Consider the following 227,990-nt stretch of genomic DNA (forward strand, 5'->3'; position numbering starts at 1 on the left):
CGCGATGATCCCGAGGCTGAGTGTGCGGGCGCGGCTGACGCTGGTGTACGGGTCGCTGTTCCTGGCGACGTCGGCGGTTCTGGTCACGGTGACGTACCTGCTGACGGTGCGGACGATGGATCAGCGCCTCTCTGGAAGCGAAGGCCTGGACCCCGCGCTGGTCACGCGGCTGCGGACCCTCTCGTCCCAGGGGAACCTGTCCACGCAGGACGGGATCGCGCAGCTGATCGCGTTGAAGGAGGAGGCCGACCGGCAGTACGCCCAGGAGAAGCGCGACGTGCTGGAGCAGCTGCTGCAGAGTTCGCTGCTGCTGATGCTGGTCGTCGGCGTCCTCGCGGTGGTGATCGGGTACGTGGTGGCGGGGCGGATGCTGCGTCCGCTGCACAGGGTGACCGCGACGGCGCGGCGGCTGTCGGAGAGCAATCTGCACGAGCGGATCGCGCTGGAGGGCCCGCAGGACGAGATCAAGGACCTGGCCGACACGTTCGACCGGATGCTGGACCGGCTGAACCGCGCGTTCGACGGCCAGCGCCGGTTCGTCGCGAACGCGTCGCACGAGCTGCGCACGCCGCTGACGATAAACCGGACGGTGCTGGAGGTGGCGCTGGCCAGCCGCAGGAGCCCGCCGGAGACCAAGGCGCTGGCGGACGTGCTGCTCGGCAACACGGCGCGCCACGAGCGGCTGATCGAGGGGCTGCTGACGCTCGCCAGGTCGGAGCGGGACCCGAGCACCCGGGTCGGCACTCCGCTGCCGGACGTGATCCGCAGCGCGCTCGACCAGCTCGACGATCAGGCCGCCGACGTTGACGTCGAGGCCAGGCTCGCGCCGGCGGTGGTGACCGGCGATCCCGTCCTGCTGGAGCGCTGCGCGGTGAACCTGCTGGAGAACGCCGTGAAGTACAACGTGCGGGAAGGGCGGGTGTGGGTGCGTACCGGCGTCCGGGGCGGCGACGCGTTCCTGCAGGTCGTCAACACCGGCCGGCCCGTCCCGTCCTACGAGGCCGGGACGCTGTTCGAGCCGTTCCGGCGGCTGCGCGCGGACCGGACGGGGTCGAAGGACGGTGCGGGTCTCGGGCTGTCGATCGTCCGGGCGGTGGTGGACGCGCACGGCGGCACGGTCGAGGCGGTCCCGCGGCCGGGCGGCGGCCTGTCCGTCACGGCCCTGCTGCCGCTGTCCGCGGAGCCCTCCCCGGAGCCCTCCCTGGAGGCCGCCGCGCCTTAGCCCGCCCGGCCGGCCTGCTCCGCGCCCACGGCCGGCCAGTCGACGCGTCCCTCGGGCCGCGGCCGGCCGGGGTGTGCGGTGAGCCAGCGGTGCACGACCTTGCCGGTGGAGTTGCGCGGCAGCTCGGCGATGAAGTGCACGTCGCGGGGCACCGCGTACCGGGCGACCTGCTCGTGCACGTAGTCGCGGACGGCGCCCGCGTCCAGCCGGGCCCCGGGCCGCAGGACGACGTAGGCGGCGAGCCGCTGCCCCCATTCGTCGTCGGGGACGCCGACGACGGCGGCCTCGCCGATCTCCGGGAGCCGCAGCAGGGCGTCCTCCACGTCGCGCGGAAGGATGTTCTCGCCGCCCGAGACGACCAGGCCGTCGCCGCGGCCGTCCACGAACAGCAGCCCGCGGTGGTCGACGTGGCCGAGGTCGCCGGTGGCGAGCAGCCCGTCGCGGACCTCCATCGGCTCGCCGGCGGTGTAGCCCTCGAACAGCAGCTCGTTCGCGGCGTAGATCTGCCCGATGGTGGAGCGGCCGAGCCTGGCGCCCTCCTCGCCGAGGATGGCGAGCGAGGTGTTGCGCGGCGGGCGGCCGGCGGTGCGCGGGTCGATCCGCAGGTCCCTCGGGGTGGCGATGGACACCCAGGACACCTCGGTGGAGCCGTAGACGTTGTAGAGCCGGTCGCCGAACGCGTCCATGAAGCGGGTGGCCAGGTCGCCGGGCAGCGCGGCGCCGCTGATCGCCACGATCCGCAGCGAGGACGTGTCGTAGACGGCGCGGGCCCCGGCGGGCAGTTCGAGGATCCGCTGGAGCATCACGGGGACGGCGAACACGGTGGTGTCGCGGTGGGAGGCGACGGCGCGCAGCGTCTGCTCGGGGTCGAACCGGCGGTGCAGGACGACCGGGGCCCGCAGCGCCCACGCCATCTGGAGGGCGGCGTAGCCCCAGGTGTGGAACAGCGGCGCTTCGATGATCATGGTCTGCCGGGCGCGGAGCGGGATCCGGGACGTCATCGAGGCCAGCGGCCACAGCCCGGGGCGGGGCGGGCGGCGGGCGCCCTTCGGGCGTCCGGTGGTGCCGGAGCTGAGCATGATCGTGCGGCTCTGGATCTGCGGCGGCCCGTCCGCCTGCACGCCGGACGCGGGGACCGAGCCGATGATCTCCTTGATGCTCGGGCCCTTCTCCGCCGGGGCGGGCGGGGCGGGCTCGACGTCGGTGCGCGGCGGCGGGGGCGCCAGCGTCCCGGCGGGGACGGGCGCGGCCAGCGGCATCCCGCGCGGGGGGCCGGGGCGCCGGTCGGCCCACAGGACGGTCCGGCGCAGGGCGATGGGCACGTTCCGGAGCAGTGGCGCGAACTCGGCGTCGGCGACGATGAGGGCGGGGCGCAGTTCGCCGAGCACGGCGCGGAGCTGGCCCGTTCCGAAGCCGGTGTTCAGCAGGACGACCTCGGCGCCCCGGCGGCTGCACGCGACGAGCGTCAGGGCCATGCCGCGGTGGTTGCGGCACAGCACCCCGACGCGGGGGCGGGGGCCGTGCAGCGGCAGCCCGGCGGCGAGCCGCGCGGCGCGCTCGTCGAGTTCGGCGAACGTGAGGGCGCCCTCGTCGTCGATCAGCGCGAGCCGGGACGGGGAGCGGGCGGCGGACGCGGCGACCAGCCCGGCGAGCGTGGTGCCCCAGCGGCGCAGCGTGCCGGCCTGCCGGAGCATGCGGCGGGGGCCGCCGGCGAACAGCAGTCCGGTGCGCAGCAGGAGCGCGGTGAGATCGCGGATATGCCCGATCCGCCGGCGTACCCCGGGCCGGTATGTGGGCCTCGCGTGCGTCACCGTGCCCCTCCTCCGGTGATTTCGAGTCACGTTACCCACCCGTCACCGGCCGAACAAGAGCGCGGGACGCCACACCTCCGTCAGTGGTTACTGACGAGTAGTATTTGCGGTTACCGGCGAGTAGCATCGCCGTCGCGGGCACTCGTGCCGCCGGAAACAGGCAGGGGCGGCACGAGGCCCGACACCCTTCACCGAGCCCCACCTTCGCCCCAGCCAGACCGCCACCGAACCCTCAAGAGAGGACGATCCGTGCCTCGTACCGCACGCGACGTCGTGTTCGTCGACGGCGTACGCACGCCGTTCGGCAAGGCCGGCCCCAAGGGCCTGTACGCGGACACCCGCGCCGACGACCTCGTCGTCCGCGCCATCCGCGAGCTCATGCGCCGCAACCCGTCCCTCCCGCCCGAGCGGGTGGACGAGGTCGCGATCGCCGCCACCACCCAGACCGGCGACCAGGGCCTGACCATCGGGCGGTCCGCCGCCGTGCTGGCCGGGCTGCCCAAGAGCGTCCCCGGGTACGCCGTCGACCGCATGTGCGCGGGGGCGATGACCGCCGTGACCACGTCCGGTGCCGGCATCTCGTTCGGCTCCTACGACGTCGTCATCGCCGGCGGCGTCGAGCACATGGGACGCCACCCGATGGGCGAGGGCGTCGACCCGAACCCGCGGTTCCTCGCCGACAGGCTCGTCGACCCGTCCGCCCTGGTCATGGGCTCCACCGCCGAGAACCTGCACGACCGGTTCCCCGGCATCACCAAGGACCGCGCGGACGCCTACGCCGTCCGCAGCCAGCAGAAGGTCGCCGCCGCCTACGCGGCCGGCAAGATCCAGCCGGACCTCGCGCCCACCGCGATCCGCTCCGCGGAGAAGGGATGGGGGCTCGCGACCGAGGACGAGCCGCCGCGTCCCGGCACGACGCTGGAGGACCTGGCCAAGCTGAAGACCCCGTTCCGCGTGCACGGCAACGTCACGCCGGGGAACGCCGCGGGGCTCAACGACGGCGCCACCGCCTGCCTGCTGGCCGCCGAGGACGTGGCCCGCGACCTCGGCCTCACCCCGAAGATGCGGCTCGTCGACTTCTCCTTCGCCGGTGTGGAGCCGGAGGTGATGGGCGTCGGGCCCGTCCCGGCCACCGAGCGGCTCCTCGCCCGCAACGCGCTGACCATGGACGACATCGGCCTCATCGAGATCAACGAGGCGTTCGCGGTGCAGGTGCTGGCGTTCCTGGAGCACTTCAAGATCGCCGACGACGACGCGCGGGTGAATCCGTGGGGCGGCGCGATCGCCCTCGGGCACCCCCTCGCCTCGTCCGGCGTGCGGCTGATGAACCAGCTGTCGCGCCTGTTCGAGGAGCGCACCGGCGTCCGGTACGGACTGACCACGATGTGCGTGGGCATGGGCATGGGCGGAACCGTCCTCTGGGAGAACGTCGGCTGGGAGGGCACCAAATGAGCGACGAAGTCGTTCGGGGGGTCCGGGGGACCGCCCCCGGAGAGGACACAGTGAGCGACGCAGTCGTTCGGGGGGTCCGGGGGACCGCCCCCGGAAAGGACACAGTGAGCAGCCTCGCGGGACTCTTCGCGGACGAGGTCGTCACGCGCGCGTACGTCAGGGACGTGGCGCTCCCCCACGGCGCGGGCACCCTCGCCCTCATCACACTCGACAACGGGCACGACCACACCAAGCCCAACACCTTCGGCCCGAACGGCCTCGCCGAGCTGAACACCGCCATCGACGCCGTCGCCGGACGCGACGACATCGTCGCCGTCGGCGTCACGGGCAAGCCGTTCATCTTCGCCGTCGGCGCCGACCTGAACGGCGTCCCGCTGATCGGGTCCCGCGCGGACGCGCACGCCATCGGCAGGCTGGGCCACGACGTGTTCCGGCGGCTCGGCGAGCTGGGCGTGCCGTCGTTCGCCTACTACAACGGCGCGGCGATGGGCGGCGGCGTCGAGATCGGCCTGCACTGCACGTACCGGACGATCTCGTCGGGTGTCCCGGCGTTCGCGCTGCCGGAGACGTTCCTCGGGCTCGTGCCCGGCTGGGGCGGGACGTACCTGCTGCCGAGGCTGATCGGCGCGGAGAAGGCGCTCAAGGTCGTCATCGACAACCCGATGGCCCAGAACCGCACGCTCGAGGGCGGGCAGGCGTACGACCTCGGCATCGCCGACGCGATCTTCGACTCGGCCGACTTCCTGGAGGAGTCGCTCTCCTGGACGGCCCGCGTCCTGAACGGGGAGATCACCGTCCGGCGGCCCGAGGTCGACAAGGGCAAGGCGTGGGACGACGCGGTCGCGATGGCGCGCTGGAACGTGGACGGCAAGCTCCACGGCGCCGCACCGTCCTTCACCCGGGCACTGGATCTGATCGCCGCGGCCAAGGACCGCACCCGCGACGAGGGCTTCGCCGCCGAGGACGACGCACTCGCCGACCTCATCATGAGCGACGAGCTGCGCGCCGGGCTGTACTCGTTCGACCTCACCCAGAAGCGCGCGAAGAGGCCCGCCGGGGCGCCCGACACGTCCCTGGCCCGCAAGGTCACCAAGGTCGGCGTCGTCGGCGCGGGCCTGATGGCCTCGCAGCTCGCGCTGCTGTTCGCGCGCCGCCTGGAGGTGCCGGTCGTGCTGACCGACATCGACCGGGAGCGCCTGGACAAGGGCGTCGGCTACGCGCACGACGAGATCGGCAAGCTGCTCGGCAAGGGACGCATCTCCCCCGACAAGGCCAACCGGCTCACGTCGCTGATCACCGGCTCGCTCGGCAAGGAGGCGTTCACCGACGCCGACTTCGTCATCGAGGCCGTGTTCGAGGAGATGTCGGTGAAGAAGAAGGTGTTCGCCGAGGTCGAGGAGCACGTCTCGGCCGAGTGCGTTCTCGCGACCAACACCTCGTCGCTGTCGGTCGGCGAGATGGCGTCCGGGCTGCGGCATCCCGAGCGGGTCGTCGGCTTCCACTTCTTCAACCCCGTCGCGGTGCTGCCGCTGCTGGAGATCGTCCGGGGCGAGCGGACCGACGACGCGGCGCTGGCGACCGCGTTCGCGACCGGCAAGGCGCTGAGGAAGTCGTGCGTGCTGGTCAAGGACGCCCCGGCGTTCGTCGTCAACCGCGTCCTGCTGCGGCTGCTGGCCGAGATCGTCCAGACGGTGGACGAGGGCACGCCGATCGAGGTGGCCGAGCGTTCCGCCGCCCCGCTGGGCCTGCCGATGCCGCCGTTCGTGCTGATGGGACTCGTCGGGCCCGCGATCGCGCTGCACGTGAACGAGACGCTGCACGAGGCGTTCCCGGACCGGTTCCCGCTGTCGGACAATCTGGCGAAGCTGGTCGCGTCCGGCAAGTCCGGCGTGTACCTGCCGGACTTCTCCGTCGACCCCGAGGTCGTGGAGATCTTCGCCGGGGGCGCGAACCCGTCGACCGAGGAGCAGGTCCTCGACCGGGCGCTCACCGCGCTCGCCGACGAGATCCGCATCATGCTGGACGAGGGCGTCGTCGCGGCCCCGCAGGACATCGACCTGTGCATGATCCTCGGCGCCGGCTGGCCGTTCCACCTCGGCGGCATCACCCCGTACCTCGACCGGTCGGGCGTCGCCGAAAAGGCGACCGGCCGCCGCTTCCTGGAACCCGGGGTGGCGTCCCTGCCCGCCTAGTCCCCCGCCGCTCCCGAAACCGGAAAGGGGCGTTTCGAACCGGATTCGAGACGCCCCTTTTCCGGCGTTCCCCCACTTCATGGGCATGCCCGCGTTTCGGCCGCGATAAGGCGCGCACATATGGGCATACGGCTGACGGCCGTGTCGAGCACCCGGGAGGCGGAGGGGCCCAAGGATGAACCTGCTGCGCACGAAGTCGGTCGAACAGTCGATCCGCGACACCGAGGAACCCGCGCACCGGCTCCGGCGCGCGCTGTCGGCGCTGGACCTGACCGTGTTCGGGGTCGGCGTGATCATCGGGACGGGGATCTTCGTGCTGACCGGCCAGGTCGCCCGGGACAACGCGGGGCCCGCGGTCGCGCTGTCGTTCATCCTCGCCGCCGTGGTGTGCGGGCTGGCGGCGCTGTGCTACGCCGAGTTCGCCTCCACCGTCCCGGTCGCCGGGTCGGCCTACACCTTCTCCTACGCCACGCTCGGCGAGTTCCCCGCGTGGGTCATCGGCTGGGACCTCATCCTGGAGATGGCGCTCGGCGCGGCGGTCGTCGCCGTCGGCTGGTCCGGCTACTTCGCCTCGCTGCTGGACGACATCGGCATCACGCTGCCGACGGCCATCGCCGACCCGCCGGGCGAGGGCGGGACGGTCAACGTCCCGGCGATCGTGCTCGTGCTGCTGGTCACCGTGCTGCTCGTACTCGGCATCAAGATCTCCTCACGGGTCAACGCCGTGGTCGTGGCGATCAAGGTGTCGGTGGTGCTGCTGGTGATCTTCGCGGGGCTGTTCTTCGTCAAGGGCCGCAACTACGACCCGTTCATCCCGCCCTCGACGTCGACCCCCGAGGTCGCCGGCCTCGACGCGCCGCTGATGCAGGTGCTGTTCGGGGTCACGCCCGTCGCCTTCGGCTGGCTCGGGATCTTCTCCGCCCTCGCGATCGTGTTCTTCGCCTACATCGGGTTCGACATCGTCGCGACCGCCGCCGAGGAGGCCCGCCGCCCGCAGCGGGACCTGCCGATCGGCCTCATCGGCTCCCTCGTCGTCACGGCCGTCCTGTACGCGGCGGTGTCCGTCGTCGTCGTCGGCATGCAGAACTACAGGCAGCTGAGCACGGACGCGCCGCTCGCGGACGCGTTCAAGGCCGTCGGGCATCCCGTCTTCGCCACCATCATCGACGTCGGCGCCGTCATCGGCCTCACCACCGTCGTGATGATCCTGCTGCTCGGGATGAGCCGGATCTTCTTCGCGCTGAGCCGGGACGGGCTCATGCCCCGCTGGCTGTCGGTCGTCCACCCGAGCTTCGGCACCCCCTACCGGTCGACCGTCATCATGGGCGTGATCGTCGCGGCGCTCGCGGGGTTCATCCCGCTCGCCGAACTCGCCACCCTGGTCAACATCGGCACGCTGTTCGCGTTCGTCGTCGTCTCGATCGCCGTGGTGATCCTGCGGGGCACCCGGCCGGACCTGCCGCGCGCGTTCCGCACGCCGCTGGTACCGCTCGTCCCCGTCCTGTCCGTGCTGGCCTGCCTGTTCGTGATGATCAACCTGCCGGTGGAGACCTGGCTGCGGTTCCTGGTGTGGATGGCCATCGGCATCGTCATCTACGCCGCCTACGGCTACCGGAACAGCCGCCTGCAGCGCGCCGGCGCCACGGCGCCCGCCGGAAAGTGAGCACCTTTCCAGAAGCGCGGATGAGCGGGGCCCCGCCGTCATACGATCTTGGACGTCCGCGACGCTCCCAGCATGGACGGTGCAAGGCACATGACCGACGACACCACGCCCGACGGGCCGCCGCCCTCGGACCGGATCGACTCCACCCGCCCCCACTCGGCCCGCGTCTGGGACTACTGGCTCGGCGGCAAGGACAACTACGAGGTCGACCGGGAACTCGGCGAGCAGATCGCCCAGGCGAACCCGCAGGTCGTCGCCATGGTCCGCGCCGACCGGACGTTCATGCGCCGCTCGGTGGCGTTCCTGGCGGAGCAGGGCGTCCGCCAGTTCCTCGACATCGGCACCGGGCTGCCGACCGAGCCGAACGTCCACCAGGTCGCCCAGGCCATCGCCCCCGACTCCCGCGTCGTGTACGCCGACCATGACCCCGTCGTTCTCGCGCACGCCCGCGCGCTGCTGACCTCCACCCCGGCCGGCGCCACCGCCTATCTGGACGCCGACCTGCGCGAGCCGGGCCGGATCCTCACCGAGGCGTCCGCCACCCTGGACCTGGACCGCCCGGTCGCCATCACGCTCATGAGCCTGATGCACTTCGTGACCGACTTCGGCGACGCGCGCGCGATCCTGTGGCGGCTGCTGGACGCCGTCCCGTCGGGGAGCTGGCTGGCCTTCACCCACGCCACCGCGGAACTCGGCGGGCCGCAGGTCCGGGAGGCGTTCCGGACGTGGAACGAGAACGCCGTCCAGAAGGCGCGGCCCCGCGACCGCGACGAGGTCCAGGCCCTCATCGACGGGCTGGAGCCGGTGGACCCGGGGCTCGTCTCCCCGCCCCAGTGGCGGCCGGACGGCAAGGACGGCGCGGAACCGCGGGAAGTGCCGATGTGGGCGGCGGTCGCCCGCAAGCCCTGACCCGGGCGGCGGACCGGGCACGCGGACCGGGCACGCGAGCGGGCCCGTGAGGGGGGTCACTGTGTCCTTTTGTCCGCCGGGTGGGCACAATGGCCCGCATGGCTTCTCCACCTCTCGTCGCGGTGATCGGCTCCGGACCGGCGGGCATCTACGCCGCCGAAGCCCTCGTCAAGCAGACCGACGGCGACGTCCGCGTGGACGTGTTCGACCGGCTGCCGACGCCGTACGGGCTGGTGCGCTACGGCGTCGCCCCCGACCACAAGTCGATCAAGTCGATCGCCAAGTACCTGCAGAAGGTCCTGGAGAACCCGGCCGTCCGGTTCTTCGGCTGCGTGGAGCTGGGCCGCGACCTCACCCGCGCCGACCTGCTCGACTGCTACGACGCCGTCGTCTACTCCACCGGCGCGATGGTCGACCGGCACATGCGCATCCCGGGCGAGGACCTGCCCGGCAGCATCGCCGCGACCGACTTCGTCAACTGGTACTGCGGGCACCCCGACGCCGCCGACCACACCTTCGACCTGTCGGTCGAGGAGGTCGCGGTCATCGGCGTCGGGAACGTGGCCGTCGACGTCGTCCGGATCCTCGCCAAGACGGCGGACGAGCTGCGTGAGACCGACGTCCCCGAGCAGGTCATCGAGGCGCTGTCGCACAGCCGCGTCAAGCGCGTCCACATGATCGGGCGGCGCGGCCCGGCGCAGGCGAAGTTCACCACCAAGGAGGCCCGCGAGCTCGGCGAGCTGCCGAACGCGAGCATCCACGTCAGCCCCGAGGACATGGACCTCGACCCCGCGAGCGCCGAGCTGGCCGAAAGCGACCGGAAGGTCCGCGGCAACATCAAGGCGCTGCAGGCCTGGACGGGCGAACCGGCCGCCGGGCGCGCCCGCCACATCGACGTGCGGTTCTGGCGCGCCCCCGCCGAGATCACCGGCACGGACCGCGTCGAGGGCCTCCGGCTGGAGAGGACCCGCCTGGACGAGACGGGCCGCGTCACCGGCACCGGCGAGTTCGAGACGCTTCCCGTCGGCCTGGTGCTGCGCTCGGTCGGCTACCAGAGCGTCCCCCTCGACGGCGTCCCGTTCGACGAGCGCTCCTTCACGGTGCCGAACGAGGGCGGCCGCATCACCGGCCCGGACGGCGCACCCGTGCCCCGCGAGTACGTCGCCGGCTGGATCAAGCGCGGCCCGTCCGGCGTCGTCGGCACCAACAAGTCCGACGCCGCCGAGACCGTCGGCAACCTCCTGGAGGACATCGCCGGGTCGGAGACGACGCCCAAGCGCACCATCGAGGAACTGCTGGAGGCGCGCGGCCTGCCCGTCGTCACCTACGACGACTGGCTCAGGCTGGACGCCGCCGAGATCGCCCTCGCCGAGGCCCTCGACCGCGGTGAGCGCGTCAAGCTCGCCCGCTGGGAAGCGATGACGTCCGCCTGCCGCGGGCGGGAGTAATCGACCTTCGCGAGAAGATCCCCCGCGCAAGGTAGTGACGGGCGTATCACCTGAGCGCTACGGTGCGGCCTGTGACCGGCGGTCCAGAACTGTACGGGTTCCCTCCACCCGAGACCGTCCCCGACCTCAGGTGGCTGGGCCCCGACTACGTGTCCGTACTCGTGTACGACCTGACGCAGGGACTCCTGCGCCAGGATCCGCGCACGTCCGTGATGGGCGTGCGGTGCGAGGGCGAGCCCCTGCTCGAACCCTCGGTCGACCCGGCGGGCGTCATCCGCGCGCACGACGCCTGCTTCCCGCTGCAGGTCTTCCTGCAGGACGGCGCCGGGCGCCCCTGGCGCCTGCGTGGGCGATGGACGTACTCGGGCCGCGAACTCGGCACGGCCGCCGCGTCCATCACCCACTTCTGGCACCTGGTGTCGGCGGAAGGCGTCTAGCCGCATCCGGGACCGGGATCGTTTCGGCGCCCGGCCCCGGTCCGGTGTCCAGCGCCGGTCGGGCGTCTAGTCGCGGTCGGAGGTCTCCCGGTCCGACGCCGCGGGGTCGTGTGCCTCCGGGGAGGTGATCCGCGCGATGTGCTCGGTGATGTCGCGGGCCAGGGCCTGCGGCGTGAGGCCGATGTCGGCGAGGATCTCACCGCGGGAGGCGTGGTCGAGGAACTCCTGCGGGATGCCGAACGTGCGGATCGGGGCGTCGACCCCGGTGTCGCGCAGGAGGCGGGCGACCGCGTCGCCGACGGCGCCGGTGCGGCCGTTGTCCTCGGCGACGGCGACCAGGGCGTGCTCGCGGGCGAGTTCCGGCAGCGCCGGGTCGATCGGCTTCACCCACCGGGGGTCGACGACGGTGACGCCGATGCCCTGCGCGGCGACCAGTTCGGCCGCCTCGACCGCGGGCGCCGCCATCGAACCGGCCGCGACCAGCAGGACGCGGGTTCCGTTGGAGCCGTCGTGGCGGGCCAGGACGTCCATCCCCCCGGCCTTGCCGATGGCCTCGATGTCGTCGATGGCCGGGCCCTTGGGGTAGCGGATCGCGGTCGGGCCGTCCGAGACGGCCACGCACTCGCGCAGCAGCTCCCGCAGCCGGGCGCCGTCACGCGGCACGGCGACGCGCATCCCCGGTACGAGCTGCAGGATCGACATGTCCCACATGCCGTTGTGGCTGGCGCCGTCGTCGCCGGTCACGCCGGAGCGGTCCAAGGCGAACGTGACGGGCTGCCTGTGCAGCGCCGCGTCCATCAGGACCTGGTCGAACGCGCGGTTCAGGAACGTCGCGTACACCGCCACGACCGGGTGCAGCCCGCCCATCGCGAGGCCGGTGGCGGACGTGACGGCGTGCTGCTCGGCTATGCCCACGTCGAAGATGCGGTCGGGGAACGCCTCGGCGAACGGGGCCAGCCCGACCGGGTAGAGCATCGCGGCGGTGATGCCGACCACGTCGCGGCGCTCACGCCCGATCGCGACCATCTCCTCGCCGAAGATCTTCGTCCAGGCGGGGCCGCCCTTCTTGCGCACGAACGCGCCGGTGGCGGGGTCGAACGCGCCGCCGCCGTGCATGCAGTCCTCGGTGTCGTTCTCCGCCGGCGCGTACCCGCGTCCCTTGGTGGTGATGCAGTGCACGATGACCGGGCGGCCGAACCCGCGGGCGCGGCGCAGCGCGCGCTCGACGGCGTCCTCGTCGTGACCGTCGATGGGGCCGATGTACTTCATGCCGAGGTCTTCGAACATGGCCTGCGGCTGCAGGACGTCCTTGAGGCCCTTCTTGATGCCGTGCAGGGTCTCGTAGGCGACGTTGCCGACCACCGGCGCCCGCGGCACGGTCTTCTTGATGAGGTCGAGGGCGTGCTCGTAGCCCTGGGTGACGCGCAGGTCGGCGAGATGCCGCGCGAGGCCGCCGATCGTCGGCGAGTAGGAGCGGCCGTTGTCGTTGACGACGATGATGACGGGGCGGTCGACGCCGCCCGCGATGTTGTTGAGCGCCTCCCAGCACATCCCGCCGGTCAGCGCGCCGTCGCCGACGACCGCGACCACGGCGCGGTCGGTCTCACCGCGCAGCTGGAACGCCTTGGCGAACCCGTCGGCGTACGACAGCGCGGTCGAGGCGTGCGAGTTCTCGATGATGTCGTGCTCGGACTCGGCGCGGCTCGGGTAGCCGGACAGGCCGCCGCGCTTGCGCAGCTGCTCGAAGTCGTGCCGGCCGGTGATCATCTTGTGGACGTAGGCCTGGTGCCCCGTGTCGAACATGATCTTGTCGTGCGGCGAGTCGAAGACCCGGTGCAGCGCGATCGTCAGCTCGACCGCGCCGAGGTTGGGCCCCAGATGCCCGCCGGTCTTGGAGACCGCCTGGACGAGGAACTCGCGGATCTCCTCCGCGAGCCGAGGCAGTTGAGCGGCGTCCAGTCGTTTGAGGTCGTCGGGACCTGTGATCGACTCCAGCAGGCTCACTCGTTTCAACTCCTCCATCGGGGATCGGGTCTCCCCTGGCTCGGGCGCCGTTCCGAGTTTAATCCCGGTTCGCCCGTGACGCGCCGAAGGCCGCCCGCACGGCGCGTACGAAACGGCTACCCCCCGAGGAAACGACTGACCATACCGGTGGGGATGGGGTAGGAACAGAGCATGGTCGTCGAAGAGATTGTGCTGCTCAACGCGGAGGACGAGGCCGTCGGGACCGCACCGAAGAGCGCGAGCCACCATGAGGACACGCCATACCACCTGGCTTTCTCCTGCTATGTGGTGGATACGCAGGGTCGTGTCCTGATCACTCGGCGCGCCCTGGGCAAGCGGACGTTCCCCGGCGTCTGGACGGGCAGCTGCTGCGGCCACCCCGGCCCGGGTGAGGGGCTGCGCGACGCGGTTCTCCGGCGGCTGAGGGACGAGCTGGGCATTCCGGACGCGTCGTTCACGTCCGTCCTGCCCGGGTTCCAGTACCGCGCGGTGGCCGAGGACGGGACCGTCGAGCACGAGCGCTGCCCCGTCGTGCGGGCCACCGTGCCGGCGGCCGGCGCGGCCGTCCACCCGAACCCGGATGAGGTGGAGCGGGCGGAGTGGTGGACGTGGGAGCGCTGCCTGGACCTCGCGGGGCGGCCCGAGTCCTCGCCGTGGTACCGGCTCCAGCTCGCCGAACTCGCGCCCCTCGGCGCGCCGCTGGAGTGGCCGGACGCCGGACGCCGGGACCTGCCGCCCGCGCTCGGCTGGTAGGCCGGCGGGCGGTCCGGACGACCGCTGCGGCCCTGCGGCCCGGCGAGTACGGCCCGCGGAGAACACGGCCGGGGCGAGCGATTCGTCCCGCCCTGTGACGCGCATCACCGCTTGATCACTTTTCCGTCCCCGGTGTTGACCGGTGCGCCGTCCGAACGGACGCTTGCTTTTCCCGGGGTAATCGAAGGGACGGACGATGCGAGTACGTGCTCCCAGACGCCGCCTGACGGTGTTCGCGGCCGTTGCGATGACCGGCGCCCTCTCCATGTCGGCCTGCGGCGCGAACGAGGAGAAGGGCTCGAACAACGACAAGTCCGAGGTCGAGGTCTTCTCCTGGTGGACCGGTCCAGGCGAGGCCGACGGGCTGAAGGCGATGCAGGCCGACTTCGAGAAGAAGAATCCCGGCACCGAGTTCGTCAACGCTGCCATCGCGGGCGGGTCGGGCACGCAGGCCAAGGCCGTCCTCGCGAGCCGGCTCCAGAACAACAAGCCCCCGGACTCGTTCCAGGGCCACGCGGGCGCCGAGCTGCTCGACTACATCAAGGCCGGGCAGATCGAGCCGCTGGACGACTTCTACGCGCAGAACGGCCTGAAGTCGGTCTACCCGAAGCAGCTTCTCGACCAGATCACCTACAAGGGCCACATCTACTCGGTCCCGGTGAACATCCACCGGTCGAACGTGCTCTGGTACAACCCCGACATCCTCCAGGAGGCCGGGGTCTCCGGGCCGCCCACGTCGATCGCCGAGTTCATCACCGCGCTGAAGGCCGTCGACGACAAGACCGACAAGGTCCCGCTGTCGCTCGGCGCGCAGTGGACGGCCGACCACCTGCTGGAGAACGTCCTGCTCGGCAGCCTCGGCACCGACGCCTACAACGCGCTGTGGGAGCCGGGCGCCGACTGGGGCGGCGCGGCCGTCACCAAGGCGCTGAACGAGTTCGCCGAGATCATGAAGCTCACGACGCTGGAGGCGGCGTCCACCGACTGGCAGGGCGCGGCCAAGGCCGTCGTGGACGACAAGGCCGCGTTCAACATCATGGGCGACTGGGCGTACGGCTACTTCACCGGCGCCGCGCCCAACGGCCTCGGCAAGAAACTCGACGTCGACTTCAAGTACGCGCCCGCACCGGGCACCCAGGGCACCTACATGTGGCTGTCGGACAGCTTCACCCTGCCCAAGGGTGCGCCGCACCGCGGCGGGGCGACCGCGTGGCTGAAGGAGGTGTCCAGCAAAGAGGGGCAGGACCTGTTCAACCCGAAGAAGGGTTCCATCCCCGCCCGCACGGACGGCGACAAGAGCCTCTACACCGGGTACCTCCAGTACGCGCTGGAGCGGTGGACCAGCCCTGACATCAAGCTCGCGGGCTCGTTCTGGCACGGCGTGACCGCCAGCAACAAGTGGCACACCGACATCGACACCGCGGTGGGTCTCTTCCTCCAGGACAAGGACGTGGCCAAGCTCCAGGAGGGCCTGGTGAACGCGGCCAAGAACAGCGGACAGTGAGGCTTCGCCGTACCCGGAAGTGGCTGCCGGGCCTGCTGCTGGTCTCGCCGTCCATCGTCGCGATCGGCCTGTTCGTCTACGGGCTCATCTTCTGGAACACGCGGGTCGCGCTGAGCGGCAAGCACGACGAGATCTCGGAGTACGGGTTCGACGGGGGCGAGAACTTCGTCGACCTGTGGGACCAGCCGAGCTGGCCGGGCGCCGTGCGCAACGCACTGGTGTTCACGGCCGTGTTCGTCGTCGGCGCGCTGCTGCTCGGCGTGTTCCTCGCGTTCCTGATGGACAAGGGCATCCGCGGCGAGGCGTCCTTCCGCATCATCTACCTGTTCCCCATGGCGGTGTCGTTCATCGCCACGGGCGTGGTGTGGCGCTGGCTGATGAACCCGGCGCCGCCGCAGCGCGCGGTCGGCCTCAACCAGCTGTTCGACAAGCTCCATCTGGGGGCGCTGGCGAACAATTGGTGGCAGAACCCGGACTGGGGCATGGCGGCGATGGCGCTCCCGGCGATCTGGCAGATGTCCGGATATGTCATGGCGTTGTATCTGGCCGGGTTCCGCAGCGTCCCCGAGGACCTGCGGGAGGCGGCGCGGGTGGACGGCGCGTCCGAGTGGAAGGTGTACCGGTACGTGGTGTTCCCGCAGCTCCGCCCGGTGACGCTGTCCGCGCTGATCATCCTCGGGCACATCTCGCTCAAGGTGTTCGACCTGATCATGGCGATCGCCGGCAAGCAGATCATCACCTATGTCCCCGCCATCGCCACCTACGTCGAGATCTTCGACCGGCACGATCCCGCCAACGGCGCCACGATCGCCACGTACATGCTCGTCGCGGTGGCCCTCCTGGTCATCCCGTACCTGGTCTGGTCGGTGCGCGGGGAGCGGCGGCGATGACGGCCGCGAAAGCGCCGGCGGCGCGCGGGGCGTCCGGCATCGGGCAGATCGCCAAGCTGGCCGTCCTGCTGGCGTTCGTCCTGCTGTTCCTCATCCCCGTGTACGTGCTGGTCGTCACGAGCTTCAAGCCGCTGGAGGAGGCCGACCCGAGCAGCGCGTGGAGCCTGCCGGACCAGTGGAGCACCTACGGCTGGAGCGCCGCCTGGAGCGAGCTGAAGGGCGGCCTGGCAAACAGCGTCAAGATCGCCGTCTCCGGGTCGATCATCTCGGCGGTGCTCGGCTCGCTGAACGGCTACGTCCTGTCCAAGTGGCGGTTCCCCGGCGCGGACGTCGTCTTCACCCTGTTCCTGTTCGGCATGTTCATCCCGTACCAGGCGGTAATGATCCCGCTGGCCGGGCTGCTGACGGAGGTGGAGCTGTCCGGGACGATCCGGGGCCTGGTCCTCGCGCACGTCGTGTACGGCATCCCGATCTGCACGCTGATCTTCCGCAACTACTACGTGACGATCCCCGACGAGCTGATCGAGGCGTCCCGCGTCGACGGCGCCGGGATGCTTCGCACGTACTGGTCGGTCGTCCTGCCGGTCTCGGGCCCGGCGTTCGCGGTGACGCTGATCTGGCAGTTCACCTCGATGTGGAACGACTTCCTGTTCGCGGTGTTCCTCGGTGCCCCCGACAGCTGGCCGGTCACGGTGATGCTGAACAACACCGCGGGCTCGGGTGCGGTCGCCGTCCAGTACAACCAGCAGATGGCGTCGGCGCTCCTGGCGTCCTTGCCGACCCTCCTCGTCTACTTGCTGCTCGGACGATTCTTCATGCGCGGACTGATGGCGGGGGCGTTGAAGGGCTGATCCCACGAACACGACAACCCGACCGCCTTCTCAGGCGTCACATGGATGATCGAAGGAGATCCGGATGGGAATCGAACGGTTTACCGAACGTCCCATGCCGGACAACTACCCGTTCGCCTCATCCGTTGGCATATCCGCCAAGATGCGCCTAACCTCTCGGGCATCGTCGCCCGGCACACCGGCGTCCCGCCGGACCCCCGGCGATCCCGAGGCGACGGAGACCGGGCGAACACTGGAGGTGACCGCGTGCAGGCGATGAGTGTTCAGCAGCCCTGGGCGTTCGCGATAGCGCGGGGCGGCAAGACCGTCTCCAACCAGGGACTGCCGACCGCCTACCGCGGCCCGGTGCTCATCCACGCCTCCATGCGCGTCGACCTGAAGGCGTGCGACTCCCCGCTCATCCAGGCCGCCGGCTGGGACCCGCGCGACCCCCTCGCCACCATCGGCGCCGTCATCGCCGTCGCCGACCTCGACCACGTCTGCTCCGCGACCGTCCCGCCGGTCGAGCGGGGCTCCTGCGACTGCGGCCCCTGGTCGGACCGAGGCGCCCACCACTGGCACCTCAACGGCGTACGGGCCCTCCCCCGCCCCATCGTGTCCCTCGGCCACCCCGGCCTCTGGCAGCCGAAGCCCTCCCTGGTCGCCGAGGTGACCACGATGTTCGCCACCACCGCCGCCCTCAACAACGCCACCTGAGGGTGAACGGCTCACTACGCTGAGCCTCTGTTCCATCAGGTGAACGGGGGTTCGGAACCATGCGCGTCGTCCATGATCACGGCGGCTTCGGTCGGTACACGCTGGAGGATCTGCACACCCTGGAGGCAGACGGCGGGGGCTTCGAGCTCGAAGACGGCTGGCTGATCGAGTTGGCTCCGAGCCCACGGCACAATATTGCGGCGCGACGGATCCGGGACATCGTCACGGCGGCGGGGGCCGACTCCGAGGTTTTCGTCGACGGCGGCGGCTCGTGGGAGATCAGCACACCGGCGGGCATTCGCAAACCGGACGTGTTCGTCATACCCAACGAGGTTTTGGACGCCGCGATCGTCGATCAGTTCCCAGTGGGCATTTCCGGACGGGACGTTCTCCTGATGGCCGAGGTCATCTCGCCCGGCACCAGCAGCGAACGAACCGACCGGGTCAGGAAGCCCAAGGAGTACGCGGCTCTGGGCATCCCGCAGTTCTGGATCGTCGAGTTCACTCCTCGCCCGAAGGTGCAGGTCCATGTCCTGGACGACGAGGCGCATGCATATCGCCTGGCTCGTACGGTCCACGGCGGGGAGCCGCTGGAGGTCAGCGTCTCGGCGGACAGGCCGTTCACCGTGCGGTTCGACCCGAAGACCCTGGTGGAACTTCCCCGGTACCTTACGGATCTCTGAGTGCGTCGGCGGCGTGGCGGAGGCGGGTGAACTCGGCGGTGATGCGGTCGAGCGGCCAGGACGCGTTGAGTCCGCTCGGGTTGGGCAGGACCCAGATTTTCGCGGGGCCGAACGTCTCGTCCTGGGGGCCGATCTGGGTGCGCGGACGGCCGAACGCGGTGCGGTAGGCGGTCACCCCGGCCACGGCGAGGTAGGCGGGGCGGTGCCGTTCGACGAGCGCTTCGAGGCGGCGTCCGCCCTCGCGGAGTTCTTCGCCGGTCAGCTCGTCGGCGCGGGCGGTGGTGCGGCGCGCCAGGTTGGTGATGCCGAGGCCGTAGGAGGGCAGGAGGTCCTGCTCGGACGGGTCCAGCAGCCGGTCCGTGAAGCCGGAGCGGTGCAAGGCGGGCCAGAAGCGATTGCCGGGACGCGCGAAGTGGTAACCGGTGGCGCCGGAGTAGAGGCCGGGGTTGATGCCGCTGAACAGAACGCGGAGCGCCCCGCCGTCCGACGGAAGGACGTCGGGGATGACACGGTCGCGGGCGGCCTCCAGGTCGGCCTTGCTAGGGCGCATCAGACCAGATTACGGACGATCAGCATCACCGCGGACGTGCCGACGACCATGAGGAGCGCGAGGCGGAGGCGTCCGGCGTCCAGGTAGCGGCGCAGCGGGCCGGCGGCGAGGAACCCGGCGAGGACGAACGGGAGGAGCTCCAGGCCCGCGGTGACCTGCCGGGCGGGGAGCTGCCCGGCGAGGGCGAGGGTCGCGAGGGACAGCAGCGCGCCGCCGATGAAGAACAGCGCCAGGGTCGCACGGACGCGGGGGCCGCTCTCACGCTGGTACAGCAGCGCGATCGGCGGGCCGCCGATGCCGGACGCGGTGCCGGTGGTGCCGGAGATGAGCCCGGCCGCGGCGAGCGTCCGCCGGTTGCGGGGCACCTCCCGCGACCAGGCCGTCGCGGCGAGCGCGGCGAGGACGACGAAGCCGATCACGATGCTGAGCGTGCGGTCCGGGACGGCCGCGACCAGCCAGGCGCCGAGCGGTGTCCCGGCGAGGCGGCCGCCGAACGCCCAGCCGATTCCCCGCAGCTCGACGTGCCTGAACTCCTGGGCGAGGGTCGCGACGGGAAGGACGAGCGCCATGACGAGGATCGAACCCGGCATCAGGGACGGGGACAGCATCGTCACGATCGGGGTCGCGACGAGCCCGACGCCGAGGCCGACGCTGCCCTGCACGATCGCGCCGACCAGCGCGGCCAGCCCACCGAACAGGAGAAACTCGAGATGCGACACGCCGTGGAGGCTATATCCCCATCTTTCCGGTCTGCGATCGCCCCATCACGCCGACGCCTCGGTGAGGCGTTCGAGTTGCTCGTCGGTCAGCGTCGTGCGGGCGGCCTCGACGAGCGGCGGGAGCTGGTCGAGCGTCCGGGCGCTGGCGATGGGCGCGGCGACGGTCGGCTGTGCGGCGAGCCATGCCAGGGCCACGGTCGCGACGGCGGCGCCCTGCTCCTCGGCGACGATGTCGAGCGCGGCCAGGACCTTGCGTCCGCGTTCGGTCTCCAGGTGCCGTGCCGCCTTCCCGGCGCGCACACTGTCCACATTGGCCCCGGGACGGTACTTGCCCGTCAGGAACCCGGACGCGAGGCCGTAGTAGGGCAGGGCGGCGAGCCCGTGCCGTGCGGCGATGTCGCGGCGCGGCCCTTCGTAGGTGTCGCGCGACACCAGGTTGTAGTGCGGCTGGATCGCCACATAGCGGGCCGTCCCCTGGCGTTCGCTGAACTCCAGGGACGCCTCCAGCCGGTCGAGTTCGATGTTGGACACCGCGATCTGCCGGACCTTGCCCTCGGTGACCAGCTCGTCCAGCGCCGTCATGATCTCCTCGACGGGGACGGACGGGTCGTCGAAGTGCGTGAAGTACAGGTCGATGCGATCGGTGCGGAGTCGCCTGAGCGAGTCGTCCGCGGCGGCCTTGATGTTCGCCGGGGCCAGGCCCATGCGGTCGGGATGCCTGCCGACCTTGGTCGCTATCACCATGTCGTCCCGGTTGCCGCGAGCCTGCGCCCACTCCCCGATGATCGCCTCGGACTCCCCGCCGCTGTTGCCGGGCGCGGACGCCATGTAGGAGTCGGAGGTGTCGATGAAGTTGCCGCCCGCCGCCGCGTAGGCGTCCAGGATCTCGAACGAGGTCTCCTTGTCCGCCGTCCACCCGAAGACATTGCCGCCTAGGCAGAGCGGAAAAACGTCCAGCTCACCGATCCTGCTCATGTCAGCCATACAGCGATCCAATCAACGCGGTTCGAGGCGGCCATTCCCACGAGCGCGGGTAACACTCACTGCCGCAGCGGCCGGTCTTGCAGGAACCGGTCGATGACCTGCGCGGCATGCTTGATGTCGCCCCCGCAGAAGCACAGGAACCCGCCGCGTCCGCGTGGAGCCTCGTGGAAAGCCCAACCGCCGCCGGGCACCGCCAGCACGCACAGGGACACGGCGACTCCGGCTCCGGAGACGAGCAGCAGCGGCGTCCTCGCCGGGACGGCCTGGGGACGGTAGCTCTTCACACAGCGCCACCCGCGCCGCTCCAGCGCGAGGGCGAGCAGGTCCAGGTACCGGACGGCGGTGTCACGGTTTCGTTCGGTGCGCCACTTCAGGCACCGGAAGCGGATCATCCGGCGCACCTGGTAGCCCGTCAGCGAAGCGCGGCCCACGTGACCTTGCCCCCTTCGTTGAGCGGGCGGACGCCCCAGTCGTGCACCAGTTCGGCCACGAGCAGCAGCCCGCGTCCGGAGATGGCGGCGTGGTCCTCCGCCTGGACGACCGGACGCCCCTCGCCCGCGTCCCACACCTCCACCACGGGACGGCCGTCGCGCTCGTCGCGGAACACCCGCACGACGATCGGCCCCTTCCCGTGCCGCCAGGCGTTGGTGACGAGCTCGCAAACGACGAGCCGCCCGACGTAGTCGTCGGTGATCCCCCACTCGGCGAACCGCTCGGCGAGAAACCGCCGCGCGAGCCGGGGAGCCTCCTCGGTCGGGTCGAGGACGAGCGGAGGCGGAACCTCTGGGGCAAGAGCTGTTGATGGCATGGCTGCGACCTAACGTCGTCGGATTGATCGCCCCCTATTGAGCCACCACGCACGTACTCAGCGTCACGAAGCGCAGGTGGTTGCCTGGCTATCTCTTCTGACCAGATTTCTGAACTTGGTAGCCGCTTGAGTCAAGGTTGGTGAACGATGCCCGCATGGCACCACGACGGTCGAGAGCGAAGGTCAGCCCGAGCCTGGTCGCGTTCGGGCGCAGGTTCCGCAGATTCCGGGAGGCGAAGGGATGGAGCCAGGAGAACGTTGCACGTCGCGCTCGTGACGGAGAGGGCGTCACGTCTCAGTACATCGGGCAGGTCGAAACCGGCCGGACGCGCTGCACCCGCGAGTTCGCCGAGCAGATGGATCAGGAGTTCGAGGCGAACGGTGAGCTGGTCGAGTTCTGGGAGGACCTCGTGAAGGGGGCCGAGTTCCCGACCTGGTACGAGTGGCTCCCAATCGAGGAGACGGCGGAGGAGCTGACCTGCTACAGCCTCTCGCTCGTCCACGGCCTGCTCCAGACACCCGGCTACGCCGAGGTGCTGCTGTACGGCGACAAGGAGAAGACCGAGGAACGCCTCGCCCGGCAGGGCATCCTCACCCGCAAGAGTCCGCCCCCGCCCGGCTGCACCTTCCTTGTGGACGAGGGCGTACTGCTACGCGAGGTCGGGAACCCGCAGATCATGCGTGAGCAGTGTGATCACCTCATCGAGGCGCCGAAGACCCTGGGGGTATCCCTGCAAATCGTGAAGATGCGAGGCGACCACCTCGGGAACATCAGTTCCTTTACGATCGCGACCATGGAGGATATGCGGGAGGTCGCGTACTTCGAGTGCCCGGCACGCGGATTCACATTGGAGGGGAGTGACGAGCTCGCCACCATCCGCCGGACACTGCGAGAGGTGCGGGCCTTGGCCCTCCCGACAGATCAGTCGCTTGATGTCATCCGAAAGGTGCAGGCAGAACGATGGACCTGAACACGGCCACCTGGCGAAAGAGCACCCACAGCGGCGGTACCGGAGGCGAGTGCGTCGAACTCGCGTCGGGCCCCGGCATCATCGCCGTCCGCGACTCCAAGAACCCGGACGGGCCCAAGCTGCTCCTGGGACGCGACGAGTTCGCAGCCTTGGTGGACGTCCTCAAGCACTGACACTCCCCGAGACGCGAGAGTGCCCCGACCCCTGACCGGGAGCGGGGCATTTCCCGTGCGTCCTGTAACACCTCGTCGGCCGCATGGATAGGGTCGCGTTTCATGCGTCCCCCCGAGGAGCTGTCGTCGGTCGATTGGTCTGCGCTGACCCATGCCTACGGCGCCGCCGACGACGTCCCCGAGCTGATCCGCGCGCTCTACCTGGAGGACGAGGAGCAGGTCGAGGAGGCTCTCTACGAGCTGTTCGGCAACGTCCACCACCAGGGCACGGTCTACCCGGCGACGGTGGAGGCGGTTCCGTTCCTGGCCCACGCCGCGCTACACGCCGTGCTCAAACGCGATCACGTGCTGCTGCTGCTCGTCGTGATCGCCGACCAGGCGACGCCCGCGGATGCGGTGACCGAGGCCGCCCGGGCGGCGGTCGGAGCGGTGGCGCCGGACTTGTCGTCCTGCCTGGATGACGCGGATCCGGCCGTTCGCCGGATGGCCGTCCGGGTGGCCGCCGTGGCGACCGACCCCGAGGCGGTCGCGGAGCGGCTGACCGCGGTGTACGTCGCCGACCCGGACGCCGACGTACGCGCCGACGCGCTGACCGCACTCGCCCGGGCGGACCCGGACGAGGCGCGGGAGGCCGCTGCGCTGAGCGACGGCGTCCCTGCGATCCGGCTGGCCTCCGCGCTGCTGCGTCTCGAACGGTCGGCGCCGCCCTACCCGGCCGAGCTGATCGACGTGCTCGCCGCCGACGGCACGCACGCGGACGGGGAGACCTTTCCCGAACTGGGCAGCCAGGAGGATCGGCTGACCACGCTGCTCACGGCGGACGTGGACGCCGGGCTCGCGGTCGCCGCCCGCTGGGTGGCCGCCGGCGACCCCCGTGGGCGGGGGTCCTGGCTGGCCGAGGACGTGGCCAACGCCTGGCGCGACCACGAAGAACAGGTCGTGGCAGTCCTCGCCGCCGCGCTGCCGCACCAGGTGGACGCCGACGCGCTCGGGCTCCGACTGGAAGCGATCGCCCGCTGGATCAGCGGTGTGCAGGACGTGGAGGCCGGGCTGCGGGATGTGCTCCTCGGGCATGCGGCCTCGGCGGAACCCCGAGTGGCGCAGGCCGCCCAGCTCGCCCTGGCCCGGTGCGGAGACGAGCGGGTCCTGGCCGGTCCGTTCGAGCCGTGTGCGATGGCACTGGCCGTGGCCCCCGGCGACGCGCTCGCGCACGTCCGGAAGGCGCTCCCGGCCGCCGACGGCAACAGCGCGATCGCGTTGGTCTCCGCTCTCGATCCCCCGGCCGCCGCGCGACTGCTCCCCGAGCTCACCGATCTCCTCCGCGCCGGGCGGGCCGTCATCCCGGTGGCCCGCGTCCTGGGCACGCTCGACGGGGCGGACCGCGAGGTTCTGGGGCTGCTGGCCGAAGCGATGAAGAGCGACGACGAGATGCTGCGTGCGACCGCCGCCGCCTCCCGCGCGCTGCTCACCGGCGAGGCGGCGCCCGCGATCCGCGTGCTCGAACCGCTGCTGACGACGGGACGGCAGATCGCCTGGTATCTCCCCGAGGCCGGCCGCCTGGGCGCCGCGGGCGCTCCCCTGGTCCCGAGGATCGAGGAACTCCTCGGCTCACCGGAGCCCTGGCCTCGGATGGCCGCCGCGGAGGCGCTCTGGCGCATCACCGGCGACTCCGCGTCCGCGGTGCCGATCCTGACGGAACTCGCCGGGGCCTCCCCGGTCGGGCTGCGCGCGCTGGAGACCCTGGCCGAGATCGGCACGACACCGGCGGAACTGCGGCCGAGGCTCCGGCACTGCGCCTGGTCGCCGACGCGCCTGATGCCGGTGGGCTGGCCGCCGGAGATCCCGCATCCGGACGAGAAGCTCCGCGCCACGGCCCTGCGCCTGCTCGGTTAGGACGGGTCTCCCGCGCCAAGCCCTTGCGACGCGAACGGGCCGCCCCGTGAGGAGCGGCCCGTTCACGGTGGTGTGGGTTACTTGCGGATCAGGTTGCGGAGGACGTACTGGAGGATGCCGCCGTTGCGGTAGTAGTCCGCCTCGCCGGGGGTGTCGATGCGGACGGTGGCGGTGAACTCCTTGCCGTCCGCCTTCACCGTCACCTCGTCGGGGACGCCGCCCTCGTTCATGGCGGTGACGCCCGTGATGTCGAACGTCTCGGTGCCGGTGAGGCCGAGGGACTCCGCGGACTCGCCGTCCTTGAACTGCAGCGGCAGGACGCCGAGGCCGATGAGGTTCGAGCGGTGGATGCGCTCGTAGGACTCGGCGATGACGGCGCGGACGCCGAGGAGCGCGGTGCCCTTGGCGGCCCAGTCGCGGGACGAGCCGGAGCCGTACTCCTTGCCGGCGATGACCACGAGCGGGATGCCCTGCGCGACGTAGTTCTGCGACGCGTCGTAGATGAACGACTGGGGTGAGCCGTCCCGGGTGAAGTCGCGGGTGTAGCCGCCCTCGACGTCGTCCAGGAGCTGGTTGCGGAGCCGGATGTTGGCGAACGTCCCGCGGATCATGACCTCGTGGTTGCCGCGGCGCGAGCCGTAGGAGTTGAAGTCCTTGACCGCGACGCCGTTGTCCTGGAGGTACTGCGCGGCGGGCGTCCCGACCTTGATGGCCCCGGCCGGGGAGATGTGGTCGGTGGTGACCGAGTCGCCCAGCTTCGCCAGGACGCGGGCGCCGTGGATGTCGGTGACCGGCTCCGGCTCGGCGCCCATGCCGTCGAAGTACGGGGCCTTGCGGACGTAGGTGGAGTCCGGGTCCCACTCGAACAGGTCGCCGGTCGGGATGTCGAGGCCGGTCCAGCGCTCGTCGCCCTTGAAGACGTCGGCGTAGTCCTTGACGAACATCTCCTGCCCGATGGACGACTCGACGATCGAGGCGACCTCCTCCGGCTCGGGCCACAGGTCGCGTAGGTAGACGGGGCCGTCGGTGCCCTCGGCGATCGGGTCGTTGAGGATGTCGATGTCCATCGTCCCGGCGAGCGCGTAGGCGATGACCAGCGGCGGCGACGCCAGGTAGTTCATCTTCACGTCGGGGCTGATGCGGCCTTCGAAGTTGCGGTTGCCGGACAGCACCGCGGTGACCGCGAGGTCGTTGTCGTTGACGGCCTTGGAGATCTCCGGCTGCAGCGGGCCGGTGTTGCCGATGCAGGTGGTGCAGCCGTACCCGACGAGGTTGAAGCCGATCTTGTCGAGGTACGGGGTGAGGCCGGCGCGCTCGTAGTAGTCGGTGACGACCTGCGATCCGGGCGCGAGCGAGGTCTTGACCCACGGCTTGCGGGTCAGGCCCTTCTCCACGGCGTTCCTGGCCAGCAGCGCCGCGCCGATCATCACGTACGGGTTGGACGTGTTGGTGCAGGACGTGATGGCGGCGACGGCGACGTGGCCGTGGTCGAGTTCGAAGCTCGTCCCGTCGTCGAGGGTGACGGGGACGCGGTGGTGCGGGCGGCCGGAGCCGTTGGCGTCGACGTGCCGGGGCTTGTCGCCCTCGGTCTCCTGGTGGATCGCCGGGCTGTCCGAGGCCGGGAAGCTCTCGTTGGACGCCTCGTCCAGCGCGCCCAGGACGCTCTCGACGTAGTTCTGCACGTCCCGACGCCAGGTGGTCTTGGCGTTCGACAGGGCGATGCGGTCCTGCGGGCGCTTCGGGCCGGCCAGCGACGGGACGACCGTCGAGAGGTCCAGCTCCAGGTACTCGGAGAACTCGGGCTCGACGGACGGGTCGAGCCACATGCCCTGCGCCTTCGCGTACGCCTCGACGAGCGCGATCTGCTCCTCGTCGCGGCCGGTCAGCCGCAGGTACTTCAGCGTCTCGCCGTCGACAGGGAAGATCGCGCAGGTGGAGCCGAACTCGGGGCTCATGTTGCCGATCGTGGCGCGGTTGGCCAGCGGCAGCGCGTGCACGCCCTCGCCGTAGAACTCGACGAACTTGCCGACGACGCCGTGCTCGCGCAGCATCTCGGTGATGGTCAGCACCAGGTCGGTCGCGGTGGTGCCGGCGGGCAGCTCACCGGTCAGCTTGAAGCCGACGACGCGCGGGATGAGCATCGAGATCGGCTGGCCGAGCATCGCCGCCTCGGCCTCGATGCCGCCGACGCCCCACCCGAGGACGCCGATGCCGTTCTGCATGGTCGTGTGCGAGTCGGTGCCGACGCACGTGTCGGGGTAGGCGGCGCCGTTCCGGTCGAACACGACGCGGGCGAGGTGCTCGATGTTGACCTGGTGGACGATGCCGGTGCCGGGCGGGACGACCTTGAACTCGTCGAACGCCGTCTGCCCCCAGCGCAGGAACTGGTAGCGCTCCTTGTTGCGCTCGTACTCCCGCTGCACGTTGCGCTCGAACGCCTGCGGCGTGCCGAAGTAGTCGACGATGACGGAGTGGTCGATGACCATCTCGGCCGGGGCGAGCGGGTTGATGTTGCTCGCGTCCCCGCCCAGTTCGCGGACGGCCTCGCGCATCGTGGCCAGGTCCACCACGCACGGCACGCCGGTGAAGTCCTGCATGATCACGCGGGCCGGGGTGAACTGGATCTCCTTGCTCGGCTCCGCCTGCGGGTTCCACCCGGCGAGCGCGCGGATGTGGTCGGCCGTGACGTTCGCGCCGTCCTCGGTGCGCAGGAGGTTCTCCAGGAGCACCTTCAGGCTGTACGGGAGACGGGCCGAGCCCTCGACCGCGTCCAGCCGGTGGATGTCGTACGACTTGTCGCCTACCTGCAGCTTGTCAAGGCTGCCGAAGCTGTTCGCGGACACGGACTCCTCCTCCGTCGACACCGCGCGTCCGGTCCGGGACATGAGCGCGCGGCGCTTCGTCTTGGTCTTCGTGTCCCGCCCGTGGCCGACGTCGTGCGTGGCGAGGCGGGTACCTGCTCACCTTCTTGATCCTGCCCTAGTCGGGCTTCTGACCGAGAATCGGGGGAGCCTAACTTCTGCCGGTTTTCTCTTGACGTCAAGCTATCTCCAATTTATCTCGACATCAAGCTACTTGCACCCTCCCCGGGGCCACCGGCACGGCCGGAGCCCGTGCCGCCCCCCGGCCGGACGCCGCGGCCGGGAGGCGCAGCGGGCATGGGCCGGTGCGGCGTGGCGGGCACCCCGGACGTTGACGATCGCTTCCCCGGTCGTTAAGGCGGCTTTAAAAGAGTTGTGGCTAACGTCCTGACGGCAATCGGAAGTCGCCGAATTCCGGCGGCCGACCGGAAGAACAATGGGAAGGAATTCCTGTATGCGCAGGACCATCGCCTATCCACTCGCCATTTTCACGGCCGCCGGGTCGACGCTGGTCACCGCCGGTCCCGCGGCCGCGCACGGCTACATCTCGTCCCCGCCGAGCCGGCAGGCATTGTGCGCCGCGGGCGCCGTGCCCGACTGCGGTCCCATCCAGTTCGAGCCGCAAAGCGTCGAAGGCCCGAAGGGACTGCGCAACTGCCACGGCGGGCTCAGCCAATTCGCGGTGCTGTCCGATGAGAGCCGCAACTGGCCGGCGAAGTCCGTCGGCGGCACGGTGAGCTTCAGCTGGACGCTCACCGCACGCCACCGCACCAGCACCTGGGAATACTTCGTCGGCGGCACCCGCGTGGCCGTCTTCGACGACGGCAACCAGATCCCGAACTCGGTCGTGACGCACCAGGTCGACCTCAGCGACTTCCCGGGGCGGCAGACCGTCCTGGCGGTGTGGAACATCGGTGACACGCCCATGGCGTTCTACAACTGCGTCGACCTCGACATCGGCGGCGGCTCAGGGACACAGCCGCCTGCCCCGTCACCCGGCCCGACGGCCGAGCCCTCCACTCCCCCGACGACCGCGCCCTCCACTCCCCCGACGCGGCCCGCGCCGACCGGCGCGCCCGCGGACGGTGAGGCCTGGCGGCCGGGCGTGACGTACCGCGTCGGCGACGAGGTCACCTACGAGGGCGTCCGGTACCGGTGCCGCCAGGCGCACACGACGATCCGCAGCTGGGAGCCGGTGTTCACCCCGGCCCTGTGGCTGGCGCCGTGAGCCCCCGTCCCCGCCGCCGCGCCGTGCTGCCGGCGGTGCTCGTCGTGCCCCTGCTGCTGACGGCGTGCGGCGGCGGGCAGGAGCGGAGCGCATCGTCCGACCCGGCTGGCGCCTCCTCGGCCGCCCCGGCCGCGTCCGGCTACAACGACACCGACGTGATGTTCCTGCAGATGATGATCGCGCATCACCGGCAGGGAGTGGAGATGGCCCGGGTGGCCGCGGAGCGCGCCGAGCGCGACGAGGTGCGCATTCTCGCCGCGGCCGTCGTGGCGACGCAGTCGCAGGAGGTGAAGACGATGAGCTCCTGGCTCCGCTCGTGGTCGAAGCCGACCACGAACGACCACCCGCCGAGCGTGCACGCCGCCCACGGCGGCATGCCGGCCACCGGCCCCAAGGAGATCAAGACCCTGAAGCGGACCAGGGGCGCCGGGTTCGAACCGGCGTTCCTCAACCTGTTCGTCGCGCATCAGCACAACGCCGTGGAGATGGCGCGGATGGAGACGGGCAAGGGCGGCAACCGCGACGCCAAGGCGTTCGCCAAGCGCGTCCAGGAGTCCCGGACGGACCAGATCCGGCAGATGCTCGGCCTCCTCGACAGCTGAGGCCGGGGTGGGGTGCCGGGCGGGTTTTCCTTCGCCGGGCGGAGCGCGGCCATAGCGGCCCCGGTCCGCCCGGCGAAGCATGACCGAACATTCCGAACCCGGTCTTTCGATCCACATATAAGGGTCTATTGTCCGATCGTGGCTACAGTGTTGCTGGTTGAAGACGACGACCATGTCCGGCAGGCGTTTCTGCGGGAACTGCGGGATTTGGGGCATGCGGTGCGCAGCGCCGCGCGGGCGCTGGACGCGCTGCGGGACGTGGCCGCCGACGCGCCCGACGTGGTCGTCCTCGACCTGGGGCTCCCCGACCTCGACGGCGGTGAGGCACTGAAGATGCTGCGCGCGGTCTCGGACGTGCCGGTGATCGTGGCGACGGCACGGGACGGCGAGCAGGAGATCATCCGCCTCCTGCAGTCGGGTGCCGACGATTATCTGGTCAAGCCTTTCTCGGCCGCCCATCTGCACGCACGGATCGAGGCGGTACTGCGGCGGGCGCGCACGGAGACACGGCAGAAATCAATGGTCATCGGTGAACTGGTCGTCGACATCGACCGGCGGCAGGCGAAAATGGGCGAGGACATTCTGCAGCTGTCCCGCAAGGAATTCGACATGCTGGCGTTCCTGGCCCGCAACGCCGGGCGGGTCGTGACCCGGCGGGAACTTCTCATCGAGGTGTGGCAGCAGGCCTACGGAGACGACCAGACCATCGATGTGCACCTGTCCTGGCTGCGCCGCAAACTGGGCGACCGGTCCGCCGCGCCGCGCTATCTGCACACCGTGCGGGGGGTCGGCGTGATGCTGACGGCACCGGAATGACCGGCGGATCAGTACTCGTACACCTGGATGATCGGCGGATGGCCGTTCCATTTCGCGAACACCGCCGAGCCGTGCACGTCGTCGGTCAGATCGACGCGCAGCCACTTGGACTGCTTCCACACCTTGGCCCGGAAGCCGTTGTCGGGCGTGGCCGACACCAGCCGCGCCTCGTCGTCGGACAGCGCCAGCACCACGCGTCCGGACTTGACCGTGTAGGTGCGCACCGTCTCGCCCGGCGCCTGGGACACCTTCGGGGACGCCGAGCGCCCGCCGCCGGGCGCGGCCGTGGACGCGCCACCGGATCCGGGGCGCGGCGAGGACGAGGTGGGGGACGGGGAGGGCTCCGGTTCGCCGGAGGTCCCGGAGGAGGGAGCCGGTCCCGGTGGCAGCCCCTGCCGGACGGGCACCTCGGCGGCGAGGTCGGGGCCGGCCAGGGTGGTCCCGCGCACCGCGTCCCCCAGCCCCGCCCAGCTGATCACCATGCCGGTGACCGTGGTGGCGATCCAGACCGCCAAGAAACCGATTCGTGCTCGCATGGACCTCATTCCCGTCATCGGACACTATCTTTCACTCGGGCAACGACTGGTCCGCCGTCGGTGGAGGGGTGTGGCGGATGAGAACCGCACTGGCGCGTATCGCGACGGCGGTGACGGCGATGGTGGCGCTGTCGTTCGTCGTCCCGCTGGGGCTGCTGAACGGCCAGATGGCGCGGGACCGGGCGCTGACCGCGGCCGAACGCCAGGCCGCCTCGCTGGTGCCGGTGCTGACGGTCACCGCCGACGCGGCCGTGCTGGACGACGCGGTCGGCTCCGTCCCGGCCGGGACGGCGGGACGGCTGGCGCTGCACCTGCCCACCGGTGAGGTGCTGGGTTCCCCGCACGCCCCGCCCGCCGACCTGGACGCGGCGCGGCGGCAGAGCCGCACCGCCACCGTCGCGGCGCCGGGCGGGCGGGTGCTGCTGCGGCCGGTGCTGCTGGAGGCCGGGCAGCTGGCGGTCATCGAGGTGTACGTGCCGCAGGAGGAGCTGAGCCGGGGCGTCGCCAAGTCCTGGGTGGTCCTCGCCCTGGTGGCGCTCGCGCTGGTGCTGGTGTCGGTGGCGATGGCCGACCGGCTCGCCCAGCGGGTGGTGCGGGCCGCGGACCGGCTGGTGCAGGCGGTGACCCACGTCGCCGCGGGCGACCTGGCGGCGCGCGTCGATCCGCAGGGACCGGCGGAGCTGCGCGCGGCAGGCGAGGCGTTCAACCACATGGCCGACCGGCTCGCCCGGCTGCTGGCGGCCGAGCGGGAGGCCGGCGCCGACCTGTCGCACCGGCTGCGGACCCCGCTGACGGCCCTGCGCGTCGACCTCGACGGGCTGGCCGCCAACCCCGGCGACCTCGGCCGGCTGGCGCAGAGCCGCAGCGCGCTGGAGCGGGTGGAGACGGCGGTCGACGACATCATCGCCGCCGCGCGCCGGCCCGGCGGGACGTCCGGCACGTCGAGCGCGGTCGTGGCGGCCGCGGACTGCGACGCGGCCGAGGTGGTCCGCGGCCGGCTGCAGTTCTGGTCGGCGCTGGCCGAGGACCAGGACCGCGGCTGGGACCTGGCCGGCGCCGACGGGCCCGCGCCGGTCCCGGTCGCCGAGGCCGACCTCGCCGCGGCGCTGGACGCGCTGATGGGCAACATCTTCCGGCACACCCCGCACGGCACCGCCTTCCGTGTCACCGTCCACCGCGGCCGGCACTCCACCGGCCTGCTGTTCAGCGACGCCGGCCCCGGCATCGCCGACGTCGGCGCCGCGCTGCGCCGCGGTGCCAGCGGCGCCGGGTCCACCGGCCTGGGCCTGGACATCGCCCGGCGCCTTGCCGAGTCCACCGGCGGGTCGCTGAGCGTCGGTCACTCACCGCTGGGCGGCGCCCACATCGAGCTGTGGCTGCGCACCGCCCCGAAGCCGTCGCCCCGGCGCTCGGCCCGCCGCGCCGAGCGGCGTGTCGGCCGGCAGTCACAGCGTTCCAAATGAACGACCGCCCCGGCCCGGCTCCCCGATGTCTTATTCAGGTCTTAAGGAAACGCTGAAAGGCCGTTATGGGAGGCAGGAACCGATGTGCGGCGGAGCGGGCGGCGATGAGTTCGGCCGTCCCGGGTGGTCTCAACCGGTGACCGTCGAACCAGGGGCCGCCGTGCCCCGGGAAGGACATCGGATGACCACGAAGACCGGCAGCAAGCAGTACGCGCTGGACGAGGAGCTCACGGCGCCCCTGCGGAAGAGCCCGGCCAAGGGCGGCTGGACGTACGTCGTCTGGCCCGAGTCGGCGGCCTTCTTCAAGACGCGAGGGCTGGTCAAGGTCAGGGGGACCGTCGACGGGCACCCGTTCGAGGGGTCGTTCATGGCGCTCGGCGACGGCACCCATAAGCTGGCGGTGAAGGCCGAGATCCGGCGGGCGCTCGGCAAGGAGGCCGGCGACGACGTCACCGTCCACTTGGTGGAACGCCTCGGATAGCGCGGCAGAAAAGGTGAGCGGAACCATGTGACCAGGACCGGAGTTTCGGCTGTTCTCACGGAGCTCCCACGTCCGCACGATGGCTCAAGTCGTCTGGCAGCGTTTGATCGCATGCTCCCCGCACATGCGGGGGTGCTCCGATGTACCTGAACGTGTTGGTTCAGGAGGAGATTTGCTCCCCGCGCACGCGGGGGAGCACATCAAGGTGGAGCCGCTGCGCTGGTACCACCACTGCGACCGGCTCGGCATCCTGGTGTGGCAGGACATGGTGAACGGCGGCGGCCCGTACCGCCCGGCCGTGATCACACCGCCCGCCGTGGTCCCGATGCGGCTCGGCGACGGCAGGCACGAGTGGTTCGGACGGGGCGACGCCGGCGGCCGCGAGCGCTTCCGCGAGGAGATGCGCGAGACCGTCGAGCATCTCCGGAACGTGGTGAGCATCGCCGTCTGGGTGCCGTTCAACGAGGGCTGGGGCCAGTTCGACGCGGCCGACGCCGCCGCCGAGGTCAAGGCGCTCGACCCGACGAGGACCGTCGACCACGCGAGCGGCTGGCACGACCAGGGGGCGGGCGACCTGAACAGCCTGCACGTCTATTTCCGGCGTTTCCGCGCGCCGCGCCGCCGCAGCGACCCGCGCGTGCTCGTGCTGTCCGAATACGGCGGATACAACCTGCGGGTGGACGGCCACGCCTTCAACGACAAGGACTTCGGCTACCGGCGGTACGACTCCGCCGGGCGCCTCGGGGCCGCGTTCGCCCGGCTGCACGCCCGGCAGATCGTCCCGGCGATCCCGCGCGGGCTCAGCGCGACCGTCTACACGCAGCTGTCGGACGTCGAGGACGAGCTGAACGGCCTGCTCACCTACGACCGCGAGGTCTGCAAGCTGCCCGAGGACCTGGTCCGCTCCGTCAACGCGAGGCTCCGCCTCACCAGCGCTGGCGGGCCTCCTCCGCCCACCCGGTGAGGCCGTCGAAGTCGATCCACGCCCCGTCGTCGGTCCGGGCGCGCCCGCTGAAGCGGCCGAAGCACTGGTGCGTCTCGCTGCCGACGATCCCCAGTTCCGTGCGCGCGACCTTCTCGTGGAACGGGCGGAACTCCGCCTCGACCCGGCCGCCGGTGATCGTCCAGGGGCGCGTCCAGTCGGCGCGGTCGTAGCTCCAGTCGAGCTCCTCGCCGATCTTGTGGAGCCGGCCGTCGACGAACAGCGCGTTCTCGGTCATGCCGGTGCCGTCCGTCCATGTGCCGCCGAGCTGGAGCGCCAGGCCCTGCCCGCCGGCCGCCGCCCAGTTCCACGTCATCCGGTACGGCCACTTGCCGCGCCCGTGGTCGAGCACCGCGAACGAGCCCTCCCCGATCTCGTGCTCGCCTGACGGGAGGAGCAGCCGCCCCGTCACCGGCCGCCCGACGTCCTTCACCGTGTACTGGAACCGCCGGGGCCCCCACGGGATCACGACGCCGAGCGACTCGTGGCCGTCCGGCAGCGGGATCTCCACATCGAGGTCGAAACCGACGCCGGGCGCGAGCGCCCGCACCCGGGAGCCGCCGGGACGCTGCCGGACACCGACCGCCACTCCCCCGCCCCGCACGGACGCCTCCCCCTCACCGCTGCGATCGGGCAGGACGGCACCGCGCGCCAGCGGGACGATCGCGTCCTTGCCGATCTCCTCGCCGGTCTCGCGGTCGAGGACGTAGACGCCGTGCACGCCGGCGTAGTCCAGCGACGAGGCGACGAGGCCGATGATGTGCCGGGGCGTGACGATGCCCCAGTACTCCCAGCGCTTGGCCCGCCCCCAGCCCCGCAGGTTGGCGCGGTGCAGCGGGCGGCGCGTCCAGCCGACGGCGTCCGGGTTGAGCCGCCCGTCCGGAAGGCACAGGTCGACGGCCTCGGTGATCTCGCGCTCGTGGGTCGGCATTCCCCGAGACTAGCCCCCGGCCACCGGGCGGCTCAGGACGGGTCGGGCGCCCAGGAGCCGTGGAAGCCCAGCGGCACGCGGACCGGCAGGTGGACGGTCGCGACGGGTTCGCCGGTGAAGTCCTGGGAGGCGATGATGACGAGGTCGGTGGCCTGCCTGACCGGGTCGAACGCCAGGGCCATCAGGTAGCCGTCGTCCTCGGCGGAGTCGGGCGCGGACGGCACGAACACGGCCTCGCCCACGCCGGAGCCGGCGGGGAACAGGCGCGTCTCGGACGATCCGCCCTGGTAGTCGTGCTTCATCAGGCCCTCACCGGCCTGGTTCTGGACGGCGGCCTCGGCGGTGACGGTGTAGCCGTACCGGTGCCGCCGCGTGCTGAGCCGCTCGTCCACGCGCGGGAACTCCTGCGGGCGGTCGTCGACGGTCTCCTGGACGACCTTCCCGGCGGCGGGGTCGATCGTCCAGCGGTCCAGGGTCGGGGGCGGGTTGCCCTCCAGCCGTCCGCCGTGCAGGAAGCTCGGGAAGCGGGCCAGGTCCACGACGACCTGGTCGCCGTCGTCGTAGGCGTTGAGGGTGTGGAAGACCCAGCACGGCGGGATGTCGATCCAGCGGACGTCGCCGGCGCCGCCGTCGCGCGGCATCACGCCGACGCGGGCGGGGTGGGCGTCGTTCCAGGCGTACGGGAGGCGCACCTCCGCCTCGGCCATCTCCATGGAGAACGTGATGGGCAGGTCGTAGACGATGACGTACTTCTGCGTCAGCGCGAAGTCGTGCACCATCGGGCCGTCCGCGACGGGGATCTCCACCGACCGGACGATCTCGCCGGACGCGCTCAGGACGGTGTACTCCAGGTGCTCCCAGCCGAAGAAGTACCCGATGGCGTGCAGTTCGCCGGTCTCCGGGTCGTTCTTCGTGTGGGCCGTGTAGCCGCCCTTGAGGGTGCCGCCGAAATCGCACGGGCCAAGGGTGCGGAGTTCGTCGTCGAGCCGGTACGGCCTGGCGCCCGCCTCGACGAGGGCGAGGGTGTCGCCGTTGTGGGCGATGACGTGGGTGTTGGGGGCGAAGTCGAAGTTCTCGACGACCGGTCCGGCGGGCCACGGCTCGCCGAGCCGCTCGGCGACCTTCTCGGAGCGGACCCAGCGGTTGCGGTACCACTCGGCGCGGCCGTCGCGGAGGCGGATGCCGTGCACCATGCCGTCGCCGAGGAACCAGTGGTAGGACGAGTCGTCCTCGACCCCGATCGGGTTGGGGCCGATGCGCAGGTAGCGGCCGCGCAGGCCGGACGGGATGCGTCCGGTGACGGGCAGGTCGTGGGCGGTGACCTCCTCGGTGACGGGTGCGAGGAGCCCTTGCAGGTAGGGGTTGGTCATGGTGGCCTCACTTCCGGGGGGTGACGAAGAAGCCGGACGACACGCCGCGCATGAGGGTGTCGAGGATCGTGTCCGCGTCGGGCAGGTGGCCGTCGAGTTCGAGGCTGACGAAGCCGTGGATGCCGGCCCAGAAGGAGGCGGCGACGTGCCGCGGGTCGGCGTCGATCAGGAGGCCGGCGGCGGCGCAGGCGGCGACGGCCTCCTCCAGGATGGCGAACGTGGACAGCGCCGTGTCCAGGGCCTTCTCGCCCGGCTGGAACCCGGGGAGCGGCTCGCCGAACATCAGGCCGTAGTAGTTGCGTTCGGCGAGCGCGCCGGCCCGGTAGGCGAGGCCCAGTTCCCGCAGGGTGACGCGCGGGTCGGGGTCGTGCGGGACGGCGGCGAGGCGCCGGCGGAACCGCTCGAAGCCCTCGATGTACAGCGCCTCGGTGAGCCCGGCCTTGCCGCCGAACATGCGGTACAGGACGGTGGTGGAGCAGCCGGCCTCGGCGGCGATCCGGCGCAGCGCGAGGGCCTGCGGGCCCTCGGCGGCCAGCAGCCGGCTCGCGGCGTCCAGCAGCGTGGTGCGAATCGCCTCGTCGCCCTGCCGCTGGGCCAGCTCGAACGCGCTCGGAGCCGCGGTGCCCGGCGTCATGGACCACCCTCTCGATAACAACGTTTTCTTGACGTAACACTGTTATTGCACGGCGGACGTAAGAAGGTCAACCCTCGGGGCGCCGGCGCCTCGGGAACCGTTCGGCGCCCGGGTCTTCCGAGGCGGGCCCGTACCAGCCGGGTGCGGCCAGGAGCGGCAAGCTCGCCCCTCATGGTCGGGAAGCTGACCAAGTCCATACCCGGGCCGGGGTTTTTCCGGTGCCGGTCCTGCCGATCACCATGAAGGTGATCATTGAATCGCGCTGGAGCGCCGACGAGCACGATCGCGCACTGGACCGGCTCGCCGCCCGGGAGAACTTCCCGGTCGCGGCACGGCTGCTGCCCGGCCGGCACCGCGCCGCGCTGAAGGCCGTCTACGGCTTCGCGCGGCTCGTCGACGACATCGGCGACGAGGCGCCGCCGGAGCAGCGCGCCAAGCTCCTCGGCCTCGTGGACGACGACCTCGACCGCGTGTTCGCCGGACGGACGCCGTCCCTGCCGCAGTTACGGAGGCTGGCCGGGACGGTGCACGCCAACCGGCTCCCGGCGGAGCCGTTCCGCGACCTGGTCCGGGCGAACCGCCAGGACCAGGTCGTCCACAGGTACGAGACGTTCACGGAGGTCACGGAGTACTGCGCGTTGTCGGCCGCCCCGGTGGGACGCATCGTCCTGCACCTTTTCCGCGCCCACCGGCCCGCCCTCGTGGCGGCGTCCGACGACGTGTGCACCGCGCTGCAGCTCATCGAGCACTGCCAGGACGCCGGGGAGGACTACCGGAACGGGCGGATCTACCTGCCCGGCGAGGACCTGCGCCGGTTCGGCTGCGCCGAGGACGACCTGGCCCGGCCGGTGACGCCGACGCGGCTGCGGGGCGTCCTGGCGCTGGAGGCGGGCCGGGCCGCCGATCTCCTGGACCGGGGGGCCGCGCCGCTGATGGCGGGCCTGACGGGGTGGGCGCGGTTCGCCGTGGCGGGCTACGTGGCCGGAGGCCGCGCGGCGCTGGCGGCTCTGGCGCGCGGCCGCTACGACGTGCTCGCGCATCCGCCGCGTCCGCGACGGGCCGGTGTCCTGGCCCGGTGGGCGCGCGCGGCCGGTAAGGGGGGAACGAAGTGATGACGGTTTCGGAGACTTGTGAGCGTTCCGAACGGGTTCTTGAGGCGTATCGGCACTGCGAGCGGGTGGTGCGTGAGGAGGCCCGCAACTTCTCCTACGGGATCCGGCTGATGCCCGTCCCGAAGCGGCGGGCGATGAGCGCGGTCTACGCGTTCGCGCGCGGCATCGACGACGTCGGCGACGGCCCGGAGCCGGCGTGCGTGCGGCTCGACCTGCTCGACCGGTCGCGGCAGCGGCTGGCGATCGTGCAGGACGTGCTGCGGCGGCGCGCCGACGTCGCCGCGCTGGAGGGGCATCCGGTGCTGACCGCGCTCGCGGACGCGGCGGGCCGCTACCCGATCCCGCTGGACGCGTTCGACGAGCTGATCGACGGCTGCGAGGCCGACGTGCGGGGCGCCGACTACGCCACGTTCGACGACCTGCTGCGCTACTGCCAGCGGGTCGCGGGGACGGTCGGGCGGCTGTCGCTCGGGGTGTTCGGCTCGGACGGGCGGCAGCGGGCCGAGGGACTCGCCGACTCGCTCGGCGTCGCGCTGCAGCTCACCAACATCCTGCGGGACCTCCGCGAGGACCGGATGGCCGGGCGGATCTACATCCCCGCCGAGGACCTGGAGCGGTTCGGCTGCACTCTGGAGCTGGACGAGTCCGGCATGTTCGTCGACCCGCCGTGGCGGCTGAACGAGCTGGTCGGCTTCCAGGCGGAGCGGGCGCGGGCCTGGTACGCCGAGGGGCTGCGGCTGCTGCCGCTGCTGGACCGGCGCAGCGCCGCCTGCACGGCGGCGATGGCGGGCATCTACCGGCGGCTGCTGGAGAACATCGCGGCGCGCCCGTCCGTCGCGCTGAACTCACGGCTCTCGCTGCCGACATGGCAGAAGGCCGTCGTGGCGGCGCGCGCGCTGTCGGGGGTGGAGCGGTGAGCGTCGTGATCGTGGGCGGCGGGCTCGCGGGCATCAGCGCCGCGATCGCGCTGCAGGAGTCGGGGGTGCCGGTCACGCTCGTGGAGTCCCGGCCCTGGCTGGGCGGCGCCACGCATTCGTTCCTGCGGGGCGAGATGTGCGTCGACAACGGGCAGCACGTCTTCCTGCGGTGCTGCACGGCGTATCAGGGGCTGCTGCGCAGGCTGCGCGCCGACCACCTGGTGGAGATGCAGGACCGGTTCGACGTCCCCGTCCTGCTGCCCGGCAGCGAGGCGGCGCGGCTGCGGCGGTCGAACCTGCCCAGCCCGCTGCATCTGCTGCCCGCGCTGGCGGGGTACTCGCCGCTGTCGGCCGCCGACCGGGTCCGGGCCGTCCGCGCGTCGATCGGGCTGCAGCGGCTCGATCCCGCCGACCCGGCGCTCGACGCCGTCTCCGCGGGGGCGTGGCTGGCCGAGCACGGGCAGCGGCCGTGGGCCCGGCAGGCGCTGTGGGGGCTGTTCATCACGTCCGCGCTGAACGCCGAGGTGGACGACGCGGCGCTCGGCCTGTCGGCGATGGTGTGCCGCCGCGCCCTGTTCGGACGCGCCGACGCCGCCGACATCGGGCTGCCGCGCGTCCCGCTGGAGGAGCTGCACGGCGGCCCGGCGCTGCGCCGGATCGCGGAGATGGGCGGGACCGTCCGCCTCAAGGCGAAGGTCGAGGCGGTCACCACCGACCCGAAGGTCGTCGTGGACGGCGTCCCCGTCGCCGCCGACGCCGTGATCATGGCGGTGCCGCACGACGCGGCGGCGCGGCTGCTGCCCGCCCAGGCGCTGCCCGACCCGCTGCGCTGGCCCGAGCTGGACGCCAGCCCGATCGTGAACGTGCACGTCGTCTACGACCGGAAGGTCATGGACGAGCCGTTCGCCGCCGCCGTCGGCTCGCCCGTCCAGTGGGTGTTCGACCGGACGGAGGTGAGCGGGCTGAGGACGGGGCGGTACCGCCGCGGCCAGTACCTCGCGGTCTCGCTGTCGGCCGCCGACCGCTGGGTCGACATGCCGACCGCCGAGCTGCGCGCCCGGTTCGTCCCGGAGCTGCGGCGGCTGCTGCCCGCCGCGCGGGAGGCCGCCGTCGTGGACCTGTTCGTCACGCGGGAGCGGCGGGCGACGTTCCGGCAGCGTCCCGGCAGCGCGAGCGCCCGCCCCGGCGCCGCGACACGGGCACCGGGCCTGTTCCTGGCCGGCGCGTGGACCGACACGGGCTGGCCCGACACCATGGAGGGCGCAGTGCGCAGTGGCCTCACCGCCGCCCGCCTGGTCCGCCGCCACCTGGACGGCCACCTGGAGAGGGTGAGGAACCCATGACCGCTGTTCCGGTCTCGATGACCGATGTCCGTGAGCTCGTCGACGGCGCGCTGCGCGCCGCGGTCGGCCGGCTCGACCCGCGCACCTACCGTGTCGCGGCCTACCATCTCGGCTGGGCGGACAAGGAGGGCCATCCGCGCAAGGCGCCGGCGGGCAAGGCGCTCCGCCCGGCGCTGGCGCTGCTGTCGGCCCGCGCCGCCGTGGCCCCGCCGGAGAGCGCGCTGCCGGGCGCGGTCGCGGTCGAGCTGACCCACGCGTTCTCGCTCCTGCACGACGACATCATGGACGGCGACCGGATGCGCCGGCACCGGCCCGCCGCGTGGACGGTGTTCGGGGAGGCGTCGGCGATCCTGGCCGGTGACGCGCTCCTCGCCCTCGCCGGCGAGGTCCTGCTGGAGGCGCCCGGCCAGGGCTCCGCGCGGGCGGCGCGCGCACTGTCGGCCGCCACGCGCCGCCTCATCGCCGGCCAGGCGCTCGACATGGACTTCGAGACCCACAGGCGGATCGGCCTGGACGAGTGCCTGACGATGGCGTCCGACAAGACCGCGGCCCTGCTGGCGTGCTCATGCTCGATCGGCGCCGTCCTGGACGGGGCGCCCGAGCCCCTCTGCGACGCGCTGGAGGAGTTCGGCGCCGACCTCGGGATCGCGTTCCAGCTCGCCGACGACCTGCTCGGCATCTGGGGCGACCCGGAGTCCACCGGCAAGCCGGCGCTGTCGGACCTGCGGTCCCGCAAGATGTCGCTGCCGGTCGTGGCGGCGCTGAACGCCGACGCGCCGGAGGCGGCGCGGCTCGCCGAGCTGTACGCCCGGCCCGGCCTGTCCGAGGACGACCTGGCCGAGGCCGCCGCGCTGGTGGAGGCGGCCGGTGGACGCGCCTGGGCCGAGATGGAGGCGGAGAGCCGCATCCAGCGCGCCGCCGAGCATCTGGTCACGGCCCGGCTGCCCGAACCCGTCCGCGCCGACTTCCTGCACATCGCCGACTTCGTCACCGGGCGGGACCACTGATGACGGCGACGCGATCACCGGAGACCCTGCGGACACCGGAGGCGGGGCCGGCCCGGACGGCCGCCGAGGCCCTGGAGGCGGCCCGCGAGCATCTGCTGCTCCTCCAGTCGCCGGAGGGGTGGTGGAAGGGCGAGCTGCAGACCAACGTGACGATGGACGCCGAGGACCTGCTGCTGCGCGAGTTCCTCGGCATCCGCACCGGCGGCGACACCTGCGAGACCGCCCGCTGGATCCGGTCGCAGCAGGCCGCGGACGGAACCTGGGCGAACTTCCACGACGGCCCGCCCGACCTGTCCACGACCGTCGAGGCGTACGTGGCGCTGCGGCTCGCCGGCGATGAGCCCGACGCCGGCCACATGATCCGCGCCGCCGCGTACATCCGCAGCGAGGGCGGCGTCCCCGCGACCCGCGTGTTCACGCGGTTCTGGCTGGCGATGTTCGGCCGGTGGCCCTGGGACGAACTGCCGGCGCTTCCGCCGGAGATGATGTTCCTGCCGCGCTGGTTCCCGCTGAACGTGTACGACTGGGCGTGCTGGGCGCGGCAGACGATCGTCCCGCTGACGGTCGTGGGCGCGCTGCGTCCGGTCCGGCCGCTGCCGTTCGGGCTGGACGAGCTGACCCCCGGCTACGACGTCCCGCGGCGCGGGAGGCGGACCCTGCCCGGCTGGGACGAGGTGTTCGAGACGCTCGACAAGGCCCTGCACGTGTACGAGCGGCGGCCCGTGAAGGCGCTGCGGAGGGCCGCGCTGCGCCGCGCCGGCGAGTGGATCGTCGCGCGGCAGGAGCGGGACGGGTCGTGGGGCGGGATCCAGCCGCCCTGGGTGTACTCGCTGATCGCCTTGAACCTTCTCGGCTACGGCCTCGACCACCCCGTCATGCAACGGGGCCTGGACGGGCTCGAGCGGTTCACGATCCGCGACGAGCGGGGGCGGCGGCTCGAGGCGTGCCAGTCCCCCGTCTGGGACACCGTCCTCGCCATGAACGCGCTCGCCGACGCCGGCCTGCCGTCCGGGCACCCGGCGCTGGAGCGGGCCGCCGGCTGGGTGATCGGCGAGGAGGTGAAGGGGCCCGGCGACTGGTCGGTGCGGCGGCCCGGGCTGCCCCCGGGCGGCTGGGCGTTCGAGTTCGACAACGACTGCTATCCCGACGTCGACGACACCGCCGAGGCGGTCATCGCGCTGAACCGCGTCCGGCATCCGCGGGCCGAGCCGGCGATCGAGCGGGGCGTCCGCTGGATGGCCGGAATGGTGTCCCGGGACGGCGGGTTCGGCGCGTTCGACGCCGACAACACCCGCGCGCTGTGCCGCCGGCTGCCGTTCTGCGACTTCGGCGAAGTCATCGACCCGCCGTCCGCCGACGTCACCGCGCACGTCGTGGAGGCGATGGCGCACCGCGACATGGCCGACTCGCTCCTGGTCAAACGGGCCGTGGTGTGGCTGCTGAAGGCGCAGGAACCGGACGGGTCCTGGTTCGGCCGGTGGGGCGCCAACCACGTGTACGGGACGGGCGCCGTCGTGCCCGCGCTGATCGCGGCGGGCGTCCGGCCGGGCAAGGCGGTGATCCGGGACGCGGTGGGCTGGCTGGAACGCCACCAGCGCGACGACGGCGGCTGGGGCGAGGACCTGCGCTCCTACCGCGACCGGTCGTGGGTCGGGCACGGCGTCTCGACGCCGTCGCAGACCGCGTGGGCGCTGATCGCGCTCCTCGCCGCCGGTGAGCGCGGCCCGGCCGTCGAGCGCGGCGTCCGGTGGCTGGCCGAGCACCAGCGCCCCGACGGGACGTGGGACGAGGACCACTTCACCGGCACCGGCTTCCCCGGCGACTTCTACATCAACTACCACCTGTACCGCCTGGTGTTCCCGCTGTCGGCGCTCGGCCGGTACCTGAAGGGTGTGTGAGACATGGCGATGCCACTGCGCCAGAGCCTGCGGGTCGGCGGGTACGTGCTGCGCAACAAGCTGGCGGGACGGTCGAAGTTCCCGCTGCTGGTCGAGCTGGAACCGCTGTACGCGTGCAACCTGGCGTGCGCGGGCTGCGGGAAGATCCAGCATCCGGCGGACGTGCTGAAGCAGCGGATGCCGGTCGAGCAGGCCGTCGCGGCGATCCGCGAGTGCGGCGCGCCGATGGTGTCGATCGCGGGCGGCGAGCCGCTGATGCATCCGCGGATCGGGGAGATGGTCGCCGAGCTGGTCAGGATGAAGCGGTACGTGTTCCTGTGCACGAACGCGGCGCTCATCCCGAAGAAGATCGACCTGTTCGAGCCGTCCCGCCACTTCGCATGGGCCGTGCACATCGACGGGCTGCGCGAGCGGCACGACGCGTCCGTCTGCAAGGACGGCGTGTTCGACCAGGCGGTCGACGCGGTCAGGATGTGCAAGGAGCGCGGGTTCCGGGTCACGACGAACACGACCGTGTTCAACACCGACACGCCGCAGACCGTCATCGACGTCCTCGACTACCTCAACGACGACCTGCGCGTCGACCAGATGATGATCTCGCCCGCGTACGCCTACGAGAAGGCGCCCGACCAGGACCACTTCCTCGGCGTCCAGGAGACCCGGAACCTGTTCCGGAAGGCGTTCGCGGACGGCCGCCGCAAACGCTGGCGGTTCAACCACTCGCCGCTGTTCCTCGACTTCCTCGAAGGGAAGACCGACTTCCGGTGCACGGCGTGGGCGATCCCGTCGTACTCCCTGAAGGGCTGGCAGCGGCCCTGCTACCTGATGGACGACGGCTACGTCGACACCTACCGGGAGCTCGTCGAGACGACCGACTGGGACGCCTACGGGCGGGGACGCGACGACCGGTGCGCGAACTGCATGGCGCACTGCGGCTACGAACCCACCGCCGTGTTCGCGACGATGGGGTCGCTGAAGGAGTCCGTGCGCGCGATGCGCAGCATCTGATCCGCAGCCGTGTGACTCACGCGGGCCCGTCGCGCAGTTCCCCGATCACGGCGTGGACGGCCGCCATCATCGCGTCGGCGTCGTCGGTGAGCCCCGGGTCGAGGGAGAGGCCGAAGCACAGTTCGCCGTCGACGCCGAGCCCGGCGATCGCGAACGGCGCGCCGGGGGCGAGCGGCACGATCGGGTACACGGCGGTGAGGGGCGCGCCGGCCAGGCGCAGCGGCTTGTCGGGGCCCGGGAGGCTCGACACCGTCCCCTGGAGGAACCGGCCGCTGTAGGACATCCGGGCGAAGCGGGCGTGCAGCGGCACCGGCATCAGCCGTCCCGCCTGCCCCATGACGAACCAGGCGGCCTGCGCCCGGGTACCGGACCGCAGCACGCGGCCGCGCTTGGCGATCACGGCGAGCCGTTCGGTCTCGGACATCTCGCCGACCGGCAGGTCCACCATGACGGCGGTGGTGTGGTTGCCGACCATGGCGCTGCCCGGCGGCCGCATCATCAGCGGCACCGCGACGCGGCACGTGCCGGGCCGCCCCGGTCCGAGCGACGGGTCCTCGCCGACGACCCGGTTGAGGGCGCCCGCGACCGCGCTCAGGACGACGTCGGTGACGCGGGCTCCGTGGCGGCGGCCGACGTCGCGCACCTCGGCCAGCGGGAGGTGCATGGTGGCGAACCGGCGTTCGGACGTCCCCGCGGCGGGCAGCCGCTCCGGGCGGGTGACGGCGGTGGCGAGCTGGCCGAGCCCGATGACGGTCGCGAGCGCCTTGCGGAACGGCCTGCGCGGCGGTGGCGGGACGGGCTCGGGCGGCGGCTCCATCAGGTACACCGCCTGCGCCACGATGCCGACGCCGTCGGCGACCACATGGTGCATCAGGTACACGACGGCGGTGCGGCCGGGCTCGGCGCCCTTCAGCACGACCATCCGCCACGGCGGCCGGTCAAGCGGCAGGGCCTCGGACTGGATCTCGGCGACGGCGGCGCGCAGCCCGGCCATGCCGTCGACGCGCCGCTCGGTGACGTGCCATTCCCAGTCGACCGGGTCGTGGTCGCGCCAGACGGGGCGGCGCCAGCGGCCCCGCCGGACGAGCCGCTGCCGGAACCGGGGCAGCCCGTCCAGCCGCCTGCCGATCTCCCGGACGAGGTCGGCGCGGCCGACGTCGCGCGCCGAGGTGTCCAGCATGATGACGCCGCCGGCCTGCTGGGGGGCGGCGGGCGTCTCCACGGCCATGAAGAACGCGTCCGGTCCCTCGACCTTCGGGGGCGGGGGGCGGGAGATGCGCTCGGCGACGTACACGGGTATGGCCACGAACGGGACGGCGGCGACGGCGTCCAGCAGGAAATGGTTCGCGGTGGCCATGATGACGTAGAGGGTCACCAGGATGTGCACGACGTTGAGCAGCTGCACCCAGCGTTTCGCGTTCACGCGGGCGAGTTCGACGCCGACCCACATCGTCCAGGCCATGTGCAGCGACGGCACCGCCGCCAGCTGGTCGGCGTGCTCGACCAGCGGTGATCCCCACGATCCCCACGTGCCGCCGAGGAAGACGGTGTCGATGTACCCGAGTCCGGGCATGAGCCGCGGCGGCATGACGGGATACAGCACGAAACACGCGAGGCCGGCGAGGTTCATCAGGATGAACGCGTTGCGGGCCGTCCGGTAGCGCTCGGGGTGGCGCGCGAACAGCCAGAACAGCAGGGCGAGCGCGCTGGCGACGTAGGTGATCGCGTACTCGTAGTTCGCCAGCACCCGCACGATGCCCTGGTCGGCGAGCCATCGGTTGAGGGACAGCTCGATGTCGATGTGCAGGGCCTTTTCGAGGTTGTAGACGGCCTCGCCATGCCCGCGCGCCGACCCGATCCTGGCCTGCTGGGGGAGGCTCGCCACGAAGACGTACACGCCGAACAGCGCCAGCCCGAGCAGCAGTTCCCTGCGGACGCTCAGCCGCCGGCTCGCCGCGCCCGCCGTGAGCACCGTGTCCGGCACGGTCACCGCTTCCTGAGTGCCCATCGTCCTCCCCTTACGCCTGTTACCCAGGAATCCCGCGATCAGAACGGCGGTGACCGGATGCGGGGACGTGCCCCGGATCGCCGCGCGGGGACCGCGATGTTCTCCCGGGAACGATCTGGCGCAACCGTACGTCTACGATATATCGTTGGCGTATCGCGAGAGATCAAAGAGTGGTCTCAGAAGGTGGTGTAGAACATGGGACACCGGCATGCACACGGCGGCCCCTGGGGACGCGGCGACTTCCCGAACCTCGGCTGGCTGTTCGGCGGCGGCCCCGGTCCCGGACCGTGGGGCCCGCCCGGCGGCTTCGGCCCCGGACCGCGTCCCCCGTGGGCGCGCGGGCGCGGCGGGCCGTGGGCCCGGGGACCCAAGGCGCGCAAGGGGAACGTCCGCGCGGCGATCCTCGTCCTGCTCGCCGAGGAGCCGCGCAACGGCTACCAGATCATCCAGGAGATCAACGAGCGCAGCGGCGGCGCGTGGAAGCCGAGCCCCGGCGCGGTGTACCCGGCGCTGCAGCAACTCGCGGACGAGGGCCTGATCGAGGGCGAGGAGGCCGGCGGGCGCCGGTCCTTCCACCTCACCGGCGAAGGCCGCGCCTACGTCGAGGAGAACGCCGACCGGCTGGCCGAACCGTGGGAGGAGATGACGCCCGAGTACGGCGAGGGCGTCCCCGAGCTGTTCAAGCAGGCCGCGCAGACCGGGGCCGCGGTGATGCAGATCGTCCACTCCGGGTCGCCGGAGCAGGTCGCGCAGGCCAAGGACGTCCTGTCGGACACGCGGCGCAACCTCTACCGCATCCTGGCCGACGACATCGACGGCACGGACGACACCGACGACGACACCGGCGACGACACCGGCGACGCGGGCCCGACGGCCGGGCAGGAGTGACCATGGCACGGGACGAAATGCGCATCGGCGACGCCGAACGGGACGCGGTCATGGTCGCCCTGCACGACCACTTCGCGGCGGGACGGCTCGACCGCGGCGAACTGGACGAGCGCATGGACGCCGTGCTGTCCGCCAAGACACGCGGCGACCTGCGTCCCCTCGTCCGCGACCTGCCCGCCCCGACCGGCCTCCCGGAACCGGACGGGCAGGCACCGGAGGCCGTCCCGTGGGGGCCGGGTGCGGCGGTGATGTTCGGCGGCCCGATGAATCCCGCGTGGCGGCATCACGCTCGGCGCATGGGCCACGGCCACGACCGGCACATGGCGCGGGGCCGTCACCGGCACGGGCCGTTCCCGGCGTTCCCGCTGCTGCTCGGGGTGTTCCTCGTGCTGGCGTTCACGGCCGGGCCGGGTGCGGGGCTCTTCGCGGTCCTGCAGATCGCGCTGGCCGTCTGGGTCGTCCGCGCGGTCCTGCTGGCCTTCCGCACACACCACTCCCGCACCTGAACCACGTTCACCTGCGACGTGTCGCCCTCGTCCGGCCGCCCATAAGGGCGACACGCGGCAGGCCGGCGTCGCGGCAGCGTAGCTCAGGCCGCCATCGGGGTGCAGCGGTCGGGGACGGCGTCGTGGAGTGCGCGCAGGCCGCGGGCGATCAGCGGGTTGCCGCGGCTGCCGCGCCGCACGCAGGTCAGCAGGCGCCGTCTCGGGACGGCGTCGCCGGTCAGCGGGACCCGGACCACCGGCTGGTCGGCGGGCCCGCCCGCCAGCCGGGGGACGAGCGACACGCCGAGCCCGTGCGCGACGAGCGCCCAGATCACCGACCAGTTGGTGGCGTGGTGCGCGAACCGGGGCGTGAACCCGGCGGCGCCGCAGTACGCCAGCACCTGCTGGTGGTGGGCGCAGACCTCGGGCTCGACGCTGATCCACGTCTCGTCCGCCGCGTCGTCCAGCCGGACGCCGGTCCGGCGCGCGAGCGGATGCCCGGCCGGGACGATGAGGTCATAGGACTCCTCCAGCAGCGGCTCGCGGTCGAAGCGAGGGTCGCCGGGAGGCGGCGCCTCCGGGGTCGGCTCGATGACCGCGATGTCGGTCTCCCCGGCGGCGAGGAGGCCCACGGCCACGTCGGTGTCGCATTCGCGGATCTCGATCGCGAGGTCCGGGTCGGCGCGCAGGAGGGCCCCGGCGGCAGGGGCGACGAGCCCGCCGACGGCCGTGGTGAAGCCGCACATGCGCAGCGGCCCGGCCGCCCCGGCGCGGTGCGACTCCAGGTCGGCGAGGGTCTCCTCCCACTTGGCGAGCAGGCCGTCGGCGTGCTCGATCAGCAGGTACGCGGCCGTGGTCAGCTTCACCTTGCGGCCCTGCGGCTCCAGCAGCGGCACCTTCAGTTCCCGCGCCAGCTCCCGCAGGTGGTGGGAGACCGCCGACGGGGTGAGGTGCATCGCCTCCGCCGCGGCCGTGACCGTCCCGTACTGGTGGACGAGCCGGAGCATGTGCAACCGCCGCAGATCAATCATGTAACCATCTTGCACGATTCCATGCGGAAACCTGAAATAGACGGCAACGTTCGGCCGGCCGCAGACTGGTGCCATGACTCAGCGGAACACGACACTCTCCCGGCATCTCACCAGTGACGGCGTCGTCGTCTGGACGCGCTGCGCCTGCGGGCGGCTCCGGATGGACCTCGTCCCGTACGCGGGCGGCACGCCCCTCACGGCGGGCCCGTGCCCGCACTGCGCGACGGGCCCCGCCCGCGGCGCTCAGTCCTGATCGACGGTGATCCCGTGGTGGAGCGTCCGGAAGCGCTTCAGCCGTCAAGCGCCGGCGCGCAGGGCCGCCGCTTCCGAGGCGAGCTTGCGGATGCGGTCCCAGTCGCCGGCGCGGACGACGTTCGCCGGGGTCAGCCAGGACCCGCCGACGCAGCCGACGTTGCCGAGCGCGAGGTAGTCGGCGGCGTTCCTCGGGCTGACCCCGCCGGTCGGGCAGAACCGGACCTGCGGCAGCGGCCCGCCGAGCGCCTTCAGGAAGGCCGCGCCGCCCGCCGCCTCGGCGGGGAAGAACTTCATCGCGCGGACCCCGTCCTCCAGGAGCGCCATGGCCTCGGACGCGGTGGCGACGCCCGGCAGGAACGGCAGGCCGGTCGCCGCCATCGCGGCCCGGAGGCGGGGCGTGCAGCCGGGGCTGACCAGGAAGCGCGCCCCGGCGGCCGCGGACCGCTCGGCGTCCTCGGGGCGGACGACCGTTCCCGCGCCGACCACCACGTCCGGGACCTCGGCGGCGATCCGCTCGATCGCCTCCAGCGCGGCGGGCGTGCGGAGCGTCACCTCGATCGCGGGGAGTCCGCCCTCGACGAGTGCGCGGGCCATCGGGACGGCCGCGCCGGCATCGTCCAGCACGACGACGGGAATCACGGGCGCGAGGTCGAACAGGTCTTCGGCGATCATGCAAGCTCCAGGGAGTCCGGGTCGGGCAGGCTCTGCGCGATCCGCATGGCGGCGCCGACCAGGGCCGGGCCGGGGTGAACGATGAGCGCGGTCGGAATGCCGCGCAGGTAGTCCTCGACGGGGGGCTTCCCCTCGAAGCGGGCACGGAACGCACTGTCGCGCAGCACGTCCGCGATGCGGGGCAGGATGCCTCCGCCGAGGTAGACGCCGCCCCGGGTGCCGAGCGTCAGGGCGACGTTCCCGGCGAGCGACCCGAGCAGCGCGCAGAACATCCGCAGCGCCTCGCCGCAGACCGGGTCGTCCCGCCGCTCGGAGATCTGCCGGGCGGTGAGCGGCTCGGCCGCCGCGCCGTCGATCGCCGCGAGGTACCGGTAAATGCGGGCCAGGCCGCCCCCGGACAGCAGGAGCTCGGCGGTGGCGGAACCGCACTCGGCGCGCAGCAGCCGCGCGACCTCGATCTCCCGGTCCGTCGCCGCCGGGACGTCGACCTGGCCGCCCTCACCCGGCAGCGGCACCCACCCGGACGGCGTGGGAACGAGGCCCGCCACGCCCAGGCCCGTCCCCGGGCCGACCACCGCGAGGGTCCCGCCGGCGGGCGGGCGGTTCCCGCCGATGGGGATCAGGTCGTCCTCGCGCAGGCGCGGGAGCGCGAGGGCGAGGGCCTCGAAGTCGTTGATGACGTCCAGGCGGGGCAGGCCGAGATGGGCGCGGACCTCCTCGGGGGTGCCCTTCGGCCAGCCCGCGTTGGTCAGGTGGAACGTCCCGCCCGTGACGGGCCCCGCCACCGCCAGGCACGCGGCCGACGGCCGGACGTCCGGGGCGTGCCGGCCGAGGTAGGCGGCCGCCGCCTCGGCGAGCCCGGCGTGGTCGCGGGTGGGCAGGCAGTGGACGCGGTACGGGTCGCCGTCCGGGCCGTCCACCAGCGCGAACCGGGCGTTCGTGCCGCCCACGTCGGCGACCAGCCACGCCCCCCGGTTCGCTTCGCTCATACCTGCGTCCTGTGAGGGGGCGACCCCCCACACCCCCCGGTTCGCTTCGCTCATACCTGCGTCCTGTGAGGGGGCGACCCCCCACACCCCCCGGTTCGCTTCGCTCATGTGAGGACTCCGGCGCCTCGCTCCGCCGGGCCCACCGCGTGCCGGAACGCCTGGAACAGCTCCCGTCCGGTGCCCCACGTCTGCTCGGCGTTCCCGGCCGCGGGTTCGCGGGCGGCGAACTCCTCGTCCGGGACGAGGACCTCCAGCATGCCCGCGTCCGCGTCGAGCCGGACGATGTCGCCGTCGCGGACGCGGGCGAGCGGCCCGCCCGCCGCAGCCTCCGGCGACACGTGGATCGCGGCGGGCACCGCCCCAGAGGCGCCCGACATGCGTCCATCGGTGACCAGCGCGACGCGGTGTCCCCGGTCCTGCAGGACCGACAGCGGCGGGGTGAGCCGGTGCAGCTCCGGCATCCCGTTGGCGCGCGGCCCCTGGTTGCGGACGACCGCCACCACGTCCCGGTCGAGTTCCCCGGCGGCGAACGCCTCCTGGAGCCGCTCCTGCGAGTCGAACACGCGGGCGGGCGCCTCGATCGTGCGGTGCTCGGGCCTGACGGCGGACACCTTGATGACGGCCCGGCCCAGGTTGCCGCGCACGGTGTGCAGGCCGCCGTGCGCGTCGAACGGCTCGGCCACGGGACGCAGGACGTTCGTGTCGCCGGATTCCGCGACGGTCTCCCGCCACTCGGCCTCGCCGCCGGCGAACTCCGGGACGCGCCGGTAGTCGGCGAGCGTGTCGCCGCCGACCGTCCTGGCGTCCTCGTGGAGCAGCCCGGAGTCGATCAGCTCGCCGATGAGGAACGCGGTGCCGCCGGCCGCGTGGAAGTGGTTCACATCGGCGGACCCGTTCGGGTAGAGGCGGGTGAGCAGCGGCGTGGCCTTGGACAGCTCGTCGAAGTCGTCCCAGGTCAGCTCGATGCCCGCCGCCGCGGCCATCGCGACAAGGTGCAGCGTGTGGTTCGTGGACCCGCCCGTCGCCAGCAGCGCGACGATGCCGTTCACGAACGCGCGCTCGTCCAGCAGCTCGCCGATGGGCGTGTAGTGGTCGCCCAGGTCGGTCAGCTGCAGGACGCGCCGTCCCGCCGCCTCGGTCAGGGCGTCCCTCAGTTTCGTGCCCGGCGGGACGAAGCTGGCCCCCGGCAGGTGCAGGCCCATGACCTCCATGAGCAGCTGGTTGGAGTTCGCCGTCCCGTAGAAGGTGCACGTGCCGGGCGAGTGGTAGGACGCGGCCTCCGCGGCGAGCAGCTCCTCGCGCCCGGCCTCCCCCGCCGCGTACCGCTTGCGGACCTTCGCCTTCTCGCCGTTCGGCAGCCCGGACGCCATCGGCCCGGCAGGCACCAGGATCACCGGCAGATGCCCGAACGACAGCGCCCCGATCACCAGCCCCGGGACGATCTTGTCGCAGACACCGAGCAGCAGCGCGCCGTCGAACATGTCGTGGGACAGCGCCACCGCCGTCGCCATCGCCACCACGTCCCGGCTGAACAGCGACAGCTCCATGCCGGCGCGTCCCTGCGTGATGCCGTCGCACATCGCGGGCACTCCCCCGGCGAACTGCGCCGTCCCGCCCGCCGACCGGATCGCGCCCTTGAGCAGGTCCGGATAGTCCTTGAGCGGCTGGTGCGCCGACAGCATGTCGTTGTACGCGGAGACGATCGCGATGTTGGGCGTGACGTCGCCCCTGAGCCACAGCTTGTCCTGGACGCCGCAGGCCGCGAAGCCGTGCGCCAGGTTCGCGCAGCCCATGCCGCCGCGCACCGGACCCTCCGACCGCGCGTCCCGGATCCGCCGCACGTACGCGCCGCGCCGGTCGGCACTCCGCTCGGCGACACGCCGGGTCACTTCCGACAAGACGGGATGCACAGCCATAGGACGTCTCCAGAGCAGGGGTTATCCAGATCATCAAGCTACCGAGACATACGTAACCAACACAACCGAACTTATGAACTTTCTCTTACTAAAGTCCGTAGCTTCCACTAACTGGACGTACCGAACATTGCCGTGCTTGACTGGCCGGATGCCGCGCCCCGTCAGCCGCCCCTCCACCCGTGGCGACATGCTGCGCCTGATCCGTGAGGACGGCGTCGCCACCCGCACCGAACTGGGCCGCATCACCGGGCTGTCCCGTCCCGCGGTGGCCACCCGCGTCGCCGACCTCATCGCCCGCGGCCTCGTCGTCGAACGCGCCGACGGCCCGTCCACCGGCGGACGCCCCCCGGCCCGCCTCGGGTTCAACGCCGCCGGCGGGACCGTCCTCGTCGCGAACCTCGGCCAGTCCCGCGGCCAGCTCGCCGTCTGCGACCTCGCCGGGTCGATCATCGCCCGCGCCGACGGCCCCCCGGCCGAGGCGTCCCCCGGCAGGACGCTCCCCCGCCTCCTCGACCATTGGGCGTCCCTGCTCGCGTCGTCCGGCATCGACGCCGCCACCGTCCGCGGCGTCGGCCTCGGCGTCCCCGACGCCGTCGAACACGTCGCCGGACGCTGGGACGCCGTCGAGATCGGCCCCCCGATCTCCGACCGGTTCGGCGTCCCCGCCTACCTCGACAACGAGGTCAACGCAGCCGCCCTCGGCGAGCACCAGGCCCACCCGGGCGTCGACGACCTCCTGTTCGTCAAGGTCTCCACCGGCATCGGCGCCGGGCTCATCGCCGGCGGCCGCATCCAGCGCGGAGCGCTCGGCGCCGCCGGCGAGATCGGCCACGTCCCCGTCCCGTCCGCCGTGGACGCCCCCTGCCGCTGCGGCAACGTCAACTGCGTCGAGGCCATCGCCGGCGGCACCGCCCTCCTCGCCCGCTCCGGCGCGGCCGACCTTTCCGGCCTCGCCGCCCTCGCCCGCTCCGGCGACCCCGCCACCGTCGCCCTCCTCCGCGACGCCGGGCGCCGCATCGGCGAGGTCGTCGCCACCGCCGTCAACCTCCTCAACCCCGCCGTCGTCGTCCTCGGCGGCGACCTCGTCGGCGCCGACGAACCCCTGATCGCCGGCCTGCGCGAGGTCGTCTACCAGCGCTCCACCGCCCTCGCCACCCACACCCTGCGCATCGAACCCAGCCGCCTGGGCGAGACCGCCGGCCTCACCGGCTGCGCCGCGATGGTCCTCGACCGCATCCTGGCCCCCGAAACCATCGACGCGACCTGACCGGGAGGGTCACCCCTCCTCGTTCTTGAAAACCTTCCGTTCCTTCGACCTGCCGGGAAAGACGACCAGCAGATGCCGCTCCGCGGGCATCTCCGGCGAGACCGCTTCAGGCTCGTCCCGGCCCCGCACGTACACCCGGAGCCGATACCGTCCCGGGCCCGCGACGGTGACGACCGGCATTCCCATCGGCCCCCACACCGACCCGACCGTCGACCGTCCGTCCGGACTCTCGAAGCCGACTTCGGCGACCCGGTCCCAGCCCTTGAGCGCGAGCGGCGGCGCCTTCCGATAGGCCCGGACGGTCAGGCAGAAGTCTCCCTGTGTACCCGTGGTCACCGTGGCGGAGCCGCCCGCCGCGTCGACCAGTCCGTCCCTGGGAGCGGTGGCGCCTCCGGACCCGACGAAATAGCTGCTGCTCTCGCCACCCGAGGCGACCTCACTGGCCTCCGTGACCGGTTCGGGCCCCCTCGGCTCAGTCCGCTTGCAATACGCTCTGACCCTCGCCTGCTCACGCTCATACTCCGCCGTGAGCGCCGCCCGCCTACGTTCCTGCTCCCGCAACCGCATCGCAGCCGTTCGCGGACACAGGTACGCCATTTCCCTAAGGGACGGCCAGTGAACTCCACGCCGCCCCAGATCCGCAGGCGGCAACGGATACTCCCCACGGCAAGCACGCCGTCCCTGATGGAGCAGAACCGCATCGGACAACGGATCCTCCGGAGCCGGATACCTCCTCAACAGGTGCCTTTCGGGATAGCCGCGCACCGAACATATGTAGGCCAGCCTCCTCTCACGCTCCGAGAGCCGCTTCATCGCCTGCACCAACGCCCCGGGGTCCTGTGGAAGGGCGGGCCGCACCTTGTCGCAGTCGTCCGGGCTCGCCATCACCACCCGTGGCGGCCCCTGGTCGCCCGCAATGCCGAGCACCATCCCCATCACCAGGGCCCCGGAGACCACGCGGACCGCACGCACACCCGGCCGGTAAACCGACGCCAGGATCAAGGCCACGAGTACCAAGTGCCACGTCCACCACGCGATATGCCAGCCGGGGAAGCGCGGCAGCCACAGATCCACGCACGTCCGCCCCCACCGCGCCACGTCGTACCCGAACAACACCGGCTGGACGAGGGCCACCGGCCCAAGAATCGCGACGAGCGTCCACCCCACCGCACGCCGCCTGGTCACCAGCCATACGAGGAACGCCGGAACAACGACCAGGTATGGCCTGCCGCTCAGCTGCGCATACCCCGGAACGCTCGAAACGTCCGTCTGATGAAGCCAGCCGCCACATTGATCAAGGGAAAATGCAATCCCTACGCCGTATCCCTTGGGCTTCACACCGAGCAGCGAGGCGACCAGGCCGGCAGCGGCCGGTACCACACTCACCGCGACCGCGGCCCCCCATAAACACGTCTGCGTCCGCCCACTCCATTGCGACATGATCAGGAACCATAGTGAATCAACCCAAGCGATGGGGTCGAAGAGCGACTGACCGCCTGCAAGGAACTGTCGGCCGAGAAAGGGAGACCGCCCGCGTGCGAGACACGGTCAGCGCGGCGCGCTCACCCCGATCGCCCTGTGCGACGGCGGCGCGCGACCACCGCCCACAGGAGCGGAGCCGTCCCGGCGACCAGAGCGAGGATCGCCACGGGCACCAGGAAGCCGAACCGGAGACTGATCGAGGCATACGCGTCCACACCGGGCCGGCCGTCCATGCGCATCACCACCACGGACCACGCGCCACCGGTCTTGTCCCACCTGATGGTGCGCGTACCGGTGCCTGACGAAGTCGCCACCCAGAACCGCTGCCGAGACGGCCGAGCGGCCTCGGACGCCCCCGGCAGCCGCCGGAAGACCGGCGCGAACGGGCTGAGGTCGGCCGACACGAACTCCTCGTGCGACACCCCGCGCAGATAGCTCTCGACCCGCTCCTTCGGCCCGATCCCCACGAACAGGGGCACGCCGGGATCGACCGGCCGGACCACGATCTCGACCTCGGCGACTTCACCGAGATCGGGCATGGGGTCCCCGGCACGGGCCGTCTCCGAACCCACCTCGACCTCGTCGGTCTTGAGTGCCACAGTGGACGTGGTGAAGCGCCGATCCGAAGTCCCGAACGCACCACCGGAGGCGGCCTGCACGCCGCCGGCCACGGCGAACCCGGAACCGGCGAGCAGAAGCGGGACCGCGATGAGGACGACGAGAAGGCCACGGCTCATGACGCATCCTTTTTAGTACGACTGTGCTATAAATCTCAACGTAACACAGCCGTGCTATAAAAGCCTCATGCCGAAGGTGGTGGATCCGGCCAGGCGCCGGCAGGACGTGGTCGCGGCCGTATGGCGAGTCATCCGGCGGGACGGCCTGGACCGGGCCTCGGTCCGCAACGTCGCCCGCGAGGCGGGCCTGTCGGCGGGATCACTGCGGCACTACTTCGCCACCCAGCCCGAGCTACTCGCGTTCACCCTCCGCACGATCATCGAGCGGATCGAGGAACGGATAGCCGCGACCGGGCCGGCGGACGGCGACCCCCGCGAACGCGCCGCCCGCGTCTTGGACGAACTCCTCCCGATGGACGCCGAACGAGCCGCCGAGAATCAGGTCTGGCTCGCCTTCACCGCCCGCGCGCTCGTCGATCCCGATCTGCGCGCCCTATGCGAAGAGGCCCACGACGCCCTGCGCTCAGGTTGCCGGGCCCTGGTCGAGTCCCTGGCCCCGGACACGGACACGGAACTCGCAACCGACCGCCTGCACGCCCTGGTAGACGGCCTGGCCGTCCACGCCGCCCTGCACCCCCGGACAACGACCCCGCCCCGAATGCGCGCCGCCCTGGCCGCCCACCTCGACGAGTTGCACACCCGAGGCACCACTTCCTGACCCGATCCCTCAAGGGCACCATCGGTGTCCGGCTCACCCGACAATCATGAACGGCCGGAACACCGCAACCGTCAGGTGCCGGGTATCCAGAGGTCAGCCCCGATACGGCGGAGACGCCCCCGCCGGGACCACTGCCTAGGTGAACCTGGAATCAGCGGTCGAACTCACCACGCCGTACGCGAGCGAGCAGCCGTCCGAACTCCCCAGGCACAACCCCGAGCCGAGGCCCACCCGGATCCTTGGAGTCACGCACCCCGATCAAACCGCCAAGCCGAGCCACCTCAACGCACGCGTTGTCATTGACACCGCCGCTGCGCGAACTCTTGCGCCAGTTGATCACAAGAACCTCCAGGTCAGCCGACTGATCAGCACTCAGGAAGCATCCTCGTCAAAGTTCAGTTCTCCACGCCTGATCCGTGCCAACAATCCACCGAAGTCGCGCGAACTGAGCGCGAGGCGGGGACCATTTGGGTCCTTGGAGTCCCTAACACCTATGTTTCCACCCAGGTCAGCGACCTCGACACACACATCGTCATTGCCGCTACCCGTGTAGGAACTCTTCCGCCACTTGATCATGGTAGACCCGGATCCCGTAAAGATCAGATACTCAGCCGTCAACGCCGCAGAGCGAACTCACCAAGCTTGATGCGAATGACCAGGTCAGAGAACTCCCGGGAGCCGAGGCCGAGACGTTCACCGTCCGGGTTCTTCGAGTCACGCACGCCGATGCGATCGCCCAGTTGAGCCACTTCAACACAAGCGTCGTCATTCATCCCGCCACTGTGTGAACTCTTCCGCCACGTGGTCACTCGTAGTCCCTCATCCCTTGCTCGATCAACTTGCGGGACGCGTCCTGACTAAGGGCAAACGCCCCAATCTGGTCAAACCGTACCCCGAGGGTGGTCACCTCGTCACCGGCCTCGATTAGACGTCCACCGATCTGGGCTCCCGCATATGCGACGCTGCGTGAACCGATCGTGAGGATTTGGAACGCCCCATCTTGCCCTGGATGCGCTCCCGCAGACCTGGGGATGATGCGAATGACCACACGTGGGTATCGGGAGAGTTCAAGTAGCCGCTCGTGCTGTCCGCGCATGACCTCCTCGTCCCCCACCCAAGACTCCAGCGCCTCCTGATCCAAGAGAATCCACACGTAGGGCGGCTTGGGTCTGTTGAGGATCTCCTGACGCTTTGTGCGCGCGTCGATCTCCTGCTTCAAGGCATCTTCACGGCCGGCGCAGACCAGCAAGGCGCGGATGTAATCCTCAGTCTGCACCAGAGCGGGCACGGTCTTCCCGTGGTACACCTTGATGATCTCCGCAGCATTTTCGTACTGAATGTACTGCTTGAACCAGTCGGGGTCGTGCCCAGTGCTCGCGTAGTGGTGGAGCCGCTGGAAGTGACCGCCGGTGTTCCACGCCTTGTCCAGGATGGCCATGTACTGGTCACCAGGGCGAAGGCGCCCCGCCTCCCAGTTGGAAACAGTGCCACGCGCCACCCGAACGATCTGAGCGGTCTGCGCGAGAGAAAGGCTCCGCTGAGTCCGATAAAACCACAGGTCAAAGGCCAGCCACGCCCATAGCGACGAGTTCGGGTCGATGGTCTCGCGAACACTCACGCTGACCTCCAGTGTATTTCATGGATTCCAATCCATCACAGGGTAAACAGCCGCCGTCGATCCTGTGAAGGAATCATCGAAAACCAGGACGGCGGATATGAACGATCAAGTGCCAGTGGTTCAAATGCCCGAATCGGACGAAATCCGGATGACCCTGCTCGGAGTGGACTCCTCGGTCGCACTCGCCCGCGAACTCGTCCGTTATGCCCTTCTCAATTGGGGCTACGGCCGGGACCTGATCGATGACTCGACGGTCGTCATGAGCGAAATCGTGACGAATGCGATCGAAGCGGCGCGCGGACATCTGCTCAGGATCCGGGTCGCGTTGGACGACGGCGCCCCGGTGCTGGAGTGCTGGGATCCGTCCCCCGAACTCCCGCGCGCATCCGCCGCCGGACTCGACGCCCTGAGCGGACGTGGGCTCGCGATCATCGCCGCATACGCCAAGGACACGGGTATCCGCCCGTCCGCCACCGGCCAGGGCAAGATCGTCTGGGCGCTCATGTCCGTCCCCGAGAACGCCCCGGCCCATTGACTCCGGCCATCCTCTTCGGCCTGACCGGCGTCCTGGTGGACGACACCGCCCTACACCGGCGCGCGGCCCACCAAACGGCGAGCGAAGCCGGTTTCTCCTTGACGGCTGAAGACCACCGAACCTTCTTCGCCGGACGAACGGCACACGAAGGCTTCCGAGCGTTCCTCACTCATCGCACGCCGAACCGGTTGGGAGAGATCGACGACATCCTGGCCGCCAAGGCACGGTCATACCGCGCTCTCGCTGAGACTGACCTCCACCCCTACCCGGGAGCCGTCGAACTGGTCATGGCCCTATGCGGGACGCGGCACCAACTCGCCTTGGTCACCGACTCGACCATCCCAGAGGTCGCCGCGGCCCTCCGCGTCCTGCGCCTGGACGATGCGTTCGACGCGATCGTGACCGCCGAGTCGGTCCCCGAGGGCAAACCGTCATCGGCGCGCTATCTTGCCGCAGCCCGGATGCTCAACCGTCCACCGCAGCACTGCCTGGTCATCGAGCGCGGCCCCACGTCCACTCCACTCGTGGAAGTCGGTAGACCGCCACTCGGCGGAGCCGTATGAGCAGAACGGAGAGTGGCCGAGAACTGCGGCTCGTAGTACGCCTCCAGTAGCAGGCGCACCACGCTGAGCACGGCGACCAGGCACAACGCCAGCACGGGGCCGAGCCGGTACCGGCGGCCGCGGCGACGCCGCGGATCGGGAATGCGGTCCAGCATCTCCACCCGCGCCGGCAGGCCGAGGCAGGTTGGTGGGCGGGGCAAGGCAGAACCGACGCCCTCGCAGTGGCCCACCAGGGCGTCAATCGGGGAGGATCGCACGCGAACGCGGTTCCTGTCTTGATCGACTGGCTTAGACGCCCAAGATCATCGGGACCGCGTTGGCGGCGCGCATGGTGCGATCTCGCCGGCCTGGTGAGGGCAGCAGACAGCGCGGCTTGGACTGTGGGCCCCTGGTCAGGGCTGGTCGTCGAGGAGTTTCGCGGCTGCCTTAGGGTCCATGAGGTTGGACCAGGCTTGTTCGGCGGGGAGCAGGTCGCGTTCGGGCAGGGCGTATTCGGGGAACCAGGCGTCGGCGGCGCAGCCCGGCACCCGGGTGAGGATCAGGGCGGTGAGGTTGCCCGGGACCGATCCGGTGATACGGATCGCGATGTAGGTTTCGTGGCCGTCGTTGGCGCGAACGATCACCCCGAGCCGGAACCCTGGGAAGTCCGCAGCGTGCTCGTGGCCGTCACGCAGCGAACCGCGCACCAGGTCAGCCACGACGGTGTTGAGGCGGAGCGCGAACCTGGCCCCGGTTTCCAGGAGGTAACGGTCGTGATCGTCCTGACCGGGCAGCAGATGGCCAACGTGGGTGTCGGTGGTCAGGGGTTTGTCGTGCTCGGCGTTGTAGCGTTGGCGGGCGGTGCGGGCCTGGGCGTGCAGCGCGGCGTAGAAGTCGTCGTTCGAGCCGTCCTCGCGCGTTCCCGCCGCCACCAGCCAGTCACGCACCTCAGCGTGCGGGTCCGCGGTGAACACGGCACCGCGCCACCGACCGACTTTGACCTTGAACAAGACGACGTCGTCGATGGCACGGATGCGTTCATGCGGCGAATCAGATGCGGCGAACTGCTCAGCCGCCTTGCGGAGCAGCGGATGGTCGATCTGGTCCAGCGGGGTACGTGCCGACGGAACAGGCAGGTTGAGATCCTCACGCACACAGCGGAGGGTGGGACGGACCGGCACCGTCAGTCCTCCCAGTCGCCGACACCACCGAGCTGCTCGATCCGCTCAGGCGACAGACCGGTCAGCGCCGCGACGCCCGAGGTGAGCGAACCGTCCAGCACCTTCATCGACTCAATCATCCCCCGGCGAACCTCTTCACGACGCTGCTCCAGGTACGCCCTGGCGGCCTGGGCCACGAAGTCCTTCTTGGTCATGCCAAGGAAATGCGCGGCCTGCGAGATCAACTCATCGGTTGCCGGATCGATCTTCAACGGCGCCTGGCGCTTCGCCCCTACGCTCGTGCTCATCTGCCACCTCCACGAACCATGGTACCCAGGTACCTCAGGTACGGACCGGAAAAGCCAACGACGCCGCAGGCTTCGCTGCACGCCACGGACCGCACCGTCGCTCCCCCATCACGGCCTCCGACCCTTGGGACCGCGACCCCGCCCGTTTCCAGACGAAACCGCCAGCCTGCTACCGGGCCTCCTGGCAGCTACCCGGACCGGACTCACACCGGCAAGCGACGACGAGCTCATGCCCAGCATCACCCATCTCGAGCTTGTCGATGATCACCTCCGCCGCCGGGTCCTCGGTCTCGTGGCCGGGTACCGCGTGCGCGGTAGTTTCGCGGGTTCTGCGGCGGCGGTGGCAGCGCGGATTGCCTGCGTTCGGGGGACGACCGGCGGCGGGGGCGGCGGACATGATCGGACGACGTCCGATTCTTCGAGAAGGAGCACGCCATGTCCGTCCACCATCTGCTCGCCGCCGCCGATGCCTACTCCATGAGCGCCGGGCGGCTCGGGTCCACCGCGGCCGCGCTGACCGGGCTGATCGGCGTGGTCGCCGGCGGCCTGGCGCTGGCTCGCGGCAGGCGGAACGCCGCCGTCGTGGCCCTGGTGGCGGGGCTCGTCGGCATGACCGTCGGTGTGCTGGTCGCGGCCACCGCCGACGGTGGAGTCGGCACCGGCAACGGGCTGGGCGGTGCGGTCGTGGCCGTGGTGGTCGGGCTGGTCGGCGCGGCTCTCGGTGGGCTCGCTCTGGTCCGTGCCCGGCGCATCGGCTGACGCGGAGGCTCAGGCGGTGGCCTCGATCTCCTCGCGGGTGAGGACCGGGTCGGGGGTCGTGGGGGCGGTGGAGATGAAGGGGCTCGCCTTCTTCCCACCGGCGCGGGTCCGGGCCTGGCGGAACTCCGGGAGGGGGCCGGCCGCGTCGTGCAGTCCGTTGAGGGCCGCCCAGAGGGACGCGCGCCGGAGGCGGAGGACGACCGGGTTGGGCGGCTGGTAGAGGGCGAGTTTCTGGGCCCAGCGCGGGAGCATGTCGCGGGCCGCCCAGTCCATGAACTCGCTGCCCGGCTCCCAGGGCTTGGCCTTGCTGTGGCGCAGGTTGGGGCCGGTGGCGAACGCCTTGATGGGGGTCACGGCCAGGCGGGGCAGGTACGACTCCAGGCATTCGGCGGTCTCGGCCTTGGTGGCGGGGAGGTCGGTGCCGCCCAGGGCCTCGCCGACGCGGACGAACTCGCGGTAGTAGCGGTCGATGTCCTGCAGGGGGCGGCGGTGGTAGCGCTCGTGCGCGGTGGCCAGGCCCCAGACGACGGTGGCGTAGTTCCAGCGGAGCCATTCGGGGTCGTCGGCGTCGTAGGCGAGCCCGTCGGGGCGGGTGCCCTTGATGGTGTGGTGCATGGCCCGGACGGTGCGCGCCAGCCTCTCCGCGGTCGGCGTCGAGCCGTAGGCGGTTCCGATGAAGAACGAGATGGAGTGGCCGAGGCGGACCGCGCCGCCGGTGGGGTCGACGTTTCCGGTGGGGATGCCGTCGGCGCGTTCGACCAGGCGGGAATGGTCGTAGGCCATCCAGCTGATGCTCGGGTCGAGGCCCTCGATGTAGGCGGCGCTGACGAGGCCGAGGACCAGGGCGGGCAGATGCGAGTGGACGTGCCAGACGGCGCTGCCCGGGCCGAACCAGCCGGGGTCGCCCTGCGGGCCGGCGAAGTCGAGGCCCTTGAAGAACTTCGACCGGATGTCGGCGTCGAAGGCCTGCTCGAACCGCTTGGCGATGGGGTTGTTCTTGGGGGGCATCCGGCACTCCTGTTTCTGGCTACGACTGTACCCAGAATAAATGATTGGATACAGCCGTGTCCAGACTTGGCTTGCTATCGTGAACGCCATGGCGAACGTCCGGACGGCGGCGTCCACGCGGTGGGCGGGAGTGCCCGTCGCGCGGCGGAAGGACGAGCGGCGCGAGATGCTCGTGCGGGCCGCGTTCGCGTTGTTCGGGGAGCACGGCGAGGGCGCGCTCACGGTGCGGGCGGTGTGCCGGCGCGCCGAGCTGCACACCCGGTACTTCTACGAGAACTTCGCCGACACCGATGAGCTGCTGGCCGCCGTCTACGACCAGGAGGCGACCGCGCTCGCGGACATCCTCGCGCGGTCCCTGGAGGAGGCGGGCCCCGATCCGGAGGCCCGGAGCCGAGCCGGCATCCGCAGCGTGCTGCAGTACATCACCGACGACCCTCAGCGGGGACGCGTCCTGTTCTTCGAGGCGCGGGGGAACGAGGTGCTGGCCGCCCGGCGGCGCGCGGCGAGCACGGCATTGCTGGAGGCGCTCGTCGCCATGGGCAGCGGCGAGCCCGAGCTGCCGGTCCTCATCTCGGCGACCATGTTCACCGGCGCCATGACGGAGCTGGCGCAGCAGTGGGCGGACGGGCGGCTGGGGCGTGATCTCGACGCGGTCGTCGACCAGGCCGTCGAGTTGTCGGTGGCCATGTACGCGTCGACCGCGCAGCGGCTGCCGACGTAGCTAGGCGGCCTCCTGCCGGGCGGACGCGGTGGTGGCGCGGCGGGCGAAGGCGCCGATCTCCCTGATGGCGGCGAAGCCCTCGCGGGAGATGTCGGCGAAGATCTGGAAGACGTGCGCCTGGCCCTCCCAAATCTGCAGGGTGCAGGGCACGTCGGCGGCTCCGAGACGCTCGGCCATCAGCTCGGCGTCGGCGCGGAGCACCTCGATCGAGCCGGCCTGGATGAGCGTGGGCGGGAGGCCGGCGAGGCCGGCGTCCACGGGGCACAGCCACGGGTCGGTCAGTTCGGCGTCCGGGAAGCAGGTGCGGACCATGTCCCACATGCGCGGGGCGGGGATGAACGGGTCGAGCGCGGCGTTGGCGTGGGCGATCTTGTTGGCGATGTCGAGTTCGGTGAAGGGCGACAGGGCGACGATGCCGGCGGGGCGGGGCAGTCCGTCGCGGAGGGCGTACAGCGGGGCCATGAACGCGAAGTAGCCGCCGGCCGAGTCGCCGCCGATCACGATGTCGTCCGCGTCGTGTCCGTTGTCGAGCAGCCAGCGGTAGGCGTCCACGCAGTCGCCGATGGACGTCCGGATGGTGACCTTGGGCTGCATGCGGTAGGCGACCGACAGCACCGGCATGCCCGCCGCCCGGGAGATCCGGGCGATCATCCGGCGGTGGGTGCGCAGCCCGCAGGCGACGAACCCGCCGCCGTGGAAATAGAGGATGGCCTTGCGCGAGTCCGCGGGCACGCCGCGGCCCCGGACCCACTCGGCGGCGCAGCCGATGCCCTTCACCTTGGTGACCTTCGTCCCGCGCGGCGGCACCATGAGCGCGGCACCGAGGTCGAGGAGCGGGGCGAGGCGCAGCGTGAACGGGGTCCATGGCAGGCGGGCGACCATGGGCCGCATGAGCATGCGCATCAGCCGTGCGGCCACCCGTGCGCCGCGTCCGCACCCGGCGCGTTCCTCCACCGTCGGTGTGATCGGCATCCCTGCGCCCCTCTCGGCCCGGCGTTCCGGCTGAGAGGGTACTAGCAAGTAAGTGCTCGGGTACAGGGTCAGGCGTGGACCGTCTCGTCGGGGGCCCCGATGGACGCGCGGGTGAAGCGCACGGTCAGGCCGTCGCGCTCGGGAGCGCAGCAGTAGGGGCCGGCCGTGGCGGGGACGTCCACCGGGAAGGGGGCCAGGCGGATAAGGTGCCAGGGGTCGTCGCCGGCGCGGGCGCGGACGGTCACCGCGTCGCCGCTGCGGCTGGCGCGCAGGGTGACCTCCCGGCCGGTCCAGGAGACGGGGGCGGACGACCAGTCGGAGACGCCGTGGGTGACGACCGCGCCCAGTTGCAGTTCGCCGTCGCAGTACTCGGCGCCTGCTTTGATCCAGGTGGTCTCGTCCAGGCGGACCAGGAGGCCGGCCTGGTCGAACTGGTGGTCGTAGTCGGCGACGAAGGTCACCTCGACGGCGGCCTCGGGGCCGAGCGGCGACAGGAGGGCGTGGCCGCTGTCGCGGTTGTAGCCGTAGGACGTCGTCCGCCAGAAGTCGCTGCCCTTCGCGGCGGTGACGAGGAGGGCGGATCCGTCATGGTCGGCGGCCGGGGGCGGGTTGAGCCATTCGCCAGTGATCATGCTCCGGAATCTACGGGGAGGGGTGGGGTTAGCTCCACCCTCGCGGAGGGGTCTTCCTTCCTCCGATCGGGATGCTGGGACCAGTGCCCGGGGAAGTGTCGGACGCGAAGGTTGTTATTAGGCGGAGACGACCGGGCACGGGGAGGAAACAGATGGCGAGCGGCGTAGTGATGCGTGGCCGGATGCGGCCGCTGGTCACCGAGGCCGGGCTGCTGGCGGTTCTGTTCGCGTTCTACAAGTGGGGCCGGTCGCTGTTCGACCACGGGCCCGCCGAGGCGATGGCGAACGCGGCACGGCTGTGGGAGTTCCAGCGGTCGTGGCTGCCCAGCGAGGTCGATCTCCAGCAATGGGCCCTCGGATGGGACCAGACGGCGTTCCTGGCGAATGTGTATTACGTGGGCATGCACTTTCCCGGGACGGCGTTGCTGCTGGTCTGGCTGTACGTCCGGCACCGGTCGTCCTACGGCAGGGTGCGGAACGAGCTGGTGGCGCTGACGGCGGCCGGGCTGGTGGTGCATGTGCTGTTCCCCCTGGCGCCGCCGCGGCTGGCCGGCATCGGCGCCGTGGACACGATGATGACCGTGGGGCCGTCCGCCTACCCGCCGGAGACCGGCGGGATCGCGAACCAGTACGCGGCGATGCCGTCGCTGCACATCGGGTGGGCGATCCTCGTCGCCGTCGCGGTGCTGCGGGTGTCGCGGAGCCGGTGGCGGTGGGTCGTCGCCATGCACGCGCCGGTCACGGTGGTCGTGGTGGTCGTGACGGCGAACCACTACTGGACGGACGGGCTCGTCGCGGCCGCTCTGCTGGCGGGCGCGGTGACGCTGGTCTCCACCGCCGGGCGGGTGCGGCAGGGCGGAGTCCTCGCCCTACGCGGCGCGAGCACCGAATGGCCCGGTGGCCGGCCCGCCGGCCCGGCGCCGCGAGCGGCGCGGCCCGTGCTCGCCGCCGCCGGCGGGCACGGCGATCACCTGCGCGAACGCGACGCCGGTCACCTGGCCGAGCGCGACCGGCACCGGGAGGACGCGCCCGGGACGGACGTTCCCGGCCGTGACGATCTCGTGCCCGCCTGAGCGTTCGGACCGGCTCGGAAACGGCCGGAAGACCCCGGAGAACGACCCAAACCGGCGATTTGTGACGCACGTTACCCATAAGCAAGGTCGTGACCAGGGTAAACTGCGGCAATGACCTTGCTTGTGGCCCGCCGTCACGTCGACTACGGGCGCGTCACCAGCAGCAGCTGTTGCCGCGTGACGAGCTGACGCCGCCCCTGCCCGGCGCCGTCCCGCGAGCCGGCCGCCTCCCGCGCCGCGCACGCCCGGAACCGCCCCCGCGTACGCGTGCCCCGCGCCTCCCGCATCCGGCATGGCCGTGCTCGCGCCGGTTCCGCAGACCGCCCGCCCCGTCCCAGCCCTAGGAGAGCCATGAGTGAGCACGCCGACCCCGCCCCGTCCGCCGAGTCCGGCTGGTCGTTCGAGACACGGCAGGTGCATTCCGGCACCGAGCCGGACCCGACCACCGGCGCGCGGGCCGTGCCGATCTACCAGACGACCTCCTTCGTCTTCCGCGACACCCAGCACGCCGCGAACCTGTTCTCGCTCGCCGAGCCCGGCAACATCTACACCCGCATCATGAACCCGACGCAGGACGCCTTCGAAAAGCGCGTCGCGGCGCTGGAGGGCGGCGTCGGCGCCCTGGCCGTCGCCTCGGGGCAGGCCGCGGAGTCGATGGCGATCTGGAACCTGGCGCGCGCCGGCGACCACATCGTCTCCGCCTCCACCATCTACGGCGGGACGCACAACCTGTTCCGGCACACCATGCCGAAGTTCGGCATCGAGGTCACCCTCGTGGACGACCCCGACGACCTCGACGCCTGGCGGGCCGCGATCCGGCCGAACACCAAGGCGCTGTTCGCCGAGAGCATCGGCAATCCGCGCGGCAACGTGCTGGACATCCGCGGCGTCGCCGACGTCGCGCACGACGCGGGCGTGCCGCTGATCGTCGACAACACGATCGCGACCCCGTACCTGGTGCGTCCCCTGGAGCACGGCGCCGACATCGTGGTGCACTCGGCGACCAAGTTCCTCGGCGGGCACGGCACCACCATCGCGGGCGTCGTCGTCGACGGCGGCACGTTCGACTTCGGTGCGGACCCCGAGCGGTTCCCCGACTTCAACGAGCCCGACCCCAGCTACAACGGCCTGCGCTACTGGCCGGCCCTGGGCCCGGGCGCCTACGGCATCAAGATGCGGGTCCAGCTGCTGCGCGACCTCGGCCCGGCCATCGCGCCGCACTCGGCGTTCCTGCTGCTGCAGGGCGTGGAGACGCTCAGCCTGCGGATGGAGCGCCACTCGGCCAACGCGCAGAAGCTGGCGGAGTGGCTGGAGCAGCACGAGGAGGTGACGGCCGTCCACTACCCGGGGCTGCCGTCCAGCCCGTGGCACGAGGCGTCCCGGCGGTACCTGCCGCAGGGGACGGGCGCCGTGCTGGCCTTCGAACTGCGCGGCGGCATCGATGCGGGGCGGCGGTTCGTGGAGGGCGTCCAGCTGTTCAGCCACCTGGCCAACATGGGTGACGTGCGCAGCCTGATCATCCACCCGGCGTCCACCACGCACAGCCAGCTCACACCGGAGGAGCACGCCGCCGCCGGCGTCACCCCCGGCCTGGTGCGGCTCTGCGTCGGCATCGAGAACGCCGACGACCTCAAGGCCGACCTGGAGGCCGGCTTCCGCGCGGCGAAGGGCGCGCCCTGACCGCCGGTACCGAGACCGCGTCACTCTCCCTCCCGCCGGTCTCCGGAGCCTGGCGGGAGGGGGATCCGCCCGGGCGGCGGCAGTGGGTGACCCTCGACCGGCCGCTGCCGCTGGAGGCCGGCGGCACCCTGCCCGAGGTGCGGCTCGCGTACGAGACGTGGGGGCGGCTCGCCCCCGACGCCTCCAACGCGGTGCTGGTGCTGCACGCCCTCACCGGGGACGGCCACCTCGCCGGGCCCATCGAGCCGGGGCATCCCACGCCCGGCTGGTGGGACGGGCTGGTCGGGCCCGGCCGCCCTCTGGACACCGACCGCTGGTTCATCGTCGTCCCCAACGTGCTGGGCGGCTGCCAGGGCAGCACCGGGCCGTCCTCGCGCCGGCCGGACGGGAGACCCTGGGGAGGGTCCTTCCCGTACGTGACGCAGCGCGACATGGTGATCGCCGAGGCGCAGCTGGCCGACGCGCTGGGCATCGACCGCTGGGCCCTGGTGACCGGCGGGTCGATGGGCGGGATGCGGGCCCTGGAGTGGGCGGTGTCGTATCCGGAGCGCACCTCGGCGCTGCTGCTGCTCGCCACCACGGCGGCGGCGAGCGCCGAGCAGATCGCCTTGGCGGCCGTCCAGCTGCACGCCATCCGCGCCGACCCGGGCTGGCGCGGCGGCGACTACTACGACGCCGCCCCGGGGCACGGGCCGCACGCCGGGCTGGGCACGGCCCGCCGGCTCGCCCACATCACCTACCGCAGCGAACCGGAGCTGCAGGCCCGATTCGGCCGCCGCCCGCAGGACGGCGAGGACCCCTGGCGGTCCGGGCGCTACCAGGTGGAGTCCTACCTCGACCACCACGCCGGCAAGCTGGTGGGACGCTTCGACGCGGGCAGCTACGTGGTGCTCACCGAGGCGATGAACGGCCACGACGCCGGCCGCGGCCGGGGCGGCACGGCCGCGGCGCTGCGCCGGGTCACGGCCCGGACGCTGGTCGCCGGCGTCGACTCCGACCGGCTCTACCCGCTGTCCCAGCAGGCCGAACTGGCGTCCGGGATCCCCGGCGCGGACCGGCTGCGGGTGATCGAGTCGCGCAGCGGCCACGACGGCTTCCTCACCGAGACCGACCAGGTCGGCGCGCTCGTCCGCGAACTGCTCGACGGCTGAGCCCACCGGTCTCCGGGCGGGTGCGGCACAGTTGTGGGCATGTTGCCGATGCACACGAGTTCCGAGGAACCGGACGTCCCCGTAGCGGTCCTGCCGATCGGGAGCCACGAGCAGCACGGCCCGTTCCTGCCGCTCGCGACGGACACGGTGATCGCCTGCACGGTCGCGCGGGAGATCGCGAAGGCCCACCCGGTGCGGACGCTCCCGCCCGTGACGATCTCGTGCTCGCACGAGCACGCCGCCTGGCCGGGGACGGTGAGCATCTCGGCGGCCACCCTGCACGCGGTGGTACGGGACGTCGCCGAGTCGCTGCGCAGGTCCGGGGTGCCGAAACTGGTGCTGGTGAACGGGCACGGCGGCAACTACGTGCTGGGCAACGTCGTCCAGGAGGCGCACGGCGACATGGCGCTGTTCCCCGGCCCGGACGAGTGGGCCGACGCGCGGACGGCGGCGGGCATCGAGACGTCGAACGACGGCGACATGCACGCCGGGGAACTGGAGACGTCGATCCTGCTGCACGCCCACCCGGAACTCGTGCGGGACGGATACGCCGCCGCCGATCACCTGGCCGATGACCGGCGGCACCTCCTGACGGCCGGGATGGCCCCCTACACCGCGTCCGGCGTCATCGGGCGGCCGTCACTGGCCGACGCCCGCAAGGGCCGGGACGCTCTGCGGAACCTGGTCGCGGCTTTCGGGGACTGCCTCGCGGCGCTTCAGCAGCAGGGTCGCGGCGCCGGGCAGGCACGCGACGAACGTGAGCACCCCGTACACGACGGAGACGGTCAGGCCCTGCGCTGACCCGAGGCCCGCGGCACCGAACGCGACGGCGAGGACGGCCTCGCGGGGACCCCATCCGCCGACGTTCACCGGCAGCACCATCACCAGCAGCGCCAGCAGGAGCAGCGGCACGAGGGTGACGAGAGGCGCCGTCGCGCCGACGAGGCGGGCGGCGACCGCGAACAGGGTCAGATGCCCGGCCAGGGCCGCGACGGACAGGACCGCGACGGCGGGCCAGATGTCGAGGACGGCGCGCGCGTCGGCGAACATGGCCGCCAGGGCACGGTGACGCCAGCGGGCCAGCACGAGCAGCCCGCTCAGGACGACCGCGATCGCGACCAGGGCCGGGGTCATGACCGGCGCCATGGCCGACAGCACGGCCGGCTGGGTGAACAGGACGGCGACGCCCACGACGACCGGGACGATCTGGCCCGTCACCCGTTCGAGGAACACGGCCCTCACCCCGCGGCCGACGTCACCGGACCGGTGGCCGTGGCTGACCGCCCGGTGGACGTCGCCGACGACCCCCGCCGGCAGGACGGCGTTGAGGAACTGGGCCTTGTAGTAGTCCGAGACGGCTTCCGCCATGGGCAGCCGCAGGCCGAGACGCCGGGCGACCAGGCACCACCGGGCCGAGCTGAGCACGGTCGTCGCCAGCCCGATGGCGAGGGCGATGACGACGGACCGGGCGTCGATGGCCTGGAACGCGTCCACGAACGCGTCCGAGCTGTGCCACCACAGGAGCGCGGCGAGGATGCCCAGCCCGGTGAGCAGGCGCAGCCACGGCCAGAGCTTGGTCACCCAGAACCTCATCGGACGGAACCCCCGGGGAGAGCGAGCAGGTCGACATGGTGGATCTCGGCGGTCAGCCCGCCGGCGGCGCATTCGGCGAGCCGCCGGCGCAGGTAGCCGCCGGCGGCCCGGCCCAGGCCGGGACGTTGTTCGATGGCGGCGGCGACCCAGCCGCGCAGCCACTCGGCGGTCAGCGCGGCCTGGTCGGGGCCGAGCCGCCACGGGCTCGGCCGCGTCCGGACCGAGGCGCCGCGCCGCCCGAACGCCGCGGTCGCGGCGGTGACGGCGTCCGGCCCGAGGAGGCCGTCGCGGCGCTGGTGGGCGTCGAACGCGGCGGCGATCTCGGCGTCCAGCGGGTTCGGCGGGGACAGCCTGACCCGCCCGACGACCGACAGGGTCAGCAGCACCGGGCAGGCCGCCGCGGCGGCGACGGCCTCGACCTCGGCGGCGGTCAGCACGTCCAGCAGCGCGGACGCGGTGACGAGCGACGCGCCGGCGAGGTCGGACGCGCGCAGCGATTCGAGGCCGCCCTTGCGGGTCTCGATCGTCGCGGGCAGCCCGTCCGCGGTGACGTAGACGTTGTCGCGGGCCCGGTCGAGCAGTCCGGGGTCGTGGTCGTGCAGGATCCAGTGCTGCGGTCCGCGCAGCCGGCCCGACAGCCAGCGTCCCAGGGAGCCGGTGCCGCAGCCGAGGTCCCAGATGACCAGCGGCTCACCCGGCGGGAGCGCGTCCCGGAGCGGGTCGAGCAGTTCGGAGGCGCGGGCGGCGGCGTCGGCCCCCTCCCGCAGCGCCAGCCAGGCGGGATCGAAACTCATCGGGTCTCCCTGCGCAGGCGGGACAGGACGGTGGCCATGCGGCGGGCGGTGTCGTCCCAGCCGGGCAGCATGCCGCGGCGCTGCCGGGCGGCGGCGCGCAGCCGCTCCCGCAGCTCGGGCTCCACCAGCCAGCTGCGCAGCGCCGCGGCCAGCGCCGGGGGATCGTCCGGCGGGACGAGGAGCCCCGGGACGGCGCCCGCGGGGTCCCAGCCGAGCGTGTCGGGGACGCCGTCCACCCTCGTCGCGACGACCGGGATGCCGCGCGCGAGGGCCTCGGTCACGACCATCCCGTACGTCTCGGCGCGGGACGCGAGGACGAGGAGGTCGGCGCCGTCGTAGGCGTCGTCGAGCCGCTTGCCCGTCAGCGGCCCCTCCAGATGGACGCGGTCGCCGAGGCGGTGCCGGGCGATCAGGCGGTGCAGGCGCGTCACGTACTCGGCGTCGCGGCGCAGCGGGCCGACGAAATCGCAGTTCCACGGCAGGTGCGCGAGGGCGGCGAGGGCCTCGACGAGGACGTCGTGGCCCTTGCGCGGCGTCACCGACGCCACGCACAGCAGGCGGGTCGCCCCGTCGGTCCCGGTCGCGAGCGACGCGGGGTCGGTCCCCGGGGTGACGGCGTGGACGCGGGACGGCACGAGGCCGTGGTGGGCGATCAGGTGCTCCTTGGCCCACGGGCTGGTCGCCACGACGGCACCGGCCGCCTCCAGCACCTTGCGTTCGCCCGCGTTCAGGTCGTCCTGCCCCGGTTCGTCCGCCAGCGGGAGGTGGACGAGGACGGCGAGCTTCAACCGGCCCGCCTCCGGGAGGATGATCTCGGGGACGCCGCACGCCACCAGTCCGTCCAGCAGGACGACGGCGCCGTCCGGCAGCGCGGCGAGCGACCGCGCCAGCCCCGTCCGGGCCGCGGCGTCGGGACGCGGCCACGCCCCGGGCGCCGGCATCTCCCGGACGGTGCGCCCCGCCGCGGTCAGCCCGTCGCACAGCCGCCGGTCGTAGTGGTTGCCGCCGCTCGGCGCGTCGGCGTCGCCGATGTCGCCCGGGACGACGAAGCAGATCTCGTGACCGCTCACAGCGCACGCTCGTACTCGGCCCACGCGACGTGCGACTCGTGCAGCGCCACCTTGACGCCGGACAGGCCGCGCGCGTTCTCGCCGAGCGCGCCCGCGTGGACCCGTTCGGCGAGCCGGTCGGCGATGACCTTGGCGAGGAACTCCGTCGAGGTGTTGACGCCCGCGAAGTCCGGCTCGTCGTCCAGGTTGCGGTAGTTCAGCCCGCCCAGGACGCCGGCGAGCTCGCGGGTGGCGAGCCCGATGTCGACGACGAGGCCGTCGGGGTCGAGATCGGCCCGGCGGAACGTCGCGTCCACCACGTACGTCGCGCCGTGCAGCCGCTGCGCCGGGCCGAACACCTCACCGCGGAAACTGTGGGCGATCATGACATGGTCGCGGACGGTGATGCCGAACAAGGTCGTCCTCCAGATGGTCGGGTTCGAAAGGACTCAGTAGGTGATTCGGTGGCAGAGGGCCGGAAGTTCACCGCTCGCCAGGCGGGGCATGACGCGCGGCAGGTCGCCGAAGGCGCTCTCGCCGGTGATCAGCGCGTCGAAGCCCGGGTTCGCGAGCAGCCGCAGCGCCAGCGCCAGCCGGTCGGCGAAGCTCCGCCGCGCCCGGCGGGCCGGCGGCACCGCCCCGACCTGGCTGCCCCGGACGGTCAGCCGCCGCGAGTGGAAGAACTCGCCCAGCGGGACGCTGACCCGCCGGTCGCCGTACCAGCTCAGCTCCACGACCTGCCCCTCCGGCGCGAGCAGTTCCAGCGACCGGGCCAGCCCCGCGTCGGTCGCGCTGGCGTGGACCACCAGGTCGCAGCCGCCCTCGGCCTCCTCGGGCAGGACGAACCGGACGCCGAGCGCCCGCGCGACGGCGGCGCGGGACGGGTCGGTGTCGACCAGCTGGACGTCGCCGCCCGGGAACCCCGCGAGGACCCCCGCGACCGAGCAGCCGACCATCCCGGCGCCGACCACGGCGATGCGGTCGCCGACGAGCGGCGCCGCGTCCCACAGCGCGTTCACGGCGGTCTCCACCGTCCCGGCCAGGACGGCCCGCTCCGGCGGCACCCCGTCCGGGATCGGGCTGACCGCGCCCGCCGGGACGACGTACCGCGTCTGGTGCGGGTAGAGGCAGAACACGTGCCGGCCGGCCAGCTCCGGCGGGCCGTGCTCGACCACGCCGACGTTCAGGTACCCGTACTTGACCGGGCCCGGGAACGTCCCGTCCTGGAACGGCGCCCGCATGATCGCGTGCTGGTTCGGGGGGACGCCGCCGCGGAAGACGATCGACTCCGTCCCCCGGCTCACCCCCGAGCAGACCGACCGGACGACCACCTCACCCGGCCCCGGCTCCGGCAGGACGACGTCGCGGATCTCCCCGTTACCGGGCGACCGGATCCAGAAGGCGCGGGCTTCGCGCTCCATCCGTGCTCCTCCCCCGGCTCCCCCGACTTCCCCGATCGTTCCGGCCGCCCCGGCTCCGCCCGTCCCCCGGCCGGCCCGCGTGCCGCCGCGTGAACAGCCACGCGACGTCCCGTCCGAACGACCACACCAGCAGCGCGAGCGCCGCCGCCACGAGCGTCCCCGCGTACGGGACGACGCCCGCCGCGGCGACCGTCAGCGCCACGCCCTGCACCACCGCGACGCCCTTGCGGGCGATGCTCGGCCGCAGGTCCGCGCGCAGCCACGGCGCCGCCCACGCGGCCGCGCCGAACACGTACCGCATGGCCCCGATCGCCAGCACCCACGCCCCGGCGGACCACGCGACCTGCACGCTCAGCACCAGCACGAGGAAGGCGTCGACCTCCATGTCGAACCGGGCCCCGAGCTTCGAGGCCGTCCCGGTGCGCCGGGCGACCTGCCCGTCCACCCCGTCCAGGACGAGCGCCACCGACGCGATCGCGACCAGCGTCCACGTGTGTCCGGCGCCCATCAGCTGCGCCGCCACCAGGGCCGTGACACCGCCCGTGAGAACGACGCGTCCCAGCGTGACGTGATCGGCGGGCCCCAGCGTCCGCCGCCGGTGGAACGCCCCGCTGAGAACGCCCCACGACACCAGCGCGTACACGGCGCCCGCCGCCACGCCCGCGAGGCCGGGCCGCAGCAGCGCCAGCAGCGCGAACTGCACGCCCACCGCGGCCGCCAGCTCGACGCCCCGGGTCGGCGTCAGCCGCCTCCCGCGCGGCGTCCCGGCGGTGTACAGGATGCCCGCCGGCGCCGTCCTCATCGGCCGCGCGGCCGTCATCGGCCGCGTCATCCGTGGACCTCGCTGACCGGTGCCTCACCGAGAGCTCCGTGGTCCAGCCCGGGGACGTCCAGCTGCGGGAGGTCGTGGCCGAGGCGGTCGCGTTTGGCGGTGAGGTAGCGGACGTTGTCGTCGCTGACCGGGACGAGGAGCGGCACGCGCGCCGCGACGGCGACGCCGTAGGACTCCAGCGCGCTCACCTTGACCGGGTTGTTCGACAGCAGCCGCACCGACCGGACCCCGAGATACCGCAGGACGCGCGCCGCCGGCCCGTAGTCGCGGACGTCCACCGGCAGCCCGATGGCCGTGGCGGAGTCCACGGTGTCGAGGCCCTGGTCGTCCTGCAGGATGTGGGTGCGGACCTTCGCCACCAGCCCGATGCCGCGTCCCTCGTGCCCGCGCAGGTACACCAGGGCACCGGCGCCTTCGCGGACGATCGCGTCCAGCGCCGCGCCGAGCTGGTCCCCGCACTCGCAGCGCGTGGCGGCGAAGATGTCGCCGGTCATGCACTCGGAGTGCGTCCGCACGAGCACGTTCTCCCGGCCCCGGATGTCGCCCCGGACGAGCGCCATGTGCTCGTGCCCGTCGACCGGGTCCCGGAACGCGACGGCGCGGAACACGCCCCGCCGGGTCCTGAGATCCGCCTCCGCGATGTCCTTTTCGTCGATGCCCTGGTCCCGCATCGCTCCCCTTCCTCGGCTCCGCAATCACCCGTGGTACGTGGCGGACACACCAGGTGGTTGCGTTGAACAGTCCGTATATCCCAGTGGCACGGAGGGGAGGCACCGCAAGGTTCAGCTTAGGCGCGTGCGGACCACGAGATCGTGCACGGCAGGGAAGTTCTGGGCATGTTCCGGGAGGTCACTGCGGTCTCGTTCCTCTGCGAGGCGGGCGGTGAGCGCGTCCAGGTCGGCCTTGAGGCGGGAGGCGGCGGGCGCGTCCCCGGGCACGGCGCCGTGTTCGGCGGCGCGCTTCGCCTCGATCAGGTCGGTCAGGTAGGAGGGCCCGTCGCCGGTGAGGCGCGTCAGGTCGGCCTCGATCTCGCCCGCCCGCATCAGGTGGATGCCCGTCAGCAGGACCCGGAACGTGTAGAGCAGCGGCTTCAGCTCGTTCGTCTCCTCGAACGCCTTCCGCTGGGACCGCGCGAACCCCAGGTAGTGGTGCGCGTGGTTGGAGGTGAGCAGTCCCGGGACGAGTTCCCTGAGCTCTTCGTGCACCGGCGACGTGGTGACGACGAGCGGCGACATGACCTGTTCCAGGACGTACCCGTTGCGCCGCAGGAGGAGTGTGCAGAACTTGGCCAGGTCGTGGGTGACGACGTCGGCCTCCACTCCCGCGTGGTCCCACATCAGCGTGACGGTCTGATCTCCCGTCTCCAGGCCGACGATCTCTTCGAGCGGCAGCAGGTGCACGCCGCGCAGGTCGACGTCGGAGTCCCTCGACGGGAAGCCGTACAGGTGGGCACCGCTGACCGTGACGAACGCGCGGGGGTGGGGGTGGTCGGCCTCGAGGCGATCGAGCAGGCCTTCGGGGAGGTTCACCAGTCCACGCTCCTGCGTCGTACGGAGATCAGCAGTGCCTCGACCTTCGCGCGGTCGGGTTCGGCGGGCAGCGGGCTGCCGTCCAGGGCACTGTCCAGGTCGGCGGTGAGGGTGGCGCGCCAGGTCTGGATCTCGTCCCAGCCGACCTCGCCGCGGCGGACGGCGAGGAGCCGGTCGCGCAGGTCCTCGACGTCCACGCGCGGTTCGCCGTGCCGGACGAGGTGCAGGCCGCTGACGAGCAGCCGCAGCATGTGCATGACGTGCTTCCAGCGCGGCACGCCGCCGTTGCGCAAGTCGCCTTCGAGTTTGCGGAACTGCGCCTCGGCGTAGCGGAGGAACGTGCGGTGCGCGTGCCGGGACAGGAAGGCGGGCCGGACGGCGAGAAGCTCCTCGCCGACCGGGGTGACCTTCTCCACGAGCGGCGACCACAGGCACTCCAGGACGGTCGGGTTGGCGGCCAGGGCCAGCTCGCAGAACCGCTCCAGCTCCCAGGAGAACTGCTCGGGCAGCGGGCCGTCCAGATGGGTGGGCGGTTTCGTGAAACCCCAGAACAGCGGGGCCGGCGCCGCGTAGACGCCGCGCCGGTCGACGTCGCTTTCACCGGTCGCCAGCCCGTAGGCCCGCGACCCGGTCACGACCGACAGGATCGTGTGGTCGCGGACGAGGTCGAGTGCGCTGCCGTTCACGGGGTCGTCCACGGGGGCAGCCTGGCGCAGGCGTCGCGGCGTGTCGACCGGGTTTGCCACGAGCCCTGTAAAGAGTTACAGATTGGCCACGGACTTGCTGAAAGTTTCTGCAAGGTGTTTACGAGACTGAAACGCGTTGCTAACGTCCCGCTCCAGCCACCCCAATCCCGGAGCGGCGGGACGGCGTTCCCCGAAGACGCGTCCCGCGAAGGAGGACACCATGCGGCGCATCCCCCCGATCGCCGGCATCGTCTGCGCGGCCCTGGCACTCTCGCTCACCGCCTGCGGCGGCGATGACGGCGGCGGCCCGCAGGGCGGCACCAGCGCGGAGAGCCTGCAGGGCCGCGGGCCGATCACCTTCGTGACCGGCAAGGACCGGTCCGGCAACCTGCAGAAGCAGGTGGACGGCTGGAACGCCGGCCACCCCGAGGAGCGGGTCCGCGTCATCGAACTGCCGGACGAGCCGAACGACCAGCGCCGGCAGATGATCCAGAACGCCACGACGAAGTCGGACGCCTACTCGGTGCTGAACCTCGACGTCGTGTGGACCGCCGAGTTCGCCGCCAACCGCTGGCTCACCGAACTGCCTATGGCGCCTTCGTCCGGGGGGTCTGGGGGGTCGTCCCCCCGGACGGAGAACGACAAGATCGAACTGTCGGCGATGCTGCCCGCGACGATCAAGACCGGGCAGTACCGGGGCCGGCTCTACGCGGTGCCGTCCACGTCCGACGCCGGGATGCTCTACTACCGCAAGGACCTCCTCGACAAGGCCGGGGTCCCGGCGCCGCCCAAGACCTACGACGAGATGTGGGACGCCTGCGACAAGGTGCGGAAGCTGCCCGAGGGCGAGGACGTCGACTGCTACTTCACCGAGGTCAACAAGACCGAGAGCATGACGATCAGCGCGGTCGAGGCGATCGCGGCCGCCGGCGGCTCGATCATCGGCGAGGACGGCAAGCCCGCGCTGAACACGCCGCAGGCCGAGCAGGGCGTCGAGTTCCTGGTGAACGCCAAGAAGACCCGGATGCCGGACGAGGCCGTCACGCTCGACACCGAAGGCGGGCGCCGCCACTTCCAGTCCGGCAAGCTGCTGTTCCAGCGGCAGTGGCCCTACCAGTACGCGCTTGCCGACTCCGAGGACGGCTCCTCGGAGGTGGCGGGCGAGTTCGCCGTCGCGCCGCTGCCCGGGCCGGACGGCCCCGGCGTCGCCAACCTCGGCGGGCACAACCTCGCGATCTCCGCGTTCGCCGAGAACAAGGCGACCTCGCTCGACTTCATCCGGTACCTGACCAGTGCGGCCGCGCAGCGCGCCAACCTGCTCGCGACCTCGCAGGCGCCGACCATCACCGCGCTGTACGACGACCCGGAGATGGTGAAGAAGTTCCCGTACCTGCCGGTCCTGAAGCAGGCCATCACGAGCGCCAGGCCGCGTCCCGTCGCGGTCAAGTACGGCGACGTCACCGCCGCGATCCAGGGTGAGATGTACGACGCCGTCACCGGCAAGAAGCCCGTCGAGCAGGCCCTCTCCGACCTGCAGGCCAAGCTTCAGCCGCTGACGGCGCAGTGAGCGGCATGACCGCGACGCACGACGAGAGGCCGTCCGCCGCGGGCACCCCCGCGGCGGACGCGCGACGCGGGCCCCGGGCCAGGAGCGACGTGCAGGGGACGAAGCGGCTCGCGGCGCTGCTGCTGTCCCCGACGCTGCTCGTCCTCGCGCTCGTCATCGGCTACCCGGTCCTCGCCGGTTTCCGCGAGTCGCTGTACGCGCGGGGCGAGGGCCTGGACGCCCAGGGGTTCGTCGTGGAGGGCGACCGGTTCGCCGGCCTCGGCAACTACACCGCCATCTTCCAGGGCGACCAGGCCGAAGCGTTCTGGAACGCCTTCGGCAACACCACGTTCTTCACGATCACCACCGTGACTCTGGAGACCGTGATCGGCGTCGCCATGGCGCTGATCATGCATCAGGCGTTCCGCGGACGGGCGATCGTGCGCGCCGGCATCCTCGTCCCGTGGGCGATCCCGACCGCGATCTCCGGCCTGCTGTGGCGGTGGATCTTCCAGGCGGACGGCGCCGCGAACGCGGTGCTGCGCGAGCAGATCCTGTGGACCGCCGACGGGTTCCCCGCCAAGATGGCCGTCGTCATCGCCGAGGTGTGGAAGACCTCCCCGTTCATCGGGCTGCTCGTCCTCGCCGGCCTGCAGATGATCCCCCGCGACGTCTACGAGGCGGCGCGGGTGGACGGCGCCGGCCCGGTCCAGCAGTTCTGGCGGATCACGCTGCCGCTGGTCAAGCCCGCGCTGCTGGTGGCCGTCCTGTTCCGCATGCTGGACGTGCTGCGGATGTTCGACCTGCCCGCCGTCCTGATCGGCGTCAACCAGAGGTCCGTGGAGACCCTCACGATGATCGCCTGGTTCGAGGCGTCCAACCTGCGGTACGGGTCGGCGGCCGCCTACGCGACCGTCCTGTTCCTGTACATCGCGCTGATCGCGTACCTGTTCGTGAAGCTGCTCGGCGCCGACATCATCGGCGAGGCGCGCCGGCACACCGGGCGCGGCGGCAGGCGGAAGAAGGTGGCCAAGTGAACGGCTCCCTCACCCGCCGGACGCTGTCCTACCTCGGGTTCGCCCTGGTCACGATCTACTGCCTCGCGCCGTTCTACTGGATGACGATCTCGGCGTTCCGCCGTCCGCAGGACCAGTTCGACAACACGATCGTCCCGGTACGGTGGTCGTGGGAGAACTTCTCCGCGGTGTTCTCCGGCGACAACGGATTCGGCCGCGCGCTGCTGAACAGCGTCATCGTTGCCGGGAGCACGACCGTGCTGACGCTGCTGATCGGCACGTTCACCGCGTACGCGCTGGCCCGGCTGCACTTCCGGTTCAAGAACGCGGTGCTCGGGCTGATCATCGCGACCACGATGTTCCCGGGAATCTCGCAGCTGGTCCCCTTGCTGAAACTCTTCACCGGCATCGAGTGGATCAACACCTACCAGGCGATGGTGCTGCCGAGCCTCGGGTTCGCGCTGCCGCTGTCGGTCTGGCTGCTCACGGCGTTCTTCCGGCAGCTGCCGTTCGAGCTGGAGCAGGCGGCGATGGTGGACGGCTGCACCCGCGGCCAGGCCTTCCGCAAGATCATCATTCCGCTGGCGGCGCCCGGGGTGTTCACCACGGCGATCCTGACCTTCATCGCCGCGTGGAACGAGTTCCTCATCGCACTGTCCATGGTCAACAAGAAGGAGATGCAGACCGCCACGGTCGCGATCTCCAAGTTCACCGGCGTCTCGGGGTTCGACCAGCCGTTCGGCACCCAGATGGCGGCGGGTGTGATCGTGACCGTCCCGCTGATCGCCGTGGTGCTGGTCTTCCAGCGCCGGATCGTCGCCGGCCTCACCGCCGGCGGAGTCAAATGAACCGAAGTGACCGACCGACGTGCGCCCAGTGCACCCGACGGCTCCCGATTCGAAGGATGTTCATGACCCAGGACACCCTGATCGTCCCCGCCGAAGACCTCGGAGGGGGCGGCACCCGCTGGTGGCGCGACGCCGTCATCTACCAGGTGTACGTGCGCAGCTTCGCCGACTCGGGCGGCGACGGCGTCGGCGACCTGCCGGGCGTCCGGGCCCGGCTGCCGTACCTGGTCGGCCTCGGCGTGGACGCGCTGTGGCTGACCCCGTTCTACGTCTCCCCGATGGCCGACTTCGGCTACGATGTCGCCGACTACCGCGACGTCGACCCGCTGTTCGGCACGCTCGCCGACGCCCGCGACCTGATCGCGGACGCGCACGCCCGCGGCCTGCGGATCATCGTGGACGTCGTCCCCAACCACACCTCCGACCGGCACGCCTGGTTCCAGGCCGCGCTCGCCGCGTCCCCCGGCTCCCCCGAGCGCGCCCGCTACGTCTTCCGCGACGGGCGGGGACGCGGCGGCGCCGAACCGCCCAACGACTGGGAGTCGGTGTTCGGCGGCCCCGCCTGGACCCGGCTGCCGGACGGCCAGTGGTACCTGCACCTGTTCGCCCCCGAGCAGCCCGACCTGAACTGGGAGAACCCCGAGGTCCACACCGAGTTCACGGACATCCTGAAGTTCTGGCTCGACCTCGGCGTCGACGGCTTCCGCGTGGACGTCGCGCACGGCATGGCCAAGGCGCAGGGGCTCCCGGACGTCGGCCACACCGACCAGGTCGAGATGCTCGGCACGGCCGTCCTGCCGTACTTCGACCAGGACCCCGTCCACGACATCCACCGCGAATGGCGGCGCCTGCTCGACTCCTACGACGGGGAGCGGATCGCCGTCGCCGAGGCGTGGGCGCCGACGCCCGAGCGCCTCGCCGCCTACACCCGCCCGGACGAACTGCACCAGGCGTTCAACTTCCACTACCTGACCGCGCCCTGGGAGGCGTCCGGGATGCGGAAGGTGATCGACGAGTCGCTGCGCACCGCCGGGGCGGTCGGCGCGCCCGCGACCTGGGTGCTGTCCAACCACGACGTGAAACGGCACGTCACCCGGTACGGCGACGGGGAGCGGGGCCTGCGGCGTGCCCGCGCGGCGGCGCTGCTGACGCTCGCGCTGCCCGGTTCGTCCTACGTCTACCAGGGCGAGGAACTCGGGCTGCCGGAGGTGCTCGACCTGCCGGAGGAGTTCCAGCAGGACCCGCAGCGGCTGCGCGGGGAGGGCGCGGGCCGCGACGGCTGCCGCGTCCCGATGCCGTGGGAGGGCGAGGAGCCCCCGTTCGGGTTCGGCGCGGGCGCCGGGTCCTGGCTCCCGATCCCCACCGCGTGGCGCGACCTCACGGTCGCCGCGCAGAACGCCGACCCGGGCTCGATCCTGTCGCTCTACCGCGAGGCGCTGCGCATCCGGCGGGAACATCCGGCTCTGGGCGACGGCTCGCTGCGCTGGCTGGCGGGTCCAGCGGGCACACTGTTGTTCGTCCGGAAAACCGCGGACGAGGGGGGCGGGCGGCTCGCGTGTGCCGTCAACATGGGCGGCCGTACCGTGCGCATCCCCGCGTACGGGACCCCGCTCCTCGCGAGCGGACCGGTCCACGCGGACGGGGATCACGTAGAGCTGCCCCCGGACACCGCACTGTGGTGGGACGTCAAGGAGGAAGGCTAATTTGAAACCCATGACGACACGCCTGGCGGACATCGCGGTACATGCCGGGGTGAGCGAGGCGACCGTGAGCCGCGTGCTCAACGGCAAGCAGGGCGTGTCCCCGACCACGCGCCAGGCGGTGCTGACCGCCCTGGACGTGCTCGGCTACGAGCGCCCGGCCCGGCTGCGCCAGCGGCGGGCCGGGCTGATCGGGCTGATCATCCCCGAGCTGACCAACCCGATCTTCCCGGCGTTCGCCGAGGTCATCGAGAGCGCACTGGCCCGGCACGGGTACATGGCGGTGCTGTGCTCGCAGGCGCCGGGCGGCGTCGCCGAGGACGACTACATCGAGATGCTGCTGGAGCGCGGCGTCGCCGGGATCATCTTCGTCAACGGCCTGCACGCCAACGCCAACTCAGACCGCGCCCGGTACGCGCGGCTGCTGGAGCAGGCGCTGCCGATCGTGCTGGTGAACGGGTACCGGCCCGACATCGACGCCCCGTTCATCTCCAATGACGACGTGGCGTCGCTGGAGGCGATCGTCGCGCATCTGGCCGCAATGGGCCACCGGCGGATCGGGCTGGCGATCGGCCAGGACGTGTACGTGCCGACGCGGCGCAAGACCGAGGGCTTCCGGCGCGGGATGGCGGCGCACACCGACCTGGCACCGGACGAGGTGGACGAGCTGATCGTCAACACCATGTACACGGTCGAGGGCGGGCAGGCGGCCGCGTCCCGGCTGCTCGACGCGGGCTGCACGGCGATCTGCGGCGGCAACGACATCATGGCACTCGGCGCGATCCGGGCAGCGCGGCAGCGTGGTCTGCGAGTCCCCGCGGAAGTCTCGGTGACCGGCATGGACGACTCGCTGCTGACCGCCTATCTCGACCCTCCGCTGACCACCGTCCGGCAGTCGGTGCGGGAGATGTCGATGGCCGCCGTGAGCACCGTCCTGGACGAGATCCGCGGGGCCCGCGCACCCCGTACGGAGCTGCTCTACCGGCCGGAACTCGTCGTCCGGCGGTCGACGGCGCCGGCCCCGGCGGCGGCCCGGCTGACACCCGTGAAGGACGGTTGACCGGGTACTGACCGAAGGTCGGATCGGGCCTGACCAGCCTCCCGCCTCGGCTAGCTTGTTGTAACGGTTGTGTTTCGGCGCATTGACAGTGAGCCCAGTCACGGTCTTTCATCCGTGGGAGCGCTCCCACACACTGGAAGTCACCAACCTGAGAGGGGTCCGCCATGAGGGCCATCATGCGACGCGGACTGAGTACGGCGATGGCGGCGGTACTCGTCGGCGGACTGGTCGTCGCCTGCGGCGGGGACGACGACGGAGGCGGCTCGGACGGCGGTCCGGTCGAGCTCACCGTCGACGTCTTCGGCGAGGCGGGATACGAAGAGATCGCCAAGCAGTACGAGCAGTCGCACCCCAACGTCACCGTCAAGCTGCGCAAGGTCTCCAGCCTCGACGAGTACAAGCCGCGCATCCAGCAGTGGATGTCCACGGGCAGCGGCGCCGGCGACGTCGTCATGCTGGAGGAGGGCATCCTGCCGCTCTACATGCAGCAGCCCGACAAGTTCGTCAACCTCTTCGACCACGGCGGCAAGGCGCTGGAGAAGAACTTCCTGCCGTGGAAGTGGCAGATGGGCATCAGCCCCGACGGCAAGCAGCTCGTCGGACTCGGCACCGACGTCGGCCCGCTCGCCATGTGCTACCGCAAGGACCTGTTCGAGAAGGCCGACTTCCCCACCGAGCGCGAGGAGGTCGGCAAGCTCTGGCCGACGTGGGACGCGTTCCTCGCCAAGGGGCAGGAGTTCCAGGAGAAGGTCCCCGACAGCAAGTGGCTGGACGGCCCCACCGCCGTCTTCCGCGCCACCGTCCTGCAGAACGCGGGCAGCGGCCCCGGGTACAGCTTCTTCGACAAGGAGAACAACCTGGTCTTCGACAGCAACCCGGCCGTGAAGCAGGCGTTCGACACGTCGCTCAAGTTCGAGCAGAACAAGCTCACCGCCGACATGTCGATCTTCACGCCGCCGTGGCAGAACGGGCTCAAGCGCGACACGTTCGCCACCCTGCCGTGCCCGTCCTGGATGCTCGGGGGCATCGAGGAATTCTCCGGTGAGGCCGGCAAGGGCAAGTGGGACGTCGCGACCATCCCGGGCGGCTCCGGCTACTGGGGCGGCTCGTGGCTGGCCGTGCCCAAGCAGACCAAGCACGCCAAGGAGGCCGCGGAGCTGGCCAAGTTCCTGACCTCCCCCGAAGGCCAGGTCGGCGCGTACAAGGCGGCGAACGTCTTCCCGTCCTCGCCGCAGGCCGCGCAGGACCCGGCGGTCGCGGGCGCGAAGAGCGAGTACTTCAACAACGCCCCGGTCGGCAAGATCTTCGGTGAGCTGGTGGCCTCGGTGAAGCCGGTCCACCTCGGGCCGAAGAACGAGGACGTGCGGGCCGCGGTCGAGAACGTCCTGGTCTCGGTGGGCCAGGGCAAGCAGGACGCCGGCGGTGCCTGGACCAAGTCCGTCGAGGAGGCTGAGAAGGCCGCCAGGTAACCCCCGGCGACCTCCAGACCACGGCGGCGGCGCCGTGCCGATACCTCCCCGCCGGCGCCGCCGCCGTACCCATCTTCCCGTCCTCGGAAAGGAGGCGCACGACGTGACCACCGATCTGCGCCCCAGCCGGAACGGCCCCCCGCCGCCCCCGCCGGCGAAGGCCCGCCCGGGGGCCGGCCGCACCTGGCGGGCACGGCTGGCCAAGCTCGACGTGAAGGGCGCACCCTACGCCTTCATCTCGCCGTTCTACCTCGTCTTCCTCGTCTTCGGCGCGTTCCCGCTCGTCTTCACCCTCTGGGTCTCCCTGCACGAGTGGGAGCTGGCGTCGGGGACCCGCGAGTTCGTCGGGCTCGAGAACTACGACTACCTGCTGACCGACGCCGACTTCTGGCACGCCACGGTCAACACCATCGGGATCTTCCTCATCGCGACCGTCCCGCAGCTGATGCTCGCGCTGATGATCGCCAACGCCCTGAACCGGCGGATGCGGATGCCGACACTGTTCCGGATCGGCATGATCGCCCCGCTGGTGACCTCGACCGCCGCCGTCGCGATCGTGTTCACCCAGATGTTCGACAAGGACTGGGGCATGATCAACTGGGCGATCGGTCTGGTCGGCATCGACCCGATCGCCTGGAGCAGCAGCCGGGGCTGGTCCTGGGTGGCCATCGCCCTGATGGTCGACTGGCGCTGGACCGGCTACAACGCGCTGATCTACCTGGCCGCCATGCAGGCGATCCCGAAGGACCTCTACGAGGCCGCCGCGATCGACGGCGCGTCCCGGATCCGGCAGTTCTGGCAGATCACCGTCCCGATGCTGCGTCCCACGATCATCTTCACGGTGATCATCTCGACGATCGGCGGGCTGCAGCTGTTCACCGAACCCGTCCTGTTCAGCATCCACACGCCGAACAAGATGGACGGCGGCCCGCTCCACCAGTTCCAGACCATCACGATGTACATGTACGACAACGCGTTCGGCAGCGACCGGTACGGCTACGGCGCCACCGTCGCCTGGGCCCTGTTCGTGATGATCATCGTGTTCTCCCTGATCAACTTCCTGGCAGTGCGGCGCACGGGAGGCACCAAGTGACCACGCTCCTGGCCGGCCCCGGCAGCCGGCGCCCCGAGGGCAAACACGCCGCCCCACCCCCCGGTCGCTTCCGCGGACTGTGGAACGCCAGCCCGCTGACCTACCTCACGCTGGTCGTCGCGCTGGTGCTGTCGATCTTCCCGATCTACTGGATGATCGCCGTGGCGACCCGCACCAACGACGTGGTCGCCGACGTCCCGCCGCCGCTGCTGCCCGGCGGCAACGGCGCCGAGAACGTCGACCGGCTGTTCGGCAACCCCGACGCCTACTTCGCGCAGGGCCTGCTGAACTCCGCGATCGCCTCCGGCGTGGTGACGATCTCCACGGTGTTCTTCGCCTCGCTCGCCGGGTTCGCGTTCGCCAAGCTGCGCTTCCGCGGCAAGAACGGGCTGCTGCTGATCATCATCGCGACGATGATGATCCCGGTGCAGATGGGCATCATCCCGCTCTACATGATCATGGTGGAGCTGGGCTGGCAGAACCAGCTGCAGGCCGTCATCGTCCCGTTCCTCGTCACCGGGTTCGGCGTGTTCATGATGCGGCAGTACGCCGAGCAGGCCGTCCCCGACGAGCTGATCGAGGCGGCCCGCGTCGACGGATGCACCACGTTCGGCATCTACTGGCGCGTCGTCCTGCCGGCGCTGCGGCCCGCCGCGGGCGTCCTCGGCCTGTTCACGTTCATGCAGACCTGGAACGAGTTCATGTGGCCCCTCGCCGTCCTTAACCCCGACAACCCGACCGTGCAGCTGTCCATCAACAACCTGGCGAACGCGCACTTCCAGGACTACACGCTCATGTTCGCCGGCACCAGCGTGGCGGTCCTGCCGCTGCTCGTCGTGTTCATCATTTTCGGCCGCCAGATCATCGGCGGAATCATGGAAGGTGCTGTGAAAGCGTGACCTCCCTCAAGGACGACACCGGCGCGGCCTCGACCGCACAGTTCCCGACCGGTTTCCGCTGGGGGGCCGCCACCGCCGCCTATCAGATCGAGGGCGCCGCCGGCGAAGGCGGACGCGGCCCGTCCATCTGGGACACGTTCTGCCGCACCCCCGGCAAGGTGCTCGGCGGCGACACCGGCGATGTCGCGGTGGACCACTACCACCGGTTCCCCGAGGACGTGGCGCTCATGTCCGACCTCGGGCTGACCGCGTACCGGTTCTCGATCTCCTGGTCCCGGGTGCAGCCGTCCGGGACCGGGGCGTTCAACCAGGAGGGCGTCGACTTCTACCGGCGCCTGGTCGACACGCTGCTGGAGGCCGGCATCGAGCCGTGGCCGACCCTCTACCACTGGGACCTCCCGCAGCCGCTGGAGGACAAGGGCGGCTGGCCCGAACGGGAGACCGCCCACCGGTTCGCCGAGTTCGCGTCGCATGTGCACGCCGCCCTCGGCGACCGGGTCCACCACTGGACGACCGTGAACGAGCCGTGGTGCGCGGCGTTCCTCGGCTACGCGTCCGGGGAGCACGCGCCGGGGCGTCTCGACCCGTCCGCCTCCCTGCTCGCCGCCCACCACCTGATGCTCGGCCACGGCCTCGCGGTCGAGGCGATGCGGGCCCGCCACCCCGACAACCGGTTCGGCGCCGCCGTCAACCTGTACGCGGTCTCCCCCGCGACCGACGACCCCGCCGACGTCGACGCGGCGCGCCGCATCGACGGGCTGCAGAACCGGCTGTTCCTCGACCCGCTGCTCCTCGGCCGCTACCCCGAGGACGTCCTCGCCGACACCGCCCGGTGCGGGTTCGCCCCGGCGGACGGCGACCTGGCCGTGATCAACCAGCCGATCGACCAGCTCGGTATCAACTACTACTCGCGGCACACCGTCGCGGGCACGCCCGGCGAGGCGGCGCAGACCGCGTCGTCGCCGTTCTCCACGCACTCCCCGTGGGTCGGCAGCGACCATGTCCGCTTCGTCCCCGCCGGGCGTCCCGTCACCGGGATGGGCTGGGAGATCGACGCGGACGGCCTGCACGAGGTCCTCACCCGGCTGCATCGCGAATACCCGTCCGTCCCGCTGTACATCACCGAGAACGGCGCGGGCTACGACGAGACGCTGGACGGAAATGGCACGGTCCAGGACGAGGGGCGCATCGCCTATATCGACGCGCATCTGCGGGCGTGCCACAGCGCCATCGCCGACGGAGTACCGCTCCGCGGCTACTTCACCTGGTCCCTGCTGGATAATTTCGAGTGGGCTTGGGGCTACTCCAAGCGTTTCGGGCTGGTCCACGTCGACTACGCCACGCAGCGCCGGGTGCCCAAGGACAGCGCACGATGGTACGCAGGGGTGATCCGGCGGGGCGGTCTGCTCGAACAGGGCTGACACGCACGGGGCGGACGGTACGGACAAAGGGGGCTAGATGACGGGCAGCAGCACCCGTCCCACGCTGGAGGCGGTCGCGGCGCGGGCGGGCGTCGGGCGCGGCACGGTATCGCGGGTGGTCAACGGGTCGCCACGGGTCAGCGCGCAGGCCCGCGAGGCCGTGCTGAAGGCGATCGAGGAACTCGGGTACGTACCGAACCGCGCCGCCCGCACGCTCGTCACCCGCCGCACCGACACCGTGGCGCTCGTCGTCGCCGAGTCCGACCAGCGGCTGTTCGACGAGCCGTACTTCGCCGGGATCATCCGGGGAATCAGCAACGGCATCGGCGAAACCGGGCTGCAGCTCCTGCTCGCCCTCGCCCGCTCCCCCGCCGAGTACGGGAGGCTGGAGGAGTACCTCACCACCCAGCACGTGGACGGGGTGCTCCTCACCTCCCTGCACGCCGAGGACCCCCTGCCCGCCAAGCTGGAGGCCAACGGCGTCCCGACCGTCCTCGGCGGCCGCCCGCCGGGCCTGTCGCCGGTCAGCTACGTCGACGTCGACAACCGCAGCGGCGCCCGCGAGGCCGTCGGCCACCTGATCTCCGGTGGCCGGCGGCGCATCGCCACCATCGCCGGCCCCCAGGACATGGGGGTGGGCATCGACCGGCTGGCCGGCTACCGGGAGGCCCTCGCCGCCGCGGGCCTGCCCGAGCACATCGAGTACGGCGACTTCGGCGAAGCCAGCGGCATCGCCGCCGCGGAGAAACTGCTGGCCGCCGAGCCGGCCCTGGACGCGGTGTTCGCCGCCGACGACCCCATGGCGCTCGGCGCGCTGCGCGTCCTGCACCGGCACGGCCGCCACATCCCCGAAGACGTCGCGGTGATCGGCTTCGACGACTCGGCCGCCGCACCCCTGGCCGACCCGCCGCTCAGCACCGTCCACCAGTCGCCGGAGGAGATGGGCCTGGAAATGGCCCGCCTCCTGGTCTCCCGCATCCGCGGCGAGACGGTCGAGGACCCGGTCGTCATCCTCCGCCCCCACCTGGTGATCCGAGAATCCGCGTAGTTTCTTGCATTTCCCTTGGCGGTCGGGCCCTGGAGGCCCTCCCTTCGGCGGGAAATGCGGTGCGATCGCTGTATTTGCTTGCATTTCCCTTGGCGGTCGGGCCCTGGGGGCCCTCCCTTCGGCGGGAACTGCGGTGCGATCGCTGCATCGCTTCGGCTCGCCTTGCGGCTCGCTGCGCGATCAGGTTTCTTGCTTCGCTCGAAACCTGCCTTCGGACGCGATCGCGACGATTGAGGTCGGTGCGTGGCCGGGGCGGTGGCCGGGGTCGCTGACAGGCACTTGGGCGGTGAACTGGGGCGGAAGCCTATGATCGGTTGATGGGCTATGAACCGACCGCCGCCGAGCTCGTCCATCTGAACCGCTGCGTCGAACTCGCGGCCGAGGCGCTGGAGTCGGCCGACGAGCCGTTCGGGTCGGTGCTGGTGTCCGCGTCCGGCGAAGTCCTGTTCGAGGACCGCAACCGCACCGCGGACGGCGACGAGACCCGCCACCCCGAGTTCGAGATCGCCCGCTGGGCGGCCCGCAACCTCACCGCCGACGAGCGCCGCGACGCCACGGTGTTCACGTCCGGCGAGCACTGCCCGATGTGCTCGGCCGCGCACGGCTGGGTCGGGCTCGGCCGCATCGTCTACGTCCTCTCGTCCGCGCAGCTGACCGCGTGGCGCACCGAACTCGGCGTCCCGCCGGGGCCGGTCACGTCCTTCCCGATCCAGGAGGTCGTGCCGGGAATCCGGGTGGACGGCCCGGTCGCCGCGCTGGAGTCCGCGATGCGGGACCTGCACGTCCGCGCCTGCACCCCGTGACATGCGGCGTGCCGCCCTCCATGGTCGGCGGACGAGGACGGCACGCCGCGGCTCAACCGGTCACCGCCTGGCCGGCGCCTCCGGGCGGGCGGTCAGCGCCTCCAGCCGCTCGACCGCCGCACGCCAGTCGCACGGGACCCGGCACCGCGTCGTCCGGTGCCCGCGGTAGGTGAGCGTGTAGGTGAAGTGGTCGGCCACGTCGCATCCCGCCGCCGAAGAAGTCGTGGTGACGACGCGGCCCAGCGCGTCACGCAGGCCGCGCATCTCCTCCTCCTTGAGCGCGACCTTCGCGCCATTGACGACGGCGCCTCCCGCGGCATCGACGGTCACCCGTTCCCGAATTCCAGCGAATCCTCCGGAGCGCTCGTAGGTGACCAGAACATCCGGCCCGGTGAAAGCGAGCATTTTCGCCCTCCTTTTCATGCGGGCCGCCGGACGGCACCCCGCTTCCCCATTCCGGCGGCCCGCGGTCCGTGGGTTATCCGCCGAAGAGGATTCCGCCGGTGTCACGCATGGCGGCGCACCGGTTCGGATAGGTCCGGGCGAAATGGCGTGGCTCGCCGCGCCAGGTGCCGTCCGCGCTCACCCGGACGGGCGCGTGTTCCAGCGTGCACGGCCCCTCCCGCCGGGGGATCCGGGCCACTCGGCCGTCGGCGAGTTCGAGCTGGTCACAAGCCTGTGATGCGGCGCGGAGCGTCCCTCCGTCCGGCTCGCACCACAGGGTCCGCGCGGTGACGGGACCCTCCTGCGGCGCCACCATCAGCAGGTAGGCGCCAAGGGGTTCCTCCGCCAGCGCCGGCGCGGCGTGCACGAGGACCGCCATTCCGGCCACCGCGGCGGCCCACCGGAAACGGGCACGCGACATGTGCATGTCTTCCTCCCTGGATTGCCCGCCGCGATCTGCGGCAATGGCCGGCGAGGACGTCGATTTGTGGTGGACGTCCCGCCGCATCCAGACATTAGGCGCCACAAACTCCCACAAACAAGACCGTCTTCCGTCCCAACCTGGCCACCCGTCAATACTTAAATCAAGTCTGCCCGATCGTGCAATGCACATTGCCACCGAATGACCAGAAAATGTGCTACCGGGAGGCCGGACCGCACCCCGTCCATCCTGGACTCCCGCTTGAGCGCGTGGGCGGAGACGTCCTCTGACGCGTACGTGATTCCTCGCCGGCCCGCCCCGGCCGGGCCGGGGCGGGGCGGGCCAGGGAATTCAATGGGTGAGGGAGAAGGTGCTCAGGCGGGTTTCGCCGGTGAAGACCAGGTAGACGTCGTGGTCTCCGCGGGCACCGGTGACCGGTGCAGTGATCTCCTTGTAGGTGTACTCGTCTCCGGTGGACGGGACGTCCAGGGTTCCCGCGACGGGGCCGTCGGGTGCGTCCAGTCGGACCTGGATCGTGGTGGCGTTCGTGCCCGCGACACGGGCCGTGATCTTGCCGGTGGACCGGCCGAGGTCGGCGTCTGCGAACTTCAGCCAGGAGTTCGCGGTGCCGGCGACGGCGTCGCCCTCGGCCTTCGATTCGTCGACCAGCTCGATGCCGCCGTGGTCGTCGAAGTCGGCGGCTCGGGTGGTCGTGGACAGGTTCCGGTCGGGGATTCTCTCGCCGCGCACGTTGAGGTGGGCGCGGCGCCGGATGTCGGCGGACGAGGAGCCGAACAGCAGGTCGTGCTTCGACATCTCGACCGTCCACCGGTTGCGGGTGACGTCCCAGATCGCGAGGTCGGAGGCGCGCAGCCGGAATGTCGCCGTGACCGTCTCCCCGGGCTTCATGTGGATCTTGTCGAAGGCGCGCAGCCTCTTCACCGGCTGCTTCACCCGCGACTTCAGCTGGTGGGTGTAGAGCTGGACGACCTCGTCGCCGGCCTTCCTCCCCGTATTGGTGACCGGGATCGTGACGGTCACCGTTCCGTCGCGGCTGACGGAACGGCTGCTGAGGCGCGGCTCGCCGTAGCGGAATGTGGTGTACGAGAGGCCGTACCCGAACGGGTAGAGCGGCTTGCCCTTGAAGTACTGGTAGGTGCGGTCGGTCTTGATGATGTCGTATTCGAGGATGCCGGGCAGGTCCTTCTCGGAGCGGTACCAGGTTTGCGGGAGTTTCCCGGACGGGCTTTCGTCGCCGAAGAGAATGGATGACAGGGCGTTGCCCGTTTCGGCGCCGGCGTGACTCGTCCACAGGATCGCCGGGACGTTCTGCTGCTCCCAGTTGAGCGTCGTCGGGTAGCTGTTCTCCACCACGACGACCGTGTTCGGGTTGGCCTCGCGGACGGCCTTGATGAGTTCCGACTGTCCTTCGGCGAGCGCCATCGTGGTGCGGTCGTGGTCTTCGCGGCCGTTGATGAACGGCATGCTGCCGACCACGACGACGGCGGTGTCGGCGCCGGCCGCCGCCTTGACGGCGGATTCGACGCCGCTGCTGACGACGTCCTTGGCGAACCGGGCGGCGTCGTCCTTGGTGGTGAGTACGAGCGTGCCGTCGTCGTTCGTCTTCACGTAGGTCTTGGAAGGGTCGGCCCAGTCGTACGCCTTTTCGTAACCGGCGTAGCGGATCAGGTATTCGCCGCCGTCCTGCTTCTCCAGCTTGAACATCTGCTGGACGAACCAGTCGTTCGGCTGGTCCTGGTCGTTGGCGAAGGTGTCGCCCCAGTTGTGGCGGCCGACGACCTTGCCGTTGGCTGCGCTGCGCAGGGTCACGATGCCCTGGCCCCAGTCGAACACGTCGAACTGTGCCGTCGCGTCGGCGGGCGTGGTGGGTCCTGTTTTGAGGACGGCGCCGGCGCCGGTTCCACCGGCGATGTACGCACCGGTCTCGACGTCCTTGAGCGCGATCCGGTCGACGCCCTCGCTGGACGTGACGTTGCCCGCGCCGGCCTTGTTCCTGATGCCGTCCAGCGGGGTGACCTCGTACGGGAGGTCACCCGAGTACCAGTCGGTGTAGAGGGTGTCGGAGAGCTGGCCGACGACGGCGACCTTGCCGGACGAGATGGGCAGCGTCCCGCCCTTGTTCTTCAGCAGCACCATCTGCTCGGCCGCGGCCCTGCGGGCCAGGGCGCGGTGGGCGGGGCTGTCCACGACCTCCTTGGTGATCTTCGCGTACGGGCCGCCGCCCGGGTCGAACTCGCCGAGCCGCACCCGGATGCTGAGGATGTGGCCGACGGCGCGGTCGATGTCGGATTCGGCGAGCAGCCCGCGCGACAGCGCCTCCTTGACCGCGTTGATCGTGATGGACGAGTCGGTGTTGTCGGTGGTGAAGCTGTCCACGCCGGCCTTGAGGACGGCCGCGTCGGCGGTGGCGAGGTCGGGGAAGTACTGCTGGGAGCCGACGAGGTTGTTGGGCCCGCCGGCGTCGGTGACGTTGAACAGCGTCCGGTCCGTCCAGGAGCGGATGAGGCCGCCGGCGTCGGGCGTGACGGTCGCGGGACGGCCGTTGACCAGGTTGTAGGCGGTCATGACTCCGGTGGCGGCGTCGCGGGTGACCGGGATCCGGAACGGGACCTCGTCGTACTCCTTGCTCACCCGTGGCCGCAGGCTGGAGGACGTCCGGTCGCGGCGGATCTCGTTGTTGTTGGCCATGTAGTGCTTCAGCACCGGGGCGGCCTTGAGGTGGGCGGGATCGTCGCCCTGCATGCCGTGGCCGTAGGCGGTGGCGAGGAGGCCGGTGAGCAGCGGATCCTCGGAGTAGCCCTCCTCGTTGCGGCCCCAGCGCGGGTCGCGCAGCAGGTTGACGACGGGCGCCCACAGCTGCAGGCCCCAGACGTCGGGGTTCTCGCCGTGGTAGCCGCGGGCCTCGGTGCCGACCGCGGAGCCGATCTGCTTGAGCAGCTCCGGGTCCCAGGTCGCGCCGAGCCCGACCGACTGCGGGAACACGGTGCCCTCGGCGGTCACGACGGCGCCGCCGTCGTGGACGTCGGTGGACCACGCGACCCCGTGCAGCGCCTCCGTGCCCGTCTTGAACCGGTCGATGCCGAGCCGCGGGATCGCGGGCTGGTACTGGTGGAGCAGGGAGATCTTCTCGTCGAGGGTGAGCCGCCCGACCAGGTCGCCGACCCTGGCCTGGACGGACAGGCCCGGGTCGCGGAACGGAAGGGTCTCGCGGGCGGCGGCGGGGGCCGTCCACGCGAGGGGGGCCGCCAGCACGACGGCCAGGACGAGGGTCAGGGACCGGCTGCGCCGGCCGGGGGGACGGGGGGTTCGATGGTGTCTGGGCATCGGTACTCCTCTGGACTGGCCCCCGAGCAGTGATTATCGAAGCGCTTCGACTATGGCCCGTGCAGGGCCCTCTCCGTACCTCCTTGTCGGTCAGCCGGCGGCGGGCGCGGTGCTGGCCCGCCGGGTCAGGGTCGGCGGGAGCAGGGTCGCGGCCGGAACCGCGGCCCCGTCGAGCTTGGACATCAGCAGCTCCACGGCGCGTCCACCCACCTCGTCGGCGGGGATCGCGACGGACGACAGCGGCGGCTCGGCGTGCTCGGCCATCTCGTCCGGGCATATCGCGACGACCGACACGTCCTCCGGGACGCGGCGTCCGGCGGCGCGCAGGGCCCGCACGACCGGGCCCACGATCGGCTCGTTGTGGACGAGGACGCCGGTCAGGCCGGGACGCTCGGCGAGGAGCCGCCCCACCAGTTCGCGGGCCGCGTCCGCGGTGGCCTCGCACGGCAGGACGTCCCCGGTCAGGCCGGCCGCCCGCACCGCGCCGGTGAACCCGTCCGCGACCCGCTGCGCGAAGCCCGTCTGCCGGGCGTAGACCTCGGGCGGCGAGCCGATCATCGCGATCTCCCGGTGCCCGAGCTCGGCCAGATGCTCGACGCAGACGGCGCCGGCGGCGTGGAAGTCGAGGTCGATGCAGGTCAGGTCGTCGGCGTCGGCGGGGAAGCCGATGAGCACGCTCGGCCGGTCCAGGGAGCGCAGCAGCGGCAGCCGCGGATCCTTCATCTGCACGTCCATCACGATCAGGGCGTCCACGAGCGCGCTGTCGGCGACGCGGCGCAGGCCGTCCTCGCCCTCCTCCTGGGTGAGCAGCAGGACGTCGTGGTCGTGCCGGCGGGCGGCGGTCACCACCGACACGGCGAACTGCATGACGACGGGCACCGCGATGCCGGAGCGCAGCGGGATCATCAGCGCGAGCACGTTGGACCGGCTGCTGGCGAGCGCGCGGGCGCCCGCGTGCGGCCGGTAGCCGAGCTCGCGGATGCTCTCCCGGACGCGGTGGCGGGTCTCCTCGGAGATCGAGCGTTTGCCGCTCAGCACGTAGGAGACCGTGCTCGGCGACACTCCGGCGTGCCGCGCCACATCAGTGATCTTGACCACGGACCGTCCCGTCGTCCTCGAAGCGTGTGAGAGTGCGATCGATGCTAGCCGTGCCGAGGCCGGCCGGAGCCCGCGCGCGGAACGCCCGCCGCCGGACCGGGCGTTCCACGCCGATCACGGCGAGCGCCGCGCCGGCGGCGACCGCGCCCGCGAGGGCCGTGCCGCGCACACCGGTGAACGGCAGCAGCGCGCCGCCGAGCAGGGCGCCGCCCCCGATGCCGACGTTGAACGCGGACGCCGCCCACGCCGAGGCCACGCCGGTGTCGCCCGGCGCCGACTGCAGCACCCTGGCCTGCATGGCCGTCACGAAGGCGGGCAGCCCGAGGCCGAGCAGGACGAGCCCGGCGACCGCCGGTACCGCCGCGGCACCGAACGTGAACAGGCCGAGCATCGCGATCGTGAGCACGGCGGTGGACGCGGCCAGCAGGGCGCGGGGGCCGCGGTCCACCACGATCCCGGCGATGACGAGGCCGCAGATGTCGGCGGCGCCGTTCACCAGCAGCAGCGGGCTGATCGCGGAGCCGGGGAAGCCGCTGACGCCGGTCAGGAACTCGGTGATGTAGGTGTAGCAGGCGAACACGCCTCCGATGGCCAGCACGACGGTGACCATCAGCAGCCGGAAGCGCCGCCGGTCCGGCCGCGCCGCGGGGACGGAGGCCGAGCCGCCCGCGTTCCCGCCGGGCAGCAGGACGGCGACGGCGGCGAGCGAGATCAGGCACAGGGCGCCGAGCGCGGCGAAGGAGGCGCGCCAGCCGGCGGCGCGGCCGAGCCAGGTGCCGAGGGGGATGCCGATGACGACGGCGAGGGACCCGCCGGCGAACACGTAGGCCGCCGCCCTCCCCCGTCGCGCGGGCGGGAACAGCGCGGCCGCCGCCACCGCGGCGACCGGCCAGAACACCGCCTGGGCGAGCGCGGTGACCAGCCGCGAGCCCAGCAGGGCGCCGTAGCCGGGGGACGCCGCCGCGGCGAACGACATGGCGACGAAGAGGAGCATCACGCCGGTGAGCAGCCGGCGCCGTCCCATCCGGGCCGTGACCCGCACGAGCGGGACGCAGACGACCGCGACCACGGCCGCGTAGCCGGTCACGAGCAGGCCGACGGCCGACGGCGAGACGTCCAGGTCGTCCGCGATGAGGCGGAGCAGCCCGATCGGCAGGCTCTCCGTCGTGACGAAGCAGAACGCGGCGAGGGACAGCGCCAGGACGGCCACCCGCGCGCGTGCGGCGCTCATGGGCTCCCGCGAGGTCATTGGCTCCCGCGAGGTCATGGGCTTGCGCGACGTCATGGGCTCGCGCGGCGGGAGGCGATGGCGTCGCGATACCAGTGGGCGCTGTCCTTCCAGGTGCGTTCGCCGGTGGCGTAGTCGACGTGGACGAGGCCGAAGCGCTTGGAGTAGCCGTAGGCCCACTCGAAGTTGTCCAGCAGCGACCAGGCGAAGTAGCCGCGGACGTCCGCGCCGGCGTCGCAGGCTCTTTCCACGGCGGCGATGTGGTCGCGCAGATACGTGATGCGGCGGTCGTCGTGGACGTGGCGCCTCCCGTCCGGCGCGCCGTCCACCGCGTCGTCGAACGCGGCGCCGTTCTCGGTGACCATCAGCGGGGTGTGCGGGTAGTCGCGGTGCAGCCGCAGAAGGAGTTCCTCCATGCCGCTCGCGTCGATCGGCCAGTTCATCGCCGTGTAGGGGCCGGGCAGGCGGGCGAACTCGACGGTGTCGCAGCCGACGAACGGCGACGCCGCGCCCTGCCGGTGGCCGTCCGCGTGCTCGCGCGGGGAGACGCCGTCCCACTGCCGGACGAGCGTGGGCGCGTAGTAGTTGACGCCGAGGACGTCGATGGGGGCGGCGATGATCTCGGCGTCGCCGTCGCGCAGGAAACCCCAGTCGGTGAGGGACGCCGTGTCGTCCAGGAGGTCGGCGGGGTAGCCCCTGCCGAGCATCGGGTCGAGGAACACCCGGTTGGAGACGGCGTCCACCCGCCGGACGGCCTCCGCGTCGCCGCGCAGATGGTGGATGTTGAGGGTGACCGAGTGGCGCGCGGACGGGGGGACGACGCCGCGCAGAGCCCGCACGGCCAGGCCGTGCGCGAGGTTCAGGTGGTGGGCGGCGGCGAGCGCGTCCGCCGGGTCGGTGCGGCCGGGGGCGTGGACGCCGGACGCGTAGCCGAGGAACGCCGAGCACCACGGCTCGTTCAGCGTCGTCCACGTGTGGACGCGGTCGCCGAGGACGCGCCCGATCCGTTCGGCGTAGTCGGCGAACCGGCGTGCCGTGTCCCGCTCGGGCCAGCCGCCGGCGTCCTCCAGTTCTTGCGGGAGGTCCCAGTGGTAGAGGGTCGCGACCGGGGCGATGCCGTGTTCGAGGAGTTCGTCGACCAGCCGGGAGTAGAAGTCGATGCCCTTCTGGTTGGGCGTCCCTCCCGGCAGGACGCGCGACCAGGAGATGGAGAACCGGTAGGCGTCGATGCCCAGGCCGGCCATCGTCGCGACGTCCTCCTGCCGGCGGTGGTAGTGGTCGGTGGCGACGTCACCGGTTTCGCCGTTGAGCACCTTGCCCGGTGTATGGCTGAAGGTGTCCCAGATGGACGGTGCGCGTCCGTCCTCCTGGGCCGCTCCCTCGATCTGGTAGGCGGCGGTGGCCGCCCCCCACAGGAACCCTTCCGGGAAGCCCATCAATTCTCCTCTTCCAGGGTGATGACCAGTTCGCCACCGGCCGCCTTGATCAGAACGCCTTGCGGATGTGCGGAAGGCTCGCCGCCCTCCACCGCGGCCACGCGCGCGTTGACGAGGAGAACGTTCCAGGCTCCGCCGCCTGTCACGCGCAGGTTTTCACCGTTTCTCGCCGTGGTGAACGTGGTGTCGCCGACCTGTGCGGTGACGGTTGCTCCATCGGACGGCTCGTAGATGCGCAAGGTGACATCGTCGGCGTGGTCGTAGTCGGGACGGTCGTCCACGGCGCCCTCCGGGATGACGGCCCCCGGGCGGACGAGCAGCGGCACGCTGCCGAACCCGTGCCTTTCCCGCACCCAGCGGCCGCCTTCGACGCGTTCGCCGGTGAGGTAGTGGGTCCACACGCCCCCGGGCACGTAGTAGGAGACTTCACCGCCGGACGAGAAGACCGGTGCCACGAGCAGATCGTCGCCGAGCATGTACTGGCGTTCCAAGTGGGTGCAGGCGGGGTCGCCGGGGAATTCGACGACCATTGCCCGCATCATCGGCAGCCCTTCCCCGTAGGCCTGGCGGGCGGCACCGGAGAGATAGGGCATCAGCCGCATCTTCAGCCGGGTGAAGTCCCGCAGGACATCCACCGACTCCTCGTCGAACAGCCACGGCACCCGGTAGGAATGGCTGCCGTGCAGGCGGCTGTGCGACGACAGCAGCCCGAACGCGATCCACCGTTTGAACAGCGCCGGGTCGGGTGTCCCCTCGAAGCCGCCGATGTCGTGGCTCCAGTAGCCGAAGCCCGACATTCCCAGGGACAGGCCGCCGCGGAGGCTCTCCCCCATCGCCTCGAACGTCGATTCGGCGTCGCCGCCCCAGTGCAGCGGAAAACGCTGCGTGCCGGCCGTGGCGGAACGGGCGAACACCACCGCCTCACCCTCGCCGCGCTTCTTGCGCAGCAGGTCGAACACGGTCCGGTTGTAGAGGTGGGTGTAGTAGTTGTGCGCCCGTTCCGGGTCGGAACCGTCGTGGTAGACGACATCGGTGGGAATGCGTTCGCCGAAGTCCGTCTTGAAGGAGTCCACGCCCATGTCGAGCAGCGCGCCGAGTTTGCCGGCGTACCATTCCCTGGCTTCGGGGTGGGTGAAGTCGACCACGGCGAGGCCAGGCTGCCACTTGTCCCACTGCCACACGTCCCCGTTCGGGCGTTTCAGCAGGTAGCCGCGCGAACGCCCCTCCTCGAACAGCGGTGAGCGCTGCCCGATGTACGGGTTGATCCAGACGCAGATCCGCAGTCCGCGCTCGCGAAGCCGGCGCAGCATCCCCTCCGGGTCGGGGAACACCCTCGGGTCCCATTCGAAGTCGCACCACTGGAACTCGCGCATCCAGAAGCAGTCGAAATGGAAGACGCTGAGCGGCAGGTCGCGCGAGGCCATCCCGTCGATGAACGACGTGACGGTCTCCTCGTCATAGGACGTGGTGAACGACGTGGACAGCCACAGCCCGTACGACCATTCGGGGAGCCGGGCAGGCCGTCCCGTGAGCGCGGTGTACTTGCGCAGGATCTCCTTCGGCGTCGGCCCGTAGATGACGAAGTACCGCATCGACTGGCCCTCGACGCTGAACTGCGTCCGGGCGACGGCCTCCGAGGCCACCTCGAAGGACACGCGACCCGGATGGTCGACGAAGACGCCGTAGCCCGCGTTCGTCAGGAAGAACGGCACGTTCTTGTACGCCTGCTCGCTGGCCGTCCCGCCGTCGGCGTTCCACACGTCCACGGACTGGCCGTTCTTCACCAGCGGCCCGAACCGTTCACCGAGCCCGTAGACGAAGTCGTCGACGGCCAGATCGAGCTGTTCCCGGATGTAATGGCGTCCGTCGCCGGTGTCGATGACGGCCTGCGCCTTGGGCGCGCTGCCGGTGAGGCGCCGCCCGTCCACCAGGAAGTCGACGCCCCATTTCCCTCCGCGCCTGACCCGCACCGAAAGGTCGCCGGACGTCAGCGTCGCCGCGTCGTCATCGATGGACACCTCCCCGGCCGGGTCGGTGGCCAGCTCGAAACGGGGGCCGCGCCGTTCCTCCCCGGCGAAGTGGGTCAGGGTGACACCGACGACGTCCGGCATCGGCGACTCGCACGTCACCGTGACCGCCGGTCCCTTGAGCAGATCGCCCCGGTGCCTGATCCGCTCGACGGGCGCGTACACCGTGAACGAGTCGGGCCCGGCGTCGACGTCGAGGACCTCGACCGGATGGGCGGCGTGCACACCTTCGCGCATCATCCAGTAGCCGTCACTGAACTTCATTACTTGATGGCCCCCGCGGTGAGTCCGCGCGACAGAGTGCGCTGGAAGATGAGGAAGAAGACGACGGTCGGGAGAAGGCCGAGCAGCGACGCGGCGCTGGACATCGTGGCGTCCATGAGCCGCTGCCCTTGCAGGACGCCGAGCGCGACCGAGACCGTCTGGTTCTCGTTGGAGATCAGGAAGACCATGGGGATCAGGAACTCGTTCCAGGTCCACACGAAGAAGAACACCATCAGCACCGACAGCGTCGGCCGCACGACCGGCACGATCACCCGCCACAGGACCTGCCATCGGCCGGCGCCGTCGATCCGCGCCGCCTCCAGCAGCGGGCGCGGGAACGCCGACAGCACCGACGCCAGCAGATACGTCCCGAACGCGCTCTGGATGACCGTGAACACGATGATCACGCTGATCCTGGTGTCGTACAGGCCGACCTGCTTGGACAGGTAGTACAGCGGGTAGACCAGCGCCTCCTGCGGCACGGTGTTCGCCATGAGCAGCAGCACGAGCACCCACATCCGCCCCTTGATCCGGCCGATGCCGAGCGCGTAGGCGTTCAGCACCGACAGCAGGACCGCCAGGACGGCGACGGAACCGCTGATGAACACGCTGTTCAGCAGCACGTTCCCGAAGTCGGTGCGCTCCCAGAACGCGCGGACGGCGTCCAGGTTGAACCCGTCCGGCGGTGACAGCGGCCCCTTCGAGGAGTACTCCTGCGGCGTCTTCAGCGCGTTGAAGACCACCACGACGAACGGGATCAGCATCACGCCGGCGAACGCGGCCAGCGCCACCAGCACCGCGTAGGCGGACGGTCCGCGGCGGCGTCGCCGCGGGTTGCCGGGCCGTTCGCGCGGCGGCGTCCCGGCCTTCTTCGCCGGCGTCGCCGTCACTGCTCCTCCCCCAGCTCACGTCCCTGCATGCGCAGGAAGACGACGGTCAGCGCGATGATGACGAGCGTCAGCACGGTCGCGATCGCCGAGCCGTAGCCGACGTCGGACTTCTCGAAGAAGTGGACCCACGAGTAGTACGCCGGCACGTTCGTCGCTCCGCCCGGGCCGCCCTTCGTGAGCACAAAGATCTGCGCGAACGCCTTCAACGCGGCGATCGTCGTCCACAGCAGGACCACGAAGATCTCCGGCCGGATCTGCGGGACCGTGACGTGCCAGAACCGCCGCATCCAGGAGGCGCCGTCGATCTCCGCCGCCTCGTACAGCGCCGGGTCGACCCGCTGCAGCCCCGACATGAAGATCACCAGCGGGAATCCGATCTGGATCCAGACCATCACCGCGATGACGCTCCACAGGGCCGTGGCCGGGTCGCCGAGCCAGTCGTGCGCGAGCGACCCGAGGCCCACGGCGTCCAGCAGCGCGTTGACCGCGCCGCCCTCCGGGGCCAGCAGCCAGCTCCACACCACGCCCGCGATGACGATCGGCAGCACCTGCGGCAGGTAGATGCAGGCGCGCAGGACGCTCGCGGTCCGCGACCCGAAGTGCCGGTCGATCAGGTCGGTCAGCACCGAGGCCAGCACCAGCCCGATCATCGTCGGGAGGACCGCCATCCCGATGATGATCAGTGCGTTGTGCCCGAACGACGCCCAGAACTGCTCGTCCTTCACCAGTTCCCGGTAGTTGTCGAGCCCGACCCACTCCGGGGTGCCGATGCCCGTCCACTCGGTGAAGCTCGTCCCGATGTTCATCAGGAACGGCACACCGATGACGGCGGTGAACAGGAGCAGGCCGGGGAGCAGATAGGGCAGATACGCCCACTGCTCCCGCGACCGGCCGCGGCCCTGCGTCGTCACTTCGGCAGGCCGCTGTCGTAGGACTTCTGGATGCCGCCGAGCACCTCACCCGGGGGGGTGCCGTTCATGAGCTTCTGCGTCTGCGACACCAGCACGTCGTAGAAGCCGGCGACCGGCCAGTCCGGGTAGTAGGCCAGCCCGCCGGACTTGGCCAGCGCGTCGAAGTCCGAGATGAGCTTCTCGGCCTTCGGCTCGGTGATCGCGGCCGGGTCCGCCGCGACCGGGATGCCGCCCGCGTTGCCGAGGGTGTTCTGGATGTTCTTCTTCATCGTGATGTCGATGAAGTCGTAGGCGAGCTCCTTGTTCTCCGACCCCTGGGGGACGACCCACAGGTTGCCGCCCGAGCCGAGCGTCATCTTGGCGCCGGGCCACACCGAGGTCTCCCAGTCGAACTTCGACTCCGCGGCGACGCGCCCGAACCACCAGCTTCCGGAGAACATCATCGGGAACTCGCCCTTCATGAAGGCGACGCCCGCGTCCTCGGCCTTGAGGCTGACGGAGTTCTTGGCGATGTAGCCCTTCTTCACCCAGTCGGCGAACGTCGTCGCCCCGTGGGTCCAGGCGGCGTCGTTGAAGTTCGCCTTGGCGGTGTAGCGCTGGAAGGCGTCCACCCAGCTCTGGTCGGCCTTGTCGAGGGCGAGCTGGTAGACGAACTGGTGCGCCATGTACTCGGCGCCCGCGTTGGTGAACGGCGTGACGTCCTTCGCGACGAACGCGTCCATCGCGGCGATCAGCTCGTCGAACGTCGTGGGGATCTCGACGCCGTGCTTCTCGAACAGGTCCTTGTTGTAGTACACCTGCAGATACTCGGCGTAGTTGGGGACGCCGAACCACTTGTCGCCGCCCATCGTCCCCTTGGCGTCGTACTTGGCGGTGACCTGGACGTTCGGGCTGATCAGCTTGCCCCAGCCGCGCTTCTGGACCTCGGGGGTGAGGTCGGTGAGAAGCCCCTGCTTGGACAGCAGGCCGGCGGTCGCGTTGCCCTTGTTGTACTCCATGACGTCGGGGGCGTCCTTGGAGTTCAGGACCATGGGCGCGGTCTTCTGGATCTGCTCGAAGCCCTTCTCCTCGAACTTCACCGTGACGCCGGGATGCGTGGCCTCGAACTCCTTGACGGCCTCGTTCCATGCCTTGCCCATGGCGCTGTCGGGGGACTCGTAGTGCCAGAGCTTCAGCACCTTGCCGTCCGAGCCGCCGTCGTCGCCGCCGCACGCGGTCAGCGACAGGGCGGCCGCGGCAAGGGCGGCGAGCACCGCCACGCTCCTGCCTGCCTTGATCATGGTCTCCTCCGGGGGTGGGATCGAGCCGACTGTCGAAGCGCTTCGATTGTCCCGGATGCTAAGCCTTCGACCAGCCGCGGCACAATAGGCGGCGCCCCATCAATTCGATCCCGAGCAGCATGAGCTGCGACGATACTCTGGGAGCGCTCCCATTGACTCGGTGGGTCAGGTGCGGCACTCTCCGCCGTTGAGGGTGAAGCGGGACGGGCGGCCGTCGCCGCCGTCCTGCCGTCCGATGAACCCGAACTCGGCCGTCCCGTCCGGCGGGATCGACCGGTTCCAGTCGGCCGCCGTGACGGTGACCGACGAGCCGTCCTGGACCTGGCTGCCGTTCCAGAGCTGCGTGATCGCCTGGCCGTCCGGCAGTTCGAACCCCAGCCGCCAGCCGTCGATCTCCCCGGCGCCGAGGTTCGTGATCCGCACCGTGGCCTGGAAGCCCTGCGGCCACGTCCCGTCGATCCGGTACGACACCGAGCACGCCGCCGGCTCCGGCTCCGGGCTCGCCGCCGGCGGCGGCGCGGTCGACCGCGGGGACGAGTCCGGGGAGAGCGCCGCGAGCAGCATCGCCACCAGCGCGACGACACCGGCCGCCGCCCCGGCGATGATCAAAGGCCTGCGGGCCGGCGCCGGGCCGGGCGGGGCCGGGTCGGCCAGGACGCGTGTCGGTTCTCGCGGCGCGCCGGACCTCAGGCCGCCGTCCGGAGCCCCGGCGGGCTGGGGCGCGGGGAACGGGGCGAGCTGGACGCCGGCCGCGCCGGCGAGTACCCGCGCCGCCTCCGAGGCGGTGGGGCGGGCCTCCGGGTCCTCGTCCAGGCAGCGGCGGCAGAGGGCGGTGACCGCGTCGGGAACGTCGCCGTCCAAGCACTCCCGGAGGACGACGCCAAGGGAGAACATGTCGGCCGCCGATGTCGGGGACGTGCCCGACAGGAGTTCCGGAGCGACATAGGCGGGAGTCCCGAGGAGGGGACCGCCGGGCGCGGACGGGCCGGTGAAGGCGATGCCGAAGTCGAGGACCTTCACACCGACCCGGGTCAGGAAGACGTTCGCCGGCTTGATGTCGCGGTGGACGATCCCGGCGGCATGCGCGGCGGCCAGGGCGTCGGCGACACGGGCACAGATCCCGGCCGCCTCACGCCAGGGCAGCGGCCCCCGGGACAGGCGTGCCGACAGGGTCTCACCGTCAAGCAACTCCATGACCACATACGGGACGTGTTCGTACCGCCCCTGGGGGGACGGCCCGCCGGACTGCCCGGGTCGGTGTTCGCCGTAGTCGTACACGCCGGTGATGCTGGGGTGCGTGAGACCCGCGGCGGCCTTCGCCTCCTGGCGCAGCCGCAGCGTGAACTCCTCGGGCCAGCCGCCGTTGGGGACCTTGACCGCGACGGCCCGGTCGAGGACGAGGTCGACCGCACGCCACACGGTCGCCATGCCGCCCGCGCCGAGGGGGCGCTCCAGGCGGTAGCGCTCCCCCAGAAGGTCGCCCGGGGCGACGATCTCGGCCATGCGAGCAGCCTATGCCGTGTCAGGGAACCAGATACCTGGTGTCGCGGGCGTCGGTGATCGCCATGTGGCCGGGGGCATGCCCGATGGCCAGCTTCGGACGGGACGCCATCACGGCCGCCTGCGGCGTCACGCCGCACGCCCAGAACACGGGGATCTCGTCCACCCGGACCTCGACGGGGTCGCCGAAGTCGGGGGCGCCGAGGTCGTCGATTCCGAGGTCGACCGGGTCGCCGATGTGGACGGGGGCGCCGTGGACGGACGGGTACCGGGACGTCACCCGGACGGCATCGGCCACCTGCGCGGCGGGGACGGGCCGCATCGAGACGACGAGGGGGCCGCCGAACTCCCCGGCGCGGCGGCACATCCGGTTCGTCCGGTACATCGGGACGTTGCCGTTCTGCTCGATGTGCCGGACGGGGACGCCGGCGTCGCGGAGCGCGTCCTCGAAGGTGAAGCTGCACCCGATGAGGAACGAGACCAGGTCGTCGCGCCAGAAGCCGGTCACGTCGGTCACCTCGGCGACCGGTTCGCCGCGCTCGTAGACGATGTAGCCGGGCAGGTCGGTGCGCAGGTCTCCGGCGAACAGGGGCGTGGACACCTCGCCGGGTTCGGCGACGTCCAGGACGGGGCACGGCTTGGGGTTGCGCTGCGCGAAAAGGAGCAGGTCGTAGGCCTGCTCGCGGGGCACGGCGATGAGGTTCGCCTGCGTCCAGCCGGCGCACCAGCCGGAGGTGGGGACGCGGAGGCCGGCCCGGAACAGCGCCCTGGCCTGGTCCGGCGACAACGCGCCCGGGTCGATCGGTGCGGTCATACTCTCTCCTCTCGAAGGTCCGGCGCGGGATGCGGCCGAAAACGGAGCCGCTGCCCGGGACGGGCCTGTGCGGCGCGCCCCACGTGTGCGGAGGCGACCACCGCGATGACGGGATATCCGCCGGTCAGCGGGTGATCGGCGAGGAACAGCACGGGCTGCCCGGACGGCGGCACCTGCAGTGCCCCGGTGACGGTTCCCTCGCTGGGTAGTTCGCCGCGTTCCGCATGGGGCAAACGCGGTCCGTCCAGCCGCATGCCGACCCGGTCGATCTCGCTGGTCACCGTGTAGGCGGAGGTGAACAGCGTGGTCAGCGCGGTGGGAGAGAACCAGTCGTCGCGGGGGCCGGGCATCGCGTGCAGGCCGATGTCGCCGGGCGGCGGCGGGCGGACGGGCAGCACGTCCAGGAGCGGACCGGCCCCGCGGGGCGGCTGGCCGGCGTACAGCAGGTCGCCGGGCTTGAGCGGGCCGGGGCCGAGCCCCGCGAGGGTGTCGGTGGAGCGGGAGCCGAGGACGGGCGCGACGGCGAGCCCGCCGCGCACGGCCAGGTAGCTGCGCAGCCCCGCCGGCGGCACCGCCATCCGGAGTTCGGCGCCGTCCGGAATGTGGATCACCGAGTAGGGCGCCTCGGCGCGGCCGCCGACCGTGAGCGGGGCGGGTGCTCCGGTGACCGCGGCGAACAGCCCGCCGCGGCAGCGGACGCGGAGCCCGCCCAGCGTGACCTCGATCGCCGCCGCGTCCTCGGGGTTGCCGAGCGCGCGGTTGGCGAGCCTGAGCGAGTCCGGGTCCGCGGCGCCCGACACCCCCACGCCGAGCGCCGCATGACCCGGACGGCCCAGATCCTGGACGGTGGCCAGGGGACCTGTGTCGAGAACGTCCAGGCCCCGCTTCATGGTTCCCGCCGCACGAACCGAACCCGGACTCCGGGGCGGAGCAGGGCGGGCGGGTCGCGGTCCAGGTCCCATAGGACGGCCTCCGTGCGTCCTATGAGCTGCCAGCCGCCGGGTGATTCGACGGGGTAGACGCCGCTGAAGCGTCCGGCGAGGCCGACCGCGCCCGCGGGGACGCGGACGCGCGGCGTCGCGCGGCGCGGGACGTCCAGCCGGGGATCGCCGCCCTCCAGGTAGCCGAAGCCGGGCGCGAACCCCGTGAACGCGACCCGCCAGGCGGTACCGGTGTGGGCGGCGACGACCCCGGCGGGGGTGAGGCCGGTGAGGCGGGCGACCTCGCCGAGGTCCTCGCCGTCGTAGACGACGGGGACCTCGGCGGTGCCGGCGGCGCCGCCGGCCGTGCCGGGCCGGGTGGCGCGGACGGCGGCGGCGACCGCGGCCGGGTCGGCGGACGGGCCGAGCAGGAGGGTGAGGGTATGGGCCGCCGGGACGATGTCGGCGACGCCGGGCGGCGGGGACGCGGCCAGCGCCGCGTACAGGGCGAGCATGCCGGTCAGGTCCGGCAGTTCGACCAGGACGGCCGCGTCACCGCTCGGCAGGATCCGCACCCGGTCCTCACCCCCAGAGGTCGTTCAGGCCGGACAGGGAGTTCCAGCCCAGGTAGAGGGAGAGCAGCCAGGCGGCGGCGCCGAGGACGAGCAGCCAGACCGGGTACCGGTAGCCGCCGAGCAGGTCGCGGCGGCGGCCCGCCGCCCACAGCAGCACGGCGAGGCCGAACGGCAGGATGAGCCCGTTCAGCGCGCCCGCGAGGATGAGCAGCTTGGCCGGGGCCGTCCCGATCATGAGGAAGATCGAGCCGGAGACCAGGATGAACGCCACGACCAGGCGGTTGCGGTGCCGTTCGACGAAGGAGGAGAACGACACCAGGAACGACACCGAGGTGTAGGACGCGCCGATCACCGACGTGATCGCGGCCGACCACATGATCAGTCCGAAGAGGCGCAGCCCGGCCTCGCCGGCCGCGTGCTCGAAGGCGGAGGCGGGGGCGTTCTCCTTGGCCAGGGTCACGCCGCCGGCGACGACGCCGAGGACGGCGAGGAACAGCAGCACCCGCATCACGCCGGTGACGAGGATGCCGGTGACGGCGCTGCGGTTGATCTCCTTGACGTTCTCGCTCCCGGTCACGCCGGACTCGATCATGCGGTGCGCGCCCGCGTAGGTGATGTAGCCGCCGACCGTCCCGCCGATCAGGGTGGTGATGACGAGGAAGTCGACGGTCTCGGGTGCGATGCTCTGCCTGAGCGCGTCGCCGAGGGGCGGGTCGGACACGATCGCCACGTACAGCGTCAGCAGGATCATGACGCCGCCGAGCAGGATCACGATCCGGTCCATCGCGACCCCGGCGCGCCGGATCAGGAAGATCCCTATGGCGACGAGGGCGGAGATCCCGCCGCCGATCTTGACGTCCAGGCCGAGCAGCGCGTTCAGCCCGAGGGCGGTGCCGGCGATGTTGCCGATGTTGAAGACCAGGCCGCCGAAGACGTCCAGCGCGGCGAGGCCGTAGCCGGCGCCGGGCAGGACGCGGTTGCCGAGTTCCTGGGCGCGCATGCCGGAGACGCCGACGATGCGCCACACGTTGAGCTGGATCGCGATGTCCACCAGCACCGACACGACGATCGCGAACGCGAACGCGGCGCCGAGCTTGGCGGTGAACACGGTGGTCTGGGTGATGAAGCCGGGGCCGATGGCGCTGGTGGCCATCAGGAACATGGCGCCGAGGAGGGCGCCGCGACGTGAGCGTGCGGGTGGGGCCGGGGTCTCTGCCAGGGTGGTCCGGTCCGTCATGGGGGTGACCCTTCTGGGCGGTTCGGCTTTCCGTCAGCGTAGAGATTGTTCAACAATCCATCAAGAGACCTGTTGATGCATTCTTCGATCGCTGCGGATAGGCTGGGGTCGCATCAATTCCGCGCGGCAGCCCCGCGCCGATCCCGGAAGGTGGTCGATGGCCGTGCCGGCGCAGGGCTCATGGCTGACCGACATAGCGGCCGCCCGGCACGATCTCGACCGGACCAGCACCGCCGCGAGGATCGCCGAACTGCTCCGCGAGAAGATCACCGACGGCCGGCTGGCCCCCGGCGAACGGGTCCGCGAGGAGGAACTGGGCGACGCGCTGAAGGTGTCGCGCAACACGGTGCGGGAGGCGTTCCGCCTGCTCGCCCAGGAACGCCTGGTCGTCCACGAGTTCAACCGCGGCGTGTTCGTGCGCCGCGTCACCGCCGACGGCCTGGCCGACCTCTACCGGGTCAGGCGGATCCTGGAGTGCGAGGGCGTGCGGTCGGCGTCCGGCGCCCCCCACGAGGCGCTCGGCCGGGTGGAGGCCGCCGTCCTCGACGGCGAGCGCGCCGCCGCGGACGGCGAGTGGGCGGACGTGGGCACCGCCGACATCCGGTTCCACCAGGCGATCGCCGCGCTGGTGGGCAGCCCGCGCGTGGACGAGATGACCCGGCTCCTGCTCGCCGAGATGCGCCTGGTCTTCCACGAGATGGGGGCGCCGCGCGAGTTCCACGAGCCGTACCTCGCCCGCAACCGCCGCCTCTACGACCTGATCGCGCAGGGCGACCTCGCGGCCGCCGAGCGGGAACTGCGGTCCTATCTGGACGACGCCGAGGCGCAGCTCACCAAGGCGTACCGCGAGAAGGAGTGACCGCGCGAGCAGCGGCGCGAGAGCGGCGATCGCGAGAAGCGGTGGTCAGGGCGCGTAGTTCATGACGTGCTCGTGCAGCAGCTGCGGCGCCTGCGGGTCGCCGCGGCGGAACGCCTCGATCAGCTCGGCGTGCTCGGCCGACTTGGAGTAGATCCCGGTCTGGTGGAGGCGCAGGGACAGCGTCGTCCACAGCTCGATGCCGAGGCCCTCCCAGACCGAGACGAGCAGCCGGTTGCCCGCCGTCTCGACGATCTCGCGGTGGAAGGCGATGCTGAGGCGCATCTGCTCGTGCAGGTCACCGTCCCGCGCGGCCTCGCCGAGCAGCCGGTTGTGCTCCTCCAGCGCGTCCAGGCAGCCGTCGGAGAGGCGGGGCAGCGCGAGTTCCGCGGCCGTCCGCTCCAGCCCGGCCCGGACGGGGAAGATCTCGGCCAGGTCCCGCTCGGTGAACTCGCGGACGCGGGCGCCCCGGTTCGGCAGCGACTCGATCAGCCGCTGTGCCTCCAGCTGGCGCAGCGCCTCCCGGACGGGCCCCTGGCTGACGCCCAGCTCGGCCGCGATACGGCGCTCGACCAGGCGTTCGCCCGGCTCCCATCGCCCGGAGCTGATGCCTTCCACGATGAACTCCCGGATCTGGTCGGCGAGTCCGGTGCGCAGCAGCGGGGCGGGGATGGGCGCGTTCACGAAACCATGTTAGACGCAGATTCGGTAAGTGGGTCTTGACGGATAGAATATGATCGATCATAGATCAATGATGATCGGTGAGCGTCGTGGCGATCCTATGGCGCCGCCCCCGAAGAAGGAAGGTCGCCGATGACCGAGACCGTCCCGTCGACCAGCACGGCCTCGACCGGTGCAGGCGCCCCGGCCCGCGGCCGGAGGACGACCGGTACCCGGCCGCCCAAGGCCCGCGCCTCGTCGTCGAAACCCGCACCGTCGAAGACCGCGCCGTCGAAGCCCACCGGATCATCGCCTGCGGCCACCGCCACGTCGCCGGAGGCCCCCGTCCCGCCGCCGGACGCCGAGACGCTCGTCGGCTACTACCGGCAGATGCTGCTGATCAGGCGGTTCGAGGAGCGGGCCGGCCGCGCCTACACCGAGGCCAAGATCGGCGGCTACTGCCACCTGAACCTCGGCGAGGAGGCCACGGTCGTCGGCCTGACGGCCGCGCTGCGGCCCACCGACTACCTGTTCACCAACTACCGCGAGCACGGCTACGCCCTCAGCAAGGGCATCGGCGCGGACCGCGTCATGGCCGAGCTGTACGGCCGCTCCACCGGCGTCTCCAAGGGCTGGGGCGGGTCGATGCACCTGTTCGACGCCGAGGCGCGGCTGCTCGGCGGGTACGGCATCGTCGGCGGGCAGGTCCCCCTCGCCACCGGCGCGGCGCTCGCCGTCTCCTACAGGGGCGGCGACGACGTCGTCATGTGCCACATGGGCGACGGCACCACCGCGATCGGCGCGTTCCACGAGTCGCTGAACATCGCCGGCCTGTGGGACCTCCCCGTCGTCTTCGTCGTGGTCAACAACGGGCTGGGCATGGGCACGACCGTGGAGAACTCCGCCGCCGAGCCCGAGTTGTACCGGCGCGGCGCCGCCTACCGGATCGAGAGCGCCCGCGTGGACGGCACCGACGTGATCGCCGTCCGGGACGCCGCCCGCACCGCCGTCGAACGCGCACGCGCCGAGAGCAGGCCGTACCTGCTGGAGACCGTCAGCCCCCGGCTGAAGGGCCACTCCGTCGTCGACCCGGCCCGCTACCGGTCCAAGGAGGAGAAGGAGGCCCTCAAGGCCGCCGACCCCCTGGCCCGCATGGCGCTGGAACTGGAGGAGGCCGGGGTCCTCACCGCGGACCAGCGCGACCGCCTCGACGCCGAGGTCACCGCCGAGGTCACCGCGGCCGCCGCGTTCGCCGACGACAGCCCCGAACCCGACGTGTCGACGCTGTTCGACTACACCTACGCCACCCCCGTCGCCGGCGAGCAGCGACGGCTGCCCGCCGACCCCGTATTCGGTTCCTGAGGAGCACGCTCATGGCGACCATGACCTACCGGCAGGCCCTCCGGGACACGCTCCGCGCCGAGATGCTCCGGGACGACGACGTTTTCCTTCTCGGGGAGGAGATCGGGCTCTTCGAGGGCTCCTACAAGATCACCGAGGGGCTGCTGAAGGAGTTCGGGCCGCGCCGCGTCCGCGACACCCCGATCGCCGAGGAGGGCTTCGTCGGCGCCGCGATCGGCGCCGCGATGCTCGGCCTGCGCCCCGTCGTGGAGATCATGACGATCAACTTCTCGCTGCTGGCACTCGACCAGATCGTCAACCACGCCGCGAAGATCTACGGCATGTTCGGCGGGCAGGCGAGCGTGCCGATGGTGATCCGCACCCCGGGCGGCGGCGGCCAGCAGCTCGGCGCCACCCACTCGCAGAACGTCGAGCTGTTCTACTCATTCATCCCCGGTCTGAAGGTCGTCGCGCCGTCCACGCCCGCCGAGGCGTCCGCGATGCTGAAGGCCGCCGTCCGCGACGACGACCCGGTGCTGTTCCTGGAGAACCTCGCCCTCTACAACACCAAGGGCGAGGTCCCCGCGATCGAGGACGTCGAGCCCGCCGGGATCGGCCGCGCCGCCGTCACCCGCCCCGGCACCGACATCACGATCATCGGCTACTCCCGGATGGCCCGCGTCGCCGCCGAGGTCGCCGAGACCCTCGCCGCCGAGGGCATCTCCGCGGAGGTCGTGGACCTGCGCAGCCTCCGCCCCCTGGACCGGCGGACCGTCGTCGACTCCGTCCGCAAGACCGGCTCCGCCGTCGTCGCCGAGGACGACTGGCTCACCTACGGCATCGGCGCCGAGATCGCCGCGACCATCCAGGAGGGCGCGTTCGACTGGCTGGACGCCCCCGTCCGCCGCGTCGCGATGGCCGAGGTGCCGCTCCCCTACGCCAAGTCCCTGGAGACGGCGGCGCTGCCGTCCGCCGGATCCCTGCTCACCGCCGTCCGCGACACGCTCCGCGCGACCGGCCGCGCCCTGGAGCCCGCATCATGACCGACATCCTCATGCCCCGCCTCTCCGACACCATGGAAGAGGGCGTCATCAGCTCCTGGCAGAAGCAGCCGGGGGACGAGATCGCGGTCGGCGACGTCATCGTCGACATCGAGACCGACAAGGCCGTCATGGAGTACGAGGCGTACGAGGCCGGCGTGCTCGACAAGATCCTCGTGGCCGAGGGCGAGACCGCCGCGATCGGCGCCCCCATCGCCGTGATCGCCCCCGCGGGCGGCGCGGCACCCGCCGCCCGGGAGCCGGCCGCCGAACCGGAACCGGCAGCCCCGCCGGAACCGGCCGCCGCCGCGGAGCCCGAACCCGCCGCCGAGCCCGAACCGGCCGCCGCTTCCGCGACCCCCGCTCCGGCTCCCCAGCGCGCCGCCGGGGCGTCCCGTCCGCCGTCGTCGCCGCTCGCGCGCAGGCTGGCCCGCGACCACGGCATCGACCTGGCGGCGCTGAACGGCTCGGGTCCGGGCGGACGCATCGTCCGAGCCGACATCGAGGCCGCAGTCCGCGCCGAGGCCCTGGCCCCGGCTCCCGCACCCGTCCCGGCTCCGGCCCCCGCAGCGCCGCCCGTCAAGGCGCGGGCCGACGACCCGGACGTCGAGGCCGTCCCCCTGAACCGCTTCCGCAAGGTCGCGGCCAAGCGGCTCACGCAGAGCAAGCGCGAGGCGCCGCACTTCTACCTCAACCGCGAGGTGGACGCCGAGGCGCTGCTGGCCTTCCGCGCCACGCTGAACGAGGCGCTCGCGCCGTCCAAGGTCAGCGTGAACGACCTGATCGTGAAGGCCGCGGCGACCGCCCTCCGCGAGCACCCGGCCGTCAACGTCTCCTACACCGAGGACAGCCTGCTCTTCCACAAGCGCATCCATGTGGGGGTCGCGGTGGCGGTCGAGGCCGGCCTGGTCGTCCCGGTCATCAGGGACGCGGACCGCAGGAGCGTCTCGCAGATCGGCCAGGAGACCCGCGACCTGGCCGCCAAGGCGCGCGAAGGCAGGCTGTCGCCCATGGAGATGAGCGGCGGCACGTTCAGCGTCAGCAACCTCGGCATGTTCGGCGTCGACTCGTTCTCCGCGGTGATCAACCCGCCGGAGGCGGCGATCCTCGCCGTGGGCGCGGTCCGGGACGAGCCGGTCGTCCGCGACGGCCAGGTCGTCCCCGGCAAGCGCATGGCGGTCACCCTGTCGGTCGACCACCGCGCCACCGACGGCGCGACCGCCGCCAAGTTCCTGGACCGCCTGGCCGCCCTCCTCCAGAACCCGCTCCTGATCGTGGCCTGACCGGCCGGGAAACGCCCGGGGCGGCGCCTCGCGTCAGGCCGTCCCGGGGGCCAGGGTGCGCTTCGCCCACCGGTAGTCGGCCTTGCCGCTGGGCGAGCGCTGCACCTGCTCCACGATCTCGATCACCGCCGGAACCTTGTATCCGGCGAGCGTCGCGCGGCAGTGCGTGCGCAGTTCCTCCGGGTCGAGGCCTTCGTGTCCCCGGCGCAGCTCGACCACGGCGCCGACCCGGTGGCCGAACCGCTCGTCGGGCACGCCGGCGACGAGGACGTCCATCACGGCGGGATGCGCCTTGAGCGCCTGCTCGACCTCCTCGGGGAAGATCTTCTCCCCACCGGAGTTGATGCATCCGGAGCCGCGGCCGTGCACCACGATGGTGCCGTCGGCCTCGACCTCGGCCAGGTCGCCGAGCACCACCCACCGCACGCCGTCGATGACCGGGAACGTCGCACTCGACTTCTCCGGGTCGTTGAAGTAGGCGAGCGGCACATGCCCGCTGCGGGCCAGGCGGCCCAGCTCCCCGCTGCCGGGAGCCACGTCGCCGTGCCGGTCGTCGATCACCCGCACCGCCGGCGAGGGCTGCAGCCGCATGAGGCCGTCCTCGCCCGTGACGATGACCCCGTCGGCGCCGGACTCCGAAGCGCCGAAGCTGTTGCGGACCATGAGGTTCGGCAGCCGCTCCTTGAGCGCGTCCTGGGTGGACTGCGACAGGATCGCGCCGCCGGAGCCGATCACGAAGAGCGAGGAGAGGTCGAACCCGTCCCCGCGGTCGCGCAGCGCCTCCGCCAGCGGACGGGCCTGCGCGTCGCCGACCAGGGCGACGACCTGGACGCCGTGCCTCTCGATGCAGCGCAGTATCTCCACGGCGTCGAAGCTGCGCAGGAGGACCATGTGGGCGCCGCCGAACAGCCCCATGAACAGCGTGTAGCTGGCCGCGCCGTGCATGAGCGGCATCGAGATCAGGTAGGTCAGGGCGTTTCCGCCCTCCGCGGCCGCGACGACCTCCTCGACGGACGTGTACGGCTCGCCGTACGGGTTCCCGCCGAGGAGGGCGGCGTAGAAGAAGTCCTCGTGGCGCCACACCACGCCCTTGGGCATCCCGGTGGTGCCGCCCGTGTACAGCACGAACCGGTCGTCGCCGGTCAGGTCCGCGCGCGGCGCGCTCTCCCCCGGACACGCCGCCAACGCCTCTTCGTACTCCGCCACCGCCAGCTTCTCCGGCCACGAGACGGGCCCGGCGCCGCCGCCGTCATCGACGACGAGCACATGGCGCAGATGGGTGGTGCGGTCGGCCAGGGCCGCGACGCCGGGCGCGTACGCCGACTCGACCACGAGCGCGTGCAGCTGGGCGTCCTCGAACAGGTAGAGCAGCTCCGCTTCGACGTAGCGGTAGTTGATGTTGATCGGTACCGCGCGGGCCTTGAAACAGGCCAGCATCACCTCGACGTACTCGACGCTGTTGAGCAGGTACACGCCGACATGCTGACCCGGCTCGATGCCCGCCTTCACCAGATGGGCGGCGAGGCGGTTCGCGCGCCGGTCCAGCTCGGCGTAGGTGCGGGTCACGGTGCCGCAGGTGACCGCGGACCGGTCGGGCACCACACGGGCGACGGCTTCGTACAGGGTGGCGAGGTTCAGCGTCAAAGATCCGCTCCTGGTTACGGGCACCGGCATCGGGGGCAAGTGTGTGTTCGTCGCATTGTGGCCAGAGCCCCCACTGGTGAACGTGCGCGTCCCGCTCAGCAGGATCCGGGAGCCTGCTGCCGCCGACACGTCGGCCTCGCGCGTCCGATGCCGTCCGGCCGAGATCGCCGCCCGGGTCGGCGGCGGGAGCCGGGTCATAGAAGACTGCGGGCATGGAGTTCTTCTGCTATCACCGCCCTCTCTGTCAGACTGCTGTGACACAAAAGGCCGAGTGAGTCCTTCTGATATCAAGCAGGGCGAGACAGGACGAACAGCACAGTGACGGTGAACGGGTCGTCGTCCAGTTCCTGGAGCTGGGAGATCTCCGGCGGGAGCTCCTCGTCGCCCCGGCTGTCCTCCAGCACACCGGCGAGCATCGACTCCGCGAACGTCGTCCGCTGCTTCGTCCATGGAGGGCTGCTGCTCCAGGTAAGGGGACGGCGTGACCGGCTGCGGCGTCAGCTCGAACGAGGCCGACTCGAACAGCCGGTAGCTCCGGATCGTCCCGCCGGGCACCTGCCGGACCTGGAGCGCGAGATGGTCGCCGAGCCGCCGCGGGTCGGGCAGCCCCTCACCTCAGGTTCTCAAGGCTGTGCTCCGACCCCGGCGCGAAGATGGCGATGTCGGCCTTCTTCGTCTTGCGGCGGTTACCGTCGGCCTGCACCGGGATCGGGAAGCCCGGCTCCATGTCGTCGACGCTGATGCCGTACTCGTGGAAGAGCGCACGCCGATCCGCTGCCGGACGGGTTCGCTGCCCTTCAGCTTGACCGGCTTCCCGGTGATGTAGTCGATCGTCTCGTCGTCGTCGGCGAGCGAGTTCAGTGCGTCGTCCGGACCGGCCGAGCCTCCGCCCGGCTCCGCGATCGCCAGACTCGTCTGCTCCATGCCGAATCCCTCGCCCCGTCGTCGTCTGCAAGTCACTCACGATCTGTGTGACCTCGGAATCCTATGTCCCGGGACGATCGTCCCGGGACGCTTCGAGCTGACGCGCGGGCGAGGTGTCGTTAGGTACGTCCGACATATTCGTATAGTGAACTTGACGAGTTATGTCGGATCAGTCCAGTCTCTCGGAGGTAAGTCGGCGCCAGCACCCCGCAGGCATCTGGACACCGTTCGGCACCGGCTCTGCTCTTGTCCGGCAGTCGAAAGGGCTGACCACGCGTGGGTGTCGACCACACCGACAACGGCACTGATGACGGTGCCGAGAATGTCGAGAAGCCGTCGGCCAAGGAGGCGCCGTGGCGGCCTCCGCCCGACCGGCCAGGCTCACCTGGGCAACCGTCCCGCCTCGAAAGTTACAAGGCAGCCGCAGCCACCTATGAGGCCGCGACCGAGCAGCGGGACGAGCGCGATGACAAGCAGCCCCCGCCTGCCCGGGAGACGCCCGGTGCCGCGACTCAGGAGAAGCCCGGCCAGGCGGATACGGAGACCACAGACCGTGGCACCCGCAGCTCGGAAACCGAGTCTGACGACCGGTTACGCGATGACCGGTCCCCGGCCGCAGCGCCGGGTGAGGACATGGGACGGCAGACGGAGCAAGACCGGCCGACCACGCGGACGGATGAAGGCGAGGGCGAGGCCGACGCCCCCACTGCAGAGGACCGACCAGACTCGGAGCGGCCTGAGTCGGTCTCGGAGGCGGACACCGAAGACGAGGCCGGCGAGGCCCCCGCCACGGACACTCAGCCGGAACCCGAAGGCAAGCCGGAGAAGCCTTCGGGGCGGGACGTGTGGGAGGAGTTCGCGAGTAAGCCGGCGACGTATGAATTGGACGGCCGTCAGTTCGGGTTCCGCACCTGGGGCGAAGAGTTCGCGGCTCGCCGGGCGTCCCGGGAAGCGCGTCAGGCCCGCGAAGCCGAGTCGGCGGAAAGGCAGGATGAGTCGTCGGCCCCAGAGCAGGCTTCGGCCGAGGAACCGAAGAACGCGACAGAAGCGGGGACGGGCCAACCCGATGGTGAGAACATTGGGTCGGGTGAGACCGCCGACGCCGGCACCAAGGCGGACGAAAAGGACGATCCGGGAACCGGTGTCGCCGACAGCGACACCGAGGCCGCTGAGCCCGAGACAGCAGGTCAAAACGACGCATGGCGCGAACATGCCGACGCCATGAGAGCCAAGTGGGCCGACCTCGAATCGGAGCAGACGCCTGACGAACCGCCGGAAAAGAACGACCAAGGCGACGGCCTTCAGGGAGAAGGCACGAGCGAAGGAACCGGAGACGAACCCGGCTCATGGCGCGGAGACGGCGATCAGTACCTGAATCTTGAAGAGAACTATGCGGTTGATCGCGCCTTCGGTCGCTTATGTGATCAAGAGGGCGATGTCACCGATAGCCTGAAGACGCGGGAGGCGGAGATGGCTGACGCCAAGCTGGTGGGCCTTGAGTACCGCCTCAAGGGCGAAGACAGGTTCAAAGAGAAGGTGGCCGAGAAGCTTGCTGCTGAACTGCGCAAGAGTCCTACCGAGGCAGCAGAGTCGGTGTCAGATGGCCTACGCTATACCTATCAAATCCCTGCCGACTCATATGTCCAAGGATATCAACAGATCGCCAATGGCCTAAAGAAGGACGGCTTTGAGATGGTGTTCTGTAGAAATTCGTGGGATGGGGCAGAGTATAAAGGCGTAAACACTAGGTGGCGGACGGCGGACGGCCAGCTTCTCGAGGTTCAATTTCATACTCCTCAGAGTTTTGAGGCGAAGCAGCTAACTCACCGCGCTTATGAGCGACAGAGAAATCCGTTGACCAGCGGCCAGGAGAGGGTGAAACTAAAAGCCTTCCAGCAAGAGGTTTCTGCTGGTATTCCCGTTCCCCGTGGAGTCGGTGATATAGCGAATTATCGGAAAGAGGGGTATTAGTGCCCATGTCCAAAGAGCGGGTGACCTACTATGCGATCACTGGGGGAGATAAGACGGTCGATGATCCGCATGGAATTGTTCGACGGCGTACCTCGGCCGAGATCGGCATCGTAGACGAGGCATTGCATCGAGATCTACAATGGCACGGCACTGGCATAATCGTCGAGTGGGAACATGCGAGTTTCGACGACGAACTGGAAGAGGTCAGTGAAGAGAGGGCAATGCAGATCGTTGATGCCCTCCGGGCGGGAGGCCCGTACTGAACCCACGAGTAGCAAACGCCCAGGGTCGGCCCGGGGCGCCAGAGGCGGTCCGTGAGACCGTTCCTGCGGTGGGCGTCCTTGGCCGCTGGACGCGTTCGCTGGCGCTTCCTTGCTGCCCTCTAAAAAGTGCTGCGCGGCGGTGCCGCACCAAGACGGCTGTCCCCGCTTCGTTCACTTGCGGCGTGTTGGGCACACCCGCCAGGGTGATAAACCCGACACGCCGCAACTCCACGTGATCGGAGTATCGCTCAACGCAGGTCGAGTCGGCCGGTCTTCACGGTGGTGAGGAAGGTGGTCCAAGCCTCGGCGCCGAAGTCGAGCACCGGCCCGTTCGGGTTCTTGGAATCCCGCGCCACCACTACCGCCTCGTCTGCCGCAGCCTGTATGCAGGAGCCTGTGTTGGCGCTGCGGCTGCTTGTCCTCCAGGTGCCTCGGATTTCGACATAGTCGCTCTCATCCGCACTGTGACGAGGCTTGCGCCAGAATCCAACCTCAACGCAGTTGCCCTGTTCGCCACTGCGACTGCTCTTGCGCCACTGGACGTCTGCAGGCGCGCACCCCGGCATGGAATGTGCTTGCAACGTCCTACGCTTCCCCGAGCCCGCCGATCCTGATGTCGTGTACGTCCAATACCGGCTGGGAAGCATCTACCTGGAAGATAGAGATCAAATTTAGGCATTTCGGTGCAAAGCATGCAGAACCGGGCTACAGTCCGAACCGCTCGTCCTTCACACCTTCAACGAAGCCTCGCCACGCGACCGCCGCGAACGTCAGCACCGGTCCGTCCGGGTCCTTGGAGTCCCGTACCGCCACCAAACCCGGCAGGTTGTCGGCTACCTCAACACAGCCGCCTTCCCCGCCGTTGCTGCGTGAGCTCTTGTACCACCGGGCGCGGGACAGGTCCACGAGGTGCCTCTGGTATGTCATCCCGCACCTCCTTCTCTCCATGTGCTACAGGTTTGCGCCCATCTCGTCAGCGATGCGGCGGATGAGCTCCACGGAAGCGCTCTTGCCGAGTGCTTCCGCCCGAAGATGGTCAAAGACCACTGTATAACGGCGGATTTCGTCTTCGCGCTCCAGGAACAGGGCGCCGGTGAGGTGTTCGATGTACACCACGGTCGGGTCCTTGGGGTCGGGGAAGCCGAGGATGCGGAAGCCGGTGATGGGGTTGACGTGGGCGGCCGTGGTGAAGGGGAGAATCTGCACGGTGATGTTGGGCCGCTCAGCCATCGCCACCAGGCGCTCAAGCTGCGCCTTCATGGTCTGGGGCGTCCCGAGCTGGACCCGTAGGGCGGTCTCGGAGATCACGAACCACAGCTCTGGCGGGGTGCTGGCGGCCAGAATGGCTTGCCGTTCCATGCGTACGGCGACTTGCCGGTCTATCTCCTCCGGCGTACCCGGCACCGGAGCCGCCTGGAGGACGGCGCGAGCGTAGTCCACGGTCTGGAGCAGGCCGGGAATGTAGAGCGGCTGGAAGTCACGGAAGGTGACGGCTTCGGCCTCAAAGCCGACGTAGGCGGAGAACCACTCGGGCAGGTTCATGCCGTAGGTATGCCACCACCCCTTCTTCCGGGCATCGCGGGCCAGTTGCACGAGAGCGTCCGCAACCGGCCCGGTGACGCCGTAGACCTCCAAGAGCTCATGGACGTCGCCGGGCTTTGCGGAGATCTTGCCGGTCTCGATGCGGCTGATGCGCGTACCGGAGTAGTCCAGGCGGTCGCCGACCTGTTCACAGGTCAAGCCCGCCTCCTCTCGCAGGCGGCGCAGCTCGATGCCGAGACGCTTGCGCTTGACGGTGGGGTTCGGAGTACCGGCCATTGCCTCACCTTTCTTAGTGGGCGTTCTCGCCCAATTCGGTCATTTCTTAAAAGATCTTGGAATGATACGCGGACGCATCTTGCGTGGATCACGGTCCGGGTCCATTCTGGGCACCGTACCTAGACGCATCATACGCTTACGCATCATGCTGAGGTGGTCGTTCGAAACACAACGCAACGCGTACCAGGTCAAACCAGAAGGCGGCTGATCTTCCTGTATGCCCAGCACAGTCGACATTCGGCGGCCCAACGGTTTCGCAACCGTTGGTCTGACCGAGCGTGCGGCCGGCGAGGGGCGAAGGGGGCTTGGTCAGCCGTACCCCCGACACAGGAGCGGCCCCGGGTCGGTGCTAGCACCACCGGCCCGGGGCCTAAGCCCGACTGAAAAGGAGTCGGACCCATGACGAACCTACCCAACGGCCCGTCCCCCGTGGAGCAAGGTCGCCGGAAGGCGATCCCGGCGGCGACGGCTGAGCGGCTGAACTTGCTGGTTCGGCTGATGTGGGCCTTGCGGGAGTTGGAGCAGGGCTCGGTGCTGTACATGGACGGGAAAGCCGAGCCGGTGTTGTCGGTGCCGGTCCCGGCGCGGCGTAGGTCGCTGGCGGTGCTCGTCGTCCAGGAGCGTGGGGGCGGGTGGTCCTACCTGTGGGACGCCGCTCGCCGGACGCCGGTCGGGGCGGTGCGGGTGGCAGCCGAGCAGATCGCCGAGGTCGGACGGTGATCGTCTGGGACGAGGTGCACACCGAGCGGGTGTGCCCGGGCGGGATGCTCGACGTGCGGGAGGTCAGGGCGCGGGTGCGGCGGACGCTGGTCGGCGCGCTGGGTGGCAACGTCGCAGGGTTCGACCTGGACGACGTCGACCTGATGATCTGCGAGGTCACCACCAACGCCGTCCGGCACAGCGCCAGTGGCCTGCGCGGTGGCGGGGTGTGGGTGACGGTGCTCTTGTCGTCCGAGCGGCTGCGAGTGGAGATCCAGGACGACGGCGGCTCGACGGGACGTCCGCTGATTCCGGCGCAGGGCTCGGGTTGGGGCGAGTCTGGGCGGGGCCTGATGGTCGTGGCCGGGCTCGCTGACTGCTGGGGCTCGCTGCCGGGTCGCGATGGCCGGTTCACGGTGTGGTTCGAGGTCGTCCGATGAGCCGGACGCGAACGGCACTGCGCGTCCTGCGGGGTGTGTGGGCGACGGCGCGGTGGCCGGTCGGGAGGCGGGTGGCTGCCCAAGACGGCGGGCCTGAGCCTTATCCGGAGACGGTTTTTCTGTTCGCGGGGCTGGGGCCGGAGGCGCGGAAGGCGTTCGAAATGTTGCCGGACGAGGCTCGGGCGTGGCGTGTGCTGGCGGAGATGGAGGCCGCGCGGGCTCGGGTGTGGTCCGGGCAGGGGCGGGTGTGGGACGCGGGGGTGTGCGCCGGGCGGGCGCAGGCGTACCGGGCGGCGGCCGAGCAGGTGGAAGAGGTGCTGATCGAGTCCCTCGAACTGTGGGACGAGGACGAACGGCAGGCCGGCGAAGGCAGGTGATCTGGCACGCGCACGCTCCACGGGCCACACGGCAGGGGGCGGGCACCACCCACGCCCCGGTGAACGAGCGGGTCGAGGCGCGGCTGGAGCATGAGCGGGTGCGCCGCTGCCTGGGGGCGCTGACACATCCGCACGCGGGAGACCCTTGTCGTCTCTTTGACGATATGTGATCATTGCGGGCATGTCGGTGAACGTTCCGCTGGGCCCGCTGCTCGACCCCGCCTTCCATCTCGGCACGGTGCCCACCACGTGGGCCGAGCTGCTCGGCTTCGCGACCGGCGCGGTCAACGTGTGGCTCGTCGTCCGGCAGAACATCCTGAACTGGCCGATCGGCATCGCGAACGTGATCCTGCTCGGGCTCGTGTTCCTGGACGGCGGCCTCTACGCCGACTCCGGGCTGCAGGTCTTCTACATCGCACTCCAGGCGTACGGGTGGTGGGTGTGGCTGTACGGCGGGGACGGCCGCGACAACCTCCCGGTGAGACGCACACTGCGCAACGAGTGGGCGGCCCTCCTCGTGGCGGGCGCGGCGACCACCGCGCTTCTGACCTGGGCGCTGTCCGTCTGGACCGACTCCACCGTGGCGTTCTGGGACGCCCTCACCACCGCGATCTCCCTCATGGCCGTCTACGGGCAGTCGCGCAAGCTGCTGGAGTCGTGGTGGCTGTGGATCACCGCCGACCTCGTCTACATCCCCCTGTACTTCCACAAGGACCTGAAGCTGACGAGCGTCCTGTACGTCATCTTCCTGACGTTGTGCGTGTTCGGCCTGCTGGCCTGGCGCCGCGACCTGCGCTCCCGGACCGCCGGCGATCCCGCGCCCGTGCCCGCATGACGTACGCGCACGGGCTCGTGATCGGCAAGTTCTACCCGCCGCACGCCGGCCACCGCCATCTGATCGACGTCGCCGCCGCGGCGTGCGCCCGGGTCAGCGTCGTCGTCGCCGCGTCCAGCGTCGAGAGCATCCCGCTGCCGCTGCGGACGGCGTGGCTCCGCGAGACGCACGAGCAGCCGCACGTGGAGATCATTCCGGCGGTGGACGACGTGGAGATCGACTACGAGTCGGACGAGATCTGGTCGGCGCACGTCGCCGCGTTCCGGGCCGGGCTGGCGATGCGGTCGGGCCTCGGCGTGCCCGTCCCGCCGGTCGACGCGGTGTTCAGCTCCGAGGCGTACGGGCCCGAGCTGGCGGAGCGGTTCTCCGCCGTCCACGTCCCGGTCGACCCGCCGCGGGACCGCTTCCCGGTCAGCGGCGCGGCCATCCGGGACGACCCCGTGGCGAACTGGGAGTTCCTGGCGCCGCCCGTCCGGGCGTATCTGGCGCGGCGGGTCGTGGTGACCGGCGCCGAGTCGACCGGGACGACGACGCTGGCCCGCGCCCTCGCCGCGCACTATGCCGAGCGGGGCGGCGTCTGGGCGACGACCCGGTGGGTACCGGAGTACGGGCGCACGTTCACCGAGGAGAAGCTGGCCGCCGCCCGCCGCGCCTCCGGCGATCCGTCGCTGTGGCTGGACGGCCTGGTGTGGGAGTCCGCGGACTTCACGCGGATCGCCGAGCACCACGCCGCTCTGGAGGACGCCGCCGCGCGGTCGGGTTCACCGCTGCTGGTGTGCGACACGGACGCGTTCGCCACGGCCGTCTGGCATGAGCGCTATCTCGGGGCGCCGGCGCCGGAGGTCGAGGCCGTGCATGAGCGAACCCCCCACCATCTGTGGATTCTCACCGACCCGGAGGGCGTCCCGTTCGAGCAGGACGGCTGGCGTGACGGGGAGTCGATCAGGTCGTGGATGTCGGGGCGCTTCGAGGAGGAGCTCGGGAAACGGGGCCTGCCGCACATCACCGTCACCGGCCCCCACGAACACCGCCTGGCCGCCGCCGTGGCGGCGACCGACGCCCTGCTGACCGAGGGCTGGTCGTTCAGCACCCCGCTGACGCCCTAGTCCCTTGCCGTTCACCCATCGGACGGATGGGACGGATGGGACGGGCGGTCGACGCGGAAGAGGTCCTCGTCGATCCGGTCCAGGGCCAGGCGGACCGCGCCGAGGCCCACCGACTCGTCCCCCAGTTCGGACGCCACGATGCGGACGGGACTCAGGCACAGCGGCTCCACCCGCCGCCGCAGCTCGGAGACCAGCAGGTCACCGGCCCTCTCGCCGGGCGGCGCCTGCACGTCGAGGCCGGCGCGGTGGCCGCCGGCGACCCCGCCGGCGAGGTCGGCGACGACGAGCCGCACCCGGTGCGCGTCGATGTCGATGCCGAGCGCGTGACCGGCCTCCGCGCGGAACCGGTAGCGGCGGGCGGGGCGGCCCAGCCCGGCGCCGGGACGCGGCGCGTCCTCGGCGACCAGGCCCCGGTCGATCAGCTCGCCCAGCACGCCCTCGGTGGTGGGGCGGGAGAGCCCGACCCGCCCGGCCAGCTCGGACAGGGTGCTCTCGGCCAGAAGGGGTGTCGACCGCCCCGACCGCTCAGTCGTAGGTGAGGCCGTAGCCGAAGGGGAAGAGCGGCTTCTTGCCGTCGCCCCTGTTGATGGGCTGCTGGTCGGTGCCGCGCATCCACGTGACCGGGAGCCGGCCGGTGGGATCGGTGGCGCCGAACAGGACGTCGGCCACGCCGGCGCCCTCCGTTCCCGGCAGCCACGACGCGACCAGCGCGTCCCACTCGGGGAGCTCCGCGGCGATGTCCATCGGACGCCCCGACACCAGCACCACGATCACCGGGACGTCCGCCGCGCGCAGCCGCTCGATGGCCTTGAGGCCATCGGCGTCGAGGCCGAGGTCACCCGTCCTGTCGCCGTGGTATTCGGCGTACGGCTTCTCCCCCACGACGGCGATCGCGGCGTCGTAGGACCCGTCGACGCCGGTGCCGTCCCTGCCGTAGGCGACGGTGGCGGGCGATTCCGCCGCCGCGCGGATGCCCTCCAGGATCGTCGTGCCCGGCGTGATCGGGCCCTGCTCCCCCTGCCAGGTGATCGTCCAGCCGCCGGACTGCACGCCGATGTCGTCCGCGCCGCCGCCCGCCACGAAGATCTTGTCGTCGTCGTCCAGCGGGAGGACGTCGTCGTTCTTCAGCAGCACCTGCGACCCGGCGACCGCGCGCCTGGCCAGCTCGCGGTGCGCGGCGCCGCCGACCGTGCGCAGATACGACCGGTCCGCCATGGGGTGCTCGAACAGGCCCAGCTCGAACTTCTTGGCCAGGATCCGGCGGTTCGCGTCGTCGATGCGGGACATCGGGACGTCGCCGTCCCTCACGCCGTCCCGCAGGTACTCGATGAACCTGCGCCACTCGGTCGGCACCATCACCATGTCGATCCCGGCGTTGATCGCGGCGGCGACCTCGTCCCTGGTGAACCCGGCCTCCCCGTCGATCTCGTCGATGCCGTTGTAGTCCGACACGACGAATCCGGTGAAGCCCAGCTCACGCTTCAGCACATCCGTGATCAGGTAGCGGTTCTGGTGCATCTTCAGCCCGTTCCACGAGCTGTAGGAGATCATCACCGAGCCGACGCCGCGTTCCACGGCCGCGCGGAACGGCGGCAGGTGGATCGCGCGCAGTTCCTTCTCGGAGATCCTCGTGTCGCCCCGGTCGTCGCCGCCCGCCGTGCCGCCATCGCCCACGTAGTGCTTCGCCGTCGCCAGGACGGACGCGGGGCCGCCCAGCTCGTCGCCCTGCAGCCCCTCGATGATCGTCGTCATCATCGCGGGCAGCTCGGGCACCTCGCCGAAGGACTCGTACGTCCGGCCCCACCGGTCGTCGCGGGCCACGCACACGCAGGGCGCGAAGTTCCAGTCGACACCCGTCCCCGCCATCTCCCGCGCGGTCGCGGCGCCGATCTCGCGGACCAGGGCCGGGTCGCGGGACGCGCCGAGCCCGATGTTGTGCGGGAAGATCGTCGCACCGACGACGGTGTTGTGGCCGTGGACGGCGTCCACCCCGTACATCAGCGGGATGCGCAGCGGCTGGGCGAGCGCGGCACGCTGGAACCCGTCGTACATGTCCGCCCAACGCTCCGGCGTGTTCGGGGCGGGCGCCGACCCGCCGCTCGACAGCACGGACCCGATCCGGTAGCGGGTGATCTCCTCCGGGGTGATGTACCTGCGTTCGGGCTGCGTCATCTGGCCGAGCTTCTCGTCCAGGCTCATCCGGTGGAGCAGGTCGCCGACCCGGTCCTCGACGGACAGCTGCGGATCGAGATAGGGGGCGGGCCCCGGCTCCGCCCGGACGGGGACGCCGAGGGCGGCGAGCACGAGCGCGGCCAGCACGCCGAGCGCCAGGAGGCCGGACCACATCGCCTTCGCGGAGGAGCTGTGCATACAGAAGGCTTTTCCATCGTTGATCAAATGCAACGTCAGCCGGAACCAGCCCCTGGGCAATATCTGGCGCCCATCACCGCCCTTACTTCACAAGGGCCCTCGACCGGGATCGAACCGGTACCTCCAGGATCACAACCTGGCATGCAGACCACTACACCACGAAGGCCATATCTCCGGCAGGAAGCCGCCGGATACGCCGGCATCCTCACTCGGCGCGGAGGGTGCGAGATTCGAACTCGCGCAGGGATGACCCTGACCACGGCTTAGCGGGCCGCTGCCTTTCCACTCGGCCAACCCTCCGGAACAACAAAAGACCGCCCACGGTCTGCGGGCGGCCGGCGTCGGAACGTGCGGGTCACGTCCTTCGGCGGCTCCCGGAACCGGAGAGGCTGCTGCTGTGCATTCGATGACTGCGCATGACCCTCTCCTTCCGCTCTCGTTTCCCTGCGACTTTCCCTACGACGCCCATGGTGCCGGGGCCGTTCCCGCCCCGGCAACCCATTTATCGGGCGCGGGCCGGCCGCGGCGCCGCGGACCGGGGCCGCGCGGCCCGGCGGACCCGGCCCTGCCCGTCACACGGTCGGCCGCGGGGCGTCCAGGGCCGTGTTCAGCGCCCGGAGCGCGTGGTAGACGCGGGCTTTCACCACGTCCACCGGCACCCCCAGTGAGGCGGCGGCCTCGTTGACCGAACGGTCTCTGAAGACCGTCTCGGTGAGGATCTCGCGGTGGACGGACGGCAGGGTCTGGAAGGCCCGGGCGACCACCGCGGGGCGCACCCGCTCCCCCGGAAGGCCGGGGGCGAACGAACCGGTGTTCTTGCCCATTCGCAATCCTTTCCGTCCAGCGGGCCGCCTCCCCGGTCCGGGGGTGGCGGCTCAGTTGCCACGCAACGAACCTCGCACCCGATGGGCCCCGCGGCGCCGTCCTTATGACGGCGTTAAGGAAGCGTTGAGTCTCAGATCCGGGGGGTGGTCACGGGGTCCGCCGGAGCGGTCGGCCGGACCCGAACAGGGCGTGGGCGGTCACCGGATCGCGGGCAGCACGCGGTAGAGGACGCCCTTGCCGGTAAGGCGGGTGGCGGGGGCGTTCGCGGGGATGAAGGCGGCTTCGCCACGGGAGAGGGTGAGGGTGCGGTCCGTCGCGAGATGGGCCTCGCCCTCCAGGCACAGGAGTGTCTGGGGAAGGCCGCCGGGCAGGTCGTCGGGGTCGCCGGTCAGGTCATGGCGGACGAGGACGAATTCGTCGGCCCCCGGCCGGTACCCGGACTCCGGCGACGATTCGACCCGGACAGGGCGGGACGGGGCGAACTCGACCACGCGCATCAGTTCCGGGACGTCGATGTGCTTCCCGGTGAGCCCGCAGCGCAGGACGTTGTCGGAGTTGGCCATGACCTCGATGGCGAGGCCGCCCAGATAGGAGTGCGGAACTCCGGCGTCCAGGAAGAGCGCCTCGCCGGGCTTCAGTTCGACGTGGTTGAGGAGCAGGGCCGCGAGGACACCCGGGTCACCCGGATGCGCCCGGGCGATGTCGGCGTACACGGAGGGGAGCGACGGTTCGACCGCGGCCTGGACGAGCCGGGAGTCCTCGTCCAGCATTTGTGCGAGGACGGTGCGCAGAGCCCGGTCCGGCGGCTCGGTGCGCAGTGTCGCGATCCAGGGACGCAGTTCGGGAACGGCGAGGCTTTCGAGGAGGTCGGCGGTTCCGGCGGGGTCGCGGAAACCGCAGAGACCGTGGAAGTCGGTGAGGGCGCAGACCATCTCCGGCTTGTGGAAAGGGTCCTTGTAGGTGCGGGTGAAATGGCCGGGCGGGATGCCGCGTTCCTCCTCGCCGGCGAACCCCGCTTCGGCCTGCGCCGCCGTGGGGTGGACCTGGAGGGACAGCGGCCTCTCGACGGCCAGGATCTTGAGGAGGTAGGGCAGCACGGGGCCGAAACGCTCCACCGAGGGCCGCCCCAGCATCCCGATCGGGTCGCCGCCGATGAGGACGTCCAGCGGCGTCCCGTCCACCGACGAGGGCGCCGCCGGGTGCGCGCCCGCCCACAGTTCGGCCTGCGGACGCCCGGTCGGCTCGGTGCCGAGCAGTTCCGGCAGCGCGGTGCGCGACCCCCAGTCGTAGGGGCGGATCGGGGTCGTGAGCGGCATCGGCGCGGTCACGAGCGGAGCGCCTGGTGCAACGTTGTGGCCCGTCCCTTCTCGATCAGTGTGTTCAGGGTACGGGTACGGCCGCGGCGACTCCGTACTCGCGGACGCCGCGACCGGATCACCGACTGGCCGTGAAGCCCGCGGACGGCCGCCCGCCGCCCGGCGACCGGCCCGTCGCAGCCTCTAGGATGAGGGCCGGGGAGGTGGTGGACCGTGGGCAAACACAACAAGCCGGCGACACGCTCCTGCCCCGGCTGCAACGGAACCGGCACCAGCACCGCCACCGGCGAGACGTGCAACGTCTGCCGCGGCACGGGCCGCATCTGACACCGTGTCGATGCCGCATCCGAGGGGCTCCTCGAACAACTCTCGGCGAACACGGCGAGTTGACGTCCTCCTCCGCCTGAAGGCGGGGGATTCCAACCCGTTCCCCTACGCAGGCGGGAGAACGAGTTGACGTTCGCGGTTCACCGGCCGGGCCGACGCCCCGCCTCCCCGCGCAGCCACCGTGCGCCCCACGGCGGTGTCTTTGATGTTGCGGGCCGCGTTGACGTCGGCGTTGCCCTGGCGCCCGCAGGCCACGCACCGGAACACCGCTTGGCTCTCACGGCTTTCCGGTGCGCGGTGCCCACAGGGGTTGCAGGTCTGCGACGTGTAACGCGGGTCGACCTTGATGACGCGTCCGGGTGCTTTGTGTCCCAGCCGGGTCACCAGCCGGCCCCACCCGGCGGCCAGGATCGCCCGGTTGAGCCCGGCCTTGGCGCCGACGTTCACGCCCGGCGCGTCGAGAGTGCCGCGCGCCGAGCGGGTCATCCCCCGCACGTTGAGGTCCTCGACGGTGATGAGGTCGAAACGGCGCGCCAGATCCGTGCTGGTCTTCTCCACCCAATCCTTGCGGCGGTCGGCCTCACAGGCTTTCAGGCGGGCGATGGCGGCCTTGACCCGGGCGCGGCGGAGCGGATTCCTTTCCGCTCACAGGGCCCGGGTGAGCATGTGCCCGCTCCCCGCGCGCGGCGCGGATCGCGGCACGCACACGGCCGGAGGTAGAGATCTTGAACCGGCGACGCGAACGCCCGATAGATGATTGAATCGTCTCCTATGTGGCACTCGTCACAACGGTCTTCTCCGTGGCAGCGGTCGTATCAGCCCGGCGTTCCCGGCGATCTCAATATCCCGGACATCCCTGTCACACGGCTGCTCGACGACGCGGCGGAGCGGTACCCGCGCAGGCCCGCGCTGTACTTCTTCGGCCGCGAGATCTGCTACCGGGATCTGCGCGAGGCCGTGGACCGGTTCGCCGACGGCCTCCACCGGCTCGGGGTCCAGCCCGGCGACCGGGTGGCGCTGATCCTCCCGAACTGCCCGCAGCTGGTCATCGCGTTCTACGGGGTGCTGCGCAGAGGGGCGATCGCGGTGCAGCACAACCCGCTGTACACCGAGGAGGAGATGCTCCATCAGCTCGCGGACTGCGGCGCCCGTGTCGCCGTGGTGCTGGATCGTTCCTTCGCGACGGTGGAGGCCGTCCGTTCCAAGCTTCAGCTCGAACACATCGTGGTGACGTCGCTCGTCGACTTCCTGCCGCTGCCCAGGCGGATCGCGCTGCGGCTGCCGCTGGTGCAGATGCAGCGGCGGCGCGCCGCCATCACCGCGGACGTGCCGGCCGACCCGCACGTGGTCCCGTTCAGGGAGCTGCAGAGGGTGCCGCGGCGGCGCGTGGGCCAGCTGCCGATCGAGCCGTCGCGGCACCTGGCGGCCATCCAGTACACCGGCGGGACGGAGGGACGTCCCAAGGGCGCGATGCTGACGCACCGGAACCTCATCGCGAACGCCTGCCAGCAGCACGCGTGGGATCGCGACGGGCGCCCGGGGCAGGACGTGACGCTGGCCGTCCTGCCGCTGTTCCACTCGTTCGGGCTCATGAGCTGCCTCGTGGCACCGGCGATGACGGCCGGGGCCGTGGTGCTGCTCCCGCGCTACGACGGCGACCGGGTGCTCAGCGCGATCCGCAAGTACCGGCCGACCATCTTCCCCGGCGTGCCGACGCTGTACGAGAAGGTGCTCGACAGTCCCCGGTTCCAGCCGTCCGACCTGAAATCGCTGCGCATCTACATCTCCGGCGCGATGGGGCTGGGGCAGGGCACCATCGACCGCCTCGGACGGCTCGGCGCCCGGGGCCTGATCAACTGCTACGGGCTCTCGGAGGCCTCCCCCGCCGTCACCGGTAACCCGCTGGACGGCAGGGCCCGGAACCTGACCGTCGGCCTTCCGCTGCCCAAGACCGACGTCGTCATCGTCGACCAGGACGAGCCGACGAAGGTCCTCGGCCCGGGCGAGCCCGGCGAACTGGTCGTGCGGGGCCCCCAGGTGTTCGTCGGCTACTGGAACGCACCGCTCGCCACCGCCCAGGCCCTCTCGAAAGGGTGGCTCCGCACGGGTGACATCGCGGTGATGGACGAGGAGGGTTTCATCACCATCCTGGACCGGCTGCGGGACATGATCAAGATCAGCGGGTTCGCCGTCTCCCCCACCGAGGTGGAGAAGGTGCTGCGCCGCCATCCCGCCGTCTACGACTGCGCCGTCGTCGGCGTCCCGGACAGCCGGCGCGGGGAGCGCATCATCGCGCACGTGGTGGAACACCCCGCGTACCCGTTCTCGGCGGACGAGCTGCACCGGCACTGCAAGCGCTACCTGTCGCACTACAAGGTGCCGGACGAGTTCCGGCCGCGCACCGAGCTTCCCCGCAACCTCATCGGCAAGGTCGTCCGGCAGCGGCTGCGCGATGAGGCCGTCAACTCACCGGCGTAGGCGCCGTGCCCCGGTGTTTACTGGGCGGGTGCACATCGAGACCGTCCAGCCGGAGCTGCTCGCCCGGCTCGTTGAGATCGGACGCGACTCGGCCCGCGCCGCACCGCCGTCCTCCCCACCCGCGGAGCCGGAGACGCTGTACGACCGGCACGGCGTCCTGGTCGTGCGGGTCGGCGACGTGGTGGTGAAGGCGCATCAGGCCGACCGTGAGCACGGGGCCCCGTTCCTCGAACGGATACGCCTGGCGGGAACTCTGCCGGGCGTCGTGATCGGGACACTGGGGCAGCCGCACGACGTCAACGGGCGGACGGTCACGGTCTCCGTGTTCGGTGAGCCGGTGGATCCTCGGGAGGAGCTTCCCTGGGAGGACGGCGCGCGGCTCCTGGCGGAGCTGCATTCCACGACGGTTCCGGCCTACGCGCCTCCCTGGGGGCGCCCGACCCGTGTGGCACGGCTGGTCGCCCGCCTGGCGGACGGTTCCGCCGAGGACGAAGTGCGGCGGGCCTTCGCCACCCTCCCCTCCTGGATACGCGGCGAGGGCCGGGAACCGCCGGGGACGGCGGAACGCCTCATCCACGGAGACTGGCATCTCGGCCAGATGGTCCGCGCGCGGGACGGACGGTGGCGGCTCATCGACATCGAGGACCTCGGCAGAGGAGACCCCGCGTGGGACCTCGCCCGTCCCGCCGCGCTCTACTCCGCGGGAGTCCTGCACCCCGACGAGTGGGACCGCTTCCTGGGGGCGTACATGGCGGCGGGCGGTCCGGCCGTACCCGCCGGCGGCGACCCGTGGACGGCCCTGGACGTGCCCGCGCGAAGTCTTGCGATCCAGATCGCCGCCACGTGCGTCATATCAGCCAGAAAGGGAGATCGGCCGCTTGACGAACCAGAGCAGGCGATGGTCGACGCCTGCGCGAGAATATCCGCGGCAGGGGGCACGCCATGACGTGGCGCGAAACCTGCCCTACATTTAGCCTCTACCTGGGGATCCAGACCGGAAGGACGACAAGGCGATGCACTGCCCTAAATGTCGTGGCGTAATGCGGACCTACACCCGCAGCGGCGTCCACATCGAGCAATGTGACAGCTGCCGGGGCATCTTCCTCGACTATGGGGAGCTTGAGGCCCTGGCCCAGATGGAGGCCCAGTACCGGGCGGCGCCGCCGCCCGCCGCGGCGCCGGGTTGGGGAACCCCGGGGGCGGTGGTCCACCACCACCACGGCGGGCACCGCCGGCCCCACCACGGCAGCGTGTTCAACATGCTCTTCTCCACCTGAGCCGCTCCTCCAGAGCCGGCCAGGCAGCGCGGCCTTTGGTGCGGCCCGCCTCGCAGGGTGCCCCCCGGAGGCGGGCCGCACGGTCACAGGGCGCAGGCCGCACGGTCAACAGGACGCAGGGCGCCCGGTCACAGACACGGGCGCCCGGTCACAGACGCGGGTCGACGGGTTCGGATTCGAGCGCCAGGACGGCGAAGACGGCCTGGTGGACCCGCCACAGCGGCTCGCCGCCGGTGAGCCGGTCGAGCGCCTCGACGCCGAGTGCGTGCTCCCGCATCGCCAGCGAGCGCTTGCGGCCGAGCGACCTGCCGCGCAGCCGGGCGAGGTTGTCCGGCTCGGCGTAGTCCGGGCCGTAGATGATGCGCAGATACTCGGGGCCGCGGCACTTGACGCCGGGCTGGATCCGCCTGTCCTCCGGGAACGGCCCCAGCGGCTTGACGACCATGCCCTCGCCTCCGGCGGCGGTGAGCTTCTCCCACCACTCGGTGACGGCGGCCTCCGACTCCGCCGAGTTCAGGTCGGCGGTCACCGAACCCGTCCGCTGGACGAGCCCGGTCGGATCGCCGTCCGCCAGCCGCCCGGCCACGGCCATGTGCCACTCGTGGTCGCGTGCCACGGCCCAGTTGCGGCCCTCTCCCGCGAGGATCTGGAACGGCGCGAGCCGGAGCCCGCTCAGCCCGTCCACCGTCCAGCAGTACCGCGCGTAGGCGTCCCGGAAGCGGGACGCGTTCGCGGCACGCCGGTCGACGCGTTCGCGGAGGCCGCCGAGGTCGAGGCCGCGTTCCTCCGCGCGCGCGAGAACGCCGGACGCCATCGGCAGTGCGGCACGGGCGGCCGCGCCGGTCGCCGCGTACTGCGTGCGGATGAGGTCCATGGCCTTGGCCGACCACGGCATCAGTTCGGTATCGATGACGAGCCATCCGGTGTCGAGCTCGTCCCAGAGCCCGGCGGCGCCGATCGCGGCGCGGAGCCGGTCCAGGACCTCCGCCGTGCGCGAGGCGTCCCGGAAGAACGAACGTCCCGTGCGGGTGTAGACGGCGCCGGTCGTCCCGTCGGCCACGCCGAAGCGGTCGGCGGCGGCGGACGCGTCGCGGCACACCACCACCACGGCCCGCGAACCCATGTGCTTCTCCTCGCACACCGCGCGGACGACGCCCTTGTCCCGGTACGCGGCGAGGGCCTCGGCCGGGTGCTCCAGGTATCCGGGCAGCGGCGACGTCTCCGCGGGCGCCATGGTGGGCGGCAGGTAGACGAGCCAGCGCGGGTCCACGGCGAACCGGCTCATCACCTCCAGCGCGGCCAGCGCGTTCTCCTCGCGGACGGCGACGCGGCCCATCAGGCGGGTCTCGACGCCCTGGTTGCCGAGCACGTCCTCGATTTTGAGGACCTCGTTCTCCCGGTGCCCGCCCGCGCTGGACGAACCGGCCGGCGCCTCCAGCGGGCGCGTCGGCTCGTACCAGACCTGCCGGGCGGGGACGGACTCCAGTTCGCGTTCCGGGTAGCGCAGCGCGGTCAGCTTCCCGCCGAACACGGCGCCGGTGTCGAGGCAGATCGTGTTGTTGATCCATTCCGCGTCGGGGACGGGCGTGTGCCCGTACACGACCATGGCCTCGCCCCGGTAGTCGCGCGCCCACGGGTACCGGACGGGCAGCCCGTACTCGTCGGTCTCCCCGGTGGTGTCGCCGTAGAGCGCGAACGACCGGACCCGTCCGGACGCACGGCCGTGGTAGTCCTCCTTGAGGCCGGCGTGAGCCACGACCAGGCGGCCGCCGTCGAGGACGTAGTGGCTGATGAGGCCGTCCATGAAGCGCAGCGCGTCGTCGCGGAACTCCTCCGTTTCGGCGGAGAGCTGCTCCATCGACTCGGCGAGCCCGTGCGCGAGGCGCACCTTGCGGCCGCGGAGGGCACGCACGAGCTTCGCCTCGTGGTTGCCCGACACGCACAGCGCGTCGCCGGCGGCCACCATGCCCATCACCAGGCGCAGCACGCCCGGCGAGTCGGGGCCGCGGTCGACGAGGTCCCCGACGAACACGGCGGTGCGCCCGCCGGGATGGTTCGCGCCCACGGCATGTCCCTGCGCGTCCCGGTCGATCTCGTAGCCGAGGCCGGCGAGGAGGTCCTCCAGTTCGGCGCGGCAGCCGTGCACGTCGCCGATGATGTCGAACGGCCCGGTCAGCTCGCGCCTGTCGTTCCACGCCCTCTCGTAGGTGATCGTGGCGGCGTCGGCCTCCTCGACGCCGTTCAGCACGTGGACGCGGCGGAACTCGCGCGCCAGCGTCCGCAGGCCGCGCCGCAGCTCGCGGCGCTGGCGCGGGATCACGTGCGCGGGCAGGTCCCGGTCCGGGCGGGCGGCGTTGCGTTCGGCGGCGACGCTCTCGGGGACGTCCAGCACGATCGCGACCGACCGCACGTCGTGCTCCTTGGCGATCCGCAGCAGCGACTGCCGTGCCTTGCTCTGCACGTTCGTCGCGTCCACCACGGTGAGCAGGCCGCGCCGCAGCCGCTTGGCCACGATGTAGTGCAGCAGGTCGAAGGCGTCGCCGGTGGCGGACTGGTCGTTCTCGTCGTCCGACACGACCCCGCGGCAGTAGTCGGACGACACCACCTGCGTCGGCTTGAAGTGCTTGCGCGCGAAATGCGACTTGCCCGAGCCGGTCACGCCGACCAGCACGACAAGTCCCATGTCCGGTACCCGGATCTCGGTCATCGGGTGAACACCCCCATCTGCGTCGGTGCGCCGACCTCGGGATCGTCGTCGCCGACGGGCACGTGCCGGACGCGGTAGCCGTGCGCGGCGGCGACCCGGTCCGCCCACGCGCGGAACTCGGCCCGCGTCCATTCGAACCGGTGGTCGGGGTGGCGCATGGCGCCCGGCGCCAGCCCCTCGTAGCGGACGTTGTGCTCGGCGTTCGGGGTCGTCACGACCACCACGCGGGGCGAGGCGTGCCCGAACACCACCCGTTCCACGGCGCCGAGGCGCGGCGGGTCGATGTGCTCGACGACCTCCATCAGCACGGCCGCCTCATAACCGCGGAACCGTTCGTCGGCGTAGGTCAGCGCGCCCTGGAAGACGTCCTGGACGCGGTCGTTCTCCCGGCGCGGCTCCTTGTCCCAGCGGAGCCGCCGCCAGGCGTGGCCGAGCGCGCGATGCGAGACGTCCGACCCGGAGACCTCGCTGAAGAAGTCGTCCTTGGCGAGCCGCGTGAGCAGTTTGCCGGAGCCGCAGCCAAGGTCGATGACGCGCCGGGCGTTCTCGTCGCGCAGCGCCTGCACGACCGACTGGAGACGGCGCTCGGCCAGCGAGACGGCCTTCTCCCCGGTCTCCCCGGTCTCCCCGGCCTCCCCGGACGCCGCCGGTTCCTCCTCGACCTCTGCGTGGTCGAGCGCCTCTTCGGGCGCGTCCTCGGCATCGGCGAGGCGGCCCAGCGCCGTGCGGACGAGAGCGCGCCGGTTGGCGAGATAGCGGCGGGTGATGGCCCCGCGGTCCGGGTGCGCGGCCAGCCAGCCCTCCCCCGCACGGATGAGCTTGTCCACCTCGTCAGGCGCCATCCAGTAGTGCTTGGCGTCGTCGAGGACGGGCAGCAGCACGTACAGCTGGTTGAGCGCGTCGGCGAGCCGCACCGTCCCGGTGAGGGTGAGCGTCACGTACCGGGAGTCGCCCCACTCGCCGAACTCCGGGTCGAGCGGAACGGGCACGGCCGACACGTCCCAGCCGAGCGGCTCGAAGAACCGCTCGGCCTGCCGGGCCCCGCCGCGGCATGGAAGGGCCGGCAGGACGATCTCCAGCGGGATCGGCGTCTCCGCCAGGCCGGGACGCAGATCGCACCGTCCGCGCATGGCGGTGCGGAACACGTTCGCCATCGCGGACGCCAGCAGCGAGGACGCCGCGTACGGGCGGTCGTTCACGTACTGGCCGAGTGAGAAGTCCGGCGTACCTCTGCCGCGCGTGCGCACGAGCTTGACCGGATCGACGTCCATCAGCAGCGCCGCCGTGCAGTGGCGCTCGCCGGCGTCGGGGTAGAAGACGTGCGCCGTGCCGAAGGACTGCTCGAACCGCTGCACCCGGTCGGGATGCTTGTGCAGGAGGAATCCCAGGTCGGTCGCCTGGCCCATGGTGGTGGTGATCGTCAGAAGCACGCCCCAAGTGTGGCGGACCGCGTCGAACGCCCCCATTCATTTTCAGGATCGGACGATCACGAAAAGTGTTTGCGGGCCGGCTCCCCGCACCGCCAGAATCCCAGGCGACATGAGCAGACATCCCCGCCGGATGACCGCGCAGGAGACCGTGGCCATCCTCGAACGCGGCGACTACCCGGCGCCCTCCGGCCGCACCGTCTCGATCGCCGAGAGCCTGGCCCGGGCCGTCCAGGGCACCGTCCTGTACCGCCCGGACGAGCTGGACGGGCTTCTGGGGCGCCTCCCCGCCGCCGAGCCCGGCACGACGACGCGCATCGAGGTCACCGGCGAGACGACCCTCGCCGCCGCGCGCCGGCTGTGCGCTCCCGGGACGGTCCCGTTCACGCTCAACTTCGCCTCCGCGAAGAACCCGGGCGGCGGGTTCCTGAGCGGGGCGCACGCACAGGAGGAGGGGCTGGCACGCTCGTCCGGCCTGTACGAGTCGCTGCGTTCGGCCAGGGAGTACTACGACTTCCACCGCGCCCAGCGCGACCTCCTCTACAGCGATCACATGATCTACTCGCCGGACGTGCCGGTGTTCCGGGACGACGACGGGCGGCTGCTGGAGGAGCCGTACGAGATCGCGTTCCTGACGTCCCCGGCCCCCAACCGCGGTGCGATCCGCGACGCCGGGACGGCGGAGCACATTCCGGGGGTGCTCCGCCTGCGCGCCCACAAGCTTCTCGCCGTGGCGCTGGCCAACGGGCATCGGCGGCTGGTCCTGGGCGCGTGGGGCTGCGGTGTCTTCCGCAACGACCCGGCAGAGGTGGCCGGGGTGTTCGCCGAGCAGCTCCGCCCCGGCGGTCAGTTCGCCGACCGGTTCGAGCACGTGGTCTTCGCCGTCTGGGACACCGCGAAGGGCACCCCCCGGCACGCCGCCTTCCAGGACGCCTTCGCCTGAGGCCTGACGTCCGTCAGGGCGACGGCGGCGGGTCGACGTAGGAGGCGATGCCGCGGACGAGGAGGTCGAGGCCGAACTCGAAGCGTCCGTCGTCGTCCTCGGCCGTCAGCTCGTCCACCATCCCGGAGATCACCGGGTAGCGCTCCGGCGGCAGGGCCGCGAAGTACTCGCCGATCTGCCCGAAGTACTCGTCGAGGTGCTCCTGGGCATCCGCGCCGGGGGGCGTCTTCGCCATGTACATCGTGCCCTCGACGGCATCGGCGTCGAGGAACATGCCGAGAGTGTCGACGGCCATCCCGGCGACCTTCTTCGGCACGCCGCCCGCCCGCATCAGGGCGAGCTGCGCCTCGGCGATGTCCAGCAGGTGGGGGGCGGTGGGAACGAGGCCCATGGACACCATCGCGATGTCGCGGTGCGAGGTGTAGACGCGGCGGATCTCGCGGGACAGGTCCTTCAGCTGCTCCTGCCACCGCGCCGGGTCGGGTTCGGGGAGCCTGATCTCGGCGGCGACCCGGTCGAGCATCAGCTCGCGCAGCTCCTCCTTGCCCGAGACGTGGGCGTACAGGGACGCCGGGCCGGTGCCGAGCTCCTGGGCGATCCGGCGCATGGTCACCGCCTCCAGCCCCTCGGCGTCCAGGATTCCGATCGCGGTGTCGACGATGAGGTCCTGCGTGAGAGACCGCCTCGGCGGCGCGGCCTTGCGGGGCTTGCGTCCGGGCGGCGTCGGCATGTCCGGCCGTTCGGTGGCCACGTCGGGACCTCCCCATCTCGCGATACATGATCGGTCGCACGAACAGCGTACTTGACACGAACACTGTTCCCCCTTTAGAACAGTGTTCGTAATCAACAAACGCTGTTCGTTCCCTCTGAGAGGTTCCCCCCATGACCGAGACATTCACGTCAACCGTGAAAGGCACCACCGACGCCGGTTACCGCTGGCGCTGGGTGGCGCTGTTCGTGATCCTGGCCGCCGAGATCATGGACATGCTGGACGCGCTGATCACCAACATCGCGGCCCCCACGATCCGCGCCGAACTCGGCGGGTCGGCCGCCACCGTCCAATGGCTCGCCGCCGGCTACACCCTGGCCATGGCGGTCGGCCTGGTCACCGGCGGGCGGCTCGGCGACCTGTACGGGCGCAGGCGGATGTTCCTCGTCGGCGCGGCCGGGTTCACGCTCGCCTCGCTGCTGTGCGGCATCGCCGTCTCCCCCGGGATGCTGGTCGGCGCCCGCGTCACCCAGGGCCTGTTCGGGGCGCTGATGCTGCCGCAGGGCATCGGGATGATCAAGCAGATGTTCGGGCCGAAGGAGATGGGCGCCGCGTTCGGGCTGTTCGGGCCGGTGATGGGCCTGGCGTCGGTCGGCGGCCCGGTGCTGGCCGGCTGGCTGATCGGCGCCGACCTCTTCGGCACCGGCTGGCGGATGATCTTCCTGATCAATCTGCCGTTCGGCGCCGCCGCCGTGGTGGCCGGCCTGAAGTTCCTGCCCGCCGGGCGTTCCGAGCAGGCGACCCGCCTCGACCTCACCGGCGCGGCGCTCGCGTCCCTCGGCGCCGGGCTGCTGATCTACCCGCTCGTCCAGGGCCGCGAGCACGACTGGCCGGCCTGGACGTTCCTGATGATGGCCGCCTCGCTCGCCGTCTGGGCCGTGTTCACCTGGTACGAGACCCGCAAGCAGCGCGCCGGCGGCGACCCGCTGGTCGTGCCCAGCCTGTTCCGCAAGCGCGGCTTCACCGGCGGCCTGGTCGTCGGCCTGGTGTTCTTCTCCGGCATGGCGGGGATCGCGCTGGTCCTGGCCCTGTTCTTCCAGTTGGGCCTCGGTTTCTCCCCGCTCAAGGCCGGTCTCGCACAGATCCCCTGGTCGGTCGGCATCGTGATCGGGTTCGGTGTCGCGCAGGGCGTGCAGCGCTTCGGCCGCAAGGTGATCCACGCGGGCACCCTCACCATGGCCGCCGGCATCGCCGGGCTCTTCGCCACGCTGCAGTACGCCGGCACCGACGTCACGCCCTGGCAGCTCGTCCCCGCCCTGACCGTGACCGGACTCGGCATGGGCATGCTGATGGCGCCGTTCTTCGACACCGTCCTCGCGGGCGTCGACCCCGAGGAGACCGGCTCGGCGGGCGGGACGCTCACCGCGGTCCAGCAACTCGGCGCGGCGCTCGGCGCGGCCGTCCTCGGGACGATCTTCTTCGGCCTGGCGGGCGGCCACATCACGGCCGCGGCGGACGACGGAGCGGCCGGGCTCCGCCAGGACCTCGCCGCCGCGTCCGTCCCCGCCGCGCGGCGCGACCGCATCGCAGACGGCCTGCGCGACTGCGCCCACGACCGCGCCACCGCCAAGGACGCCGCCGTCGTCCCCGCGTCATGCCACCGGCTCCAGAGCGACGTCCAGGCGGCCATGGCCTCCGCCCCGCAGTCGGGCGCCGCCGTCCAGAAGGCGGTCGCGGACGCCGGCGAGCACTCCGCCAGGGCCGGCTTCACCGCCGCCATGAAGATCACGCTGTGGGTCGAGGTCGGGCTGCTCGGCCTCACGTTCCTGGCGACCTTCCTGCTGCCGAGGCACGCCCGGCCGGAGGAGGAGCCCGCCTGACCGGACGAGCCCCTCCGGCGGGACGGGCCGTCCCACGGGGCGGGCGCGTCCGGCATACGAGAGGCCCGCGGCGGGGCGATCCCGGCCGCGGGCCCTCCCGTCGTTCCGGCGCCGCCGTGTCAGACCTTGGCGAGGACCTCGGAGGCCAGCAGCTCCAGGTGATCCAGGTCGTGCATATCGAGGACCTGCAGGTAGACGCACTCGGCGCCCAGCCCGCCGAACCGGCCGATCCTGTCGACCAGCTCCCCGGGCGTTCCGGCCAGGCCGTTCTGGCGCAGCTCCTGCACGTCGCGTCCGATGGCGTCGGCGCGGCGCTTCAGCTCCGCCTCGTCACGGCCGCAGCAGACGACCTGCGCGGCCGAGCAGACCGGCGGCGTCGCCCGGCCAGCGTCCGCGCACGCCGCGCGGACCCGCTCGAACGCCTCGCCCGTGTCCTGCACCGGCTTGAACGGGACGTTGTACTCGTCGGCGTACCGGGCGGCCAGCCGCGGAGTCCGCTTCGGCCCGGACCCGCCGACGATGATCGGCGGGCCGCCCGCCTGGGCGGGCTTGGGCAGCGCGGGCGACTCGGCGAGGGTGTAGTGCTCGCCGCTGAACGAGAACGTCTCCCCGGCGGGCGTCCCCCACAGCCCCGTGATGATCTGGACCTGCTCCTCCAGCCGCGCGAACCGCTCCCCCAGGCTCGGGAACGGGATGCCGTACGCGGTGTGCTCCTGCTCGAACCAGCCCGTCCCGATGCCGAAGTCGACCCGCCCGCCGCTCATCCGGTCGACCTGCGCGACCGAGATCGCCAGCGGCCCCGGGTGGCGGAACGTCGCGGCCGTCACCAGCGTGCCGAGCCTGATCCGGCTGGTCTCGCGGGCCAGCGCGCCCAGGGTGATCCAGGAGTCGGTCGGGCCCGGGTCCCCCGGCACGTCGCCCATCTTGACGAAGTGGTCCGAGCGGAAGAACGCGTCGAACCCGAGGTCCTCCGTCGCCTTGGCGACCGCCAGCTGTGTCTCGTAGCTCGCCCCCTGCTGGGGCTCAGTGAAGATCCGAAGTCGCATGATCCCATCCTGCTACCCGCGCGGGCCTCCTCGGGCCACGGGTCAGCGGCTCTCGAGGATCCTGGTGCGGGCGACGGCGTCGTTGTTCGACTCGTCGACGTCGGTGGTAGGCGAGGTCGCCTTCCAGGACGACTCCAGCACCGTGCCCGCCCGGACCTTCTCGCTCGGCACGGCCTGGATGTGCAGCGTCCGCGACTGCGCGGGCCCCAGCGAACCCACCGCGCACGCGTGGACGCGGCCGCGCGGGACGCACGCCGCGTCCTGCCCGACGACCTTGAGCGGCCCCCGGAACTCGACGATCACGTTGTCGGCTCCGGACGGGCCGAGGTTGGCGACCCTGACCACGTACGGGATCTTCGCGCCGGCCCGGGCCGTCGCCGGGGCCGCCTCGGTGAGGGCGAGGTCGGCGGCCTTGGCGACGCGCACCGCCGGGAACCTGCGGGCGGCGTCCGCCTTGCCCCACGTCGCCTTCCCGCGGACGGTGATCTCCTGCCCGCCCTCGGCCCGCCCGGACACCTTGGCCCTGACCACGCCCTTGACGCTCCGCCCCTTCCTGACGGTGCCGAGGCGGCAGACGACCTCGCGTTCCTTGGACGTGCAGTTCTTCTCACCGGACACGAACTCCAGCGACTCCGGCAGCGTCGTCCGGAACACCGCCTTGCCGGACTTCGCCGGGCCCTTGGCCGTCACCTTGAACGTCCACTCGTAGGTGCGTCCCGGCATCACGTCCTTCTTCGGGGCGGCCGTGCGGAGCACCACGCCCTCGTCGGCGTGCGCACCGGCCCCCAGCGGGACGGCTCCCAGCAGCGGCGCGGCCGTCAGCAAGGCGAGACCGCGCTCCTTCCCTGTCCAGATCACAATGAGCCCCCCGTGGCCCGCGGTTTCGTTCGGACACGTCCGTTCTAGCGAGCCCAGGTCCGCCGGCCTAGCGCCACGTCGGTGTGTCGTCACAGACAGTGACTCCTGGCCTGGGCGATCGTCTTGGAGCGTCTTCCGCCGAATCTCCTGCGCCGTCCCGGGGACACGTGTTGAATCGGCGATGACCGACCCCCCGACATGGAGCTCACCGGTGGCCGTTTTCGGTGTCGACTACTCATGGGGCCGCCCCGGCGTGGCAGCGCTGAAACGCGCCGGGGTGAAGTTCGTGTGCCGCTACCTGTCGCACGACACGACCGGCAAGAACCTGACCCGCGCGGAGGCCGGCGACCTCTCCGGCGCCGGAATCTGGCTGGTGGTCGTCTGGCAGACGACCAAGTCCAGGCCGCTGGCCGGACGGTCCGCCGGAGTGGCCGACGCCAGGGACGCGGCCCGCCAGGCCGAAACCTGCGGGATGCCCGGCGACCGCCCGATCTACTTCGCCGCCGACTGGGACGCCTCCCCCGGCCAGCAGGACGAGATCAACGCCTACCTCGACGGCGCGGCGAGCGTCATCGGCCGCGGGCGGGTCGGCCTCTACGCCGGCCACGGGCCGATGAAACGCGCGTTCGACGCCGGGAAGATCACCTATGGCTGGCAGACCTACGCCTGGTCGGGCGGCCGATGGGACGCCCGCGCCCAGCTCCAGCAGTACTCCAACGAGCACACGATCGGCGGCGCCGCCGTCGACTACGACCGTGCCGTCGCAAGCGACTACGGGCAGTGGCGCGTCGGCGTCTCGCCCGAAGGAGACGACATGCCCGACTACGTGTCCGTCGGAACCGGCACCGAGCAGCGGCTCGCCCCCGGAACATGGACGAACGTCACCTGGGAGGACGAGTACTCCGACAAGGAGAAGCAGCATCGCGACCAGGGCGGCCCCGACGTCCTGAACGGCTCCGCCCGCTACAGCATCTCCGTGGGGGCGACGGTCACCGGCGTCCCCGCCGGCACCCTCATCCAGGCCCGCGTGATCGAGGTCGAGACCGAGGACGCCGGCAAGTACCAGGGCGGTCCCGTCCAGGACTTCGTGTCCGCCGGCGACAGCACCAACCTGGTGTACGGGCTCGCCGCCGACAGCGTCACGGCGGGCCACCGGGTGCGGTTCCAGCTGATCCAGCACGGCACCGCCGACGCCGCGCTCACGGGCGGCACCGCCAAGATCCTCTTCTGGAGACGGTGACGCCGCCTCAGACCCGCCACGCCGCCCGGTACGCCGGGTGGTCGGCGTACGGCATCGCCAGAAGCCGCAACGTCGTGCACCCGCCTTCCCGGACGCGCTCGCCGCACGCCTGGCAGACGCCCGTCCCGTTCATCCGCGAATGCATGCCGAGCAGCCGCCGCTTGACCTCCACCTCCGCCACCACCCGCCCCGGCGAGTGGCGGGCCATGTGCAGCGCGACGCCCTCCTTCACGAACGACACGTCCAGCACGAGATGCGGCCCGAAACCCGGGCGGCTCTGCCACGGATACTCGTTGACGCTCCGCAGCGAGACCGGCCGCTGCAGATGGTCCATCGGCCGCCGCCCCAGCCGCAGCCGCTCCCCGGTGCGCGGATCGACCCACTGCCATCGTTCGTCCCCCGACATGTCCGCGCCGCCGTTCGGACGGGAACGGTAGTCGGCCGCCCACCGCGCGGTGTCCTCGTCCTCGAAGAGCCGGGCCCGCAGGAACTCCACCAGATCACTCACAGCCACCCCAGTACCGCCGTGCTCACACACACCGGCACCGATCCTGCCTCAGAAATCGTCGTTGATGTACGGGGCCAGCGGTACGGTCAGCGCGGCGTCCAGCCGTGCGGCGGCGCCCGGCGTGTGCTCGGTCACCGCGCCGACGCGGACCAGCGTGGTCAGGCGGTTGCCGCCCAGGTAGACGGCAGCCAGGTCGGCGGCCGTCAGGGTCAGGTCCGGCGGCTCGGACGTCCGGTCGCAGGCGGGGGCGGCGCCGGTGGTCAGGCGCCGGCGGCCGTCGTTCGCCGGGATCCGGTCGTCGACGACCTCCAGGACGAACGTGTCCTCGGTGGCCCAGGACCGGGAGCGCAGGGCGGCCGGGACGTCGACCAGCCGGAGCCAGAGGGCACCGTGGTCGTTCCTGATGACGACCTGGTCGGGGTCCGCGGCCATGGACGGGAGCAGGTCGTCCACGGGACGGCTCGGCGCCTGGACGCGGGACGTCAGGTCGATCGACGCGAGATACCGCCAGAGCGCCGCCTCCGCCTCCGGAGTGTCGGCGACGAGGTCGGCGACCCTGATCGTCCCGTCCTCGTGGGCGCGGTACACGGCGTAGCCGCCGGGATGGACGACGACGCGCGGGCCGGAGTAGCCGGGCGCATCGGGGTCCAGGGGCCGCAGGACGGACCGCGTCCACCATTCGGGGTCGCGGACCAGTCCGCCCGGACGCCGGGCGAGCGCGCGGGTGTACAGCGGGTCGAGTACGTCGGCGGCGGACGCGGCGTCGACGAGCCGGAGCGGTGCCGGGTCGGGCGCGGTGCGCAGGCCGAGCGGCCGGGACGTGTCGACCTCCAGGCTGATCGCGCGGGTCGCGAGGCCGAAGCCGTACCGGCCGTAGATGGCGCCCTGGGACGCCCAGAGCGCGGCGACCGGACGGCCGGCGGCGACGGCGCCGGCGTGCATCCGCTCGATCATGGACGTGAGGATGCCGCGCCGCCGGTGCGTGGGCAGGACGCCGGCGAACGTGACCGCGGAGCAGTCGAGGAACGCGCCGGGGACCGCGAGCCGCAGCGGCATGGACGCGAGCTGCCCGGCCAGGACGTCGCCGTCGTAGGCGCCGATGCGCTCGGCGCGGCGCGGCCGCCAGCCGTCCCGCTCGTCGTCGGTGTCGACGTGGAACACCATGCCCGCGAGGTCGACCATCCGCTCGACGTCGGCCTCGGGGATCTCCCGGATCTCGATCACGCCTCCACGGTATGCCGCGGCGCAACCGGATTATCCGGACGGGCACCGAGGACCCATGCGTGCGGGCCGGGCCGCGCGGCTACCCCCTGACCAGCACCGCCAGGCATTCGACGTGCTGGGTCATCGGGAAGGCGTCGAAGGCGCGGAGGGTCTCCAGCGTCCAGCCGCGCTCACCGAAGTAGGACAGGTCGCGGGCCAGGGTGGCGGGGTCGCAGGACACGTAGGCGATCTTGCGGCCGGCGAGCCTGGTGATCTGCTCGACGACGTCGCGGCCGGCGCCGGTCCGGGGCGGGTCGAGGACGACGACGTCGGCGCGCCGGACCCGCTCCCCGCCCTGGTGGCCGCCGCGTCCGCGCTTGTTCTGCGCGCCGGACCCGCCGGACGCGCGTCCGAACTCCAGGTCGGCGACGACCTCCTCGACGGGACCGCGCTCGATGGAGACGTTCGGCAGGTCGCGCAGGTTGAAGCGGGCGTCGCGGACGGCCTGCCCGTCGGACTCGACGCCGACGACGAGCCCGTCCCGCCCGATGCGGTCGGCGAGGACGCCGGCGAACAGGCCGACGCCGCAGTACAGGTCGAGGGCGATGTCGCCCGGCTTGGGTTCGAGGGCGTCGGCGACGGCGTCGGCGAGGAGCTGCGCGGCGCCGGGGTGGACCTGCCAGAAGCCGCTGCCGCTGATCTGGTACAGCCGCCCCGAGACCTCTTCGCGGACGTAGGGCAGCCCGGCGCCCGGCTCGGGCTTGCCGCGGACGAGCCGGACCGGCACGTCCAGCCGCGGCACGCGGATCTTGCGGCGGTCACGGCCGCGCAGCACGACCAGGCGGTCGCCCGTGGTCGCGGAGACGATGCCCTCGACGCCGGACGCGCCCGGCCAGCGTTTGCGTTCGATGCCCATCAGCTCCACGCCGGGGTGGGCGATCAGGCATTCGTCGATGGGTTCGATGTCGTGGGAGCGGTGCCGGCGCAGGCCGACGGCGCCGGACGAGACGGAGAACTGCACGCGGGTGCGCCAGCCGAGCCCGGCGGGCGGCGGCACCTCGCCGTCGACCGGGTACGGGACCTCCTCGACGGTCACCGTGCGGGTGATCCCGGCGAGGCGCTGGAGCTGCTCCTCGACGACGGCGGCCTTGAGGGCGCGCTGCGCGGGCAGCGAGGCGTGCTGCCAGTCGCAGCCGCCGCAGCGTCCGGGACCGGCGAACGGGCACGGCGGCTCGACACGGTCCGGGGACGCCTCGATGATCTCCACGGCGTCGGCGCGGAGGAAGTTCTTGGTGCGGTCGGTGATGCGGGCCCGCACGCGTTCGCCGGGCAGGGCGTGCCGGACGAAGACCACGCGGCCCTCGTGCCGGGCGACGCAGAAACCGCCGTTGGCGACGTTGCCGACCTCGAGTTCGAGGACGTCGGGCTCCAGATCAGTCACGGTCCGAAACACTACCGGCACCGGGACGTCCTCCGGTCCGCGGCGGGCGCCGGGACGCGCCGGGGCCGGGCGGCTCGACCCGTCCCTTGAGCCGGTCGGACGACTGCAGCTGCCACGCGACGCTCGTCACCATGACGCCCGGCTGGAACAGCAGCCGGCCCTTCAGCCGCAGGGCGCTCTGGTTGTGCAGGAGCTGCTCCCACCAGTGGCCGACGACGTACTCGGGGATGAACACGGTCACGACGTCGCGGGGGCTCTTGCGCCGGACGCTCTTGACGTAGGCGAGGACCGGGCGGGTGATCTCCCGGTACGGCGAGTCGAGGATCTTCAGCGGGACGGGGATGTCGAGCGCGTCCCATTCCCGCTGGAGGCGCTGCGACTCCGCGGCGTCGACCGCCACCGTCACCGCCTCCAGCGTGGAGGGGCGGGTGGCGCGGGCGTAGGCGAGCGCCCGCAGCGTCGGCTTGTGGATCTTGGAGACGAGCACGATGCCGTGGTTGCGGGCGGGCAGCGCGACGTCCTCGCCGGAGGGCACCAGCTCCTCGGCGACCCGGTCGTAGTGCCGCCTGATCCCCTTCATCAGCAGGAACAGGAGGGGCATCGCGATGCAGACGATGTACGCGCCGAGCGCGAACTTGGTGGTCAGCACGACGACCAGCACGATGCCGGTGAGGGTGGCGCCGAACGCGTTGATGGCGCGGGAGGTCTTCATCCGGCGGCGCTGCACCAGGTCCCGCTCGGCGGCCAGCAGCCGGTTCCAGTGCCGGACCATGCCGACCTGGCTGACGGTGAAGGAGACGAACACGCCGACGGTGTAGAGCGGGATCAGCCGGCTGACGGACGCGTCGTAGGCGTAGATCAGCACTCCGGCCATGGTGGCGAGGATGACGATGCCGTTGCTGTAGGCGAGCCGGTCTCCGCGGGTGTGCAGCTGCCGCGGCAGGAAGCGGTTCTGCGCGAGCACCGAGCCCAGCACCGGGAACCCGTTGAAGGCGGTGTTGGCGGCCAGGAACAGGATCAGCGCGGTCATCGCGGTGACGAGCGCGAAGCCGACCTCGAAGTTGCTGAACACGGTGTGGGCGACCTGTGCGATCACCGGGTCGGCGTGTTCGACCGCGCGTCCGGTCTCGGGGTCGACCAGGTGGGCGCCCTGGTCGGATTCGGCGACCTTGACGTCCGTGACGTAGGCGAACGCGGTCACGCCGCCGAACATCGTCACCGCGACGAGCCCGAGCATCAGCAGCGTCGTCGCGGCGTTCTCCCCCTTGGGCTTGCGGAACGCGGGCACGCCGTTGCTGATCGCCTCGACCCCGGTGAGCGCGGCGCAGCCGGACGAGAACGCCCGCAGCAGCAGGAACACCAGCGCGAACCCGGCGAGGTCGGTCTCGTCGCCGCGGATCTCGTAGCCCGCGGTCTCGGCCTCCAGGTCGTCGCCCGCGACCAGGCGGACCAGGCCCCACGCCAGCATGCTGAAGATCGCGAACATGAACAGGTAGGTGGGGATCGCGAAGGCGACCCCGGCCTCCTTGAGGCCCCGCAGGTTGCCGACCGTGAGCAGCACGACGATGCCGATCGCGACGGCGACCTCGTGCGGCCGCATGAACGTCAGCAGGGCGCCGAGGTTCTCCACGCCGGACGACACCGACACCGCGACCGTGAGGACGTAGTCGACCAGCAGCGCGCTCGCGACGACGATGCCCCAGTTGCCGCCGAGGTTGGTGGTGGCGACCTCGAAGTCGCCGCCGCCGCTCTGGTAGGCCCGGACGTTCTGCCGGTACGAGGCGACGACCGTCAGCAGGATCACCACGACCGCCGCGGCGACCCACGGCGTGTAGCCGTACATCACCAGGCCGCCCGCGGCGAGGGCGAGGAGGATCTCCTGCGGGGCGTAGGCCACCGACGACAGGGCGTCGCTGGCGAAGACCGGCAGCGCGATGCGCTTCTTCAGAAGTTGCTCGTGCTGCTGGGAGCTGCTGAGCGCACGGCCGACGAGGAGCCGCTTCGCAAGGTCCGAAACCTTTGGCACGGGAGGAGACTCTAGCTCTTGGCCACGACGGCGCGGTTCCGCCCGCGCCCCCCGGAGGGAAGGCTGGTGGGTAGTACTCGCCTGGGCGGATGTGTAGGTTTGCAGCCCGGCAGGATCATTCACTGGAAACGATCCTCGGGTGCGGCACGGCGTCGGCGGCGCAGCGACGAGGCCGTGCACGGCGCAGGGGGTACAGGGGGAAGGTCCCCCTGGACGGAAGAAGGAACGGCCGTGCATATCGTGATCATGGGGTGCGGGCGGGTCGGGTCGACCCTCGCCCACATCCTTGAGGACAAGGGCCATTCGGTGTCCATCATCGACCAGAACCCGGAGGCGTTCCGCCGGCTGCGCAGCGGGTTCCGGGGCCGCCGCATCACCGGATTCGGATTCGACCGCGACGTGATAGCCGAGGCGGGCATCGAGCGCGCGTCGGCGTTCGTGGCCGTCAGCAGCGGCGACAACTCCAACATCATCTCCGCCCGGGTGGCGCGCGAGACGTTCGGCGTCGACAACGTGGTGGCGCGCATCTACGACCCCCGCCGCGCGGAGGTCTACCAGCGCCTCGGCATACCGACGGTCGCGACCGTCCGGTGGACCGCCGACCAGATCCTGCGCCGGCTGGTGCCCGAGGGCGCCGAGCCGCTGTGGCGCGACCCGACCGGCGCGGTCGTCCTCGCCGAACTGGACTCCGGGCACCTGTGGGTGGGTGAGAAGGTCGGCACGCTTGAGGAGCACGCGAACACCCGCGTGGCGTTCCTGTCGCGCATGGGTGAGGCCCTCGTCCCCGAGCGGGACTCGATGATCCAGGACGGCGACATCGTGCACATCATGGCGGGCGCCGATGACCTGGAGCGCGTCAACGCCGCCGTCGCGGCACGGGACGGGGAGGACGCCTGATGCGGGTCGCGATCGCCGGGGCGGGCGCGGTGGGCCGCTCCATCGCCCAGGAGCTGCTGGAGAACGGCCACGAGGTGCTCTTGATCGACAAGAGCCCCAAGGCCATCAAGGTCGAGATGGTGCCGCGGGCGGAGTGGCTGCTGGCCGACGCGTGCGAGATCTCCGCGCTGGACGACGCGGCGCTGGAGCGCTGCCAGGTCGTGGTCGCCTCGTCCGGGGACGACAAGGTCAACCTGGTGGTGTCGCTGCTGGCCAAGACCGAGTACGGGGTGCCGCGCGTGGTGGCCCGGATCAACCATCCGAACAACGAGTGGCTGTTCAACGAGTCGTGGGGCGTGGACGTGGCGGTGTCCACCCCGAGGCTGCTGTCCGCGCTGGTGGAGGAGGCGGTCAGCGTCGGCGACCTGGTCCGGCTGATGACGTTCCGGCAGGGCGAGGCCAACCTGGTCGAGCTGACGCTGCCGGACGACGCGCCGCTCGGCGGGCAGCGGGTCGGGTCGGTGGACTGGCCGCGCGACACGGCGCTGGTGGCGATCCTGCGCGAGGGGCGGGTGCTGGTCCCGACGCCCGACGACACGCTGGAGCCGGGCGACGAGCTGATGTTCGTCGCCAGCCAGGACGTGGAGGACGAACTCGCCGAACTCCTCGGCGGCCGGTGACGCCCGCTCGATCACGGGAACCCGCCCGGCCGGACGGTCAGGCGGGTTTTCCGCGTTCGATGGGGGTCCGGCCGCGGGCGAGGAGCCACACCATGGCCGACAGCGCCGCCACCTGCAGCGGCCAGCCCATCGCGATCTTGGCGGCGCCGAGCAGGCCGCTCTGGTCGCCGTCGGCGATGTAGATCGGGTACTGCACCACGACCCGCGCGACGCAGGGCAGCAGGAGCAGCCAGGTGAGCCGGGAGCACAGCTTCACGATCCCGGGGTCGCGGCGCCACGCCGTCGGGTCGCCGGTGACCGAGCCGATGATGAAGCCGACGACGGGCCAGCGGGTCACGATCGACAGGACCATCACGGCGGCGTACCCGGCGTTCAGCATGATGCCGGGCAGGAACGCGTCCTCGGCCTTGCCGGAGCGCAGCGCGAAGAACGCGGCGATCGCGATGCCGACGAGGCTGTTCAGGACGAACTGCGGGCTGGAGCGCTGCACCAGGCGGACGCCGAGCAGCACCACCGCGGCGCCGAGGGCGGCGATGACGGCGAGCTTGACGTCATCGATCAGGACATAGGTCCCGGTGAAGGCGATCACGGGGACGGCGGCCTCGACCATGCCGCGGACGCCGCCGAGCGCCTTGCTCAGCTGCGCGCGCACGGCCGCCTCGACGGTGTCGTGCGCGTTCGCGTTCCGTTCCGTGCCGGGGGCCGGGGGCGCCTCGGCCTCGCCGGCGGTCTCCGCGGGCTCCTCGTCCCCGCGGCCGCCGGACGGCGTGGTCTCCGCTTCCACGCCGCGTCCTCCGCTCGTTCCCAGTTCGCTCACGTCGCACTCCCGGCCGCTCGCGGCGGCCTCACGAACCGCCGCGCAGCTCGTATCGCGGATTGAAGATGACCTTGCGTCCGTCCTGCACGCTCACCAGCCCCTCGGCGCGCAGCCTGCGGCCGGGGTCGATGCCGGCGATCCGGCGGCGGCCGAGCCAGACGAGGCTCACCACGTCGGTGCCGTCGTAGAGTTCGGCCTCCAGGGCGGGAGCGCCGCCCCGCGGCCGGAGCGTCACCGTACGTAGCGTACCCGCCACCCGGTGCCGCTCGCGTTCGGCGCAGTCGGTGATCGGGGTCGCGCCCTCGCCGCCGGCGCTCTTCTGCAGATCCTCGGCCTCAAGCTCGGCGTTGCTCGACGTCATGCGCCGCAGGAGGCGCCGCATGCCGCCCTTGCCGCCCTTGCCCCGTTGCGGCCCAGCACCCGGCGATGCGCCGGGCGAACCCTCGTCCATGACTCGAAGCGTATGACATCCACGGATGAATCGGGCCTCTCACCTTCCCGGACCGCGGCTCCGACTGGAATGAAGTGTTCCGTTCTGCTACTATCGGAACGAAGCATTCCGCTCCGAAAAGAAGGAAGAGCCGTGACCGCCACGCTCGACACCCCGGGCTCCACCCCCGGGCCCCACCCGCAGACCCACCCGGAGAACGGAACCACCGCGCCGGTCTCGGTGGGGGGACGACCCCCCACACCCCCCGGAACCACGCCGGTCTCGGTGGGGGGACGACCCCCCACACCCCCCGGAACCACGCCGGTCCCCCGCCGCTGGCTCGGACTGTCCGCGATCCTGGCCGCCACCCTGCTGAACCTCCTCGACTCGACCGTCGTGAACGTGGCCGCCCCCGCGATCCGCGCCGACCTCGGCGGCTCCTACGCCGCGCTGCAGTGGATGGCCGCCGGATACACCCTCGCCCTCGCCGTCGCGCTGCTCACCGGCGGGCGGCTCGGCGACATGTTCGGCCGCCGGCCCGTCCTGCTCGCCGGCGCCGCCGGGTTCCTGGTCACCTCGGCCGCCTGCGCGTTCGCATGGTCGCCGGAGACCCTCATCGCCGCCCGGGTCGCGCAGGGGCTGTGCGCCGCGGTGATGATCCCGCAGAGCTTCGGGCTGATCCGGGACCTGTTCGGCGCAGCCGACATGGGCAAGGCGTTCGCCCTGTTCGGCCCGGTGATCGGGCTGGCCACCATCCTCGGCCCGGTCGTCGCCGGACTGCTGATCGACGCCGACCTGTTCGGCACCGGCTGGCGCGCGATCTTCCTGCTCAACGTGCCGATCGGCGCGTACGCGCTGATCGTGGGCGCCCGGGTGCTGCCCGCCCCGGCCACCACCGACCGCCGCGGCGGCCTGGACGTCACCGGCATGCTCTTGGGCGGCCTCGGCATGAGCATGCTCGTCTACCCGCTCGTCCAGGGCCGCGAACTCGGCTGGCCCACCTGGACCCTGGCGCTGCTCGCCGGCTCGCTGCCCGTCCTCGCCGCGTTCGTCCTGCACCAGCTGCGCCGCGCCCGCGCCGGTCGGACGCCGCTGGTCCGGCTGACCGTGTTCACCAACCGCTCCTACAGCTCCGGGGTGCTGTTCGTCATCGTCTTCTTCGGGACGATCACCGGCTTCTCCCTCGCCGTCGGCCTGTTCCTGCAGCTCGGCCTCGGCTACACCCCGCTCGCCGCGAGCCTGGCCATGGCGTCCTGGGCGGTCGGCGCGTTCGCCGGGTCGGCGTTCAGCGGCATGACGATGAACACCCTCGGCCGGCACATCCTGCACATCGGCCTGTCGATGATGGCCGCCGGCATGGTCGCGCTGTACACGGTGTTCGAGACGGCGGGGACGGGCCTCGGCGGCTGGCACCTGGCCGCGCCGCTGCTGCTGTTCGGCGCCGGCATGGGCATGATCTTCGTCCCGCTGTTCGACATCATCGTCGCGGGCATCGCCGACCACGAGGTCGGATCGGGCTCGGCGGCACTGGAGTCGGTCCAGCAGCTCGGCGCGACGCTCGGCATCGCGATCCTCGGCACGGTCTTCTTCGGGGCGGCCGGCGACCCGGTGGCCGGGCACGCCATGGACCCGTCCGCCGCGCTCGGCGCCGCGAAGCAGGTCGCGGCGCTCACCCTCGCCCTCACCGTGGCCGCCGTCCCGGTGGCCTTCCTCCTCCCCCGCCGCGCCCGCGGCTGACCCGGTCCGCGCCGAGCCCTCCGCAGGTACGTCCTGCGGAGGGCCTCGCCGTCACCGGCGCAGGCGGGTCGCGGCCATCGCCGTGAAGTAGCCGATCTCCGGGACGTTCATCAGGCGGGCCGCCAGGACGTAGAGCGCGCCGCCGCCGAGACCTCCGGCGAGGATGGCGAGCAGGTCGGGGAGCCGGTCGCCCGGCATGTGGCCGAAGGCCCAGACGACCGCCGCCGCGAACGCGAGGGCGGGCAGGGCGGCCAGGTGCAACCGGGTCAGCGTCCGCAGGATGCGGCGGCCGTCCATCCCGCCGAGCCGCCTGCGCAGGACGAGCGCCGCGCCGGTCGCGCCCGCCACGTAGAACAGCCCGTACGCGACCGGAAGCCCGACCACGACCTGCCGCGCCGGGACGAACCACAGCAGCGCGAACGCCGTCACCGCCTGCGCGATCCCCGCCGGGACGGCGATCAGGCCGGGCGTGCGGGTGTCGCCGAGGGCGTAGAAGACGCGCATGAGGAGCTGGTGCAGGGTGAACGGCAGCACCATCACGGCGAACACCATCAGGACGACGCCGATGCGCCGCGCCCCGTCCGGGCTGAGGCTGCCGTAGGCGAAGAACACGACCGAGCCGGGGACCGCGAACACCAGCATCCCCAGCCACAGCGGGACGAGCAGCGCGCAGGCGAGGCGCAGGCCGCGGGAGAAGTCGGCGCGGAGCAGGTCGCGGCGTCCCTCGGTGACGTGCGCGCTCATCCTCGGCAGCAGCGCCGTGATCACCGAGACCGCGATGATCGCGTACGGCAGCTGGAAGACGACGAGGGCGAACTTGTAGGTGGCCAGGCCGCTGCCCGCCACCGCGTGCCCGGCCTCGGCGGTCGCCCGGTCGGCGGCGCGGGTCGCCACGTTCGCGGTCACCAGGACGCCGAGCTGCGCGACGACGATGTAGAGCAGCATCCACGACGCGGTCCGCGCCGCCTCACCGAAACCGGAACCGCGCAGGTCGAGGCGCGGGCGGAAGCGGAACCCCGCGGACCACAGCATCCAGCCGAGGACGCCGCTCTGCGCGACGGTCCCGAACGCGGAGCCGGCGCCGAGCAGGGTGAGCTGGGCGTCGGTCACGGTCTCGGTGGTCTGCCCGCGTCCCGCCGCCCACAGGAACAGCAGCCCGGCGCCCATCGTGATCAGGTTGTTGACGACGGGCGCCCACATGGGCGCCCCGAACCGCCGCCGGACGTTCAGCAGCGTGCTCGCCAGGCCGCTGACGCCGATGAAGAAGATCTGCACGAGCAGCAGCCGGGTGAGCAGGACGGCGACCTCACGCTGCCGCCCGGTGTACCCGCCCGCGTACAGGGAGATCAGCTGGTCGGCGGCGAGCACCGCGACGGCGGTCAGCACGGCGAGCGCGAGCAGGACGACGCTGAGCAGCCGCTGCTCGGTCGCCGCTCCCCCGTCGGCGTCCCGGATCCGGCGCTTGACCAGGAACGGGACGAACACGCTCGCCAGCAGCCCGCCCAGCAGAAGTTCGTACACCGTGTACGGGATCATCTCGGCGGCCTGGTAGGCGTCGCCGAGCAGCGCGGTCCCGAGCGCCGCACCGATCACGACCGTGCGCAGGAAGCCGGTGAGCCGGGAGAAGACCGTCCCGATCGCCATGACGGCGCTGGAGTGCGCGACGCCGGGCGGTGCGGCCTGCACGGCGCCGCCGATCTCGTCGCGCTCCGAGCCCGGCCGGTCGGCGGTGCCGGGGTCGCCGACGTCGCCGGGGTCGCGGACCGGGACCAGCCCGGTCTCGGGTTCGCCGGGCGGCTCGGCGCGCTCGGCCTCGTCGAGGATCCCCGGCATGAGGATCCGTCCCGTGCCGCCCGTCCTGCGCTTGTGCGGCCCGCCCATCGGCACCACCCCCGGACGCGCCAGTATGCCGTGGGAGCCCGGACCCGGAAATGCGTGAGCGCCCACCCGGATGGATGGGCACTCACGGATCGGCCGCCCGCCGGGCGGTCAGTCGAGCGCCGCCTCGACCGCGGGGACGCGGATGGTGCGGCGGGCCGCGCCGAGGGCCGTCACCCCCGTGAGGACCGCGGCGAGCGCGACGACCGCGAGGTAGGTCCACACGTCCCCGCCGGGGGTGAGGGAGTCGCGCCGGGCCAGGCCGAACGGCACGATCGTGAAGACCGCGGCGACCGTCCCGAAGACCACGCCGGTGGCGGTCAGCACCGCCGACTCCAGCGCCACGGTGGCGAGCACCTGCCGGGGCGTCGCCCCCGCGAGCCGCGTCTGCCCGAACTCGCGCCGCCGGTGCGCGGTCGCCGCGATCAGCGTGTTGACCAGCATGATCGCGGTGAACAGCACCACCATGCCGATGACGACGAAGTTCAGCGTCTCGATGTTCTTCTGCTCGGCCGTCTTGGCCAGCCCGGCCGCCTCCATCGCCGCGTTCTCGGTGGCCTGCAGGAACAGCGTGCCGACGGCGGTCCCGACGAACAGGATGATCGGCGTGACCGCGGCGGCCATCGCGCCCGTCCGGCGGCGCATGACGCTCGCCGCGAGGTCGCCGGTCGCGCCGCCCAGCGCCCGCATCGGCCCGGCCGCCAGCGCCGTCACCCGGCGCATGATCGCCGGCGCGAGCAGCGCCAGCCCGATCGCGGCGAAGATGTCGGCCTGCCCGGACGTCGCCATGGCGTCGCTGCCCTTGCCGTCCATCACCGTCACCGTGATGACCGCCTCGTTCACGGCGAGCAGGAGGAACAGCACCGCGAACACGATCCGCTTCTTGGTCAGCCTCCCGGTGTCGGTCGCCGCGGCCGTCATCGACTCGGTCACCCGGACGCGGGCGGCCCGGCGCGCGGTGATCAGCGCGGCGCCGGTCGCGGACACGAACATGATCCCCAGGCCCATCGTCAGCGCGATCGGCCCGAAGCCGTACCCGATCCCGGCCGGAACCTGGCCGGTGTCGCGCAGCAGCCCGAGCAGGCCCCGTCCGATCAGCATCGCGGGGACGATCCCGAGCAGCGCCGCCGCCACGGCCAGGCCCGCGGCCTCGCCGACGATCATCCGGGCGAGCTGGCCGGGGGTCGCGCCGACGCTCTTGAGCAGCGCCATCTCCCCAGCCCGCTGCCGGACCGACAGGGTCATGGCCGAGGCGACCGCGAAGACCACCAGCAGCAGCCCCCAGCCGCCGACCACGTACGCCATGGTCACGAGGGTCTCCCGGGCCGTCCCGGTCGCGCCGCCCGCCTCCGCGGTGTCCAGCATCGAGGCGAACGCCATGATGATCGCCGAGCCGAGGAGCATCGCGAGGAAACTCGCCGTGAACGCGCCGGCCCGCCTGCGCAGAGAACTGATCGCCAATCCGAACACGCCGCTCACGCCCCCGCCGTCGTCCGCTGGCGCTCGACCTCGTCGGCCAGGTGCGTCATCCGCTCCGCGACGGCCTCGGCGGTCGGCGCGGTCTGGTGCCCGACGATCCGCCCGTCCGTGAGGTACAGCACCGAACCCGCATAGGACGCGGCGACCGGGTCGTGGGTGACCATCACCACCGTCTGCCCGAACTTCCGCACCGACTCCTGGAGCAGCCCCAGCACGTCGCGGGCGCTGCGGGTGTCGAGCGCACCCGTCGGCTCGTCCGCGAACAGCACCCGCGGCTCGGTGACCAGCGCCCGCGCGATCGCCGCCCGCTGCTGCTGCCCGCCCGACAGTTCCGCCGGCAGGTGGCCGAGACGGTCGCCCATGCCGACGCGCTCCAGGACGGCCCGCGCCCGAGCCCGGTCCACCTTGCGGCCCGCGAGCTTCAGCGGCAGCACCACGTTCTGCATGACGTCCAGCGTCGGCAGCAGGTTGAACTGCTGGAAGACGAAACCGATCCGCTTGCGCCGGAACTTCGTCAGCGCGGCCTCGCTACCCCCGGACAACTCGGTGCCGTCCACGAAGACCCGGCCCCCGGTGGGACGGTCGAGGCCCGCCGCGCACTGCAGCAGCGTGCTCTTTCCCGATCCGGACGGGCCCATCACCGCGGTGAACGACCCCGCCGGCAGCGACAGCGACACGCCGTCCAGCGCGACCACCCGGTTGCCCTCGGCGCCGTACACCTTGCGCACGCCGTCCAGGCGGAGCGCCTCACCCGGTCCCTGTCCCGCCGGATCCGGGCCCTTGCGTCCGAACATCGTCCTGCCTCCAGCCCGGCGCCCCTCATGGGCGCCTCTGGGAAACGAAGTTACGGACGGTGAAGGCCGCGGAGGATGGGTCCAGCACGCCGATCGGGGTAGGCAAAACCCCACTGTTCAGCCGCGCCGCCGCGGGTCAGCCGATCCCGTCCAGCACGGCGGTGTAGCGGTGCCGCCGGTCCGGGCGGGCACGGCCCTCGGCATGGCGCAGCGCCGGAACGGCGGGCGCACCGATCATGACGAGGCCCGCCGCGGCGGCCGTGCGCACGGGCTCGCGAGGATGGGCGAGCAGGGCGACGAGTCCGGGGATCGCGGGCTCCCAGGCGGCGTGGCCGAGGGTCCTGATCGCGGCGCGGACGACGTCGGGCTCGGGATCGTCCAGGAGGCGGGTCGTCTGCTCCAGGTAGCCGGGCCGGTCCAAGACGCGGCGGGAGATGCGGTGCGCGTGCAGCCGCACCTTCGTCTCACGGTGGGCGATCAGCGCCGTGAGCAGTTCCGCGAGCTCGGGGTCCGCGCCGGCGTGAGCCTCCTCGTGGCGTTCGGCGAGGAGGGTGAGCGCGCGGCGGACCTGCTTGGGGCCGCCGTCCCTGGCCTGCTGGAACAACTCCGCGCGTGCCGGTTCGCGGACGGTATCGGCACTGCGTTCGCGCAGCCTCTTCAGCATGTCCTCGTCCTGGACGGCCGCTCCCGGTTCCCGCAGGGGGCCGGGCTCCAGGACGGGCATTTCCGCGAGGTCGTCGCGGCCCTCGTCGCGCAGGCGCCGCAGGACCCGGTCCAGTTCGGGGGTGCGCAGCAACGGCCGTCCGGCGACGAGGTCGAGCAGCCCCCAGGCGCCGGCCGCGAGCCGCCCGGAGACGGCCCCGGCGACGACGTCGGGCGACGCGCGGCGGAGCGCCCGGCCGGCCGCGTCCCGCGCCGCGGCGCCCCCGTGCTCCCAGGCGGCCAGCAGGGTGGGGACGAATCGGTCCAGGCCGGCCGGTTCCAGGTGGACGGCCAGACGCGCGAACCGCTCGGCGGTCCTGTCGTCTCCGTCCAGGTCGGCCGGGGTGGCATCGTGCAGTGTCCGCGCCAGGGCCGTCGTGGCGGTGAGATCCGCGTGGCCGCGCAGGAAGGCCCTGAGGACCGCGAGCCCGGGCTCTGGCTCGGGCCAGCCGAGCAGGGTGCGGGCCGCCGCCTCCCGCCGCTCCGCCTGCGGGTCGCACAGCATCTCCAGGAGGCGCCGCCGCTGGGCCTCGGAGCGGGGCTGGTCCAGGTCGCCGGCACGCGGTGTCCTGACATCCGGGACGGGGCGGCGGGACTCCTCGGCGAGAGTCCAGGGCGGGGCGCCGAGCGGCTGCAACTCCGTCATCCAGTCGAGGAGAGCGTCACGCGCGTCAGGCGGGGCCTGCGGGAAAAAGCTGATCAGCGCGTCGAGCACGTCCCGCGACGGCGCGTCCGCCAGGGCGGGCGCCCGCCGCAGGGACGTGATGTCGCGGACCTCGCGGCCGACTTCCTCCCGGAGCAGGGCGGAACCTTCGGCCGGCTCCTGCCCGAACGCCTCCCGCAGGACGGACTCCACGTCCCGCGCCGGGTGTTCCGCGCGCCCGGCGGTAGCCAGTGCCCGGTCGAGGTCGTCCCGCGTCGGTGCGGCACCGCAGAGGCGCAGCAGGACCGGCCCCGGCAGGCCGAGCTCCAGCCGGCGCACCCGCTCGGCGATCTCCCGCCGTCCGGCGGGCCCGACGCGCGGGATCACCTCCGTCAGCAGCCGCAGCAGCCGGTCGTGATCACCGGGGAGCGTCAGGCCGTCGACCAGGGGCCCGGCGGACCGGGCGAACACCTCCAGTTCCGCGTCCGGCCACGGCGGCGGGCAGATCGCGGTGATCAGCCGGAGGACGCGGAGATCGAGGCCCGCCATGTCCAGCCAGCGCGTGAGCATCGGACGCAGACGCACGTAGGGCGCCGTCCGGGGGTCGCGCTCGTGGGCGTCCACGATCCGGCGTGCGATCCCGGTGTCCCAGCCGTGATCGAGGAGGGCGTCCACATCGGGGACGGGTGAGGGCTCCTTCGCCCGAACCGTGATGCCGCGCCGGGCGAGCGCGGCGACCTGCCGCGCACCGAGCAGGCCGTCGAGGCTCCGCAGCAGCAGCGGCCGGTCGGGTGCGCGTTCCGCCGCCGCGAGGACGGTCGCGGCGAAGGCGTCGCCGAGGATGGCCCGCAGCGCCCCCGTGAGCGCCTCCCGCAGACCCGGGTTGTCGTGCCGGCCGAGCCAGGACAGCAGCTTCGGGACGGCCTCCGGCGCGCCCGCCCGGATGAGGGCCGACGCCGCCGTCTTCTTGACGTTCATGTTGGGGTGGTCGAGGCAGGCCGCGATCGCGGCCGCGGCCCAGTCCGCGCGGGCCTCCGCCAGCGCGAGGAGCGCCTGCCTGACCGTCTGCGCGTCACCGGCCGCGGTCAGCGGGACCAGGCTCGCCGACAGTGCCCGCGCGTCGCCGCCGTCCCCGGCGAGGACCGCGATCACCCGCCCGCGGACGTGCCGGTCGCGGTGCCGCAGCAGCGGATGCACGCGGGCCCTCGTCCGGCGGTAGGGCGCGCGGTGCAGCACGTCCAGCAGGGCCGTCAGCTCCGCCGGGCCGAGTCCCGGACGGTCCAGCAGGCCGAGGACGATGTCCGCGAGCACGGCGTCACCGGCCTCCGCCGCGCCGGCGGCGTCCAGCAGGCAGCGCGGCCGGAGCGCGCTCCGCCGGAAGAGGCGGCGGCCCAGGTCGCGGACGGCGGTGAGGGCCTCGTCCAGATCGGGCGCCTCCTCTTCCGTCACGACCCGGAGCAGCAGGTCGGCGATGGCGGGCAGCGTGGTCGCGTCGCCGTTGCGGGCGAGCCTGCGGAGGGCCTCGGCCGGTTCCTCCGGGTCCAGGTTCGCGCGGAGGAGGGCCAGTTCCCGCGGGTCCGGCCCGCCGAGGTCGTCGGCGATGCGGCGGGGCACATCGCGCGGGTCGAGCCTTTCCAGGACGGCCCGTCGCTCTTCCGCGTCGACGGTGAGGTGCCAGAGCAGTTCGAGGGCCTGATGCCTGAACGGCCGGAGATGCGGGGCGATGCCGCCGCCGTCCAGCCCGAGCCCGGCGCGCAGGAAGGCGACCGTCCGGGCGCCGCCGACGGCTTCGAGGGCGCCGAGGGCTTCCCGCGGCGAGCGCGGCAGCAGATCGAGAACGGTCTCCTCTGCCGCCGTGTACCGGAGCCGGCGGATCGCCCGCAGGAACGGCGCGGGGTCGGCGCCGGCCCCGGCGGAGCGGCGCGCCGCCCCGGCGACGGCGGCGCCGATCTCCAGGCCCGGCACTCCCTGCTCGTCGAGCGCGACCAGCAGCTCCAGGCGCCGGGGCCACTCCCCGTCCGCCTCGGTCAGCTCCCGCAGGGTCTCGTGCCTGCGGGAGTACAGGATGGTGGCGACGTCCCCGGCGGGGACGCGATGATCGGCGAGGGCCAGGTTCACGATCACCGGGACGTCCCGTCCGGCCGGGAAATGGCCGCGCCGGTGCATACCGCCCAGGCACGCGACGGCGGGGCCCGCGAGCAGCAGCGGGTCCCGGCCCGCGATGGCCGCGACGGCGCCGGCGTCCTCGCGGGTCGCCAGGCCGCCGAGCAGTTCCAGGGACCGCCGCCGCAGCTCGGGCGGCCGCCCGGGATCGGCGGCGATGCCGGTGAGGACGTCCCGATGGCCGTGCCGGGCGGCGACCTCGATCGCGGCGTCGGCGGGCCCGGTTTCGAGGAGGCGGCGGATCCGCTCGTGCGGGAGCGGGTCGAGCGCCGCCCACGGCTCGGCGAGCTCCCTCAGCGCGTCCGGGACGTCACCCGCGAGCCCCTCGGCGACCGCCCGCGCGCGGGCCGGTGCGAGAAGGGCCGAGTTGAGGGCCTCACGCGTGATCCGGAAGGCTTCGGCCCGGAGCACGGCGTCGGGCCGTCCCGCCAGTTCGGCGACGAGCGGTTCCGGGTCGTCCAGGTCCAGCGCGCCGATCCCGCGCACCGCCTGATAGAGCAGCTCGCCGGCGGGCTCGTCCCGGACGCGTTCGGGACGGCTGATGATCCCGTCCCGCAGCCGCCCGATCTGTACGGGAATGGACGGCCTCGGGAATTCTGCGGCGGGCATGGCGCCGATCTTAGGCTTCGAGCACGCGGCACCGGAGAGGATGACGGCATGGAAGTGGTACCCGAGGACTGGAAGCGGGCGCTGACGATCGTCGCGCACCCCGACGACCTGGAGTACGGGACGTCGGCGGCGATCGCCAAGTGGACCGGCCAGGGCAAGACGGTGACGGAGGTGCTGGCCACCCGCGGTGAGGCCGGCATCGACTCGATGGACCCCGATGACGCCCGCCGGATCCGCAGCGCGGAGCAGATCGAGGCGGCCCGCCGGGTCGGCGTCGACGACGTCGAGTTCCTCGACCTGCCCGACGGCATGCTCGAGTACGGGCTGCCGCTGCGGCGCGCCCTCGCCGGCGCGATCCGGTCGCACCGGCCCGAGGTGGTGCTGTCGATCAACTTCCGGGAGTCCTTCACCGGCGGCGGGTTCAACATGGCCGACCACCGGGTGCTCGGGCTGGCCGTCGCGGACGCGGTCAGGGACGCGGCCAACCGGTGGGTGTTCCGCGACCTCGACCTCGAACCCTGGCAGGGCGTCCGTTTCGCGCTGTTCGGCGGATCACCGCAGGCCACGCACTACGTCGACGTCACCGGGCACCTGCGGGCCGGCATCGACTCGCTGCTCGCGCACCGCGTGTACCTGTCGAATCTCGGCACCGGGTTCGACGCGGCGGCGTTCCTCACCGGCATCGCCGAGCAGGAGGGACGCGCCGCCGGCGTCGAGCACGCGATGACGTTCGAGATGATCGAGACCTAGCGGCGGGCGTTGGGCCGCTTTCCCTTGTTGCTCTTGCTGCGCTTGCGGGCCCGGCGTTTGCGCGTCTTCTTCGACATGTCCCGATTGACCACCCGGCAGGCGTCCAAGGCAAGGGACGGCCGTCCGGCGCACGGAAAAAACCCGCCCGGCCGCACGACCGAAAAGGCGTGCGGCCCGGCGGGCCGATGGCATCGGGGCCGGCGGCCGGGTCAGCGGACCTCGGTGATCTCGGGGCCGCGCTCGAAGGGGCTGAAGGTCTCCTCGCCCTCCTGCTCCTCCTCGCCCTCCTGGCCGGCCTCGCTGAACTCCTTGGGGATCTTCAGCTCCAGCAGCTCGCGGGGCGGCATCGGCGCGTCGCCGCGGTGGACGACCACGCCGCGCAGCACGTCCTCCAGGACCTGCCACTGCTCCTCGTCCTCGATCGCGGCGCCCTGCACCACGGCCTGCAGGAACCAGCGGGGGCCGTCCACACCGAGGAAACGGATGATCTGCGGCGCCCAGCCCTGCTCGACGAACTCGGCCGGGATCTGCTCGCGGACCTCCTTCGGCATCTCCGCGAGGACCTCCTCGGTCAGCGCCGCCGGGACCATCGCCAGCAGCTCGGCGCCGAACGGGCCGTCGCCCTCCTGGGTCTGGCCCTGCGCCTCCTCCTGGATGTCCTTGGCGGTCTCACGGCGCACGTCGTCCCAGATGCCGCTGCGCTTCGGCGCCGCGAACACCTGCAACTGCATGGCGCTCTCCTCGTACTGCACCAGCACCGCGACGGGACGCCCGTCGAGCGGGTTGCCCTGCTCGTCCACCTGGGTGGCCTCGAAGTTCACCTGGAAACCCAGCCCGGGCGCGATCGGCACCTGCATGGCCCCGAAATCGAGGCGCTGCAGCTCGGGGAAGGAGTCCTCGGAGTCCCACGGGCCGCCCTCGGCGGACTCCCCCTTGGGGGAGGACTCCTCCTCGGCTGCCTCCGTCGGCTCCTCGGTCACCTCGGGCCCCTTCTCAGGCCCCTTCGCGGGCTCCTCGGCCTGCCGGCGACGTCCAAAAGCCACGACTCACGCTCCTTCTCGACTGTGCTCATTGTCTCCGGACTCGGGCGCGGCACCGAATCCGCCGGTGGAACCGAAGCCGTCGGTCCCGCGCGCCGATCCGGGAAGCTCGGCGACCTCGTGGAACACCGCCTGTTCCACCCGCTGCACGACCATCTGCGCAATGCGGTCTCCGCGCCGCAGCGTCACCGTGGCGCGGGGGTCGGTGTTCAGCAGGGTCACCTTGATCTCACCCCGATAGCCGGCGTCGACCGTACCGGGTGCGTTGACTATCGTCACCCCCAACCTAGCGCCCAAACCGGACCTGGGGTGAACGAAAGCGGCGTAGCCGTCCGGCAGCGCGATCGACATCCCGGTCGGGACGACGGCGCGCTCTCCCGGCGGGAGTTCGACGTCCACGGCGGCGACCAGATCAGCGCCCGCGTCGCCCGCGTGGGCGTACTGCGGCAGGGGCAGCCCGGGATCCAGCCGCCGGATCAGCACATCGACCTTGTTCACGGACTCACCTCACGCGCTACCTGCCGGAAAACCCCACGACCCTACCCAGGGCGCCATGGCCGGCCGAGGCCGAAACGCCGCCGCCACGCGAGTCCGGCAGTTGACCTTACCCGCTCGTGCGCGATGCCCACCTCCCCCGGGACCGCGCGGTGCCGGGCGCGCCGGTCGCGGCGGATTCGTCACGCGTCGCGGCTCCGATGAGGGTGAGATCGGCCGATTCGTCTTGACGTTGTCATTGGACCTCGATTCGATATAAACCGAACCAGATTCTGGACACGGCTTCGAGGGTGGTGCGCGGCATGACGACCACGGCGCGGGAGAACGTCGACGGCAACCTGTCGAACCTGGAGTTCTGGGCACTGCCGCCGGAGCGGCGGATGGCGGCGTTCACGCAGCTGCGGCGGCGCGAGCACCCGGCGTTCTTCAAAGAGCTGAAGCTGCCCTTCGTCAAGGCAGGGCCCGGCTTCTACGCGCTGGCCAGGCACGCCGACGTCGTCGAGGCCAGCCGCACGCCGCAGATCTTCAGCAGCGAGCCGTGCTCCAACAGCATCGCCGACATGCCGGGCTACCTGGCCCGCTACTTCGGCTCGATGATCAACATGGACGACCCGCGGCACGCCAAGATCCGGCGGATCGTGTCGCGCGCCTTCACCCCGCGCATCCTGGAGAAGATGGAGACCGACCTGCAGGCGACCGCGACCCGGATCGTGGACGACCTGATCGAGAAGGGGTCGGCGGACTTCGTCACCGACGTCGCCGCGCGGCTGCCCCTCCAGGTCATCTGCGACATGATGGGCATCCCCGAGCGCGTGCGCCCGATGGTGTACGACCGGACGAACACCATCCTGGGCCTCGGCGACCCCGAGTACAGCGGCGGCAGGGACTACACCCGCGACGGAATCACCCACCTCGGCGCGCTGTACGGGCTCCTCAAGGTGATGGTCGCCGGATACGAGCTGAACCACCTGGCGATGAAACTGGCCCGGAAGCGGCGCCGGTACCCCGGAGACGACCTGGTCTCCGCGCTGATCTCGGCCGAGGTGGACGGCGAGCGGCTCACCGACCAGGAGATCGGCTCGTTCTTCATCCTGCTCGTGGTGGCCGGGAACGAGACGACGCGGAACGCCATGTCGCACGGACTGAAGCTGCTCACCGACAACCCGGAGCAGCGCGCCCTGCTGCTGGAGGACTTCGACAAGCACGCGCCGGGCGCCGTGGAGGAGATCGTCCGGATGGCCACGCCGGTCATCCAGTTCCGCAGGACGGTGACCCGGGACTACGAGATGAACGGACACCACTACAAGACCGGCGACAAGGTCCTGCTGTTCTACAACTCGGCCAACCGTGACGAGTCGGTGTTCGAGAACCCCGACGTCTTCGACATCACACGCTCACCCAACCCGCACGTGGGGTTCGGCGGCCCCGGCCCGCACTTCTGCCTCGGCGCCAACCTGGCCCGGCGGGAGATCACGGTGATGTTCCGCGAGCTGTTCACGCGCGTCCCGGAGATCCGCGCCACCGGGGAACCCGACCGGCTGTTCTCCAGCTTCATCAACGGCATCAAGCACCTGCCCTGCGAGGTCTGAGCGGGCTGGTCGCCGAGGGCCGTCGCCGGCGGGCAGGGTGTGACCGGGACGGGCTGGCCCGGTCCGCCCGTCCCGGTCGCGGTGATCTAGCCGGCGGGGGCGAGGACGACGTCGACGGTCAGGCCGGCGGGGGCGTCCTCCAGCGTCAGGTCGGCGATGCGGCCCGCCGCGGCCAGATCCGGCCGCGCGATCCGCGTCACCTCGGCGCCGCGCACGGTCGCGCGGGACACGTCGGCGCGCATCGACGCCTTCGCCTCCGACTTGGCCTTGCGGACCTGCCGGAGCGCCTCGGCCGTCGCGGCCAGGACCGCCGGGTCACCGCCCGGGGGAAGCTCGGCCACCGACGGCCAGGACGCCGTGTGCACCGACCCGTGCCGCCACCACGACCAGACCTCTTCGGTCACGAACGGCAGGATCGGCGCGAACAGGCGCAGCAGGACCGACAGCGCCGTGCGCAGCGCCGCCCGCGCCGACCGCGCCCCATCCGTCACGCCGCCCGAACCCTCCTCGCCGTCCCCGTAGGCGCGGGCCTTGACCAGCTCCAGGTAGTCGTCGCAGAACTCCCAGAAGAACCGCTCGGTGCGCTCCAGGGACCGCGCGTAGTCGTAGCCCTCGAACGCCTCCGTCGCGTCTTTGACGACATCGGACAGCGCCGCCAGCATCGCCTTGTCCAGCGGCTCCGTCACCGACGCGTCCGCATCGGTCTCGCCCAGACCCAGCACGAACTTGGACGCGTTGAGGATCTTGATGGCGAGCCGCCGCCCGACCTTGATCTGGCCGGTGTCGAACGCCGTGTCGGTCCCCGGGCGCCCGCTGGCCGACCAGTAGCGGACGGCGTCGGAGCCGTACTCGCGCAGCAGGTCGATCGGCGTGACGACGTTCCCCTTCGACTTCGACATCTTCTTGCGGTCCGGGTCGAGGATCCACCCCGACAGCGCCGCGTCCTTCCACGGCAGCGAGCCGTGCTCCAGATGCGCGCGGACGACCGTGGAGAACAGCCACGTCCGGATGATGTCGTGCGCCTGGGGACGCAGGTCGTAGGGGAACACCCGGCCGAACAGGTCGGCGTCGCGCTCCCAGCCGCCCGCGATCTGCGGCGTCAGCGACGACGTCGCCCACGTGTCCATCACGTCGGGGTCGCCGGCGAAGCCGCCCGGCTCGCCGCGCCGGTCCTCGGTGAAGCCCGGCGGGACGTCGGAGGACGGGTCGACGGGCAGCGCGTCCTCCGGCGGCACGATCGGCTCGTCGTAGATCGGCTCGCCGGAGTCGTCCAGCCGGTACCAGACCGGGATGGGCACGCCGAAGAACCGCTGCCGCGAGATCAGCCAGTCGCCGTTCAGTCCCTCGACCCAGTTCTCGTAGCGGGCCCGCATGTAGCCGGGGTGCCACGCGAGCTCGCCGCCGCGCTCGAGCAGCTCGGCGCGCAGGCCCTTGTCGCGTCCGCCGTTGCGGATGTACCACTGCCGGGTCGTGACGATCTCCAGGGGCTTGCTGCCCTTCTCGTAGAACTTCACCGGCCGGCTGATCTTGCGCGGCTCGCCGTCCAGGTCCCCGGACTCGCGCAGCAGCTCGACGACGCGTTCCTTCGCGGAGAACACCGTCTTGCCGGCCAGCTCGCCGTAGGGGTGTGCCGGGACGCCCTGCGGCGGGTCCGCGGCGAGACGCCCGTCCCAGTCGACGACCGCGCGGGTGGGGAGGTCGAGCTCACGCCACCAGGTGACGTCCGTGACATCGCCGAACGTGCAGATCATCGCGATGCCGGACCCCTTGTCGGGCTCGGCCAGCCGGTGCGCGACGACGGGGACCTCGACGCCGAACAGCGGCGTGCGGACGGTCGTCCCGAACAGCTCCGCATACCGCTCGTCGTCGGGATGCGCGACCAGCGCGACACACGCGGGCAGCAGCTCGGGACGCGTCGTCTCGATGTGGACCGGCTGCTCGTCACCGTGGAAACGGATCCGGTAGAACGCGCCGGGCTGCTCGCGGTCCTCCAGTTCGGCCTGCGCGACGGCCGTGCGGAACGTGACGTCCCACAGTGTCGGCGCCTCGGAGACGTACGCCTCGCCACGCGCCAGGTTGCGCAGGAACGCGCGCTGGGACGCCGTGCGGGACACGCCCCCGATCGTCGTGTAGAGCCGGCTCCAGTCGACCGACAGGCCGACGCGGCGCCACATCTCCTCGAACGCCTTCTCGTCCACCTCCGTGAGCCGCTCGCACAGCTCGATGAAGTTGCGCCGCGACACCGGGAGCTGCCGTTTCGGGTCGGGCTTGGCCGGCGGCTCAAAGTCCGGGTCGTACGGGAGGGACGGGTCGCACCGGACACCGAAGTGGTTCTGGACGCGGCGCTCGGTCGGCAGGCCGTTATCGTCCCAGCCCATGGGGTAGAAGACCGCCCGACCGCGCATGCGGTGGAACCGCGCGACGGCGTCGGTGTGGGTGTAGGAGAAGACGTGGCCGACATGGAGGGAACCGCTCACGGTGGGCGGCGGGGTGTCGATCGAGTAGACCTCGCCGCGTGGCCGGGTGCGGTCGAAGCGGTAGACGCCGTCGTCCTCCCAGACGCGTACCCACTTGTCCTCCAGGCCGTCCAGGGAGGGCTTGGAGGGGACGTTCGGAGTACGCGGCTGCTCTGTCATGGCCCAATGGTATTGACATCGGCCCACCCGCATGGCATTTGCCGGCACCGACGCGGAGATCACCTCCACCGCCGGGGGCGGGCCGTTCCGGTAGCGTCGGAGCCGGAACGCACGGGCGGACTGCCGAGGGCTCGCAGGCGCGGACAACACTGACGAGTGGAGGACGATCATGGCGGACAAGGGCGACATCGGCTGGCGGGTGATGGCCGGCGCCGCGGCCTTCGCGGGCGGCTTCGTCGCGAAGAAGGCCATCACGCTGGCCTGGAAGAAGACCACCGGCAAGGAGCCGCCGACCAACCCCGAGTCCCCTGACGTGGACCTTCTGGAGGCACTCGGCTGGGCCGTGGTGATGGGCGTCGGCATGGAGATCTCGCGCCTGCTGGCCACCCGGGCCGTCGCGCACCAGTGGACCAAGGGCACCGGCGACCTGCCCGCCCACCTCAAAAGCGGCGGTTAGGGCGGAGTCTCCCGGCTTCGGTGCGGGCGACCGGGGGCGTCGCCCGCACCGGCCCCTAATCCGTGGATCTCAGACGGCGACGGTGGTCCTGCGGAAGTGGGGGCGGGGTGCCGGCGGCCTCGCGCAGGTCGTTGCGGACCTTGGTCGCCAGAATCTTCGTGGCGGAGCGGTTGAGGGCCGCGCCGGCGGCCGCGCCCGTGAGGAACGGCCCCATGGTGCCCAGGGTGCGGCCGAAGGTGCGCAGCATGCGTTTGCGCAGGGCCGACTTCGCGGCCGTCCCCAGAGCACTGGTGAGGGTGCCGGTCTCCAGGGGGTTGATGCCGCGCTGCCGAGCCCAGGACGTGATGAACGCGGCGCCGCGGGCGGTACCGGTGCCCTGGACGCGGACGCCGTAGACCTCGTGCAGTTCGGCGATCATCTTGACCTCGATGGCCGCGATCACCAGGGTCTCGGCGGCGAGCTGGGCGGGTGCCGTCAGCAGCAGCGGCGGGGCGGTGAACTGCACGGTTGCCAGGGCGCCGCCGGCGGCGCCGACGGCGGTGGTGCCGTTTCCGGCCACCTTGACGAGCTTGTCGGCGAGCTGCTCGCCCATCAGGCCGGGATGGTGGGCCTGCAACGTCCCAAGGTCGCGGATCGGGATGTGCGGACCGGCCTCGATGAGCAGGTCGCCGAGCCATCGGCCCCGTGCGACGCCCGCGGCGCCCGCCTTTCGGGCGTTCTGGCCGAGCAGGCGGGCCAGTCGCCCGAGCAGGCGGCCGCGGGTCTCGCGGTCCATGTCCTCGTCGCCGGTGAGCCGTCCGATGAGCTCACCGAGTTCGGTGGAGCCGTCGCCGCGCGCCGGCTCCACGTCGTCATGACGTCGCTCGATCTCTCCCGTCACCCGAGGCCACTCCCGGTCAGGCGGCGCACTCGCGGCAGATCGGCTGGCCGTTCTTCTCGGCGGCCAGCTGACTGCGGTGGTGCACCAGGAAGCAGCGCGTGCAGGTGAACTCGTCGGCCTGCCTGGGAACCACCCGGAAGGTGAGCTCCTCGTTGGACAGGTCCGCACCGGGCAGCTCGGCGACCTCGCCGGCGTCCAGGTCCTCATCGATGATGCTGGCCGCCTTGTCGGCGCGCCGGGCCTGGAGCTCCTGGAGGCTGTCCTCGCTGAGATCGTCGTCTGTCTTGCGTGGGCTGTCGTAGTCGGTCGCCATCTTCTATCTCCATCCCCCTCAGTGCTTTATGCGCCCCGTCGCGCGGATCTAACGCTCGGGGGACCGTTCTTGTGCCCGATCCGGGCGGGAAATTCTGTCACGTTTGGTGACCTGCGACACACAAGGCGCGACCGTTCCCACGAGTGACACCCGTCACCCGGACCTCTTCCTCGTAATGTGTCTTCCGTCACATACCCGGCGGTCGTCTCGGCGTGGAAATCCGGAACCGGGACATCCACCGTGGATCCCGCGGCGGCCGGGATCATATCGGTCCGGGGGACGTTGTGCGCGCCTACCGGCCCGGCGCGGCGCGGTCGCCCGATCCGGTCGGCCGACCGCCGAACCAGACGCTTCGGTGAAACGTCTGAACTAACGCGATATCGTGCCCGCCTGAGGTTGGGGGCGGGCCCCCTGCGGGGTCAGCCCGGCGATCGCCGGCAAATGCCCTCGCGGCGGGGTCCGGCGCACAATATCGCGGGACATCACTGCGGGTCACTGGAGGGTCAGATGCCGGATGCCGCTCCGCTGGAGCCGGGCGATCCTAGGGCACTGGGACAGTACGAGGTCGTCGGAAGACTGGGTGCCGGGGGTCAGGGCGCCGTCTTCCTCGGCAAGGCGCCGGGAGGTGAGTACGTCGCGGTCAAGCTGCTGCACGCGCAGATGGCGAACGATCCGGCGGCGCGTGCCCGGTTCACCCGTGAGGTGAGTGCGGCGCAGAAGGTCGAGCCCTTCTGCACGGCCCGCGTCTACGAGGCCGACGTCCACGGCGACCAGCCGTACGTCGTCAGCGAGTTCATCGACGGGCCGTCTCTGCACGACGTGGTCGCCCACGACGGGCCGCGGAGCGCCGCCGAGCTGGAGCGCCTCGCGATCGGCACGGTGACCGCGCTCGCGGCCATCCACGAGGCCGGCATCGTGCACCGCGACTTCAAGCCGAACAACGTCATGCTGGCCGCGGACGGCCCGCGCGTCGTCGACTTCGGCATCGCGCGGACGGTCAACTCGCAGGAGAGCGCGGTGACCGCCACCGGGATGGTGGTCGGCACCCCCGGCTACCTGGCGCCCGAGCAGCTCACCGGCGCGCCGCTCACCCCGGCCGTGGACATCTTCGCCTGGGCCGCCACGATGGTGTTCTCCGCCACCGGGCAGTCGCCGTTCGAGGCCGACACGCTGCCGGTCATCATCAACCGGATCCTCAACGAGGAACCGGACCTGTCGGCGCTGCCCGCGGGCCCGCTGCGCGACCTGATCGGGCAGTGCCTGTCCAAGGACGCGGGCCTGCGCCCGCCGGCGGCTCAACTGCTGCTGAACCTGCTCGGGCACGTCGGCGCCGCGCCGGCGGGCCAGGGAGGCGGCCAGGACCTGCTCAACCAGGGCACCCGGATCGCCTCACAGCTTCCGCCGCCGCCTCCGGTGCCGCCGGCGCCGCAGGCGCGGCCGCAGCCGCAGATCACGCCGCCGCCGATGCCGATGCACCAGGGCCCGCCCGGCCCGTCGACACCGCCGCCGCAGCCCATCACGCCGCCGCCGATGCCGATGTACCAGGGCGGGGCGATGCCGCCGCCTCCGCCGCAGACCCAGCCGCGGATGCCGATGCAGCAGCCCGTCCCGCCGGGTCCGGGGTACCGGCCGCCGAAGCAGTCCAGCTCCGCGGGGCCGATCATCGCGATCGGCTGCGGTGTGCTGGCGCTGATCTCGTTCATCGCGGTCATCGCGTTCGTCGTCATCGCCGCCGACGGCGACGAGGACCCGGACCCGTACGTGGCGCCCAGCACGTACACGCCGAGCGAGCGGCCGACGTCGACGTCCACCGCCGACGGCGGGCTCCTCGGCGTGTTCGCGGGCGACGGGAACCAGCCGGGCGCCGGGGCGGGGCACACGAAGTTCGAGGTCCGGTTCGCGCTCCTGCGCACCAGCGGCACCGCGCGGTACGAGTACCCGTCCGGGGCACAGGACAACTGCTACACCAGGCTGTCGCTGCTGTCCGACGACGGGGAGGGCGGCAAGGTCGAGTACCGGGAGACCCCGATGGCGGGGATGGATCCGAGCAAGTGCGCGCCCGGTTACGTCACGTTCGTCCCGTCCGGATCCAGTGACTCCATGCGCTGGGAGTGGCGGCAGACCCGGTCCTCACCGTCGCCCGACGCCTACGGGACCGTGAGCAAGTGACGGCGGCGGTCACTCCGCTTCGCGAGGGTGATCCGCCCCAGCTCGGCGCCTACCGCCTGACCGGCCTCCTCGGGGAGGGCGGTCAGGGCGCCGTCTACCTCGGGGAGGACGAGCCGGGCCACCGGGTCGCCGTGAAGCTGCTGCACGCGCGGTTCAGCGGCGACCCGAGGGCCAGGTCCCGGTTCGCGGCGGAGGTCGCGGTGGCCAAGCGGGTGTCGGCGTTCTGCACGGCCCGCGTCCTGGACTCCGACGTCGAAGGCGACCGCCCGTACATCGTCAGCGAGTACATCGAGGGTCCGCCGCTGTCGACGGTGCTGTCGGCCGACGGCGCGCGGCGCGGCACCGACCTGGACCGGCTGGCGATCGGGACGATGACGGCGCTGGCCGCCATCCACCAGGCGGGCGTCGTGCACCGCGACTTCAAGCCCGGCAACGTGCTTCTCGCGCCGGACGGCCCGCGGGTGATCGACTTCGGGATCGCGCGGGCGCTGGACGCGACGGGCACGATGTCGAGCACGGCCGTCGGCACTCCCGCCTACATGGCGCCCGAGCAGATCTCCGGGGCGCAGGTCGGACCGGCGGCCGACGTGTTCGCCTGGGGCGCCACGATGGTCTACGCGGCCAACGGGCGCCCGGCGTTCGGGCAGGACTCCATCCCCGCGGTCATGCACCGCATCCTCAACCTGCCCCCCGAACTCGGAGACCTGCACGAGCCGCTGCGCGAGATCGTGGCGAACTGCCTCAGCAAGGACCCGGCGCTCCGTCCCGCGTCCCAGCACGTCCTGGCGCGCCTGCTGGACCTCGCGGGGAGCCTGCCCCAGCCGGGCGTCCGCCAGGACGCGGAGAACGGCGAGAACGCCGTGATGCTCACGCAGGGCGCGGCCACGGCGGCCACCGGGTCGGCGCGACTGCGCGTCCAGCCGGCGCCACCGCAAACCCACCCGCGAACGCCGCAGCCCCACACGCCACCGCCCCACACCCCTCAGCAGCACACGCCACAGGCGCAGGCTCCTCAGGCCCCTCCCGGCATGCCGATGCCCGGTCCCCCGCCGCCTGGGACACCGTGGTCACCACCGGCACCGGCACCGCAGGGCGGCGTGCACGGCGGCCCGACCTGGCCGTCCGGGCCGTCCTTCCCGGCTCCGGGCGCCGCCCCCGCCAAGCCGCCGGGGAACGGCGGCAGGCCCGGCATCGGCGTCCTGGCGAGCGTGGGCGGCGCCGCGCTGGTCGCCCTGGTACTGGTCGGCACCGTGATCGCGGTCCAGCTCGGCCGTGAGGACGAGCCCGAGCCGCCGGGCACGACGGGCCGCACCGGCGGCACGTTCCGGATGGCGGCCACGTCGCCCGGCACCGCGGGCGGGGAGATCGACCCGTCGCACGTCTACGGCGGTACCGGGCGGTTGCTGGTCAAGCAGCTGTTCACCGGCCTGACCGAACTCAACGCGGACGGCACCGTGCGCAACCGCCTCGCCACCGGCATCACACCGGACGCGACGTGCCGGCAATGGAAGATCGCCATCAGGGACGGGACGACCTTCAGCGACGGCACACCCGTCGACGCGCAGGCGTTCGCCCGCGGATGGACGCGCAGCGCCGCGACGAAGTCCGGCAGCGCCGCCTACCTGATGAACGACATCGAGGGCTTCCTCGACGTCGCGGGCGGCAAGGCCGACGCACTGTCCGGGGTCAAGGCGGTGTCCGGCACCCTCCTCAACGTCACGCTCACCTCCCCCAACTGCGACTTCGGCGCCCGGCTGTCCGAGCCGGCCTTCATGCCCGTCCCCGAGTCGGCCGGGAACGCCGAGAACGAGGCCTACAACACGCGTCCCATCGGGAACGGGCCCTTCATTCTCGAGGACTACAGGGAGGACGCGAGCGCCTCGCTCGTGCGCAACGACACCTGGGCGTTCGGCAAGACCAGGTTCGACGGCGTCGAGCTCGTCCTGGGCGACGACGCGGCCAAGGGACGCGCGGCCTACGCCGCCGGCGAGGTCGACTGGTATCCCGTCGAGCCCGGCGACCTGTCCTCGGCCCCCAGGAACGACATGGTCACCCGTCCCGGCCCGTTCACGCGGATGCTCGTCCCGATCACCGCCCGGGGGCCGATGCAGTCCAAGCAGGCCCGGGAGGCCGTCTCCTACGCCATCAACCGCGTGAAGCTCAGCGACATGCTCGGCGGCGTCCTCAAGCCCGCCCACGGCATCGTCCCGGCGGCGGTCCCCGGCTTCGGCGGGCCCGGGGCCTGCCCGTCCTGCGACAGGCCGGACCCGGCGAAAGCCAAGACGCTCGCGGAGCAGGCGAAGCTCGGGCCGGGCACGGAGATCAACCTGTACTACCGGGTGTCGCCGATCTACCGGACCCTCGCCGAGGCGGTGCGGAACGAGCTGCAGGCGACGCTCGGCTGGAAGGTCGAGATGAAGCCGACCCCGCTCACCGAGTTCACCCAGTACCGTGACACCCTCGCCTCGGACGACGCCTCCGGGCTGGCGGTCTTCGCCTACGGCCCCGACTATCCGGGCGCCTACTCGATGCTCTGGCCGCTCCTCGGCGGCGATCTCGTCGCCACCAGCGAGAACTCGAACTACAACCTCTCGGGCTGGAAGAACGGGCAGTTCGACGGCCTGATCTCCAACGCCCTCCGGAACCCGGCCTCCGACGGCCGGGCCACCCTGTTCAAGCAGGCCGAGAAGCTGGCGCTGGACGACCTGGCCCTCATCCCCCTCGTCAACGACGGCCACGCGGCCATCGTGAAGAGCGACAAGTACGCCGGCCTGAAGATGGACTACGACGGCGACCCGACCGTGGCCACCGCCGCGTTCAAGTAGGAATCGGCCGGGGCGGGCCGGTCAGCCCGGCGGGAGGCGGACGGTGACGATCAGGCCGCCGCCGGGGCGGGGCGCCGCGTAGACCGCGCCGCGGTGCGCCAGCACCACCGACCGGACGATCGACAGCCCGAGTCCGGCGCCCTTGGACGACTCGACCCGGTCGGCGTTCAGCCGCCGGAACGGCTCGAACAGCCGCTCCACCTCGTAGGCGGGGACGGCCGGGCCGGTGTTCTCGACCTGCACGGTGGGGTACCCCTCGAGGATGCCGGTGCGGATCCACAGCTCGCCGCCGTCCTCCTCGTTGTGCTTGACCGCGTTCTCGACGAGGTTCGACACCAGATGCTCCAGCAGCACCGGGTCGCCCAGCGCCTTCCCGGACGTCAGCTCGGGGTGGACGGACACGTCGTTGTCGCGGTCGCGGCGCGCCGAATGCTCCAGCACCGTCGCCGCCACCTCCGCCAGGTCGACCGGGGTGCGGGTGGTCAGCTCGCGTTCGCTGCGGGCCAGCAGAAGCAGGCCCTCGATAAGCCGCTCGTGCCGGGCGTTGGTGGCCAGCAGCGTCCGCCCGACGGTGCGCAGGTCGTCGGAGACCTCCGGGTCGCCGAGCGCCACCTCCAGCAGCGTCCGGTTGATCGCGAGGGGGGTGCGCAGTTCGTGCGAGGCGTTCGCGACGAACCGCCGCTGCGAGTCGAACGCGTGCCCGAGCCGCTCCAGCATCGCGTCGAAGGTGTCGGCCAGCTCCTTGATCTCGTCGTCGGGGCCTTCGAGCGCGATCCGCTCGTGCAGCGTGCTCTCCGACAGCCGGCGGGCCGTGGTGGTGACCCGCTGCAGCGGGCTGAGCGCCCGGTCGGCGACGAACCAGCCGAGCACCAGGGTGATGACCCCCACCCCGCCGAGCGCGAGCAGGGACCGGCCCACCAGCTGCTTCATCGTCTGCTCGACGAACTGGCGCTTCAGTTCGGCGGCCTCGCTCTCGGAGATGCCGAATCCGATCACCTGGACGTTGCCGAGGATGTTGGCCATCAGCACCGACATCACGAACAGCAGCAGCGCACCGGCCATGAAGAACAGGAGCCCGTACAGCAGGGTGAGGCGCAGGCGGACGCTCATGCGGCCGGGCAGCGCCTTCAGGTCGGCGAACGAGCCGGCGCCGTCGGCGCGCCACATGCCCATGCCCCTGGCGGCAGGGGGCGGCTGCGGCACCTGCTGCGGCCCCGGACGCCGCCACGGGCCGCCGCGCCGGCCGCCGGGGACCGCCGTCGGCTGCGTCGCCTCCGCCCCCTCCTCGTGCGGCGGCGGGTGCGCGGCGGACGGCCGGGTGTCGCCGGGCCCGGACTCTCCGGAGTCCACGTTCGCGTCCGCGTTCGAGCGGGCGGACGGCTCGTCCGGGCCGTCCGGGCCGTTCCGGGGTGCGGGCCCGGCGTTCACAGCCGGTACCCCACGCCGGGCACGGTCTCGATCACCGGGGGGTCGCCGAGCTTCTTGCGCAGCGTCATCATCGTCACCCGGACGACGTTGGTGAACGGGTCGATGTGCTCGTCCCACGCCTTCTCCAGGAGCTGCTCGGAGCTGACGACGGCGCCGTCCGCGCTGAGCAGCACCTCCAGGACCGCGAACTCCTTGCGGGTCAGCTCGACGGGGCGGCCGTCCCGGGCGACCTCGCGGCGGGCCGGATCGAGCGTGATCCCGGCGCGTTCCAGCACCGGTGGCAAGGGCGCGGCGGCGCGGCGGCCGAGGGCGCGCACCCGGGCGATCAGCTCGGCGAACGCGAACGGCTTGGCCAGGTAGTCGTCCGCGCCGATGGACAGGCCCTCGACCCGGTCGTCCAGCTCGCCCGCCGCGGTCAGCATGATGATCCGCGCCGGGTAGCGCTGCGCGACCAGCTGCTTGCAGACCTCGTCGCCGTGGACCTTGGGCAGGTCGCGGTCCAGGACGATGATGTCGTAGTCGTTGACGCCGGCCCGCTCCAGCGCGCCCGCGCCGTCGTAGGCCACGTCCACGGCCAGCGTCTCCCTGCGCAGGCCGGTGGCGATCGCGTCGGCGAGCACCCGCTCGTCCTCGACGACTAGAACACGCACAGGGTCCCCCTCCTGGTCGGGGCGCACGCCCGCGCCCGCGCTCCAGATATGCCACGGGGGTCGTAAGACGCCCGTAAGCACCTGTTCTCCCGGTGTCCGCCGACCCACGCCCCAGCGGACGCAACAATCCGCGAAAATTGCATCCGCGGACAGGTTTACCTTCAGCCTAGGCCTGGGTACAGAAGGGCACGATCCGGGAGGAGGCCCATGGGCGAGTTGTCACGTATGATCCAGCAGCGGCTCGACGACGCGTACGCGTCGCTGCGGAGCGCCCACGCAGATGGAGACACCTACCTGGCGGACATTCGCCAGGAGGAGATCAACGACCTGCGCCGGATCGCAGCGAACAACGACATCGGCGTCGAGCCACCCCGCTGCGACTGAAGACGCACGACCGTTGCGGGGAGCCCGGGCCACTCCCGTCCCGGGCTCCCCGTTCCCGTTCCCGTTCCGTTGTTCGTTTGACGGCCCGCGGTCAGTCGGTCAGCGGGTCCAGCGGCGCCAGGAGGTCGTGCAGGGCCTCGAACGTGCCCGGTCCCGCCGCCACGGCCAGCTCCGGGCCCGCGGGCGCCCCGTGCAGGCCCTCGACGCGTCCGCCCGCCTCCCGGACGATCAGCCCGCCCGCCGCGATGTCCCACGCCTGGACGCCGCGTTCGTAGTAGGCGTCGACGCGTCCCGCGGCCAGCGCGCACAGGTCCACACAGCACGAGCCTCCGCGCCGGATGTCGCGGATGGCGGGCAGCACACCGGTGAGGACCCGCGCCTGCTGGGCCCGCCGCCCCGCCGCGTACCCGAATCCCGTGGCCACGAGCGCCCGGTTGATCGGCACCTGGGAGTTCACGCGGAGTTCACGGGTGCCGGACGCGGTGTGCAGGAGGGCGCCCTCGCCGCGCACCGCCGTGCAGGACTCGCCGCGGCGCGGCATCTCCACGACGCCGGCGACCGCCGTGCCGTCCACCTCGGCGGCGATGCTGACCGCCCAGTCGGGCAGGTCGTAGAGGTAGTTCACTGTGCCGTCGATCGGGTCGATCACCCAGCGGACCCCGCTGTCGCCGGCGTGCGTGCCGCCCTCCTCGCCGAGGAACCCGTCGCCGGGGCGGGCCGCCCGGATCCGCTCGATGATCAGCTGCTCGGCGGCGCGGTCCATCTGGGTGACGACGTCGGTCGGGGACGACTTGGTCTGGACGACGTCGGGGCCGTCCGCCGGGCGCTTGTCGACCAGCATCCGGCCGGCCTCCCGCGCGGTCGCGACGGCCAGTTCCAGCAGTTCCGCGGCCAGGCTCATCCGTGCTCCCCGTCCCGCAGAAGCCTGCGGGGCAGCGTGGCGAACCGCGGGTCGGTCCCGGGCGTGGCGGCCCGCGCGAACGCGATCCCGAGTTCGGCGGCGAGGTCGGCGGCCTCCACGTCGAGGTCGAACTTGACCTCCATGTGGTCGGAGACGAACCCGATCGGGACGACCGCGACGGCGCGGACCCCTTCGCCGTGCAGCGTGCTCAGATGGTCGGTGATCTGAGGCTCCAGCCATGGCTGGGCGGGAGGGCCGCTCCGGCTCTGGTAGACGAGATCCCACGGCGTCTCAGGGGCCGCCTTCTGCGCGACCGCCCGCGTGGCCTGCTCCAGCTCCGCGACGTACAGCTCGCGGTTGGGCTGGGACAGCGGCACGCTGTGCGCGGTGAAGACCAGGCGCGCGCCTTCTGGGAGACGGCTCAGCGCGTCCTTCGCCGCGTCCGCGAACGGATCGATGAACTCGGGCCTGTCGCAGTAGACGGCCAGCTTGTCGATCTCGGGGGCGTCCTCGACCTCTTCACGCGCGCGCGCGATGTCGTCGAGGTACTGGTCGTTGGTGGAGTAGCCGCTGTAGGCGGACGTGACGAACGCGGCCGCACGCCGGATCCCGTCGGCCTTCATCTGCCGGACCGTGTCGGCGAGGTAGGGGGTCCAGTTCCGGTTGCCCCAGTAGACCGGCAGGTCCACTCCATGGGCGGCGAAGTCGGCCTCGATCGCCGCCTTGAGCTCCCGGCACAGCCGATTGATCGGGCTGACCCCGCCGAACAGGTGGTAGTGCTCCCCCACCTCTTCCAGGCGCTCCCGCGGGATGCCGCGGCCACGGGTGACGTTCTCCAGGAACGGGATCACGTCCTCGGGCCCTTCCGGCCCGCCGAAGGACAGCAGAAGCAACGCGTCGTACGACGTCATGCCTCCATCCAATCAGCTGTAGCGCGCCGCGTAGGCCTTGGCCAGGTTGAGCACTTTCTGGACGTACCAGTCTGCGTGGTTGTAGTGCCAGACCGCCCGGTACAGCTGCTTTCCGCCCTTGCCCGCACCGTTGGCGCACAGGTACTTGGCCGCGCCCGGGATGGCGTCGTAGGGGTTCATGATGTCGGCCTTGCCGTCCCGGTCGCCGTCCACGCCGTACGCCTTCCACGTCGCGGGCATGAACTGCATCGGCCCGAGCGCTCCCGCGCTGGACGGGCCGACGTTGCGTCCATGGCTGCTCTCGACCTGCCCGATCGCGGCGAGGACCGTCCAGGAGAGTCCCGGGCAGGTGGCGGCGGCCTGCTTGTACAGGTCCATGTAGCTGGTCGGGCGGCCGCCGTCCGCCGAGCTCTGGTACTCGGCCTCGTGCAGGTTGAGCACGTCCGTGCCGGGGCCCAGCACCTTGGCCACGGCCTTGACGACCTTGGCCGGGTCCACGCCCGGCGCGTTGACCAGGACCGCCACGTTCGGGACGAGGCCCATGTCGGTCCCGGACTTCTTGCTGACGAGCATGTCGATGCCGGGCAGGCCGAGCGGTCCGGAGCCGCCCATCGTCAGGGTGGGCATCGTCCGGCCCACGACCGGGTACTGCGTCCCCCTGGCGAGCTGGAGCTGCTCGGCGGCGGCCGGGGACACCACGAACCGGTCGCCGGCCAGCGCCGCCCACAGCTCGGTCTTCGTGGCCGTCCCGGGCGGCGTCCAGGAGCGGAACGTCGACGGGTCCACGGCGAACGCGTTCACCTGGCGGCCCTGGAGCTGGACGGCGCCGCCCGCGACCGCCGTCACGTCCCTGACCTTGCCCAGCTTCGCGATCTTCTTGATCTTGGCGGCGGGGATCGAGGTGCCGCCGACCGCGAGCACGTCCGGCGGTACGACGCGCTGCAGCGGCGCGACCTGACCGCCCTGGGCCACGTTGATCGGATCGCCCGGTGGCACGCTCGGCGGGACGGCCTGCGTCGAGTCCGACGCGGCGGGCTCCGCGTCCTGCGTGGTCAGCGCCGTGTACACGCCGCCGGAGGCGGTGGCGACCGCCAGGACGGCGATGCCGGTGATGACCAGCGGCAGCGCTCTGCCGCGGCTGTGCGTACGCACGTACTTCTGCTGGGGGGTCCGCTGCTTCTTCTCCGGCTTCGGCCTGCGCGGGCGGCCCGCGGGCGCCGCGCCGCCGTTCACCGCACCGCCGCCGCCGTTCGCCGCCCCGCCGTCCGTGCCGGCATCGCCGGGGGGCCGTTCCCCGGAGCCGGATGCCTTCGAGGGCGCCTTCTTGGCGGCCGCGTTCGCTATGGAGCCGGTGCGCGGTGCTGATGGAGGAGCCACAACATTCCCAACGAGTGTCGCTACGGACGGTTACCCAATTTCACTTCTTTCCCCCATGTAACGCGATCATGGGGCTGACCATGGCCGGCCGGAACCACCTCGTCCCGGCCCATGCCCGCGGTTACCGGATCGTACGTTATCGCCCGATCCGTGATCGTGACCTGGGCCTCCCTCAGCCGGGTACCCCGTCGAGGGGACATCGTTCCGGCGGGTCGCGGCCGCCCCTAAACATGAACTTTCCTCATAATCGAATGCCGAGTAGAGTCGCCGCATGTCCCCCGTAAGCAACCAGAAGTGGCAGAACTGGGCGGGAAACCAGCAGGCCACACCACATCGCGTCGCGACGCCGCGCACCCCCGGCGAGGTGGCCGCGGCCGTACGGTCGGCCGCCGGCGACGGCCTCACGGTCCGCATGACCGGCACAGGCCATTCCTTCACGGGCGCGGCGGTCGCCGAAGGCGTCATGCTCCGCCCCACGGCGCTCACCGCGGTCCGCTCGGTCGACACCGCGACGGGGCTCGTCACCGTTGAGGCGGGGCTCCCGCTACACGAACTCAACCGCGTCCTGGACGACCACGGCCTCGCGCTGGCCAACATGGGCGACATCCAGCAGCAGACCGTCGCCGGCGCCCTCCAGACGGCCACCCACGGCACCGGCCGCGACGCCGCCGGACTCGTCTCCCAGGTCGCCGCGTTGGAACTCGTCCTCGCCGACGGCACCATCGTCACCTGCTCGCGCGAAGAACGTCCCGACCTGTTCGACGCGGCCCGGGCGGGTCTGGGCGCGCTCGGCATCGTCACCGCCATCACCTGGCGGACCGTCCCGTCGTTCCTCCTGCGGGCACAGGAAGAGCCGATGAAATGGGACGAGGTCCTCGCGCGCGTGGACGAGTTCGACTCCGCCAACGAGCACTTCGAGTTCTACTGGTTCCCGCACACCGAAGGCTGCCTGACCAAGCGCAACAACCGCGCCGAAGGCCCGGCCGAGCCGCTGTCCAAGTTCAAGCACTGGCTGGACGACCAGTTCCTGTCCAACACGGTCTTCGGGGCCATCAACAGGATCACGCACCGGGCGCCCGCGGTGACACCGTTCGTGAACGCCATCTCCGCCAGGGCACTCGGCGCCCGCACCTACAGCGACACCTCGTACAGGGTCTTCACCAGCCCGCGCACGGTCCGCTTCAAGGAGCAGGAGTACGCGATCCCGCGGGAGGAGCTCGTCCCCGCGTTGCGTGAACTCCGTTCCCTGTTCGCCAGGAGGGACTGGCGGATCAGCTTCCCCATCGAGGTACGCCTCCTCCCCCAGGAGGACGCCTGGCTGTCGATGGCCCACGGACGGCGGAGCGCCTTCATCGCCGTCCACGTCTACCACCGCGACCCGCACGAAGAGTACTTCCGGGGCGTCGAGGAACTCCTGACCACGCTCGGCGGCCGTCCCCACTGGGGCAAGCTCCACACCCGCGACGCCGCGTACCTGGAGAAGGTCTACCCGAGGTTCGGAGACTTCCGTGCCCTGCGGGACGAACTCGACCCGGACCGCCGCTTCGCCAATCCGTACACGAAGCAGGTCTTCGGCGACTGACTCACTCGGCGGGCGCGGTCCGCCCCTGCGGGTCGGTGGCTCCCTGCTCCTGCCCGCCGTCCTGCGGCGCCTCGGTCGGTGCGGGCGTCTCCGGAGCCGTCGGCACCGAAGTGGTGGGCCCGTCCGTGGGCTCCTGCGTGGGCTGCCCGGTCGGTTGCCCCGTCGGCGCCTCCTGCGGCGTGCTCGGTTCCGTGGTCGGCGCGTCGCCCGTCGGGGTCTCGCCGGGAGTGGCGCCGGGTTCCGTGGGACGGCCGGACGGGTTCTGCGACGGAGCCTCCTCGGGCTGCCCGCCACCGCCGCCCAGCACGTTCGTGACGGTCAGGCCCCCGTTGCCGCTTCCGATGGGCGTCCCGGTGGCCGCCTCGTAGATCGTGATCCCCCCGATCACGATCGCGAAGACCGCCGCCGACGAGAGCGCCAGCTTCGCCCAGTGCGCCCTGGCCCACTCGACCGTGCTCTTCCACGCCGACCGCCGGACGACCTGCCGCACCGCGTCCTCGCCCGCATCCTCGGCGAGCGAGCCGGCGACCGTCTCCACGGGATCCATGCGCGTCGCGTTGGGGTCTCCCCCGAACGGCCCGTCGAACCGCGTCGCGTTCGGGTCTCCGCCGCCCGGAGGCTCGAACATGGTGGCGTTCGGATCACCGGACCACACCACCGTCCGGGTCGGGTCGGCGCTCGTCGCCTCCTCCGCGGCGCCCGCCGCCATCTCCCGCCGGCGCGCCGCCGCCTGCATGTGCGTCAGTTCTTTGAACTGGCTGCGGCCCTGGTCGAGATAGTGCTGGCCGACCGCCGACCCCGCCGTCGAGATCACGCTCATCAGCGCCGCACCGATGATCGTCCCGTACACCCCGAGGGTCGACGCCCCGAACGCCGCGGCCGCCGTCGCCACCGCGCTGGCGACGAGCTGCGTCGTGCTGACATTCGGCAGCTTGCGCGGCATGACCCGCCTCACCCCTGTTCGTCGCCCATAGATCCCGAAAATCAAACTAATCAGGACAATCCGGTGTTCCTTCCCTGAACGTGACGCTCACAACGCCCGGACGGTGGAGCCGCGAGGGACCGCCAGGCACGGTGTGGAAAAAGATGCACAAGGATCGGGCAGGGCGACCCCCGGCCGGGCGAGTCACCGGCAAGCTTGGTCAGGTGCCCTCTTCGACCTCGTGAAGGGGGCTTCGAGAGCGGCGATGTTCGGACATGCCGGGTACGGTGCTGGCAGCAGGTGTGTCCGAAAGAGAGACTCGGGAACCCGGGGGAAGGGCACGCATGCGCCCTCGGTGGGCATCGGACGGCCGACCGGTGAGAGCACGGTCGCGCGGTCCGGCGTCCTCCGTGCCATCAGGACAGGGCAGGAAGGACACGCATGCAGGAGCTGCGCCTCGTCGCGGTCAGCGAGGACGGTACGTACCTCGTCCTGGCCACCGCGGGCCGAGGCACCCGGTTCACCCTGCCCGTCGACGACCGGCTCCGCGCGGCGGTCCGTGGACACTTCTCCCGCCTCGGCCAGTTCGAGATCGAAGTGGAGAGTCCCTTGCGCCCCAAGGAGATCCAGGCCCGCATCCGTTCGGGCGAGACCGCCGAAGAGATCGCCGAGTCGGCGGGAATCCCCGTCGAACGCGTCCGCTGGTTCGAGGGTCCGGTCCTGCAGGAACGCGAGTACATGGCCCAGCAGGCGCAGCGCGTCACCGTCCGGCGTCCGGGCGAGTCCACTCCCGGCCCGCCGCTCGGCGAGACCGTCGAGGAACGCCTCGGCCGCGGCGGCGTCGACCTCGACGAGGTCGAGTGGGACTCCTGGAAATGCGAGGACAACACCTGGCGGGTCCGCCTGTCCTTCTTCGACAGCGGCCGCCCCCACGCCGCCGAGTGGACCTTCGATCCGCGCCGCCGGAACGTCTCCCCGCTGGACGAGATCGCCGCCCGCCTCACCGCCGTCGAATGGGACGACGATGACGACGCGCTGTCCGACACCGTCACCCCGCTCGTCCCGCGCCGTCCCGCCATGAAGGTCGTCTCCAGCGACCGCGACCCGGCCGCCCGCGGCCTGCCCGCCGAGCCCGAGCAGCCCGGCGGCCCCGCGCCGTTCCGCGCCGCCGAGCCCCGCGAGTACTTCGCCGAGCACGGCCGCCGGGCCGAACCCCGTCCCGCCTTCCGTGAAGCGGGCGAGACCACTCCCCTGCGCGAGGCCGCCCGTCCCGAAGAGCCCCGCGAGGCCGCCCTCGGCCGCGAGGCCCAGGGCGGCCGCACCGCGGCCCCGTCCCGCGACCCGCGCGAGGAACGCCGGCCCGCCGAGGCCGTCGCCGCCCACGAACCCGCGGGCGGACGCGAGCCGACCCGCACGCGCGAGGCACCCCGGCCGGTTGAGACCGCCCAGGTGTCGGAGGCGGTCGAGCCGCGCACCACCGGCCGCGGCGAAGCGCGCATGCAGGAAACCGCTCACGCGCATGAGGCCGACGACTCCGCTGACATGCCGCGAGACGGCGCGGCGGCCCCGTCACACGAAACCGGCGAATCACGCGAAGCCACCGGCACACCCGAAACGAGCCGGCACGACGCGACACTCCAATCAGAGGAGCCGCGCGAAACCGACGGCGAAGCCTTTCAGGCGGGGGACACAGCCGAGACGGACCGTCCCGGGGACGTGTCGTCCCAAGAGCGCGAGACGCCTAGGCCCGGCGACACGTCCAGGGAGCACGAGCCCGCCCGGCCGCGCGAAGCAGCCCAGCAGCGCGAGACGAGCCGGCCACGCGAGGCCGCCCAGGAGCGGGAGGTCGACCGGCGCCGCGCAGCCGCCGAGACCGGCGAGTCCGTTGAGGCCGGCGTTGAGTCGCGGGAGTCGGATGCCGGGCGAGACGCGGTTCGCACCCGCGAGGCCGTCCAGGTGCGGGAGGAAGAGCCGACCGCCCCCCGAACGGCCCGGCACGCCGAGACCGTGGAACAAGAGAGCCGGGAGGAGCCGCCGGCCGGTACGGGCGGGGACGTCGAGCCGCAGGAGCCCGAAGTGGCCGCGCGGCAACGCGAACCCGAGGCTCCCGAGGCCGAGCCCGCCGAAAACGGGAAGTCCGCGCCGGAGAAGAAGACGCCGGCGCAGCGGCCGGCGCAGCGGCAGACCTCGCGGACGCCGCCGAAGAAGAAGCCGGCGAGCCGTCCGACGATGCCCGCCGCCGCCCAGGACAAGCCGGCCACCGGGGCACCGGCGGCCGCGGCGAGCGGTGAACCGGCGGCGCAGCGGCCCGCGCGGCGCCGCAAGGCCAAGGGCAAGCGCGCCTCCGTGCCGTCCTGGGACGAGATCATGTTCGGTGCCCGCCGCCCCGAATAGGGCGTCAGGCGTCCGGCGGGGGCTCCAGGAACGGGGTCAGCCAGGCGGGCGTTATGCCGGCGGCCAGGGCCACGGCGTCGTCTTCCGCCATGTCCATCGCCGAGTAGCCGCCGTCGCCCGCGCCGACCGCGACGATGAGGGTGGCCAGGCCCAGCCTGCGCTGGAACAGCGTCCGGCGGACGCGCCAGCCGACGATGGCGGTGTGCTCGACGACCACCTGGCGGCGGCGCAGCGACCCTGAGCGGACGCTCAGGCGTTCGCCGTCGGTGATGTGGCCGAGCTGGCGGTAGCGGTCCAGGCCGAGCGGAACGGCCAGGACGGCGAGGGCGGCGAACAGGTAGGCGACCCGGGGCTGCCCGGCGAGGACGCCCAGGACGGCGAAGCCCGCCGGGGGCGCCACCGCGCGGGTGACGCGCCGGCTCCGGGCGGCCGGAGGGTGGGCGGTCAGCGGTCCGGGGACGTTGCCGACGACGCGGGCGGCGAGCGACTCGGCGACCGTCCGGGGGGCCGCCGGCAGCAGGCGGCCGCGGTGGGCGGCGTCCCCGAGGCCGGTGATGAGCGCGCCGAGGCGGGTCACCCCCGTGACGCGTTCGAAGGGGTTGTCGGCGAGTTCGACGCCGCGCAGCCGCCGTCGTTCGAGGGAGACGCTGCGGCGGGTGATCAGGCCGCGTTCGATGACGAGGGAGCCGTCCCGCTGGTGGACGGTGAAGTCCCAGTTGAACATCGTGAACACGATCACCGACATGACGGGCATGGTGATCAGGAGAAGGACGGCCAGCGCGACGACGAGGGCGGTGGGCAGGCCCACCACGTCGTGGCCGAGGTTCTCCACGCGCTCGCGCGTGATGAAGCCGAGGTCGTCGCCGAGGTTGTAGAGGGTGCCGAGAAGGCTGCCGGCCAGCGCGAAGGGCGTGAGGAGGTAGGCGCCGCTGAGCGGGGCGTACACGTACCAGCGGCGCCGCATGCGGGCGAGGACGCGTCGCGGTGGCGCCGGGGCGTCCCGTGCGAGGAGGACGCGGCGGAGCCGTTCGGCTTCGTGGCGGGAGACCGCGTTCAGCGCGCCCTCGCCGCCGTCCGCGCCGGCGTCGATGTGGACGACCGCCAGGCCGAGGAGTCTGTGCGGGAGGGACGCGTTGATGTCCACACCCCGGATCCGGTCGCGCGGGATGCTCTTGACCGACCGCCCTATGAGCGCGCGGCGGAGCTCGATGCGGTCGTCGTACAGCCGGTACGTGAACGTCAGCCAGCCGGCGACGTGGAAGAGCAGCCCGAGCGCCAGCCCGACGAGCGTGAAGTAGAACGCCGTGGACAGTCCGCCGACCATGAGTCCCGTCGCGCCGGCGGCGATCAGCGCGATGAGCTCCCGGACGGCGCCGACGACGAACGTGAGCGGATGGAGCCGTTCGCCCCGGACGCTCTCCTCCCCCGAGCGCGTCCCGTCGGCGGGCGCGCGCTCCCCACCGCCGCTCAGGCCGCCGCCGTCCGGGCCGCCGCCGTCCGGGCCGCCGCCGTCCAGGCCATTGCCGGACGAGGGTCCTGGGGACGTCCACGTGGCGTGTTCGGGACCGCGGTCACCGTCTCGGATGTTCACGTCGCGTCGTCGCGCAGATCGTGGGCACGGTGGGCGAGGTCCTCGGCCAGCCGGGTCGCGACGTCCACGGGGAGGCCGGAGACCTCGGAGGATCCCGCATGGGACGCCGTGTTGATCTCGATGGTGGCCAGGCCGAGCATCCGTTCGATCCAGCCCTGCTCGGTGTCGACGGTCTGGATGCGGCCGACCGGCACCAGCAGCCATTCGCGGCTGAACCAGCCCGTCCGGGTGTAGACGACGTCGGCGCTGACCTCCCAGCGATGGACGCGGTAACGCCAGACCGGCGCGACGGTCACCATCAGCAGCCCGATGGCGCCGACGGCGTAGGGCAGCCAGCCGGTCCGGCCCGACAGCCATCCGGGCATGCCGTCCCAGCCGGAGTCGCCGGCCCAGGCGGCGACGCCCAGGGCGAGCCCGAACGCCAGGCCCCACAGCAGCAGGTACTCGATCGCCCAGTGCGCGATCGCCCGGGCCGACACCCGGTGTTCGGGCGGCCGCAGCCGCGGCGGGTGCGGCCCCCCGCCGTCCCTCTGGTGACTGCGCCGCACCGACGTCACACGGTGAGTTTAGAACGCCGGAGGCCCCCTCCCGGTGTTCCGTCCGGGGTGAACCGCCGGAACCGGGGGCACGATCTCGCGGGCGTCAGCGTTTTGTCAGTGGCACATGCGACGGTGAGGGCGCGTCTTCGTTGCTCACGGGTCTCGCCGGGGTGGCGGAAAAACTGGATGCAAACCACTCCGGACACCGCATATTTTGGCAGATCCGCCTCCAACAGGCGGAGACGTCCGGCGAACGAGAGTCCTAGGAGATCACATGACGTACGCCATCCAGGCCGATGGTCTGGAGAAGCGGTTCGGTGAAACCCAGGCGCTGGCCGGCGTCTCCGTCACCGCCGAACCGGGAACGGTCCTGGGGGTGCTGGGCCCGAACGGCGCCGGCAAGACCACCATGACCCGGATCCTCGCCACGCTGATCGAGCCGACCGGCGGCAGCGCCCGGGTCGGCGGGTTCGACGTGGTCAGGGACGCGCACAAGGTGCGGCAGATGATCGGCCTGACCGGCCAGTACGCCGGGGTCGACGAGATGCTCACCGGCACCGAGAACCTCATCCTGATCGGCCGGCTCCTCGGCCTGTCGCGGCGGGCGTCCAGAGCGCGCGCCGCCGAACTGCTGGAGCGCTTCCAACTCGCCGACGCCGCCGAGCGCGCGGCCAAGACGTACTCCGGCGGGATGCGCCGCCGCCTCGACCTCGCGGCGAGCCTGGTCGGACGGCCGCAGATCCTGTTCCTGGACGAGCCGACCACCGGCCTCGACCCGCGCAGCCGCAACGGCCTGTGGGACATCGTGCGCGGCCTGACCGACGACGGCGTCACCGTGCTGCTCACCACGCAGTACCTGGAGGAGGCCGACCAGCTCGCCGACGACATCGTCGTCATCGACCGCGGCCAGATCATCGCGCACGGCACGTCCGACGTCCTCAAGGCGCAGGTCGGCGGGCAGGTGCTGGAGGTCCGCCCGGTGGACCCGGCGGACGCCGGCACCGTGGCGAAGCTCGTCGGCGAACTGGCCGAGGCCGCCCCGGAGACCCGCGACGGCCTGGTCAGCGCACCGATGACCGACCCGCAGCTGATGCCCGGCGTGGTCCGCCGCCTCGACGAGGCCGGCATCGCGATCGGCGAGCTGTCGCTGCGCAAGTCGAGCCTGGACGAGGTGTTCTTCGCCCTCACCGGCCACCACACCGACGACATCGACGCCGAGGCCGGCGAACTGGCCGAGTCCACCAGGAAGCAGGCGGCAGACAAGGAAGGGGCGTCCGCATGACCACCGCGACGTTCGCGCCGCAGGACCTGTCCAAGCGGATCGCACCGGGCACCGCCCTGCGCAACACGGCCACGCTGGCGTGGCGCAACCTCGTCCAGATCAAGCACAACCCGATGGAGCTGCTGGACCTGTCCATCCAGCCCATCATGTTCGTGCTGCTGTTCGCGTACGTGTTCGGCCCCGCGATGTCCGGCAGCGTCGAGAACTATCTGCCGGTCGTCATCCCCGGCATCATCGCGCAGAACGCGCTGTTCGCCGGGATGAGCACCGGTTTCGGCCTCAACACCGACATCACCAAGGGCGTCTTCGACCGGTTCCGGAGCCTGCCGATCGCGCGCAGCGCCCCGCTCGCCGGGCGGATCATCGCCGACACCGCCAAGCAGGGGTGGTCGATGATGATCCTGCTCCTCGTCGGGTTCGCCATCGGCTTCCGGATCGAGACGAACGTCCTCGCGCTGTTCACCGCGTTCGCCCTCCTGCTCGCCTTCGCCGTCCTTTTCTCCTGGACGTCGGTCTACATCGCGATGAAGGTGAACGAGCCGGAGAAGGTGCAGATCTTCGGCTTCGTGGTGATCTTCCCGCTGAGCTTCCTGAGCACCGCGTTCATCCCCACGACCCAGGGCATCCCCGGGCCGGTGGCCGCGGTGATGGACAACAGCCCGGTGACTCACCTGGTGGAGGCGATGCGCGGCCTGCTGGTCGGCGGCCCCGTCCTCGACCACGCCTTGGTCGCGCTGGCGTGGGGCTTCGGCATCTCGCTGGTCTTCGCCCCGCTCTCCCTGCGGGCCTTCAAGAAGCGCGCGTAGATCCCTTCCCCGCGCCCGAGTGCGGAACGCCCCGGCGGTCGCGAGACCTCCGGGGCGTTCCGCTGAGCGGGCAGGGTCGCCGGCTCAGGCGGCGTTCTCGGTCTCCTTCTCCTGCTCCTTGGCCTTCGCGCGGGCGTCGTCGAGGGCGGCCAGTTCGAAGTCGGCGCGCGGCTGCTCGACGGTGGCGAGGGAGACGGTCTCGCGCTTGAGGAACAGCGCGAGCGTCCAGTCCGCCACGACGCGCAGCTTGCGGTTGAAGGTCGGGACCTTCGCGCCGTGGTAGCTGCGGTGCATGAACCAGGCCGGCCAGCCCTTCACCTTGAACCCGTAGGTCTGGGCGACGCCCTTGTGCAGGCCGAGCCCGGCTACCGCGCCGATGTTGCCGTGGGCGTAGGCCTTGAGGGTCTTGCCGCGCAGCGAGCGGACGATGTTGTCGCCGAGCAGCTTGGCCTGGCGGACGGCGTGCTGCGCGTTCGGCGGGCAGTACATGCCCTCCTGGGTCAGGTCCGGGATGGCGGCGTTGTCGCCGGCGGTGAACGCCCGCACCAGGCCTTCGATGGTGAGGTACTCGGTGCCCTTGACGCGGCCCTTCTCGTCCACCGGCAGGTCGCCGTTCCGGACGACGGGGGCGGCCTTGACGCCCGCGTTCCACACCAGTGTCCCGGCCTGGAAGCTGCTCCCGTCCGACAGCTCGATCTGCCCGTCGACGGCGGACCGCAGCAGCGTGTTCATCTTGACGTCGATGCCGCGGCCGCGGAGCTGCTCGGCGGTCCACTTGCCCATGTCGGGCCCGACCTCGGGCAGGATGCGGCCGGCGGCCTCGACCAGCATGAACCGCAGGTCCTGCGGGGTGACCTTGCGCATGTACTTGGTGGCGTGGCGGGTCATGTCCTCGAGTTCGGCGACCGCCTCGACGCCGGCGAACCCGCCGCCGACGAACACGAACGTGAGGGCCTTGCGGCGCAGTTCGACGTCGTCGGTGGATTCGGCGATCTCCAGCTGCTCCAGGACGTGGTTGCGCAGGTGGATGGCCTCGCCGACGGTCTTGAGGCTGATTCCGTTGTCGGCGAGCCCGGGAATCGGCAGCAGCCGGGGCACGGCGCCGGCGGCCATCACGAGGTAGTCGTAGGAGATCCGTTCCGGCGGCCCGGCCAGCGGCTGGACGATGGCCCAGCCCTCGTCGTGGTTCAGCTCGGTCACCCGGGCCTTGCGCACGGTGCACCTGGGCAGGACGCGGCGGAGCGGGACGACGACGTGCCGCGGGGAGATGTTCCCGGCGGCGGCCTCGGGAAGGAACGGCTGGTATGTCATGTACGAGTTGGGGTCGACGACGGTGACCTTGACCTCGCCCCGCCTGAGCTCGCGTCTGAGCTTCTTCTGCAGGCGCAGGGCGGTGTACATGCCCACATAGCCGCCACCCACGATGAGGATGTGGGGAGCGCCAGGGGTCCCCTCGGCGGTCCTGGCCATTGCGGCCCTCCAATGTCACGGTCGGCTTGTGAAGACATTCACAAACTAACCGATGGAACGTGCCTCGCACCAACCAATAACCGCGAAAGAACATCGAAACTTCCCGTCCTGGTAAAGCAGAGTGTGATCAGGGCTGTGAAACACGCCACTCCTTTCCAATTTTGGGGATGGAACGGGGCAAAGCACGCATGACCAAGGTCACAGCACGCGGCCGGGGAGGGCCGCCACCGGCGGGACGAAAGGCCCGTTCCACTACCGGCGAAGCCCTATCGTTGGGGTCGACGAGGAAGGGGGCGCCGGCGGGCGGGATGCGCGCGGCCGGATGACGGCGGTCCGGCGGTGCGCGGCGTACGATCTCGCCCGGGAGCGAATCGATGATGAGCAGAGACCGGCGTCCGATCCTGGCCGCGGTGGGCGCGCTCGCGCTCGCCGGGTCCCTGAGCGGCTGCGGGGTGATCGGCCAGCCCGAGACCAAGAGCGCCGAACTGTCGGAGTGGTTCACGGTGACCAGCCCGGTCTTCCGCGATGGGCAGGACTTGCCCCCGAGGTACGGCTGCACGACGTACCCTGGCGGACAGGGAAAGACCCCACCGCTCCGGTGGTCGGGCACGCCGAACGGGACCAGGTCGTTCGCGATCGTCATGGACGACCCGGACGCGTCCGGCGGCGCCTACGTCCACTGGGTGATCGCGGGCATCGACGGGACGGTCAACGAACTCGTCGAGGGAGCCCGCCTGGACAGGACCGTCGAAGGGTTGACCACAGGCAAGAAGGCGGGTTACGCACCGCCGTGCCCGCCCAAGGGAGAACGGCACCGGTACCGGTTCACCATCTACGCACTGGACCATCCGGCACCGTTCAAGGACGGCGCCGCTCTGAAGGACTCGCTGCCCGCCATCGCCGAGCACACGGTGGGACGGGGAAGGATCATCGGGAACTTCGGCGGCAAGTAGGCGCGTTGACCGTGAAGCCGCCGAGCGCACGGTCAGGGCGGACCCCACCGGGGGGCTGGAGCCGACAGGGGTGTACCGATGGGCGCGATTGGCCGATCGGCACACGCCGTGCGAGGGTAAATGTGCGCGAAGGGTGTGACAACGGTCATAGCGGTCGGTCAGAATCGGGCTAGGCCCGGACGGCAGCGACCGCCTGCGACAATCGGGACGGACTCGCGGTCCGCGCCGGCGACTCTCACCGGGCCAAGGCATTGGGTGGTGGCATGACTTCTTACATCGTGGTCTTCGGCCTCATTGTGGTCGTGGTCCTCGTGGTCGTCCTCGTGGCCTTGGGCCTGCGGGCCAGCAGGACCGGACGCGACGACGACGACTGGATTGACGACGAGCCGCAGCCGCGTGGCCGCAGGGGAGTCCCGCCGCACGAGGAGATGGGCGGCCAGGACGACTACGGCTACAACGACGGGTACGACGGCGGTTACGACCGGCACGGCGCGCCCGACCCCGCCCTCGACCGCCGGGTCGCCGGCGGCCCGCTCGCCGCTCCCACCGCCGCCCCGTCCCCGCCGCCCCCCGCCCCGAGCGGCCAGGCGTCGGACGAGATGGAGGACGACGACTACTGGGCGACGATCACCTTCGACAAGCCCAAGTTCCCGTGGCAGCACGACCACGACGGCGAGCGCTCGGACGTCGACCTCGCCGCCGACCCGCTGCACGCGCAGCCGCCCATCGAGCAGCCGCAGGCCGAGCAGCCCGGCCCGATCCAGCCGAGCCTGACCCAGCCGGTCTCCATGGGCGCCGACGCCCCGGCCTTCAATGGAATGGGCGTCCAGGGCGGCGGCACCGGCCCCCAGCAGATGCCCGCGCCCGGCGGGTTCCAGGGCGGCTCCCCGTTCACCGGCCACGACCCCGCGTCGACGTCACTCGACCCCCTTCCCGCCGACCTCGCCGGCCCCGGCATGCAGGGCGGCGTCCCGCAGCAGGGTTACGGTGCACCTGATCAGCAGGTCTACGGCGGGCAGGAGCCGCAGCCCGCGTACGGGGCGGCGGACTACGGTCCCGGTGAAGCGTCCTACGGCGGCCAGGACCACGGATACGGCGACCAGCCCCAGTACGGCTCCCCCGAGCCGTCGTACGGCGACTACGGCTCCGACCCGCTGGGCGGCCGCCCGGCCGCCGGACCGCCTCCCGGCGGTCGCCAGGACGGCTACGACATGCCGCTCGGGCCCGGCGGGCCCCGCGGCGGCGACCCGCGCGTGTCCGACCCGCTCGGGCTGCCCCTCGGCCGCCCCGACGAGCACTCCGCCCCACCCGCTCCCCCGGCGTCCGCCGTGCCCGCCATGCCTGCCGCACCCGCCGCGCATGGCGGCCCCGGCGGAGGATCCGACACCGACGGCCACAAGCTCCCGACGGTGGACGAACTGCTCCAGCGCATCCAGTCGGACCGGCAGCGGTCGGCGGGCACGGGGCCCTCGTCCGACGCCGGCGGCTCCTACGGCGGCGGCTCCCTGAACGACCCGCTGGGCGACCCGCTCAGCACCGGCTCGTTCGGCACCACGGGCGGTACCGGGAACACCGGGAACACCGGCCCCTGGCCGTCCGGCGGCCACCCCGGCGGATACGACCCGGGGCTCGGCTCCGGCGCCCCGTCGGGTCCCCCGCCCGGGTACGACCCGGGGATGGGCGCCCCGGCCGGTTACGGGCAGGGCCAGCAGAACGACGGCTACCCGACGGCTCCCGCCTACGGCGAATCGCCGCGCTACGACGACCCGCTCAACGGCGGCCGTGAACCCTACGGCGGCTTCGGCGGCGCGGAGGGCGGTCCCGCCGGCGCCGGAGGCGTCTACGGCGACTTCAGCGGCAGCAGCTACAACGGCGGCGCCGACCCGCTCGCCGCGCCCCACGACCCGGGCGCGCAGGGCGGCTACCAGGACCCGAACGCCACCCAGGCGTACGGCGGCGGCTACTACGGCGGCCAGCAGCAGGACGGCTACCCGCAGGGCGGCCAGACGAACGACAACGGCCAGTACGGTCCCCGCCAGACGGCCGACGACTGGGAGAACTACCGGCGCTGACGGCCCGGGAGAGCCGCACCAGGCGCCGAACCACCGACGTGGGCCACCGGAACCGCTCCGGCGGCCCACGTGAACACGCCCCGCTGCGTGGTGGGTGAAGCCGGGGGAACCCTGGTTATATACACAGAGTGACTTCAAAGCCACCGAATGTATCCATGGTGCGGCGGGATGTCCTTTCGTCGTTCGTCGTGTTCCTCGTCGCGATCCCCCTGTCGCTGGGCATCGCGGTCGCCTCCGGGGCGCCGGTCGCCGCCGGGCTGATCGCCGCCGTCGTCGGCGGGATCGTCGCGGGCCTGATCGGCGGATCACCGCTCCAGGTCAGCGGCCCCGCCGCCGGGCTGACCGTGATCGTCGCCGAGCTCGTACAGACCTACGGCTGGCGCGCCACCTGCACGATCACACTGCTCGGCGGGCTGCTGCAGATCGTTCTCGGCGCCAGCCGGGTCGCGCGGACCGCGCTCGCCGTCTCCCCCGCCGTGGTGCACGGGATGCTCGCGGGCGTCGGCGTCGTCCTCGTCCTGGCGCAGGTGCACGTGGTGCTCGGCGGCAGCACCCAGCGGTCGGCGATCGACAACCTGCGCGAGCTGCCCGGCCAGCTCGTGAACCCGCACACCCATCCGGCGCTGCTCGGCGCGCTGACGCTCGCGGTGCTGCTGGGCTGGTCCCGGCTGCCGAGGAACGGCCCGCTGCGCCTGATCCCCGGCCCGCTGCCCGCCATCGTCCTCGCCACCCTGACCGCCTGGTCGCTCGGCTGGGACGCGCGGCGCGTCGAGCTTCCGGAGAGCCTCCTCGGAGGCTGGGACGCCCCCGTCCTGCCGCACGGCTCGCCGGCCGGCATCGCCGGCGCGGTCGTCTCCGTCGCGCTCGTGGCGGCCGTCGAGTCGCTGCTGTGCAGCGTGGCCATCGACCGGCGGCGGCCCGCCGACGTCCCGCGCACCGACCTCGACCGGGACCTGCTCGGCCAGGGGGCGGGCAACGCGGTGTCGGGGTTCCTCGGCGGGCTGCCGATCGCGGGCGTGATCGTCCGCAGCACGGCCAACGTGGAGGCCGGTGCCCGGTCCCGGGTCTCCACCGTCCTGCACGGCGTGTGGGTGCTCGTGCTGGCGCTGTCGTGCGGCCCGGCGATCGAGCAGGTTCCGCTGGCGGCCCTCGCGGCGCTGCTCGTCGTGCTGGGCGTCCGGCTCATCGACATCGCCCGCATCCGTGACCTTCGTCACCACCGCGAAGCGCCCGCGTACTTCGGCACGCTCGTCGGCGTGGTCGTCCTCGGGCTCGGCGAGGGCGTGCTGCTCGGCATCGGGATCATGGGGGTGCTGGCGCTGCGGCGGCTGACCCGGCTGTCGGTGCGCGCCGAGCAACTCGTCCCCGAGCCGGACGACGGCCCGTTCCCGACCCGCACCCACGTGGTCGTGGAGGGCACGCTGACCTTCCTCGGCGTCCCGAAGGTGACGCGGCTCCTGCAGGACGTCCCGGCCGGTTCCAGCGTCGACCTCGACCTCAACGTCGACTTCATGGACCACGCCGCGTTCGACGCCATCCACCAGTGGCGGCTGGCCCACGAGCGCCAAGGGGGGAGGGTCGACATCGACGAGGTTCACGAGGCTTGGTATGAAAGAGCGGTGACAGGTGATATGTCCTCGCCGCGTAAAACGCCCCCTACTGCTCGCTGGTGGGCGCCTTGGGCGAATCGTCGGCGACGCTCCGAGGAGGAGCTCGACGCGCCCGAGGTGTCCCCCGCCGCCGTGCTGCTGAACGGCGTCCGCGAGTACCACGGCCGCACCGCCCGCCTCGTCCGCCCGATCATGGCCGAGCTGGCGATGGAGCAGAAACCCCAGCACCTCTTCATCACGTGCGTGGACTCGCGCATCGTGCCCAACATCATCACCGCCAGCGGGCCCGGTGACCTGTTCATCAACCGCAACGTCGGCGCCCTCATCCCGCGGCACGGCACCCGCACCCGCGACGACTCGGTCGCCGCCACCGTCGAGTACGCCACCAACGTCCTCGACATCCGGACGATCACGGTGTGCGGCCACTCCAACTGCGGCGCGATGGCCGCGCTCCTCGCGGGCGGCACCGAGGTCGAGCATTTGGCCGGGCTATCCCGGTGGCTCAAGCACGGCAACCACAGCCTCGCCCGGTTCCTCGCCACCGACCCGTCCGGCGAGGACGAGCCGCCCCTCACCCGCCTCTGCAAGATCAACGTGATGCAGCAGCTCGACAACCTGCTCACCTACCCGTGGCTCCGGGAGCGGGTCGAGTCCGGCGAGATCGAACTGGTGGGCCTTTACCTGGACCTGCAGTCCGCCAACGTCGAGATCCTCGACCGGGCCAAGGGCGTCTTCATGCCCGTACCGGACGAGGCCCCGCGGCCCCGGACCGTCGGCTGAGCCAAGTGTGGGCCGTCCCCCCGCCGGGACGGCCCACGCGCCGGTGGTCAGCGGCCCACGAGTTCGTCCTCGCGCCGCGCGTAGTCACGCACGTACATCCCGGTCACCCGGCGCGCCCGCCGTGCACGCCGGTCGGACGCCGGAAGGAACAGCGCGTCGCGTCGGCTGGCGCGCGAGAAGTCCCACAGATAGGCCAGGGAACCCAGCGCCCCGGCGAGGACGAGGGTCACGAACATGATGGTGATCATCAGCGCTCCTCTCCACGGGGCCCAGCACCCGGCCCCGCCACCGACCCCTGATCGAGGCGATCGGCTCTTACCAGGACAGTAGGCGCCTTGTTTCGTCCGCTCTGTGTCGTGTGACCCGAAGCATGTGAGTTGCACGCCCCACCGCCCCGGCCACCAGGCGGCCGGAAGGACGCGGTCTCTGAGCGAGTGAGGGGGGCGGACGAGTCGGCCTGTAAGCCGGGTTTTGTGCCCGCTGCCCGGTGAGGGGCGGCGGGTGACGGCCATCCATCTCGGGCCGCCGTTGCCGGCGGCCTCCAGCGGTCTACCCGCAGGCTCGGGCGGGCCGCCCTCGGGCACCTGCGCGGGGCCTCTCGCGGGGCCCCTTCTTGACCTTGCTCCGGGTGGGGTTTACCGAGCCGCCCACGTCACCGTGGGCGCTGGTGAGCTCTTACCTCACCGTTTCACCCTTACCACCGGCGGACCGGTGGCGGTCTGCTTTCTGTGGCACTTTCCCGCGGGTCACCCCGGGTCGGCGTTACCGACCACCCTGCCCTGTGGAGCCCGGACTTTCCTCGACGGGGATCGCTCCCCGACGCGGCCGTCCGGCCGGCTCGTCCGCCGTACATAGACGATAGCGGGTCCCGTGCTGTTCCCGGTTCGGGGGAGCCCGGCTCGTCCAGCAGGGTCTCAGGCCGGAAGGTGGTGGGTGTCGTTGAAGGTGCGCAGGGACGCGGGGCCGTCGGCGTACCAGTCGATGGACGAGAGGGCCGACACGTTCAGGTGCATCCGGTAGAGGGACGACATCGGTGCGCCCAACGCGTCCTTGACCAGAAGCTTGATGGGCGTGACGTGCGAGACGACCAGCACCGTCTGCTCGCGGTGGCGGACCTTCAGCTTGTCCAGGGACGTGCGGACGCGGCGGGAGACGCGGACGAAGCTCTCCCCGCCGGGCGGCGCGACCTCGGGATCGGCCAGCCATGCCTTGAGTTCCGCGGGCCAGCCCCTGCCCGCCTCGGCGAACGTGAGGCCCTCCCATTCACCGAAGTCGGTCTCGCGGAACCCGTCCTCGACGCGGACATCCAGCCCGGTCACGGCGGCGACCTCGGCGGCCGTGTCGCGGCAGCGCGTGAGCGGCGAGGTGACGATCGCGTCGAGCCCGTGGTCCTTGAGGGCGAGGGCCGCGGCGCGGGCCTGGGCGAGGCCGTTCGCGGTGAGCGGGACGTCGCCCGTTCCGGCGAAGCGCTTCTCGGCCGACAGCGGCGTCTCGCCGTGCCGCAGCAGGACGGTGGTCATCGGGGTGGACGACGGAGGCACCCAGCCGGACGGCGGCGGCTCCGGCTCCCCCGGCGTCTCCTCGACCTTGCGGACCCAGTGCTCGCCGCGGGCGGCGGCGTCCATGGCCTCGTTGGCGAGCCGGTCGGCGTGCGCGTTGCGGTTGCGCGGAATCCAGCCGTAGGAGACCGGGCCCAGATCCTCCGCCAGCTCCCGGGCCCGCAGCGCCAGCGGGATCATGTCCGGGTGCTTGATCTTCCAGCGTCCCGACATCTGCTCCACGACGAGCTTGGAGTCCATCCGGACCTCGACGCGGGCGGACGGGTCGATCCCGGACGCGGCGGCCAGCCCGGCGATCAGGCCCCGGTACTCCGCCACGTTGTTGGTGGCGTGACCGATCGACTCGGCGACCTCCGCGAGCACCTCCCCGGTCAGCGCGTCGCGGACGAGGGCCCCGTACCCGGCCGGGCCGGGGTTGCCGCGCGACCCCCCGTCCGCCTCGACGATCAGCTTCCTGCCCGCGCCACCGTGGGGGGGCGACCCCCCACGCCCCCCGGCAACCGCGTTCACAGTCCCGACTCGGGCGTGCGGATCAGGATGCGGCGGCATTCCTCGCAGCGGATGACCTCGTCCTCGGCGGCGGTCCGGAGGGTGTTCAGGTCGACGGTGTTGAGCGCCAGGTGGCAGCCCTGGCAGGCGCCGCGGAACAGCTTGGCCGCGCCGACGCCGCCGAACTGGCCGCGCAGCTTCTCGTAGAGGGCGAGCAGATCGTCCGGGACGTCCTTGGCGACGGCGGTGCGTGCGGCGCCGGCCGTCCCCGCCTCCTCGTCGATCTCGCGGCGGGCGGCGTCACGGCGCTCGGCGAGCGCGGTCAGCTCGTCCTGTGCGGCGGACTGGTCGGCGCGCAGCGCGGCGACCCTGCCGTCCGCCTCCTCCGACCGCTCCATGATCTCCAGCACCACCTCCTCCAGGTCGGACTGGCGGCGCTGCAGCGACTCGATCTCCGCCTGCAGGCTGCCGAGGTCCTTGGCGGAGGTCACCTGACCGGAGTCGAGCCGCTTCTGGTCTCGGTCGGCGCGGGTGCGGACCTGGTCGACGTCCTGCTCGGCCTTCTTCTGCTCCCGCTGCAGGTCGCCGACCTCCGTCTCGGCCGACACGATCGCGTCGCGCAACTCGGTCAGGCGTCCCTCCAGCCGCTCGATCTCCGCCAGTTCGGGAAGCGTGCGGCGCCGGTGGGCCAGCCGGTCCAGCGAGGCGTCGAGCTCCTGCAGGTCGAGCAGGCGAAGCTGGGCTTGCGGTGCGGCTTTCAAAGTGCTCCTTCGTCGTGGAGGCGCCACGCGTCGGTGACGAGCGTGGACACCCGGGTCTCCAACTTGCCCGCTTCCGGTGAGGCCGCCGCCAGACGCCGCTCGGCGTCGGCGAGCCACGGCCATTCGGTCGCCCAGTGCGCGGCGTCCACCAGGGCGGGCCCGCCCTGCTCGACGAACTCCGACGCCGGGTGATGCCGCAGGTCGGCGGTGAGGTAGACGTCGACACCGGCGGCGCGCGCGGTGTCGAGCAGGGAGTCGCCGGCGCCCCCGCACACGGCGACGGTGCGGACGGTGCGGTCCGGGTCGCCCGCCGCCCGCACCCCCCAGGCGGTGGACGGCAGCCCGGCGGCCGCCCGTCCGGTGAACTCCCGCAGCGTGACCGGCCCGTCCAGCTCCCCGATCCGGCCGAGGCCGCGGCGGGGGTCGTCGTCGGCGGGGACCATCGGACGCAGCTCACCGGTGACGCCGACCGCCCGCGCGAGCGCGTCGGACACGCCGGGATCGGCCCGGTCCGCATTGGTGTGCGCGGTGTGCAGCGCCACCCCACGGGTGATCATCCGGTGGATGAGCCGCCCCTTCGGCGTGGTCGCGGCGACCGAGTGCACTCCGCGCAGCAGCAGCGGGTGGTGCGTGACCACCAGGTCGGCGTGCCACTCCAGCGCCTCGTCGATCACGGCGGCCACCGGGTCGACCGCGAACAGCACCCGGCGGACCTCCTGATCCGGGTCGCCGCAGACGAGGCCGACGGCGTCCCAGGACTCCGCCCACGCCGGCGGATAGAGCTCCTCAAGAGCCGTGATGACATGGGATAGGCGCACGTCCCGCAGGCTACCGCGCCGAGCCGCTCCCAACGAGCCACCGAGCTTCACCGCAAGGCGCCCGCGTCTGAAACGATGGGCCGGGGACAGCAGACGAGGGACGACCCGACCGAGGGGAGAATGCCATGTCGGCTTCCGGCGCCGCCGCGGAACCGGAGCCCATCGTGCCCACCGCAGCCACCGAGCCCACCGCCGGACGTCCGTACATGCCCGGCTACGGCATCGCGGGACCGGACGAGGGAAGCGGCCTGCTTCCGTGGTCCTGGGCCGAGGAACGGCTGAGGGCCGCGCGCAACTTCTGGCTGTGCACGGTCCGGCCGGACGGACGCCCCCACGCCATGCCGGTATGGGGAGCCTGGTCCGGTGAGGCGCTGTTGTTCAGCAGCGCCGTCCCGTCGCGCAAGATGGTGAACCTGCGGGCGAACCCGCGGGTGGTGGTGACCACCGAGGAGGCGGAGAACCCGGTGGTCGTCGAGGGGCTCGCGGAGGTCCTCACCGAGCAGAAGGACCTCCAGCGGTTCATCGACCTGGTCAATTCCAAGTACGCCACCCGATATCGTGTGGACTTCCTGGACCCCGAGGTGAACGCCACCGTCGCGGTGCGGCCACAGACGGCGTTCGGGCTCCGCCAGGGAGACTTCACCGGTTCTCCCACCCGGTGGTCGTTCACGCCCTGAGCGTCCGCCGGGATCAAACTGGACACTCATCGCGTTGGAGAGTGCGTGAAGTCACCCTTTCGCCGCCGCAAGCGCGTCAAGGGCCGCGCCATGGGCAACCGCCCCGAGCCGGCCGAACCGGAGATCGTCGAATGGCCCCGTGAGGGGACCGGCAGGTCGTCCCTGATGGGCGCGATCCGCGGCGACGGTGAGACCGGCGCCGGGTTCGGCGGAGGCATGTTCGAGGACCTCGCCTCCGCGTTCGAGGGTTCGAAGAAAGTCAAGGTCGAGGAGCAGGAGCGGCAGCAGATCCTGCGCCAGGACGACCATGAGCAGACCGGCTCCGGCTCCTCCCGCGACGACCTGGACTCCGGCAAGATCCGCATCCGCCGCAACCCGCCCGCGGAATAATCGTGTCCGATTTTTATCGAACATAGGTTCGAAGGCGGGTTATCCTGACCGCGTGAGCACCTACGTTCCACCCGGCTGGCCCTCGCAGGTGCACCCACCGGGCACCGAGCGGTTCGAGGACACCGCCATGGCCTGGCTGCTCGAGCTCGTGCCGCCCGAGTACCGGCGCTACGGCGTCCTCCGCCGCTACCCCATCGTGCTGGCCCGCATGGCCCGCCAGCACGTCGCCGCGTCCGTCGAGGCGGCCCGCGAGGGTTTCCGCACCGCCCGCGTCGATCTCGGGGACGCCGTCCCGCCGCACGGCGTGGAGGCCGTCCTGGAGACCTACCGCCGCGAAGGCGCCCGCCTGGTCGCCATCCTGGAGGCCGTCGAACTCGTCGAGACGGCCCTGCGCGGCCTCGCCGAGCCCGACGACCCCGCCCACCGCCGCCCCTTCACCCCCAAGCTTTGACCATTCCGTTGACGCTGAATCGCGGCGTGCGCAAGCCTTGAGCTGATCCTGACGGGAGGGTTCCGGTGAGCGCACCACCTGGGTGGTACCCAGATCCGGAGTGGATGGGCCGCGAACGCTATTGGGACGGAGAAATCTGGACGGATCAGTCACGCCCGTACGCGACCCGCTCCCGAACCCACCGCCGCCCCGGCGGCCCGCCCCAGACCGCGCCGCCCGCGTCCAGACCCGCCCCTTCCCCGGCGCCACGAGAGCCCGCCCCACAGGCACCGCCTCTCCAGCCCGCGCCCACTCCGCCCCCGCCCCCGCAGGCACCGCCTGAACCTCCCCCGCCCCCGGCCCTCAGCGAGCCACCGCGGGCAGCACCGCCCGAAGCACCCACGCCGCAGCAACCGGCGCCGCAGGCTGTGCCACAGCAGCACGCGTTCGCCCAGCCGCCGCCGTCCAGCGCACCGCCGCGGCCGCCGGCTCCGGCTCCGCAGGTGCCGCCCAGGGCCGCTGAGGGGCAGGCGGCCTCCGCTCTCGGCGGGTGGATGCGGCCAGGGTCGGCGGGCACATCAGCGCAGGCGTCGCCGGCCGCCGGGGCGGGGGCGGGGGCGCTCGACCTTCCGCCGTCGCGGGTTCCGGGGCCCGTGGTACAGGCCGGTCAGGAGGTCCAGAAGCAGGACGGTCACGGTGGGCCGGGCGAGGTGGGGCGGTTCCTGCCTCCGGGGCGGCCGCAGGAGGCACCGTCCCATGGGGCCGGGGTCCGGGTCGGGCTGATCGTGGCGTGCGAGGCCGTTCTCGTGGCGGCCGCCGCGTTCGGGTCGTCCCTGGTCTGGCCCGTTTGGGGTGCGGTCGCGGTCGTCGCCGTGTGGGCGGTCCTGCTGGCGGCGCCTCTGGCCGCTCCGCGTGCCTACGGGTATCGCGATCCGGTGGACGCCGAGCGCGGCCGGCTGGAGCAGTCGTGGCGGAACGTCCAGCGGCGCGCGGGGGCCGGCGCGTATCGGCTGGTCGTCGTCGAGTCGGAGGAACTGAACGCCTGTCAGCCGTTCGGGCGGACGGTCGCGGTCACGTCCCATTCGGCGCGTTCGCTGCCGCCCGGACGGCTGGAGGCCGTGCTCGCCCACGAGCTGGGGCATCTGCTGGGGTGGCGGGCGGTGCCGGCGTTCGTCCACGCGCAGGTCACGTTGCCGAGCCGCGCGCTGCGGCGCATGCTGCGCTGGTCGTGGTCCCCGATCGGCCCGATGTGGAAGCGGGCCGTCGCGTGGCACCGGCCGATCGGTTTCGTGGCGGTGTTCCTCCTGACCGTCCTGGCCGCGGCGGTCACGGTCGTGGTGGCGTTGCCGGCGGCGGTCGCCTTCGCCGTGGCGTGGGCCGCGCGCCTGCCCGGCGGGCGCGGGGAGGCGCGGGCGGACGCGGCGGCGGTGCGGCTGGGGTTCGGTGCCGAGCTGGTCGCGGCCGTGGAGCACCGCATCGAGCATGCTCCGCACGGGTTGCCGCTGCCGCTCGTCCGGCGGGCTCAGGGGTTGCGGCGGCGGCTCGGCTGAGCGGATCAGCCCTTGCCGCCGAACAGCGGCGGCGGTCCGGAGCGGGGATCCCCGGGCGGGCGCGGCCCGGTCTGCCCGCCGGGCGGCGGGCCCGGGTCGGACGGCAGGGGCGCCCGCGGCGGAGGCGGGGCGGGCGGGGCCGCCCACCGCGGCGGCTGCTGTGTCAGGGGTCCGTGCGAGGCCGGGGCGGGGCCGGGGACGGCCTGCGGGGGCGGGGGCGGGTCCGGGAGGGGGCCGGTGGTCACGCGGTCCAGAGTGATGATCGCGGGGTCGCATTCGACGGGCGTGACGGTGCGGCCGCCGCCGGGAGCGGACACGACCACCAGCAGGGCGTGGTCCGGGAGGTGCTGGAGGGAGACGGGTTCGACGGCGTACTCGTACACGCGCTGCGTGGTGTCGGCGTCGCTCCAGTTGGTGCCCTCGGCGAAGGAGTAGGCGGCCGACCAGTTCCGGGACGTCGACGTGGCGATCCCCTCGGTGTCGCTGGTGCTGGTGCCGCCGCCCCGGTTGCGGCCGCGCTGGTAGGAGGTGGAGCGGTCGGGGAACAGCCCGAACATCTCGCCGCCCGAATAGCTGGTGCCCGACGAGCGGCTCGTCCCCCAGTTGCGGGACGTGCCCGTCGTGCGGCTCGTGCTGCGGGTGTCGGAGTCGCCCTCGCCCCGGGTGTCGGTGGAGGTGTGGGACTCGTTCCCGCCGACGTTCTTGGTGATCTGCGACAGGACGAAGCGGTGGTCGCGTCCGATGAAGTCGGCGGCCCGGGTGGCGTCCTCGTGGTTGCCGAGCCGCATGAACGCGACGGCGCCGCCGCCGATCATCTCCGCGGACGTCTCCCGGAGCCGCCGGAACAGCAGGGTCAGCGGGACGCCGCGCCGCTCGCACGCGTCCGACAGCCGTTCCAGGTGGCGGCGGGCCAGTTCGTCGGCGCCGGCGACGACCAGGGCGGGCGTCGAGTCGTAGGACGCGGTGATGCGGTGCGTGACCCACTGGACGATCAGGTCGGTGAGCAGTTCGGAGCGGACGTTGCGGGCCTGGCTGTCCAGCGCGATGCACGTCAGGTAGCCGACGCCGTCCTCGGACGGCTCCGTCCCGAGGTTCTCCAGCGGGTGCACGTAGGACTCGATCCGCGACAGGTTCGCGTGGGCTTGGCGCCGGTACTCGACGGTGAACAGGTCGCTCGCGATGTGCCGCCGCTCTTCGCGGGTCAGCAGGTCCCCGTCGTCGGGTTCGCCCATCAGGGCGCGGAGGGCCGCCCCGATCCGGCCGAGGGTGATGGTGCCGCCGAGGGCTTCGCACACTTTGGTCAGGATGCGGCCGTCCATGCTGCGGTCCGCGCGGGCGGCGTCGGGGGTGCCTCCGTGCATGGATTCGACGATCGCGTCCACGAGGTCTTGCGGCGACATGTCCGTCAGGAGGGTGGACGAGGCCTGGCGGCTGGGCAGCAGTTGCGCGTCCACCCCCATCCAGGCGGCCTGGGACAGTTCGACCAGTTCACGGCTGACGACCTCGCGGGACAGGTCGAGCACCAGGAGCGGCTGCACGGCGAGGGTGGACGTCCCGTACGTGGTCAGCAGCGCCTCCCACGCCCACAGGGTCCCGCCGAACACGTCGAGGCGGCGACCGGGCCGCGGGGCCGCGCCCCATTCGGGCAGGCCGTCGAGCCGCGCGCGCTCAGCGGCGTCGTGGGCGTGCTTGCGCGACTGCCAGTGCCGCGCCTGGTCCTGGTAGCCGTTCGTTATCTGCTGCTGGGCCAGCTCGTACGCCTGCCGGGCGTGCTGCCGCTGCCGGACGGCCCACCATGTCAGCGCCGTGCCCGGTCCCGCGGCGATGACCGCGAGCAGCAGCGACCCGATCGGGACGGTGGCGTCCCCGGCGGAGCCGCCGGCGGAGCAGGCGGCGAACAGCAGCAGGAGGGCGCCGATGCCCCCGCTCACCGGGAACGTCCGGCTCAGGCGGCGCTGGGCGGCCTGCTCGGTCTCGGTGACCCGGCGGGCCAGGTAGTCCGGCAGCGCCTGCTGCCGCGGGGGCGGCTCCGGGAACGGCCGCAGGAACCACCAGCGGTCCCGGAAGATCCAGCCGAGGCGGGGTTCGGGGCTGAAGAGCCGGTCACGGCGCGACAGCAGGTTCTCATGATCGACCGGTCCACCCCTCACGACGCTGAACCCCCGTTCTGCTCGGGTGCCGACTCGATCGTCACGCCCTGCGGGGAATGCGCGGCGATGCGCGAACCACCCAAGCAGATTGACAGGGGACTTGTCAGGTCCTCTGCCCCGAATCGGCCTTCCCAAGGGCGGGCTTGCTCAATAGCCTGACTGCCCGTGATGGTGGAGCGGGACGGAGCCGCAGGGCGGGGCGGGGCACTGGAGCGGCGTGTCCGTCCGCCGGTGCGGGCGCCGGGCCGGGGAGGACGGCGGTGATGGCGCGAACCGAGTCTTATGTCTCGGTCGACATCGAGGCGGACGGGCCGGTTCCGGGGCCGTACTCGATGCTCAGTTTCGGGATGGCGGTGTGCGGGACGTTCGACGGGACGCGGTTCACGGCGCCCGACCCGTCCGAGAAGACCTTCTACGCGGAGCTGAAGCCGATCAGCGATGATTTCGACCCGAAGGCGCTGGAGGTGAGCGGGCTGGACCGCGGGCGGCTCGTCCGGGAGGGCCGCGATCCGGCGGAGGCGATGAGCGAGGCGGCCGCGTGGGTCAAGACGGTCTCCGGCGGTGCGCTGCCGGTGCTGGTGGCGTACCCGCTCGCCTATGACTGGATGTGGCTGTACTGGTACTGGATGCGGTTCACGTCGCGCTCGCCGTTCGGGCATTCCCGTCATCTCGATATCAAGACCCTCTACGCGGCCAAGGCGGGGGCGATGGTCGCCCAATCGACGAAACGGCAGATGCCCGCCGCGCTGCTGTCGGCCCGCCCGCACACCCATAACGCGCTGGACGATGCCCTGGAGCAGGCCGAACTGTTCCAGAACCTGTTCCGCTGGGGCGGCTGATCATGTGGGACGTGGTGCGCGGCCTGCCGGTGTGCCGGCTTCTGGAGGTGCCGCGGCGGGACGCGGCGGACGGGCGGGACGAGTGGCGCGACCAGCGGCTCGCCGCGCTCGTGTCGGCGTACCACGCGGGCGGGGAGCCGGTGCTGGTCGGCTGGCGGCGCGCGCTGGCGTCCGGTCCAACGGAGGTGTTCGTCGGCGGCGAGGGGCTCCTCGCCGACCGTGACGGCGCGTCGGCGACGCTGAGCCTCCCGGCGGGCGGACGCGGTGTCATGCTCCCGCACGGGATCGCCGAGGACTCGATGGCGCACTGGGTCGGCATCGGCGCCATCGCCGACGGCCTCCTGGTGGACGGCCCGCTCCCGAACGACGGGGCGCCGGACGAGCCCGCGAGGCCGTCCCTGGAGGACGGTCTGCTGTCGGTGTGGATGCAGCCGTTCGCCTGGATGCTGGTCGCCGAGCCCGTGACGGGTCCGGAGACCGAACGGCTGGCCGACGACCTGGCCGACCGGCAGCAGCGCGCCCAGTCGATGGCGGAGCTGTCGCCCGAGGACTCGGTCGCCGCCGTCCGGATGGAGCGGCGGCACCGCGAGCTTCGCCAGGCGGCCACATCCGGCCTTTGGCGGGTTCATCTGATGGCGGGTGCGGCGACGCCGCGGGCCGCCGCGCGGGTGGCGGCGCTGGTGTGCGCGTCGGCCGACCTGAGCCGGCTGCCGTACGCGCTGGTCCCGGGGGCGGACGGGCCGTTCGAGGCGAGCACGCAGCTGGTGGCGGCGCTGGCCCGGCCGCCCGTCCGGGAGGTCGCCGGTGTCCGGTTCGCGATGCGTCCCGAGTTCGACGTGACGCCCGAGTTCGACGTCACGCCCGGCTCGGCGGACGCGGGCGTGCCGCTGGGACGGGTCCTCGACCGCAACCGCCGCGAGGTCGGGCCGCTGTCGCTGCCGCTGTCCAGCCTGAACCGGCACACGTTCGTGTGCGGCGCGACCGGCGCCGGCAAGTCGCAGACCGTCCGTTCGCTGCTCACGGCCGCCTCGCGCGCCGGGCTGCCGTGGCTGGTGGTCGAGCCCGCCAAGGCGGAGTACCGGCTGATGGCGGCGCGGCTCCCGGACGCGGAGGTCGTCGCGATCCGGCCCGGTGACGCGGACGCGATCGCCGCCGGGATCAATCCCCTCGAACCGGCCACCGGCCCCGACGGGCGGCCGTTCCCGCTGCAGACCCACGCCGACCTGCTCCGTGCCCTGTTCCTCGCCGCGTTCGACGCCGACGAACCGTTCCCGCAGGTGCTGTCCGCCGCGCTGACCCGGTGCTATGAGCGGCTCGGCTGGGACCTGGCGCTCGGAGAGCCGTCCCTTCCGGGGACGTCCCCCCGCTACCCGACCCTCGCCGACCTGCAGGCCACCGCCGAGCAGGTCGTCAGCGACATCGGCTACGGCCAGGAGATCACCGACAACGTCCGCGGGTTCATCCGCGTCCGGCTGTCCAGCCTCCGGCTCGGTACCACCGGGCGGTTCTTCGAGGGCGGCCACCCGATCGACTTCGGCGCGCTGCTCTCCCGCAACGTCGTCCTGGAGATCGAGGACGTCGGCGACGACCGCGACAAGGCGTTCCTGATGGGCACCGTGCTGGTGCGGCTGGTCGAGCACCTGCGGATGCAGCAGCGTCAGGGGGGTTCGGCGGGGCTGCGGCATCTGAGCGTGTTCGAGGAGGCGCACCGGCTGCTGCGCCGCAGCGAGGAGGCGGGGCCCGCGTCCCACGCCGTGGAGACGTTCGCGAGCCTCCTCGCCGAGATCCGCGCGTACGGCGAGGGGCTGATCGTGGCGGAGCAGATCCCGTCCAAGCTCGTCCCGGACGTCATCAAGAACACCGCCGTCAAGATCGTCCACCGGCTGCCGGCGAAGGACGACCGGGACGCGGTCGGCGCCACGATGAACATCACCGAGGACCAGTCGCAGTACCTGGTCACCCTGACGCCGGGCGAGGGCGCCGTGTTCACCGACGGCATGGACTACCCGCATCTCGTCCGCATGCCGGACGGCTCCCACCTGGAGAAGGCCGCGCCGGTCGCGTCCCCCCGCGTCCTGGTGAACCCCCGGAGCGGCACCTGCGGGACGGACTGCCGCGACTCCCCCTGCACCCTCCGCGACATGCGCACGGCACAGCGCGCGTTGGACGAGCGTCCCGAACTCGTCCTGTGGGCGGAACTGGCCGCGGCCGCCCATCTGACCGGGTGGGGTACTCCCAATCCGCCCCTTTCGGTGCTTGAGGGGCTGCCCTCGCGACTCCGCGACTGCGCCCTCTCCCACGCCGTCGACGCCGCCGTCGCGGCCCGCAGCGCTCCCACCGAACTGGCCGGGCACCTCACGGGCGCTTTTCACGGTGCGCCTTGTATGGCGAACGAGTCCGAATACTTCGCCACGCCGTACCGCTGGTGCCTCGTCCTAGAGGAACTCCAGGAAGCGCACCAGGCGGTCCCTGACGCGGGCCGGCACAGCCGAAGCGATGAATGGACGTCCCTCTATGGACGCGTGATTCCGGGCGATACTCTCGTCGAGCAACTCGGTCACATCAACGCCTGGTGGGCCCGGGACCAACGCGACCTGGACGCCCGCACGATCGCCGTCTGGGGCACGACCGCGGCGATCGAAACCGCCGTGGGCGCCCTCCGCGCCGACTCCGACTGGCCCGACCGCCTCCGCGAAGCCGCACAGAATCTCCACATCTCGGACGGCCTGCTGGACTCCTACATCACGGGCGACTGATGCAGTATGGACTCCATGGGGATCTTGGAGCAGGTGGCACCGAATCTGGTCGACGTCCTCCGCCGCGACGCTCTGTGGATGGCCTGGAACACCATCCTGGCGTGGATTCCCGTGGGCCTGGCCTGGGCGCTCTTCCGTGGCGACCGCGTGTCGCGCTCACCCTTCTGGTGGGCCGGATTGACGCTATTCGTCCTCTTCCTACCGAATGCACCGTACGTCGTCACCGACATCGTTCATCTGCGCGGCGACATCCTCCAGGCCAACGACGGCGGCCCGGTGGTCAGCGTGATCCTGCCCCTTTACGCGCTGTTCATCGGATCCGGTTTCCTGGCCTACTATCTGGCGCTCCGCGCAGCACTCGGCCACCTCGCCCGCATCGGCCTGGGAGCGTGGCGGTTCCCGGCCACGATCGCGGCGCACGGCCTGTGCGCCATCGGCGTCTTCCTCGGGCGGTGGGCCCGCCTCAACAGCTGGGAACCGGTCGCCGACCCGCACGGCACCCTCGAACGGATCCTCCTTCACCTCACCTGGACATGGGCGCCGGTACTGATCCTGGCCACGTTCCTGGTCACGTGGATCTGCCACTTCATCACCAGGGCGATCGCCGAAGCCTCGTTCGAGACCACCCTGAAGGGCGCGCGCTTCCTCCGCACGACCCTCACGTCCTGACCGGCACGCCCTGATCCCGCACGTCCTGATCCTGTACGCCCCGAACCGGCATGTTGTGAACCGGCATGTCGCGAACCGGCACCGTCAGGGTTGTGCCGGGGGCTGCTGACCCCACTGCTGGCCGGACGGCGGCGCCTGCTGCTGGTACTGCGGCTGCGCGGCCTGGCCGTACGGTTGCGCCGGCGGCTGCCCCGGGACGGGCGACTGGGCCGGTTTCGGACCGGCCGTGAGCTGGAACCCCACCCCGGCCAGCACGAACGCCAACCCGGCGACGATGAAGTTGAGCATCGTCGAGAGCTGCAGCGCTATCTCGCTCTTGTCCTCACCGGCCTCGTCCACCTTCGCGCCGACGACGATCGTGCCGAAGAGCGAGAAAGCGATGATCAAGAAGCCGACGAAGCAAAGAATGACGAAGGGCGGGCTGATCTTCTTCCCTGACATGGCCTGCACGATACAGAGATCCCGCTTGTCACGGTCGCGCTCACCAAGCTCGCCCCGGCCTCGGGAACCGGGCCGGCGAAGCCGCGGCCCGCACATGCCGTCACGCGATCTTCTCCAGGCGGTCGGCTGCTTCGGCGGCGCCTCCGGCGGAGGCGATGGAGGCCGCGACGCGTTCGGCTGCGGGGCGGTGCGGGCCGTCCGTGAGGACGGCGGCGAGGGCGGTCCGGAGTTCGTCCGGGCGGACGCGGGAGTAGCGGACGGCGATGCCCGCCCCCGCCGCCTCGACCTGGCGGGCGATCACCGGCTGGTCGTCCCGGTCGGGGGCCGCCACCAGCGGGAGGCCCTGCGAGAGGGACGTGCAGACGGTGTCGTGGTCGCCCTGGCAGACGACGGCGGAGACGTGTTCGAGCAGCTTGTGCTGCGGGACGTCGGCACGGACGAGGACGTTCGGCGGCGGGTCCGCCACCACGTCCGGGGGCGCCACGAGGATCGCCTGGACGTCCATGTCGCGGACGGCTTCGGCGGCGATCCGGAAGAACCGGTCGCCGGACGGGCCGTTCGCCGCACCCATGGTGACCAGGACGGAGGGGCGGCCGTCCAGCCGGTCCCAGGGGAACGCGCGCGGCGCGGGGCGGCCGAGCGCCGGGCCGACGAAGGCGAAATGGTCGGGGAAGACCGAGATATCGCCGATCAGCCCTCCCGTGGAGAAGACCAGGACGAGATGGTCGGAGAAGCGCAGGTCGAGCAGGTCGTCGACGCCGTGGTCGAGCTGGAAGCCAGCGATCTGGTCGCGGATCCACTCCTCGACCTTCGGCAGGGCGGCGAGCGGGCGGGTGAACTCGGCGGACGTCGCGGCGGAGGTCGCCCACGGGATCCCGCGGTGCCGGGCCGCGACGGGGGCGGCGAGGGCGAACTGGTCACAGACCACGACGTCCGGGCGGAAACGGTCGATCGCCTTCCCGGTGCCCGGCATCATCGCGTGCCCGAGCGGGACGAGGATGTCCCTCCAGAGGAAGCGGAGTGCGGCGAGGCCGCGCAGTTCCAGCCACTCGTCCCGGAGGCCGGGCAGGCGTTTCCCGAAGTCCTCCCCGACGGCGTCGATGACGCGGGAGCCGGGGCGGAGCCGGGGTTCGAGGGACGCCCGGTGGCCCGTCCAGGCGACCTTGTGGCCGCGGCGCGCGAGTTCGGCGGCGACGGCGGCGGCCGGCGCGACCGCGGCGGTCGAGGTGACCCCGGTGCCGGCCCCGGCGCCGGCGGCGGCCCCGGTTCCGGCGGGTCCCGCGGTGTTCGGGGGCACAGGGCCGCTCAGCGGCGGGACGGCGAACAGGAAGCGGCGTTCGGGTGTTCTCACGCGCCGGATGCCGGGGTCTCCGAGCAGGGACGGGACCTGCATGCGGCGGGCGCTCATCAGGCGGCTCCGGCGGGCGTCCGCGTGCCGGCGATGTGGTCCGCCACGTCCCCGACGGTCAGGTTCACGATCTGGTCGAGGTCCAGACCGGCGAGGAAGGCGGAGAGGTCGCCGGCGTCGCCGTGGCGGACGCGGAGCCGGTCGGCGAGGGCCGCGAACTCGATGCTCTCCAGGGCGAGGGCGTCGCTGAACGTGGTCTCCGGGCCGATCTCCACGTCGAGGAGGAACTCCTCCCCCACCACGTCTGTCAGCATCCGGACGACCTCGGACAGGGCGTCGTTCATGCTCGGGCCTCCTCCATGTCTGTTCCGCCCGCCTCGACCGTCCAGGCCACGACGTGTCCTTCGAGTTCGCGTGTCTCCACCGTCGTGACCGTGCCGTTGGCGGCGATGAGGAGCCGTTCGGCATCGGCGACGGTCACGACGAGTTCGGGACGGTCGGATCGGGTGATGTCCATCGATTGCAGTACTGCTTGTTCTGCTGCGCGTACGCGTGCGTCCTTCTCGTCTTGGGCCAGGCCGATGCCGGCCGGTTCGTCGCCGGGCCGTACCAGGGCGACACCCAGTTCGGCGTCTGAGGCGATGGAGATGGCGAGGGGTTCATCGAACGGTCCTGTCACCATAGGCCCGTCGTGGACGGTGAGTTCCGCCGGGAACAGGGGCCCGTGGCCGTTGCGCCACAGGTGGTCCCGGACGGCGTCCTTGGCCGCGATCCGCCCGAGGAGCCATGGGCCTTGGGCGAACGGCGGGAGAGCCTCGTATTCGGCGCGTTCGCCAGCGCAGAGGTACTGGCGCATGAGGAGGTCGCGGGACGCGGTGCCGTCCCAGCGTCTGCGGGCCAGGCACCAGCCGCCCGGCTGCGGTTCGCCTGTTCCGGATACTTCGGCCGTGAACTTCATCCGCCAGAGGGCTTCGTCCGTGTAGTAGCGGTGAGTGGTCCATCCGTCGACGCGTGCCCACAGCGTCCCGTCCTCACGGACCAGTTCGGCGGAGCAGCGCATGGTCGTGTCGGTCAGGGACTGGTTCCAGACGGTCGTCTCCAGGTGTTCGCCTGTGGACGGCAGTGGCCCGTACAGGGCGAGCCGTTCGATTCCGACCGGGAACACGGTCTGGTTGGTGTCGCCGTACACCTGGATCCAGTGGCCGCAGAGCTGCCCTGCGCTGTCCAGGAGCGCGCCTGGTGTGGGCAGTGACGTCAGGACGGCGCGTATACCGTCCTCTGCGAGAGCCGTGATCTCGGTGATGCCGCGGAAGAGGGGGCCGTGGAACATCCAGCGTTCCTCGTACAGCCGTTGCGCGCTGACGATGGGCGGACCTTCGATGGTCAGCGGCGTGCGGTCCGGCGCGGGCGGCACCGGGTAGTGCTCAGCGAGCAGCACCGTCCCGTCCGCGTGCCCTTGGACGATGACCTTCACCTTGCGCGGCCGGTCGCCGCCGATGACGTAGGCGCTGACATCGGCGGTGGTCGGCGGGGCGGCCACGACCCAGCGGACGGCGCGGACGTCCTCGAAGCCGACGACGGCCATGTCGGGCAGCAGTTCCCGGGCCGTGTCGGCCATGACCTCCAGCAGCGTCGTCAGCGGAACGATCGGAAACCTGTCCGACATGTCGGGCCAGCCGGTGGCCTGCGGGAACACGCAGTGATCGCGCAGGTACGGCATCGAATCGAGCGAGAAGACACGCGAGACGGACAGTTCCTCCGCCACCGGCGGCACCTCGCCGGACGGCGCGGACGCCGGCCCGCCGCCGAGCGCCTCCAGGACCGACTGCGCCCCGGTCGCCGCGTCGTTGAGCAGCGCCTCCAGCTCGGCCACGACCGGATCGTCGGCCGGCAGCGGCGGGACACCGGACGTGAGGCGGACGGGCGCCACGGCACCGTCCAGCCGGACCAGCGGCGTCCCGAGATCGAGGGCCATGCCCGTGGCGGGCGCGGGCGGCGGCGACGCGCCGTACCCTTCGGCCCACAGCGCGGCGACGACGCGGCGGAGCTGAGCCATCCCGTCCCGGTTCGGGACGTTGACGGCCATCGCGAGGTGCTCGCGGCCGCCGAGCCGGTCGGCGACGAACCCCGTGAGACTCCCCGGTCCGACCTGCACGAACGCCCGCACGTGGGCCGCGCCGTACAGCTCCTCGATCAGCTCGCTGAACCGGACGGGTTCGAGCAGGTGCCGGACGGCGAGGTCGCGCACGCCGGCGGCCGAACGCGGGTACGGCGCGACGGTCGTCGCCGACCACGGCGGCACGCTGGGCTCGTGCACGTGCAGAGCCTCGAACGCGTGTCGCACCTGTTTCTCGTACGCCTCGGCCAGCGGTGTGTGGAGGCCCGTCCGGAACGGCAACTCCTGCCCGAGGACGCCCTCGGACGCGAGCCGCCCGAGGATTTCGCGGACCTCCCCGGCCGGGCCGCAGATCACCGACTGGTGCGGGCAGTTGTCGTGACTGACGAGAACACCGGAACGTCCGCCGGCCGCCTCCTGCGCCTGGGCCGCACCGCAGCCGAGCGCCGCGTACACGACGTCCTGGACATCCAGGGCGTCGCCGTCGAGGGCGCGGACCAGCGCCTCGGCGGCACCGGCGTCGAACATCCCGGCGGTGATCGTGGCCGTCCACTCGCCGAGGCTGTGACCTGCCACGACGTCCGGTTCGACGCCGAGTTCGGCGAGGGCCGAGGCCAGCAGGCGGCCGACGCCGATGATGTCGGCGGCGTGGCCCGCCAGGTCGGTGCGCCCGGTCGGCTCGGGCCGGGGCAGCCCGAAGTGCTCGGCGACATCGTCCACGCGGGGGTCGAAGGCGGGTTCGAAGCCGGGGAACAGGAACGCCAGCCGCCCGTCCTCCGCGAGGAGCGGGCGGGGTGAGAACCACACGTCGCTGCGGCCACGCCAAGCGGTTCCGCGCTGGACGACGGCTCGCGCCAGGTCGAGCCTGCGCGGCGTCGGCGCGACCACCGCGAGCCGGCACGGAAGGTCGGGGACGTCCCGCGGCGCCTGCGCCAGAAGCCTCTCGTCGGGGGCGGCCAGGGCGTCGGCGAGTTCGTCGGTCGTGCTGGCCGCCAGCCGCAGGACGACCTCGTCCGACGGCGGCGTGTCGAGCCGCCGGGGCCGTCTGGCCCGCCGGACGCCGCTCGACGGCGGCTCCTGAAGGACCAGATGGGCGTTCGCGCCGCCGAACCCGAACGCGTTGACCACGGCCCGTCGCGGCCCGTCCCCCCGCCCCCACTCGGCGGCCTCCCGCACGAGGCGCAGCCTGCCGTTCTCCAGCGCCGGGTGCGGGTCGTCCACGTGCAGCGTCGGCGGCAGGACACCGTCGCGCAGCGCGAACGCCGCCTTGATCAGCCCGGCGATCCCGGCGGCCGGCATCGCGTGCCCGATCATCGACTTGACCGTGCCGAGGCCGATCGGCGGGCCGCCCGTCCCGAACACCCGGCGCAGTGTCGCCAGCTCCGCCTCGTCGCCCGCCGGGGTCCCGGTGCCGTGCGCCTCGACCAGCCCCAGCGCGCCGGGCGCCGCCGGGTCGAGGCCCGCGTCCCGCCAGGCGCGCTCGACCGCGAGGACCTGCCCTTCCACGAGCGGGCTCATGATGCTCGACGCGCGGCCGTCGCTGGACGACCCGGCGCCCAGGATGACCGCGTGGACCCGGTCACCGGCCCGCTCGGCGTCCGACAGCCGCTTGAGCAGGACGACCCCGGTGCCCTCCGCCAGGAGCGTCCCGTCCGCCGCCCGGTCGAACGGCCGGATCGTCTCGCTCGGGCTCAGCGCGCGGAGCTGGCAGAAGACGCTCCAGACGGTCGCGTGGTGGGCATGGTGGACGGCGCCGGCCAGCATCGCGTCGGCCTGCCCGCCGCGCAGCGCCCGCACGGCGTGCTCGACCGCCAGCAGCGACGACGCGCATGCCGCGTCCAGCGTGTACGCGGGACCGTGCAGGTCGAAGCCGTGGGCGATGCGGGACGCGGCGAAACTCGGAACGAGCCCGATCGACGCGTCCGGGCCGTCCGGCCCCAGCCGCTCGCAGAACGCCCGCCGGATCTCGTCCAGCCGCTGTTTCCCCAGTTCCGGCACCAGCTCGGCGAGGATCCCGGTGACCTGGTGGGACGTCCTCACCCGCTGATCGAACCGTGCCACGCCCGGCGTGATGTATCCGCCGCGTCCGATGACGACGCCGATCCGGGCCCGGTCGGGCAGCCGCTCGTCGCCGCCCGCGTCCGCGATCGCCTCCCCGGCGGTGCGCAGCGCGAGAAGCTGGTCGGGTTCCATGCCCGGCACCGCCGCCGGCATGATCCCGAACCGCGCCGGGTCGAACGTGGCCAGCTCGTCGACGAACCCGCCGCGCCGGCAGTAGAACCGGTCGCTCTCCGGGGCCCGCCCGTATGCGCCGGGGTCGTAGTAGAGCGCGGGATCCCACCGCCCCGCGGGCACCTCGGTGATCGCGTCGAACCCGGCCAGGATGTTGCGCCACAGCTCGGCCGCCGACCCCGCGCCGGGGAAGACCGCCCCCGCGCCGACGATCGCGATCGGCTCCCGAGCGTCGCTCACCGGACTCCCCTGGCGGACACAGGCCCGGTGGACATGGGTTCGGTGGGGACGGGCCCGGTGAACACGACGTGCGTCTCATCTCCGTGCGCGATCTCGCGCAGCAGTGCCGCCGCACACGCCTCCGCCGCCGCCTCCGCCTCGACCGGCCCCTCACCACGTCCTCGTGCCGATTCGCGGGCCGGTTCGCTTCGCGCCCACGTGTCCCAGGCGGCGACGAGCACCCGCCCGCGCAGCCGCGTCCGCCAGACATGCGCGAGCGCGCCGCACGCGTCGCCCGCGGCCGCTTCCGCGACCTGCCCGCGGCCGCCGCGCACACCGGCGATGCCGCCGAGGACGACGAAGAACCCGAGGTCCGGCTCGACCGCCTGGGCGAGCGCGCACGCCCCGTCCACCTTCGTCCGGTAGACGCGCTCGAACGATTCGGGTGTCATGTCCCGGACCAGCCGGCTCTCGACGAGCCCGGCGCCGTGGACGACCCCGTCGAGCCGGCCGTGCCGGGCATGGACGTCGCCGACGACGTCCCGCACGGCCTGGGCGTCCCTCACGTCCCCCGCGTGGTACCGGACGGACGCCGCATGCTCCCGCAGCGCGTCCAGGTTCCGGCGTGCCTCCCGGTCCGCCAGGATCCGCCGGACCGCCGCCTCGATCTCTCCGGTGTCCCCTCCGCCTCTCGCGACCAGTGCCCGCCGGAGCCCGGCCTCGTCCGGGACGTCCGGGAACGCGGGCTCGCCCACCGGCTCCGGCGTGCGTCCCATGACCTCGATGTGGCAGCCGCTCGTCCGGGCCAGTTCCAGCGCCACCCGCGCGGTGGCGCCGCGTGCGCCGCCGGTGAGGAGCACGACCCCGTCCGGCCCCGGCGGCGTGCCGGTCACCGGGGGATCGCTCGGCGGTTCCGCCGGGACCACGCTCAGGCCGTGCCGCAGGCCGCCCGCGTGCCCGACCACGACCGGCGCGTCCGCGTCCAGCAGCTCCGCCGTGATCCGCTGCGCGATCGCCCGCGGCGTGTCCTCGGTGTCGACGTCCAGCGCCCGTACGAGCACCTCGGGATACTCCTGCGCGACCGTCCGCGCCAGCCCCCGCAGCCCGGCGCCCGGCGCCGGATCGCCGATGCCGCCGCCGAACCGCCGCCCGAACCGCCCGCCGGCCCCGCTCGCGACGACCAGCCACCGCATCCCGCCGGCCAGCGCCCGCCGGATGCCGCCGTACGCCTGAGGCAGCACGCCGGTCGCGCCCGGCCGCAGCGCCGCCAGATGGATCAGCCCGTCGCAGGCACCGTCGACCTCGCGCGGCGTCCGCACCTGCGCGCCGTGCCGTGCGAGCATGGCGGCGAGTTCCAGCGCGATCCCGCACCCGTCGTCGACGACGGTGAACCGCCGCCCCGTGAACGCCGACCCCGATTCGGGCGGCACCGGCGGCGCGTCCAGCTCCACGACCCGGAGAACGTGCCGGACCGGCCCCGGCCGGGCGGACACCTCCGCCGGCGACGCGGCCGGGCCGTCCGCACGGGGCCCCACCGAGGAGTCGCTCTCCGTGGAGGGCGCGGGGGCTCCGGGGCCGGAGAGGGCCATGGTCTTCACGTGTGAGCTCGGCCGCGCCGGCTGCGGGACGGTCACGGTTTCGCCCGAGACGACGGGACGGGGCGCCGGGACCGGCGCCGGTGGTGCCGCACCCAGGTGGCGGAGGACGACCTCGCGCTGAGCGGCGATCAGTTCGCGTCCGGCTCGCAGGTATTCCAGGACGGCGGCCTCGGCGTCACGGTCGCCGCCTTCCGGGACGCGTTCGGCCGGGCGGAGCGCGTTGTCCGGGTAGCCGCCGTCGGCGGTGCGGACGAGGTGCCCGTTGACGAGCCAGCCGGGCGCCGGCGCGGGGGCGGCGGTGAGCGGGCGGGCGCCGCGTCCGGCGAAGAGGGGCAGCGGGTCGACGGGGACACCGGCGGCGGCGAGCCCGGCCAGGGTGCGCAGGAAGTGCGTGAGGCCGTTCTCGCCGGGGGCGTCGCAGCTCACGGCGGTGTGCGGGCGGTCGCCGAGGATCTTGCCGATGAACCCGGTCAGGACGTCTCCGGGGCCCGCCTCGATGAAGGTGCGGGCACCCGCCGCGTACATGGCGTCGATCTGCTCGACGAAGCGGACCGGCGCGGCGATCTGCCCGGCGAGGGTGGCGGCGAGTCCGGCGGGGTCGGTGTCGTAGGGGGCGGCGGTCGCGTTGGCCCAGACGGGGAAGGCGGGTGAGCGGAGGTCGCGGCCGAGGAGGTCGGTGCGGAGGTCGGCGGACGCCGCGGCGACGAGGGGGCTGTGGAACGCGCACGGCACGGGGATGCGTTCGGCGGCGAGGCCCGCGGCGGACAGGGCGGCGAGAGCGCGGTCCAGGCCCGCGCGGGTTCCAGAGATCGTGACCTGGCGGGGCGCGTTGTGGTTGGCGATGACGACCTCGCAGACGCCGGAGAGCGTCTCGCGGACCTCGCGCAGGGACGCGGCGACGGTGGCCATCGCGCCCGGGTCGCCGCCCGCGGCGGCCAGGATCGCCTCGGCGCGGGCGGCGCTGAGTTCGATCATGTCGGTGTCGTCGACGACGCCGGCGGCGCAGAGCGCGACGAGTTCGCCGTGGCCGTGTCCGGCGGCGAGGTCGGGATGGACACCGACGGCGGTGAGCAGGCGGTGGACGGCGAGTCCGGCGATGCCGAGGGCGGGCTGGGCGACCCGGGTGATCTCGGCCTGGTGGCGGCCGGTCTCGTCGGCCGTGAACGCGGCGGGCGGGAACATCGCGGGGGCGTACCGCCCCCCGGCGAGGCGGAGGAGGCGCTGGAGGCGCGGGAAGGCGACGAAGAGGTCGGCGAGCATGGCGGGCCGCTGGCTGCCCTGGCCGGGGAAGACGAACGCGACCTGGCCGGGCCCGCCGGACGGGAGGAAGACGCCCGGTGCGGGGCGGAACTCTCCGGCGAGCGCGAGTCCGCGGCGGAGGTCGTCCAGGCCGGTCGCCACGAACGCCGCCTGCACGGGCCCCTCCAGGGACGCGGCCGTCCGCGCGAGGTCGCGGAGCCGCGGCTCGCCGGCGGCCAGTTCCACGAGGCGGTCGATCTCCGCGCGGGCGGCGGGACGGTCGGCCGCGCGGATCACGAACAGCTCGGCGGGCCATTCGGCGAGCCCGGACACGGGCTCGGGCGCACCGCCGTATCCGGACAGGACGGCGTGGAAGTTCACGCCGCCCGCACCGGAGCCGCTCACCCCCGCGTACCGGTCGCCGGGACGTGCCGCCCACGGGCGCGCGGCGCCGCCGAACACGAACGGGCCGCCGGGTCTCCACTCGGGGCCGGGGCGCGACAGGTGCAGCGTCCCCGGGAGCACGCCGGTGTGCAGGGCGTACGCGGTCTTGATGAGCCCGGCGAGGCCCGCGGCGCAGCCGGTGTGCCCGATCTGCGTCTTGACCGATCCGAGCGTGACGGCCCCCGCGGCGGCGCCGGTGAACGCCGAGGCCAGGGCGGTGAGTTCCGCCCGGTCACCGGCTTGGACGCCGGTGCCGTCCGTCTCGATGAGGCCGATGCCGGTGGGTGGGACGCCCGCGCGTTCGCAGGCGCGGTCCAGCGCGAGCCGCCGCCCTTCGCCGTGCGGCGGGGTGGGGTCCGCGTCGCCGGGGGCGCGTCCGTCGGCGGCTCCGGCGACGGACTTGACGACCGCGTAGATCCGGTCGCCGTCGCGTTCGGCGTCGGCGAGGCGTTTGAGGACGACGCAGGCGACGCCTTCGCCGGGCGCGATGCCGTCCGCGGACGCGTCGAACGCGGCGCAGCGGCCGGACGGCGACAGCGCGCGGGCCGCGGCGAGCAGCAGGTAGTCCCGGACGCCGTTGCCGAGGTCGGCGCCGCCGCAGAGCACCATGTCGCTGGCGCCGGTGACGAGGTCCTTGCAGGCGGCGTCGAGCGCGGCGAGGGACGCGGCACCCGCGGCGTCCACGGTGTACCCGGCGCCGCGGAGGCCGAGGGCGCCGGCGATCCGTCCGGCGATCACGTTGGAGAGGACGCCGGGCAGGGATTCCTCGGTGGGGCGCGGGAGCCGCTCGTCCAGGACGGCCGGCACCTCGCCGAAGTAGGACGGGAGCGTCGCGCGCACCGCGTAGGCCGTACCGAGGTCTCCGCCGCCCCCGGCGCCGAAGAACACCGACGTGCTGGAGCGGTCGAACGGCCGGTCGGCGTATCCGGCGTCCTGGAGCGCGCGCGACGCGACCTCCAGGGAGAGGAGCTGGACCGGTTCGATGCTGCCGAGCGCGTGGGGCGGGATGCCGTACGCGTGGGGGTCGAACGGGATGTCAGGGATGAACCCGCCCCATTTGGACGGCGACCTGCCTTCCGTGGACGGGTCGTAGTGGATCCCGGGGTCCCAGCGCGTGACCTCGGTGACGGAGTCGGCGCCCGCGACGATGTTCGCCCAGTAGCCGTCGGCGTCGCGGGCGCCCGGGAAGACGCAGCCGATGCCGATGATCGCGATGTCGGCGGGACGGCCGGACGGGGTGGCCCCCATGATCCCGGCCCGGGGAGGGTCCCCCGGCTCTCGCCCGTACTCGCCCGTGTCCGCCGCCATGCGCTGCCCCCCGACGTCCCGCCCGGCCCGGCTTCCCGGCCCGGCGCGGCTCGCAACAACGGTGCGCCACACTACGGTCGGCGACCCGTCCGTTACCGGGACGACACACCCGAGTGCGCGCCGATGGCGGCACCGCAAAGAAGTCCGGACCGTCCCTTGACGTGGCGGAGACCTCCGGAGCCCGGCCGGGGAGGCGGGTCAGACGGGGACGGTGGAGCGGTGCGGGCGGATGCCGTGCCGGACGATGCCCTCGTCGAGCCAGCGGTCCAGGTGCCGCCACGTGGTCGCCTTGGCCGAACGTCCGGTCAGCACGCCCAGGTGGCCGCCGGACGCGACCTCGAAGCGCACCTGCGGCGCCCCGCCCAGCAGCCGGACGAGCGGCAGGACGGCCCGGACCGGTGCGAGCGCGTCGCCGCGTCCCGCGATGGCCAGTACCGGCACGGCGACCCGGCCGAGATCCACCCGGCGGCCGCCGATCACGGCGGTGCCGCGCATCAGCGCGTTGTCCTGCAAAAGGGTCCGGTAAATCCGTCGTGCGGCATGTCCCGGATAGGCGGACATCATCTCCGTTAAATGATCGACGGCCTCGGCCTGAGCCAGGACATCGGCGTTGTGAAGGCTGGTCAGCATCCTGCCGGGACGAAGAATGCATTTGTCTATTCCGGTGACCTGGCAGACTCGTTTCACCAGTGGCCCTGGAAGGCCCCCGAACATCTGCCCCATCAGGTCCGCCTCCGCGCCGCGGCCGAGGCCGAGCAGCGACCGCAGCGGCGCCGCGCGCCGCACCGCGTCCGCGTCGACCGGCGCGGCGATCACGGCGACGGACGCGATCGGCAGGCCGGGCCCGTCGGCGGCGGCCAGCAGCGAGAGGATGCCGCCGAGACACCAGCCGACGAGCTGGACGGGCTGCCCGCCCGCGTCCCGGCTGACGGACCGGATCGCGTCCGGCAGCACGTCCCCGACCCACTCGTCGAGCCCCAGGTCACGGCCGCCGCACCCGGCCGGCGCCTCGTCGAGCAGGTAGCTGCGCCGCCCGGCCCGGACGACATGCTCGGCGAGGCTGCACCCCCGGCGCAGGTCGTAGCAGCGCGCCGGCGCCGCCGGCGGCGGGACCAGCAGCACCGGCGGCCCGGCCGGCACCACCCCCTCCGGCGGCCGGTAGCGGTGCACCGACCGGCGCGGCCCGCCGCCGATCGTCTCCGCCGGCATCGGACACAGATCGGCGACATGCCCGTACAGCGCCAGCTGAAGGAGATTTGACGTGGCGGCTCGCAAGCTTCGCGGGGAAAGGATCATTTCGTCATTATCCATCCACGTTCGACGGACACGCCGGGCGCGCATTGACCAAAGGCGGCCGTGCCTCCTCCACGGCCCCGTCAAGCCATTAGTACACTGGTCAGGGCCCGGTCGATATCGTCGGCTGTGAATCCTTCGTTAATTCGGATTGACAGCGCGCGAATTCTGCGGGCGAGGCCCGCTCCGCCGCCGCCGTCCCCGCTGGCTACTCTGGATCGTCGGGCACGTCGGCGCAGGCCGGGCGCCGGCCGATCGGATCGGTCGCCGTCCTCCCGGTGCGGACCGGCCGACGACCCGAGACGGTGATGCCCTGCCCCGCCCCGGTTCGACCACCGCATCAGGGGAACGGATCGAGGTGGACGCATGGAGGACGAGGCGGAGACGGCGATGCCAGCTCCTTACCTGACGGAGGTCTGCTGGTCAGGGTCTGCGCTGCGGCTGGCCGGCCGGGTCAAACCCAACGGCGCCGTCCCCCGGATCGAGCTCCTCCTGTGCGAACGCGGCGGCGGCAGGCTGCGCGTGCCCGCATCCACCGGGATGCACGGGAGCCTCGTCACGTTCGAGGCGCTCGTGGACGTCGCGATGATCGAGGGCGGCCATCCCCTTCCCGGCGGGCTCTGGGACGTGCACCTCTCGATCGGCGCACCGATGGAGACCACCGTCGTCCCGCTCGGGCGCGACCGCGACCCCGGCCTCGACGACTCGCCGCAGCGGCGTTTCCTGCCCGGCTCCATCACGGTCGTCGCCTACTTCGCCACCGGGGGGACCCTGGCGATCGACGTCGGCGGGCGTCCCCACGTCCTCGGATCCACCCTCCCCGAAGGGCTGGACTGGAACGAGCGGCGCGAGGAGATCATCGTCACCGGGCACCTCGACGTCCCGCGGACGGGCATGCCGTTCTCGGGGACGCTGATCCTGGAGGAGCGCAGGTCCCACCACTCCTACGAGGTCATCGCGATGCTGGAGGAACGTCCCGGCCGGCTCGGCTACACCGCCGCGGTCCCGGTGACGCGGGCGCTCATCGACGACCCGCTCCCCCGCGGGACGTGGGACGTCTCCCTGTGCCTGGGCTTTTCCGGGATGCACCGCGAGGTGCGGCTGCTGGCCCCGGAGGAACCCGTGGACGTGCAGGTGTGGCGGCGGTTCCGGCACGTCCGCGTCGTGTCCACGCGCACGCCCGACCCGCTGTCGATCACCGTCGGCCGCGTCTGAACGGGGCGTCCCACGAGAACGGCCGCGACGCCGCGACCACGGCCGACAGCAGCACCACCACGGCCGTTCCGCCGAGCAGGTTGACGCCGGACGTCGCGAGCGCCGCGTCGAGCGGGCCGTTCAGCGTCAGCGGCAGGATCGTCAGCAGCGCGACCGCGATCCCGCCGATCCAGGCGAACGCCCGGACCGGCCGCGCCGACGACGCCAGCAGCAGATGCATCAGCGCGGTCGCCTGGATCGTTCCCGCCATCGCGCACAGCGCGTAACTCGCCGCGGCGGGTTCCGCGGGGGTGTGCCGGCCCGCGAACACGGGGACGTCCACACCGGCCATCGTGCGCAGTCCGAGGGCCGCGGCGAACGCCAGGGCGCCGGCGGCCAGCGCGGCGAACCCGCCCGTCCACCACAGCGCACGCAGCGGTGGACCGGATCTCGCGGAGATCTCGTCGTGCAGCGCGACGAAGTCCTCGTACCGTTTCGGCGGGGCCTCCACGGGGCGCCGCCGCGCCGTGGAGGGACACCGGAACGATCGTTCCCAGGGCCTTGGCGCAGGGCGGCCGACGTGCCTGCCGGGCAGGCCGCCGGAGTACCGCCCGAATGACGAATCGGGCATGTTCCCTCCCCCGGTGCGAACGTAGGTGTGCTACCCGGCGCGGAAGGGTGGAACTCCCCCAAGCTCACATTTTGCCGATGTTTGGCGGGGTTGCCCGGCATGGCCGCAGGAGCGGAGGCGGCCGGAAAACGGCCGCCGGCGGCCCGGTGTGGGCCGCCGGCGGTCCGGTCAGACCTGGCCGGCCTTCTCCAGCGCCGCGCAGCAGGTGCCCGTGATCAGGCGCGCCACCACATACGGGTCGATGTTGGCGTTGGGGCGGCGGTCCTCGATGTAGCCCTGCTTGTCGACCTCGACCTGCCACGGGATGCGCACCGACGCCCCGCGGTCGGACACGCCGTAGCTGAACTCGCTCCACGGCGCCGTCTCGTGCATGCCGGTCAGCCGCCGCTCGATGTCGGCGCCGTAGCCCGCCACGTGCTCCTGCGCCTTCTCGGCGAGCGCCTCGCACGCCGTGACGATCGCGTCGTACCCCTCGCGCATCGCCTTGGTCGAGAAGTTCGTGTGCGCCCCCGCGCCGTTCCAGTCGCCCTCGACGGGCTTCGGGTCGAGGGTGGCGGAGACGTCGTGGTCCTCGGCGATGCGGTAGAGCAGCCACCGCGCGACCCACATGTGGTCGCCGACCTCCAGCGGCCCCGCCGGGCCGATCTGGAACTCCCACTGGCCCGGCATGACCTCGGCGTTGATGCCCGAGAGCTTCAGCCCGGCGGCCAGGCACGCGTCCATGTGCGCCTCGACGATGTCGCGTCCGAACACCTCGTCGGCGCCGACACCGCAGTAGTAGAAGCCCTGCGGGGCCGGGTAGCCGCGCTCGGGGAAGCCCAGCGGCCGCCCGTCCTTGAAGAACGTGTACTCCTGCTCGATCCCGTACCAGGAGTCCTGCGCCTCGTACTTCTCGGCGATCGGACGCAGCGCGGCCCGGGTGTTGGTCTCGTGCGGCGTGCCGTCCACGAGGTACACCTCGCAGAGCACCAGCTTGTCGTCCCCGCCGCGAATGGGGTCGGGGCACGAGAACACCGGCTTGAGAACGCAGTCGGAGCGGTCACCGGGCGCCTGGTTGGTGCTGGACCCGTCGAAGCCCCAGTCCGGCAGTTCGGCGCCGTCGGCCAGGATCCTCGTCTTCGACCGCAGCCGCGCGGTCGGCTCGGTGCCGTCGATCCAGATGTACTCGGCCTTGTAGCTCAAGGTGGGTCCCTTCGAGGCGTGTCTCAGCACGTTCAACCTGCCAATCAGGCATTTCGGACCTGTTGCCCGTTTGTGAACGCCGTGTAAACGCCCACGCGGGCGGCGTGAACCGCCGTTGCGGTGCGGCCCGGGGCGCCGGTCAGCCCTGGCCGGACGCGGGCTGGTCGCCGAGCAGCTGCGCGCGGACGCCGGCGAAGAACGCGACGAGGACGTCCACGCACTCCTCGATGTCGGGGTAGCGGCCGTCGAGGTGGCCGATCGCCATCGCCTCGGTCATGGACGTGACGCCGTCGGCGACCATCTCCAGCCGCAGCGCGCGCTCCGGCGTGTCCGCCGGGAGACCGGCGGCGACGAGATCCTCGACCAGGTGCGCACGGGTCACGGCGGCGCGGCGGCGGGCGGCCTCGCCCAACGGGGTGGCGCGGTCGAAACGGGTGCGGACGCTGAGCCGGAAGAACTCCGGGTGCGCGCACATCTTCTCGAGCGGGACGCGGAACGCGGCCCGGAGCCGCTCGGCGCTGCGGGGCGCGTCGCTGGACCGCTGCCGGGCCTCCCGGATCACGGGGCCGACCTGCCGGGCGGCCTCCTCGCCGAGCGCTTCGAGCAGGTCCTGCATGTTGCGGAAGTGCACGTAGAACGTGGACTGGGCGATGCCCGCACTGCGGCAGACGTTCCCCGTCGACAGACCCGCCTCGCCCTCGATGTCGAGGATGCGCAGCGCGGACCCGAGCAGCCGGCGCCGGGTCAGGTCCTTGGCCTCGCGCCGGCTCAGTGTCACATCGGGCATCGATCCCCCTGAACGGTTAATCCAACGATAGCCACACCGGCCATGGAATCAACCATGTCCCCTGCACAGCAGGCATGAATCAGTCGTTGTCAACCCATTGAAATCTCATTCGGTGATAGTACTATCGGCGAAAAGTCTGTGACCCCGGTCACGGAGAGGGGTTGTCGTGGGACTTGTGACGACACAGCGGCGGCGGCACCGGCGGCGCGCGGCCGCGGCCGGACTGGCACTCGCCACGTGCGCCGCGGTGACGACGGCGTGCTCGGGCGGCGCAACGTCCGGCGCCGGCTCCGGCCCGGAGGGGACACCGGTACGAGGCGGCAACCTGGTCTACGGCCTCGGCGCGGACGCCAACGGCTTCAACCCGATCACCGACTCGTTCGCCCCGCAGACCTACGCGATGGCCGGGACGATCATCGAGACGCTCACCACCGTCGACGCCGCCGGCCAGTGGCGCCCTCTGCTGGCCGAGTCCCTCGAGCCGAGCAAGAACGCCGCCCGGTGGACGATCAGGCTGCGCGAGGGCATCACGTTCTCCAACGAGCAGCCCCTCGACGCCGAGACCGTCAAGGCCAACCTGGACGCGCAGAAGGCCTCACCGCTGACGGCGGCGGTCCTCGCGCCGGTCAGCGGCATCGAGCTCGTCGACGCCCGAACCGTCCAGATCGATCTCGAAAGCCCGTGGGTGAGCTTCCCCTACACGCTGGCCAGCCAGATCGGCATGATCGTCCCGCAGATCGCGCTCACCGACCCCGACAAGGCGAGCCGGGAGCCCGTCGGCACCGGGCCGTTCATGTTCCAGAGCCACACCCCCGACAACCGCTTCATCGTGAAGAGGAACCCGGCGTACTGGCGCGAAGGGCTGCCCTACCTCGACCGTGTCGAGTTCCGGATCCTGCCGGACTTCCAGACCCGCGCGCAGACCCTGGAGTCGGGCGGCCTCACCGCCATGGCCACCCAGCGCGACAACGACATCGTCAAGTTCGGCAAGCTCGCCGAGCAGGGCGCGTACAGGCTGTACCGGGTCGCGGGCATGTCGGTCCCCGAGATGGCCTTCATGCTCAACACCGCCGCCGGTCCGACGAAGGACCTGCGGGTCCGGCAGGCGATGGCCCACGCCACCGACCGCGACGCGTTCATCAAGACGCTGCGCTCCGGCCTCACCAAGCCCGCCGACGGCCCCTGGTCACCGGACTCCCCGTGGTACGTCCCCGGCGGCTACCCCGCGTTCGACCCGGCCAAGGCCAAGGCGCTGATCTCCGAGTACGAACGGGAGAAGGGGCCGGTCCAGATCGAACTGCTGAGCATTTCCGACCAGTCGTCGATGCAGAACGCCGAACTCGTCCAGGACATGTGGAAGAAGGCCGGCATCGACGTCACCATCCGGCAGGCCGACCAGGCCGACCTCATCCAGCGCGCCCTGATGGGGAACTACAGCGCGATCGTCTGGGAGCAGTTCAACCGGCCCGACCCCGACAGCTCGTACTCCTACCTGCACTCCAGGTTCGCCCAGCCGGTCGGCTCCATCTCCATCAACATGAGCCGGATCAAGGACGAGCAGCTGAGCGCCGCCCTGGACGCCGGCCGCGCCGCTTCCGACGAGGCGGCGCGCAAGAAGGCGTACGCGACCGTGCAGAAGCGCCTCCGGGCGGAACTGCCGTTCATCTGGGTCGACCACCTCTCCACCAGCGCGGTGGTCACCAAGCCCAACGTGCACGGCCTGGCGCAGTACAAGCTGCCGGACGGGTCGGCCGCCAAACCGCTCATCGGCTCGCCGACGCACGCGTTCGGCCAGATCTGGATGGGCAGGTGAGCGCCGGTGGCCGCGATCCTGCTGCGGCGGGGCGCGCAGCTGCTGTTCGTCCTGCTCGTCGTGTCCCTGCTCGCCTTCTGGATGATCACGCTGCTGCCCGGCGACCCCGCCACGCAGATCCTCGGCTACTCCGGCGACCAGGCGGCGCTGGCCGCGGTACGGCACGACCTCGGCCTGGACGAGCCGTTCTGGCGCCGCTACCTCGCCTGGCTCGGCGGCGTGGTCACCGGTGACCTCGGCACCTCCTACATCACCAGCACCCCTGTGACCGAGTCCCTCGCCCAGCGGCTGCCGGTCACGCTGGAACTGCTGCTGCTGTCCCAGGTGATCTCGCTGGGCCTCGCGGTGCCCGCCGGGGCGGCCGCCGCCCGCCGCGCCGGCGGCCTCCTCGACCGGACGCTCACCACGGTGAGCTTCGGTCTGCTGTCCACCCCGGTGTTCGTGTCCGGCGTCGTCCTGATCATGGTGTTCGCGGTGCGGTGGCCGCTGCTCCCGGCCACGGGATACACGCCCTTCACCGCGGACCCGGCCGGGAATTTGCGGTCGATGCTGCTCCCGGCGGTGACGCTCGCCGCCGCGCAACTCGCCGTCTACGCCCGGCTCCTGCGCTCCGACCTGATCGCGACCCTGCGGGAGGACTACATCACGCTGGCCCGCGCCCGGGGCCTGTCACCCCGGCGCATCCTGTGGAGGCACGCCCTGCGGCCGTCGGCGATATCACTGGTCACGGTGGTCGGGCTCAACCTGGGAGCACTGATCGGAGGCGCGGTCATCATCGAGACGCTGTTCGGGCTGCCCGGCGTCGGACGGCTCATCGTCGACTCGATCCTGTCCCGCGACTACCTGGTCGTCCAGGGCGGGGTGCTCGTCGTCGCGGTCGGCTATGTCCTGGTCAACTTCGGCATCGACCTGCTCTACGGGGTTCTCGACCCGAGGATCCGCCATGCGTCCTGAAACCGTCGCGGCCGCGCCGGACCCCGCGGCGAAGCGGCGCAGGCGGCTGGGCTGGGGCTTCCGGCTCGCCGCCCTGTGGATCGTCCTCGTGGTCGCCGCGGCCCTGCTCGCCGACGTGCTGCCCCTGCCCGACCACGACGCCACGCTCACCGGCGCCCCCCTGGCGGCCCCCGGTCCGGATCATCCGCTCGGCACCGACGGGCTCGGCCGCGACATGCTCAGCCGCATCGTCCACGGCGCCCGGGTGTCGCTCGGCGTCGGCGTCGGCGCCGTCGTCCTCGGCCTGCTGATCGGCGGCCCGCTCGGCCTCCTCGCCGGCTACCGCCGCGGCCTGGCCGACCGGATCATCATGACGGGCAACGACATCCTGCTCGCCTTCCCCGCGCTGGTCCTCGCGCTGGCGGTGGTGGCCTTCGCCGGACCCAGCGTCCGCAACGTCCTGATCGTCCTCGGGCTGCTCGGGGTGCCCGCGTGGGTCCGGCTGATCCGCGGCGTGACGCTGTCCTTCGCCCGGCGGGAGTTCGTCACCGCCGCACGGGCCCTGGGCGCCCGCGGCGCCACCGTGATGTGGCGGGAGATCGCCCCGAACGTCGTCCTGCCCGCCCTCTCCTACGCGTTCACCGTGATGGCCGTCGTCGTGATCGCCGAGGGCAGCCTCGCGTTCCTCGGCCTGTCGGTGCGCCCGCCGACGCCCACCTGGGGCGGCATGATCAACGAGGGCCGCAGCACGCTGGACACGGCCGTGCACATCGTCCTCGTGCCGTCCGCCGTGATGTTCCTGACCGTCCTCGCGTTCAACCTCGTCGGCGACCGGCTCCAGGAACTCACCGGCTACCGGGAGAGCGGCCTGGAACCCGCACGCGCCCGTCGCCGGGCGGCCGCGCCGTCCGCTCCGCCCGCCCCCCGGCCGGACGGCCCGCCGCCGCTGCTCGAAGTGGCCGGCCTGCACACCGCGTTCCCCGCCCCCCGCGGGACGGTCCGGGCCGTCGACGGGGTGTCGTTCACCCTCGAACGCGGGCGCACACTCGCCATCGTCGGGGAGTCCGGCAGCGGGAAGTCGGTGCTCATCCGCTCCATCCTCGGGCTGCTCCCCGAGGCCGCCGCC

At 71.9% G+C, this 227,990-nt stretch carries 201 protein-coding genes, 2 tRNA genes, 1 other RNA gene and 3 pseudogenes (2 of these 207 cut by a window edge); 99 read left to right on the plus strand and 108 right to left on the minus strand.

Annotated elements, in window-relative coordinates; genetic code table 11:
* Together ACGFK0_RS01910 and ACGFK0_RS01915 are read left to right on the plus strand one after the other, a co-directional pair.
* A protein-coding gene (locus ACGFK0_RS01910) for a response regulator transcription factor (protein ID WP_392898643.1) crosses the window boundary here: on the plus strand, window positions 1-8 show its 3' end. The gene continues 655 nt to the left of window position 1, outside the view; 8 of the gene's 663 nt are visible here — the last part of the coding sequence; its start codon lies off the left edge, out of view; the stop codon is at window positions 6-8.
* Entirely contained in the window at window positions 5-1,222 is a 1,218-nt protein-coding gene (locus ACGFK0_RS01915; RefSeq protein ID WP_392898645.1) for a sensor histidine kinase, read from the plus strand. Before ACGFK0_RS01910 ends, ACGFK0_RS01915 begins: the two co-directional genes overlap by 4 nt.
* Here ACGFK0_RS01915 and ACGFK0_RS01920 read toward each other — a convergent pair.
* Window positions 1,219-3,033, minus strand: a complete 1,815-nt coding sequence (locus ACGFK0_RS01920; protein ID WP_392898648.1) for an AMP-binding protein — start codon at window positions 3,031-3,033, stop codon at window positions 1,219-1,221. The genes ACGFK0_RS01915 and ACGFK0_RS01920 overlap by 4 nt on opposite strands.
* A gap of 249 nt (window positions 3,034-3,282) precedes the next feature.
* Between ACGFK0_RS01920 and ACGFK0_RS01925 the strand changes: the two genes are divergently transcribed.
* The 6 genes from ACGFK0_RS01925 to ACGFK0_RS01950 all read left to right on the plus strand — a co-directional run bounded on the left by ACGFK0_RS01925 (window position 3,283) and on the right by ACGFK0_RS01950 (window position 11,134).
* On the plus strand, window positions 3,283-4,485 hold the full coding sequence (locus ACGFK0_RS01925; RefSeq protein ID WP_392898651.1) for a thiolase family protein: 1,203 nt from the start codon (window positions 3,283-3,285) through the stop codon (window positions 4,483-4,485).
* Between the two features lie 104 nt (window positions 4,486-4,589).
* Window positions 4,590-6,677 (plus strand): 3-hydroxyacyl-CoA dehydrogenase NAD-binding domain-containing protein, encoded by a 2,088-nt coding sequence (locus ACGFK0_RS01930; RefSeq protein ID WP_392898654.1) that lies wholly within the window; start codon window positions 4,590-4,592, stop codon window positions 6,675-6,677.
* Window positions 6,678-6,852: 175 nt separating this feature from the next.
* Window positions 6,853-8,340, plus strand: coding sequence for an amino acid permease (locus ACGFK0_RS01935; RefSeq protein ID WP_392898657.1), 1,488 nt, complete (start codon window positions 6,853-6,855; stop codon window positions 8,338-8,340).
* Window positions 8,341-8,412: 72 nt separating this feature from the next.
* On the plus strand, window positions 8,413-9,249 hold the full coding sequence (locus tag ACGFK0_RS01940) for an SAM-dependent methyltransferase (protein ID WP_392898659.1): 837 nt from the start codon (window positions 8,413-8,415) through the stop codon (window positions 9,247-9,249).
* Between the two features lie 98 nt (window positions 9,250-9,347).
* Window positions 9,348-10,697 (plus strand): FAD-dependent oxidoreductase, encoded by a 1,350-nt coding sequence (locus ACGFK0_RS01945; RefSeq protein WP_392898662.1) that lies wholly within the window; start codon window positions 9,348-9,350, stop codon window positions 10,695-10,697.
* A 71-nt stretch (window positions 10,698-10,768) separates the two neighbouring features.
* Window positions 10,769-11,134, plus strand: a complete 366-nt coding sequence (locus ACGFK0_RS01950; RefSeq protein WP_392898665.1) for a hypothetical protein — start codon at window positions 10,769-10,771, stop codon at window positions 11,132-11,134.
* A 66-nt stretch (window positions 11,135-11,200) separates the two neighbouring features.
* Here ACGFK0_RS01950 and dxs read toward each other — a convergent pair whose 3' ends face one another.
* Entirely contained in the window at window positions 11,201-13,138 is a 1,938-nt protein-coding gene (gene dxs / locus ACGFK0_RS01955) for a 1-deoxy-D-xylulose-5-phosphate synthase (protein ID WP_392898668.1), read from the minus strand.
* A 171-nt stretch (window positions 13,139-13,309) separates the two neighbouring features.
* Between dxs and idi the strand changes: the two genes are divergently transcribed.
* The 6 genes from idi (at window position 13,310) to ACGFK0_RS01985 (ending at window position 18,515) form a co-directional block, all read left to right on the plus strand.
* Window positions 13,310-13,891 carry an isopentenyl-diphosphate Delta-isomerase gene (gene idi, locus ACGFK0_RS01960; RefSeq protein ID WP_392898670.1) on the plus strand — a complete coding sequence of 194 codons (582 nt, stop codon included), beginning with the start codon at window positions 13,310-13,312 and terminating at the stop codon, window positions 13,889-13,891.
* A gap of 196 nt (window positions 13,892-14,087) precedes the next feature.
* Entirely contained in the window at window positions 14,088-15,395 is a 1,308-nt protein-coding gene (locus ACGFK0_RS01965; RefSeq protein WP_392898673.1) for an ABC transporter substrate-binding protein, read from the plus strand.
* Entirely contained in the window at window positions 15,290-16,285 is a 996-nt protein-coding gene (locus tag ACGFK0_RS01970) for a carbohydrate ABC transporter permease (protein ID WP_392898676.1), read from the plus strand. Before ACGFK0_RS01965 ends, ACGFK0_RS01970 begins: the two co-directional genes overlap by 106 nt.
* Complete coding sequence (locus ACGFK0_RS01975) at window positions 16,282-17,136, plus strand: carbohydrate ABC transporter permease (RefSeq protein WP_392898679.1); 855 nt, start codon at window positions 16,282-16,284, stop codon at window positions 17,134-17,136. Before ACGFK0_RS01970 ends, ACGFK0_RS01975 begins: the two co-directional genes overlap by 4 nt.
* Before the next feature lie 255 nt (window positions 17,137-17,391).
* Window positions 17,392-17,832 (plus strand): hypothetical protein, encoded by a 441-nt coding sequence (locus ACGFK0_RS01980; RefSeq protein WP_392898682.1) that lies wholly within the window; start codon window positions 17,392-17,394, stop codon window positions 17,830-17,832.
* Window positions 17,833-17,891: 59 nt separating this feature from the next.
* Window positions 17,892-18,515, plus strand: a complete 624-nt coding sequence (locus tag ACGFK0_RS01985; RefSeq protein ID WP_392898685.1) for a Uma2 family endonuclease — start codon at window positions 17,892-17,894, stop codon at window positions 18,513-18,515.
* On the opposite strand, the gene mug is transcribed toward ACGFK0_RS01985, so the two are convergent.
* The 5 genes from mug to ACGFK0_RS02010 all read right to left on the minus strand — a co-directional run bounded on the left by mug (window position 18,502) and on the right by ACGFK0_RS02010 (window position 21,576).
* The gene (gene mug, locus ACGFK0_RS01990; RefSeq protein ID WP_392898687.1) at window positions 18,502-19,065 is read right to left on the minus strand and encodes a G/U mismatch-specific DNA glycosylase; all 564 of its coding nucleotides are present in this window, start codon (window positions 19,063-19,065) and stop codon (window positions 18,502-18,504) included. The genes ACGFK0_RS01985 and mug overlap by 14 nt on opposite strands.
* Entirely contained in the window at window positions 19,065-19,784 is a 720-nt protein-coding gene (locus ACGFK0_RS01995; RefSeq protein ID WP_392898690.1) for a sulfite exporter TauE/SafE family protein, read from the minus strand. The genes mug and ACGFK0_RS01995 overlap by 1 nt, the downstream gene beginning before the upstream one ends.
* A 45-nt stretch (window positions 19,785-19,829) precedes the next feature.
* A complete protein-coding gene (locus tag ACGFK0_RS02000) occupies window positions 19,830-20,759 on the minus strand; it encodes an aldo/keto reductase (RefSeq protein ID WP_392898693.1) in 930 nt (309 codons plus the stop codon).
* A gap of 65 nt (window positions 20,760-20,824) precedes the next feature.
* Entirely contained in the window at window positions 20,825-21,160 is a 336-nt protein-coding gene (locus tag ACGFK0_RS02005; protein WP_392898695.1) for a hypothetical protein, read from the minus strand.
* A 20-nt stretch (window positions 21,161-21,180) separates the two neighbouring features.
* Window positions 21,181-21,576, minus strand: a complete 396-nt coding sequence (locus ACGFK0_RS02010; RefSeq protein WP_392898698.1) for an ATP-binding protein — start codon at window positions 21,574-21,576, stop codon at window positions 21,181-21,183.
* A gap of 140 nt (window positions 21,577-21,716) precedes the next feature.
* On the opposite strand from ACGFK0_RS02010, the gene ACGFK0_RS02015 reads away from it, so the two are divergent.
* From ACGFK0_RS02015 to ACGFK0_RS02025, 3 genes are all read left to right on the plus strand, one after another.
* Window positions 21,717-22,547, plus strand: coding sequence for a Scr1 family TA system antitoxin-like transcriptional regulator (locus ACGFK0_RS02015; RefSeq protein ID WP_392898701.1), 831 nt, complete (start codon window positions 21,717-21,719; stop codon window positions 22,545-22,547).
* The gene (locus tag ACGFK0_RS02020) at window positions 22,538-22,720 is read left to right on the plus strand and encodes a DUF397 domain-containing protein (RefSeq protein ID WP_392898704.1); all 183 of its coding nucleotides are present in this window, start codon (window positions 22,538-22,540) and stop codon (window positions 22,718-22,720) included. Before ACGFK0_RS02015 ends, ACGFK0_RS02020 begins: the two co-directional genes overlap by 10 nt.
* A gap of 102 nt (window positions 22,721-22,822) precedes the next feature.
* Entirely contained in the window at window positions 22,823-24,613 is a 1,791-nt protein-coding gene (locus ACGFK0_RS02025; protein ID WP_392898706.1) for a hypothetical protein, read from the plus strand.
* A gap of 77 nt (window positions 24,614-24,690) precedes the next feature.
* On the opposite strand, the gene acnA is transcribed toward ACGFK0_RS02025, so the two are convergent.
* On the minus strand, window positions 24,691-27,456 hold the full coding sequence (gene acnA, locus ACGFK0_RS02030; protein ID WP_392898708.1) for an aconitate hydratase AcnA: 2,766 nt from the start codon (window positions 27,454-27,456) through the stop codon (window positions 24,691-24,693).
* A 472-nt stretch (window positions 27,457-27,928) separates the two neighbouring features.
* Between acnA and ACGFK0_RS02035 the strand changes: the two genes are divergently transcribed.
* From ACGFK0_RS02035 to ACGFK0_RS02045, 3 genes are all read left to right on the plus strand, one after another.
* A complete protein-coding gene (locus ACGFK0_RS02035) occupies window positions 27,929-28,702 on the plus strand; it encodes a lytic polysaccharide monooxygenase (RefSeq protein ID WP_392898710.1) in 774 nt (257 codons plus the stop codon).
* The gene (locus ACGFK0_RS02040) at window positions 28,699-29,304 is read left to right on the plus strand and encodes a DUF305 domain-containing protein (RefSeq protein WP_392898712.1); all 606 of its coding nucleotides are present in this window, start codon (window positions 28,699-28,701) and stop codon (window positions 29,302-29,304) included. Before ACGFK0_RS02035 ends, ACGFK0_RS02040 begins: the two co-directional genes overlap by 4 nt.
* A 138-nt stretch (window positions 29,305-29,442) precedes the next feature.
* Window positions 29,443-30,120, plus strand: coding sequence for a response regulator transcription factor (locus ACGFK0_RS02045; RefSeq protein ID WP_392898714.1), 678 nt, complete (start codon window positions 29,443-29,445; stop codon window positions 30,118-30,120).
* Between the two features lie 8 nt (window positions 30,121-30,128).
* Here ACGFK0_RS02045 and ACGFK0_RS02050 read toward each other — a convergent pair whose 3' ends face one another.
* Window positions 30,129-30,656, minus strand: coding sequence for a hypothetical protein (locus ACGFK0_RS02050; protein WP_392898717.1), 528 nt, complete (start codon window positions 30,654-30,656; stop codon window positions 30,129-30,131).
* 77 nt (window positions 30,657-30,733) lie between these two features.
* Here ACGFK0_RS02050 and ACGFK0_RS02055 point away from each other — a divergent pair, with 77 nt between their 5' ends.
* From ACGFK0_RS02055 to ACGFK0_RS02065, 3 genes are all read left to right on the plus strand, one after another.
* A complete protein-coding gene (locus ACGFK0_RS02055; RefSeq protein ID WP_392898719.1) occupies window positions 30,734-32,119 on the plus strand; it encodes a sensor histidine kinase in 1,386 nt (461 codons plus the stop codon).
* Between the two features lie 181 nt (window positions 32,120-32,300).
* Window positions 32,301-32,600, plus strand: a complete 300-nt coding sequence (locus ACGFK0_RS02060) for a DUF1905 domain-containing protein (protein ID WP_392898722.1) — start codon at window positions 32,301-32,303, stop codon at window positions 32,598-32,600.
* 172 nt (window positions 32,601-32,772) lie between these two features.
* Window positions 32,773-33,564, plus strand: coding sequence for a hypothetical protein (locus ACGFK0_RS02065; RefSeq protein ID WP_392898724.1), 792 nt, complete (start codon window positions 32,773-32,775; stop codon window positions 33,562-33,564).
* Here the strand turns inward: ACGFK0_RS02065 and ACGFK0_RS02070 are convergent.
* From ACGFK0_RS02070 to ACGFK0_RS02080, 3 genes are read right to left on the minus strand one after another with little or no spacing between them, the layout of a single operon-like run.
* A complete protein-coding gene (locus tag ACGFK0_RS02070) occupies window positions 33,527-34,513 on the minus strand; it encodes a DUF2804 domain-containing protein (protein WP_392898727.1) in 987 nt (328 codons plus the stop codon). The genes ACGFK0_RS02065 and ACGFK0_RS02070 overlap by 38 nt on opposite strands.
* 32 nt (window positions 34,514-34,545) lie before the next feature.
* Complete coding sequence (locus ACGFK0_RS02075; RefSeq protein WP_392898730.1) at window positions 34,546-35,883, minus strand: carotenoid oxygenase family protein; 1,338 nt, start codon at window positions 35,881-35,883, stop codon at window positions 34,546-34,548.
* Between the two features lie 7 nt (window positions 35,884-35,890).
* Window positions 35,891-36,517: a TetR/AcrR family transcriptional regulator gene (locus tag ACGFK0_RS02080; protein ID WP_392898733.1), complete on the minus strand. Its 627-nt coding sequence runs from the start codon at window positions 36,515-36,517 to the stop codon at window positions 35,891-35,893.
* 245 nt (window positions 36,518-36,762) lie between these two features.
* Here ACGFK0_RS02080 and hpnC point away from each other — a divergent pair, with 245 nt between their 5' ends.
* Genes hpnC through hpnH form a run of 6 tightly spaced genes read left to right on the plus strand, consistent with a single transcriptional unit; the run spans window position 36,763 to window position 43,802 of the window.
* Window positions 36,763-37,629 (plus strand): squalene synthase HpnC, encoded by an 867-nt coding sequence (hpnC, locus tag ACGFK0_RS02085; RefSeq protein ID WP_392898735.1) that lies wholly within the window; start codon window positions 36,763-36,765, stop codon window positions 37,627-37,629.
* Complete coding sequence (gene hpnD / locus ACGFK0_RS02090; protein WP_392898738.1) at window positions 37,629-38,546, plus strand: presqualene diphosphate synthase HpnD; 918 nt, start codon at window positions 37,629-37,631, stop codon at window positions 38,544-38,546. The genes hpnC and hpnD overlap by 1 nt, the downstream gene beginning before the upstream one ends.
* Window positions 38,543-39,889: a hydroxysqualene dehydroxylase HpnE gene (gene hpnE / locus ACGFK0_RS02095; protein WP_392898741.1), complete on the plus strand. Its 1,347-nt coding sequence runs from the start codon at window positions 38,543-38,545 to the stop codon at window positions 39,887-39,889. The genes hpnD and hpnE overlap by 4 nt, the downstream gene beginning before the upstream one ends.
* Window positions 39,886-40,896: a polyprenyl synthetase family protein gene (locus ACGFK0_RS02100; protein WP_392898743.1), complete on the plus strand. Its 1,011-nt coding sequence runs from the start codon at window positions 39,886-39,888 to the stop codon at window positions 40,894-40,896. Before hpnE ends, ACGFK0_RS02100 begins: the two co-directional genes overlap by 4 nt.
* On the plus strand, window positions 40,896-42,794 hold the full coding sequence (gene shc / locus ACGFK0_RS02105; RefSeq protein ID WP_392898746.1) for a squalene--hopene cyclase: 1,899 nt from the start codon (window positions 40,896-40,898) through the stop codon (window positions 42,792-42,794). The genes ACGFK0_RS02100 and shc overlap by 1 nt, the downstream gene beginning before the upstream one ends.
* A gap of 3 nt (window positions 42,795-42,797) precedes the next feature.
* Window positions 42,798-43,802: an adenosyl-hopene transferase HpnH gene (gene hpnH, locus ACGFK0_RS02110; protein WP_392898750.1), complete on the plus strand. Its 1,005-nt coding sequence runs from the start codon at window positions 42,798-42,800 to the stop codon at window positions 43,800-43,802.
* A 16-nt stretch (window positions 43,803-43,818) separates the two neighbouring features.
* Here hpnH and ACGFK0_RS02115 read toward each other — a convergent pair whose 3' ends face one another.
* Complete coding sequence (locus ACGFK0_RS02115; RefSeq protein WP_392898753.1) at window positions 43,819-45,810, minus strand: phosphatase PAP2 family protein; 1,992 nt, start codon at window positions 45,808-45,810, stop codon at window positions 43,819-43,821.
* Between the two features lie 195 nt (window positions 45,811-46,005).
* On the opposite strand from ACGFK0_RS02115, the gene ACGFK0_RS02120 reads away from it, so the two are divergent.
* The gene (locus ACGFK0_RS02120) at window positions 46,006-46,698 is read left to right on the plus strand and encodes a PadR family transcriptional regulator (RefSeq protein ID WP_392898756.1); all 693 of its coding nucleotides are present in this window, start codon (window positions 46,006-46,008) and stop codon (window positions 46,696-46,698) included.
* Window positions 46,699-46,700: 2 nt separating this feature from the next.
* On the plus strand, window positions 46,701-47,204 hold the full coding sequence (locus tag ACGFK0_RS02125) for a DUF1707 domain-containing protein (RefSeq protein ID WP_392898758.1): 504 nt from the start codon (window positions 46,701-46,703) through the stop codon (window positions 47,202-47,204).
* Window positions 47,205-47,287: 83 nt separating this feature from the next.
* Here ACGFK0_RS02125 and ACGFK0_RS02130 read toward each other — a convergent pair whose 3' ends face one another.
* Window positions 47,288-48,214 (minus strand): LysR family transcriptional regulator, encoded by a 927-nt coding sequence (locus ACGFK0_RS02130; protein ID WP_392898761.1) that lies wholly within the window; start codon window positions 48,212-48,214, stop codon window positions 47,288-47,290.
* A gap of 73 nt (window positions 48,215-48,287) precedes the next feature.
* Between ACGFK0_RS02130 and ACGFK0_RS02135 the strand changes: the two genes are divergently transcribed.
* Window positions 48,288-48,467 carry a hypothetical protein gene (locus ACGFK0_RS02135; RefSeq protein ID WP_392898764.1) on the plus strand — a complete coding sequence of 60 codons (180 nt, stop codon included), beginning with the start codon at window positions 48,288-48,290 and terminating at the stop codon, window positions 48,465-48,467.
* A 44-nt stretch (window positions 48,468-48,511) separates the two neighbouring features.
* Here ACGFK0_RS02135 and eda read toward each other — a convergent pair whose 3' ends face one another.
* The 3 genes from eda to edd form a co-directional block, all read right to left on the minus strand.
* Window positions 48,512-49,141, minus strand: a complete 630-nt coding sequence (gene eda, locus ACGFK0_RS02140; RefSeq protein ID WP_392898767.1) for a bifunctional 4-hydroxy-2-oxoglutarate aldolase/2-dehydro-3-deoxy-phosphogluconate aldolase — start codon at window positions 49,139-49,141, stop codon at window positions 48,512-48,514.
* Window positions 49,138-50,130, minus strand: a complete 993-nt coding sequence (glk, locus tag ACGFK0_RS02145) for a glucokinase (protein ID WP_392898770.1) — start codon at window positions 50,128-50,130, stop codon at window positions 49,138-49,140. Before glk ends, eda begins: the two co-directional genes overlap by 4 nt.
* A gap of 104 nt (window positions 50,131-50,234) precedes the next feature.
* Window positions 50,235-52,046 (minus strand): phosphogluconate dehydratase, encoded by a 1,812-nt coding sequence (gene edd / locus ACGFK0_RS02150; RefSeq protein WP_392898774.1) that lies wholly within the window; start codon window positions 52,044-52,046, stop codon window positions 50,235-50,237.
* Between the two features lie 148 nt (window positions 52,047-52,194).
* Between edd and ACGFK0_RS02155 the strand changes: the two genes are divergently transcribed.
* Window positions 52,195-53,313, plus strand: coding sequence for an ROK family protein (locus ACGFK0_RS02155; RefSeq protein ID WP_392898777.1), 1,119 nt, complete (start codon window positions 52,195-52,197; stop codon window positions 53,311-53,313).
* A gap of 9 nt (window positions 53,314-53,322) precedes the next feature.
* On the opposite strand, the gene ACGFK0_RS02160 is transcribed toward ACGFK0_RS02155, so the two are convergent.
* Together ACGFK0_RS02160 and ACGFK0_RS02165 are read right to left on the minus strand one after the other, a co-directional pair.
* Entirely contained in the window at window positions 53,323-54,699 is a 1,377-nt protein-coding gene (locus ACGFK0_RS02160; protein WP_392898780.1) for a hypothetical protein, read from the minus strand.
* Window positions 54,700-54,875: 176 nt separating this feature from the next.
* The gene (locus ACGFK0_RS02165) at window positions 54,876-55,532 is read right to left on the minus strand and encodes a hypothetical protein (protein ID WP_392898782.1); all 657 of its coding nucleotides are present in this window, start codon (window positions 55,530-55,532) and stop codon (window positions 54,876-54,878) included.
* 67 nt (window positions 55,533-55,599) lie between these two features.
* Here ACGFK0_RS02165 and ACGFK0_RS02170 point away from each other — a divergent pair, with 67 nt between their 5' ends.
* Window positions 55,600-56,190 carry a TetR/AcrR family transcriptional regulator gene (locus ACGFK0_RS02170; protein WP_392898786.1) on the plus strand — a complete coding sequence of 197 codons (591 nt, stop codon included), beginning with the start codon at window positions 55,600-55,602 and terminating at the stop codon, window positions 56,188-56,190.
* A 151-nt stretch (window positions 56,191-56,341) separates the two neighbouring features.
* On the opposite strand, the gene ACGFK0_RS02175 is transcribed toward ACGFK0_RS02170, so the two are convergent.
* The 4 genes from ACGFK0_RS02175 to ACGFK0_RS02190 are packed head-to-tail and all read right to left on the minus strand — an operon-like array spanning window position 56,342 to window position 57,808.
* The gene (locus ACGFK0_RS02175; protein ID WP_392898789.1) at window positions 56,342-56,530 is read right to left on the minus strand and encodes a DUF397 domain-containing protein; all 189 of its coding nucleotides are present in this window, start codon (window positions 56,528-56,530) and stop codon (window positions 56,342-56,344) included.
* Between the two features lie 32 nt (window positions 56,531-56,562).
* Window positions 56,563-56,766, minus strand: coding sequence for a DUF397 domain-containing protein (locus ACGFK0_RS02180; RefSeq protein ID WP_392898791.1), 204 nt, complete (start codon window positions 56,764-56,766; stop codon window positions 56,563-56,565).
* 38 nt (window positions 56,767-56,804) lie between these two features.
* A complete protein-coding gene (locus ACGFK0_RS02185) occupies window positions 56,805-56,999 on the minus strand; it encodes a DUF397 domain-containing protein (protein ID WP_392898794.1) in 195 nt (64 codons plus the stop codon).
* The gene (locus ACGFK0_RS02190; RefSeq protein ID WP_392898797.1) at window positions 56,996-57,808 is read right to left on the minus strand and encodes a helix-turn-helix transcriptional regulator; all 813 of its coding nucleotides are present in this window, start codon (window positions 57,806-57,808) and stop codon (window positions 56,996-56,998) included. The genes ACGFK0_RS02185 and ACGFK0_RS02190 overlap by 4 nt, the downstream gene beginning before the upstream one ends.
* Window positions 57,809-57,956: 148 nt before the next feature.
* Here ACGFK0_RS02190 and ACGFK0_RS02195 point away from each other — a divergent pair, with 148 nt between their 5' ends.
* Both ACGFK0_RS02195 and ACGFK0_RS02200 read left to right on the plus strand, forming a co-directional pair.
* The gene (locus ACGFK0_RS02195) at window positions 57,957-58,343 is read left to right on the plus strand and encodes an ATP-binding protein (RefSeq protein ID WP_392898799.1); all 387 of its coding nucleotides are present in this window, start codon (window positions 57,957-57,959) and stop codon (window positions 58,341-58,343) included.
* Window positions 58,340-58,906: an HAD family hydrolase gene (locus ACGFK0_RS02200; protein ID WP_392898802.1), complete on the plus strand. Its 567-nt coding sequence runs from the start codon at window positions 58,340-58,342 to the stop codon at window positions 58,904-58,906. The genes ACGFK0_RS02195 and ACGFK0_RS02200 overlap by 4 nt, the downstream gene beginning before the upstream one ends.
* A gap of 392 nt (window positions 58,907-59,298) precedes the next feature.
* On the opposite strand, the gene ACGFK0_RS02205 is transcribed toward ACGFK0_RS02200, so the two are convergent.
* Both ACGFK0_RS02205 and ACGFK0_RS02210 read right to left on the minus strand, forming a co-directional pair.
* The gene (locus ACGFK0_RS02205; RefSeq protein ID WP_392898805.1) at window positions 59,299-60,039 is read right to left on the minus strand and encodes a hypothetical protein; all 741 of its coding nucleotides are present in this window, start codon (window positions 60,037-60,039) and stop codon (window positions 59,299-59,301) included.
* 29 nt (window positions 60,040-60,068) lie between these two features.
* Window positions 60,069-60,353 (minus strand): hypothetical protein, encoded by a 285-nt coding sequence (locus ACGFK0_RS02210; RefSeq protein WP_392898808.1) that lies wholly within the window; start codon window positions 60,351-60,353, stop codon window positions 60,069-60,071.
* A 435-nt stretch (window positions 60,354-60,788) separates the two neighbouring features.
* Here ACGFK0_RS02210 and ACGFK0_RS02215 point away from each other — a divergent pair, with 435 nt between their 5' ends.
* Window positions 60,789-61,112 (plus strand): DUF6223 family protein, encoded by a 324-nt coding sequence (locus tag ACGFK0_RS02215; RefSeq protein ID WP_392898811.1) that lies wholly within the window; start codon window positions 60,789-60,791, stop codon window positions 61,110-61,112.
* Window positions 61,113-61,121: 9 nt separating this feature from the next.
* Here ACGFK0_RS02215 and ACGFK0_RS02220 read toward each other — a convergent pair whose 3' ends face one another.
* Window positions 61,122-62,120, minus strand: coding sequence for an oxygenase MpaB family protein (locus ACGFK0_RS02220; protein WP_392898814.1), 999 nt, complete (start codon window positions 62,118-62,120; stop codon window positions 61,122-61,124).
* Window positions 62,121-62,208: 88 nt separating this feature from the next.
* On the opposite strand from ACGFK0_RS02220, the gene ACGFK0_RS02225 reads away from it, so the two are divergent.
* The gene (locus ACGFK0_RS02225; protein WP_392898816.1) at window positions 62,209-62,841 is read left to right on the plus strand and encodes a TetR/AcrR family transcriptional regulator; all 633 of its coding nucleotides are present in this window, start codon (window positions 62,209-62,211) and stop codon (window positions 62,839-62,841) included.
* Here ACGFK0_RS02225 and ACGFK0_RS02230 read toward each other — a convergent pair whose 3' ends face one another.
* Entirely contained in the window at window positions 62,842-63,813 is a 972-nt protein-coding gene (locus tag ACGFK0_RS02230; RefSeq protein WP_392898819.1) for an alpha/beta hydrolase, read from the minus strand.
* 68 nt (window positions 63,814-63,881) lie between these two features.
* Complete coding sequence (locus ACGFK0_RS02235) at window positions 63,882-64,445, minus strand: DUF1349 domain-containing protein (RefSeq protein WP_392898822.1); 564 nt, start codon at window positions 64,443-64,445, stop codon at window positions 63,882-63,884.
* Between the two features lie 152 nt (window positions 64,446-64,597).
* On the opposite strand from ACGFK0_RS02235, the gene ACGFK0_RS02240 reads away from it, so the two are divergent.
* The 4 genes from ACGFK0_RS02240 (at window position 64,598) to ACGFK0_RS02255 (ending at window position 69,150) form a co-directional block, all read left to right on the plus strand.
* Window positions 64,598-65,518: a phosphatase PAP2 family protein gene (locus tag ACGFK0_RS02240; RefSeq protein ID WP_392898825.1), complete on the plus strand. Its 921-nt coding sequence runs from the start codon at window positions 64,598-64,600 to the stop codon at window positions 65,516-65,518.
* A 351-nt stretch (window positions 65,519-65,869) separates the two neighbouring features.
* Entirely contained in the window at window positions 65,870-67,198 is a 1,329-nt protein-coding gene (locus ACGFK0_RS02245) for a bifunctional o-acetylhomoserine/o-acetylserine sulfhydrylase (RefSeq protein WP_392898827.1), read from the plus strand.
* Window positions 67,195-68,349, plus strand: coding sequence for a homoserine O-acetyltransferase (locus ACGFK0_RS02250; RefSeq protein ID WP_392899590.1), 1,155 nt, complete (start codon window positions 67,195-67,197; stop codon window positions 68,347-68,349). The genes ACGFK0_RS02245 and ACGFK0_RS02250 overlap by 4 nt, the downstream gene beginning before the upstream one ends.
* A 39-nt stretch (window positions 68,350-68,388) precedes the next feature.
* A complete protein-coding gene (locus ACGFK0_RS02255) occupies window positions 68,389-69,150 on the plus strand; it encodes a creatininase family protein (RefSeq protein ID WP_392898830.1) in 762 nt (253 codons plus the stop codon).
* A gap of 3 nt (window positions 69,151-69,153) precedes the next feature.
* On the opposite strand, the pseudogene ACGFK0_RS02260 reads toward ACGFK0_RS02255, so the two are convergent.
* From ACGFK0_RS02260 to ACGFK0_RS02300, 9 genes and pseudogenes are all read right to left on the minus strand, one after another.
* A pseudogene (locus ACGFK0_RS02260) lies at window positions 69,154-70,014 on the minus strand (lysylphosphatidylglycerol synthase transmembrane domain-containing protein); the annotation flags it as partial.
* Window positions 69,939-70,736 carry an SAM-dependent methyltransferase gene (locus ACGFK0_RS02265; protein WP_392898832.1) on the minus strand — a complete coding sequence of 266 codons (798 nt, stop codon included), beginning with the start codon at window positions 70,734-70,736 and terminating at the stop codon, window positions 69,939-69,941. The gene ACGFK0_RS02265 and the pseudogene ACGFK0_RS02260, both read right to left, overlap by 76 nt.
* The gene (locus ACGFK0_RS02270; protein ID WP_392898835.1) at window positions 70,733-71,806 is read right to left on the minus strand and encodes a glycosyltransferase family 4 protein; all 1,074 of its coding nucleotides are present in this window, start codon (window positions 71,804-71,806) and stop codon (window positions 70,733-70,735) included. The genes ACGFK0_RS02265 and ACGFK0_RS02270 overlap by 4 nt, the downstream gene beginning before the upstream one ends.
* Window positions 71,803-72,201 (minus strand): 6-pyruvoyl tetrahydropterin synthase family protein, encoded by a 399-nt coding sequence (locus ACGFK0_RS02275; protein WP_392898838.1) that lies wholly within the window; start codon window positions 72,199-72,201, stop codon window positions 71,803-71,805. Before ACGFK0_RS02275 ends, ACGFK0_RS02270 begins: the two co-directional genes overlap by 4 nt.
* A gap of 33 nt (window positions 72,202-72,234) precedes the next feature.
* Window positions 72,235-73,206, minus strand: coding sequence for a zinc-binding alcohol dehydrogenase (locus ACGFK0_RS02280; protein WP_392898841.1), 972 nt, complete (start codon window positions 73,204-73,206; stop codon window positions 72,235-72,237).
* On the minus strand, window positions 73,163-74,026 hold the full coding sequence (locus tag ACGFK0_RS02285) for a CDP-alcohol phosphatidyltransferase family protein (RefSeq protein WP_392898843.1): 864 nt from the start codon (window positions 74,024-74,026) through the stop codon (window positions 73,163-73,165). The genes ACGFK0_RS02280 and ACGFK0_RS02285 overlap by 44 nt, the downstream gene beginning before the upstream one ends.
* Window positions 74,027-74,034: 8 nt before the next feature.
* Window positions 74,035-74,709: a GTP cyclohydrolase II gene (locus ACGFK0_RS02290; RefSeq protein WP_392898845.1), complete on the minus strand. Its 675-nt coding sequence runs from the start codon at window positions 74,707-74,709 to the stop codon at window positions 74,035-74,037.
* Window positions 74,710-74,820: 111 nt separating this feature from the next.
* Complete coding sequence (locus ACGFK0_RS02295) at window positions 74,821-75,567, minus strand: DNA polymerase beta superfamily protein (RefSeq protein ID WP_392898847.1); 747 nt, start codon at window positions 75,565-75,567, stop codon at window positions 74,821-74,823.
* The gene (locus ACGFK0_RS02300) at window positions 75,564-76,265 is read right to left on the minus strand and encodes a DNA polymerase beta superfamily protein (protein WP_392898849.1); all 702 of its coding nucleotides are present in this window, start codon (window positions 76,263-76,265) and stop codon (window positions 75,564-75,566) included. Before ACGFK0_RS02300 ends, ACGFK0_RS02295 begins: the two co-directional genes overlap by 4 nt.
* A gap of 208 nt (window positions 76,266-76,473) precedes the next feature.
* Here ACGFK0_RS02300 and ACGFK0_RS02305 point away from each other — a divergent pair, with 208 nt between their 5' ends.
* From ACGFK0_RS02305 to ACGFK0_RS02355, 11 genes are all read left to right on the plus strand, one after another.
* A complete protein-coding gene (locus ACGFK0_RS02305; RefSeq protein WP_392898851.1) occupies window positions 76,474-77,820 on the plus strand; it encodes an ABC transporter substrate-binding protein in 1,347 nt (448 codons plus the stop codon).
* 5 nt (window positions 77,821-77,825) lie between these two features.
* Window positions 77,826-78,836, plus strand: a complete 1,011-nt coding sequence (locus ACGFK0_RS02310; RefSeq protein WP_392898854.1) for a carbohydrate ABC transporter permease — start codon at window positions 77,826-77,828, stop codon at window positions 78,834-78,836.
* Window positions 78,833-79,663 (plus strand): carbohydrate ABC transporter permease, encoded by an 831-nt coding sequence (locus tag ACGFK0_RS02315; protein ID WP_392898858.1) that lies wholly within the window; start codon window positions 78,833-78,835, stop codon window positions 79,661-79,663. The genes ACGFK0_RS02310 and ACGFK0_RS02315 overlap by 4 nt, the downstream gene beginning before the upstream one ends.
* A gap of 62 nt (window positions 79,664-79,725) precedes the next feature.
* Window positions 79,726-81,366, plus strand: a complete 1,641-nt coding sequence (locus ACGFK0_RS02320) for a glycoside hydrolase family 13 protein (protein WP_392898861.1) — start codon at window positions 79,726-79,728, stop codon at window positions 81,364-81,366.
* A 10-nt stretch (window positions 81,367-81,376) separates the two neighbouring features.
* A complete protein-coding gene (locus tag ACGFK0_RS02325) occupies window positions 81,377-82,423 on the plus strand; it encodes a LacI family DNA-binding transcriptional regulator (RefSeq protein WP_392898863.1) in 1,047 nt (348 codons plus the stop codon).
* 176 nt (window positions 82,424-82,599) lie between these two features.
* Window positions 82,600-83,892, plus strand: coding sequence for an ABC transporter substrate-binding protein (locus ACGFK0_RS02330; protein ID WP_392898866.1), 1,293 nt, complete (start codon window positions 82,600-82,602; stop codon window positions 83,890-83,892).
* A gap of 103 nt (window positions 83,893-83,995) precedes the next feature.
* Window positions 83,996-84,985 carry a carbohydrate ABC transporter permease gene (locus ACGFK0_RS02335; RefSeq protein ID WP_392898869.1) on the plus strand — a complete coding sequence of 330 codons (990 nt, stop codon included), beginning with the start codon at window positions 83,996-83,998 and terminating at the stop codon, window positions 84,983-84,985.
* Entirely contained in the window at window positions 84,982-85,884 is a 903-nt protein-coding gene (locus ACGFK0_RS02340) for a carbohydrate ABC transporter permease (protein WP_392898872.1), read from the plus strand. The genes ACGFK0_RS02335 and ACGFK0_RS02340 overlap by 4 nt, the downstream gene beginning before the upstream one ends.
* Window positions 85,881-87,305: a GH1 family beta-glucosidase gene (locus ACGFK0_RS02345; protein WP_392898875.1), complete on the plus strand. Its 1,425-nt coding sequence runs from the start codon at window positions 85,881-85,883 to the stop codon at window positions 87,303-87,305. The genes ACGFK0_RS02340 and ACGFK0_RS02345 overlap by 4 nt, the downstream gene beginning before the upstream one ends.
* A 37-nt stretch (window positions 87,306-87,342) precedes the next feature.
* Window positions 87,343-88,353: a LacI family DNA-binding transcriptional regulator gene (locus tag ACGFK0_RS02350; RefSeq protein ID WP_392898878.1), complete on the plus strand. Its 1,011-nt coding sequence runs from the start codon at window positions 87,343-87,345 to the stop codon at window positions 88,351-88,353.
* A 317-nt stretch (window positions 88,354-88,670) separates the two neighbouring features.
* Window positions 88,671-89,156, plus strand: a complete 486-nt coding sequence (locus tag ACGFK0_RS02355; RefSeq protein ID WP_392898880.1) for a nucleoside deaminase — start codon at window positions 88,671-88,673, stop codon at window positions 89,154-89,156.
* A 60-nt stretch (window positions 89,157-89,216) separates the two neighbouring features.
* On the opposite strand, the gene ACGFK0_RS02360 is transcribed toward ACGFK0_RS02355, so the two are convergent.
* From ACGFK0_RS02360 to ACGFK0_RS02430, 15 genes are all read right to left on the minus strand, one after another.
* On the minus strand, window positions 89,217-89,561 hold the full coding sequence (locus ACGFK0_RS02360; RefSeq protein ID WP_392898883.1) for a hypothetical protein: 345 nt from the start codon (window positions 89,559-89,561) through the stop codon (window positions 89,217-89,219).
* Between the two features lie 73 nt (window positions 89,562-89,634).
* On the minus strand, window positions 89,635-90,027 hold the full coding sequence (locus ACGFK0_RS02365; protein WP_392898885.1) for an SSI family serine proteinase inhibitor: 393 nt from the start codon (window positions 90,025-90,027) through the stop codon (window positions 89,635-89,637).
* 345 nt (window positions 90,028-90,372) lie between these two features.
* Window positions 90,373-93,366 (minus strand): glycoside hydrolase family 3 C-terminal domain-containing protein, encoded by a 2,994-nt coding sequence (locus ACGFK0_RS02370; RefSeq protein WP_392898887.1) that lies wholly within the window; start codon window positions 93,364-93,366, stop codon window positions 90,373-90,375.
* 90 nt (window positions 93,367-93,456) lie between these two features.
* On the minus strand, window positions 93,457-94,464 hold the full coding sequence (locus tag ACGFK0_RS02375; RefSeq protein WP_392898890.1) for a LacI family DNA-binding transcriptional regulator: 1,008 nt from the start codon (window positions 94,462-94,464) through the stop codon (window positions 93,457-93,459).
* Window positions 94,448-95,695 carry an MFS transporter gene (locus tag ACGFK0_RS02380; protein WP_392898893.1) on the minus strand — a complete coding sequence of 416 codons (1,248 nt, stop codon included), beginning with the start codon at window positions 95,693-95,695 and terminating at the stop codon, window positions 94,448-94,450. The genes ACGFK0_RS02375 and ACGFK0_RS02380 overlap by 17 nt, the downstream gene beginning before the upstream one ends.
* Window positions 95,696-95,745: 50 nt before the next feature.
* Window positions 95,746-97,128, minus strand: coding sequence for a GH1 family beta-glucosidase (locus ACGFK0_RS02385; protein ID WP_392898896.1), 1,383 nt, complete (start codon window positions 97,126-97,128; stop codon window positions 95,746-95,748).
* Window positions 97,128-99,419 (minus strand): alpha-xylosidase, encoded by a 2,292-nt coding sequence (gene yicI / locus ACGFK0_RS02390; protein ID WP_392898899.1) that lies wholly within the window; start codon window positions 99,417-99,419, stop codon window positions 97,128-97,130. Before yicI ends, ACGFK0_RS02385 begins: the two co-directional genes overlap by 1 nt.
* Entirely contained in the window at window positions 99,419-100,309 is an 891-nt protein-coding gene (locus tag ACGFK0_RS02395; RefSeq protein WP_392898901.1) for a carbohydrate ABC transporter permease, read from the minus strand. Before ACGFK0_RS02395 ends, yicI begins: the two co-directional genes overlap by 1 nt.
* Window positions 100,306-101,220 (minus strand): carbohydrate ABC transporter permease, encoded by a 915-nt coding sequence (locus ACGFK0_RS02400; protein WP_392898904.1) that lies wholly within the window; start codon window positions 101,218-101,220, stop codon window positions 100,306-100,308. Before ACGFK0_RS02400 ends, ACGFK0_RS02395 begins: the two co-directional genes overlap by 4 nt.
* Entirely contained in the window at window positions 101,217-102,500 is a 1,284-nt protein-coding gene (locus tag ACGFK0_RS02405; RefSeq protein ID WP_392898905.1) for an ABC transporter substrate-binding protein, read from the minus strand. Before ACGFK0_RS02405 ends, ACGFK0_RS02400 begins: the two co-directional genes overlap by 4 nt.
* A gap of 165 nt (window positions 102,501-102,665) precedes the next feature.
* A complete protein-coding gene (locus tag ACGFK0_RS02410; RefSeq protein WP_392898908.1) occupies window positions 102,666-104,003 on the minus strand; it encodes a cellulose binding domain-containing protein in 1,338 nt (445 codons plus the stop codon).
* Between the two features lie 19 nt (window positions 104,004-104,022).
* The gene (locus ACGFK0_RS02415; protein WP_392898911.1) at window positions 104,023-104,814 is read right to left on the minus strand and encodes a putative hydro-lyase; all 792 of its coding nucleotides are present in this window, start codon (window positions 104,812-104,814) and stop codon (window positions 104,023-104,025) included.
* The gene (locus tag ACGFK0_RS02420) at window positions 104,811-105,704 is read right to left on the minus strand and encodes a biotin-dependent carboxyltransferase family protein (RefSeq protein ID WP_392898913.1); all 894 of its coding nucleotides are present in this window, start codon (window positions 105,702-105,704) and stop codon (window positions 104,811-104,813) included. Before ACGFK0_RS02420 ends, ACGFK0_RS02415 begins: the two co-directional genes overlap by 4 nt.
* Window positions 105,701-106,309 (minus strand): allophanate hydrolase subunit 1, encoded by a 609-nt coding sequence (locus ACGFK0_RS02425; protein ID WP_392898916.1) that lies wholly within the window; start codon window positions 106,307-106,309, stop codon window positions 105,701-105,703. Before ACGFK0_RS02425 ends, ACGFK0_RS02420 begins: the two co-directional genes overlap by 4 nt.
* 7 nt (window positions 106,310-106,316) lie before the next feature.
* Complete coding sequence (locus ACGFK0_RS02430; protein ID WP_392898919.1) at window positions 106,317-107,546, minus strand: NRAMP family divalent metal transporter; 1,230 nt, start codon at window positions 107,544-107,546, stop codon at window positions 106,317-106,319.
* A 157-nt stretch (window positions 107,547-107,703) separates the two neighbouring features.
* On the opposite strand from ACGFK0_RS02430, the gene ACGFK0_RS02435 reads away from it, so the two are divergent.
* A complete protein-coding gene (locus tag ACGFK0_RS02435) occupies window positions 107,704-108,405 on the plus strand; it encodes a GntR family transcriptional regulator (RefSeq protein ID WP_392898921.1) in 702 nt (233 codons plus the stop codon).
* 45 nt (window positions 108,406-108,450) lie between these two features.
* Here ACGFK0_RS02435 and ACGFK0_RS02440 read toward each other — a convergent pair whose 3' ends face one another.
* Window positions 108,451-109,086: a GntR family transcriptional regulator gene (locus ACGFK0_RS02440; RefSeq protein ID WP_392898924.1), complete on the minus strand. Its 636-nt coding sequence runs from the start codon at window positions 109,084-109,086 to the stop codon at window positions 108,451-108,453.
* 129 nt (window positions 109,087-109,215) lie between these two features.
* Between ACGFK0_RS02440 and pdhA the strand changes: the two genes are divergently transcribed.
* From pdhA to ACGFK0_RS02455, 3 genes are read left to right on the plus strand one after another with little or no spacing between them, the layout of a single operon-like run.
* Window positions 109,216-110,424, plus strand: a complete 1,209-nt coding sequence (gene pdhA / locus ACGFK0_RS02445) for a pyruvate dehydrogenase (acetyl-transferring) E1 component subunit alpha (protein ID WP_392898927.1) — start codon at window positions 109,216-109,218, stop codon at window positions 110,422-110,424.
* Window positions 110,425-110,435: 11 nt separating this feature from the next.
* Window positions 110,436-111,446, plus strand: coding sequence for an alpha-ketoacid dehydrogenase subunit beta (locus tag ACGFK0_RS02450; protein ID WP_392898931.1), 1,011 nt, complete (start codon window positions 110,436-110,438; stop codon window positions 111,444-111,446).
* Window positions 111,443-112,726 (plus strand): dihydrolipoamide acetyltransferase family protein, encoded by a 1,284-nt coding sequence (locus ACGFK0_RS02455; protein WP_392898933.1) that lies wholly within the window; start codon window positions 111,443-111,445, stop codon window positions 112,724-112,726. The genes ACGFK0_RS02450 and ACGFK0_RS02455 overlap by 4 nt, the downstream gene beginning before the upstream one ends.
* A 33-nt stretch (window positions 112,727-112,759) precedes the next feature.
* Here ACGFK0_RS02455 and ACGFK0_RS02460 read toward each other — a convergent pair whose 3' ends face one another.
* Window positions 112,760-114,370, minus strand: a complete 1,611-nt coding sequence (locus tag ACGFK0_RS02460; RefSeq protein ID WP_392898935.1) for an acyl-CoA synthetase — start codon at window positions 114,368-114,370, stop codon at window positions 112,760-112,762.
* A gap of 1,200 nt (window positions 114,371-115,570) precedes the next feature.
* On the opposite strand from ACGFK0_RS02460, the gene ACGFK0_RS02465 reads away from it, so the two are divergent.
* Both ACGFK0_RS02465 and ACGFK0_RS02470 read left to right on the plus strand, forming a co-directional pair.
* Window positions 115,571-117,265, plus strand: a complete 1,695-nt coding sequence (locus ACGFK0_RS02465; RefSeq protein WP_392898937.1) for a hypothetical protein — start codon at window positions 115,571-115,573, stop codon at window positions 117,263-117,265.
* A gap of 5 nt (window positions 117,266-117,270) precedes the next feature.
* Window positions 117,271-117,528 (plus strand): hypothetical protein, encoded by a 258-nt coding sequence (locus ACGFK0_RS02470; RefSeq protein ID WP_392898939.1) that lies wholly within the window; start codon window positions 117,271-117,273, stop codon window positions 117,526-117,528.
* A 248-nt stretch (window positions 117,529-117,776) separates the two neighbouring features.
* Here ACGFK0_RS02470 and ACGFK0_RS02475 read toward each other — a convergent pair whose 3' ends face one another.
* Complete coding sequence (locus tag ACGFK0_RS02475) at window positions 117,777-118,094, minus strand: DUF397 domain-containing protein (protein WP_392898942.1); 318 nt, start codon at window positions 118,092-118,094, stop codon at window positions 117,777-117,779.
* On the opposite strand from ACGFK0_RS02475, the gene ACGFK0_RS02480 reads away from it, so the two are divergent.
* The gene (locus ACGFK0_RS02480; RefSeq protein WP_392898944.1) at window positions 118,057-118,203 is read left to right on the plus strand and encodes a Scr1 family TA system antitoxin-like transcriptional regulator; all 147 of its coding nucleotides are present in this window, start codon (window positions 118,057-118,059) and stop codon (window positions 118,201-118,203) included. The genes ACGFK0_RS02475 and ACGFK0_RS02480 overlap by 38 nt on opposite strands.
* Before the next feature lie 30 nt (window positions 118,204-118,233).
* On the opposite strand, the gene ACGFK0_RS02485 is transcribed toward ACGFK0_RS02480, so the two are convergent.
* The gene (locus ACGFK0_RS02485) at window positions 118,234-118,455 is read right to left on the minus strand and encodes a DUF397 domain-containing protein (RefSeq protein WP_392898947.1); all 222 of its coding nucleotides are present in this window, start codon (window positions 118,453-118,455) and stop codon (window positions 118,234-118,236) included.
* Window positions 118,456-118,479: 24 nt separating this feature from the next.
* A complete protein-coding gene (locus ACGFK0_RS02490; protein WP_392898950.1) occupies window positions 118,480-119,346 on the minus strand; it encodes a helix-turn-helix domain-containing protein in 867 nt (288 codons plus the stop codon).
* Between the two features lie 399 nt (window positions 119,347-119,745).
* Between ACGFK0_RS02490 and ACGFK0_RS02495 the strand changes: the two genes are divergently transcribed.
* The 5 genes from ACGFK0_RS02495 to ACGFK0_RS02515 all read left to right on the plus strand — a co-directional run bounded on the left by ACGFK0_RS02495 (window position 119,746) and on the right by ACGFK0_RS02515 (window position 122,803).
* Window positions 119,746-120,066 (plus strand): hypothetical protein, encoded by a 321-nt coding sequence (locus tag ACGFK0_RS02495; RefSeq protein ID WP_392898953.1) that lies wholly within the window; start codon window positions 119,746-119,748, stop codon window positions 120,064-120,066.
* Window positions 120,063-120,485, plus strand: a complete 423-nt coding sequence (locus ACGFK0_RS02500; RefSeq protein ID WP_392898956.1) for an ATP-binding protein — start codon at window positions 120,063-120,065, stop codon at window positions 120,483-120,485. The genes ACGFK0_RS02495 and ACGFK0_RS02500 overlap by 4 nt, the downstream gene beginning before the upstream one ends.
* 71 nt (window positions 120,486-120,556) lie before the next feature.
* Window positions 120,557-120,862: a hypothetical protein gene (locus ACGFK0_RS02505; RefSeq protein ID WP_392898959.1), complete on the plus strand. Its 306-nt coding sequence runs from the start codon at window positions 120,557-120,559 to the stop codon at window positions 120,860-120,862.
* Between the two features lie 181 nt (window positions 120,863-121,043).
* Window positions 121,044-121,697, plus strand: a complete 654-nt coding sequence (gene pnuC, locus ACGFK0_RS02510; protein WP_392898961.1) for a nicotinamide riboside transporter PnuC — start codon at window positions 121,044-121,046, stop codon at window positions 121,695-121,697.
* Window positions 121,694-122,803, plus strand: a complete 1,110-nt coding sequence (locus ACGFK0_RS02515; RefSeq protein ID WP_392898964.1) for an AAA family ATPase — start codon at window positions 121,694-121,696, stop codon at window positions 122,801-122,803. The genes pnuC and ACGFK0_RS02515 overlap by 4 nt, the downstream gene beginning before the upstream one ends.
* An 11-nt stretch (window positions 122,804-122,814) precedes the next feature.
* On the opposite strand, the gene ACGFK0_RS02520 is transcribed toward ACGFK0_RS02515, so the two are convergent.
* The 7 genes and pseudogenes from ACGFK0_RS02520 to ACGFK0_RS02550 all read right to left on the minus strand — a co-directional run.
* Complete coding sequence (locus ACGFK0_RS02520; RefSeq protein WP_392898967.1) at window positions 122,815-123,237, minus strand: hypothetical protein; 423 nt, start codon at window positions 123,235-123,237, stop codon at window positions 122,815-122,817.
* A 91-nt stretch (window positions 123,238-123,328) separates the two neighbouring features.
* Window positions 123,329-125,173, minus strand: a complete 1,845-nt coding sequence (locus ACGFK0_RS02525) for a glycoside hydrolase family 3 protein (protein WP_392898969.1) — start codon at window positions 125,171-125,173, stop codon at window positions 123,329-123,331.
* 94 nt (window positions 125,174-125,267) lie between these two features.
* Window positions 125,268-125,339: transfer RNA gene (locus ACGFK0_RS02530), tRNA-His, on the minus strand.
* A 49-nt stretch (window positions 125,340-125,388) separates the two neighbouring features.
* Window positions 125,389-125,473, minus strand: a tRNA-Ser gene (locus tag ACGFK0_RS02535).
* 272 nt (window positions 125,474-125,745) lie between these two features.
* Window positions 125,746-125,997, minus strand: coding sequence for a sigma factor-like helix-turn-helix DNA-binding protein (locus tag ACGFK0_RS02540; RefSeq protein WP_392898971.1), 252 nt, complete (start codon window positions 125,995-125,997; stop codon window positions 125,746-125,748).
* 198 nt (window positions 125,998-126,195) lie between these two features.
* Window positions 126,196-127,326, minus strand: coding sequence for a mannose-6-phosphate isomerase, class I (manA, locus tag ACGFK0_RS02545; protein ID WP_392898974.1), 1,131 nt, complete (start codon window positions 127,324-127,326; stop codon window positions 126,196-126,198).
* Between the two features lie 420 nt (window positions 127,327-127,746).
* Window positions 127,747-128,256: pseudogene (locus ACGFK0_RS02550) on the minus strand (RNA-guided endonuclease InsQ/TnpB family protein); the annotation flags it as partial.
* A gap of 156 nt (window positions 128,257-128,412) precedes the next feature.
* Here ACGFK0_RS02550 and ACGFK0_RS02555 point away from each other — a divergent pair.
* From ACGFK0_RS02555 to ACGFK0_RS02565, 3 genes are all read left to right on the plus strand, one after another.
* Entirely contained in the window at window positions 128,413-130,119 is a 1,707-nt protein-coding gene (locus ACGFK0_RS02555) for an AMP-binding protein (RefSeq protein ID WP_392898976.1), read from the plus strand.
* 28 nt (window positions 130,120-130,147) lie between these two features.
* Complete coding sequence (locus ACGFK0_RS02560; RefSeq protein WP_392898979.1) at window positions 130,148-131,065, plus strand: phosphotransferase family protein; 918 nt, start codon at window positions 130,148-130,150, stop codon at window positions 131,063-131,065.
* 67 nt (window positions 131,066-131,132) lie between these two features.
* A complete protein-coding gene (locus tag ACGFK0_RS02565) occupies window positions 131,133-131,396 on the plus strand; it encodes a zf-TFIIB domain-containing protein (protein WP_392898981.1) in 264 nt (87 codons plus the stop codon).
* Between the two features lie 148 nt (window positions 131,397-131,544).
* Here ACGFK0_RS02565 and ACGFK0_RS02570 read toward each other — a convergent pair whose 3' ends face one another.
* Both ACGFK0_RS02570 and ACGFK0_RS02575 read right to left on the minus strand, forming a co-directional pair.
* Entirely contained in the window at window positions 131,545-134,103 is a 2,559-nt protein-coding gene (locus ACGFK0_RS02570; RefSeq protein ID WP_392898984.1) for a polynucleotide kinase-phosphatase, read from the minus strand.
* Window positions 134,100-135,533, minus strand: coding sequence for a 3' terminal RNA ribose 2'-O-methyltransferase Hen1 (locus tag ACGFK0_RS02575; protein ID WP_392898986.1), 1,434 nt, complete (start codon window positions 135,531-135,533; stop codon window positions 134,100-134,102). The genes ACGFK0_RS02570 and ACGFK0_RS02575 overlap by 4 nt, the downstream gene beginning before the upstream one ends.
* A gap of 109 nt (window positions 135,534-135,642) precedes the next feature.
* On the opposite strand from ACGFK0_RS02575, the gene ACGFK0_RS02580 reads away from it, so the two are divergent.
* Window positions 135,643-136,473, plus strand: coding sequence for a TIGR02452 family protein (locus ACGFK0_RS02580; RefSeq protein WP_392898987.1), 831 nt, complete (start codon window positions 135,643-135,645; stop codon window positions 136,471-136,473).
* A 13-nt stretch (window positions 136,474-136,486) separates the two neighbouring features.
* On the opposite strand, the gene ACGFK0_RS02585 is transcribed toward ACGFK0_RS02580, so the two are convergent.
* Window positions 136,487-137,224 carry a TetR/AcrR family transcriptional regulator gene (locus ACGFK0_RS02585; RefSeq protein ID WP_392898990.1) on the minus strand — a complete coding sequence of 246 codons (738 nt, stop codon included), beginning with the start codon at window positions 137,222-137,224 and terminating at the stop codon, window positions 136,487-136,489.
* Between the two features lie 131 nt (window positions 137,225-137,355).
* On the opposite strand from ACGFK0_RS02585, the gene ACGFK0_RS02590 reads away from it, so the two are divergent.
* Entirely contained in the window at window positions 137,356-139,062 is a 1,707-nt protein-coding gene (locus ACGFK0_RS02590; protein ID WP_392898992.1) for an MFS transporter, read from the plus strand.
* Between the two features lie 119 nt (window positions 139,063-139,181).
* Here ACGFK0_RS02590 and ACGFK0_RS02595 read toward each other — a convergent pair whose 3' ends face one another.
* Both ACGFK0_RS02595 and ACGFK0_RS02600 read right to left on the minus strand, forming a co-directional pair.
* Complete coding sequence (locus ACGFK0_RS02595) at window positions 139,182-140,108, minus strand: LLM class F420-dependent oxidoreductase (RefSeq protein WP_392898995.1); 927 nt, start codon at window positions 140,106-140,108, stop codon at window positions 139,182-139,184.
* Between the two features lie 42 nt (window positions 140,109-140,150).
* The gene (locus ACGFK0_RS02600; RefSeq protein WP_392898998.1) at window positions 140,151-140,966 is read right to left on the minus strand and encodes a hypothetical protein; all 816 of its coding nucleotides are present in this window, start codon (window positions 140,964-140,966) and stop codon (window positions 140,151-140,153) included.
* Window positions 140,967-141,177: 211 nt separating this feature from the next.
* Between ACGFK0_RS02600 and ACGFK0_RS02605 the strand changes: the two genes are divergently transcribed.
* On the plus strand, window positions 141,178-142,206 hold the full coding sequence (locus ACGFK0_RS02605; RefSeq protein ID WP_392899001.1) for a glycoside hydrolase domain-containing protein: 1,029 nt from the start codon (window positions 141,178-141,180) through the stop codon (window positions 142,204-142,206).
* Between the two features lie 7 nt (window positions 142,207-142,213).
* Here ACGFK0_RS02605 and ACGFK0_RS02610 read toward each other — a convergent pair whose 3' ends face one another.
* The 4 genes from ACGFK0_RS02610 to ACGFK0_RS02625 form a co-directional block, all read right to left on the minus strand.
* Window positions 142,214-142,714, minus strand: a complete 501-nt coding sequence (locus ACGFK0_RS02610; protein ID WP_392899003.1) for a DUF6221 family protein — start codon at window positions 142,712-142,714, stop codon at window positions 142,214-142,216.
* Window positions 142,715-142,762: 48 nt separating this feature from the next.
* Window positions 142,763-143,938 carry a GNAT family N-acetyltransferase gene (locus ACGFK0_RS02615; protein ID WP_392899006.1) on the minus strand — a complete coding sequence of 392 codons (1,176 nt, stop codon included), beginning with the start codon at window positions 143,936-143,938 and terminating at the stop codon, window positions 142,763-142,765.
* Between the two features lie 79 nt (window positions 143,939-144,017).
* On the minus strand, window positions 144,018-145,358 hold the full coding sequence (locus ACGFK0_RS02620) for a class I SAM-dependent RNA methyltransferase (protein ID WP_392899009.1): 1,341 nt from the start codon (window positions 145,356-145,358) through the stop codon (window positions 144,018-144,020).
* Window positions 145,351-147,384, minus strand: a complete 2,034-nt coding sequence (locus ACGFK0_RS02625; RefSeq protein WP_392899012.1) for an APC family permease — start codon at window positions 147,382-147,384, stop codon at window positions 145,351-145,353. Before ACGFK0_RS02625 ends, ACGFK0_RS02620 begins: the two co-directional genes overlap by 8 nt.
* Window positions 147,385-147,615: 231 nt before the next feature.
* Between ACGFK0_RS02625 and ACGFK0_RS02630 the strand changes: the two genes are divergently transcribed.
* Both ACGFK0_RS02630 and ACGFK0_RS02635 read left to right on the plus strand, forming a co-directional pair.
* The gene (locus ACGFK0_RS02630; protein WP_392899014.1) at window positions 147,616-148,281 is read left to right on the plus strand and encodes a potassium channel family protein; all 666 of its coding nucleotides are present in this window, start codon (window positions 147,616-147,618) and stop codon (window positions 148,279-148,281) included.
* Window positions 148,281-148,940: a potassium channel family protein gene (locus ACGFK0_RS02635; protein ID WP_392899017.1), complete on the plus strand. Its 660-nt coding sequence runs from the start codon at window positions 148,281-148,283 to the stop codon at window positions 148,938-148,940. Before ACGFK0_RS02630 ends, ACGFK0_RS02635 begins: the two co-directional genes overlap by 1 nt.
* A gap of 37 nt (window positions 148,941-148,977) precedes the next feature.
* On the opposite strand, the gene ACGFK0_RS02640 is transcribed toward ACGFK0_RS02635, so the two are convergent.
* Both ACGFK0_RS02640 and ACGFK0_RS02645 read right to left on the minus strand, forming a co-directional pair.
* On the minus strand, window positions 148,978-149,757 hold the full coding sequence (locus ACGFK0_RS02640) for a DUF3159 domain-containing protein (RefSeq protein WP_392899019.1): 780 nt from the start codon (window positions 149,755-149,757) through the stop codon (window positions 148,978-148,980).
* A 28-nt stretch (window positions 149,758-149,785) separates the two neighbouring features.
* Window positions 149,786-150,139, minus strand: coding sequence for an OB-fold nucleic acid binding domain-containing protein (locus ACGFK0_RS02645; RefSeq protein ID WP_392899593.1), 354 nt, complete (start codon window positions 150,137-150,139; stop codon window positions 149,786-149,788).
* Window positions 150,140-150,340: 201 nt separating this feature from the next.
* Here ACGFK0_RS02645 and ACGFK0_RS02650 point away from each other — a divergent pair, with 201 nt between their 5' ends.
* Entirely contained in the window at window positions 150,341-151,924 is a 1,584-nt protein-coding gene (locus tag ACGFK0_RS02650; RefSeq protein WP_392899021.1) for an MFS transporter, read from the plus strand.
* 51 nt (window positions 151,925-151,975) lie between these two features.
* Here ACGFK0_RS02650 and murJ read toward each other — a convergent pair whose 3' ends face one another.
* From murJ to ACGFK0_RS02670, 4 genes are all read right to left on the minus strand, one after another.
* Complete coding sequence (murJ, locus tag ACGFK0_RS02655) at window positions 151,976-153,805, minus strand: murein biosynthesis integral membrane protein MurJ (protein ID WP_392899024.1); 1,830 nt, start codon at window positions 153,803-153,805, stop codon at window positions 151,976-151,978.
* 108 nt (window positions 153,806-153,913) lie between these two features.
* Complete coding sequence (locus tag ACGFK0_RS02660) at window positions 153,914-155,281, minus strand: FtsX-like permease family protein (protein ID WP_392899027.1); 1,368 nt, start codon at window positions 155,279-155,281, stop codon at window positions 153,914-153,916.
* Window positions 155,278-156,075: an ABC transporter ATP-binding protein gene (locus tag ACGFK0_RS02665; protein ID WP_392899030.1), complete on the minus strand. Its 798-nt coding sequence runs from the start codon at window positions 156,073-156,075 to the stop codon at window positions 155,278-155,280. The genes ACGFK0_RS02660 and ACGFK0_RS02665 overlap by 4 nt, the downstream gene beginning before the upstream one ends.
* A 136-nt stretch (window positions 156,076-156,211) precedes the next feature.
* Window positions 156,212-160,192 (minus strand): HEAT repeat domain-containing protein, encoded by a 3,981-nt coding sequence (locus ACGFK0_RS02670; protein ID WP_392899033.1) that lies wholly within the window; start codon window positions 160,190-160,192, stop codon window positions 156,212-156,214.
* A gap of 48 nt (window positions 160,193-160,240) precedes the next feature.
* On the opposite strand from ACGFK0_RS02670, the gene ACGFK0_RS02675 reads away from it, so the two are divergent.
* Window positions 160,241-160,942: a PIG-L deacetylase family protein gene (locus ACGFK0_RS02675; protein WP_392899036.1), complete on the plus strand. Its 702-nt coding sequence runs from the start codon at window positions 160,241-160,243 to the stop codon at window positions 160,940-160,942.
* Window positions 160,943-161,151: 209 nt separating this feature from the next.
* On the opposite strand, the gene ACGFK0_RS02680 is transcribed toward ACGFK0_RS02675, so the two are convergent.
* Both ACGFK0_RS02680 and dut read right to left on the minus strand, forming a co-directional pair.
* Complete coding sequence (locus tag ACGFK0_RS02680) at window positions 161,152-161,985, minus strand: DUF3710 domain-containing protein (RefSeq protein ID WP_392899038.1); 834 nt, start codon at window positions 161,983-161,985, stop codon at window positions 161,152-161,154.
* Between the two features lie 3 nt (window positions 161,986-161,988).
* Entirely contained in the window at window positions 161,989-162,480 is a 492-nt protein-coding gene (gene dut / locus ACGFK0_RS02685; RefSeq protein ID WP_392899041.1) for a dUTP diphosphatase, read from the minus strand.
* Window positions 162,481-162,779: 299 nt separating this feature from the next.
* Between dut and ACGFK0_RS02690 the strand changes: the two genes are divergently transcribed.
* Entirely contained in the window at window positions 162,780-164,066 is a 1,287-nt protein-coding gene (locus ACGFK0_RS02690) for a cytochrome P450 (RefSeq protein WP_392899044.1), read from the plus strand.
* Between the two features lie 86 nt (window positions 164,067-164,152).
* Here ACGFK0_RS02690 and valS read toward each other — a convergent pair whose 3' ends face one another.
* On the minus strand, window positions 164,153-166,702 hold the full coding sequence (gene valS / locus ACGFK0_RS02695; protein WP_392899047.1) for a valine--tRNA ligase: 2,550 nt from the start codon (window positions 166,700-166,702) through the stop codon (window positions 164,153-164,155).
* 169 nt (window positions 166,703-166,871) lie between these two features.
* Between valS and ACGFK0_RS02700 the strand changes: the two genes are divergently transcribed.
* Complete coding sequence (locus ACGFK0_RS02700) at window positions 166,872-167,159, plus strand: DUF4235 domain-containing protein (RefSeq protein WP_392899049.1); 288 nt, start codon at window positions 166,872-166,874, stop codon at window positions 167,157-167,159.
* A 55-nt stretch (window positions 167,160-167,214) separates the two neighbouring features.
* Here ACGFK0_RS02700 and ACGFK0_RS02705 read toward each other — a convergent pair whose 3' ends face one another.
* Together ACGFK0_RS02705 and ACGFK0_RS02710 are read right to left on the minus strand one after the other, a co-directional pair.
* Window positions 167,215-168,039 carry a hypothetical protein gene (locus tag ACGFK0_RS02705; protein ID WP_392899052.1) on the minus strand — a complete coding sequence of 275 codons (825 nt, stop codon included), beginning with the start codon at window positions 168,037-168,039 and terminating at the stop codon, window positions 167,215-167,217.
* A gap of 16 nt (window positions 168,040-168,055) precedes the next feature.
* Window positions 168,056-168,352 carry a DUF4193 domain-containing protein gene (locus ACGFK0_RS02710; RefSeq protein WP_358458374.1) on the minus strand — a complete coding sequence of 99 codons (297 nt, stop codon included), beginning with the start codon at window positions 168,350-168,352 and terminating at the stop codon, window positions 168,056-168,058.
* Between the two features lie 507 nt (window positions 168,353-168,859).
* Here ACGFK0_RS02710 and ACGFK0_RS02715 point away from each other — a divergent pair.
* Entirely contained in the window at window positions 168,860-170,521 is a 1,662-nt protein-coding gene (locus ACGFK0_RS02715; RefSeq protein WP_392899056.1) for a serine/threonine-protein kinase, read from the plus strand.
* Window positions 170,518-173,346, plus strand: coding sequence for an ABC transporter substrate-binding protein (locus tag ACGFK0_RS02720; RefSeq protein WP_392899059.1), 2,829 nt, complete (start codon window positions 170,518-170,520; stop codon window positions 173,344-173,346). Before ACGFK0_RS02715 ends, ACGFK0_RS02720 begins: the two co-directional genes overlap by 4 nt.
* Window positions 173,347-173,367: 21 nt before the next feature.
* Here ACGFK0_RS02720 and ACGFK0_RS02725 read toward each other — a convergent pair whose 3' ends face one another.
* Together ACGFK0_RS02725 and ACGFK0_RS02730 are read right to left on the minus strand one after the other, a co-directional pair.
* Complete coding sequence (locus ACGFK0_RS02725; protein ID WP_392899062.1) at window positions 173,368-174,774, minus strand: sensor histidine kinase; 1,407 nt, start codon at window positions 174,772-174,774, stop codon at window positions 173,368-173,370.
* Window positions 174,771-175,424 (minus strand): response regulator transcription factor, encoded by a 654-nt coding sequence (locus ACGFK0_RS02730; protein ID WP_392899065.1) that lies wholly within the window; start codon window positions 175,422-175,424, stop codon window positions 174,771-174,773. Before ACGFK0_RS02730 ends, ACGFK0_RS02725 begins: the two co-directional genes overlap by 4 nt.
* Before the next feature lie 207 nt (window positions 175,425-175,631).
* Here ACGFK0_RS02730 and ACGFK0_RS02735 point away from each other — a divergent pair, with 207 nt between their 5' ends.
* Window positions 175,632-175,808 carry a hypothetical protein gene (locus ACGFK0_RS02735; RefSeq protein ID WP_392899068.1) on the plus strand — a complete coding sequence of 59 codons (177 nt, stop codon included), beginning with the start codon at window positions 175,632-175,634 and terminating at the stop codon, window positions 175,806-175,808.
* 91 nt (window positions 175,809-175,899) lie between these two features.
* On the opposite strand, the gene ACGFK0_RS02740 is transcribed toward ACGFK0_RS02735, so the two are convergent.
* The 3 genes from ACGFK0_RS02740 to ACGFK0_RS02750 are packed head-to-tail and all read right to left on the minus strand — an operon-like array spanning window position 175,900 to window position 178,997.
* Window positions 175,900-176,709 (minus strand): inositol monophosphatase family protein, encoded by an 810-nt coding sequence (locus tag ACGFK0_RS02740; RefSeq protein WP_392899071.1) that lies wholly within the window; start codon window positions 176,707-176,709, stop codon window positions 175,900-175,902.
* Window positions 176,706-177,620: a ferrochelatase gene (locus ACGFK0_RS02745; protein WP_392899073.1), complete on the minus strand. Its 915-nt coding sequence runs from the start codon at window positions 177,618-177,620 to the stop codon at window positions 176,706-176,708. The genes ACGFK0_RS02740 and ACGFK0_RS02745 overlap by 4 nt, the downstream gene beginning before the upstream one ends.
* Window positions 177,621-177,632: 12 nt before the next feature.
* Window positions 177,633-178,997: a lytic transglycosylase domain-containing protein gene (locus ACGFK0_RS02750; protein ID WP_392899076.1), complete on the minus strand. Its 1,365-nt coding sequence runs from the start codon at window positions 178,995-178,997 to the stop codon at window positions 177,633-177,635.
* 271 nt (window positions 178,998-179,268) lie between these two features.
* Here ACGFK0_RS02750 and ACGFK0_RS02755 point away from each other — a divergent pair, with 271 nt between their 5' ends.
* Window positions 179,269-180,579, plus strand: a complete 1,311-nt coding sequence (locus tag ACGFK0_RS02755; RefSeq protein ID WP_392899078.1) for a D-arabinono-1,4-lactone oxidase — start codon at window positions 179,269-179,271, stop codon at window positions 180,577-180,579.
* Window position 180,580: 1 nt separating this feature from the next.
* On the opposite strand, the gene ACGFK0_RS02760 is transcribed toward ACGFK0_RS02755, so the two are convergent.
* Window positions 180,581-181,522, minus strand: a complete 942-nt coding sequence (locus ACGFK0_RS02760; RefSeq protein ID WP_392899080.1) for a hypothetical protein — start codon at window positions 181,520-181,522, stop codon at window positions 180,581-180,583.
* A 420-nt stretch (window positions 181,523-181,942) separates the two neighbouring features.
* On the opposite strand from ACGFK0_RS02760, the gene sepH reads away from it, so the two are divergent.
* Window positions 181,943-183,895: a septation protein SepH gene (sepH, locus tag ACGFK0_RS02765; protein WP_392899082.1), complete on the plus strand. Its 1,953-nt coding sequence runs from the start codon at window positions 181,943-181,945 to the stop codon at window positions 183,893-183,895.
* 4 nt (window positions 183,896-183,899) lie between these two features.
* Here sepH and ACGFK0_RS02770 read toward each other — a convergent pair whose 3' ends face one another.
* Together ACGFK0_RS02770 and ACGFK0_RS02775 are read right to left on the minus strand one after the other, a co-directional pair.
* On the minus strand, window positions 183,900-185,486 hold the full coding sequence (locus ACGFK0_RS02770; protein WP_392899084.1) for a PH domain-containing protein: 1,587 nt from the start codon (window positions 185,484-185,486) through the stop codon (window positions 183,900-183,902).
* Window positions 185,483-186,043 carry a PH domain-containing protein gene (locus ACGFK0_RS02775; protein ID WP_392899087.1) on the minus strand — a complete coding sequence of 187 codons (561 nt, stop codon included), beginning with the start codon at window positions 186,041-186,043 and terminating at the stop codon, window positions 185,483-185,485. The genes ACGFK0_RS02770 and ACGFK0_RS02775 overlap by 4 nt, the downstream gene beginning before the upstream one ends.
* Before the next feature lie 256 nt (window positions 186,044-186,299).
* Here ACGFK0_RS02775 and ACGFK0_RS02780 point away from each other — a divergent pair, with 256 nt between their 5' ends.
* Both ACGFK0_RS02780 and ACGFK0_RS02785 read left to right on the plus strand, forming a co-directional pair.
* The gene (locus tag ACGFK0_RS02780) at window positions 186,300-187,307 is read left to right on the plus strand and encodes an ATP-binding cassette domain-containing protein (protein ID WP_392899090.1); all 1,008 of its coding nucleotides are present in this window, start codon (window positions 186,300-186,302) and stop codon (window positions 187,305-187,307) included.
* A complete protein-coding gene (locus ACGFK0_RS02785; protein ID WP_392899092.1) occupies window positions 187,304-188,113 on the plus strand; it encodes an ABC transporter permease in 810 nt (269 codons plus the stop codon). Before ACGFK0_RS02780 ends, ACGFK0_RS02785 begins: the two co-directional genes overlap by 4 nt.
* 84 nt (window positions 188,114-188,197) lie before the next feature.
* Here the strand turns inward: ACGFK0_RS02785 and ACGFK0_RS02790 are convergent, their stop codons facing one another.
* Window positions 188,198-189,583: an NAD(P)/FAD-dependent oxidoreductase gene (locus tag ACGFK0_RS02790; protein WP_392899095.1), complete on the minus strand. Its 1,386-nt coding sequence runs from the start codon at window positions 189,581-189,583 to the stop codon at window positions 188,198-188,200.
* Window positions 189,584-189,957: 374 nt separating this feature from the next.
* Here ACGFK0_RS02790 and ACGFK0_RS02795 point away from each other — a divergent pair, with 374 nt between their 5' ends.
* The 3 genes from ACGFK0_RS02795 (at window position 189,958) to ACGFK0_RS02805 (ending at window position 194,998) form a co-directional block, all read left to right on the plus strand.
* Window positions 189,958-190,536, plus strand: coding sequence for a YbhB/YbcL family Raf kinase inhibitor-like protein (locus ACGFK0_RS02795; RefSeq protein WP_392899097.1), 579 nt, complete (start codon window positions 189,958-189,960; stop codon window positions 190,534-190,536).
* A gap of 263 nt (window positions 190,537-190,799) precedes the next feature.
* Window positions 190,800-192,608, plus strand: coding sequence for a hypothetical protein (locus tag ACGFK0_RS02800; protein ID WP_392899100.1), 1,809 nt, complete (start codon window positions 190,800-190,802; stop codon window positions 192,606-192,608).
* A 155-nt stretch (window positions 192,609-192,763) separates the two neighbouring features.
* Window positions 192,764-194,998, plus strand: a complete 2,235-nt coding sequence (locus tag ACGFK0_RS02805; protein ID WP_392899103.1) for a SulP family inorganic anion transporter — start codon at window positions 192,764-192,766, stop codon at window positions 194,996-194,998.
* Between the two features lie 47 nt (window positions 194,999-195,045).
* Here ACGFK0_RS02805 and ACGFK0_RS02810 read toward each other — a convergent pair whose 3' ends face one another.
* The 5 genes from ACGFK0_RS02810 to ACGFK0_RS02830 form a co-directional block, all read right to left on the minus strand.
* Window positions 195,046-195,246, minus strand: coding sequence for a hypothetical protein (locus ACGFK0_RS02810; RefSeq protein WP_392899105.1), 201 nt, complete (start codon window positions 195,244-195,246; stop codon window positions 195,046-195,048).
* A 196-nt stretch (window positions 195,247-195,442) separates the two neighbouring features.
* Window positions 195,443-195,839: RNase P RNA component class A (rnpB, locus tag ACGFK0_RS02815), an RNA gene on the minus strand.
* Window positions 195,840-195,912: 73 nt separating this feature from the next.
* Complete coding sequence (locus ACGFK0_RS02820) at window positions 195,913-197,067, minus strand: bifunctional RNase H/acid phosphatase (protein WP_392899107.1); 1,155 nt, start codon at window positions 197,065-197,067, stop codon at window positions 195,913-195,915.
* Window positions 197,064-197,807, minus strand: a complete 744-nt coding sequence (locus tag ACGFK0_RS02825) for a zinc ribbon domain-containing protein (protein ID WP_392899110.1) — start codon at window positions 197,805-197,807, stop codon at window positions 197,064-197,066. Before ACGFK0_RS02825 ends, ACGFK0_RS02820 begins: the two co-directional genes overlap by 4 nt.
* A complete protein-coding gene (locus ACGFK0_RS02830) occupies window positions 197,804-198,625 on the minus strand; it encodes a Nif3-like dinuclear metal center hexameric protein (RefSeq protein WP_392899113.1) in 822 nt (273 codons plus the stop codon). The genes ACGFK0_RS02825 and ACGFK0_RS02830 overlap by 4 nt, the downstream gene beginning before the upstream one ends.
* Window positions 198,626-198,750: 125 nt before the next feature.
* On the opposite strand from ACGFK0_RS02830, the gene ACGFK0_RS02835 reads away from it, so the two are divergent.
* The 5 genes and pseudogenes from ACGFK0_RS02835 (at window position 198,751) to ACGFK0_RS02855 (ending at window position 201,672) form a co-directional block, all read left to right on the plus strand.
* Window positions 198,751-199,302 carry a pyridoxamine 5'-phosphate oxidase family protein gene (locus ACGFK0_RS02835; protein WP_392899116.1) on the plus strand — a complete coding sequence of 184 codons (552 nt, stop codon included), beginning with the start codon at window positions 198,751-198,753 and terminating at the stop codon, window positions 199,300-199,302.
* A gap of 45 nt (window positions 199,303-199,347) precedes the next feature.
* Window positions 199,348-199,692 (plus strand): DUF6191 domain-containing protein, encoded by a 345-nt coding sequence (locus tag ACGFK0_RS02840; protein ID WP_392899119.1) that lies wholly within the window; start codon window positions 199,348-199,350, stop codon window positions 199,690-199,692.
* A gap of 52 nt (window positions 199,693-199,744) precedes the next feature.
* Complete coding sequence (locus ACGFK0_RS02845; RefSeq protein WP_392899122.1) at window positions 199,745-200,143, plus strand: hypothetical protein; 399 nt, start codon at window positions 199,745-199,747, stop codon at window positions 200,141-200,143.
* 65 nt (window positions 200,144-200,208) lie between these two features.
* A pseudogene (locus ACGFK0_RS02850) lies at window positions 200,209-200,298 on the plus strand (DUF2510 domain-containing protein); the annotation flags it as partial.
* 477 nt (window positions 200,299-200,775) lie between these two features.
* Window positions 200,776-201,672 carry a M48 family metalloprotease gene (locus ACGFK0_RS02855; RefSeq protein ID WP_392899596.1) on the plus strand — a complete coding sequence of 299 codons (897 nt, stop codon included), beginning with the start codon at window positions 200,776-200,778 and terminating at the stop codon, window positions 201,670-201,672.
* Window positions 201,673-201,677: 5 nt separating this feature from the next.
* On the opposite strand, the gene ACGFK0_RS02860 is transcribed toward ACGFK0_RS02855, so the two are convergent.
* Window positions 201,678-203,822: a hypothetical protein gene (locus ACGFK0_RS02860; protein WP_392899125.1), complete on the minus strand. Its 2,145-nt coding sequence runs from the start codon at window positions 203,820-203,822 to the stop codon at window positions 201,678-201,680.
* Window positions 203,823-204,085: 263 nt separating this feature from the next.
* Here ACGFK0_RS02860 and ACGFK0_RS02865 point away from each other — a divergent pair, with 263 nt between their 5' ends.
* From ACGFK0_RS02865 to ACGFK0_RS02875, 3 genes are read left to right on the plus strand one after another with little or no spacing between them, the layout of a single operon-like run.
* Window positions 204,086-204,661: an exonuclease gene (locus tag ACGFK0_RS02865; protein WP_392899127.1), complete on the plus strand. Its 576-nt coding sequence runs from the start codon at window positions 204,086-204,088 to the stop codon at window positions 204,659-204,661.
* A gap of 11 nt (window positions 204,662-204,672) precedes the next feature.
* Entirely contained in the window at window positions 204,673-207,417 is a 2,745-nt protein-coding gene (locus ACGFK0_RS02870; protein ID WP_392899129.1) for an ATP-binding protein, read from the plus strand.
* A 15-nt stretch (window positions 207,418-207,432) separates the two neighbouring features.
* Window positions 207,433-208,086, plus strand: coding sequence for a DUF1361 domain-containing protein (locus tag ACGFK0_RS02875; RefSeq protein WP_392899131.1), 654 nt, complete (start codon window positions 207,433-207,435; stop codon window positions 208,084-208,086).
* A gap of 84 nt (window positions 208,087-208,170) precedes the next feature.
* Here ACGFK0_RS02875 and ACGFK0_RS02880 read toward each other — a convergent pair whose 3' ends face one another.
* The 6 genes from ACGFK0_RS02880 to ACGFK0_RS02905 all read right to left on the minus strand — a co-directional run bounded on the left by ACGFK0_RS02880 (window position 208,171) and on the right by ACGFK0_RS02905 (window position 220,240).
* A complete protein-coding gene (locus ACGFK0_RS02880; RefSeq protein ID WP_392899134.1) occupies window positions 208,171-208,527 on the minus strand; it encodes a hypothetical protein in 357 nt (118 codons plus the stop codon).
* Between the two features lie 100 nt (window positions 208,528-208,627).
* Window positions 208,628-209,935, minus strand: coding sequence for a nucleotide disphospho-sugar-binding domain-containing protein (locus ACGFK0_RS02885; protein WP_392899136.1), 1,308 nt, complete (start codon window positions 209,933-209,935; stop codon window positions 208,628-208,630).
* The gene (locus ACGFK0_RS02890) at window positions 209,935-210,219 is read right to left on the minus strand and encodes a hypothetical protein (RefSeq protein WP_392899138.1); all 285 of its coding nucleotides are present in this window, start codon (window positions 210,217-210,219) and stop codon (window positions 209,935-209,937) included. Before ACGFK0_RS02890 ends, ACGFK0_RS02885 begins: the two co-directional genes overlap by 1 nt.
* Window positions 210,216-214,463, minus strand: coding sequence for a beta-ketoacyl synthase N-terminal-like domain-containing protein (locus ACGFK0_RS02895; RefSeq protein WP_392899140.1), 4,248 nt, complete (start codon window positions 214,461-214,463; stop codon window positions 210,216-210,218). Before ACGFK0_RS02895 ends, ACGFK0_RS02890 begins: the two co-directional genes overlap by 4 nt.
* On the minus strand, window positions 214,460-219,031 hold the full coding sequence (locus ACGFK0_RS02900; RefSeq protein WP_392899143.1) for an SDR family NAD(P)-dependent oxidoreductase: 4,572 nt from the start codon (window positions 219,029-219,031) through the stop codon (window positions 214,460-214,462). Before ACGFK0_RS02900 ends, ACGFK0_RS02895 begins: the two co-directional genes overlap by 4 nt.
* Before the next feature lie 198 nt (window positions 219,032-219,229).
* Entirely contained in the window at window positions 219,230-220,240 is a 1,011-nt protein-coding gene (locus tag ACGFK0_RS02905) for an alpha/beta hydrolase (protein WP_392899146.1), read from the minus strand.
* 450 nt (window positions 220,241-220,690) lie between these two features.
* Between ACGFK0_RS02905 and ACGFK0_RS02910 the strand changes: the two genes are divergently transcribed.
* Window positions 220,691-221,539 carry a hypothetical protein gene (locus ACGFK0_RS02910; RefSeq protein WP_392899149.1) on the plus strand — a complete coding sequence of 283 codons (849 nt, stop codon included), beginning with the start codon at window positions 220,691-220,693 and terminating at the stop codon, window positions 221,537-221,539.
* Here the strand turns inward: ACGFK0_RS02910 and ACGFK0_RS02915 are convergent.
* The 3 genes from ACGFK0_RS02915 to ACGFK0_RS02925 all read right to left on the minus strand — a co-directional run bounded on the left by ACGFK0_RS02915 (window position 221,520) and on the right by ACGFK0_RS02925 (window position 224,118).
* Complete coding sequence (locus ACGFK0_RS02915; RefSeq protein WP_392899151.1) at window positions 221,520-222,149, minus strand: hypothetical protein; 630 nt, start codon at window positions 222,147-222,149, stop codon at window positions 221,520-221,522. The genes ACGFK0_RS02910 and ACGFK0_RS02915 overlap by 20 nt on opposite strands.
* Window positions 222,150-222,317: 168 nt before the next feature.
* Window positions 222,318-223,331: a glutamine synthetase gene (gene glnII / locus ACGFK0_RS02920; protein ID WP_392899154.1), complete on the minus strand. Its 1,014-nt coding sequence runs from the start codon at window positions 223,329-223,331 to the stop codon at window positions 222,318-222,320.
* Window positions 223,332-223,470: 139 nt separating this feature from the next.
* The gene (locus ACGFK0_RS02925) at window positions 223,471-224,118 is read right to left on the minus strand and encodes a TetR/AcrR family transcriptional regulator (RefSeq protein WP_392899156.1); all 648 of its coding nucleotides are present in this window, start codon (window positions 224,116-224,118) and stop codon (window positions 223,471-223,473) included.
* 166 nt (window positions 224,119-224,284) lie between these two features.
* On the opposite strand from ACGFK0_RS02925, the gene ACGFK0_RS02930 reads away from it, so the two are divergent.
* The 3 genes in view from ACGFK0_RS02930 to ACGFK0_RS02940 are tightly spaced (at most 6 nt apart) and all read left to right on the plus strand, a layout consistent with a single transcriptional unit that may run on beyond the window.
* Window positions 224,285-225,931 (plus strand): ABC transporter substrate-binding protein, encoded by a 1,647-nt coding sequence (locus tag ACGFK0_RS02930; RefSeq protein WP_392899159.1) that lies wholly within the window; start codon window positions 224,285-224,287, stop codon window positions 225,929-225,931.
* 6 nt (window positions 225,932-225,937) lie between these two features.
* Window positions 225,938-226,885 (plus strand): ABC transporter permease, encoded by a 948-nt coding sequence (locus ACGFK0_RS02935; RefSeq protein WP_392899162.1) that lies wholly within the window; start codon window positions 225,938-225,940, stop codon window positions 226,883-226,885.
* Window positions 226,875-227,990, plus strand: the 5' portion of a protein-coding gene (locus ACGFK0_RS02940; RefSeq protein WP_392899165.1) for a dipeptide/oligopeptide/nickel ABC transporter permease/ATP-binding protein. 828 nt of this gene lie beyond the right edge of the window; only the first 1,116 of its 1,944 coding nucleotides appear in the window; it begins with the start codon at window positions 226,875-226,877; its stop codon lies beyond the right edge, outside the window. Before ACGFK0_RS02935 ends, ACGFK0_RS02940 begins: the two co-directional genes overlap by 11 nt.

The organism is Spirillospora sp. NPDC048823, from assembly GCF_043198445.1.
GTDB lineage: Bacteria > Actinomycetota > Actinomycetes > Streptosporangiales > Streptosporangiaceae > Spirillospora.

What these genes read in the sequence shown, in the direction of transcription:
- ACGFK0_RS02430 (WP_392898919.1), bottom strand. Translation starts at nt 107,546, where the DNA reads ATGACGGACCGGACCACCCTGGCAGAGACCCCGGCCCCACCCGCACGC.
- ACGFK0_RS02170 (WP_392898786.1), top strand. Translation starts at nt 55,600, where the DNA reads ATGCCGAAGGTGGTGGATCCGGCCAGGCGCCGGCAGGACGTGGTCGCG.
- ACGFK0_RS02225 (WP_392898816.1), top strand. Translation starts at nt 62,209, where the DNA reads ATGGCGAACGTCCGGACGGCGGCGTCCACGCGGTGGGCGGGAGTGCCC.
- ACGFK0_RS02025 (WP_392898706.1), top strand. Translation starts at nt 22,823, where the DNA reads ATGCGTCCCCCCGAGGAGCTGTCGTCGGTCGATTGGTCTGCGCTGACC.
- ACGFK0_RS02020 (WP_392898704.1), top strand. Translation starts at nt 22,538, where the DNA reads ATGGACCTGAACACGGCCACCTGGCGAAAGAGCACCCACAGCGGCGGT.
- ACGFK0_RS02495 (WP_392898953.1), top strand. Translation starts at nt 119,746, where the DNA reads ATGACGAACCTACCCAACGGCCCGTCCCCCGTGGAGCAAGGTCGCCGG.
- ACGFK0_RS02245 (WP_392898827.1), top strand. Translation starts at nt 65,870, where the DNA reads ATGAGTGAGCACGCCGACCCCGCCCCGTCCGCCGAGTCCGGCTGGTCG.
- ACGFK0_RS02805 (WP_392899103.1), top strand. Translation starts at nt 192,764, where the DNA reads ATGGTGCGGCGGGATGTCCTTTCGTCGTTCGTCGTGTTCCTCGTCGCG.
- ACGFK0_RS02115 (WP_392898753.1), bottom strand. Translation starts at nt 45,810, where the DNA reads ATGGGCACTCAGGAAGCGGTGACCGTGCCGGACACGGTGCTCACGGCG.
- ACGFK0_RS02380 (WP_392898893.1), bottom strand. Translation starts at nt 95,695, where the DNA reads ATGAGCGCCGCACGCGCGCGGGTGGCCGTCCTGGCGCTGTCCCTCGCC.
- ACGFK0_RS02415 (WP_392898911.1), bottom strand. Translation starts at nt 104,814, where the DNA reads ATGACCGCACCGATCGACCCGGGCGCGTTGTCGCCGGACCAGGCCAGG.
- ACGFK0_RS02165 (WP_392898782.1), bottom strand. Translation starts at nt 55,532, where the DNA reads ATGAGCCGTGGCCTTCTCGTCGTCCTCATCGCGGTCCCGCTTCTGCTC.
- ACGFK0_RS02365 (WP_392898885.1), bottom strand. Translation starts at nt 90,027, where the DNA reads ATGCACATGTCGCGTGCCCGTTTCCGGTGGGCCGCCGCGGTGGCCGGA.
- ACGFK0_RS02885 (WP_392899136.1), bottom strand. Translation starts at nt 209,935, where the DNA reads ATGAGCGCCCGCCGCATGCAGGTCCCGTCCCTGCTCGGAGACCCCGGC.
- ACGFK0_RS02665 (WP_392899030.1), bottom strand. Translation starts at nt 156,075, where the DNA reads ATGTTCGGACGCAAGGGCCCGGATCCGGCGGGACAGGGACCGGGTGAG.
- murJ (WP_392899024.1), bottom strand. Translation starts at nt 153,805, where the DNA reads ATGGGCGGGCCGCACAAGCGCAGGACGGGCGGCACGGGACGGATCCTC.
- ACGFK0_RS02355 (WP_392898880.1), top strand. Translation starts at nt 88,671, where the DNA reads ATGGGCTATGAACCGACCGCCGCCGAGCTCGTCCATCTGAACCGCTGC.
- ACGFK0_RS02325 (WP_392898863.1), top strand. Translation starts at nt 81,377, where the DNA reads ATGACGACACGCCTGGCGGACATCGCGGTACATGCCGGGGTGAGCGAG.
- ACGFK0_RS02645 (WP_392899593.1), bottom strand. Translation starts at nt 150,139, where the DNA reads ATGCGGCGCCTCCTGCGGCGCATGACGTCGAGCAACGCCGAGCTTGAG.
- ACGFK0_RS02360 (WP_392898883.1), bottom strand. Translation starts at nt 89,561, where the DNA reads ATGCTCGCTTTCACCGGGCCGGATGTTCTGGTCACCTACGAGCGCTCC.
- ACGFK0_RS02760 (WP_392899080.1), bottom strand. Translation starts at nt 181,522, where the DNA reads ATGCCGCGCAAGCTGCCGAATGTCAGCACGACGCAGCTCGTCGCCAGC.
- ACGFK0_RS02060 (WP_392898722.1), top strand. Translation starts at nt 32,301, where the DNA reads ATGACCACGAAGACCGGCAGCAAGCAGTACGCGCTGGACGAGGAGCTC.
- ACGFK0_RS01965 (WP_392898673.1), top strand. Translation starts at nt 14,088, where the DNA reads ATGCGAGTACGTGCTCCCAGACGCCGCCTGACGGTGTTCGCGGCCGTT.
- ACGFK0_RS01985 (WP_392898685.1), top strand. Translation starts at nt 17,892, where the DNA reads ATGCGCGTCGTCCATGATCACGGCGGCTTCGGTCGGTACACGCTGGAG.
- ACGFK0_RS02700 (WP_392899049.1), top strand. Translation starts at nt 166,872, where the DNA reads ATGGCGGACAAGGGCGACATCGGCTGGCGGGTGATGGCCGGCGCCGCG.
- ACGFK0_RS02130 (WP_392898761.1), bottom strand. Translation starts at nt 48,214, where the DNA reads ATGATTGATCTGCGGCGGTTGCACATGCTCCGGCTCGTCCACCAGTAC.
- ACGFK0_RS02755 (WP_392899078.1), top strand. Translation starts at nt 179,269, where the DNA reads ATGTCCCCCGTAAGCAACCAGAAGTGGCAGAACTGGGCGGGAAACCAG.
- ACGFK0_RS02265 (WP_392898832.1), bottom strand. Translation starts at nt 70,736, where the DNA reads ATGAGTTTCGATCCCGCCTGGCTGGCGCTGCGGGAGGGGGCCGACGCC.
- ACGFK0_RS02635 (WP_392899017.1), top strand. Translation starts at nt 148,281, where the DNA reads ATGCGGGTCGCGATCGCCGGGGCGGGCGCGGTGGGCCGCTCCATCGCC.
- ACGFK0_RS01975 (WP_392898679.1), top strand. Translation starts at nt 16,282, where the DNA reads ATGACGGCCGCGAAAGCGCCGGCGGCGCGCGGGGCGTCCGGCATCGGG.
- ACGFK0_RS02230 (WP_392898819.1), bottom strand. Translation starts at nt 63,813, where the DNA reads ATGCCGATCACACCGACGGTGGAGGAACGCGCCGGGTGCGGACGCGGC.
- ACGFK0_RS02525 (WP_392898969.1), bottom strand. Translation starts at nt 125,173, where the DNA reads ATGCACAGCTCCTCCGCGAAGGCGATGTGGTCCGGCCTCCTGGCGCTC.
- ACGFK0_RS02240 (WP_392898825.1), top strand. Translation starts at nt 64,598, where the DNA reads ATGGCGAGCGGCGTAGTGATGCGTGGCCGGATGCGGCCGCTGGTCACC.
- ACGFK0_RS02000 (WP_392898693.1), bottom strand. Translation starts at nt 20,759, where the DNA reads ATGAGCAGGATCGGTGAGCTGGACGTTTTTCCGCTCTGCCTAGGCGGC.
- ACGFK0_RS02050 (WP_392898717.1), bottom strand. Translation starts at nt 30,656, where the DNA reads ATGCGAGCACGAATCGGTTTCTTGGCGGTCTGGATCGCCACCACGGTC.
- ACGFK0_RS02410 (WP_392898908.1), bottom strand. Translation starts at nt 104,003, where the DNA reads ATGGCCGAGATCGTCGCCCCGGGCGACCTTCTGGGGGAGCGCTACCGC.
- glk (WP_392898770.1), bottom strand. Translation starts at nt 50,130, where the DNA reads ATGAGCGAAGCGAACCGGGGGGCGTGGCTGGTCGCCGACGTGGGCGGC.
- ACGFK0_RS02290 (WP_392898845.1), bottom strand. Translation starts at nt 74,709, where the DNA reads ATGCGGGACCAGGGCATCGACGAAAAGGACATCGCGGAGGCGGATCTC.
- ACGFK0_RS02540 (WP_392898971.1), bottom strand. Translation starts at nt 125,997, where the DNA reads ATGGGCAAGAACACCGGTTCGTTCGCCCCCGGCCTTCCGGGGGAGCGG.
- ACGFK0_RS02155 (WP_392898777.1), top strand. Translation starts at nt 52,195, where the DNA reads ATGCCGCGCCCCGTCAGCCGCCCCTCCACCCGTGGCGACATGCTGCGC.
- ACGFK0_RS02075 (WP_392898730.1), bottom strand. Translation starts at nt 35,883, where the DNA reads ATGACCAACCCCTACCTGCAAGGGCTCCTCGCACCCGTCACCGAGGAG.
- idi (WP_392898670.1), top strand. Translation starts at nt 13,310, where the DNA reads ATGGTCGTCGAAGAGATTGTGCTGCTCAACGCGGAGGACGAGGCCGTC.
- ACGFK0_RS02450 (WP_392898931.1), top strand. Translation starts at nt 110,436, where the DNA reads ATGGCGACCATGACCTACCGGCAGGCCCTCCGGGACACGCTCCGCGCC.
- ACGFK0_RS02880 (WP_392899134.1), bottom strand. Translation starts at nt 208,527, where the DNA reads ATGTCAGGGAAGAAGATCAGCCCGCCCTTCGTCATTCTTTGCTTCGTC.
- ACGFK0_RS01980 (WP_392898682.1), top strand. Translation starts at nt 17,392, where the DNA reads ATGAGTGTTCAGCAGCCCTGGGCGTTCGCGATAGCGCGGGGCGGCAAG.
- ACGFK0_RS02435 (WP_392898921.1), top strand. Translation starts at nt 107,704, where the DNA reads ATGGCCGTGCCGGCGCAGGGCTCATGGCTGACCGACATAGCGGCCGCC.
- sepH (WP_392899082.1), top strand. Translation starts at nt 181,943, where the DNA reads ATGCAGGAGCTGCGCCTCGTCGCGGTCAGCGAGGACGGTACGTACCTC.
- ACGFK0_RS02320 (WP_392898861.1), top strand. Translation starts at nt 79,726, where the DNA reads ATGACCCAGGACACCCTGATCGTCCCCGCCGAAGACCTCGGAGGGGGC.
- ACGFK0_RS02455 (WP_392898933.1), top strand. Translation starts at nt 111,443, where the DNA reads ATGACCGACATCCTCATGCCCCGCCTCTCCGACACCATGGAAGAGGGC.
- ACGFK0_RS02120 (WP_392898756.1), top strand. Translation starts at nt 46,006, where the DNA reads ATGGGACACCGGCATGCACACGGCGGCCCCTGGGGACGCGGCGACTTC.
- ACGFK0_RS02180 (WP_392898791.1), bottom strand. Translation starts at nt 56,766, where the DNA reads ATGATCAAGTGGCGGAAGAGTTCCTACACGGGTAGCGGCAATGACGAT.
- ACGFK0_RS02740 (WP_392899071.1), bottom strand. Translation starts at nt 176,709, where the DNA reads ATGAGCCTGGCCGCGGAACTGCTGGAACTGGCCGTCGCGACCGCGCGG.
- ACGFK0_RS02900 (WP_392899143.1), bottom strand. Translation starts at nt 219,031, where the DNA reads ATGGCGGCGGACACGGGCGAGTACGGGCGAGAGCCGGGGGACCCTCCC.
- shc (WP_392898746.1), top strand. Translation starts at nt 40,896, where the DNA reads ATGACGGCGACGCGATCACCGGAGACCCTGCGGACACCGGAGGCGGGG.
- ACGFK0_RS02835 (WP_392899116.1), top strand. Translation starts at nt 198,751, where the DNA reads ATGTCGGCTTCCGGCGCCGCCGCGGAACCGGAGCCCATCGTGCCCACC.
- eda (WP_392898767.1), bottom strand. Translation starts at nt 49,141, where the DNA reads ATGATCGCCGAAGACCTGTTCGACCTCGCGCCCGTGATTCCCGTCGTC.
- ACGFK0_RS02490 (WP_392898950.1), bottom strand. Translation starts at nt 119,346, where the DNA reads ATGGCCGGTACTCCGAACCCCACCGTCAAGCGCAAGCGTCTCGGCATC.
- mug (WP_392898687.1), bottom strand. Translation starts at nt 19,065, where the DNA reads ATGCGCCCTAGCAAGGCCGACCTGGAGGCCGCCCGCGACCGTGTCATC.
- ACGFK0_RS02670 (WP_392899033.1), bottom strand. Translation starts at nt 160,192, where the DNA reads ATGCCCGCCGCAGAATTCCCGAGGCCGTCCATTCCCGTACAGATCGGG.
- ACGFK0_RS01915 (WP_392898645.1), top strand. Translation starts at nt 5, where the DNA reads ATGATCCCGAGGCTGAGTGTGCGGGCGCGGCTGACGCTGGTGTACGGG.
- ACGFK0_RS02865 (WP_392899127.1), top strand. Translation starts at nt 204,086, where the DNA reads ATGGCGCGAACCGAGTCTTATGTCTCGGTCGACATCGAGGCGGACGGG.
- hpnD (WP_392898738.1), top strand. Translation starts at nt 37,629, where the DNA reads ATGACGGTTTCGGAGACTTGTGAGCGTTCCGAACGGGTTCTTGAGGCG.
- ACGFK0_RS02035 (WP_392898710.1), top strand. Translation starts at nt 27,929, where the DNA reads ATGCGCAGGACCATCGCCTATCCACTCGCCATTTTCACGGCCGCCGGG.
- valS (WP_392899047.1), bottom strand. Translation starts at nt 166,702, where the DNA reads ATGACAGAGCAGCCGCGTACTCCGAACGTCCCCTCCAAGCCCTCCCTG.
- pdhA (WP_392898927.1), top strand. Translation starts at nt 109,216, where the DNA reads ATGACCGAGACCGTCCCGTCGACCAGCACGGCCTCGACCGGTGCAGGC.
- hpnH (WP_392898750.1), top strand. Translation starts at nt 42,798, where the DNA reads ATGGCGATGCCACTGCGCCAGAGCCTGCGGGTCGGCGGGTACGTGCTG.
- ACGFK0_RS02910 (WP_392899149.1), top strand. Translation starts at nt 220,691, where the DNA reads ATGGAGGACGAGGCGGAGACGGCGATGCCAGCTCCTTACCTGACGGAG.
- ACGFK0_RS02810 (WP_392899105.1), bottom strand. Translation starts at nt 195,246, where the DNA reads ATGATCACCATCATGTTCGTGACCCTCGTCCTCGCCGGGGCGCTGGGT.
- ACGFK0_RS02925 (WP_392899156.1), bottom strand. Translation starts at nt 224,118, where the DNA reads ATGCCCGATGTGACACTGAGCCGGCGCGAGGCCAAGGACCTGACCCGG.
- ACGFK0_RS02350 (WP_392898878.1), top strand. Translation starts at nt 87,343, where the DNA reads ATGACGGGCAGCAGCACCCGTCCCACGCTGGAGGCGGTCGCGGCGCGG.
- ACGFK0_RS02675 (WP_392899036.1), top strand. Translation starts at nt 160,241, where the DNA reads ATGGAAGTGGTACCCGAGGACTGGAAGCGGGCGCTGACGATCGTCGCG.
- ACGFK0_RS02220 (WP_392898814.1), bottom strand. Translation starts at nt 62,120, where the DNA reads ATGCCCCCCAAGAACAACCCCATCGCCAAGCGGTTCGAGCAGGCCTTC.
- ACGFK0_RS02370 (WP_392898887.1), bottom strand. Translation starts at nt 93,366, where the DNA reads ATGCCCAGACACCATCGAACCCCCCGTCCCCCCGGCCGGCGCAGCCGG.
- ACGFK0_RS02570 (WP_392898984.1), bottom strand. Translation starts at nt 134,103, where the DNA reads ATGACCGAGATCCGGGTACCGGACATGGGACTTGTCGTGCTGGTCGGC.
- ACGFK0_RS02100 (WP_392898743.1), top strand. Translation starts at nt 39,886, where the DNA reads ATGACCGCTGTTCCGGTCTCGATGACCGATGTCCGTGAGCTCGTCGAC.
- ACGFK0_RS02475 (WP_392898942.1), bottom strand. Translation starts at nt 118,094, where the DNA reads ATGCCGGGGTGCGCGCCTGCAGACGTCCAGTGGCGCAAGAGCAGTCGC.
- ACGFK0_RS01940 (WP_392898659.1), top strand. Translation starts at nt 8,413, where the DNA reads ATGGACGGTGCAAGGCACATGACCGACGACACCACGCCCGACGGGCCG.
- ACGFK0_RS02135 (WP_392898764.1), top strand. Translation starts at nt 48,288, where the DNA reads ATGACTCAGCGGAACACGACACTCTCCCGGCATCTCACCAGTGACGGC.
- ACGFK0_RS02555 (WP_392898976.1), top strand. Translation starts at nt 128,413, where the DNA reads ATGTGGCACTCGTCACAACGGTCTTCTCCGTGGCAGCGGTCGTATCAG.
- ACGFK0_RS02405 (WP_392898905.1), bottom strand. Translation starts at nt 102,500, where the DNA reads ATGATCAAGGCAGGCAGGAGCGTGGCGGTGCTCGCCGCCCTTGCCGCG.
- ACGFK0_RS02715 (WP_392899056.1), top strand. Translation starts at nt 168,860, where the DNA reads ATGCCGGATGCCGCTCCGCTGGAGCCGGGCGATCCTAGGGCACTGGGA.
- ACGFK0_RS02010 (WP_392898698.1), bottom strand. Translation starts at nt 21,576, where the DNA reads ATGCCATCAACAGCTCTTGCCCCAGAGGTTCCGCCTCCGCTCGTCCTC.
- ACGFK0_RS02580 (WP_392898987.1), top strand. Translation starts at nt 135,643, where the DNA reads ATGAGCAGACATCCCCGCCGGATGACCGCGCAGGAGACCGTGGCCATC.
- ACGFK0_RS02005 (WP_392898695.1), bottom strand. Translation starts at nt 21,160, where the DNA reads ATGATCCGCTTCCGGTGCCTGAAGTGGCGCACCGAACGAAACCGTGAC.
- ACGFK0_RS02590 (WP_392898992.1), top strand. Translation starts at nt 137,356, where the DNA reads ATGACCGAGACATTCACGTCAACCGTGAAAGGCACCACCGACGCCGGT.
- ACGFK0_RS02875 (WP_392899131.1), top strand. Translation starts at nt 207,433, where the DNA reads ATGGGGATCTTGGAGCAGGTGGCACCGAATCTGGTCGACGTCCTCCGC.
- ACGFK0_RS02280 (WP_392898841.1), bottom strand. Translation starts at nt 73,206, where the DNA reads ATGGAGCGCGAAGCCCGCGCCTTCTGGATCCGGTCGCCCGGTAACGGG.
- ACGFK0_RS02515 (WP_392898964.1), top strand. Translation starts at nt 121,694, where the DNA reads ATGACGTACGCGCACGGGCTCGTGATCGGCAAGTTCTACCCGCCGCAC.
- ACGFK0_RS02210 (WP_392898808.1), bottom strand. Translation starts at nt 60,353, where the DNA reads ATGAGCACGAGCGTAGGGGCGAAGCGCCAGGCGCCGTTGAAGATCGAT.
- ACGFK0_RS02745 (WP_392899073.1), bottom strand. Translation starts at nt 177,620, where the DNA reads ATGACGTCGTACGACGCGTTGCTTCTGCTGTCCTTCGGCGGGCCGGAA.
- edd (WP_392898774.1), bottom strand. Translation starts at nt 52,046, where the DNA reads ATGGCTGTGCATCCCGTCTTGTCGGAAGTGACCCGGCGTGTCGCCGAG.
- ACGFK0_RS01945 (WP_392898662.1), top strand. Translation starts at nt 9,348, where the DNA reads ATGGCTTCTCCACCTCTCGTCGCGGTGATCGGCTCCGGACCGGCGGGC.
- ACGFK0_RS02420 (WP_392898913.1), bottom strand. Translation starts at nt 105,704, where the DNA reads ATGAAGCGGGGCCTGGACGTTCTCGACACAGGTCCCCTGGCCACCGTC.
- ACGFK0_RS02055 (WP_392898719.1), top strand. Translation starts at nt 30,734, where the DNA reads ATGAGAACCGCACTGGCGCGTATCGCGACGGCGGTGACGGCGATGGTG.
- pnuC (WP_392898961.1), top strand. Translation starts at nt 121,044, where the DNA reads ATGTCGGTGAACGTTCCGCTGGGCCCGCTGCTCGACCCCGCCTTCCAT.
- ACGFK0_RS02690 (WP_392899044.1), top strand. Translation starts at nt 162,780, where the DNA reads ATGACGACCACGGCGCGGGAGAACGTCGACGGCAACCTGTCGAACCTG.
- ACGFK0_RS02790 (WP_392899095.1), bottom strand. Translation starts at nt 189,583, where the DNA reads ATGGCCAGGACCGCCGAGGGGACCCCTGGCGCTCCCCACATCCTCATC.
- ACGFK0_RS02780 (WP_392899090.1), top strand. Translation starts at nt 186,300, where the DNA reads ATGACGTACGCCATCCAGGCCGATGGTCTGGAGAAGCGGTTCGGTGAA.
- ACGFK0_RS02800 (WP_392899100.1), top strand. Translation starts at nt 190,800, where the DNA reads ATGACTTCTTACATCGTGGTCTTCGGCCTCATTGTGGTCGTGGTCCTC.
- ACGFK0_RS02565 (WP_392898981.1), top strand. Translation starts at nt 131,133, where the DNA reads ATGCACTGCCCTAAATGTCGTGGCGTAATGCGGACCTACACCCGCAGC.
- ACGFK0_RS02125 (WP_392898758.1), top strand. Translation starts at nt 46,701, where the DNA reads ATGGCACGGGACGAAATGCGCATCGGCGACGCCGAACGGGACGCGGTC.
- ACGFK0_RS02915 (WP_392899151.1), bottom strand. Translation starts at nt 222,149, where the DNA reads ATGCCCGATTCGTCATTCGGGCGGTACTCCGGCGGCCTGCCCGGCAGG.
- ACGFK0_RS02070 (WP_392898727.1), bottom strand. Translation starts at nt 34,513, where the DNA reads ATGCCGACCCACGAGCGCGAGATCACCGAGGCCGTCGACCTGTGCCTT.
- ACGFK0_RS01935 (WP_392898657.1), top strand. Translation starts at nt 6,853, where the DNA reads ATGAACCTGCTGCGCACGAAGTCGGTCGAACAGTCGATCCGCGACACC.
- ACGFK0_RS02305 (WP_392898851.1), top strand. Translation starts at nt 76,474, where the DNA reads ATGCGGCGCATCCCCCCGATCGCCGGCATCGTCTGCGCGGCCCTGGCA.
- ACGFK0_RS02595 (WP_392898995.1), bottom strand. Translation starts at nt 140,108, where the DNA reads ATGCGACTTCGGATCTTCACTGAGCCCCAGCAGGGGGCGAGCTACGAG.
- ACGFK0_RS02330 (WP_392898866.1), top strand. Translation starts at nt 82,600, where the DNA reads ATGCGACGCGGACTGAGTACGGCGATGGCGGCGGTACTCGTCGGCGGA.
- ACGFK0_RS02710 (WP_358458374.1), bottom strand. Translation starts at nt 168,352, where the DNA reads ATGGCGACCGACTACGACAGCCCACGCAAGACAGACGACGATCTCAGC.
- ACGFK0_RS02385 (WP_392898896.1), bottom strand. Translation starts at nt 97,128, where the DNA reads ATGGGCTTCCCGGAAGGGTTCCTGTGGGGGGCGGCCACCGCCGCCTAC.
- ACGFK0_RS02080 (WP_392898733.1), bottom strand. Translation starts at nt 36,517, where the DNA reads ATGACGCCGGGCACCGCGGCTCCGAGCGCGTTCGAGCTGGCCCAGCGG.
- ACGFK0_RS02285 (WP_392898843.1), bottom strand. Translation starts at nt 74,026, where the DNA reads ATGACGGCCGCGCGGCCGATGAGGACGGCGCCGGCGGGCATCCTGTAC.
- ACGFK0_RS02195 (WP_392898799.1), top strand. Translation starts at nt 57,957, where the DNA reads ATGACCCTGCTCGGAGTGGACTCCTCGGTCGCACTCGCCCGCGAACTC.
- ACGFK0_RS02890 (WP_392899138.1), bottom strand. Translation starts at nt 210,219, where the DNA reads ATGAACGACGCCCTGTCCGAGGTCGTCCGGATGCTGACAGACGTGGTG.
- ACGFK0_RS02785 (WP_392899092.1), top strand. Translation starts at nt 187,304, where the DNA reads ATGACCACCGCGACGTTCGCGCCGCAGGACCTGTCCAAGCGGATCGCA.
- ACGFK0_RS02215 (WP_392898811.1), top strand. Translation starts at nt 60,789, where the DNA reads ATGTCCGTCCACCATCTGCTCGCCGCCGCCGATGCCTACTCCATGAGC.
- ACGFK0_RS02470 (WP_392898939.1), top strand. Translation starts at nt 117,271, where the DNA reads ATGTCCAAAGAGCGGGTGACCTACTATGCGATCACTGGGGGAGATAAG.
- ACGFK0_RS02795 (WP_392899097.1), top strand. Translation starts at nt 189,958, where the DNA reads ATGATGAGCAGAGACCGGCGTCCGATCCTGGCCGCGGTGGGCGCGCTC.
- ACGFK0_RS02235 (WP_392898822.1), bottom strand. Translation starts at nt 64,445, where the DNA reads ATGATCACTGGCGAATGGCTCAACCCGCCCCCGGCCGCCGACCATGAC.
- ACGFK0_RS02485 (WP_392898947.1), bottom strand. Translation starts at nt 118,455, where the DNA reads ATGACATACCAGAGGCACCTCGTGGACCTGTCCCGCGCCCGGTGGTAC.
- yicI (WP_392898899.1), bottom strand. Translation starts at nt 99,419, where the DNA reads ATGAAGTTCAGTGACGGCTACTGGATGATGCGCGAAGGTGTGCACGCC.
- ACGFK0_RS02310 (WP_392898854.1), top strand. Translation starts at nt 77,826, where the DNA reads ATGACCGCGACGCACGACGAGAGGCCGTCCGCCGCGGGCACCCCCGCG.
- ACGFK0_RS02905 (WP_392899146.1), bottom strand. Translation starts at nt 220,240, where the DNA reads ATGCCGGCGGAGACGATCGGCGGCGGGCCGCGCCGGTCGGTGCACCGC.
- ACGFK0_RS02735 (WP_392899068.1), top strand. Translation starts at nt 175,632, where the DNA reads ATGGGCGAGTTGTCACGTATGATCCAGCAGCGGCTCGACGACGCGTAC.
- ACGFK0_RS02255 (WP_392898830.1), top strand. Translation starts at nt 68,389, where the DNA reads ATGTTGCCGATGCACACGAGTTCCGAGGAACCGGACGTCCCCGTAGCG.